The organism is Acidovorax sp. GW823-FHT05D11, from assembly GCF_058795695.1.
In genome coordinates this window covers 1,627,593-1,852,767 of record NZ_CM179502.1, presented here as the reverse complement: position 1 = coordinate 1,852,767, position 225,175 = coordinate 1,627,593, and the positions used below count along the sequence as shown (strand labels likewise).

Here is a 225,175-nt window from a genome sequence, read left to right as displayed (position 1 = left end):
AAAGCCGTCGGGGCAATAGCGCCCGTGGTACAGGACCAGGGGCGAGGGATCATTCTTGGCGGGGGCAACCAGCAGTTGCAGGGGGAGTATGGTTTTCTTCGTCATGGCCCCCAATTGTCGCCGGGGTGGTGGCGGGGGGCGAGCACTGTATCGCCACGGCGGCCGTCCGCCCGGCCGCACCAGGGCGGGGGAACCAAGACCGCCCGTGCGACCTCCATCCATCCATGCCTGCATGCCCCGGCCCCATCGAAAGCACCCTCCATGTTCCAGACACTCAAAGACCTGCTCGACAGCCTGATGCAACCCCCGGCAACCCCTTCCGCCCAGGAGCAGGCCCACGCCGTGCAACTGGCCGCTGCCGTGCTGCTGGTGGAGGTGGTGCGGTTCGACGCGGCCATGGATGCGGCCGAACGCACGGCCATGGTCACCGCCCTGCGCGGCAAGTTCGCGCTGGCCGACGATGAACTGGATCGCCTGCTGGAGCTGGCCGTCGACACCTCCCGCAGCGCCTACGACTACCAACGCTTCACGGGCAGCCTGAACGATCACTTCACACAGCCGCAGAAGGTGCAGCTGGTCGAGGCCATGTGGCAGGTGGCGTACGCCGACGCGCGCCTGGACGAGAACGAGATGCACACCATCAGCAAGGTGGCCGGCCTGCTGCATGTCACGCACGGCGAATACATCGCCGCCAAGATGCGGGCCAAGGAGTCTGCACGCCTTGCCTGAAGACCTTGGAGGGCCGCCAGCGGCGGGCAGACAGTCCTGGCATCCGGACACGGCCGCCGCACGCGGATCGGCGGGCCCCTTTGCCGCCGCCGGCGGCTGACCGGTGCCGCTAGACGGGCAGCCAGCGCCACCAGAACGGCTTGCGCTCTTCCTTGCCGCCCCCGGCCCGCAGCAGCGGCACGAACTCGGTGCGCCCGTGGCGGAGCGCGGCCTCCAGCGGCGTCATGTCGTCGAAGTCGGACCTCAGCCCGGCGTCGGCGCCGTGGGCCAGCAGGTAGCGCGTGATCTCGGCATGCCCGTGGATCAGGCTGGCCACCAGGGGCGTGCACAGGATCTCGGGGTGCTGGTAGTTGGGGTTCACGCCCGCACCGATGTGGTAGCGCACCAGCGCCAGATCGCCGGCCACGGCGGCGGCGTACATGTCCTTCCAGTCTCCAGCCGACATACCACTGCATCCTTTGCATGAACGGGATCGGCGCAGTGTAGAGCGCGCGGCGTGCTGCACAATGCGCGCCTTCCCTACCCGGCCTGCGGCACAGGCCACTTTTCTTTCCATGCACCCTCCCCTGCACATCCTCTGGCGCGACGAGCACCTGGTGGCCGTCTACAAGCCGGCCGGCTGGCTGGTGCACCGCACGGGGCTCGATGCCGGCGAAACGCGCTTCGTGATGCAGGTGCTGCGCGACCAGCTGGGCCAGCATGTGTTCCCCGTGCACCGGCTCGACAAGGGCACCTGCGGCGTGCTGGTGATGGCGCTGCACAGCGATGCGGCGCGCGCGCTGTCGCAGGCTTTCGAGCAGCAGGCCACGCACAAGCGCTACCTGGCCATGGTGCGCGGCTGGGCGCCCGAGGCCGTCGCGGTGGACCACGCGCTCCGGCCCGACGACGCGCCGGCCGATACGGCCGTGCAGGAGGCGCACACGCGCTTTCGGCGCCTGGCGCGGCTCACGCTGCCCGAGGCCAGCGACCCCCGCTTCGCCGCCACGCGCGCCTCGCTGGTCGAGGCCGTGCCCACCACGGGCCGGCGCCACCAGATCCGCCGCCACCTCAAGCACCTGGCCCATCCGATCATCGGCGACGCCACGCACGGCAAGGGCCCGCTCAACCGCTGGTGGGCCGAGCGGCTGGGCCAGCAGCGGCTGTGGCTGCACGCCTGGCAGCTCACGGTGCCGCACCCGGCAACGGGCCTGGCCATGACGTTCGAAAGCGGGCTGCCATGGCCCGTGGCCCCGCAGGGCGGCGCGGGCCCCGCGCCGGGTACCGGGGACGGCGCGCAGGCCACGGGCCCCACGGCAGACTGGCAGCGCCTGCTGGCGCGGTTGCCGTGGCAGGACTGAGGGACCCGCCTACCCCGCCTTGGCGCCGAGCGCCTGCATGCGCGCCGTCCACTTGGCCACGCCGTCCTCGCCCAACTGCTCCACGCTGCCCACCAGCGTTTCATGCACCGGCGCAATGCCCACGAAACCCAGGATGTTGCGCTCCAGCGACTTCACGCTGTGCGCGCGGAAATACCACCGGTAGACCATCGCGGGCATGCCCATGGTCACCACCACCCGCGCGCTGCGGCCCGTGAGCCCCTTGCGGCCGAACGGGTTGCTGCCCTCGGTGGTGAACGCGAAGCCGGGCCGCGCCACCTGCTCCAGAAAACCCTTGAGCAGGGCCGGCATGTCGCCCAGCCACAGCGGAAAGAACAGCACGATGTGCCGAGCCCAGCTGATGGCGTCCTGGGCGGGCCTGAGCCTGGCGGGCAGCAGGCCCAGCTCCCACTCATGCTGGCTGCGCAGCAGCGCGAAGTCAATGGCGGCCACGTCGATCTGCCGCACCTCGTGGCCAGCGCCAGTGGCCCCCCGGGCATAGGCCTGCGCCAACGCATGGCACAGGTGCGGCGCGCTCGCGTCGGGATGTCCCTGGATCAGAACAATGCGCTGCGGGGTCATGGCGAACTCCTCACTGGGCCGCGCCTGCCCCGTGGCGGCGGCCCGGGCAAACGGTGGCGTGGGGGGCCCGGAGCAAATCGTGACACGCGCCACCCTTGCGTGCAAGCGGCCCGTGGCACAGGGACGGCGCCGGTTCCGGGCGGGGGTCCAAGGTCCGTTCATCGCCACGCAATTTACTACGATTTTCATAGCTATTGGCGCTTTTCCATCAAGCGCTTCATGGCATTTTCATCCTCATTTCAGTGGCCGCCACCATGGCGTGGCAAGGCGTCGCGTCGGCAGCGTCCTACCCCCGGGCCCGCCCGCCGCCGGTAGGCACGGCCTGGCGCGGGCGGCACAGTCGTGAACCAGCACCATCGCTGCCGCACCACCTGCCTGCCCACCATGCCAACACTCCGCACCTCCAGCCACCGCCGCGCGGCGGCAAGCGCCCGTCCCGCCACCGGCCACCGGGGCACGCCCCATGGCTGACCTCTGGCAGGAGATCGCCGCCGCCGTGGCGTCCGAGTTTTCGGACGTCTCAGACGCCGCGCAGGCCACGCGCATCGTCGTGCGGCTGACGGTGGCCGCGGTGCTGGGCGGGCTGCTTGGATGGGAGCGCGAGCACGCGGGCAAGGCCGCCGGCGTGCGCACCCACATGCTGGTGGCCATGGGCGCCGCGCTCTTCGTGCTGGTCGCGCAGCAGGCCGGCATCGCGCCCGCGGACAACAGCCGGGTGCTGCAGGGCATCATCGCGGGCGTGGGCTTCCTGGGCGCGGGCACCATCCTCAAGGGCGACGCCGAAAACCAGGTCAGGGGCCTGACCACCGCCGCCGGCATCTGGCTCACGGCCGCCATCGGGGTCGCGGCGGGCCTGGGGCGGGAGACCACGGCCGTGCTCAGCACGCTGCTGGCGCTGCTGGTGCTGTGGGCCGTGCCGCTGGTGCACGACCGCATGGCGCGCGCCAGCACCCGGCCGCAGCACAAGCCGGACTGAGCGGGCGCAGCCCGGGCCAGCCATTTCCGGCACCGCGCGTGCGCTACACTTTTTGGCCCTCAGCCACCTGGGCCCGCGGCGCCACCAGCATGCCGCCGGCATCGCACATGCACACCCCACCCGCGCAGCCTTTTCCCCCGCCCTGCCGCAGCCCGGCGCCCGCACCTCGCGCGCGCCGCTCCCACCTGGCGGCCCGCCCATGACGCAGGCCGGCAACCCCCGCGCGCCCACGGCGGCGCACACGGCGGCCACGGGCAACCTGCGCGGCATCGTCGCCATGGTGGCGGCCGTAGGCTTTTTCTCCCTGATGGACGCACTGCTCAAGACCCTGTCGGCCAGCTACCCGGCCATGCAGGTGGCGGCGCTGCGCGGCTGGGCGGCGCTGCCGCTGGTGGCGCTGTATGTGCTGTGGCGCGGCGAGGCGGGCCGCCTGCTCCAGGTGCGCTGGCCCCTGCACCTGCTGCGCGGCGTGCTCAACGTGACCATGCTGGGCCTGTTCACCTATGCGCTCAAGGAACTGGGCCTGGCCGAGGCCTACACGCTGTTTTTCATCGCACCGCTGCTGATCACGGCGCTGTCGACCGTGGTGCTGCGCGAGAAGGTGCGCGCCGCGCACTGGGTGGCGATCGCGCTGGGCATGGTGGGCGTCGTCGTGGCCCTGCGGCCGAGCCAGGAGGCCTTCTTCACCCTGGGCGCGCTGGCCGTGCTGGGGGCGGCGTGCGGGTACGCCGTGTCGGCCATCACGGGCCGCGTGCTCAGCCGCACGGACTCCAGCGCCAGCCTGGTGTTCTGGACCACGGCCTTCCTGGCGCTGGGCGCGGGGGCCCTGGCCTGGCCCCGCTGGGTGGGTGTGGCGCAAGCGCACTGGCCGCTGGTGGCGGGCCTGGCGGTCACGGGCTTCCTGGGCCAGCTGGCGATCACCGAGGCATTCCGGCACGGGCAGGCAGCGGTGGTGGCGCCGTTTGAATACACGGCGCTGGCCTGGGGCATGGGCCTGGACTGGGTGCTGTGGCAGACCGTGCCGGGCTATTCCACGCTGCTGGGCGGCGCCATCATCATCGGCAGCGGGCTGTACCTGGTGCGGCAGGAACGCACGCAGGCCGTGCTGCCGCCCTGACGCCGGGCACGAGGGGTCCGGGATGGGGGGATCTGGGCCACGGCCCGCGCCGATGCACGGCATGGTCTTACAGCGCGGCGGCGCGCTTGGCGGTCCAATGAAGCGACCAGTATTGCGGCGGCACCCCGCCAAAGGAGATCGCATGACACAGCACGCCACCATCGCAGGCCACGTTACCTACACCCCGGGTGACGGCGCACCGCTCACCATACCCAAGGGCCCCGTGGAAATCGAGCCCGCCAAGGACAGCACCACCCTGAGCTGGACGGCCGACAATGACGCCGTGGGTTCGGCCGCCATTCCCCGCGACCAGTTCAACCAGTACGTGCGGGATGGCAAGATCCGCCTGGACAAGGAAACAGGCAAGTAAGCAAGCCATCGACTGCAAGGCACCCTCCCTGCCAGGCCTGCGGCGAACATGCGCGCATTGCAGCCATAGCATCCCAGGCACCACGCTCCGGCGCCTGCTGCCCATTCCATCCAGAGAACGCCCCATGCAAGCTGAAGACGTCCTTCATTTCTGGTTCGAAGAACTCACGCCCGCGCAACACTTCGCCCAGGAAGATGCACTGGACGCCACCATCCGCGAACGCTTCGGCGCCACCTGGGAGGCCGCGCGCCTTTGCGAGCTGTGGACGTGGCGCAGCACGGCGCGCGGGCGCCTGGCGGAAATCCTGGTGCTCGATCAGTTTTCCCGCAACATCCACCGCGGCTCGCCCCTGGCGTTCGCACAGGACGCGCAGGCGCTGGCTCTCGCCCAGGAACTGGTGGCCGGCCGGCATGACCGGGACCTGCCCACCGCCCAGCGCGCCTTTGCGTACATGCCCTACATGCACAGCGAGTCGAGCACCATCCACGCGCAGGCGATGGCGCTGTTCGACCAGCCCGGCCTGGAAGACAACCTGCGGTTCGAGCTGCGCCACCGCGACATCATCGCGCGCTTTGGCCGGTATCCGCACCGCAACGCCGTGCTGGGGCGCGGCTCCACCGCGCAGGAAACCGCTTTTCTCGCGCAGCCCGGCTCATCGTTCTGAGCTGGTGGGGGTGCCCGAAGACCCTCAGACCGCGAGAGGCCGCGTGAGGTACACCGCCTCGCGGCCCACGATAGGTTCGCGCGTGGGCATCAGCACCGTGCAGTCATCACAGAGCGCGCGGATCTCGTGCGGACCATCGATGGCGATGAGTTCGTCCTTCGCGAACACCTCGAACCCCTGCACCGGCCGTGTGAACCGGAAACCGGGCGTACGCACCATGCAGGTCTCCAGCAGCTCGTAACGGCGCTGGGGACCGGGCACGGGCCGTCCCGCAGCTGCCTCGATCAGGCCGAAGTGCGCCAGGAAATCCAGTGCCACCGCCGTCGCCATGTCGGCCGCCGACTGCAGGAAATGCTGGCCGCACTCCACCACCAGCGCCACCCCCTGGCTGTCGGCCAGCCCATGGCGGCCGTGCTGGATGAGCGGCGTCCCCGACCCCAGCCCGCTGGGCATGACCAGGTGCACGGGCGGGCGTCCCAGGGCCAGCGCCACGTCCGCGTTGCGCGGGTAGGCCGGGTACACCCAGAAGGGCTCCACGTCCTGGCTGGTCGAATGGATGTCGAGGATGTGGTCCGCCGCGGCCACCACGGGGCGCAGGGCGCGCGCGCGCAGCAGCTCGGGGCTCTCGTCCGTGCCGTCGAGCTCGCCGGCCGACCAGATGCGGTTGAGGTTGTGCACGAGCTGGCGGCTTTCGAAGGGGCGCGCCTGGTCGAACGACTCGTACGCCGCCACGTTCGCGAAGCTGATGGTCAGGGTGCCGATGCGCGGGCGCACGCCCGTGTCCAGCAGGTGCGTGGCGGCGACCATGCCGCAAATCTCGTTGCCGTGCGTGAGCGCATTGATGAGCACATGGGGGCCGGGCTGGCCAGATTCGAAACGGTGCACGTAGTCGATGCCCACGTTGCCCTGGCGGTAGGCGGACAGGTCGCGCGGCAGCACTTCGAAGGCGGGGGGATTCTGTGTCATGGCGGTCCATTGATAAGACAACACATGATTGTCCGCGCAAAGCAGGAACCGTGCAGGGCGCGGTGTACGATGCCCGCCGGACGCCCCCCTCCCGCACCGATGCACATGCCCCCCGCCCGACTCTGTACGCTGGCCGATGTGGCCGACCGTCTGCCCGCCGACAGCTGGATCGCCGGGCGCCTGGCGCGGGACCCGGCTGCCCTGGCCGCCGAAACCGTGCTCTGCATCGCGGGCGACGTGCAGCTGGCCGCGCTGCACCTGGATGCGCCCCTGGCCAGCGGCAGCCCGCTGCGGACGCTGCTGCAGGGTGGCGGCGCGCACCCGGCCCACCCTGCCCTCGCGGGCCAGCCCTTTCTGGTCCTGATCGAGGGGCGCCTGCAGATCGACGGCGCGCTCACCTGCGACGGCACCGGGGGCGCCGCCCACCTGGCCGTGCTGGGCGATGCGAGCCTGCGCAACGCCGTGGTGGGTGGCCAGCGGCTGCATGTGCAGGGCGCGCTGCGGGTGGCCGACCTGCTCTGGGGCGACGGCCGCCATGGCGGCCTCACCGTGCGGGGCGGCCTGCAGGCCCGGGTGGCGCTGTTCACGGATGCCTATCCCGTGGACATCACCGGGCCCGAGCAGGTGGAGTTCCTCATGGACGAGGTGCGCGGCATACCGCACCGGGCGGAGTTCTCCAGCGAGATCGCGGGCATCGTGTTCCCGCCCGTGTTCCATGACGGCACGGACGATGGCGAGAACGGCATCGGCTGCATGCTCGACCGGCCCCGCGTGGTGGCCGCCGTGCGCGCGGGCGAAAGCGCCACGCGCAGTAGCGACGACATCCATGCCGCCCTGCCCCTGGAGGCGGGCCTGTTCGCCGATGAAGCGGTCAGCGTGCGCAACATCCTCGCCGCAACACACACGCCGGTGATCGGCCCCAAGGAGCACACGGCCACGGGATGGTTCCGGCAGACCGATTTTTCGCTGTGCCAGCGGCATGTGGACGCGGAGGGCGACCAGCGCGATGACAACGTGTTCATCACCGTGTGGAAGACCTGGGACTTCTACCTGTCGGTGTCGCAGGTGCCCGAGCGCCAGGGGCTGCTGGCACGCCTGGCCGCCGCCGTCCTGGGCCGCAAGGTGCCGACCACCGCGCAGCCCACGCTGGTGTACCGCGCCTACCGCGAAGGCGAGCCCGGCGAGTGGCTGCCCCTGGCCCCCGACACCGCCCCCGAGGCTTGGCGGGCCTGCACGCAGGCCTGGCGCGGCGTGCTGGACTACCTGCGCAAGGCCGTGGGCCAGCACCGCGCCCGCTACCCGCTGCACCAGCGCCTGGTGGCCGCGCTGACCGCAGAACGCATCGAGGACTTCACCAGCCTGCCCGTGTTCACCGAGCGCTACAACGACTGGTGGGACAGCGACCGCAACGGCTGGTGGGAAGGCGACGTGTGGGTGGGCGCGCGCCAGCCCTGCATGCACGGCGGCGAGCCCTGGGGCCGCGCCTTCAAGCTCAGCTGGGAAAACGGCGAAGACGCCCCCGGCGACGAAGAAGACAACGCCCACAGCGCCTACCAGATCAATGTGGAGCCCGCGCTGGACGGGCCCGCCGTGGTGGAGTTCACCTACGCACAGCGCCAGAGCGATGCCCGCGCCCCCTTGCCCCGCAGCGCGGCCGACCACATCGCGCGGCTGCTGCGCTTCGCGGGCGGGGTGGAGACCCGTGTGCGCGCGCGCCACGAACAGGAACAGGCCCGCCAGGCCGAGGCCCAGCGCATCGCGGCGGCCGTGCACCTGCTGGCCGCGCCGCCGCTGGCGCCTGATGCCCCCGATGCGGCGGTCTTCCCCGCCGAGCTGATGGCCCTGTCCGGCCAGTGGCAGGCCGACGGACAAGGCTATGTGGCCGCCATCCGCGCCCACCAGCGCGCCCTGGATGCGGCCGAGGCGCAGACAGGCCACGGCGGCAACCCGGCAGACGGCGACCGTGACGGCGAAGGCGAAGGCGATACCGAGGAAGACAGCCACCTGCCCTCCGACCCGCGCAAGGCGGCTGCCGCCACGGTGCTGCAACTGGCCCGCGTGGTCCACACCCACGCCGACGAGGACCTGGCCGACCGCTTTCGCGAGCGTTTTGCGTTTGCCCCCGATGCTTTTGTGCGGCGCGCCGCCGATGCGGGCTGCTTCATCGGCCCGGTGTTCGCGCTGGAGGACGGCCGCGTGCTGGCGCGCATCGGCGCGCCCTACGACGATGCCGCCCATTGGGTGGAACTGCAGGGCGTGAGGCGCACCCCCTTGCCCGCGCTGCACGGCCTGGGCCGCTCGCCCAACCGGCGCTGCTTTGCCCGGAGCGACGGCCAGCACATCACCACCCACGACGGATTCGACGGCCCGGTGATCGCCCGGTTTGCACTGCCCCAGGGCAACGAAGGGCTGCCGCCCCAGGTGCCGGTGTCGGCAGGCCCGCCGGGCCAGCGCTGCGACGAGCTGATCCCCTTCAACGACGGCCAGCGCGTGCTGCTGCGCAACCCCACGGGCATCTACCTGCTGGCCAGCCAGGGCAGTCAGGGGAGCCCCGGCGTACAGCGCCTGCACCCCCAGACCTTCGACGAGGATGGCCCCTACACCTGGCCCAAGAACCAGCAGGAAGAATGGGTAGATGGCACAGAGGTCACGGTGCTGGCGCTCGACATGCTGCACATGGCCCTGTCGCCGGACGAGCGCCACATCGCGGTGGGCGACCAGGACAGCCAGCACATCCTGCTCGATGCACGGGGCAACGTGGTGGCCGAATACGAAACGCTGTCGTCCTACCCGCACCACGCCACCTTCTCGCACGATGGCACGCGCCTGTTCGCCAACTCGTGCCACCTGTACGGGGGCGGCACCCGCTCCGTCCCCCTCGGAGGGCCGCCGCAAGGGGCTGCGGGCGACGAAGACGCCCCGCCGCTGGACGAACGCTGCCGCGTGTACGCCTCGGCCACCCTGCCCGGCATCGTGGTGCTGGGCGATGCCGACGGCTACCTGCACGCCCTCGGGGACGACGGCCGCCCCCTGTGGCGCCACCACATCGGCAGCACCATCAGCGCCATGGAGGCGTCGCCCGACGGCAGCATGCTGTGGGCCGCCAGCTACGGCGGCTATCTGGTGCAACTGGAGCGCCTGGAGACAGGCATGGACCCCTACTCCATCGGCACCTCGCCGTATGCGGAGACGCGGCGGTGGATATTCTGGCGTGGCGAGGCGGCGCCGTTATGCTGGTAGCCGATGTGGCAATAGCATGCGAGGCGCCGGGGGCACCATGATGAATGCGTTTGGCTTTCTGCTTGGGTACCTGGCTGCAACGCTGCTGCTGGCCGTTCTGGTCGTCGCGGGCCTCCTTGCCGCCGCGGCGGTGCTTCCGCGCGGCCATGCGGTCGCCGATCAATTGCGAGAGTTCGCCAGCCGAGTTCCTGGTCTTGCTGTCCGCAGCGTCCTGCTGCTCGACGGACTCCTCTTTGTGGCCGGGGTGGTGCTTCTCGCCGTCCTGACCTTCGTCCATTCTTGACCCCATCCTGGGACGACAGGGTGCTCAACCTCGGAGTTGACCGGCCTGTCAGGCCGTACCGCCGCTGCTCCAATCCCGCTTCAGAAGCGAGTGCAGCATCAGGTCATGATGCGACCCCGCCCAATACCCAACCTCTCTGAGGCGCCCTTCCTCCACAAAGCCAAGCCTTCCGAGCACGGCCAAGGAGGCTCGATTGTCGGGATGCACCTGTGCTTCTACACGGTTCAACTCCATCTCTCCGAATCCCCAAGCGAGAACCGAAGCCAATGCCTCTTTCATGTAGCCGCGTCCCTGGTGCAGCGGAGAGATTTCATAGCCCACCACGCACATTCGCCAGTTTCGGTTCCAGCGGAACAGGCCGCAAGTTCCAATCAGGCCGGGGACGCTTCTTAGCTGTATGCCCCAGCGGGTGCCGGACGCAGGTTCCTCACGCCATTTCGCAAACGTCTGGATCAGACTTCTCGCCCCGTCGATGTCTGTCAAGGGATCCGATCCAAACCACTTCATGTGCTGGGCGTCGCCATGAATGCTCAAAAGATCTTCAGCATCAGTGTCAACGATCTCCCGCAAAAGGAGATTCTGAGTATCGAGCTCCGGGAAGTGGCTCATAGTGCGGTCTAACGTGATGTATCCCGCAAAACTTGCGGGCTAAACTGCACCTTGCGGAATATTCTGGACACTGATTCCTCCTCGAAGTGGCTTGCAGATGGGGCTTGCGGTCAGTGCGCTGTTCAAAAGCACAGATATCAAATTTCCGACAAGCCCGGCAGGCATCACCTCGGCAAACTATAGCTTGCCAGCAGGCAGGCGCCGGACACCTGGACAGCGCGGTTTGGGCCGCAAGCCAGCGGGCAGTGAATCAACGCCAGCTTTGGGGTGGTTTCGTCCAGCGGCGGCCTCGGGCCCCAACTCGGTCAGTCGCGAAACTTGCGGCTTGAAACGCTGACCGAGTTCCCGTCTGGATCTTTTGTGTTGGCGAATGCGTAGCCGTTTGCTTGATGGATGGCCCCAAAGACAACGCCCGTTGCCTTGGCGGCCGCGACGAACTTTTGCACATCAGTCACCGCAAATGACATCTTGATGGCGGCGGAGCCAAGCCTAAGACTTTTGGCGGCCTGATGGATCAGTATCTCGGCGCCGCCGGCAATCGGGCGAAGTTCGATAAGTCCCTCACTGATTTCGCCACTTGTCTCGTAGCCAAAGTTCTCACTGTAAAACCGGGCGCTGCGATGCATGTCCTTCGCATAGATGATTACGGTGCTAAGTGCGATGGTCATTGAGATCAGATGCCTTGTGGAGTGGGCGGGAGTGTATCGAGCGTCCGCTCCTGGCCCCATTCTGCCCTCGCACCCCATCCGCCTGCAGCAATCACCGCATGGCAGCCCCTTTTCCACCAACCTGCGGCAGCCACTGCCTTCGAGGCTTGTTGCTGACCACGGGCACAAGCGACGCCACCCGCTCACCACGCGCCGGCAGGCGCAGCAAATCACGCACCTGCGCTCAAAAATGCGGCCCGGGCCCTTCCTGCGCCAGCGTGTCGTGCGCATTGCGCAGCGGGCAGACCTTGAGCGACAGGCAGCCACAGCCAATGCAGCCGTCGAGCTGGTCGCGCAATGCCGTCAGCGTGCGGATGCGCTCGTCCAGGTCGTCGCGCCAGCGGGCCGACAGGCGGCGCCAGTCCGCCACCGTGGGGGTGCGCCCGGCGGGCAGGGCCTGCAAGGCATCGGCGATGGCGGCCAGGGGCACGCCCATGCGCTGCGCCACCTTGATCACCGCCACGCGGCGCAGCACGGAGCGCGGGTAGCGCCGCTGGTTGCCCGCATTGCGCACGCTGGCGATGAGCCCGCGCGACTCGTAGAAATGCAGCGCGGAGACGGCCAGGCCGCTGCGGCTGGCGACCTCGCCCACCGACAGCTCGGACTGTTCGTGCACCGGCACGTCGGGAACGGGGGCGCCCTGCACACCGGGGGCGAGGGGGACGATGGGGACGACGCGCTTGCCTGGCTTCACAACAACTCCTGCAGGGTTTTTCTCCACGGCATTTGACCTCAATTTAACTTGAGGTTTGATACTAGCCCATGAAACCGGAGAAGCCGCCGAGCCCACGGCGGCCGCCCTGGTTTCCCTGGCCATTCCACCTTTGGCTTCACTCCACCACCCACCTCTGGACTCCTGCACCATGCGCCCTGATTCCGCGACGACCCTGCGCCCCGCCACGGCCGCCTCCAAGCTCCGCTTCCTCAACCCGCCCGGCCTGTACGACCCGCGCGCCAACGGCTACACCCACGTGGTGGTGGCGCCTGCCCAGGCGCGCACCGTCTACGTGGCGGGCCAGGGCGGCGAAAACGCGGCGGGACAGCTTTCCGCCGACTTTGGCGAGCAGTTGCGGCAGGCGTTCACCAACCTGCGCATGGCACTGGTCGGGGCAGGGGCCAGCGTGCACGATGTGGCTAAGCTCACCGTGCTGGTCGTGGACCACACCGAACAGCGGCTGGCCCTGTTCAGCCAGGCGGTGCGCAGCCTGTGGCCCGACGGGGCGGCACCCGCCTGCACCCTGATCCCCGTGCCCCGGCTGGCGCTTGACGGCATGCTCATAGAAATCGAGGCCACGGCCGCCGTGCCTGCATGAGCACCGCGAAGGTGGCCGCGAACGCACCCCGTTTGTGACGTACCATGCCGGCACGGTCCCATTCCGAGACCCTTACAGGAGGCCCCATGGCAAAAGGCGAACAACGCAGCAACAAGATGGCGAAGAAACCCAAGAAGGACACTTCGCTGCCCAAGGAAAGCGGCGGTTCTGACCGCCCCATGCCACCGGTGACCTCCGTCATTCCGCGTGGCAAGGAAAAGAACAAGTAACGCGGTGGCGCGCACGCGCCCACCACCCTCTTGCTATCATATCAATAGCTGTCAGCGCTTTGCCATCAAGCGCTGGCAGCTATTTTCATTTGAACCTTGCTTATCAGTTCCGCGTGCTCGCAGCGTCGGCCCGCGCCGTGCGGGCCAGCCAGTCGGTATCGGGCTCGGGGCGGCCGAACAGGTAGCCCTGGTACACGATGTCGGGCGCGCGCTGGCTCAGGAACTCGGCCTGGTCGCGGGTCTCCACGCCCTCGGCCACCACGCGCAGGCCGAAGTGGCGGGCCACCGCCAGGATGCCCTCCACCAGCACGCCATCGTCGGCATTGGAGGGCGCGTCGCGCACGAAGGAGCGGTCGATCTTGATCTCCTGGATGGGCAGGCGCTTGAGGTAGGCCAGCGACGAGTAGCCCGTGCCGAAGTCGTCCAGCGACATGTCCACCCCCAGCGCCGCGAGCTGCCCCATCTTGGCCACGGCGTCATCGAAGTCATCGATCACCAGGCCCTCGGTCACCTCCAGCGTCAGCAGCCGCGGGTCGGCGCCCGTGGCCGCCAGCACCGCGCGCAGCTGCGGCACGAAACCCGCCTGCCGGAACTGCCGCGCGCTCAGGTTGACCGACAGCCGCAGGCGGCGCTCCTGGAACACCGGCCCCGCCAGCAGCGCGCAGGCGTGCGTGAGCACCCAGTTGCCCAGGCTCACGATGAGGTCCGATTCCTCGGCCACGGGGATGAAGACGCCTGGCGGCACCAGGCCGTCGCGCGGATGCTGCCAGCGCACCAGCACCTCGGCGCCGGTGAGCTGGCCCTGCACGTCCACCTGCGACTGCAGGTACAGGCGCAGCTCGTCCGCCCCGATGGCCTGGCGCAGCTCGCGCTCCACGCGAAAGCGCTGCTCTGCCGCTTCACCCATGCCCTGCTCGAAGAAGGCCGCGCGCCCGCCGCCCGCCTGCTTGGCGCGGTGCAGCGCGGTGCCCGCGCGGCGCAGGGCGTCGTGCGCGACGTCGTTGGCGCTCTGCGGGTAGAGCGTGATGCCCACGCTGGCGCCCAGTTGCGCCTCCTCGGCATCGTTGTCCTGCAGGCGCAGCGGCCGCAGCAGCGCCGACTGCAGTTTTTCCGCGAAGGCCAGCGCATGCCGGCCCGCGAGCGAGGCGTCCGCGCCCAGGCCATGCAGCACCACGGCAAATTCATCGCCCGCCACGCGCACGAGCAGGCCCTGGGGGGGCAGGATCTCGGACAGGCGCAGCGCCACCGCGCACAGCAGGCGGTCGCCCATCTCGCTGCCGCGCGCATCGTTGAAGGTGGTGAAACGGTCCAGGTCGAGCAGCAGCAGCGCATGCTGGGTGCTGGGCGCCCGGCCCGGGCGCCCCTGCAGCGCGGACAGCCGCTCCACCAGCGTGAAGCGGTTGGGCAGGCTGGTGAGGCTGTCGAAGTGCGCCAGGCGGTGGATCTCCTGCGCCGCGTGCTTGCGCTCGGTGACGTCCTGCTTGAGCTCCACGTAGTGGCTGATGTGCCCGTCGGGCTGGCGGATCGGCGCCACCACCACGGCCTCGGCGATCTCGGCACCGTCCTTGCGGCGGTTGAGCTGCTCGCCCGCCCAGTTCTCGCCGCGCGCCAGCGTGTCGCGCAGCCCCTGGCGCTGGGCGGGCGCCATGCCGTTGCTGGACACCAGCGCGGAGGGCTGGCCCAGCACTTCGCCGCGCGCATACCCGGTGCGCGCGAGGAAGGCGGCGTTGACGTATTCGACGCGCCCCTGCAGGTCGGTGATGACAATGCTCTCGGGACTTTGCTCCACCGCGCGCTGCAGCTTGCGCAGCTCGGCATCGATGGTGGCCAGGTTCACGGCGGTGCGCTGTGCCTCCTGCACGCGGCGCAGATAGCTGCGGCGCGACAGCAGGGTGGCCGCCGCCGTGACCGCCAGGATTCCGCTCAGGTAGGCGACATAGGCCAGCCGGTTGCCGTAGCGCGCCGCGGGCAGCCAGCCCCGCAGGTCGGCCCAGACGAAGAACAGGAACAGCACGCCCGTGGCACCGGTCAGCACCAGGGTGGGCCGCGCGCCGAGGATCCAGCCGGCGAACACGATCAGCACGGGAAAGTTGAGCAGGTTGGGGCCCCGCAGGCCCCCGTTGGTCGCCGCCACGATGGCGACCACGCCCCAGACGCCCCAGATCAGCACCAGTGCCGCCTGGTGCCAGCGCCGCAGGCGCCCCAGCAGCACCGCCACGCCCCCCATCGCGCCCGCGCCCAGGTTGAGCAGCACGTGGGTCCACGACAGGGGCCGGTCCAGCAGCAGCAGGGCGGCGATGACGGTGCCCGTGACCATGACCGTCCAGGAGCCAGCCCGCACCAATTGCTCGGTGGTGGCATCGTCTCGTTCGGAAGGCGAGGAAGGGACAGCAGCGGGCATTGGTTTCAGGCGGTAACAGCCAGGCTGGCATGGTAACGCGATACCCCGCGGCCACCGAGCCTGCCGTGCGCGCCCACCGCCCGGGATGCCCTGGCCGGCGCCCGCGGCCCCGGGCGCGGGGCCTACTCGGCGTCGCCGGACGCCGGTTCGCGCACGCCCGAACCCTTGCCCTTGGCCTTGGCGCGCGCGTCCTTGCGGGCCTGGCGCCTGGCGTCCTCGGCCAGCCCGGCGGCCCGCCAGGCCTCGAACTCCTGCGGGGTTTCCAGCGTGATGCGGCCCAGGATCGCGGTGCGGAAATCGGTCATCACGATCTCGGCCGTCTTTTGCAGGTTCACGCGGCCGCCGCCCAGCATGGCGCCGCGCTTGCGGCCGATGGCCTCGAGCAGTTCGTCGTCCTGCATCGTGGCCATGGCGCCGGCTGGCAGGCCCAGCTTGTAGCGTGCCTCCAGCAGCGGGGCGTAGTGCTGCTGCAGGCGGCGCAGCAGCTCCAGCGCCACCAGTTCCTCGTCGTAGGCATTGCGGCCTACCGCGCCGCTGGCGGCCAGGTTGTAGCCGCTTTCGGGCACGATGATGCGCGGCCACAGCATGCCGGGCGTGTCCCACAGGTAGAAGTCGTCGGCCAGCGTGATGCGCTGCTCCAGCTTGGTGATGCCGGCCTCGTCGCCGGTCTTGGCCTGGCGCTTGTTGGAGAGGGTGTTGATCAGCGTGGACTTGCCCACGTTGGGCACGCCGCAGATGAGCACGCGCATGGGCTTGGCCATGCCGCCCCGGTTGGGCGACAGCAGGTGGCAGGCGTCGATGAGCTTGCGCGTGGGGGCCGGGTCGGACGCATCGAGCGGCAAGGCGCGCGTGTCGCTCTGGGCGTTGTACCAGTCCACCCACAAGGCCGTGCGGGCCGGGTCGGCCACGTCCTGCTTGTTGAGCACCTTGAGCGTGGGCTTGTGGCCCGTGATCTCGGCCAGCAGCGGGTTGGCGCTGGAGCCGGGCAGGCGCGCGTCCAGCACCTCGATCACCACGTCAATGTCCTTGATGCGTTCGGTGATGGCTTTGCGGGTCAGGTGCATGTGACCGGGGAACCACTGGATGGCCATGCGGGGGTACTTTCTTCTGTATTTGAATCAATCCAAGGGTGGCAAGGATAATCGCGGTCTCATCTTTTCATGATCTGGCGCGTTTTTGCGCCGCCCTGCCCACCATGCCGCTGCCCACTCCGTCGCCCTCCAAGCCCACCGCCAGCAAGGCCGACAAGGAAGTGCTGTTCAAGGGCGTGACCTGCGCCCTGATCGGCCTGGTCATCCTGCTGGCGCCCCATGTGGCGCGCTCCAACAGCGTGCGCGATCTCATGAGCCAGGCGGCCCTGGTGGGCTGGTTCGCGCTGGTGCTGGGCATCGCGTTCGTGGCGCAGTACGGCATGCGGCGCGCCCGGGCCGGGCGCCGCCCACGATGACATCGAACACCGCCACCATCCCGGCCCGCGCTGTGGACGGTGCCTCCGCGCAGCGGATGTTCCAGTGGCTGCAGCAGCGCGCCACGGACGCGGGCATCGCCCTGCGCAACCCGCCTCCCGAGCCCACCACCTGCTGCGGGCGCGGCTGCAATGGCTGCGTGTGGGAGGGGTTTCTGGACGCCGCCGAGTACTGGCGGCAAGAGGCGCTGCTGCGGCTGGAGGGCTGAATTTCAAGCCAAATTGGCCTCTAGCGCTTGATGAATAAACGCTGGAAGCTATCAAATTCAGAGTACCGAACAACTCTGCCTTGTAGCAGACGTCGCCTAAAACTGGCGCTGCCCAAGGCCAGTGCCACCGTGGAACTGGCTCTGCCAGGCCACCGGTGGCGTCCCCCTTGGGGGAAGCGGCTCAGCCGCTCAGGGGGTCAATTCCTTCACCGACATGTACTGCTCGCGCCAGGCCTCGAACGGCAGCGTGTCCGCCGCCTCGATGGCCTTCTGCGCCGCGATCGACTCGTCGGCCATGGCCAGGTAGCGCGCCTGCTGCTCGGCCGTCCAGGGCAGGCCCAGCAAGGCGTCGCGCGCGGCGATGGACTGCTGGCGGGCAAAGGCTTCGAAGCTGTGGTGGTGCTCCTGCACGATGCTGTCGAGCACGCGGGCCGATGGCGTGCGCCCGGGAGCGGACATCAGCGCTCGGGCGTCGCGCAGCGCGGCGCTGTAATCCTGGGTGCCGTGGGTGGCGTCCAGCGCGGCGGCCAGGGGCTCGCACGCGGCCAGCACCTCGGCGCCCCATTCGATCAGGGGCACGCTCTGGCCGTTGCGCGAGAGCTGCAAGCCGGGCTCGCGGCCCCGCTCGGCCGTGAGGTGCTGGTTCTGCTTGAGTTCGGCGATCTCTTCGGGCGTGTCGGGCGGGCTGTCGGACAGCAGGCAGTGCAGCAAGAACACGTCCAGGAGCCGCATGGTGGGCGCCGTGATGCCCACGGGCACGAACGGGTCCAGGTCCATCAGGCGCACCTCGACGTATTCGACACCGCGTTCACGCAGCGCGTGCAGCGGGCGCTCGCCGGTGCGCACGGTGCGCTTGGGGCGGATGGTGCCGTAGAACTCGTTCTCGATCTGCAGCAGGCTGGTGCCCAGCTGGTTGTAGTCGCCACCCGGGTTGCGCACGCCCACGGTTTCGTAGGCCGGGTACGGCTTGGTGAGTGCTTCGTGCAGCGAGTTGGCATAGCCCGTGAGGCCGTTGTAGCTCACGGCCAGCGTGGCCTGGGCGTCGCTCTGGTAACCCAGGCGCCCCATGCGCAGCGAGGTGGCGTGCGGCAGGTATAGCGCGCTGCCGCCCTCCATCTGCTGCAGGCGGTGTTCGCGCCCTTCCACGAAACACGGGCACAGCGCGGGCGAGGCGCCGAACAGGTACAGCAGCACGAAGGCATGGCGGCGGAAGTTGCGGATCAGCGAGAAATACTGCTCGCTGTCCACGCCCGGCAGCGACCAGTTGTAGTGGATGCCCGAGATGGTCTGCATGCGCCGGCCATAGCGGTGGCCCAGGCCCATGCGGTACACGCTCTTGGCGCGCCCGATGTTGGAGCCGCCGTAGCGCCCGATGGGAATGGTCTCGTCGGTGGGCAGCCCGCAGGGCATGCTGGACGCCCACAGCAGCTCGCCGCCGCTGTTCTTCAGGGTGTGGTGCACGAACTGGTGCACCTCGGTCAGCTCATCCAGGCACTGCTGGACGCCCTTGTGGGCGCCGGTGATGAGTTCGAGCTGGGACTCGCTGTAGTCGGTGGTGATCAGGGGGTGCGTGAGGGCCGAGCCCAGCGCCAGCGGGTGCGGCGTGAGGGCCAGGCCATCGTGGGGCAGCACCCGCAGCCCCTCCTTTTCAATGCCGCGGCGAATCCCTCCCAGGGCCTGCGCCGGGTAGGCGGCCAGTCTCTCGTGCAATTTGCTCATATGTTTATACCGATCCGTCTTCTGTCGGCCCGGAACTTAGCACGGAGCAGGATTGCGCGTATGGACCTGGCTTAAACCCTCGCCGCCATGGCCTTGCTCACTTCATTGGTTCCCTGCGCCGCGCCACTTTGTGGTACTTGTTCGCCCGCGCGCCCCGTCGCTTCGGCCAGGCGGGCCGCCAGCTGCTCGGGAACGTCGGCGCCCAGCCCCAAGTGGATGCCCTGCGTGAGCGTGATGTGCGCGGCCTCGAACGTGCCCGCGCCCGCGCACAGGATGGTGCGCGTGGGCGCACTCTCGTGCGCCAGCACCAGCATGGCGGGCACCACGGCCTCGGGCTTCAGGGCGTCCAGCACCTCCTGGGGCATCAGGCCCTCGGTCATGCGCGTGGCGGCCGTGGGTGCCAGGGCGTTCACGTGGATGTGGTATTTGGCCCCCTCGATGGACAGGGTCTGCATCAGCCCCACCTGCGCCAGCTTGGCCGCGCCGTAGTTGGCCTGGCCGAAGTTGCCGTACAGGCCCGTGGACGACGTGGTCATCACGATGCGGCCGTACTGCTGGGCCACCATGTGCGGCCACACGGCCTTGCAGCAGTGGGCGGCGCCCATCAGGTGCACGTCCACCACCAGGCGGAAGTCGTCCATCTCCATCTTGGAAAACGACTTGTCGCGCAGGATGCCGGCGTTGTTCACCAGGATGTCCACCCGGCCCCAGGCGTCGATGGCCTGCTGCACCATGGCCTGCACGGCCGCGTAGTCGGTGACCGAGGCGCCGTTGGCGATCGCCTCGCCGCCGGCCGCGATGATCTCGTCGACCACGGCCTGCGCCGCGCCCACCGAACCACCCTTGCCGTCCACCGCGCCGCCCAGGTCATTGACCAGCACCTTGGCGCCCCGCGCCGCCAGGGCCAGTGCATGCTGGCGGCCCAGGCCGCCGCCCGCCCCCGTCACGATGGCCACGCGGCCCTTGAATTCGATGTCCATGCAAGGTTCTCCTGTTGTGTCTGTGAAAAAGTTGGCTGGCGCACGCGCGCCGCGCGTGGCACTGTAAGCCACGCGGCACGGGTGCATGGTTGCGCAGGCGACTCGGGGCCAGGGGCCCATGGCGCCCGCGCGCCACGCATGCCGCAGGCACGGCCCGGGCCGGCAGACGCCGCACCAGGGCCCGCGGGTGCCCCGGCGGCCTTGGCGTGCGTGCGCTGGCAGCGCCTCTCTTGCCGTGCACAGCGCGGGAAAAAAGGGGGAAGCAACGGGGCCGCTCAGGGGGTCGCCGCTTCATGCATAGCGCACGGGCTGGCTGTAGCGTGGATCACGGTGCCAGTCCCAGTAGGTCCGCACCAGCTGGCGCACCACCGGCCCCACGGCGCCATCGCCCACCGGCCGCCCGTCCACCCGGGTGACAGGCAGCACGCCCCCGCCCGAGGTGGACAGGAACACCTCGCGCGCACCGCGCAGTTCGGCGGCCGGCAAGGCCCGCGCCTGCAGCGGCAGGCCCAGCGACGCCGCCATCTCGAGGACCGTGCGGCGCGTGATGCCTTCGAGCATGCCCTGGGCGGGCGTGGCGATGGAGCCCTGCGCATCCACGCAGAACACGTTGAAGCCAGGGCCTTCGACCACATGGCCTGCTCCGTCGGTGAGCACGACGGTGTCGCCCCCGGCGTCCAGCGCTCCCAGGAGCCCCATGGTGAGGTCGTTCCAGTGGTAGTTCTTGACGCGCGGGTCCACGCTGCTGGCGGGGATGCGCTGCACGTCGCTCACGATGAGGTTCAGGCCCCGCTCGCGCTGCGCCTCGTTGGCGATCCACACGTAGGGCACGGCGAACGCGTAGAACTGGTTCACGGCCTGGCGCGGGTCGCGCGAACCCCAGGGCGGCTGGCCGCGCGTGACGATCATCTCCACATACGCATCGCGCAGGCCCGACAGGCGCACGCACTGCTCCAGCACCGCCGCGATCTCGGCGGGCGAGCGTCCCGGGTCGAGCCGCAGGCGCGCACAGCTGGCCAGGAACCGCTCCAGGTGCGCGTCGAGCCGGAAGAATGCGCCGTCCCAGACGGTGACCACGTCGTAGGTGGCGTCGGAGCGCAGAAACCCCCAGTCGGTCAGCGGAATCGCCGCGTCGCCAATGGGAACGTACTGGCCGCGCACGCAGGCGGCCCCCTGGGAATAATCGGGTAAGGTGCTCATGCCCGCATTCTGGCCAGCGCGGGCCGCCCCGCAAGGCCCGTGGGGCCATTGCTCGCACATTCATCGCGGTCACCGCTTGTCCGTCAAGCGCTGCGCGGCATTCAATTGAAAGGAAATACCATGAAAGCAGTCTGGAACGGCGTGGTCGTCGCCGAGAGCGACGACACCGTGGTGGTCGAAGGCAACCACTACTTTCCCGAAAGCGCGCTCAAGCGCGAGTTCTTCACCTTCAGCAACCACAAGACCACCTGCCACTGGAAGGGCCGGGCCAGCTACCTGTCGCTGCTGGTCAACGGCGAGATGAACACCGACGCCGCCTGGTTCTATGCCGATCCCAAGACCGAGGCCGAAGAAATCCGGGGCCGCGTGGCGTTCTGGAAGGGCGTGAAGGTCGCCGCCTGACCAGGAGGCCAGGGTTATCCCTGCCAGCGCTGGACAATCATGTGGATAAGTTTTGGCAAGTCCTGTATGGCAGCGCCAAGTGCTTGATTCATAAGGCCAAGGCCTGCGACGCCTCTTTTTTAGGCAATCGATCCCGCGCTGGCTCCGGTTATCCCAGCCCGGACTGGACAATCATGTGGATAAGTTTGGAGAAGTCTTGTATGACATCCTTAAGTGATTGATTTATAAGAAATATCCTTGCATTGCCCAAAAAAGCGGCAACCACGCCCAGGGATTCCGCGCACCGCGCCCAGCCCCTTGCCACCCCCCAGTCCGCCCCGGTTATCCCTGCCCGCACTGGACAATCATGTGGATAACCCTGGACAAGCCTTGTATGGCGGGGGTAAGTGCCTGATTTACAAGGAATATCCTTGCACCGCTTAAAAAACAGGCACTGCCCCGCCACGCGCCGGCTGGGATACAGTTCCCATCGGCGCCCCCTGCATAGCTACATTTTTAATAGCAACCAGCGCCCACCAGTCCAGCGCGCATGAGCAAAATCATCCCATGTCCCACCCTCCGCTCCCGCACAGTCCCGCCGCCGAACGCAACCAGGGCCCCATCCTGGCGGTGCTGCAGTCCCTGCTGGCGCCGGAAGGCGCGGCACTGGAGATCGCCAGCGGCACGGGCCAGCACGCGGCGCACTTTGCCGCCGCCCTGCCGGGCTGGAGCTGGCAGCCCACCGACCTGCAGGGAACGCACTTCGGCGCCATCGCCGGCTGGGCCGCGCACACGGGCGCGCGCAACGTGCGCACACCCGTGGCGCTCGACGTGCTCCAGCCCGCCTGGCCCGCCGATGGCCCTGCGTTCAGCCAGCCGTTCGACCTGATCTACTGCGCCAACATGCTGCACATCGCGCCCTGGGCGTGCTGCGCGGGCCTGATGCGCGGGGCGGCCCGCCACCTGGCGCCGGGCGGCCTGCTGGTCACCTACGGCCCGTACCTGGAAGACGGCGTGCCCACCGCCGCGGGCAACCTGGCGTTTGACGCCAGCCTGCGCGCCCAGGACGCCGCCTGGGGCATCCGCCGCATCGACGACGTGGCCGCCGTGGCGGCCGGGGCCGGGCTGCGGCTGGCGGCCCGCCATGCGATGCCCGCCAACAACCTCCTGCTGGTGTGGACACGCGCCGCCCCCGCCCCCGCCCCCGACGCCTACCCCGACACCACACACCACCCATGAGCACCCCACCCAACACCGCGCCCTTCTTCATCGCCACGGTAGAGCCCGGCGGCCAGCAATGCGACGCCTGGCCCGAGCAGCCGCTGCTGCTGTCGCTGGAACAGGGCGGCATCGACTGGCCCAGCTCCTGCCGCAACGGCACCTGCCGCACCTGCATGGGCCAGCTGGCCGAGGGCACCGTGCGCTACGCCATCGAATGGCCGGGCCTCACGGCCGAAGAAAAAGACGAAGGCTGCGTGCTGCCCTGCGTGGCCTATCCCACATCGGACGTGGTGCTGCAGGGCAGCATGGTCTGAAGCCCCCCGCAGCCGCGCCGCACCGCCCGACGGCAGGGCGGCGCCGGCAAGGGGCGCCCCCGTCTGGGGAGCCTGCCCAACCCACGGGGAACTGATTTGCATCAGCCCCGGGGCGCCTCACCGGGCACGGCGCGGCCCGGTGCACTAAAATCCCATCCTTCTGGGGCAATATGCCCCTTTGACGAGCGGCAGCGCCGCATCGCATGTTCTTTGGGCGGTTTCTTGGGGGTGCGCACAGCGTGGCGGCCTCCGGCCACGGGGACCTGCGCTGCGGCACCACCGCCAGCGGTCCCCTCAGAAAGCCCAGCCTTCCATGAACTCCCCCCTCACTCCCGTGCCGATCTCGCCCGTCGAGGACATCGTGGCCGAGATGCGCGCCGGCCGCATCGTCATCCTCGTGGATGAAGAAGACCGCGAAAACGAAGGCGACCTCGTCCTGGCCGCCGACCATGTGACGGCCGAGGCCATCAACTTCATGGCCCGCTTCGGCCGGGGCCTGATCTGCCTCACGCTCTCGCGCGAACGCTGCGAACGCCTGCGCCTGCCGCCCATGGTGGCCAGCAACGGCACCAAGATGGGCACGGCCTTCACCGTATCGATCGAGGCGGCCGAGGGCGTGACCACCGGCATCTCGGCCGCCGACCGCGCCCGCACCGTGCAGGCCGCCGTGGCTCCCAACGCCGTGGCCGCCGACCTGGTGCAGCCCGGCCACATCTTCCCGCTGCAGGCCGTCGAAGGCGGCGTGCTCATGCGCGCGGGCCACACCGAGGCCGGCTGCGACCTGGCCGTGATGGCCGGCTGCAGCCCCGCCGCCGTGATCTGCGAGATCATGAAGGACGACGGCACCATGGCCCGCCTGCCCGACCTGCAGCTCTTCGCGGCCGAGCACGGCCTGAAGATCGGCACCATCGCCGACCTGATCGAGCACCGCAGCCGCACCGAATCGCTGGTCGAGAAGGTGGGCACGCGCGTGCTGCAGACGGCCTTTGGCGCCTTCACCGCCCACGCCTTCCGCGACAAGCCCAGCCAGGCCGTGCACCTGGCCCTCGTCAAGGGACAGTGGGGCGCCGACGACGTGGTGCCCGTGCGCGTGCACGAACCGCTGTCGGTGCTGGACGCACTGGAAGTCAACCGCTCCATGCACTCGTGGAGCCTGGACACCAGCCTGCAATACCTGTCCGAACAGGGCAAGGGCGTGGCGGTGCTGCTCAACTGCGGCGAGACCGCCGGCCAGCTGCTCTCGCAGTTCGAGGGCACGGCCCGCGCGGCGCAGGCCCCCGAGCGCGGCCGCATGGACCTGCGCACCTACGGCGTGGGCGCGCAGATCCTGCGTGAATGCGGCGTGCACAAGATGGCGCTCATGGGCCAGCCACGCCGCATGCCCAGCATGATGGGCTACGGCCTCGAAATCACCGGCTTCATTCCGAAAGAGTAAAAAACATGTTTGGCGCAGAAAAAGGAACAGCGGACAAGCTGGACGGCAAGAAGCTGCACATCGGCATCGTGCAGGCCCGCTTCAACGAAAGCATCACCAATACCCTGGCTGCGGCCTGCCGTGCCGAGCTTCTGAACCTGGGCGTGCAGGAAAAGAACATCCGGCACGTGCTCGTGCCCGGCGCCCTCGAGGTGCCCGTGGCCCTGCAGGCCATGGCCGAAAGCGATGAGTACGACGCGCTGATCGCCCTGGGCTGCATCATCCGCGGTGAAACCTATCACTTCGAACTGGTGGCCAACGAATCCGGCGCGGGCGTCACGCGCCTGTCGCTGGACTACCAGATCCCGATTGCCAACGCCATCATCACCACCGAGAACCTCGATCAGGCGGTGGCCCGCCAGACCGAAAAGGGCACCGATGCAGCCCGCGTGGCGGTGGAAATGGCCAACCTGCTGGACGAACTGTCATGAGCGAAAACACCCCCACGCCCTCCTCGGCGCGCCCTCCCAAGCAGGGCCGCACCGGGCTCAAGTCCACGGGCACGCGCAAGGCCGCCTCCAAGTCCAACCGCAGCCGCGCGCGCGAGTTCGCGCTGCAGGCGCTCTACCAGCACCTGGTGGGCGGCAACGACGCCCACGCCATCGACGCGTTCACGCGCGACCTGGCCGGTTTTCACAAGGCGGACTCGGTGCACTACGACGCCCTGCTGCACGGCTGCATCGCCACCGCCGCCGACATGGACCTGCTCATCACCCCGCTGCTGGACCGCAAGATGGCCGAAATCTCGCCCATCGAGCACGCCACGATGTGGATCGGCGTGTACGAGTTCCAGCACTGCCTGGACGTGCCCTGGCGCGTGGTGCTCAACGAGTGCATCGAACTGGCCAAGGAATTTGGCGGAACCGACGGCCACAAGTATGTGAATGCCGTGCTCAACGGCCTGGCCCCCCAGCTGCGCGCGCTGGAAGTGGCGGCGGACAAGGCTGGCGGCGCGGCGGCCGCCCCCACCGCCCCCCCATCCGGGGCATCCGCTGACGGCGCCTGAGCTCCCGGGCGCGCCGGGCCGCCACGGAGCGGCGGCGGGCGCGCCCCCATTCCCCCTTCCATTTCAAACGACACCCGGCCAGCACGGGCAGGACGCCTTTCCATGAAGTTTTCCACGCGCGCCGAGCGCATCGAACCGTTCTATGTAATGGAGGTGGCCAAGGCCGCGCAGGCCCTGGCGCGCGAAGTGGCGGGCACGCGCGAGCCGATGATCTTCCTGAACATCGGCGAGCCGGACTTCACAGCGCCGCCGCTGGTGCAGGAGGCCGCGATGCGCGCCGTGCACGGCGGCGCGACCCAGTACACCAACGCCCTCGGCCTGGATGCGCTGCGCGAACGCATCAGCGGCTGGTACCAGGGCCGCTTTGGCGTGAACGTGCCCGCGCGCCGCATCGTGGTGACGGCCGGCGCCTCGGCCGCGCTGCAGCTGGCGTGCCTGGCGCTCATCGAATCGAGCGACGAGATCCTGATGCCCGATCCCAGCTATCCGTGCAACCGCCACTTCGTGAGCGCGGCCGAGGGCAAGGCCGTGCTCGTGCCCACCACGGCCGCCGAGCGCTACCAGCTCAGCGCCGACAAGGTGCGCGCCGCCTGGGGCGAAAAAACCCGGGGTGTCCTGCTCGCATCGCCATCGAACCCCACGGGCACCTCCATCGCCCCCGGCGAGCTGCGCCGCATCCACGACGTGGTGCGCGCGCACGATGGCATCACCCTGATCGACGAGATCTACCTGGGCCTGTCGTACGAGGAAGAGTTTGGCCACACGGCCCTGGCCATCGACGACAACATCATCAGCATCAACAGCTTCAGCAAGTACTTCAACATGACGGGCTGGCGCCTGGGCTGGATGGTGGTCCCCGAGGCCATGGTGCCCGTGGTCGAGCGCCTCGCGCAGAACCTGTTCATCTGCGCGAGCACCGTGTCGCAGCATGCCGCGCTGGCGTGCTTCGAGCCCGAGAGCATCGCCGAGTACGAACGCCGCCGCGCCGAGTTCAAGGCCCGGCGCGACTTCTTCATCCCCGCGCTGCAATCGCTGGGCCTTTCCGTGCCCGTGATGCCCGACGGCGCCTTCTACGCCTGGGCCGACTGCACGCAGGCCGCACAGCGCCTGGGCGTGAACGGCAGCTGGGACTTCGCGTTTGAGCTGATGCGCCGCGCCCACATCGCGGTGACGCCGGGGCGTGACTTCGGCACGGCAGAGCCCGAGCGCTTCATCCGCTTCTCCACCGCGAACTCCATGGCCCAGCTGCAGGAATCGGTGGAACGGTTGCGCAGGCTCCTCGGGTGACACCATGGGCTTTGAGTTCCCCATCCGCGTCTACTGGGAGGACACCGATGCCGGCGGCATCGTGTTCTATGCCAACTACCTCAAGTTCTTCGAGCGCGCCCGGACCGAATGGCTGCGCTCGCTGGGCGTGGGCCAGCAGCGATTGCGGGAACAAACCGGCGGCATGTTTGTCGTAACCGATGCGCAGCTGCGCTACCACCGGCCCGCCCGGCTGGACGATGAACTGATTGTTACCGCCGCCCTGCAGGCCCCAGGCCGCGCATCGTTGACAATAGTGCAGCAGGCGCTCCTGAAACCAGAGCAGATGACCGAACAGCCTCCCCTGTTGCTGACCGAAGGCACCATCCGCATCGGATGGGTCGATGCCGCGACGATGCGCCCTGCAAGAATACCGAGCACCCTCCTGGAACAACTCTCACCATGAACTCCCAAAACATGTCCATCATCTCCCTGGTGCTGCACGCCAGCTGGGTGGTGCAACTCGTGATGCTGCTGCTCCTGGGCGTGTCGGTCGCCAGCTGGGCGGCCATCTTCCGCAAGCTGTTTTCCTTGAAGCGCGTGAAGACGCTCAACGACGACTTCGAACGCGAGTTCTGGTCGGGCACCAGCCTCAACGACCTGTACGCCAGTGCCGCGCAGAACGCCAAGCAGGCCGGCCCCATGGAACGCATCTTCGCCAGCGGCATGCGCGAGTACCAGAAGCTGCGCGAGCGCCGCATCGTGGACCCCGGCACCCTGCTCGACGGCGCACGCCGCGCCATGCGCGCGAGCTTCCAGCGCGAGATGGACGTGGTCGAATCCAGCCTGTCGTTCCTGGCCTCGGTGGGCTCGGTCTCGCCGTACGTGGGCCTGTTCGGCACGGTGTGGGGCATCATGCATGCGTTCACCGGCTTCGCCGGCATGGAGCAGGTCACGCTGGCCACCGTGGCGCCGGGCATCGCCGAAGCCCTGGTGGCCACCGCCATCGGCCTGTTCGCCGCCATCCCGGCCGTGATCGCCTACAACCGCTTCGCGCGCGACATCGACCGCGTGGCCACGCACCAGGAGACCTTCATCGAGGAGTTCTCCAACATCCTGCAGCGCAACCTGGGCGCGCACCCGGCGGCCCCCGCCCCATCGGCCTCCGGCCACTAACCGCAGGAGCGCCACACCATGCCCGCCATGGCATCCCGCGGCCGAGGCCGCCGCACCATCAACGAGATCAACATGGTCCCGTTCATCGACGTGATGCTGGTGCTGCTCATCATCTTCATGGTGACGGCCCCCATGCTCACGCCCGGCGCCATCAACATGCCCAGTGCAGGTGTTTCGCAAAAACCTCCAGCTAACGTTGCCCGAGTGGTCCTCAACAAAGATGGCTCGATTCAACTGAAGACACGTGAGGCAACAGTCACGCTTAGGGCCACAGAAGTTGGCCAAGCCGCGCTCCGCTGGCAGCAGGCGCAAGGCAAAGACAAAGAAACCGGCGTTCTGCTGAGTGCCGACAAAGATCTCTCCTATGAAACAGTGATGAAGACTCTTGGCGTATTGAAGAAAGCCGGAATAGATCGGGTTGCGCTTGAAGTAAAGCAAAGCAGTTAGAGAAACGCTTCACCGATCTCATGCACGCCCACACCGACCGCGACCAGTTTGCCCCGCCCCGCCCGCCGGCACGCCTGCGCGCCATCACGCTGGCGGTGCTGGTGCACGCGGTGCTGATCGGCGCGCTGACCTGGGGCGTGAACTGGAAGAGCAGCGCCGACCAGCCCGCGGTGGAGGCCGAGCTCTGGGCCGCCGTGCCCCAGCAGGCCGCGCCCCGCGCCGTGGAGCCCCCGCCGCCGCCCGCGCCACCCGAAGTCCGCACCCCCACGCCGCCACCACCGCCGCCACCGCCCCGCGCGGTGGAACCGCCGGACACGCGCGAGGCCGACATCGCCATCGAGCGTGAAAAGAAGCGCCTGGAACAGGAAAAAAAGGCCCGCGAACAGCAGCAGGAGCGTGAAAAGCGCGAACGTGAACGCAAGGAAGACGAGCGCCGCGACCGCCTGGAGCAGGAGAAGAAGGAACGCCTGCAAAAGGAAAAGGAAAAAGAGCAGCGTGAAAAGCAGCTGGCCGAGCAGAAGAAGGCCGAGCAGGACAAGCAAAAGAAGCTGGCCGAAGACAAGCGCAAGGCGGAAGAAGCCACCAAGCGCAGGACAGAGGCCGAGGAAAAGCAGCTGGCCAAGCAGCGCGAGGACAACCTGCGGCGCATGCAGGGCCTGGCGGGCGCCACCGGCAGCGAAAATGCCACCGGCACCGCGCAGCGCAGCGCCGGCCCCTCGGGCAGCTACGGCGGCAAGGTGGCGGCCAAGGTCAAGCCCAACATCGTGTACCCCGATGCGATCTCGGGCAACCCGCGCGCGGAGGTGGAGGTGCGCCTGTCGCCCGATGGCACCATCGTCGGCAAGCGCCTCGTGCAGTCCAGCGGCAACAAGGCCTGGGACGAAGCCGTGCTGCGCGCGCTGGACAAGACCGAGACCCTGCCGCGCGACGTGGATGGACGCGTGCCGCCTTCCCTGACCATCGGTTTCAGGCCGCAGGACTGAGCCGCCCCCAAAACAAAGCGCCCGGTACTTCCGGGCGCTTTTTCTTTTGCTTTTTGACCTCCAGCGCTTGATGGCCAAGCGCCAGAAGCTATCTATTCGATAGCAAAATACCCGCCATTGCTACCGGTCGCGCCGCTCCATGCGGCGGTTCAGATTGAGGGCACCCAATGTGCAGGCCACGCCGGACAGCAAATACACCGTCACCGCCAGCAGCCCGAATCGGGAGGACAGGTACAGGGCCACGAGGGGCGCGAAGGCGGCGCCAATGATCCAGGCCAGGTCGGCCGACAAGGCGGCGCCCGTGTAGCGGTACTGGGGCGAGAAATTGGCGGTCACCGTGCCAGAAGCCTGGCCGTACGACAGGCCCAGCAGCACGAAGCCCAGCAGCAGGAACATGGTGCTGCCCACCTCGCCGGAGTTGAGCAACACCGGCGCCATGAAGCTGAACACGCCAATCATCACCGCCATGCCGCCCAGCAGCTTGCGGCGGCCCAGGTGGTCCGACAGCCAGCCCGACACCATGATGGCCCCCGCCGCCAGGAAGGCGCCCACGATCTGCACCCCCAGAATCTGCGTGACGGGTTGTTCCGAGTACAGCGTGATCCACGACAGCGGGAACACCGTGACCAGATGGAACAGCGCAAAGCTCGCCAGCGCGGCGAAAGCACCCAAAAGCACATTGCTGCCTTCGTCGCGCACCACGCGGCTCACGGGCACGGGTTGCAGTTCGCGCTCCTGCAGCAGTTCGGCGTACGACTGGCCCACCACGAGGCGCAGGCGGGCGAACAAGGCCACCACGTTCACCGCGAACGCCACGAAGAACGGATAGCGCCAGCCCCAGGCCAGGAATTCCTCGACGGTGAGGCTGCTGTACAGATAGGCAAACAGGCCCGCGGCCAAGACAAACCCCAGCGGCGCGCCCAGCTGCCCGATCATGGCGTACCAGCCCCGGCGGTGCCGGGGGGCGGACATCGCCAGCAGCGACGGCAGGCCGTCCCACGAGCCGCCGAGCGCCAGCCCCTGGCCGATGCGCAGGATCAGCAGCGCCACGATGGCGGTCATGCCCACGTCCTTGTAACCCGGCAGGAAGGCCATGGCCACCGTGCACACCCCCAGCAGGAACAGCGCGATGGTCAGCTTCGTGCCCCGGCCCCAGCGCCGCTGGATGGCCATGGAAATGGCCGTGCCCACGGGCCGCACCACGAACGCCACGGCCAGCAGCGCAAAGGCGGCGAGCGTGCCATCCAGGCGCGACATGAAGGGAAACAGGAACGACGGGAACACCAGCACGCAGGCGATCCCGAAAACGAAGAAGTCGAAATACTCGGACGACCGCCCGATGATCACGCCCACGGCGATTTCGCTGGGAGTGACATCTTCATGCGTGTCCGCCCGGGAGAGAGAGGCTGGGCTTTCTTCGAAGCCGGCCGCGGGGTAGGTGGCAGAGGCGGGGCTGCTCATGAACAGGACTCCTTGTCGTTGTCGGAAAAAACCAGGACGGCTGGGCTCGTCCGCCTGATTTTCAGGGATCGCGCTGCCCGCAAAGGCACCGGGCACCTAGGTTTTACCCGCAAGCCTGCCCCGGGACAAGTACGCCTGGGCCAGGGCGCCGTGCAGGACAACGCCGGCTCTGCCCCCATGCCCCGGATGGGGGCAACAACCTTTGACCCTGGACAAAATGTCCAATGGACAAAAAAGCTAGCGATATTACATTCTGCGGTATCCCGACATCCGCGTTTACCCTCGAATCAACGCCTTGGTAGCGCCTTTCACATGTTCAAACTTCCTCACTTTCGCGGGCCTGCCTGGCTCGCCGCCGCTGCTGCCCTGGGCGGCTTGGGCGGCTGCAGCAAGGCGGTGGTCCTCAACCCGGCGGGCGACATCGCGGCCCAGCAGGGCCACATGGTCATCCAGGCCACCTTGCTGATGCTCATCATCATCGTGCCGGTGATCGCCCTCACCCTGTGGTTTGCCTGGAAGTACCGCCAGAACAACACCGCCAACACCGAGGAAGACTACGACCCCGACTGGCACCATTCCACCACCCTGGAGCTGGTGATCTGGACGGTGCCGCTCATGATCATCATCGCCCTGGGCGCGCTGACCTGGATCGGCACGCACAAGCTCGACCCGTACCGTCCGCTGGACCGCATCTCGGCCACCAAGCCCCTGGACACGCAATCCACCCCCATGGAAGTGCAGGTGGTGGCCATGGACTGGAAGTGGCTGTTCCTGTATCCCGAGCTGGGCATCGCCACGGTCAATGAACTGGCGGCGCCGGTGGACCGGCCCATTCTCCTGAAGCTCACGGCCACGTCCACCATGAACGCGTTCTACGTGCCCGACCTCGCCGGCATGATCTACGCGATGCCCGGCATGCAGACCGAGCTGAACGCCGTGATCAACCAGCCCGGCGTGTTCCACGGCATGGCGTCACACTACAGCGGCTCGGGCTTTTCGGGCATGACCTTCAAGTTCCACGGCCTGGTCCAGGGCGACTTCGAGCAGTGGGTCGCCAGGGCCCGGTCCGAGGGCAAGCCCCTGACCCGCCAGGCCTACATGGCCCTGGCCAAGCCCAGCGAACGCGACCCCGTGCAGCGCTTTGCCAGCGTGGAAGAAGGCCTGTACGACAAGGTGCTCAACCGCTGCGTCGAGGACGGCAAGATGTGCATGCACCACATGATGGCCATCGACGAGAACGGTGGCGATGCCTACGTGCGCGCCATGGGCCTGAACCTGCCCCAGGACGTGTGCACCTCGCAGAACGCCGCCCAGGTGGTGGCCGCCCTCGAGTCGCGCCACGCCATTTCCACCCGCAGCACCGCCGCCCAATGACCCGCCTCAGCCCCGCCCTGCCGGCCGCCGGCGCCCACGCCCAAGAAGACTGACCGCCATGTCCTCCTCACCTGTTACCGCACCCCACTGGGCCCTGGGCCGCATCACCTGGGATTCCATACCGATGGCGCACGAGCCCATCGTGCTCTGGACCTTTGTCGCCACCGTGCTGGGTGGGCTGGCCGTGATGGCCGCCATCACCAGGTTCCGCCTGTGGGGCACCCTGTGGCGCGACTGGATCTGCAGCATCGACCACAAGAAGATCGGGATCATGTACATGATCCTGGGCGTGGTGATGCTGCTGCGCGGCTTTGCCGACGCCGTGATGATGCGCCTGCAGCAGGCCATGGCCTTTGGCGACAACATGGGCTACCTGCCGCCGCACCACTACGACCAGATCTTCACCGCCCACGGCGTGATCATGATCTTCTTCGTGGCCATGCCGCTGGTCACGGGCCTCATGAACTACCTCGTGCCGCTGCAGATCGGCGCACGCGACGTGTCGTTCCCGTTCCTCAACAACTTCAGCTTCTGGATGACCACGGCCGGCGCCGTGCTGGTGATGGTGTCGCTGTTCCTGGGCGAGTTCTCCACCTCCGGCTGGCTGGCCCTGTCCAACCTCGGCGCGCAGGACCCCGGCGTGGGGCTGGACTACTACATCTGGGCGCTGCAGATCGCGGGGGTGGGCACCACGCTCTCGGGCATCAACCTGATCGTCACCATCATCAAGATGCGCGCGCCGGGGATGAACCTGATGAGGATGCCCGTCTTCACCTGGACGGCCCTGTGCACCAACGCGCTGATCGTGGCCTCGTTCCCGGTGCTCACGGCCGCGCTCGTGCTGATGTCGCTGGACCGCTATGCCGGCACCAACTTCTTCACGAACGACCTGGGCGGCAACGCCATGCTGTACGTGAACCTGATCTGGATCTGGGGCCACCCCGAGGTGTACATCCTGATCCTGCCGTGCTTCGGCATCTTCTCCGAAGTGGTGGCCACGTTCTGCAGGAAGCGCCTGTTCGGCTACACCTCCATGGTGTATGCCACGGTGGTGATCACCATCCTGTCGTACCTGGTGTGGCTGCACCACTTCTTCACCATGGGCTCGGGAGCGAGCGTGAACACGTTCTTCGGCATCACGACGATGATCATCTCGATCCCCACGGGCGCGAAGATCTTCAACTGGCTGTTCACCATGTACAAGGGCCGCATCCGCTTCGAGCTGCCCATGATGTGGACCGTGGCCTTCATGGTGACGTTCGCCATCGGCGGCATGACCGGCGTGCTGCTGGCCGTGCCCCCAGCCGACTTCGTGCTGCACAACAGCCTGTTCCTGATCGCCCACTTCCACAACGTGATCATCGGGGGCGTGCTGTTCGGCCTGTTCGCGGGCATCAACTACTGGTACCCCAAGGCCTTCGGCTACAAGCTGGACCGCACCTGGGGCGTGCGCTCCTTCTGGCTGTGGGTGGTGGGCTTCTGGGTGGCGTTCGGCCCGCTGTACGTGCTGGGCCTGATGGGTGTCACGCGCCGTGCCAACCATTTCGAAGACCCGTCCCTGCAGATCTGGTTCGTGATCGCAGCCGTCGGCGCGGCCATGATCGCGGCCGGCATTGCCTGCTTCCTGATCCAGATCGTGGTGAGCTACCTGAAGCGCGAAGAGCTGCGCGACCACACGGGCGACCCCTGGGACGCGCGCACGTTGGAATGGGCCACGTCCTCGCCCCCGCCCGACTACAACTTCGCATTCACGCCCGTGGTGCACGAGATCGACGCGTGGTGGGACATGAAGAAGCATGGCTACCAGCGTCCCCTCGCCGGTTTCCAGCCCATCCACATGCCTGCCAATACCGGATCGGGCGCCGTGATCTCGGCCCTGTCCCTGGTGCTGGGCTTCGCATTGATCTGGCACATGTGGCCGCTCGCGGGCGTGTCGTTCGCGGCCGTGGTCCTGGCGGCCATCATCCACACGTTCAACTACCAGCGCGACTTCCACATCCCGGCCCCCACCGTGGCCAAGACGGAAAACCACCGCACCCAACAACTGCGTGCCAGCCATGTCTGATATCCGATACACCCCCGGCGCGGCAGGCGCCGCCAGCGCGGCGCTCGCGCCGCGCGACTACCACCTGGCGCACGAGCCCCATCCCGAGAACGGCACGGCCCTGGGCTTCTGGCTCTACCTGATGAGCGACTGCCTCATCTTCGCCGCCCTGTTCGCCACCTACGGCGTGCTCGGCCGCAGCTATGCGGCCGGCCCCACCGGCGCGCAGCTGTTCGACCTGAGGCTGGTGGCCATCAACACGGCCTTCCTGCTGCTGTCGTCCATCACCTTCGGCTTCGCCATGCTGCGCAAGCAGCTGGGCGACGCCAAGGGCACGCTGCTGTGGCTGGCCGTGACGGGTTTCTTCGGCCTGTGCTTCCTGGGCCTCGAACTCTATGAGTTCGCCCACCTGATCCACCAGGGCGCCACGCCCCAGCGCAGCGCCTTCCTGTCGGCCTTCTTCACGCTGGTGGGCACCCACGGCCTGCACGTGACCTTCGGCCTCGTATGGCTGGTGGTGCTGATGGTGCAGATCGGCAAGCATGGCCTGATCCATGAAAACAAGCGCCGCCTGATGTGCCTGTCGATGTTCTGGCACTTTCTGGACGTGGTCTGGATCGGCGTCTTCACCTTTGTGTACCTGATGGGGGTGCTGTAACCATGAGCGCGCAACACACACACGCACACGATGCCCACGGCCACGGCGATCATCCCCATGACGTGGGGCCGCACAGCAGCCTGCGCGACTACACGATCGGCTTCGTGCTGTCGGTCGTTCTCACGGCCATCCCCTTCTGGCTGGTCATGGCCAAGGTGATCGCCGACCGCAACACCGCCGTGCTGGTGCTGGGCGCCTTCGCCGTGGTGCAGATCCTGGTGCACATGGTGTATTTCCTGCACATGAACGGCAAGGTCGAGGGGGGATGGACCCTCTTGTCCACCATCTTCACCGTGGTATTCGTGGCCATCGCCATCAGCGGCACGCTGTGGGTCATGTTCCACATGAATGCCAACATGATGCCCGCGCACCCCACTCCCACGCCGCCGGCGCACGAAGCGCCGGGGCATTCGACGCCCTGACACCTTGACGCCAGAGCCCTCCCCCGCGCACGCGCCCTTCGCCCGGCGGCGGCTCCGCCAGGCGGCCCTCGTGCTCGTGGGCATCGCCCTGTTCTCGGCATTTGCCGCCCTGGGCACGTGGCAGGTCCAGCGCCGCGCGTGGAAGCTCGCGCTCATCGAGCGCGTGGAGCACCGGGTACATGCGGCTCCCGTGGCGGCGCCACCGGCCAGCCAGTGGCCCCGGGTCAACGCGGCAGACCACGAATACCTTGCCGTCATCCTGCAGGGCCGATGGCTGGCAGACAAGACGGTCCTCACCCAGGCGGTGACAGAGCTGGGCGCGGGCTTCTGGGTCATGGCCCCGCTGCAGCTGGACGACGGCACGCAGGTGCTCGTGAACCGCGGTTTTGTACCGCAGGCGCAGCGCAACCAGTGGCTCACGGGAGCGGCGCAGCCACCCCGGCCCGTGGCCACCGTGGAAGGACTGCTGAGGATCTCGGAGCCTGGCGGCGGTTTTCTGCGGACCAATGATCCAGCGCGGCAACGCTGGCACTCGCGCGACGTGGCCGCCATCAGCCAGGCACTGGGGCTGTCCCGCGCCGCGCCCTTCTTCGTGGATGCGGGCCTGCCCGCCGCTGGCGGCGCGCCTTCCGTGCAGACCTGGCCCCGCCCGGGCATGACGGTGATCCGTTTTTCCAACAGCCATCTGGTGTACGCGGCGACCTGGTACGGGCTCGCGCTCATGGTTGCGGGCGCCGGCTGGTATGTGGCACGCTATGAACGCCGCCGGCATGGCCCTTCCCGCCGCCCCACGACCACCGATGAACCCCCTTCGCCCTGACGCCGCCACCGCCCTGCCGCAGCGCAATGCCCGCTCGGCCGATGCCGCGGCGGGCATCAAGAACCTCCAGCAGCTGATCCAGCTGCGCTGGATCGCCGTGGTCGGACAGGTGTTCACCATCGAGATGGCGCACTACAGCCTGGGTCTGGTGCTGCCGCAGCGCGAAATGCTGCTGGTGGTGGGATGCCTTGCGCTTTTCAACGTGGCCAGCCTGCTGCGCCTGCGCATGGGCCCCGTGGTGGTGCGCAACGTGGAGCTTTTCCTGGCGCTGCTGATCGACGTCGCCGTGCTCACGGTACAGCTCTACCTGAGCGGCGGCACCAGCAACCCGTTCGTGTTTCTGTACCTGCTGCAGATCACGCTGGGGGCCGTGCTGCTGCGTGGCGCCTACATCTGGTCCATCGTGATCACCACGCTGCTGTGCTTCGGCTTGCTGGCCGTCTACCACCTGCCCCTGGAGCTGCCGCAGGACCTGCACCAGGGCCTGTCCAGCCTGTACGTGATCGGGCTGCTGGTCTGCTTCGCGCTCAATGCCACCCTGGTGGTCGTCTTCATCACGCGCATCAGCCTGAACCTGCGCGAGCGCGATGCGCGCCTGGCGGCCGCGCGCCGGCGCCGCGTGGAAGAGGAACACATCGTGCGCATGGGGCTGCTGGCCTCGGGCGCCGCGCACGAGCTGGGCACCCCGCTGTCCACCCTGGCCGTGATCCTGGGCGACTGGCGACGCGATGAGCGCCTGGCGGCCCATGAACCGCTGCAGGAAGACATCGGCGAGATGCAGGCCCAGGTGCAGCGCTGCAAGAGCATCGTGAGCGGCATCCTGCTCTCGGCCGGGGAGACCCGCGGGGAAGCGTCGGTGCAGACCACCGTGCGCACCTTCGTCGATGCCCTGGCAGAGGAATGGCGCAGCACGCGGTCGATGCCGCGGTTCGTGTACGACAACGACTTCGGCGCCGACACGCTCATGGTGTCGGACACCACGCTCCAGCAGATGGTTTTCAATGTGCTCGACAATGCGCGCGACGCCTCGCCGGCATGGGTGCGCCTGGCCATCACGCGCAGCGCCGATGCGCTGCGCATCACCGTCACCGACGCAGGGCCCGGTTTTGCGCCGGGCATGCTGGCAAGGCTGGGAACCCCCTACCAGTCCACCAAGGAGCGCCCCGGGGGCGGGCTGGGCCTGTACCTCGTGCTCAACGTGGCACGCACGCTGGGCGGCAGCGTCACGGCGCACAACCGCCCCGAAGGGGGTGCCGAAGTCACCATAGAGCTGCCGCTGGCAGCGATCGCCTTGCCTGGAGCCTGACGCGCATCATGGATACCGACACAGAAAAAGAAGAACGCCTGTTGCTGATCGTGGAAGACGACGAGGCCTTTGCCCGCACGCTGGCGCGCTCGTTCGAGCGGCGCGGCTACCGCGTGCTGCAGGCCACGGGCCTTCCCGAGGTCGAAGCCCTGCTCGCACAGCACACGCCCGGCTATGCGGTGGTGGACCTCAAGCTCAAGGGCGAAGCCTCGGGCCTGGTCTGCGTGCAGAAGCTGCATGCGGCCAGCGAGGCCATGCTCATCGTGGTGCTCACAGGCTTTGCCAGCATCGCCACGGCGGTGGAGGCCGTGAAGCTGGGCGCATGCCACTACCTCGCCAAGCCGTCCAATACCGACGACATCGAGGCCGCCTTCGGGCTCAAGGCGGGCAACACCGACGTGGAGCTGACGAACCGGTCCAGCTCCATCAAGACCCTGGAATGGGAGCGCATCAACGAAGTGCTGGCCGAAACCGGCTTCAATCTCTCGGAAGCGGCAAGGCGCCTGGGCATGCACCGCCGCACCCTCACCCGCAAGCTGGAGAAAAAGCAGGTCCGGTAACGGGCGGGCGGGCGAGGAAACAGCGCCCCGCGCAGCGCCCTAGCGCGACGCAAAACCATGCCATGCCAGCACATCCACCACCATGGCCACGCCCAGGGCCAGCAGGCCCAGCATGAGGCTGCGCCGAAACCACACGGGTGACATCCGGGCCCGCAGCCGCTGCCCACACGCCATGCCCGCCAGCGCAGGCAGCAGCATCACGACCGACAGCCCCACGGTCGCCATGGGATAGCTCGCGTTGAATGCCAGGCCGGCGGCCAGCGCGAGTGTGGAGACCGTGAAACTCAGCCCCATGGCCTGCACCAGCGCATCGCGCTGCAGGCCCAGCGCCTGCAGATAGGGCACGGCGGGCACCACGAAAACACCCGTGGCGGCGGCGATGGCACCGGTCGCGAACCCCACCAGGGGGCCCTGCCAGCCCTGGGCCGGCAGGGGCAGCACGCGCCGCGTCCCCGTCAAGCCCCAGGCGCCGTACAGCGCGAGGGCCAGCCCCAGCGCCAAGCGCGACCCAGGGCCCGCGGGCGCCCCCAGCCACCAGGCGCACAGCCAGGTGCCCAGGCAGATTCCGCATTGCATGCCGCCCAGGCGCCGCACCAGCGGCCACACGGCGGGCCAGGGGCGCATCTGCCAGACATTGGTGACCAGCGAAGGCACCACCAGCAACGCCGCCGCCTGGGCCGGCGGAACCAGCATGGCCAAGAGGGCCATCGCCACCGTGGGCAAGCCCAGCCCCACCACGCCCTTGACCGTGCCGGCCAGCCAGAAAATGGCGGCCGCCCCCGCCAGCCAGCCCGGCGCAATGCCGTGGCCCCACAGCTCGGCAACCCCGTTCATGAGCGCCCCGCCCCGGAAGGCGGCTGATTCATCACAAGTTCCATCGGTATCCCCTGGTCCGAAACCCACCCGCCGCATGTCCAGCAACGCAGTGCCAAAGGCCATTGTTTCGGATGGCCCCGCCCCTGGAAATGCGGAAGCCGCGTAGCCCGCCTCAGGCGCGGCCGAAGCCTGCCATGTGGTACGTTTGCCCCATGCGCTTTGACCTCACCGACCTGCGTCTCTTCGTGCACGTGCACGAAGCAGGCACCATCACGGGGGGCGCAGAACGCAGCCACATGGCGCTGGCCTCGGCCAGCGAGCGCATACGCGGCATGGAAGACGCGCTGGGCGTGCCCCTGCTGCTGCGCGAACAACGCGGCGTGCAGCCCACGCCCGCGGGCCACACGCTGCTGCACCACGCGCGGCTGGTGCTGCAGCAGATGGAGCTGCTGCGCGGCGACCTGGGCGAATATGGCGCGGGCCTGGCGGGCCATGTGCGCGTGCTGTGCAACAGCTCGGCGCTGAGCGAGTACCTGCCGCGGGCCATGGCAGGCTTTCTGGCGCGGCACCCGCGCATTTCGGTGGACGTGGAGGAGCGCTCCAGCCAGGAGGTGGCCGATGCGGTGCGCGCCGGGCTGTGCGACATGGGCCTGGTGTCCGACGCGGTGGACCTCGAAGGCCTGTCCACGCGGGTGCTGCGGCCCGACCCGCTGGTGCTGGTGGTGCCCCAGGGGCACGCACTGGCCGCGCAACGCAGCGTGGCGCTGGCCGACGTCGCGCACCTGGACTTCGTTGGCCTGGCCGAGGGCAGCGCGCTGCAGGCCCTGGTGGTGCGCCAGGCACAGCGCCAGGGGCGGCGGCTGCGCTACCGCGTGCGGCTGCGCCAGTTCGAGGCGGTGTGCCAGCTCGTGGGGCTGGGCGTGGGCGTGGGCATCATTCCCCGCGCGGCAGCCGCACGCCACAGCCGGGCGCAGCACGTGAAGGCCGTGCGCCTGACCGATGCCTGGGCGGACCGGCAACTGGTGCTGTGCCTGCGCGAGCTCGACGAATTGCCGCAGCATGCGCAGCAGCTGGTGCAGCATTTGCTCCCGGCGCTGGGCTGAAAAGCCCTGGAGCGGCCGACGAAACCCTTCTCGCGCCGCTGCTGTGCCCTGCCGTGCGCCTCGCACCGCCCGCAGTGCGGCGCCCTGGCCGGAACCGCTTCACGGTGAGCGGCCAGCCGCGCCTAGCGCACACGCCCCATCAGCCACCGCTCGGCCTCGGCCTGTTGCTTGAAGCGTGCCCAGTCCAGCGCGGTCTTGCCGTGGGCGTCCGTGCGCGCAAGGTCGATGCCACGGTCGGCGAACCATTGCAGCGCCTCCACGCGGCCCCGGCCTGCGGCCAGCATCGCGGGGGTCTCGCCCCGGCTGGCGGGCGCGGGTTCGTCGAGCGGCTGGCCTTGCGCATCCAGCCATTCGAGGCATGGGATGCAGCCGCCCTGCGCGGCCATGTGCACGGGCCCCCAGTCCCAGCGGTTGCGGGCCGAGAGGCTGGCACCTGCCTGCACCAGGCGCCGTGCCGCCGCCAGATGGCCGCCGTAGAAGGCGCGCAGCAGGGCTGTGTCGCCCCGCTCGCTGTCCTTGCGCGTCTGGCGCAGGTCGGGCTGGGCACCCGCGCCCAGCAGCGCCTCGATGTGCTCGAGCTGGCCACGGTGGGCCGCCAGCATGAGCACCGAGGAACCATTGGGCGCGAGCAGGTCGGGATTCGCCCCGGCGGACAGCGCGGCCCGCAGCGCAGGGGCGTCGCCGGCATTCTGTGCATCGAGCAAGCGACCATCCGCGAGGGAATACCGCACGGCCGGCGCGGTTGCAGCCGAAGCGGAAGCCTCGGCCCCCACAACGCGGCCCACGGTGCGGCCAGCCTGGGGCCCCACGATCCACCAGCCCAGCAGGGCCAGCACCAGCAGTGCGCCCCAGGCCGGGCGGGAATGCTGCGCCCGCGCGGGCCGCTGCATGCCGGCGGCGAAACGGCCCCGCCGGTGCGCCCACGCCTGGCCCAGCGATTGCCCCAGGGCCGTGGCCGCCGCCTCGCCTGCCAGGCCCGGGGTCAGGCGCACCAGCGCACCGCCCGCACCGCGCGCGTACACCGCGTGGTAGCGGTGCTCGCTGCCGCCGCTGCCCGTGGAGTGCAGCAGCTTGTGCACCAGGGTGCGGCTGGCAGCGCCCGACACCGTGTCGGCGCGCGACCAGAGCCAGGAGTGGCGGCGCGCGGTGATGCCGCCGTCCTGCACGGTCAGGGTCCAGTGGCGAGTGGCCGCATGCAGGGCAAAGGCGGCCAAGGCCATCCACGCGCCGGCGGCAAAGAACCCACGGGGCAGCATCAGCCCCTGCGGGCCCAGCCGACCGTGGATGGCCGACTCCAGCAACAGCGCGGCCAGCACCAGGCCCCCGGCCCAGCGCCAGCCGCCCTGGGCGAATTCGTAGCGCCAGGCCTGCGGGGTTTCCCGCAGCGTGACCGAAGCGGGCAGAGGCGGGGAGCCTTCTTCTTCCTCTTCCTGCTCGCCCAGGGGCACGATGGGAACCTCCTGCTGCCAGGCGGCACGCCGGTCAAAACGATCCGGCAGTTCGCCCCCACCGAAGGTGCGGGGTGCGGCGTGCACGGGAAGGTCGTAAGTCAGCTCGACGGCGCCGTCCGGGTTGTGCAGCAGTTCCACGCGCCAGTCCACGCGCTCTCCCGAGCGCTGGCTGCCGTGCGGGGGCGCATCGGGCGGTACCTCGAAGCGTGCCACCAGCCGCAACCCGCCATCGGACGTGTGCTGCATGCGCGCGGCTTCGGTGAACGACTCCACGCACCGCTCGGGCGAACCGGAGCTCGACTCGTCCACCCGGTACTGGGCCAGGCGCAGTTGCAGGCTGTTCCCCTGCTGGTAGGCGGCGGCGCGCCCGGGGAGCAGCAGGGTCACTTCGAGCGGATGCCCGGCACGCGGTGCTGGCGGCAGCAGGACAAGGGCCGCGCCCGCATAGCGCCAGGCCATGTGGGTCTGTCGCACCGCAAGGGCCAGCAAGGCCATGCCGACCAGCACGAACAGGCCGATGAAGGCCTTGGCGAACCAGGGCGACTGCGGGTCGGTCCACAACATGCCGGCCATGGGAAAGGAAATGCCACACCAGAAGAAGGTGAAGAACCAGACGGCGCCCAGCGGGCTGCCGGCAGAGTTCTTGGGCAAGGGAATGGCAGAAACCCCGGCCTGCGGCTCCCTGGACGTGCCCAGTCCTGGCAGGGTGGCCAGGAAGACCCAGGCCGCGCCCAGCCCCACCGCAGTGAACACCAGGGCAAAGGGCAGGCGGAACATCAGCAGGGCCCAGCGGATGGAGGGGTCGATGAGGGAACGTGAGGGTTCGCGCGGGTCGACCATGATGGTGATGCGCGCGCCGCGGGCCTGGGCGCCTTGCAGCTGCGCGTGCCAGCGCTGGTGCCAGTCGCCGATGTTGTCGGCCGTCTCCGTGGGATCGAGCCCGACGCGGGAGCCTTCGTATGGCCGCCCCGCGAATTCATAGCGGTAGCGGGCCCGCACCTGCCAGGTGGTGCCGTCGCCGTCGCTGTGGCGCGCGAGGTCGGCCGCGAGCACCTGGGCCTGCACGGGCTGCCAGCCGCGCACCGCCCACGCTGCCCGCAGGGTCAGGGCCAGCGGCTTGAGCCCGACGAAGTAACCACCCAGGCCAAAGCCCAGGGCGAAGGCGGCGCTGAGCAGCAGCACCGCGAGGCGCGCGCCGAACGTGCCGGCCTTGCCGGTTGTCCCTCTTGCCATGGATGTACCTCCATTTCTTTTGTTGTTATGCGGCAAGCATGCGACTCCATCATGACATTTGCATGACAAAAAAATGTCTGGACCATGGCCACGGCGTGGCAAGCGCGTGGCGCGGCGCACCCGCAACGCCATGAAAAAAGCGGCCCGCAGGCCGCTTTTTGCAGTGGATCACTCCCCGGAGGGAAACAATCAGGCGGCCACGCCGTCTGCCACTTCCTTGAACTCGGCGATCTTGTCGAAGTTCAGGTATTGGTAGATCTTGTCGCCGTTCTGGTTGATGACACCGATGTCGGCCAGGTACTCTTCCTTGGAAGGAATGCGGCCCAGCTTGGAGCAGATGGCCGAGAGTTCGGCCGAGCCCAGGTAGACGTTGGTGTTCTTGCCCAGGCGGTTGGGGAAGTTGCGGGTGCTGGTGGACATCACGGTGGCGCCTTCCTTCACCTGGGCCTGGTTGCCCATGCACAGCGAGCAGCCAGGCATTTCCATGCGGGCGCCGGCCGCGCCGAACACGCCGTAGTGGCCTTCTTCGGTGAGCTGGTGCGCGTCCATCTTCGTGGGCGGTGCCATCCACAGCTTGACGGGGATGTCCTTCTTGCCTTCGAGCAGCTTGGAGGCCGCGCGGAAGTGGCCGATGTTGGTCATGCACGAGCCGATGAACACTTCGTCGATCGCGGCGCCGGCCACGTCCGACAGCGTCTTGGCGTCGTCGGGGTCGTTGGGGCAGCAGACGATGGGTTCGGTGATCTCGGCCAAGTCGATCTCGATCACGGCGGCGTAGTCGGCGTTGTCATCGGGTTCGAGCAACTGGGGATTGGCCAGCCAGGCTTCCATGGCCTTGATGCGGCGGCCGATGGTGCGTGCGTCGGCATAGCCCTGGGCGATCATGTTCTTGAGCAGCACGATGTTCGAGTTGATGTACTCGATCACGGGCTCCTTGTTCAGGCGCACCGTGCAACCGGCGGCAGAGCGCTCGGCCGATGCGTCGGACAGCTCGAACGCCTGCTCGACCTTCATGTCCGGCAGGCCTTCGATTTCCAGGATGCGGCCCGAGAAGATGTTCTTCTTGCCCTGCTTGGCCACGGTGAGGTGGCCGGCCTTGATGGCGTACAGCGGAATCGCGTGCACCAGGTCGCGCAGCGTGACGCCGGGCTGCATCTTGCCCTTGAAGCGCACCAGCACCGATTCAGGCATATCGAGGGGCATCACGCCCGTGGCGGCAGCGAACGCCACCAGGCCGGAGCCGGCGGGGAAGCTGATGCCGATGGGGAAACGGGTGTGCGAGTCGCCGCCGGTGCCCACGGTGTCGGGCAGCAGCATGCGGTTGAGCCAGCTGTGAATGATGCCGTCACCGGGCTTGAGCGAGATGCCCCCGCGCGTGCTGATGAAGTCGGGCAGCTCGTGGTGCATCTTCACGTCCACGGGCTTGGGGTAAGCGGCCGTGTGGCAGAAGGACTGCATCACCAGGTCGGAGCTGAAGCCCAGGCAGGCCAGGTCCTTCAGTTCGTCGCGGGTCATGGGGCCGGTGGTGTCCTGCGAGCCGACCGAGGTCATGCGTGGTTCGCAGTACGTGCCGGGCACCACGCCCAGGCCTTCGGGCAGGCCGCAGGCGCGGCCGACCATCTTCTGCGCCAGGGTGAAGCCCTTGCCGGTAGCGGCAGGCACCTGGGGCAGGCGGAACAGCGTGGAAGGCGCCAGGCCCAGGGCCTCGCGGGCCTTGGCCGTGAGGCCACGGCCGATGATCAGCGGAATGCGGCCACCGGCGCGCACTTCGTCGAACAGCACTTCGCTCTTGACGGTGAACTCGGCGATGACCTGGCCGTCCTTCAGTGCCTTGCCGGCATAGGGCAGCAGCTCGATCTCGTCGCCCATGTTCATCTGGCTCACGTCCAGCTCGATGGGCAGAGCGCCGGCATCTTCCATGGTGTTGTAGAAGATGGGAGCGATCTTGCTGCCCAGGCACACGCCGCCAAAGCGCTTGTTGGGCACGAATGGGATGTCTTCGCCCGTGAACCACAGCACGCTGTTGGTGGCCGACTTGCGGCTGGAGCCGGTGCCGACCACATCGCCCACATAGGCCACCAGGTTGCCACGGGCGCGCAGGTCTTCGATGAACTTGATGGGGCCGCGCTTGCCGTCTTCTTCGGGCGTGATGCCGTCGCGCTTGTTCTTGAGCATGGCCAGCGCATGCAGCGGGATGTCGGGGCGGCTCCAGGCGTCGGGCGCGGGCGACAGGTCGTCGGTGTTGGTTTCGCCGGTGACCTTGAGCACGGTGAGCTTGATGCTTTGGGGCACTTCGGGGCGGCTGGTGAACCACTCGGCGTCGGCCCAGCTTTGCAGCACGGACTTGGCGAAGGTGTTGCCCTTGTCGGCCTTTTCCTTCACGTCATGGAACTGGTCGAACATCAAGAGCGTCTTCTTGAGCGCTTCGGCGGCGACGGAGGCCACGGCCGCGTCGTCCAGCAGGTCGATCAGGGGGGTGAGGTTGTAGCCGCCCAGCATGGTGCCCAGGAGCTGCGTGGCGCGCTCGCGGCCGATCAGCGTGCACACCTCGGTACCGTGGGCCACGGCGGCCAGGTAGCTGGCCTTGACCTTGGCGGCGTCGTCCACGCCAGCAGGCACGCGGTGCGTGATCAGGTCCACCAGCGTGGCTTCTTCGCCAGCGGGCGGGTTCTTGAGCAGCTCGATCAGCTCGCCGGTCTGCTTGGCGGTCAGCGGCAGGGGCGGGATGCCCAGCGCGGCGCGTTCGGCCACATGGTCACGGTAGGCTTTCAACATCATTTTTCTCCGGTTGCGTTCTAAAGTGGGGCGGCGCGCGGTGCAGGCGGCTCCCATGGCCGCCACGCCTGCACGCGCAATCGTGTTCGTCGTTCGTTCTTTGCAAAAGGCCTGCCAGGCCCGCGCTTATTTCAGGGGTTCCAGCACGCTCACGGGCGGGTTCTTCTTGATGGCCTCGGCCACCACCAGCTGCTGCGGGCTCATGCACTCATCGGCCAGGCGCTGGCCGAGCTTCTGGTTCATCAGCATGGACTTGTTGGCGATCTGCAGCCAGACCGCGCCGCCCTTCTGGTCTTCCAGGCGCACCGTGCCGGTGGTCGTGGCCACGGGCGACATGAAGTACTTGAAGCCCTTGCCTTCCACATGGAAGTGCCCTGGCGTGGCCGGGTCGGCCGTCACCGTGACGAATGCGCCCAGCTCGCAGGGAATGCGGCCCACGTGCACGCGGTCGGCGATGGCCAGCTCCTCGGGGGAAAGGGCCGCCTCTGCGGCGATGATGCCGGTGGCCACCTGGTTGGTGGCGCTCTTGAGCTGCGTGCGGCTGCTGGTCGCCTCGCTCTTGGCCACGGTGGCCTTCTTGGCGGGGGCCTTGTCCGCCGTCTTGGCGGTTTTCGCTTCGGACTTGGCGGCCGGCTTCGCGGCGGCCTTGGTCCCGGGCTTGGCCTCGGGCTTGGCCGGCGTTTGCGCCATCACGAAGGCTGGGGCCAGCAGCATGAGGGCGGAGGCGATGAAGGATTTCATGGAAGGTCCTGCGGGGAAGCAGTCAGGAATGTTCACGACGGAACGGAGGCCGGGGCGTCAAACCAATGGCGCACGGCGGGAGGAAGCGCACGCCCGGTGCGGTGGGCGCGCTCAAGGACTTGCCAGTAAAAACGGTAGCTGGCACGGTCATGCAAGGTATCGTCCAAACTGATTGGAGCCCAGTCGGAATCTGCGGCAGCAGCTATTATTTTTGCAGCAATTTCGATGTCATCCTGCTGCGGCGCAAATGCCTGCAGGATGGGACGTATCTGCGCCGGGTGGATGCTCCACATCCGGGTGTAACCCAGCTCCCGCGCCGCCCGGCTGGCGGCGCCCTGCATGGCGGTGGTATTGGTGAATTCGGTCACCACGCAGTGCGACGGCACCTTGCCGTGGGCGTGGCAGGCCGCTGCAATCTCCAGCTTGGCGCGCACGACAAGCGGGTGCGAGAACTGCCCCGAGGAGGTCATGCCTGCCGCAGGGATCGCCCCTCCATGGGCGGACACAAAGTCCATGAGCCCGAAGCTCAGGCTCTGCACGCGCGGGTGGGCGGCAATCTCGAAGGCGCGATGGACCGCGGCGGGCGACTCGATCAGGACATGGATGGGCACCTGGGCGGCAGATGCCTGCTCCAGCGCCCGTTCCACCCGCAGGACATCGTCCACGGACTCCACCTTGGGCACCATGATGTGGCAGAGCCTGTGGCCCGCCGTGCCCGCAATCGTGGCGACATCGTTGGCGAATGCCGGGTGGTCCACCGCATGAACCCGGGCCGCCACGCGCGCCCCGTCCGCAGCGCCCAGGGCGAGGCTGGCGACCAGGCGGGCATGCTCGGCCTCCAGGCCGATCGGAGCGCCGTCCTCGCAATCGAGGGTCACGTCGAAGACGCAGGTGCCGAACTCCCGGGCCAGGTCGGCCTGCAGTTGCAGGCTCTTGCGCATGCGCGCTTCCACGCCGCTGTAGTGGTCGCAGACCGGCAGGAAGCCGGTCTGCGCCTGGGCGCCCAGCAGCACATCGCGCGGATGGGGCAGCGCAGCGCCCTGCCCCTGCGCAGGGACGGGGGCGGCCCGAAGGCCCGATGCCTGTGGCGTCGGCTGCATGGTGGGCCCTGGTTTACAGCAGGTGCTTCACGCCGTCCTGCTCGCCTTGCAGTTCGGCCAGGGTCTTGTCGATGCGTTCTTGCGAGAAGGCGTCGATCTCCAGGCCTTCAACGATCTTGTACTCGCCGTTTTCGCAGGTGACGGGGAAGCCGAACATGGTGTCCTTGGGGATGCCGTACTGGCCGTCCGAGGGGATGCCCATGGTGACCCACTTGCCGTTGGTGCCCAGGGCCCAGTCGCGCATGTGGTCGATGGCGGCGTTGGCGGCCGAGGCAGCCGACGACAGGCCGCGCGCTTCGATGATGGCGGCGCCGCGCTTGCCCACGGTGGGCAGGAAGGTGTTGGCGTTCCATTCCTGGTCGTTGATCATCTTGGCGACGCTTTCGCCGTTGATGGTGGCGAAACGGTAGTCGGCGTACATCGTGGGCGAGTGGTTGCCCCAGACGGTCAGCTTCTCGATGTCAGCCACTGCCTTGCCCGTCTTGGCGGCGATCTGGCTGGCGGCGCGGTTGTGGTCCAGGCGCAGCATGGCGGTGAAGTTCTTGCGCGGCAGGTCAGGTGCCGACTTCATGGCGATGTAGGCGTTGGTGTTGGCGGGGTTGCCGACGACCAGCACCTTCACGTTGCGCGAGGCCACGGCGTTCAGGGCCTTGCCCTGGGCCGTGAAGATGGCGCCGTTGACGGCCAGCAGCTCGGCACGCTCCATGCCGGGGCCGCGAGGGCGCGAACCCACCAGCAGGGCGTAGTCGGCGTCCTTGAAGGCGGTCATGGGGTCGCTGTGAGCGGTCATTTCCACCAGCAGCGGGAATGCGCAGTCGTCCAGTTCCATCATCACGCCCTTGAGCGCCTTCTGGGGACCTTCGACAGGGACTTCGAGCAATTGCAGGATGACCGGCTGGTCCTTGCCCAGCATTTCGCCGGAGGCGATACGGAACAGCAGTGCGTAACCGATTTGACCAGCGGCACCGGTGACGGCTACGCGAACAGGCTTCTTGCTCATGGTGAAAACTCCAGGGAAGTGAGGAAAACAGGTGTGTGTGCAACGCAAGCACCAGCGCCTGTTACCAGCAGCCCGTGCCCCGCAAAACAGCCTTGGAGTGTACCGCCGATTGGGCACCCCGGTCAATTTGTCTTATGTCTTATATAAGATATGATTGAAGACTGGAACAAGCTCGCACACCCCCCGTGCGCAGCGCGCCATTTTTCTGATCGCCATGTCCTCGCTTCCGCTCAACGCCGACACCCCTGCACAGCCTTCGGCGGGCGCAGGCTCTGCCACGCCCGCGTTCAGCCCCCTGTACCAGCAGATCAAGGGTCTCATCCTGCAAAGCCTTCAGCAGGGTGAATGGAAGCCCGGCGAGTCCATTCCGAGCGAGATGGACCTGGCCGCGCGCTTTCGGGTCAGCCAGGGCACGGTGCGCAAGGCCATCGACGAGCTGGCGGCCGAAAACCTCGTGATGCGCCGCCAGGGCAAGGGCACTTTCGTGGCCACCCATGCCGAGCAGCATGTGCAATACCGCTTCCTCAAGCTCATGCCCGACACGGGCGATGCCCGCGTGGAAGGCCGCGCCCAGCGCCAGGTGGTGGACTGCCGGCGCGTGCGCGCCAGCGCGGACGTGGCGCGGGCGCTGGCCCTGCGCAGCGCCGACCCGGTGATCCAGGCCCGCCGGATCCTGTCGTTTGCGGGCGTCCCCACCATCCTGGAGGACATCTGGCTGCCGGGCCAGGCTTTCAAAGGGCTGACGACTGACCAGCTCGCCAGCTACCAGGGGCCCACCTACGCGATGTTCGAGCTCGACTTTGGCGTGCGCATGGTGCGCGCCGAGGAGAAAATACGCGCCGTGCTGCCCGACGCCGACCAGGCGGCCATGCTGCAGATCCCGCAGGCCACGCCGCTGCTGAGCGTGGAGCGCATCGCCTACACCTACAACGACGTTCCCATGGAGTTACGGCGGGGCCTCTACCTCACCGACACCCACCACTACCGTAACGAACTGAGCTGACACCACCCTGGCACCTGAGCGGAAACGTCGAACATTCCACCTGCGACAAACCCATGCTTGTTGCGTTGCAATAGAATTTTGCGTTCTTTGCATCTTCAAATTACAAAGCAGTTACATCCACGAAAGCACACAACATGACAGAACTCGCCAAGAAACGGCCTGAATTCCGCAACATCAATGCCTTCAAGGACCTGACCACCTACCGCATGACGCCTGCAGCGTGGGTTTCGATCCTGCACCGCGGCAGCGGGCTGATCATGTTCCTGCTGCTGCCTTTCATCATCTGGATGTTCGACACCTCGGTGTCGTCCGAAATCTCGTTCGCCAAATTCACCTCGGCGTTCAGCATCGGCATCGGCTTCGTGCCCGGCTGGTTCATCAAGCTGGTGGCGCTGGCGCTGATCTGGTCGTACCTGCACCACTTCACCGCCGGCCTGCGCCACCTGTGGATGGATGTGAGCCACAGCGCGGTGAACAAGGAATTCGGCAAGACCTCGGCCCTGACCGTGCTCGCGATCAGCATCGCCCTGGCCCTGGTGCTGGGCGCCAAGCTCTTCGGCCTGTACTGATCGATCAACCCATGAAACGGTGGCTGCTGCCAGGCAGTGCCCGCCGAAAACGATAGGAAATCTCCATGTCCGTCAATTACGGTTCCAAGCGCGTCGTCGTCGGCGCCCACTATGGCCTGCGCGACTGGCTCAGCCAGCGCGTCACGGCGGTCCTGATGGCCCTGTTCACCCTGGCCCTGCTGGCCCAGGTCATCTTCTCCAAGGGCCCCATCGGCTACGACAAGTGGGCCGGCATCTTCTCGGCCCAGTGGATGAAGGTGCTGACCTTCTCCGTGATCATTGCGCTGGCCTGGCACGCGTGGATCGGCCTGCGTGAAGTCCTGATGGACTACATCAAGCCCGTGGGCCTGCGCCTGGCGCTGCAGGTGTTCAGCATCGTCTGGCTGGTCGGCTGTGCTGGCTGGGGTATCCAGGTTCTGTGGCGTCTCTGAATCCCCCGACTGAAGGCAAAAAATAATGAGCTACACCAACGCTAACATCACCAAGCGCAAGTTCGACGTCGTCATCGTCGGCGCAGGCGGCTCCGGCATGCGTGCCGCGCTTGAACTCTCCCGCGCAGGCCTGAACGTGGCCTCGCTGTCCAAGGTGTTCCCCACCCGTTCGCACACCGTGGCGGCACAGGGCGGCGTGAGCGCCTCGCTGGGCAACATGTCCGAGGACAACTGGCACTACCACTTCTACGACACCATCAAGGGCTCCGACTGGCTGGGCGACCAGGACGCCATCGAGTTCATGTGCCGCGAAGCCCCCAAGGTGGTGTACGAGCTGGAACACTTCGGCATGCCATTCGACCGCAACCCCGACGGCACGATCTACCAGCGCCCCTTCGGCGGCCACACGGCCAACTACGGTGAAAAGCCCGTGCAGCGCGCCTGCGCCGCCGCTGACCGCACCGGCCACGCCATGCTGCACACGCTGTACCAGCAGAACGTGAAGGCCAAGACCAATTTCTTCGTCGAATGGATGGCCCTGGACCTGATCCGCGACGCCGACGGCGACGTGGTGGGCGTCACCGCCCTGGAAATGGAAACCGGCGACCTGTACATCCTGGAAGCCAAGACCGTGCTGCTGGCCACCGGTGGCGCAGGCCGCATCTTTGCTGCATCGACCAATGCCTTCATCAACACCGGTGACGGCCTGGGCATGGCGGCACGCGCCGGCATCGCGCTGCAGGACATGGAGTTCTGGCAGTTCCACCCCACCGGCGTGGCCGGTGCTGGCGTGCTGCTGACCGAAGGTTGCCGCGGCGAAGGCGCCATCCTGCTCAACAGCAATGGCGAGCGCTTCATGGAGCGCTACGCGCCCACGCTGAAGGACCTGGCACCGCGCGACTTCGTGTCCCGCTCGATGGACCAGGAAATCAAGGAAGGCCGTGGCTGCGGCCCCAACAAGGACTACGTGCTGCTCAAGCTCGACCACCTGGGCGCAGACACCATCCACAAGCGCCTGCCCTCGGTGTACGAAATCGGCGTCAACTTCGCCAACGTGGACATCACCAAGGAACCGATTCCTGTGGTGCCCACCATTCACTACCAGATGGGTGGCGTGCCCACCAACATCAACGGCCAGGTGGTGCGCCAGGCCAATGGCATCCACAACGAAGTGGTCAATGGCCTGTACGCAGTGGGCGAATGCGCCTGCGTGTCGGTGCACGGCGCCAACCGCCTGGGCACCAACTCGCTGCTGGACCTGCTGGTGTTCGGCAAGGCCGCCGGCCGCCACATCGTCGAGTTCAACAACAAGAACAAGGAACACAAGCCCCTGCCCAAGGATGCGGCCGACCGCACGCTGGAGCGCCTGAACCAGCTCGACCAATCGAACGAAGGCATCTACGCGCAGAACCTGGCGGGCGACATCCGCGCCACCATGCAGCAGCATGCCGGCGTGTTCCGCACCCAGGTCAGCATGGACGAAGGCGTCAAGAAGATCGCCGAGATCCGCAGCCGCGTCGGCAGCGTGACCCTGAAGGACAAGTCCAAGGTGTTCAACACCGCGCGCATCGAAGCGCTGGAAGTGGACAACCTGATCGAAGTGGCGCAGGCCACGATGGTCTCGGCAGCGGCCCGCAAGGAATGCCGTGGCGCCCACACCGTGTACGACTACGAGCACCCTGCCGACCACGCAGAGTTCCCGCTGGGCCGCAACGACAAGGAGTGGATGAAACACACCCTGTGGTACAGCGAAGGCAGCCGCCTCGACTACAAGCCGGTCAACCTCAAGCCCCTGACGGTGGACAGCGTGCCCCCCAAGGTCCGTACGTTCTAAACAGTAGCCCCACGAGAGAAGAAACATGCAAAAGCGCACATTCCAAATCTACCGCTACGACCCGGACAAGGACGCCAAGCCCTACATGCAGACCATCGAGATCGAACTCGACGGCCACGAACGCATGCTGCTGGACGCACTGGTCAAGCTCAAGGAACAGGATCCCTCCCTGTCGTTCCGCCGCTCGTGCCGCGAAGGCGTCTGCGGCTCGGATGCCATGAACATCAACGGCAAGAACGGCCTGGCCTGCCTGACCAACATGAACACGCTCAAGGGCACCATCGTCCTGAAGCCTTTGGCGGGCCTGCCCGTGATCCGCGACCTGATCGTGGACATGACGCAGTTCTTCAAGCAGTACAACTCGATCAAGCCCTACCTGATTAACGAAGAACTGGCCCCCGACCGCGAGCGCCTGCAGTCGCCTGAAGAGCGCGAAGAGCTCAACGGCCTGTACGAGTGCATCCTGTGCGCCAGCTGCTCCACGAGCTGCCCCAGCTTCTGGTGGAACCCCGACAAGTTCGTGGGCCCCGCCGGCCTGCTGCAGGCCTACCGCTTCATCGCCGACAGCCGCGACGACGCGACCGGCGAGCGCCTGGACAACCTGGAAGACCCGTACCGCCTGTTCCGCTGCCACACCATCATGAACTGCGTGGACGTGTGCCCCAAGGGCCTGAACCCCACGAAGGCCATCGGCAAGATCAAGGAACTGATGGTGCGCCGCGCCATCTGACCTGGCACCCCCCCTCCCAGACGCCAGTCCATGGAAATCCTGTCCACTCCATCCATCGCGCCAGCAGCGGGCTCGCCGCTGCTGGACGAGCGCGAATTGAGCAAGCTGCACTGGCGCTGCCGGCGCGGCCTGCTTGAAAACGACTTGTTCATCGAACAGTTCTTTGCCCGCTACGAGCCCACGCTCACCCAGCGCCATGCGCAGGGCCTGCGCGCGCTCATGGACCTGGCGGACAACGACCTGCTGGACCTGCTGCTGCGGCGGCGCGAGCCGCAGGGCGAACAAGACACAGAAGAAGCGCGCGAAGTGCTCGGCATGCTGAGACAAAGCGGTGGCGCGATGACGGCTTTCCACGCCTGACGCGGCCAAGGTGCATGCCCCAAGACCGGATCATTATCGGCAACCTACCCAAGGAAAGTAACAATGAAGCTAGCTGACAACAAAGCCACCCTGTCCTTCAGCAACGGCAGCCCCAGCGTGGACCTGCCGGTCTACCAGGGCAGCATCGGCCCGGATGTCATCGACATCCGCAAGCTGTATGCGCAGACGGGCATGTTCACCTATGACCCGGGCTTCCTGTCGACGGCAGCGACCCAGTCGGCCATCACGTACATCGATGGCGACAAGGGCGAACTGCTGTACCGCGGCTACCCCATTGAGCAGCTGGCCCAGAACTGCGACTTCCTGGAAACCTGCCACCTGCTGCTGTACGGTGACCTGCCCAACGAAGCGCAGAAGACCGACTTCACCAGCCGCGTGACCAACCACACCATGGTCAACGAGCAGATGCAGTTCTTCCTGCGGGGCTTCCGCCGCGACGCGCACCCCATGGCGGTGCTGACCGGCCTGGTGGGCGCCCTGTCGGCCTTCTACCACGACAGCACGGACATCAACAATCCGCAGCACCGTGAGATCGCCGCCATCCGCCTGATCGCCAAGATGCCCACGCTGGTGGCCATGGCCTACAAGTACGGCATGGGCCAGCCCTACATGTACCCGCAGAACAACCTCTCCTACGCAGGCAACTTCCTGCGCATGATGTTCGGCACGCCCTGCGAAGAGTACAAGGTCAACCCCGTGCTGGAACGCGCGCTGGACCGCATCTTCATCCTGCACGCAGACCACGAGCAGAACGCCTCGACCTCGACCGTGCGCCTGTGCGGCTCGTCGGGCACCAACCCGTTCGCGGCCATCGCCGCCGGCGTGGCATGCCTCTGGGGCCCCGCCCACGGCGGCGCCAACGAAGCCGCGCTGAACATGCTGTACGACATCCAGGCCCAGGGCGGCGTGGAAAAGATCGGCGAGTTCATCAAGCAGGTCAAGGACAAGAACTCCGGCGTCAAGCTCATGGGTTTTGGCCACCGCGTGTACAAGAACTACGACCCGCGCGCCAAGCTCATGCAAGAGACTTGCAATGAAGTGCTGGCCGAGCTGGGCCTGGAAAAAGACCCGCTGTTCAAGCTGGCCAAGGAACTGGAAAAGATCGCCCTGGAAGACGACTACTTCGTGCAGCGCAAGCTCTACCCGAACGTGGACTTCTACTCCGGCATCGTGCAGCGCGCGATCGGCATCCCCGTGAACCTGTTCACCGGCATCTTCGCGCTGGCCCGCACCGTGGGCTGGATCGCCCAGCTCAACGAAATGATCGGTGACCCCGAGTACAAGATCGGCCGCCCCCGCCAGCTGTTCACCGGCTCCGAACGCCGCGACGTACCGCCCCTGTCCAAGCGCTGATCGGCCGCGCGCCAGCCGTCCACGGCTGGCTGGCTGGCGGCGCGGCGCTCCCTGGGGCGCCAATCCGCGACAACCTCCCCAAGCCCGCCATTGGCGGGCTTTTTCTTTGCCTGTGCGCAAGCGCCGGGGCCGCCCCTCGCGGCCCAGGCCCCAGGCCCTGCGCCCCGCCGCATGGCGCGCGGGCCCCTCCTGCGCACCTCGGCGCAAGATGCCCCTTGACTTGGAGTGCACTCGAACTTTTAGGATCGCTTTCATGGAATCCCACCTCACCATCAACGATGTCGCACGGCGCACGGGTTTGACGGCGCACACCCTGCGCTACTACGAGCGCGCGGGGCTGATCGCACCAGTGGCCCGCGCGGCGGGCGGCCAGCGCCGCTATGCGGCAGCGGACATGGAGTGGATAGGGTTCCTGCTGCGCCTGCGCGAGACCCGCATGCCCATCGGGCAGATGCAGGCCTTCGCCAGGCTTCGCGGCGAAGGGGATGCCACGGTGCCGCAACGGCGCGCGATGCTGCAAGCGCACCTGAACGACGTGCAGGCCGCCATCGCGGCGATGCAGCAGTCGGCCCAGGTGCTGCAGGCCAAGATCGCGCACTACCGGGCGGTCGAGGTTTCCCTGGACACCGCATCCACCCCTGATGAAAGCACCCTCCATGCACCACCGCACACGCTACGAACAAGGGCTGGCCAAACTCCGCGAAATCGACGGTGAGGCTGGCGAACAGGTCATCGACAGCCTCGCCGGCATCGCACCGGACTTTGCCCGCTACCTGATCGAGTTTCCCTTCGGCGACATCTATTCACGCCCCGGCCTGGACCTCAGAAGCCGCGAGATCGCCGTCGTCGCGGCGCTCACCGCCATGGGCAACGCCACGCCGCAGCTCAAGGTGCACCTGCAGGCGGCGCTGAACGTGGGCGTCACGCGCGAGGAAATCGTCGAGGTCATCATGCAGATGGCGGTGTACGCCGGCTTTCCCGCGGCGCTCAACGGGCTGGCCGCCGCGCGCGAGGTTTTCGCGGCACCGCCGCGCAGCACGGCGCAGGCTGCTGCATGAGCGTGGGCCACGCCGGATGCGGGCGTGCTACGGCCGGGCTGCCCGTCCGGCGGCCACTAGCCGCCCGCCCTGCTGAACCGATCCCGGTACGCCAGCGGCGTGATCCCCAGATGGCGCACGAACAGATGCCGCAAGGCCTGCTCCGAACCCATGCCCATGCGCGCGGCCACGGTCTTGAGCGGCAACCCGGCCTGCGACTCGAGCAGGCGCCGCGCTCCTTCCAGCCGCGCGGACTCCACGAAGGCCGAGGGGGTCTGCCCCGTCTCCTGCGTGAACACGCGCCGGAAATGCCGCTCGCTCATCGCCGCGCGTGCCGCCAGGGCCGCCAGCGGCATGGGCTCCGCAAGATGCTCCAGCACCCAGTTCTGCACCGCCTGGATGTCGCGGTGGCCCGTGCCCTGGCTGGCCAGCTGCACGCTGAACTGCGACTGCCCGCCGGGGCGCTTGAGGTACATGACGAGGTCGCGCGCCACCTCCAGCGCCAGGGCGTGGCCAAAATCCTCTTCCACCAGCGCCAGGGCCAGGTCGATGCCCGCGGTGACGCCGGCCGAGGTCCACAGGGGGCCATCGCGCACGTAGATGGCGTCCGGGTCCACCTCGATGGCCGGATAGCGCTGGCGCAGCAGGGCCGCCACGCTCCAGTGCGTCGCGGCGCGCCGGCCGTCGAGCAGGCCGGCGGCGGCCAGGAAGAAGCTGCCCGAGCACAGGGCGATCATGCGGTCCACGCGCGGGGCCACGCTTGCCGCCCAGGCCACGAGTTCGGGAGAGGCCGCCAGCACCTGCTCGATATTGCGCGACCCCACGAGGATCACGGTGCAACCCGCGCCGCCCTGCTCCAGTTCGGCCAGGGTGTGGGTGGCATTCAGCGCCATCAAGGTGTCCGATGGCACCGCGCCCGCCTGCGCGGCCACCACGCGCACCGCGTAGCCGTCGGGCCGGCCATGCTGGCGCAGGTGCACGTTGGCATAGTCGAACACGGACATGGGGCCCACGGCCTCCAGCGCCTTGAAGCCGGGGTAGACCACGAGGTCGACGCGGTGCGGGCTGTTGGCGTGGTGGTGGTCCATGGGGTCGGTCGGCAGAGCGGAAATGAAAGGCGCCCGACTATACGGGAGGCAATGTCCGGCTGCCGCCCATGCCGTCGAATCCGGCCATAACCCCAGGATCTGCGGCCACGGGCTCCACCAGGCCCTGCACATGGCCTACAGTCATGCGGTCCCCCTGCGCGCTGCCGGCCAAAGAGCCTCGCCGCCGCCCTTCCCCGACCAACCCGTTGACCCACCATGACCCTCAAATCCAAAGCCGCCGTGGCCTTCAAGGCCGGAGAACCCCTGCAGATCGTCGAGATCGACGTGGCCCCGCCCCAGAAGGGCGAAGTGCTCATCCGCATCACCGACACCGGCGTGTGCCATACCGACGCCTTCACCCTGAGCGGTGACGACCCCGAGGGCCTGTTCCCCGTGGTGCTGGGCCATGAAGGCGCTGGCATCGTGGTGGAAGTGGGCGAAGGCGTGACCAGCGTGAAGCCCGGCGACCACGTGATCCCGCTGTACACGGCCGAGTGCGGCGAATGCCTGTTCTGCAAGAGCGGCAAGACCAACCTGTGCGTGGCCGTGCGCGCCACGCAGGGCAAGGGCGTGATGCCCGACGGCACCACGCGTTTCAGCTACAACGGCCAGCCCATCTATCACTACATGGGCTGCTCGACCTTCAGCGAGTACACGGTGGTGGCCGAGGTCTCGCTCGCCAAGATCCACCCCGACGCAAACCCCGAGCAGGTCTGCCTGCTGGGCTGCGGCGTGACGACCGGCCTGGGCGCGGTGAAGAACACGGCCAAGGTGCAGGAAGGCGACACGGTGGCGGTGTTCGGCCTGGGCGGCATTGGACTGGCGGTGATCCAGGGCGCCAAGCTGGCCAAGGCCGGGCGCATCATCGCCATCGACACCAACCCCTCCAAGTTCGACCTGGCCCGCACCTTCGGCGCCACCGACTGCATCAACCCCAAGGACTTCGACAAGCCGATCCAGCAGGTCATCGTCGAGATGACCACCTGGGGCGTGGACCATTCGTTCGAGTGCATCGGCAACGTGAACGTGATGCGCGCGGCGCTCGAATGCGCGCACCGCGGCTGGGGCCAGAGCGTCATCATCGGCGTGGCGGGCGCGGGGCAGGAGATCTCCACCCGCCCCTTCCAGCTCGTCACCGGCCGCAAGTGGCTGGGCACGGCGTTTGGCGGCGTCAAGGGCCGCAGCGACCTGCCCGGCATGGTGGAAGACGCGATGGCCGGCAAGATCCAGCTGGCGCCCTTCGTGACGCACACCATGGGCCTCAAGGACATCAACGAAGCCTTCGACCTGATGCACGAGGGCAAGTCCATCCGCTCCGTTGTCAAGTATGCCGCCTGAGCCTGCCCCGCAGGCGATCAATCAAGGTAAAAACAGCCCCTAGCGCTTATCCTTCATGCGCTGCAAGCTATCAATTTTGAAGCAATCCACATGACCACCTCCCTGGACCTGCTCGGCAGCCACGCCTGCTTTGGCGGCGATCAGCGCTTCTACCAGCACGCCTCTGCCGAGATCGGCCTGCCGATGAAGTTCTCGGTCTTCCTGCCGCCGCAGGCGCGGCAGCGCCCTGTGCCCGCCATGCTGTACCTGGCGGGGCTGACCTGCACGGAAGAAACCTTCATGGTCAAGGCCGGTGCCCAGCGCCTGGCGGCCGAGCTGGGCCTGGCGCTGGTCGCGCCCGACACCAGCCCGCGCGGTGCCAACGTGCCGGGCGAGGCCGAGAGCTGGGACTTCGGCGTGGGCGCGGGCTTCTACCTGGACGCCACGGCCGCGCCCTGGGCGCGCCACTGGCGCATGGAAAGCTACCTGATGAAGGAACTGCTGCCGCAGGTGGCGGCGCAACTGCCCATCGATGGCGAGCGCCTGGGCATCTGCGGCCACTCCATGGGCGGCCACGGCGCGCTCACCCTGGCGCTGCGCCACCCGGGGCGGTTCAAGAGCCTTTCGGCCTTTGCGCCGATCTGCGCACCCACGCAGTGCCCCTGGGGCGAGAAGGCCTTCACGGGCTACCTGGGGCCAGACCGCACAGGCTGGATCGAGCACGACGCCACGGTGCTGATGCAGCACCAGCCGGTGGCGCCCTACCCGGCCGGCATATTGATCGACCAGGGCCTGGCCGACAAGTTCTTGCCCACGCAGTTGCACCCGCATCTGTTCGAGGAGGCGTGCCAGGCCATCGGCCAGCCGCTCACCCTGCGGCGCCACGAAGGCTACGACCACGGCTACTACTTCATCCAGAGCTTCATGGCCGACCACCTGAGGCACCACGCCAGGACCCTGCAGGCCCCCGGACGTTAATGCGGCCTTAAGTCTCGGGCGCCACAGTGCGCCCATGCCTTTGATCCTGCAGCGCCTGCTGCTTTCCCATGCAGCCACGGGCGCCGGGCCCCGGTCTCCAGCCCCAGCTTCCTCCGCACCCGCACCGCGCCACCTGCACCCCGCTTGGGTGGTGGTGCTCATCAGCGCCTGGCTGGCCACGGCCTGCAACGTGCCGCTGTGGCGCGAGGTGGCCGAGCTGCCCGGCCACGGCAGCGCGCGCGGCTGGGCCTTTGCCGCGGCGTTCGTGGTCATCGTGGCCGCCGGCAACGCGGCCCTGCTGAGCCTCCTGGCCTGGCGGGGCACGCTCAAGCCCGCGGCAGCGGTGCTGGTGGTGATGGCAGCCTTCGGGGCCTACTTCATGCTCGCCTACGGCATCGCCATCGATGCCAGCATGCTCGTGAACGTGCTGCAGACCGATGCCCACGAGGCGGGCGACCTGCTCGGCTGGCGCATGGCGGGCACCGTGCTGGCGCTGGCGGTACCGCCGCTGGCGTGGCTCTACCGCACTCCGGTGCAGCGCCTGGGCGGCCTGCGGCACGCGGCCCACAACGGCGCGCTCTTGCTCGGGGCCATCGCGGTCATCGTGGTGTGCCTGCTGATGGTGTTCCAGGACTTCGCATCCACCATGCGCAACCACACCAAGCTGCGCTATCTCATCAACCCGCTCAACAGCGTGTACGCGCTGGGCAACATCGCCACCAGGCCCTTGCGCATCGACACCAGCAAACTGCTGCCGCTGGGGCGCGATGCCAGGCTGGGCGCAAGCTATGCGGGGCAGAAACAACCGCCCCTGCTGGTGCTGGTGCTGGGCGAAACCGGCCGCAGCGGCAACTTCGGGCTCAACGGCTATGGCCGTGGCACCACGCCGCTTCTTTCGGCCCGCACCGACCTCGTGAGCGCCCGCAACGCGTGGTCCTGCGGCACCAGCACCGCCGCGTCGGTGCCCTGCATGTTCTCGCACCTGGGGCGCACCGGCTACGAGGCGCGCGCCGCCAATTTCGAGAGCCTCGTCGATGTGCTGCACCACGCCGGGCTGGCCGTGCTCTGGGTGGACAACCAGTCGGGCTGCAAGGGGGTGTGCGACCGCCTGGGCGACACCAACACGTCGGCACTGCAGGACCCCGCGCTGTGCCCCACCCGGGGCGAATGCCTGGACCGCATCATGCTCAAGGACCTGGACGCCCGCATTGCCGCGCTGCCCGCCGAGCAGCGCCAGCGCGGGACCGTGGTGGTCCTGCACCAGATCGGCAGCCATGGGCCCGCCTACTCCAAGCGCTCGTCACCCGAGCACAAGAAATTCCTGCCCGAATGCACCTCCACGGCGCTGCAGGAATGCGAACGCCAGCAGGTGGTGAACGCCTACGACAACAGCATCGTGGAAACCGACTTTTTCCTCGACTCAGTGCTCAAATGGCTTTCCACGCGCTCCGAACAAGCGCAGACAGCTATGGTTTATGTAGCAGACCATGGTGAATCACTGGGCGAGAACAACCTCTACCTGCACGGCCTGCCCTACGCCATCGCGCCCGACGTGCAAAAGCACGTGCCCTGGATCACCTGGCTCTCGCCCGCCATGCAATCGCGCACGGGTGCGGCCACGGGCTGCCTGCAGCAGGACCTGGCCGAACGGCGCATCACGCACGACAACTACTTTCACTCCGTACTCGGCCTCCTGGACGTGACGACGGGGGCCTACAACCCGGACCTGGACATGTTCACCGCCTGTCGCCACCAGGCGCAGGCGATGGCCGCGCCCCCCGGCGGCAGCCGCAGGCTGTGACGGCGAGCAAGCCGGACTTGTGCGTTCCGGCCAGCTCCGGCCACTTCCACTTCCCTCGCAGCCCGGCCTGGCTCAGAACAGGCTGCCCTGCCCGCGCGCAAGCCCCGGCCTGAACTGCGACAGGTCCAGCTCCAGCCGCTCCCGGTTGAGCCCCAGCCGCCGGCACGCCCCCGCGAACCGCTGGCGCAGCATGTCCGCCCACAGGCCGCTGCCCTTCATGCGGGTGGCGAAGCTGCTGTCGTAGCTCTTGCCTGCACTGCGCTGGGCCGCATCGAGGTTGTGCAAATCCTGCACCCGCGCCATCACGCGCGCCGCGCGCTGCGGGTAGTGCACCTGCAGCCATTCGCGGAACACCGCGTCCAGCTCCCACGGCAGGCGCAGCACGGTATAGAACGCGCTCCTGGCCCCCGCATCGCGCGCGGCCTCCAGCACCTGCTCCATGTCTTCGGTGACGAAGGGGATCTGCGGGGCCACGCTCACGCCCACCGGAATGCCGGCCTCGGCCAGCGTGCGCAGCGTGCGAAGGCGCCGGTGGGGGGCGGCGGCGCGCGGTTCCATGCGGCGCGCCAGCAGCGGGTCGAGCGTGGTGATCGTCACGTACACCGCGGTCAGTTGCTGCGCTGCCAGCGGCGCGAGCAGATCGAGATCGCGCTCCACCCCGCTCGACTTGGTGATGAGCGAGAACGGGTGCCGTGCATCGCGCATCACCTCGATGAGGCCGCGCGTGAGCCTGAGTTCGCGCTCCACGGGCTGGTAGCAGTCGGTGGCCGAACCGATGTTAAGCAGGCGCGGCACATAACGCGGCTGCGCCAGTTCGCGACGCAGCACCTCGGCGATGTTGTGCTTGGCCACGATCTGGGTCTCGAAGTCGAGCCCGGGCGAAAAATTGAGATAGCTGTGCGTGGGCCGGGCGTAGCAGTACACGCAGCCGTGCTCGCACCCCCGGTAGGGATTGACGGACAGCTCGAAAAAAATGTCGGGGGAGTCGTTGGCGCAGATGGCGCTGCGGGCCGTCTCCAGGTGCACCGTGGTGGCGGGGGCGGGGGCGGGCCCGCCGCCGCCGCCATCATCATCCCCATCCGCCCCTCCCGCGCCCTGCGGGCCGTGGTTCCAGCCATCATCCACCACCTCCCGCACATCGCGGCTGAACCGGTGCGGCATGGCCGTGGCGGCCCCCCGGCCCCGGATGGCCTGCAGGGGGACGCGCACTTCCGCCGGTGCGTCGGGCAGGTCGGAGTCGGTGGCAGGGTTTGGCTTCATGGCTGTATGAATATACAGTTATTTGAAGCGAGGTGCACCGCCCTCCCCCCACCACACCCTACTCGCGGAAGAGCCTTTCGATCACCCCCCGCAGCCACTGGTTGCCCGGATCGCTCTCGAACCGGCGGCTCCAGTGCAGCGACACCGTGAAATCCCGCAGCGGCAAGGGCGGCTCGATGAGGGTGTAGCCCCCATCGGCCGCGAAGGTGCGCGCGATGTTGCGCGGCATCACCACCGCGAGGTCCGTGGCCCGCACGATGGCGGGCAGCACCATGAAGTGCTCGGTGGTCAGGCGCAGGCGGTCTTCGAGCTGCAGCATCTCCAGGATCCGCAGCGTGTCCGAATGCGTGCGCACGGCCACGAACTCCAGCTGCCGCAGGTCCTTGAGCAGGCCGGCCCCGGCGCGCCTTCGCGCGGCAAAGGGGTGGCCGGCGCGCAGGAGCACCACGTAGCGGTCCTGGATGAGCTCCACGCGCTGCGTGTCCTTCACCGTCGGCAGGAAACCAAAGGCGAAGTCGATGCGCCCGCTGTCCAGCCGCTGCGCGATCTCGCTGCGCGGCACGGGCAGCGTCTCCAGCCGCACGCCGGGTGCCTCGCGCCGCAGCGCCACCATCAGGTCCGGCAGAAAGCGGCCTTCGCCGATGTCGCTCATGTGGATGCGGAACACCTTGCGCGAATTCGCCGGGTCGAACAGCGCGGACTCGTTGAGCGCCTCCTCCAGCAGTCCGAGCGCGCCGCGCACCGCATCGGCCAGCCGGTCGGCCTTGGGCGTGGGCTCCACGCCGCCGCCCGCGCGCACGAACAACGGGTCCTTGATCAGCAGGCGCAGCCGCGTCAGCGCCTGGCTGGCGGCGGGCTGGGTGAGGTCCAGCAGTTCGGCGGCCCGGCTCACGTTGCGCGTGCGGTAGACCGCGTCGAACAGCCGCAGCAGATTGAGGTCGATGTCCTTGATATGCATTGGATGAATACCGCTTAGTCGTTTCATTGTATTGATGGATGACGCATGCCCGCCGAAGATCAAGGCCTTCCTCTTCAGCACCGCCACGCCCCATGCTCCAGGCTCTCCCCAAGAACACGGCCCCTGCCGCGCCCGCCCCCTCCAGCCGCCCCACGGTGCGCGAGGTGGTGCTCGACCTGCTGCGCGGCTTCGAGATCAACACCATCTTCGGCAACCCCGGCTCCACGGAGCTGCCGCTGTTCCTCGACTTCCCCAGCGACTTCCGCTACATCCTGGGCCTGCAGGAATCCGTGGTGGTGGGCATGGCCGATGGCTATGCGCAGGCGAGCCACAACGCCGCCTTCGTGAACCTGCATTCGGCGGCCGGCGTGGGCCATGCGATGGGCAACATCTTCACGGCGCACAAGAACCGCACGCCCATGGTCATCACGGCCGGCCAGCAGGCGCGGTCCATCCTGCCGTTCGACCCGTTCCTGTTTTCGGGCCAAGCCACCGAGCTGCCCAAGCCCTATGTGAAATGGAGCATCGAGCCCGCCCGCGCCGAGGACGTGCCGCTGGCCATCGCGCGCGCCTACTACATCGCCATGCAGCAGCCGCGCGGGCCGGTGCTGGTGTCCATCCCCGCGGACGACTGGGACAAGCCCTGCGAGCCGCTGCAGGCCCGCACCGTGAGCACCGGGTCGCGCCCCGAGCCCCGCGTGCTGCAGGCCATCGGCGACGCACTGGACGCCTCGCGGCGCCCCGTGTTCGTGGTGGGCGCCGCCGTGGACCGCGACCGCGCCTGGGACGACGTGCTGGCCCTGGCCGAGCGGCACAGCGCCGCCGTATGGATCGCCCCCATGTCCGGCCGCTGCGGCTTTCCGCAGGACCACCGCCTGTTCGCGGGCGTGCTGCCGGCCATGCGCGAGAAGATCGTGTCGCTGCTCGGCGGCCATGACCTGGTCTTTGCGCTCGGCGCCGCCGCGTTCACCTACCACGTCGAAGGCTTCGGGCCGCACGTGCCCCCCGGCGCGCATCTGGTGCAGCTGATCGACGACCCCGGCACGGCCGCCTGGACGCCCGAGGGCACCTCGGCCGTGGGCAGCGTGCGCCTGGGCGTGCAGGATCTGCTCGCACGCCCCGCGCCCGCCGGGCGCGACCTTCCCCCCGCGCGCGCCGCACGGCCGCGCGCGGAGCCCTCCGCCCTGATGAGCGTGCCCTATGTGATGCAAACGCTGGCCGAGGTGCGCGAAGCGGCCTCCATCGTGGTGGAGGAAGCCCCCAGCTCCCGCGCGGCCATGCACGCCTACCTGCCCATCCTGCAGAGCGAGACCTTCTACACCATGTGCAGCGGCGGCCTGGGCTACGGCCTGCCCGCCGCCGTGGGCGTGGCGCTGGCCAGGCCCGACCGCAAGGTCATCGGCCTCATCGGCGATGGTTCGGCGATGTACTCCATCCAGGCGCTGTGGAGCGCCGCGCAGCTCGAGCTACCCATCACGTTCATCATCCTCAAGAACCGCCGGTACGCGGCGCTGCAGGAGTTCGCGCCCACCTTCGGCTTCCACGAGGGTGACAAGCTGGAGGGCACCGACCTGCCGGACCTGGACTTCCTGGCGCTGGCCCGGGGCCAGGGCTGCGATGCCGTGCGCGTGAGCGACGCCAGCGAGCTGCCGGACGTGCTGCGCACGGCGCTGGCCCATCCGCGCGCCATCCTGGTGGAGGTGGACGTGGCCTGACACGACCGCCACGGCGAGCCCCGCCATCCCTTGGTTTCACCCCGCAAAAGAAGCACACAAGACCCGGCACGCCCGGGCCACACCTGGAGACAAGCATGCATTCATTTCCCCCTCGCACCACGCGCCGCCTGCTGGGCGCGCTAGCCCTGGCCGGCGCCGCGTCCAGCCTGCTGCTGCTGCCCGCCGCGGCACGCGCCGACACCTGGCCCGGCAAACCCATCAAGGTGGTGGTCAATTTCCCGGCGGGCGGCGCGGCGGACCAGATCGCCCGCGCGGTCACGGTGCCGCTGCAGGCCGCGCTCGGGCAGCCCGTGGTGGTGGAGAACCGGGGCGGCGCCGGCGGCAACATCGGCGGTGAAGCCGTGGCCAAGTCGCCGGCGGACGGCTACACCCTGCTCATGAGCTCGGGCGGCATGGTGTCGGTCAACCCGCACCTGTACCCCAAGATGCCGTTCGACCCCGCCAAGGACCTGGTCCCGGTGGCCGCCGCGGCGCGGGTGCTGGTGTTCCTGGAGGTCCGGCCCACGCTGCCGGTCAACAACATCCAGGAGTTCCTGAAGTACCTCAAGGCCAACCCCGGCAAGCTGACCTTCGGCACGCCGGGCAACGGCAGCTCGCCGCACCTGGCGGCCGAGATGCTCAAGGCCCAGGCCAACGTGTTCGCGGTGCATGTGCCCTATCGCGGCGCGGCCCCCGCCATGCAGGACCTGCTGGGCGGGCAGGTGGACTTCATGTTCGACCCCGGCATCGGCCTGCAGCACGTGAAGGCGGGCAAGCTCAAGCTGCTGGCGGTGGGCAGCTCCAGGCGCTCGCCGCTGTTCCCGGACGTGCCCACGCTCGAAGAGGTGGGCCTCAAGGGCTTCGATGCCGATACCTGGTTCGGCTTCTACGCCCCGGCTGGCACGCCGCCCGAGGTGGTCAGCCGCCTGAACCGCGAGATCAACAAGGTGCTGGCCACACCGGCCGTGAGGGAGCGCATCGCGGCACTCGGAGGCGTTCCCGCACCGATGTCCCCGGCCGACTTCAACGCCCGTGCATCCATCGACAGCACACGGTTTGGAGCGCTGATCAAGGCGCGCAACATCCAGGGGGATTGACCCTCCGGGCCCCCAGCGCCGTCCCCACCGGGGGAAACGGGCGGGCCGCCGTGGGGCCGCCCCGAATGACCGTGCGCGGCAGTGCGAGATTGGCGATGGTCTACAGTCCCGCGCTTTGCAACACACCACCGAGGTACCGCCATGGCGCGCAAGCCCCAGATCATCCTGTCGTCCCTGGACGTTGACCGCATCGAGGCCCTTCTGGCAGCCATTCCGGCCAGCGTCTTTCCGGGCAAGGCCGAACTGCAGGCGGAGCTGGACCGCGCCGACGTGGTGGCCCCGGAAGAAATCCCGCCGCACGTGGTCACGATGAACTCCACCGTGCAGTTCTCGATCCTGGAGACGGGAAAGGAGTTCTGCCTGACGCTCGTCTACCCCCGCGACATGGACGGCAGCGCGGACCGGATCTCGATTTTCGCGCCCGTGGGCAGCGCCCTGCTGGGCCTGTCCGTGGGCGACGAACTCGCCTGGCCCGGCCCGGGCGGCAAGTCGATGACGGTGCGGGTGAAGGACCTCCTGTACCAGCCCGAAAGCGCGGGCGAACTCCACCGCTGACCGCGCGACGAAACGTCGCCTGGCGGCACCACGCTTGGTGCCACCGCCACATGCAGTGACAATGGCATCCGCCATGACCAGCCCGCCTCCACCCCCCGACAACCCGCTCATCGAAACGTTCGACCCGGACTCGACCGTCGCCTTTCAAAGGCGGATGGAGCGCGCGCCGGAATGGTTCTGCTCGTTCCTGGCCGGCAACAGCCGCGAGAAGAGCCGCCTCAAGCGCGAGATGGCCACGATGAAGGGCTCGGTGGTGTGGCTGGTGCAGCAGCGCCGCCAGGGCAACTGGACCGCCGACGAACGCACGCACCTGCGCGATGTGATGCGGTCGGCGTCTTCCGTCAGCCCCTACCTTTTCATCTGGGTGATTCCTGGATCGATGCTGATCCTGCCCTTCATGGCCTGGTTCCTCGACCGCCAGCGCAAGCGCCGGGAACGCAAGCTGCGAGGCTGATTGCGCCAGGTGCCGCCGCGCGGCACCTCAGGGGTTTGCTGCGGCCCCCAGAACCTGTTCCTGCCTCATGCCCAGTTGCTGGATACCGCCACCAGCATGCCCGCCCCCACCAGCCCCATCTGCCAGCGCAAGGCCGTGGTCCAGGAGGGCACGTGGCGCTCCACGCGCAGATACAGCTGCCGCCCCGCCGCCAGCGACAGCACGAACGCCAGCAGCATGCCCAGCGCGTTGGGCACCGGCGATGCGGGCCACAGGTGGCTGACCACCGCGTTCACGAGCAGGCACACCGCGAAGTGCACCAGGAACACCGAGTACGACATCTGCCCGAGCTGCACCAGCGGCCCCACCCCGCGCCATGACCGCACGCCTTCCGAGCGCAGGGCAGCCACCAGGCACAGCGCCGTCACCAGGGCCACCAGGATGCGGCCACGGTGGTCAATGGCCAGCGCAACGCCCCCGAGCAGCACCATCGCGGCGAGCCAGCCCCACGCCTGGCGCGCCCGCACGGCCCAGTAGGCCAGCATGCCCAGCCCGTACGCGCCGAAGAAATACACGGCCCACATGTCCAGCTCGGGCATGCGGTTGAACACCCACAGCGACAGGGCCACGCCCGCCACGATCGCGCCCTGCGCCAGCCGCGCCGCATGCCGCCGGGCCCAGGCGCCAGGCAACGCGCGCGCTCCAGCCCATGCCAGCACGCTCACCGCGAACAGCTGAAAGTCGATGGCCACGTACCAGACGCCCGCGGAAAGCGCGCTCTCGCCGACGATGTCCTGCAGCAGCAGCGCGTTGGCCAGCAGCTGCGCCAGGGTGGGCTCGTCCGGCACGGAAGCGTGCTCCATCCACGGCCGCACCAGCGCGGCCACCACCACCGTCAGCAGCAGCGCCACGGCATAGGGCACCACCAGCCGCACGAAGCGCTTGGCGATCGCGTGGCCTGCGTGGTCGAAGCGCGGCACGCCCTGCGGCGCCAGGCTGGCGGAGGCCAGGTAGCCGCCGATCACCAGGAACACCTGCACCGCCATGCGGCCGTAGTCGTACAGCCAGGCGATGAGCCCCGGGGCCAGAGGCTGCGCGATGTCCGACATGGGCCCGTAGAAGGCCAGGTGGTGCCAGACGATAGCGATGCATGCCAGGCCTTTGGCCATGTCGATGACGGGCGTGCGGGAAAGGGAAGAGGACATGCTGCGGCAGGTAGTGGGCAAGCCGTGCGCCTACAGGAACACAGCCCAAAACCCTCTATTGTCGCCGTCCTTCGGATTCGATGCTGGTCGCCCAGGTGTCTTGCCGGATAACCCAGCCCTGCAATCCACAATTTCCTGAATTTTCAGTATTTACTGAAAATTCAGGAAATGAGGCACAATCGGTGTCCATGACCTACATCAATCATCTGCCACCCCTGAACCGCCAGTTCGTCGCCCACTTTGGCGAGATGGGCAGCCGGTGGGGGATCAACCGCACCGTGGGCCAGATGTATGCGCTCATCTTCCTGTCGCCGCGCCCGCTCAACGCGGACGAGATCGCCGAGACGCTGGAGTTCTCGCGCTCCAACGTGAGCATGGGCCTCAAGGAGCTACAGGCCTGGCGCCTGGTCAAGCTGAGCCACCAGCCCGGCGACCGGCGCGAGTACTTCGAGGCGCCCAAGGACGTGTGGGAGATTTTTCGCGTCCTGGCCGAGGAGCGCCGCCGCCGCGAGATCGAGCCCACGCTGTCGATGCTGCGCATGGCGCTGCTCGAGGAGCCCGGATCGGACGAAGAGCGCCATGCCCAGGAGCGCATGCGCGACATGCACGAACTGATCGACCGGCTCATGACCTGGTTCGACGACGTGCAGCGCCTCGCGCCCGAGACGGCGATGCAGCTCATGGGCATGGGCACCGCCGTCACCCGCGTGCTCGAATTCAAGGACCGGCTGACCGGCAAGGGCGGCCCCGCCAAGGGCAAGAGCAACCACCAGGGAGCCTGAAATCATGGACACCTTCATGCTGTCGCGGATCCAGTTCGCCGCCAACATCAGCTTTCACATCCTGTTTCCCACGATCACCATCGCGCTGTGCTGGTTCCTGGTGTTCTTCCGCTTGCGCCACTCGGCCACGCGCGGCACACCGGCCGCGCCGGGCTGGGAGCAGGCCTACTATTTCTGGACCAAGGTGTTCGCGCTGACCTTTGCCATGGGTGTGGTCTCGGGCATCACGATGAGCTTTCAGTTCGGCACCAACTGGCCGGGCTACATGGAGCACGTGGGCAACATCGCCGGGCCCCTGCTGGGCTACGAGGTGCTCACGGCCTTTTTCCTGGAGGCCACCTTCCTGGGCATCATGCTGTTCGGCCGGGGCCGCGTGTCCGAGCGCATGCACCTCGTCGCGACACTCATGGTGGCGTTTGGCACCACGCTGTCGGCGTTCTGGATCCTGAGCCTGAATTCCTGGATGCAGACCCCCGTGGGCTACGAAATCATCGACGGCAAGTTCCACGCGGTGGACTGGCTGGCGATCGTCTTCAACCCCTCCTTCCCCTACCGGCTGGGCCACAAGCTGCTGGCGTCAGCCCTGACCGCGGGCTTTCTCATCGCCGGGGTGAGCGCCTGGCAGCTCGTCAAGGGCACGGCCACCGAAGGCACCCGCAAGGCCCTGCGCACCGCCGTCGCCGCCGTCGCCATGGCGATCCCGCTGCAGATCCTCATGGGCGACATGCACGGCCTGAACACGCTGGAGCACCAGCCCGCGAAGATCGCGGCGATCGAAGGCATCTGGCACACCGAGCGGGGCGCGCCCCTCACGCTATTCGGGCTGCCCAACGAAAAGGAAGGCCGCACCGACTACGCCCTCCAGATCCCCAAGGCGGCGAGCCTGATCCTGGCGCACGACATCGATGCCGAGCTCAAGGGCCTGAACGAGTTTGCTGGCGCCCATCCCCCCGTGGCGCCGGTGTTCTGGGCGTTCCGCGTGATGGTCGGCGTGGGCATGCTGATGCTCGCGGTCGCCTGGGCGGGTGCTGTCGTGCTGTACCGCCGCCGCAGGCACGACCTGGCCACCCTGCCCCGGCCCATGCTGTACGCGCTGGTGGGCATGACGTTCTCCGGCTGGGTGGCCACCCTGGCCGGCTGGTACGTGACCGAGATCGGCCGCCAGCCCTACCTGGTCTATGGCCTGTTCAAGACCGCCGACGCCGTGGCGGCGCATCCTCCGGCCATGGTGGCCTCCACCCTGGCCGCCTACCTCACCGTGTACGTGCTGCTGCTCGCGGCCTACGTCGGGGTGATCAAGTACATGGCGGAGCACTCGGCCATGCCGGTTCCCGCCGTGGCGCCGCCCGCCGCGCCACCCCATCCGCTGTAAGGAGGACACCATGGAAATGACCCTGGCCCACACCCTGCCCCTGGCGTTCATGGCCATCATGGGCCTGGCGCTGCTCGCCTACGTGATCCTGGACGGCTATGACCTCGGGGTGGGCATCCTGCTGCCCTTCGCGAGCGATGCGGAAAAGGACGTCATGGTGTCGAGCATCGGCCCGTTCTGGGACGCCAATGAAACCTGGCTGGTGCTGGGGGTGGGCGTGCTGCTGATCTGCTTTCCGATGGCCCACGGCGTGGTGCTGTCCGCCCTGTACCTGCCCGTGGCCGTGATGCTGGTGGGCCTGATCCTGCGGGGGGTGGCGTTCGACTTCCGCGTGAAGGCCCGCGATTCGCACAAGACGGCCTGGAACCGCCTGTTTGCCGCGGGCTCGCTGGTCACCACCCTGGCCCAGGGCTGGATGCTGGGCGCCTATGTCACCGGCTTCCAGAACGACACCTGGGGCCTGCTGTTTTCCACGGGCATCGCCATCACCCTGCCCGCGGCCTACGCCATGCTCGGCGCCGGCTGGCTTCTCATGAAAACCGACGGCGCATTGCAGCGCAAGGCTGCCCGCTGGGGCCAGGGGGCCCTGTGGCCCATGGGGTTTGCGCTCATGGGCATCTCGCTGGCCACGCCGCTGGTCAGCCACACGGTGTTCGCCAAGTGGTTCGTGCTGCCCGAACTGTTCGCTCTGCTGCCGATACCGCTGGCCTGCGTGGCCGCCTTCTTCGCCATCCGCCACGTGCTGGCCACGCCCCGCGTGGTCGAGGCGGGCTATGGCTGGATCGTGTTCGCGGCCACGGTGCTGATCTTCGTGCTGGCCTTCTTCGGGCTGGCCTACAGCATCTATCCGTACATCGTGATCGACCGCCTCACGGTGTGGCAAGCCGCCAGCGCACCGGAGTCCCTCGCGGTGATCGGCATCGGGGTGGCCATCACGCTGCCGGCCATCATCGTCTACACGGTCTTCATGTACCGGGTGTTCTGGGGCAAGGCGCGGGAGCTGACCTACGGGCTGTGACACGCGCCCAGGCCCGCTGCCAGGGCGCCGTGGCCCGCCCGCAGCACGGGCGGCTTCCCCCTGGAGGCGGGCGCGCTGCGCCCCAGATATGGGATCAATACCGCAAGCTGCCCTCGGCATCCACGATGGCCAGCTCCACATAGGTGGAGCCGTTGTGGCTCCTGGGCGAATACTTGACGTTGAAGCGCCCGAACGAGATATCGCCCGCATCCTCCATGGTCTTGATGAAGGACTCCGTGCTCAGGTTGCGCCCGGTGCGGCGCAGGCCCTCCACCAGCAGCCGGGCGTGCACGAAGCCCTCGAACTGCGAGGCCGACGGCTGGGCGCTTGGTGACTTGGCGCGCAGAAGGGCCAGGTACTCGGCCACCACGGGCACCGTGGTGCTGCGCAGCGAGGGCATGATCTGCGCCAGGATGATGCCGCGCGCCTTGTCCTTGAGCTCGCGGTGGATCACGTCCATGCTGGCCACGGAAAACCCGTAGTACGCGGGCCGCGCCGCCGTGGACTGCACCGCCTTGATGTAGCTGGTGAACGTGGTGCCCGCCGTCGCCACGATGACGGCCTGGGGCTGTGCCTTGTCGGTGGCCTGCGCGGCGGCCGCGAAGTCGGGCTGCTTGGGGTCGACCTTGATCTCGGCGACGAAGGCGAGCTTTTCCTCCTCGGAGGCTTTCTTGAGCTCGGCCAGCAGCGTCTTGCCCAGGCCGTCGTCCTGGTAGAACACCGCCACGCGGCTGATGCCCTGGTGGCGCAGCTGCGAGACGATCTTGCCGGCCTCGCTGGCGTAGCCGGCCCGCACGTGAAAGACATAGGGATTCAAGGTTTCCCGAAACGCCGAGGCCCCCGTGACCGGCCCGAACAGCAGCGTGCGGTGTTCCTTGACCAGGGGCAGGATGGCCGCCGTCTGCGCCGTGCCCGTGCTGTTGTAGATCATGAAGACCTTGTCGTTCTCCAGCAGCTGGCGCGTGTTCTCCACGGCTTTCTGGGTGTCGAAGCCGTCGTCCAGCGTGGTGTAGCGGATCATGCGGCCGTGCACGCCACCCTGCGCGTTCACGGCGTCGAACATCAGCCGCGACCCTTCCCCATACTGCGCGGTCTGAGCGCCGAGCGGCCCGGAGAGCACGGCGGACGCGCCCAGGCGGATCTCGTCGCCGGTCACGCCCTCATTGCGGGCGTGCGCCCCCTGGCTGGCACAGAGGGCCAGCATCAGCCCCAGCAAACATGAACGAAGCATGGCACCTTCCCCGCGACGATGACGGACGGCGCCACACGACGCGGCACCCATCTGGTTATTAATCATCATCATTGTCCACGGGCTGCGCTGCCGTCCATTGGGGGTTTGCCCTGTCGCGACCAGCCCACACCCGCCCCACGGGGCTGCACAAACGGCTGCGCCCGCAGCGCATGGCACGCTGCGGGCGCACAAGGCAGGCCTCGCCGGGGATCAGAGCTTCAGGCGCGCCCGGGCAGCCTCGTACTCCGCGCGCAGCCGGGCCACCAGCTCGGCGGTGCTGGTCACCGCATTGATCGCGCCGATGCCCTGGCCGCAGCCCCAGATGTCCTTCCAGGCCTTCTTCGCGTCGCCGCCGAAGTTCATCTTGCTCGGGTCCGATTCGGGCAGGTTGTCGGGGTCCATGCCCGCCGCGCGGATCGACGGCGCCAGGTAGTTGCCGTGCACGCCGGTGAACAGGTTGCTGTAGACGATGTCGTCCGAGCTGCCTTCCACGATGGCCATCTTGTAGTCATCGCTGGCGCGGGCCTCGTGCGTGGCGATGAAGGCCGAGCCGATGTAGCCGAAGTCCGCGCCCATGGCCTGCGCCGCCAGCACCGCGTCGCCGCTGGCGATGGAGCCGCTCAGCGCGATGGGGCCGTCGAACCACTGGCGGATTTCCTGGATCAGCGCAAACGGGCTCTTCACGCCCGCATGGCCACCCGCACCGGCGGCCACGGCGATCAGGCCGTCGGCGCCCTTTTCAATCGCCTTGTGCGCAAACTTGTTGTTGATGATGTCGTGCAGCACCACGCCGCCCCAGGCGTGCACGGCCTGGTTCACGTCCTCGCGCGCGCCCAGGCTGGTGATGATGATCGGCACCTTGTACTTGGCGCACACCTGCATGTCGTGCTCCAGCCGGTCATTGCTCTTGTGCACGATCTGGTTGATGGCGAAGGGCGCGGCGGGCTTGTCGGGATGGGCCTTGTTGTAGGCCGCCAGGGTCTCGGTGATCTCGGCCAGCCATTCATCGAGCAGTTCGGCGGGGCGGGCATTGAGCGCGGGCATGGAGCCCACCACACCCGCCTTGCACTGCTCGATCACGAGCTTGGGGTTGCTGATGATGAACAGCGGCGAGCCGATGACGGGGAGCGACAGGTTTTGCAACACGGGAGGCAGTTTGGACATGGCGACAACTTCCTGAACAGGTTTTTGGATGAAATAGGGCTCTAGCGCTTATTCATCAAGCGCTAGCAGCTATCATTTTTATATCAATGAGCTGCCCGCTCTGCGGGCAGTCAGTCTCCTCACAACACGCTCAACCTTCAAAAGGCGTCCAGCGCCAGTTCGGTCACGCTGGCGGCGCCGTCCACGATGCTGTCGCGCAGCCCCGGTGCCTTCACCAGGATGTGCTCGGCATAGAACTGGGCCGTGGTGATTTTTGCGCGCATGAAGGCTGCGTCCTGTCCCTTGTGCAACAGGTCCTGTGCCACCAGCAGGCTGCGCGCCAGCTGCCAGCCCGCCACCACGTTGCCTGCCAGCATCAGGTAGGGCACGCTGCCCGCGAACACGGCGTTGGGCTGGGCCTTGGTGCCACCGGCCACGAAGTCGATCACGTCGAGCAGCGCCTTGCGCGCGGCCGTCAGGCGCCTGGCCACGGCCAGTGCGGCCGGGGTGCCGCTGGCCAGCAGCTCGCCTTCGGTGGTCTCGATCTGCGCGGCGATGCCCTTGGCCACCTGGCCCCCATCGCGTGCCGTCTTGCGGCCCACGAGGTCATTCGCCTGGATGGCGGTGGTGCCTTCGTAGATGGTCAGGATCTTGGCGTCGCGGTAGTACTGCGCCGCGCCGGTTTCTTCGATGAAACCCATGCCGCCATGCACTTGCACGCCCAGGCTGGTCACCTCCAGGCTGGTCTCGGTGCTGTAGCCCTTGACCAGCGGCACCATGAATTCGTAGAAGGCCTGGTTCTGCTTGCGCGTCTCGGCATCGGGGTGGTGGTGGGCGGCATCGAACGCAGCAGCCGCCACCGTGGCCATGGCGCGGCAGCCCTCCACGGTGGCGCGCATGGTCATGAGCATGCGCTTCACATCGGGATGGTGAATGATGGCGGCGCTGGCGTTGATGCTGCCGTCCACGGGGCGGCTTTGCACGCGGTCCTTGGCGTACTGCACGGCCTTCTGGTAGGCGCGCTCGGAGATCGCGATGCCCTGCATGCCCACGGCGTAGCGGGCTGCGTTCATCATGATGAACATGTATTCGAGGCCCCGGTTTTCCTGCCCCACCAGGTAGCCCACGGCGCCGCCGTGGTCGCCGAACTGCAGCACCGCCGTGGGCGATGCCTTGATGCCCAGCTTGTGCTCGATGCTCACGCAATGGGCGTCGTTGCGCGCGCCCAGGCTGCCGTCCTGGTTGACCATGAATTTGGGCACCACGAACAGGCTGATGCCCTTCACGCCATCGGGCGCGCCCGCCACCCGTGCCAGCACCAGGTGCACGATGTTCTCGGCCATGTCGTGTTCACCATAGGTGATGAAGATCTTGGTGCCGAAGATCTTGTAGGTGCCGTCGGGCTGGGGTTCGGCACGCGTGCGCACCAGGGCCAGGTCCGAGCCCGCCTGGGGTTCGGTCAGGTTCATGGTGCCGGTCCATTCGCCCGTCACCAGCTTTTCCAGGTACGTGGCCTTGAGCTCGTCACTGCCGGCCGTGAGCAGCGCCTCGATGGCGCCGTCGGTGAGCAGCGGGCACAGCGCGAAGCTCATGTTGGCGCTGTTGGTCATCTCGATGCAGGCCGCGCCGATGGTCTTGGGCAGGCCCTGGCCGCCAAAGTCGGCCGGATGCTGCAACCCCTGCCAGCCGCCTTCGCCGTACTGGCGGAAGGCTTCCTTGAAGCCGGGGGTGGTGGTGACGACACCGTCTTTCCAGCTCGACGGGTTCTTGTCGCCTTCGAAATTGAGCGGAGACAGCACCCCTTCGTTGAACTTGGCGCACTCTTCCAACACGGCGGCGGCCGTGTCCAGGCCTGCGTCTTCAAAGCCGGGGATCTGCGCGATCTGTTCAATGTTGGCCAGGTGCTCGATGGCGAACAGCATGTCCTTGAGGGGGGCGGTGTAGCTCATGGGTGTCTCCGGGGAATTTCGTCAAAAAAAAGGCATCGCGAGCGATGCCTTTGTGTGCACGGTGGCGTTCTTACAGGGCCTTGACCAGCTCTGGCACGGCCGTGAACAGGTCGGCTTCCAGGCCGTAGTCGGCCACGCTGAAGATCGGTGCCTCGGGGTCCTTGTTGATCGCCACGATCACCTTGGAGTCCTTCATGCCCGCCAAATGCTGGATGGCGCCCGAGATGCCGGCGGCGATGTACAGCTGCGGCGCCACGATCTTGCCGGTCTGGCCCACTTGCCAGTCGTTGGGGGCGTAGCCGGCGTCCACCGCGGCGCGGCTGGCGCCCAGGGCGGCACCCAGCTTGTCGGCCAGCGGGGTCATCACTTCGTCGAACTTTTCCTTGCTGCCCAGCGCCCGGCCACCGGAGACGATGATCTTGGCGGCGGTCAGTTCGGGGCGGTCGCTCTTGGCGATCTCGCTGCCCACGAAGCTGCTCTTGCCTGCATCAGCGGTAGCAGCAGCGGTTTCGACGGCGGCCGAGCCACCGGTGGCGGCTGCGGCGTCAAAGCCGGTGGTGCGCACGGTGATGATCTTCACGCTGTCGGCGCTTTGCACGGTGGCGATGGCGTTGCCCGCGTAGATGGGGCGCTCGAAGGTGTCGGCGGCGACCACCTTGGTGATGTCGCTGATCTGGGCCACGTCGAGCTTGGCGGCCACGCGGGGCGCCACGTTCTTGCCGCTGGCGGTGGCGGGGAACAGGATGTGGCTGTAGTTCGAGGCGATGGCCAGGACTTGCGCGGCGACGTTTTCTGCCAGGCCGTGTTCCAGGCCGGGCGCGTCAGCATGGATGACCTTGGCGACGCCAGCGATCTGGCCCGCGGCGGCAGCGGCAGCGCCTGCATTGTGGCCGGCGACCAGCACGTGCACGTCGCCACCGCAGGCCACGGCGGCGGTCACGGTGTTCAGGGTGGCGCCCTTGATGGACGCGTTGTCGTGTTCAGCAATAACGAGTACCGACATTTAGATCACCTTCGCTTCGTTCTTGAGTTTCTCGACCAGGGCGGCCACGTCGGCCACCTTCACGCCCGCGCCACGCTTGGCGGGCTCGGTGACCTTCAGGGTCTTCAGGCGCGGAGCCACGTCCACGCCGAGGTCTTCGGGCTTGACGGTATCGAGCTGCTTCTTCTTGGCCTTCATGATGTTGGGCAAGGTGACGTAGCGGGGCTCGTTCAGGCGCAGGTCGGTCGTGATGACCGCTGGAAGGGTCAAGGCCAGGGTTTCCAGGCCGCCGTCCACTTCACGCGTCACGCTGACCTTGTCGGCCGACAGTTCGACCTTGCTGGCGAAGGTCGCCTGGGGCAGGTCGGCCAGGGCCGCCAGCATCTGGCCGGTCTGGTTGGCGTCGTCGTCGATGGCTTGCTTGCCCAGGATCACAAGGCCGGGCTGCTCCTTGTCCACCAGGGCCTTCAGGATCTTGGCCACGGCGAGAGGCTGCAACTCGACGTCGGTTTCCACCAGGATGGCGCGGTCGGCGCCGATGGCCATGGCGGTGCGCAGGGTTTCCTGGCACTGGGCCACGCCACACGAGACAGCGATGACTTCGGTCACCAGGCCTTTTTCTTTCAGGCGCACGGCCTCTTCGACGGCGATTTCGTCAAAGGGGTTCATGCTCATCTTCACGTTGGCGATGTCCACACCCGTGTTGTCCGACTTCACGCGGACCTTCACGTTGTAGTCCACCACGCGCTTGACAGGGACCAAGACCTTCATTGCTGCGGCTCCTAGATAGAGTTGGTTGAATTGACGTTTACGTAAACTAGAACATTCTATGCCGCACTGCAACGAAAGCGCTACGGGGCCGGAACACAGACCTCACGATTCCAAAAAAAGAACGATCGTGCTTTTTGTCGATTATAGGCGAGTGCACCGGGCGCCTGTCTAGAGTCTGCTGTCGCATGCGGCACCCCCGTTCGCGGCCCCCGGGGCCCGGTCACCGCGCGGTGGCAGCCCCAGGCGCCGCTGGCGCGCCGGGTGACAGAGCCGCCGCCAGCCCCCCTTCGACCTGCACGTGCATGACCCGCTGGGGGTAGGGAATCTCGATCTGGTGGGCGCGCAAGGCGCTCAGGATGGCGCGGTTGATCTCCGAGCGCAGGCCCAGTGAGCCGTTCTCGGGGTCGGCGATCCAGAAGCCGACCGTGAACTCCAGCCCGTCGGCCCCAAACGCCGAGAGGGCCACGCTGGGGGCGGGATCGCGCAGCACCCGGCTGCTGGCCAGCGCGGCGTCCGCGAGAAGCCGGGTCACCAGGTCCACATCGCTTTCGTAGGCCACGCTCACCACGGTCGACAGCCACACGCGGGGGTCGGCCAATGACAGGTTTTCCACCCGCTGGGTGATCAGCATTTCATTGGGCACGATGGACTCGCGCCCCGTGGACGAACGCACCACGGTGTAGCGCGCATTGATGTTGGTGATGCGGCCTTCGAAATTGTCGACGCGCACGTTGTCGCCGATGCGCATGCTGCGCTCGGCCAGGATGACGAACCCGCTCACGTAGTTGGACGCCAGCTTCTGCAGGCCAAAGCCGATGCCCACGCCCACGGCACCACCCAGCACCGACAGCGCCGTCAGGTCGATGCCCACGGCCGACAGCGCCATGATGAGCCCGACGAAGATCAACAGCGCCCGCACGGCATTGCTCACCGCCTTGCGCAGCGACAGTTCCGCCCCCGTGGCCGAGCGCAGAAGGCGCGACTCGATGGCGGCGGAGATCCACAGCGCGATGAGCAGCACCGCACCGGCGGTCAGCGCGCCTTCGATGATGGTGCGCACCGACAGCGTCGCGCCCCCTACCTTCCAATGGATCTGGTCCAGCTCCTCCAGCACCAGCGGCAGCAGTCCCGTGACCCAGAGCACCATGCCCAGCCAGGCCAGCCAGGAGATGGAGCGTTCGATGGGCCGCACCCAGGCAGCGTCCGGGTATGCCACCTGCAGCACCTTCACGCCAATGCGGATCACCACCAGCGCCACCAGCACCGGGATCGCCAGCTTGAAGGCGGCCAGCGCCACCCAGTGGTGCAGCAGCGTGCGCGCCACATAGGCCAGGCTCAGCAGCACCAGCGGAAACAGCGCGCCATCCACGATGCGGGTGCCAAACAGAATGGAGCGTGGATCGCCCCGGTGCAGGCCCCGCTGCAGCAGCGAGACCAGGCCCCAGGCCAGGGCGACGCACCCCGCCAAGGCCGCCAGCTCCACCAGCACCGTCGGGCTGAGGAAGGACTGCACCCACAGGCCCACATCGTCGAGCATCGGCTTGTCCATCGTGGCGATCCTCAGCGCTTCCAGCGGGGCTGGCGTTTTTCCGCAAAGGCGCGCGCGCCCTCCTGCGCGGCCTCGTCCATCATGTTGGTGGCCATGGCCTGGCCCGCCAGCTGGTAGGCGGCATCCATGCCCAGCTCGCGCTGCTGGTACACCAGCGCCTTGCCCATGGCCACGGCCACGCGGGGCTTTTGCAGGATGGACTGCACCAGCATCTCCACCTCGGCGTCCAGCGCATCGGCGGGCACCACGCGGTTCACCAGGCCCTGTGCCAGCGCGGTGGGGGCATCGATGAAATCGCCGGTGAGCAACATTTCCATCGCCCGCTTGGCGGGCACATTGCGCACCAGCGGCACGCTGGGCGTCGCGCAGAACAGGCCGTAGTGGATGCCGCTGGTGGCAAAACTCGCGCTGTCGGCCGACACGGCCAGGTCGCACTGCGCCACCAGCTGGCAGCCCGCCGCCGTCGCCATGCCCTGCACCCTGGCGACCACGGGCACGGGCAGCTTGTGGATGGTGAGCATCATGCGGCTGCATTGGGCAAACAGCTTCTGGTAGTACGCCAGCTCCGGGTTCGCCGCCATGTCCTTGAGGTTGTGCCCGGCACAGAAGGCCTTGCCCGCTGCGGCCAGCACCACCACGCGCACAGATTCGTCGCGGTGCGCTTCGTCCAGCGCCTGTTGCAGGGCTGTCAGCATTTCAGAGCCCAACGCATTGAAGCGTGCAGGGTCGTTCAAAGTGAGGGTGATCACACCGCGCGTATCACGGGTGATCAGCAGCAGCTCGTCAGAATTCGGAATCGTCATGTTGTTTCTCCTGTGCACAGCAATGCGAGGGGCGTTTGAAACAGGCGCGCATGAGGCCAGTGCCACCGTGGAACTGGCTTCGCCAGGCCACGGGTGGCGTCCCCCTCAGGGGGAAGACGCCGCAGGCTGCTCGGGGGGAGTCAAAGATCAGCCAGGACGCGCAGATGCGCCTCCACGCTGCGCGCCAGCGGCCCCATCACATAGCCGCCCTCCAGGCACGACACGATGCGGCCCTGGGAATAGCGCCGCGCCACGTCCTTGACCCGCTGGGTGATCCAGGCGTAGTCCTGCTCGGTCAGGCCCAGCTGGCCCATGTCGTCCTCGCGGTGGCCGTCGAAGCCGGCGGAGACGAAGATCATCTCGGGCTTGAAGGCCTCCAGGCGCGGCATCCACATCATCTCGATGATCTCGCGGATGTCCATGCCACGGGTGTACGCTGGCACGGGCACGTTGACCATGTTGGGGGCCGGGTCCTGGTCGCCGCTGTACGGGTAGAACGGGTGCTGGAAGATGCTGACCATCAGCGCGCGCGGGTCGCCCGCCAGGATGTCCTCGGTGCCATTGCCGTGGTGCACATCGAAGTCCACCACCGCCACGCGCTGCAGGTTGTAGCGCTGCAGCGCATATTTGGCGGCCACCGCCACGTTGTTGAAGAAGCAAAAACCCATGGCCTTGTCGCGGCACGCATGGTGCCCGGGCGGACGCACGGAGCAGAACGCGTTCTCGACCTCGCCGGCCATCACCGCATCGGTGGCGGCCAGCGCGGCACCCGCGGCGCGCAGCGACGCCTTCCAGGTGTGGGCGTTGATGGAGGTGTCGGTGTCGATCTGCGCGTAGCTCGGGCCGCCCGCCATCAGCTCTTCGTTGAGCCGGTCGGACAGGCCCCGCAGCGCCGCGATGTGCATCCGGCCATGCGCCAGCTCGATGTCGGCCAGCGAGGCCTCGGGGGCCTCGTAGCGCTCCAGCGCATCGCCCACCCCGGTGACCAGCAAACGGTCTTCGATGGCATCGAGCCTTTCGGGGCATTCTGGGTGGCCCGGGCCCATCTCGTGCTTCCAACAATCCCGATGGGTGAAATAGCCCGTCTTGCTCACAGTCAATCCCCGTGTCTCGTATTTTTTTGGATAGTTTTCGGATAACGTCGCGCCATGACAATGAATGCACAGCACAAGATCAAATCGCTTCTGGATCAGCTTAACACGGTGATCGTGGGCAAGCAGGCCCAGGTACAGGACTGCGTGGCCTGCCTGCTGGCCGGCGGGCACCTGCTCATCGAGGATGTTCCGGGGGTGGGCAAGACCACCCTGGCCCATGCGCTGTCGCGGACTTTCGGCCTGCAGTTCTCGCGCGTGCAGTTCACGGCCGACCTGATGCCCAGCGATCTGACGGGCGTCTCGGTCTACGAGCGCGGCAAGGAAGCCTTCGTGTTCCACCCCGGCCCGGTGTTCGCCCAGGTGCTGCTGGCCGACGAAATCAACCGCGCCAGCCCCAAGACGCAAAGCGCGCTGCTCGAAGCCATGGAGGAAAAGCAGGTGTCGGTAGAGGGCGAGACGCGCGCCCTGCCCCACCCCTTCTTCGTGATCGCCACCCAGAACCCGCACGACCAGCTGGGCACCTTCGCGCTGCCCGAATCGCAGCTCGACCGCTTTCTGATGCGCATCTCCATCGGCTACCCCGACCGCGCGGCCGAGCGCGTGCTGCTGGCGGGCGCGGACCGGCGCGACATGGTGGACACCATGCTGCCCCTGCTGTCCGACGAGGAACTGGCCGAGCTGCAGCGCCAGGTGCAGGCCATCCATGCGGCCGACCCGCTGCTCAACTATGTGCAGGACCTCATTGCCGCCACGCGCTCGGGCCGGTGGTTCCTGCAGGGCCTGTCGCCCCGCGCGGGCATTGCGCTGGTGCGTGCGGCCAAGGCGCAGGCCCTCATCAGCGGGCGCGACTACGTGGCGCCCGACGACGTGCAGGCCGTGCTGCCCCAGACCATCGCCCACCGCCTGGTGCCCGTGGGCGATGCCGGACGCGGCGCGGTGGAACAGGTGCGCGCCATGGTCGAGGCCGTGCCGCTGCCGTGAAATGACAGCCGCCCATCCCCCCGCCACGCTCCGCCCGACCGGGGGCTGGCGCGCCATCCTGGCCCGGGTGAGCCCGCTTGCGCCACTGCGCCGCCGCTTCCAGCGCTGGTGGCAGGCGCGCCTGCCGCTGAGCGACACGCTCGCGCTCACGCAGCGCAATGTCTACATCCTGCCCACCGGCTCGGGCTGGATGCTGGCATTGACGCTCATCGTGCTGCTCATCGCGTCCATCAACTACCAGCTCAACCTGGGCTACCTGCTGACCTTTCTGCTGGCGGGCAGCGCCGTGGTGGGCATGCACATCTGCCACGCCAACCTGCGCGGCCTCACGCTGCACCTGAAGGCGCCCGAGCCACACTTCATGGGCACCAGCACGGCGTTTGACATCCAGCTGTCCAGCGAGCGCAAGACGCCGCGCTACGGCATCGCCCTGTCGGTGCACGGCACGGGCAAGGAGGCACACCACTGGGCCTGGACCGACGTGCCCGCGCAGGGCCAGTCGAGCGTGCAGGTCGCTTTCAAGCCCCCGCGCCGGGGCCTGCACCGCGTGCCCACGCTGACGGCCGAGACGCGCTTTCCGCTCGGCACCTTCCGCGTCTGGACATACTGGCGGCCCGCGGCCCAGGTGCTGGTCTACCCCGCGCCCGAGACCCCGGCACCGCCGCTGCCGACCGGCGAACCGCGCGCGGGCGGCGCCGGCAACACGCCCACGCAGGGCATTGGCGAATTCGACGGCGTGCGCGCCTACCGCCGGGGGGACCCGCTCAAGCTCGTGGTCTGGAAGAAGGCCGCCAAATCGCTGGGCACTGGCACGGACGACCTGGTCAGCCGCGACGCCCAGCAACCCCAACGGCACGAACTGTGGCTGGACCTGGCCCGCGCCTCGCTGCCCGACCACGAAGCCCGCATCTCACGCCTGGCCGCCTGGGTGCTGCAGGCCGACCGGCTGGGGCTGGACTATGGCCTGCGCCTGCCGGGTGTCGAGATCGCCCCGGACACGGGTGCGGCGCACCGACGAAATTGCCTGGAGGCACTGGCGCTGTGCTGAACCCCGCTTCAAAATCCGTATCCAGTGGGCCCCTGCCGCATACAGGCAAAGCGCAGGCAGCTATATTTTTTATAGCATACCCACCACTCCAAGCCGGGCCTGGACCGTTGCCATGAACCTGCGCCGGACCCTTGTTTCCCTGCCGCGCGACGCCCGCGACACGCTCTTTCTGCTGTTCGTGATCGTCTGGGTCATCGCACCTCAGGTGTCCAACCTGCCGGTGTGGACCAGCCTGCTGGCCGGCGGGCTGCTGCTGTGGCGCGGCTGGCTCGCCTGGAAAGGCCGGCCCCTGCCCGGGCGCTGGACCGTGGGCGCCCTGCTGGTGGTGGCGGTGGCGGGCACGCTGTTCACGCACCGCACCATCCTCGGGCGCGATGCGGGCGTCACCCTGGTCGTCATGCTGCTGGCGCTCAAGATGCTGGAGCTGCGCGCGCGCCGCGACGCGATGGTGGTGTTCTTCCTGGGCTTCTTCACGATGCTCAGCAACTTCTTCTTCTCGCAGTCGCTGCTCACCGCCGCCGCCATGCTGGTGGCGCTGCTGGGCCTGCTCATGGCGCTGGTCAATGCCCACATGCCGGTGGGGCGCCCGCCCCTGGCGCAGACCTTTCGCATGGCGGGCACCATGGCGCTGCTGGGGGCCCCCATCATGGTGGCGCTGTTCATGCTGTTTCCGCGCATGGCGCCGCTGTGGGGCATGCCCGGGGAGAACCTCACGGGGCGCAGTGGTCTGTCGGGCACCATGAAGATCGGCGAGATGGCCGAGATCGCGCTCGACGAACGCGTGGCCATCCGCCTGCGCTTCGCGGGGGCGCCCACCGATGTCCCGCCCCAATCGGCGCTGTACTTCCGCGGCCCCGTCATGACGGCGTTCGATGGCCGGCAATGGCAGGCCGAGCCGTTTCGGGAAGACAGCGCCTGGGCCGCACGCGCGGCCCTGCCAGCCAACCTGCAGGTCAGCGGACCGGCCGTGCGCTACGAAGTGACGCTCGAGCCCCAGCGGCAACCCTGGCTGATGGTGCTGGAAGCCACCCCCGAGGCGCCCGAGCTGCCCAACAACATGCGGGCCTACATGACCCAGGACCTGCAGTGGATGACCTCACGCCCCATCACCGAGGTGATGCGCTACCAGGCCGTGAGCTACCCCGAGTACCGCCATGGCCCCCAGCAGTCCGTGCGGCAGCTGCGCGTGTACACGGAGCTCCCCCCCGGCTTCAACCCCCGCACCCTGGCTTTGGCCGCGCAAATGCGCGCAGACCCCGCGCTGGCCAGCGGCGGAACAAGCGCGCTGGTCAATGCGGCCCTGCAGCGCCTGCGCACGGGCGGCTACACCTACACCCTCGATCCCGGCGTCTATGGCGAACACACCGCCGACGAGTTCTGGTTTGACCGCAAGGAAGGTTTTTGCGAACACATTGCCTCGGCCTTCGTGGTGCTGATGCGCGCCCTGGATGTGCCCGCACGCATCGTCACGGGCTACCAAGGGGGTGAACGCAATCCCGTGGACGGCTACTGGACCGTGCGCAATGCCGATGCCCACGCCTGGGCCGAGGTGTGGATGGAAGGCCGCGGCTGGGTGCGCGTGGACCCCACGGGCGCCGTCTCGCCAGGCCGCGTGGGGGCGTTCCAGCGCCTGCAGGCGCCCCAAGGCGCGTTTGCGGCAGCGATGGGCGCGCTCAGCCCGGGCATGGTGCAGAACCTGCGCGCCGTGTGGGAAGCCGTCAACAACAGCTGGAACCAGTGGGTGCTCAACTACACGCAGAGCCGCCAGATGGACCTGCTCAAGGCGCTGGGGTTTGAATCCCCCAGCTGGCAGGACCTCACCACCGTGCTGGGCACCCTGGTCATCGCGGCCGCGCTGGGCGGCATGGGCTGGAGCCTGTGGGAACGCAGCCAGCACGACCCCTGGCTGCGGCTGCTGGCCCGCACGCGCCAGCGCCTGGCGCGCGCGGGCCTGCCGCTGCCGGAAACCCTGCCACCGCGCGCGATGGCCGAACGGGTGCGGGCACAATTCGGGGCGCCAGCCGACGCAGTGGCAGACTGGCTGCTGCGGCTGGAGCGACTGCGCTACGCCCCCCACCCCGACACCGAACTGGGCACGCTGCGGCGCGAATTCCGCACCCTGCCCTGGCCAAGGAAATGAATCATCCCCTGAGCGGCTTCGCCGCTCCGTGCAGCCGCCAGAGACGGCAGCCCTTCGGGGCCGTCCCAGCCTGCGCTGGCAGGCCTGGAGCCGCGGCCCCCAGCTCCTTCTCTCGGCTCCGCCAGCGCGGCGGGGCTGCCCTTGCGCGGTGACGCTGGCCCGGGCCGCGCCGGTTGCGCGGCGCAGGGACACAACAAAGTAACGAACAACCGACATGAAGAAGACAGCCCGATGGGCCAATATTGCTCTATTTTTAATAGCTTCTTGCGCAATAACAGCAAGCGCCAGCCCCCAAAAACCCTCTAAATCCACCGCCACGAAGCAAAAGCCCGCGGTGCCCTATGCATCGCGCCCCGAGGCCCTGCAGTTTGCCGACGACCTGGCCGCGCGCCGCGACCTGGACCGCGAATGGGTGCGCCAGGCCATCGGGCAGGCACACTTCCTGCCACAGGTCCCCCGCCTCATGCTGCCGCCAGCCAAAGGCACCGCCAAGAACTGGCGCGTGTACCGCAGCCGCTTCATCGACCCCATCCGCATCCGCGCCGGCCAGCGGTTCTGGCAGGAGAACGAGGCCACGCTGGAGCGGGCCGAGCGCGAGTACGGCGTGCCCGCCGAGATCATCGTGGGCATCATCGGCGTGGAGACCATCTACGGCCAGCAGATGGGCACGTTCCGGGTGATGGACGCGCTGGCCACGCTGGCGTTTGATTTCCCGTCAGCCCACCCGCGTGCCAAGGAGCGCACCGCATTTTTCCGCGGTGAGCTGGAGCAGTTCCTGAGCCTCACCAACCGCAGCGACACCGACCCGTTCGAGCCCCGTGGCAGCTACGCCGGTGCCATGGGCCTGGGGCAGTTCATGCCGTCGAGCTGGGTGCGCTATGCGATTGACTTCGATGGCGACGGCCGCGTGGACCTGTTCAAGAGCCCGGCGGACGCCATCGGCTCGGTGGCCAACTACTTCCGCGGCCATGGCTGGACGCCAGGCATGCCCACGCACTTTGGCGTGCAGTTCGACGCCGCGCGCCTGCAGCTCGACGACCTGCTGGCACCCGACATCCTGCCCACCTTCAGCGTGGCCAGCATGACAGCCAAAGGCGCGGTGCTGGATGCCCAGGGCGCGCAGCACACCGGCCCGCTGGCACTGGTGGAACTGCAAAACGGCGGCGAGCCCGCCAGCTATGTGGCAGGCACCGAGAATTTCTACGCCATCACGCGCTACAACTGGTCCAGCTACTACGCGATGGCCGTGATTGAGCTGGGCCGCGAGGTGGCGGCGGCGCGAACGCGCTGATCCTGGCGCTGCGGCGGCCGGAGCAGGCGCACAGGGTCGACCGAGGGGCCGAGCACCGGATGGCCCGCAATACCCTTCGCGAGCCGAACTGCCTGGTGGGGCTGCGGATCGGAGCCAGCTGTGCTACCCGCACCGCACGCATCCGGTGGCGAAGGGGAAAGACCTGTCCTGGCCGCAGGGCCAAAGCGGGGTTTGCCAGCGCCTGCCAGCACGGTTGCGCAACTCAAGCCACAATGCGTCGCTCCCCCGCTTGCCCGGCAACCGCCGCGGCGGCACGCACTATTCCTGACCACCATCCCATGCCTGCATCACCTTCTTCCATGCCCGCTGCGGACGCGATCGTCCGTGTGCGCGGCGTGAGCAAAACCTACGCTGGCGGTTTCCAGGCACTCAAGAACATCGACCTGGACATCCGGCGCGGCGAGATCTTTGCCCTGCTCGGGCCCAACGGCGCGGGAAAGACCACGCTCATCAGCGTGATCTGCGGCATGAGCAATGCCACGGCGGGCTCCATCAGCGCCGACGGCCATGACACCGTGCGGGACTACCGCGCCGCCCGCGCGGCCATTGGCCTCGTGCCCCAGGAGCTGCACACCGATTCGTTTGAAACCGTGTGGGCCACGGTCAACTTCAGCAGAGGGCTGTTCGGCAAGGCTCCCGACCCTGCTTTCATCGAAAAGATCCTGAAGGACCTGTCGCTGTGGGACAAGAAGGACTGCAAGATCCTCGCGCTCTCGGGCGGCATGAAACGCCGCGTGCTGATCGCCAAGGCGCTGTCGCACGAGCCCAAGATCCTGTTCCTCGACGAGCCCAGCGCGGGCGTGGACGTGGAGCTGCGCCACGACATGTGGCGCCTGGTGCGGGCGCTGCGCGATGCGGGCACCACCATCATCCTGACCACGCATTACCTGGAGGAAGCCGAGGACATGGCCGACCGCATCGGCGTGATCCGCAAGGGCGAGCTGATCGTGGTGGAGGACAAAGATGTGCTGATGCGCAAGCTGGGCAAGAAGCAGCTTGCACTCACGCTGCAGCAACCGATGCAGCAGATACCCGCGTCGCTGGCCCGCTGGCCACTGGTGCTTAGCCAGGGAGGCACCATGCTCACCTACACCTTTGACACCCAGCAAGAAGACACAGGCATTGCCGCACTTTTGCGCGCGCTGGCCGAACACGGGATTGACTTCAAGGACCTGCATTCCAGCGAGAGTTCGCTCGAAGACATTTTTGTGGGCCTGGTGCACCAGGACAAGGACCAGGACCACGCCCCGTCGCAACAGAAAGCATCCCGAGCATGACCGGCCTGAACCTGCATGGCGTGCGTGCCATCTATCGCTTCGAGATGAACCGGGCCTTTCGCACCTGGATGCAAAGCCTGATCGCACCGGTGCTGTCCACAGCGCTGTACTTCATCGTCTTTGGCTCAGCCATTGGCTCGCGCATGGGCGACATCGGCGGCGTGAGCTATGGGGCCTATATCATCCCCGGCCTGCTCATGCTGTCGCTGCTGTCCGAGAGCATTTCCAACTCGGCTTTTGGCATCTACATGCCCAAGTGGTCCGGCACCATCTACGAGCTGCTCAGCGCGCCGGTCAACTGGGTCGAGGTGCTGCTGGGCTATGTCGGCGCCGCGGCCACCAAGTCGCTGCTGGTATCGGTGCTCATCCTCACCACCGCCAGGGTGTTTGTGCCCTACGAAGTGGCGCATCCAGTGTGGATGGTGGGCTTTCTGGTGCTCACCGCCGTCACGTTCTGCCTGTTCGGATTCATCATCGGCCTCTGGGCTGACAGCTTTCAAAAGCTGCAGGTGATACCGCTACTGGTCATCACACCGCTGACGTTTCTCGGCGGTGCGTTCTACAGCATCAGCATGCTGCCGCCGTTCTGGCAGACCGTTTCGCTGTTCAACCCGGTGGTCTATCTCATCAGCGGGTTGCGCTGGGCGTTCTACGGCCAGGCCGATGTCCACATCGGCGTGAGCGCGGGCATGACATTCGTGTTCATGGCCCTGTGCCTTGTCGTGGTGTGGTGGGTGTTCAAGACGGGACGGCGCATCCGGCGCTGAACGCACCGCAAGACGTGGGCTGGGCGGTGCTTCATAGAGTCAGCATTTTGAACTTGAAACAACCCGTTCGGTCTGAGCCTGCTGCAACTGGATCACCTCTTACCGCAAGACTCCTGCCCACCTTCAGCGCTGCCAGCATACAAGCAAAGGGCGGCGTGCTGGATGGCGCCGCCGCGCCCCTGGCCTCGTCGAACTACACAACGGCGTGATACGCCGAGCTACGTGCCGGGCACCGAAAACCGCTACGCCATCACCCGCTACAACTGGTCGATCTACTACGCCATGTCGGTGATCGAGCTGGGCAGCGAAGTCGCGGCTGCGCGGTCCACGCAGTAGCCGTCGACAGTCGGGCCGGCCGCCGCTGGAACCCAGCCCAGCTCCGGCGCAATGTACTGCGCGGTGTCACTCAGGATCTGCGCGTACTCGTGCACGTTGAAATCATATGGCAGTTCCAGCCGCAGCTCCTGCACGCGCGGCACGATCGGGTCCTGGCGCAGGCTTTCCAGGATCTCATCGGACGTCCCCACCAGATCGCGCGCAAACAGCGTACGGCGCTCGCCCTGGGGTGCCATCGTGCGAACCTCGCGCAGCGCCGCCCAGGCTCGGTAGCGCGCCCGGCTCGCAGCATCTGCGCTGTCCAGCGGCACGACGACCCGGCCCAGCGCCACACGCGGGGCGTGGGGAGCCGACCAGTGGGCATGAAACAGTTCGAGCTGACTGCGCTGCGCCGCGAAGAAATCGTCTGTCTGCTCACCACGGTTGAGATTGCCGATCAGCAGGTGGTAGCCCTGGGCACCCGCCCACTGCGCAGACTTCAGCGACCCGCCGCCGTACCACAGTCTCTCCACGAGCCCCGCCGCATGCGGCTGCACCCGCGGGCGCTGGCGTCCTGCGGGCGACTCCACGAAAAAGTCGTCGTCGCCGAAATAATCACCGCGCAGGTTGCTGCGCAGCCGCTCCACCCGCGCGTGCGAAAAATCGATGGCCTGCGCATCGCCGTCGAACAAACGCCCGCCCAGCAGCGGCCCGTAGGGTGGCGCCCCCGCACTCAGCCCCACCTGCAGGCGCCCGCGCGACAGCACGTCCACCGTCGCCAGGTCCTCGGCCAGCCGGAAAGGGTTCTCATACCCCATCTGGATCACCGCCGTGCCCAGCGCGATGCGCCCCGTGCGCTGCGTGGCGGCGGCCAGCAGCGTGGCCGCGGACGACACCGCCCGCTCCAGATGCCGCTGGCGCACCCACGCGCCCTGGTAGCCCAGCGCTTCCCCCAGCTCGAACAGCCGCAAGGTGTCTTCCAAACCCTGCAGCGGGCTGTCCTCGGCATAGTTGCCCGGCGTCAGAAATGCGAGATGAGAAATAGCCATGGATGAAAAAGAAAAAGGATCAACAGACGCCGATCAGACCGACAGACGCCCGCAACCGGCGCGCCCCCACGCCAGCGCACCCGTGGATCTGGCTCCGCCAGTCCACCGGGTGCGTCCCCCTGAGGGGGAAGTCGCGCAGCGGCTCAGAGGGCTTCAGAACTTGGGCAAGCCCGGGGGATTGGTTTCCGATTTGGGCAACGCTTCCTCCAGCAGACTCCAGCGCTGCAGCGCCTGCGTGTACTTGCCGTTCTTGATGAGCCCATTGGTGGCCAGCGTCAGCGCATCGGCCAGGCCCGAGCCCTTGCGCGTGGTGATGGCCACGTCGGACTTGAGCGGCCAGCCCGCGTTCACCGTGCCCACGAGCTTGATCTTGCCGTCCTTGGCCGCGTGGTAGGCCTGCGGCGCGTTGGGGTTGAAGTTGGCGTCGGCCCGGCCCGACACCACGCCCAGCAGCCGCGCGGCGTCGTCGTCGAAGTACACGGGCTCCACGGGCTTGAGGCCCGCGGCGACGTTCTGCTTGTTCCACTCCAGCAGGATGCGCTCCTGGTTGGTGCCCGATCCGGTGATGACCTTCAGCCCCGCAATGTCCTTGGGCTCCTTGATGGACGTGATCTTGCTGTCGGCGCGCACATAGAAGCCGTGCAGGCCCAGGCGGTAGGTGGAGAAGTCGTACTTCTCCTTGCGCTGCTCCGTCACGCCCACGTTGGAGATCACCGCGTCGTACTTGCCCGAGGTGAGCCCGAGCGGCCAGTCGGCCCAGGCAATCGGCAGCAGTTCGAGCTTGAGCCCCAGTGCGTCGGCAATCAGCTGTGCATAGTCCGGATCGAACCCCACCACGGTCTTGGCGTCGCTGGCATAGGTGGCGATGGGCGGCGCAAACGGCGCGATCGCCACGGTAAAGACGCCCTCCTTCACGAACTTGAAATTCTTCGGAATGGACTGGACGGCCGCTGCGTCTTTCTCGGCGCGGATGCGGCCCTTTTGCCCGGGGCTGAAGTCAAACGCGGTGGCCGCACCGGCCACGGTCCACGCGCAGGACAGCGCACACACAGAGGCAAGGGCCACCAAGCTGCGGCGCGATAGGGAATGGAGAGTCATGGAAGGTCCTTGAAAGCCGCAGCCTTACTTCTTGGGCAGGCCGGGAGGGTTGGTGCGCGAGACCTGGATGGCCTCGGACTGCAGGTTCCAGCGCTCGAGCGCCTTGGCGTAGTTGCCGTTCTTGATCTGCGCATTCAGTGCCGTGGTGATCGCGTCGGCAATGCCCGAACCCTTGCGCGAGGTCACGGCAATCTCGGCCGCCTGCGGCCAGCCGCCCGAGAAGGTGCCTACCAGTTTCGTCTTGCCATCGCGCGCGTTGTGCGCGGCGATGCCGTTGGGGGCCAGGTACGCGTCGGCGCGGCCCGAGGCCAGCGCCAGGTACAGCACCACATCGTCGTCGTAGTACTGGATGTCCACCGGCTTAAGGCCTGCGGCGATGTTCTGCTGGTTCCAGCGCAGCAGGATCTGCTCCTGGTTGGTGCTCGCGCCGACCACGACCTTCAGGCCCGCCACATCCTTCGGCTCTTTGATGGACGTGATCTTGCTGTCGGCCTTGACATACACGCCCAGCTGGTCGTTGCGGTAGGTCGAGAAGTCGAACTTCTCCTTGCGCTCCTCGGTCACGGTGACGTTGGAGATCACCACGTCGAACTTGCCGGATTGCAGGCCCAGCGGCCAGTCGGCCCAGGCCACGGACACCAGCTCCAGCTTGCGCCCCAGGCTGTCGGCCACCAGCTGCGCGATGTCCGGCGCGTTGCCCACGGGCGTCTTGTTGTCGGTGGCATAGGCGCCGAACGGCAGCCGGCCCGTGGTGGTGCCCACGGTGAGCACACCCTCCTTCGCAAACTTGAAATCCTTGCCGACGAGCTTGATCGCCTCGTCCACCTTCTGCGAGCGGGGGCGCGTGGGCTGCTCGGGACTCAGGTCGATGGCCTGCGCAGCCGCGTGGATGGGTGCCAGTGCGGCGATGGACGCAGCGGCCAGTGCAAGGGCTGCGAGGGTTCGGTTCACAAGGGTCATGGATCGGCTCCGGGGATGAAATGGATGGGTCAGGAAAGCAGGCAAATGAAGGAAGCAAAAAAATCGGGCAGATCACAGCGGCGCCCATGCCGCAGCCCGGCCTGGGCCACAGGCCGGTTGGCCCAGAAAGGCCGCTGCGGGTGAGGGAATGTGAGGCGGCCGACTGCTCAGAGCACCTTGGCCAGGAACTCCGCCGTGCGGGGGTGGTCGGGCTGGCTGAAGACCTTGGCGGGTGTGCCGGTCTCCAGCACGCGGCCCTGCTCCATGAAGACGACCGTGTCGGCCACCTCGCGGGCAAAGCCGATCTCGTGCGTCACGATGATGAGCGTGGTGCCGGTGCGGGCCAGTTCCTTGATCACATCGAGCACCTCGCCCACCAGCTCGGGGTCCAGCGCAGACGTGGGCTCGTCGAAGAGCAGCACCTTGGGCTTGAGCGCCAGTGCCCGGGCAATCGCCACGCGCTGCTGCTGGCCGCCGGAGAGCTGCCGCGGATAGCTGTGCGCCTTGTCGGACAGGCCCACGCGCGCCAGCAGCTCCAGCGCCAGGGCTTCGGCCTCTGCACGGGGCAGCCGGCGCAAGCTGACCGGGGCTTCGACGATGTTCTCCAGCACGGTGAGGTGTGGAAACAGGTTGAAGTTCTGGAACACCATGCCCACGTCCACCCGGCGTTGGAGGATGTCCTTCTCGCCCAGCTCGTACAGGGTGTCCGCGTCCTGGCGGTAGCCAATCAGCTCGCCATCGATGGCGATGAAACCATCGTCCACCCGCTCCAGGTGGTTGATGGTGCGCAGCAAGGTCGACTTGCCCGAGCCCGACTGCCCGAGGATCACCGTGACGCTGCCGGGCGGCACCGTCAGCGTCACGTCCTTCAGTACGCGCAAGGCGCCGTAGCTCTTGGACACGCCGTGGATGGTGACTTCACCACCGCGGTTGCGCTCGCCCGTCCAGCGCGGCACGGTGGTGACGGCGGGCGTGGGCGCTGCTGCCGGTGTGGTCACCGCTGTATCAGCTTGCACGGCCACGCGCCGCCCAGGCCGCAGGCGCTGCGCAATGCCGCTGAAGATCGACGGCGGCAGGCTGCGCAGCGCGCCCTTGGAAAAATACCGCTCGATGTAGTACTGCAGCAGCGACAGCACCGTGAGGATCACCAGATACCACACGGTGGCCACCATCAGCAGCGGGATCACCTCCAGGTTGCGGCGGTAGATGATCTGGATGGTGTAGAACAGCTCGGGCAGGGCCAGGATGTACACGTTGGACGTGCCCTTGGCCAGCCCGATGATGTCGTTGAAGCCCGCCGGCAATATGGACCGCATGGCCTGCGGCAGCACGATGCGGAACGCCTGGCGGCGGCGCGGCAGGCCCAGGGCGGCCGCCGCTTCCAGCTGCCTGGTCCACCGACAGGATGCCGCCGCGCACGATCTCCGACGCGAAGGCTGCCTGGTTCAGCGTGAGGCCGATCAGCGCCGCCACGAAGGGGCTGATGAGCTGCGTGGTGGGGTACGAGAAGAACGCCCAGCCGGTGAAAGGCACGCCCAGGCTCACGGTCTCGTACAGGTAGCCCAGGTTGTTGATGATGAGCAGCAGCACGATGACTGGGATGGACCGGAAGATCCAGATGAAGGTCCACGACAGCCCCGCCAGCAGCGGCGAGCGCGACACGCGGGCCAGCGCCAGCGCCGTGCCCAGCGTGAAGCCGAACAGCGCCCCCAGCGCGGTGAGCAGCAGCGTGCGGCCCAGGCCCACCAGCACGGGCTCAGAGAAGAAATACTCGCCGAAGATGCTCCAGCCCCAGCGCGGGTTGGTGAACACCGAGTACAGCACCAGCCCGATGACCACGGCGGCAAACACCGTGTCGGCGGCCCGTGCCCGGTAGCTCGCGGGCACGACTTTGTAGTGGGAATAGTCGCCTTTCACCAGGGCGGGCGATGGGGTGGCGGCCGGAGCGCTAGGCGCATGGCTGTTGGCCACTGGTGGCGCGGCAGGGGTTGGCCCCAGCGGCAGACCGGCAGCGGCGTCCAGGGTGGTGGAGGTGGACATGGTGGTGAGGTCTCGCAGGCTGTCGGGGTTCGTGGAAAAGAGCGGGGTGGGCTGGGCAGGTGTCTGTGGCGGGCTTCAGGCTGCTTGCGCCACGACCGCAGCGCGCCCCACGCCCAGGGCGTGCGGTGTGGCGGGCGCCGTCAACGTGGCGGTGGACTCCAGACCGTCCACGGCGCGCAGAGTCTTCTCGAACGGCAGATGGCGGTACGTCTCGTGCGGCAGCGATGTGTCGAACAGCGCCGTGTACCCATGGCCCAAGTACAGCCCCACGGCCTCAGGCTGGCGAAAGCCGGTGGTGAGGTACAGCCGCGCATAGCCCTGGCGCAGCGCCTGCGCTTCGAGCTCCTGCAGCACCTTGGCGGCGAGCCCTTGGCGGCGGTGGGCCGAGTGCGTCCACACGCGCTTGAGCTCCGCCGTGAGCGCGTCGCTGTGGCGCTTGAAGGCACCGCCGCCAATCGCCTGTCCGCCGCGCAGCAGCAGTACAAAGTTGCCGCCATGCTCCGGCGTGAACAGCTCGGGCGGGTACTTCTCCATCTCACGCTGCCCGCCTTCGCGGTCGTAGAACTCGCCGTAGCGCGACTCGTACTCGTGCGACAGCTCGTCGATGAGCGGGCGGGCCAGGGGATCGGCGGGCGAGGTGTAGATGAAGCTGTCATTCATGGGGAGGGCTTTCTCGTGAAAGGGTCTCAGGCCAGAAACCGCTCGGCCAGCCGCACCCAGTACGTGGCCGAGGGCGCCAGGATGGCGTCGTTGAAGTCGTAGTACGGGCTGTGCAGCGATGCGCCATCGCCATTGCCCACGAACACGTAGCTGCCCGGGCGCTTGAGCAGCATGAAGGCGAAATCCTCGCTGGCCGTGCGCGGGCGAAAGCCTGCGTCCACGCGGGCTGCGCCGAAGGTGTCGATGGCCACACTGCGTGCCAGCTCCGTCTCGGCTTCATGGTTGAGCACCGCCGGGTAGCCGGACCGGTACGACACATCGGCCGTGGCACCAAAGCTCTCGGCCTGCGCGCGGGCGATGGCCGGAATGCGCTCCTTGAGCACCTCGCGCACCTCGGGCTTGAAGGCGCGGGCCGTGAGCTTGAGCTCCACGCTCTCGGGCACCACGTTGGGCGCGTTGCCGCCGTGGATGGAGCCCACCGTGACCACGCCCATGTCGAGCGGATCGACATTGCGCGAGACTACCGTCTGCAGCGCGGTGATGATGTGCGCGCTGGCCACCACCGGGTCCACCGTCTCGTGCGGCGCGGCGCCGTGGCCGCCCTTGCCGCGCACGGTGATGGTGATCTGGTCCACCGAGGCCATGGCAGGCCCCGTCACGCAGCCGAAGTGCCCCGCGCCCACGCAGGGCCAGTTGTGCAGGCCGAACACCGCGTCGCACGGAAAGCGCTCGAACAGGCCCTCGCCGATCATGTGCTGTGCACCGCCGCCGTTCTCCTCGGCGGGCTGGAAGATGAGGTTCAGCGTGCCGTCGAAGCGGCCCGACTCGGCCAGGAAGCGCGCCGCAGCCAGCAGCACCGTGGTGTGCCCGTCGTGCCCGCAGGCGTGCATCACCCCGGCGTTCCGGCTGGCATAGGGCAGGCCCGTGGCCTCGGTGATGGGCAGTGCGTCCATGTCGGCACGGATGCCCAGGGTCTTGGTGCCCTGCCCTTTGCGCAGCGTGCCCACCAGGCCGGTGCCCGCGATGCCGGTGGTCACCTCGTACCCCCAGGACGCGAGGCGCTCGGCCACAATGGCCGAGGTGCGGTGCTCCTGGAACGACAGCTCGGGGTGCTGGTGCAGGTCCCGGCGCAATGCCTGGAACTCGTGGATGAAGGCGGCAATGCCCTCTTCCACGCTTTTCACCCGCTGCACGTCGTGTGCGGAAGCCGCTACGGGCAATGCTGCGCCCATCACGCCACCTTCTTCTCTGGCGCCGTGGCTGCGTCCGCATCGGCCTGCGCGTACCGGCTGGCCTTGCGCGGCAGGCCCAGGTGGTCGCGCAGGGTGTGGCCCGGCAGCGTGCGCTGGTAGCGGCCCCGCGACTCCAGCACCGGAATCACGTGCGCGATGAAATCATCAAGCCCCTGCGACAGCACGGGGAAGCCCAGGATGAAGCCATCGGCCGCGCCCTCATCCACCCAGCGGATGATCTCGTCGGCCACGCGCTCGCCCGTGCCGACGAACTGCGAGCGCGGCGTGGCGGCCTCCAGCGCCACCTGGCGCAGGGTCAGGCCACGTGCCTTGGCGTCGGCCTTGATGCGGTCGGTGGTGGAGCGAAAGCTGTTGCGGCCGATCTCGCCCAGCTCCGGAAAGGGCGCGTCCAGCGGGTACTGGCTGAAGTCGTGGTGGTCGAAGTAGCGGCCCAGGTAGGCCAGCGCTTCATCGACCGTGAGCAGCTCGCGGATGGCCTGGTATTTGGCGCCAGCCTCTTCCTGCGTGGCGCCCACCACGGGCCCGATGCCGGGGAAGATCTTCACGTCGTCGGCCTGGCGGCCATGCACCACGGCGCTGGCCTTGACCTTGCGCAGAAAGCTGCGCGTCTCCTCGACCGACGGCGAATGCGTGAACACCGCATCGGCGTACTTGCCCGCCAGGCCGATGCCAGCGTCGGAGGAACCCGCCTGAAAGATCACCGGCTGCCCCTGCGGCGACCGGCCGATATTGAGCGGCCCCGCCACCTGGAAGAAGCGGCCCTTGTGGTTCAGCGTGTGCAGCTTGGCGGGGTCGAAGAACTGGCCCGTGGCGCGGTTGCGCACCACGGCGTCTTCGTCCCAGCTGTCCCACAGGCCTTGCGTCACCTGCAGGTATTCGTCGGCGATCTCGTAGCGCAGCGCATGGTCGGGGTGGTTGCGGCTGTAGTTGCTGGCCGTGCCCTCCAGCGGTGTGGTCACCACGTTCCAGCCGGCGCGCCCCTTGCTGATGAGGTCCAGCGACGCGAACTGCCGCGCCACCGTGAATGGCTCGCTGTACGAGGTGGAGATGGTGCCCGCCAACCCGATCTTCGACGTCGCCACGGCCAGCGCCGACAGGATGGAGATGGGCTCGAAGCGGTTCAGAAAATGCGGGATGGACTTCGCGTTGATGAACAGCCCGTCGGCCACGAAGGCGAAGGCGATGCCGTTGGCCTCGGCCTTCCGCGTGGTCTCGATGTAGAAGTCGAGGTTGACGCTCGCGTCCGCGGGGCCTGCGGGGTGCTTCCACGAATTCATGTGGCCGCCTGCGCCATGCAGCATGACGCCGAATCGGATGGGGGATGGGGTGTTGCTCATGGTGTCTGTTCCTGGGGAAAGGGGGGCGGCCAACGGGTCAGGCCTCGGCGGTGGCATAGGCGCCCGCCAGCAACTCGACCGAGGCCAGGCGGTCGGCAAAGCCCGTGACGGGCGTGTCGACCACGAACTCTTCGATGCCGTAGCGCTCGCTGAGCGCATCGAGCTGCTCGCGCACCGTGTCGGGCGAACCGGCGATCACGTGGGGCCGGGTTTCTTCAAGCCGGTAGTCCGCCACGCCGGCCTGGCGTGCAAACTCCGCGGCGGCCTGCGCGCTGGGCAGGTTCACGCTCTGCCCGGTGGACAAATGCAGCTTGAACACGCGCAATGCGCCCACCAGGCTGTCGGCCTGCGCCTGGGTAGGGGCCACGAGCGCATAGAGCGCCAGCGAGGGGGCGCGGCCAGCGGCTTCGCGGTACACGCGCACCGTGCGCTCGATGTTGACGGGGTCGCCATTGAAATGGCCCGCGTACGTGAAGTGCCAGCCATGCCGTGCCGCCAGCGCCGCGCTGTCGGGGCTGCCGCCCAGCAGGTGGCGCTCGGGCAGGCTGGGCGGTGCGGGGTAGGCCACGGCGCCCGCCAGCGCGTGGTCCGGGTCCAGCGTGCCGTGCAGGAAGGCGTCCAGCTCCGCAAAGCGCGCGCCGAAGTCCGCAGGCCGGGATTTATCGTGCAGCGCCTGCAGCGCCCGGGTGGACAGCGGCAGGCCGCCGGGCGCCTTGCCCACGCCCAGGTCCACGCGGCCGGGCGCCAGGGACGCAAGCACCTTGAAGGCCTCGGCCACCTTGAAGGGGCTGTAGTGCTGCAGCATCACGCCGCCCGAGCCGATGCGAATGCGCGAGGTGCGCGCCAGCAGGTGGGCCACCAGCACCTCGGGCGCCGAGCCGGCCAGGCCCGGGTTGCCATGGTGCTCGGCCACCCAGAAACGGCGGTAGCCCAGCTGCTCGGCGCGCTGGGCCAGCGCTACGGTGCGCTGCAGCGCCTCGGCCGCCGTGGCTCCGTCGGGGATGGGACTTTTGTCGAGCAGGGAGAGGGTGTAGGACACGGTGGAGGCAGCGATTCGCGCATGGGTGATCAATGCGACAAATTCTGTGGCCCGACGGCCTGCACCGGTTGCGCTAACTTTTCATATCGATATGCGGCGCGCGCTGCGCCGCATACCGCCCGCGCCGTGGGTCAGGGGCGCTGCATGGTGCAGCTGTGGGGTTGCTGGGCCTTGGCGGCGGCGATCTGGCGCACCACGCGAAAGCCGTAGCCCGAGCCTTCCACGTCGAACTTCACGCCCGGTGCGCCCTTCTTGTCCATCACGCCCACCACCAGCGCCTGCTGGAACTGGTGGTCCGCCGCGCGCATGCTGCCGCCCTGGCCCGACAGCTGCACATTCGCGCTCTCCATCTGCCGCGCCACGGCCACGGCGTCGGTGCTGCCCGCGCGTTCGATGGACTGGGCCAGCGCCTCGACCATGAGCTGCATGCGCATGTGCACGTAGTCATCCTGCGGCTTGGGAAAGCGCGTGCGGAACGACTGGTAGAACGCCTCGCTCTGCGCGCCCGGCACGTTGGGCAGCCAGTCGGCCACGGCCACCACCTTGCCGATGCCCGCGTCGCCGATGGCGGCGGGCGCGCCCAGGGCGTTGCCGTAGAAGGTGTAGAAGCTGCCTTCGTAGCCCACCTCGCGCGCGGCCTTGACCAACAGCGTGAGGTCATTGCCCCAGTTGCCCGTGACCACGGCCTGCGCGCCGCTGGTCTTGATCTTCACCGCATAGGGCGCGAAGTCCTTCACCCGGCCGATGGGGTGCAGCTCGTCGCCCACCACCGTCACCTCGGGGCGTTGGGCGGCCAGCTGCTTCTTCGCCTCGCGCAGCACGGCCTGGCCGAAGCTGTAGTCCTGGCCGATGAGGTAGACGCTCTTGAGGCCCTTGTCTTCGCGCATCACTTCCATGAGCGCGGCCATGCGCATGTCCGCATGCGCGTCGAAGCGAAAGTGCCAGAAGCTGCATTTCTCGTTGGTGAGGATCGGGTCCACCGCGGAGTAGTTCAAAAAGATCACGCGCTTGTTCGGCTCGCGCTCGTTGTGCTTGTTGATGGCTTCGATCAGCACCGCCGCCGTGGCCGAAGAATTGCCCTGCAGGATGACCTGCGCGCCGTCGTCGATGGCCGCGCGCAGTGCCGACAAGGCCTCCTCGTTCTGGCCCTTGCTGTCGTAGCGCTCCAGCGCCAGCGGGCGGGGACCGCCGCTGCTGGCGGGCAACTGCACGCCGCCGCGTGCGTTCACACGCTCCATGGCCCAGTAGACGTTGCGATAGACCGCCTCGCCGGTGTTGGCGAACGCGCCCGAAAGGCTTTCGATGAGCGCCACCTTCACCGGCTTGGCCGGGGCCGCGGCCGTGGTGCCGGGCGCGGTCTGGGCATGGCTGGCGGAAAGGGGGGCCACAGCGCAGACCAGCGCCGCGGCCAGCGCCAAAACCGGTTGACGTAATGCCGCTGCGCCTGTTTTCAAGCCCACGGAGCGCAATTTATTCATGCCATTTTTCCCTTGAAAAGCAACCCGGCCGTACACAACTCCTTGGCATGCGGCGACCACGTCGAGAGCCGCGCAGTTTATAGGAGTTACCCATGATCTTCGCCCCCGTGATCCGCCGTGCCGCTTATGCCCAGTCCCCCCGTTCCGCCGACCTGGCGCTGCAGCGTTTCCTGATGGGCGCACTGGCCGCACCCGCAGCCCCGGCCTCTGCCGGCTGCGCCGTGACGCAGGACGAAAAGACCACCACCTTGCAGCTGGATGTACCGGGCCTGGCCCGCGAGCAGCTGTCCATCAGCATCGAAGGCAACCAGGTGCGCCTGCACAGCGTGGAAGGCGCGCCTCGCCAGGTGCAGCGCGCCTGGGAGCTGGCCACCGACATCGATGCCGCCAACAGCTCCGCCAAGCTGGAAAACGGCGTGCTGACCCTGACGCTGGCCCGCCTGGAGCCCGTGAGCCGGGCCACGTCTCTGAGCATCCAGTAAACGGCGGCGCTTGCACAGTTACCCGCCCGCCAGCACAGGGCGGGCCGCCTGCCGCCAGCACGACCGCTATTGATTCAATAGCTGAAAGCGCCCTTGCCGCAAGCGGTAGGAGCGTTTTTTCCTATGAAGCGACCTGCCGACAGGGCTGCGCAGCGGCCGGAGAGCGCGCTCAATGTGGCAATGCCGGAACCCGGGCCCGCGTGCGGTATTCGCTGGGGCTGCAACCCACATGTGCGCGGAACACACGGCTGAAATGGGCGCTGTTGGAGAAACCCCAGGACAGCGCGATGTCCGTGACCGACCGCTGCGCCTGCGCGCTGCTGCGCAGGTCTTGCAGGCACGCCTCCAGCCGCCGGTGCTGGATCATGGTGGCCAGCGTGTTCTCCTCGTCCGCCACCGCGTTGTACAGGTGCCGCTTGCTGCAGTTGAGCGCCTGCGCAATACGGTCGATGGTGAGGTCCGGGTCTGCGAGGTGGCGGTCGATGTACTGGCCGATACGGTCCCGCAGGGCCTCGCGCTGCGACACGGCACTGTGCTGGCCGTTGCGCTCCAGCAGCGACAGCTGCACCAGGTGCGTGATCACGTCGGCCACGCCGTCGGCAGCGGCGTCGGACATGCTGGGCAGCTCGGTGAACGCAGCGCGCATGGTGTCCCACGCCAGGCGCGACACGCCCGTGGTGCCTGAAAACCGCTGCACCATCAGGTCGTCGAGCTTGAGCTTGCGCTCGGGCAGTTGTTCCTTGGGGATCATCAGCACCATCTGGCGCACGGCCTCCGGGTTGCTCACCGCGTAGGCGCGCGTGGTGTCGTACACGCTCCATTCGCCCGGCGACAGCCACACCTGGCGGCCGTTCTGCTCGAAGCAGGCGCGCCCTTCGAGCTGCGCCACCACCTTGATGTAGGCCCGGTCGCTGCTGCGGATGAGGCTGGGGGTGCGCACCACACGGTGGCGGCTCACGTCGAGCTGGCACAGGTTGACGTAGCCCGCCTGGCCCGACGTGATGTGGCCCGCGAAGGCCTCGTCGCCAAACGCATCGGACTCCAGCCCGCCAATGAGGCGCCACACCGCATCGCCCCACAGGTGCAGGCGGTCGCGCGGTGGCACAGTGTCGGTCGATACCTCGGTCAGAGGGTGGGCCATGGGTGTCTCCAGTCGTCATGCAGACGGTGCCGCCTGTCTCAGCGGGATTATCGGCCGCGCCGCTATTCCTGCGGCGGGCACGGAAATCCGGGTAAACCCCCTGCGCCGTGCACGCTGGGACAAGGCTTTTGTGCACGCTCAGCCCAGCGTACCGGGCGGCGTCTTCCTACGATCCGGGTACGGCCTGCACTGCGCGGGCCTCCCATCCGAGGAGACACACAATGACAACGCATTCACCATCCCAACCCTCCAAGCGCCAATGGATCAAGGGGGCCGCCGCCACCGTGGGCGCGCTGGCCGTGGCGCCGCAGCTGCTGGCCCAAGGCAGTGGCAGCGCCCCCGTGCGCATCGGCTACGCGATTGCCCGCACAGGCCCCTGGGCCGCAGGCGCCCAGGTCAGCCAGGAGCCCAACTACCTGCTGTGGGCCGAACAGGTGAACGCGGCGGGCGGCCTGAGCATCAAGGGCGCCAAGCGCCCCATCGAACTCATCGGCTACGACGACCGCAGCGAGACCGAGACCTGTGTGCGCACCTTCGAGAAACTCATGGGCAGCGACAAGGTGGACCTGATCCTGCCGCCCTGGGGCTCGGGCGCCAACTTCGCCATCGCGCCGCTGGCCAACCGCTTTGGCTACCCGTTGCTGGCGCCCACCGCCCTGTCGCGCAAGCTGATCGACATGAACCTGCCCTACTTCTTCTCCCTGCTGCAGCAGCCCGACAAGATGATGGGCGCGCTGGTGGACATGCTGGTGGCCAACGGCGTGAAGTCGGTGGCCATCGTCTACATGGACGACTTGTTCGGCCTGGAAAACTTCGCGGCGCTGAACAACGCGCTCAAGAAGACCAGCATCCAGGTGGTGGAGCGCAAGAGCTACCCGCTGGGCGTGAAGGACCTGGCGCCCGTGCTGCGCGGCATCAAGGACCAGAACCCCGACGCCTTCATCGGCATCACCTACCCGCCCGACACCATCCTGGCCAGCCGCCAGGCGCGCGAGGTGGGGCTGAACCCCAAATTCTTCTACGCTTCGGTGGGCACCGCCTTCCAGCTGTACAAGAACGTGATGCAGGCCAACACCGAAGGCGTGATCGGCATGGGATCGTGGAGCGTGAAGACCAGCCCCGAGGCCAAGGCCTACTTCGACGCCCACGTGAAGAAGTTCAACAAGGAGCCCGACCGCTGGGCCAGTGGCCATGCCTGGGCGGGCCTGCAGATCCTGCAGCAGGCCGTGGAGAAGGTGGGCCTGGACCGCAAGGCGCTGCGCGAGCACATCGCCAAGAACGAGTTCAAGACCATCCTGGGCGGCATCCGCTTTGCAGGCAGCGAGAACGCCTCCATCCCTGGCACGGTGAGCCAGTGGCAGGGCAGCGACTTCGAGGTGGTGTGGCCCAAGGACCGCGCCACGGCGCAGCTGAACACCAACAAGCCTGCCTGGAAGTAAGACGGCATGTCCTTGACCTCCTGGGCCGAACTGGTCGCCAGCGGCCTCATTACCGGCGGCATCTACGCGCTGGTGGCTATGGGCCTGAACCTGCAATACGGGCTGATGCGCATCATGAACATCTCGCATGGCGAGTTCCTGATGCTCGGCGCCTTCCTCACCTGGTGGGCGCACACCGCCTGGGGCTGGTCGCCGCTGCTGCTGATGCCCATCGCCTTCATCGCGCTGTTCGTGCTGGGGGTGGCGGTGCATGCGCTGTGCTTCAAGCGCCTGGCGGCGCGCGCGCCGAACGTGGACGTGTTCGAGGCGCGCAGCCTGATGGTGGGCTTCGGCCTGATGTTCCTGGTGCAGAACACCGCCCTCTTGATCTGGGGCGGCGACCTGCGCGGCTACGAGTACCTGGCCGACCCGGTGCAGGTGGCGGGCATGCGCTTCACCGAGAACAAGCTGGTGCTGTTCGGCGTGGCGCTGGCGCTGTCGGCCGCGCTGATCGCGCTGCTCAAGCTCACCTTGCTGGGCAAGGCCGTGCGGGCGCTGATGCAGTCGCCCACGGGGGCACAGCTGGTGGGCATCAACACCCGGCGCCTGCACCCGATGATGTTCGGCATCGGCCTGGGCCTGTCGGGCGTGGCGGGGGCCCTGCTGTCGATGACCTACGAGATTTCCCCCTCGATGGGCGAGCCCTATACCGTGACGGCGCTGATCGTGATCACGCTGGGCGGCTTCGGCAGCCTGGCGGGCAGCCTGGCCGGCGGCCTGCTGCTGGGTGTGGTCGAGGCCCTGGGCATGCACTTCAGCAGCCCCTCCCTCAAGATGCTGCTGAGCTATGCGGTGTTCATCGGCGTGCTGATCTGGCGCCCCAACGGCCTCTTTTCCAAAAAATGAAATCTCTCCATTCCAACAAGCCCTGGCTGGCGCTCGCCGCGGGCACGGCCGTGGTCGGCACCCTGCCCTGGCTGGTGTCCGAGTTCGTGGCCTCAGTGCTGCTCAGTTGCCTGATGTACATCGCACTGGCCACCAGCTGGTCGCTGTTCTGCGGCGCCACGCGCTACCTCTCGCTGGCCACATCGGCCTTCTTCGGCATCGGCGCGTACGCCAGCGCCACGCTGCTGGAAGTGCTGCCCTGGCCGTTGGTGATCGTGGCCGGCGCGCTGATCGCCGCCGTGGTGGCCGTGGTCATGGGGGCCGCCGTGCTGCACCTGCGCGGCACCTACTTCGCGGTGCTGACCTTCGGCATGACGGAGCTGATCCGCCACGCGGTGACCTTTGTCGAAAAGCAGGTATCGGGCACGGTGGGCCGTGTGCTCACGGTGGTGCCCAGCAACGAGACGGTGTACCTCACGGTGCTGCTGATCGCGGCGGCGGCCATTGCGACCGCCATCGCCATCCAGCGCAGCCGCTTCGGCCTGGCGCTCTCGGGCATCGGGGCCGACGAGCAGCGTGCGCAGACCCTGGGCGTGGACACGCGCCTGGCGAAGATCGCGGGCTTCGGCATCACGGCCGCGTTTGCGGGCGCCGTGGGCGCGGCCATGGCCGTGCGCTGGACCTACATCGAACCGGCCGCCGTGTTCAGCCCCTTCATCGGCTTCCAGACGGTGCTGATCGCGCTGATCGGCGGGGCGGCCAGCATCGGCGGGCCGGTGCTCGCGGCCATCGTCTTCAGCCTGCTGGCCGAGACGCTGCGCCTGCAGCTGCCCTATGGCTACATGATGGTGCTGGGCCTGCTGCTGATCCTGTGCGTGATGTACCTGCCCAACGGGCTGGCCACGCTGTGGCAGCGCAAGCGGGCGGCCACGCCTGCAACGGAGGCCAGCCATGTCTGAAGCCCTGCTGACCATCGACAGCATGACCGTGCGCTTTGGCGGGCTGACCGCCGTGGACGGCGTGAGCGCCAGCCTGCACGCAGGCGAGCTGATCGGCATCATCGGCCCCAACGGCGCGGGCAAGACCACGTTCTTCAACGCCATCTCGGGCGTGCAGCCACCGACCTCGGGCACGCTGCACTGCGGTGCCGACAACCTGACCGGCAAGGGCCCGCACCACTATGCGGCCCACGGCATTGCGCGCACCTTCCAGACGCCGCGCGTGTTCCCGGACATGACGGTGCGCGACAACGTGCGCTTTGGCATGCAGTTCGCGGGCCGCCACCGCCAGGGGCCCGTGGGCCTGCGCAGCGAGGACGAGATCCTGGCCATGCTGGGCCTGTCGGCCTTGGCCGAGCGCCCTGCCGCCGATGTGACGCCCTCGCAGCAGCGCCTGCTGGAGATCGGCATGGCCCTGGGCACGCGCCCGCGCCTGCTGCTGCTCGACGAGGTGGCCGCCGGCCTGACCGAGGCCGAGGTCGACGCCATGGCCCAGCGCATCCGCCGCCTGCGCGACGACTGGGGCCTCACGGTGGTGTGGATCGAGCATGCGGTGACCACGCTGCTCAAGTACGTGGAGCGCGTGCTGGTGCTGCACCAGGGCCGCAAGATCGCCGATGGAACGCCCGCCGAGGTGGTGCGCAACCCGGAGGTGATCGAGGCCTACCTGGGCGATGAGATGGGCACTCAGGCAACGCCCGAAGGAGCCACGGCATGAGCGGCGCACACCTCACGGTACAAGGCCTGACCACGGGCTACAACGGCTTCCAGGTGCTGCAGGATTTATCTCTTGAGGCCCAGCCCGGCATCACGGTTATCGTCGGCCCCAACGGTGCGGGCAAGACCACGCTGCTCAAAGCGCTAGCGGGACTGCTGCCGCGCCAGGGCACGGTACTGCTCGACGGCCAGGCCGTGCCGGCCCTCAATGCGACCGCCTGCGTGCAGCGCGGCCTGGCCCTGGTGGCCGAGGGCCGCCAACTGTTCCCGCAGATGACGGTGACCGAGAACCTGGAGCTGGGCGGCTGGCTGATGCCTGCGCGTGTGCGGGCAGACCGGCTGGCCCAGGCCTTCGAGGACTTCCCGCGCCTCAAGGAACGCGCCCAGCAACTGGCGGGCACCATGAGCGGTGGCGAGCAGCAGATGGTGGCCGTGGCCCGCGCCATGATGAGCGGGCCGCGCCTGTTGATGCTGGACGAGCCCTCGCTGGGGCTGGCACCGCGCATGGTGGACGAGCTGCTGGCCATCGTGCAGCGCATCGCGGCCCAGGGCGTCACGGTGCTCATGGTGGAGCAGAACGTGCGCAAGGCGCTGCAGGTGGCCCAGCGCGGCTATGTGCTGGAGCGCGGTCGCATCGTCGCCTCGGGCGATGCCGCCACGCTGCTGCAGTCCGACGCCGTGCGCCAGGCCTACCTGGGCGTTGCCTGAACGTCCCGCACCCCATCCCCATCCGACTTTTCCTTCCTATTCATCCAGGAGACATTCCATGACTGCCATTTCCATGCTGATCAACGGCGAGCGCGTGCAGGCCACAGGCGGAGCCACCTTCGAGCGCCGCAACCCGCTGGACGGGTCCGTGGCCACCACGGCCCCGGCCGCCACGGTGGCCGATGCCAAGGCCGCCGCCGACACCGCGGCCAAGGCCTTCCCGGCCTGGTCAGCCCTGGGGCCCAATGCGCGCCGCGCGCTGCTGCTCAAGGCCGCGCACGCACTCGAAGCCAAGGGCGACGCCTTTGCTGCCGCCATGGCCGCAGAGACCGGCGCATCGGGCCTGTGGGCCGGCTTCAACGTGCACCTGGCGGCAGGACTGCTGCAGGAGGCTGCGGCCCTCACCACGCAGATCGCCGGCGAGGTGATTCCGTCGGACGTGCCCGGCAGCCTGGCCATGGGCGTGCGCCAGGCCGCAGGCGTGGTGCTGGGCATCGCGCCGTGGAACGCGCCCATCATCCTGGGGGTGCGCGCCATTGCCACGCCGCTGGCCTGCGGCAACACGGTCATCTTGAAGGGCTCGGAGCTGAGCCCCGCCACGCACGGCCTGATCATTGAGGCGCTGCAGGAAGCCGGGCTGCCCCAGGGCGTGGTGAACTTCGTGACCAACGCACCCGCCGATGCCGGTGCGGTGGTCGAGGCCATCGTGGCCCACCCGGCCGTGCGCCGCGTGAACTTCACGGGCTCCACCAAGGTGGGCCGCATCATCGCGCAGACGTGTGCCAAGTACCTCAAGCCCGTGGTGCTGGAGCTGGGTGGCAAGGCCCCGCTGCTGGTGCTGGACGATGCAGACGTGGATGCCGCGGTGGCGGGCACCGTGTTCGGCTCGTTCGCCAACTCGGGCCAGATCTGCATGTCCACCGAACGCATCGTCGTGGACAACGCCGTGGCCGACGAGTTCGTGGCCAAGCTCGGCGAGCGCGCCAAGGCCCTGCCCCTGGGCGACCCACGCAAGGGCCCGGTGGTGCTCGGCTCGGTGGTGGACATGGCCACGGTGCACCGCTGCAACGCGCTCATCGACGACGCGCTGGCCAAGGGCGCCACGCTGGTGTGCGGCGGCAAGAGCGATAGCACGCTGATGCAGGCCACCGTGCTCGACCACGTGACGGCCGAGATGGACATCTACCGCGAGGAGTCGTTCGGTCCCGTCAAGCCCGTGGTGCGCGTGAATGGTGTGGAAGAAGCCATTGCCTGCGCCAACGACAACGAGTTCGGCCTGTCATCCGCCGTGTTCAGCCGCGATGTGGCCAAGGCGTGGAACGTCGCGGCGCGCATCGAGTCGGGGATCTGTCACATCAACGGGCCGACGGTGCATGACGAGGGGCAGATGCCGTTCGGTGGGGTGAAGAGTTCGGGGTACGGGCGGTTTGGGGGGATGGCGGGGGTGCGGGAGTTCACGGAGCTGCGCTGGATCACGGTGCAGACAACCCCGAGGCACTATCCATTTTGAGGGCGTTGAAACGGCCCCCATATACGGTGGACGGGCATGAGCGTCCACCTGAATGCCGCGCGCCTGGTCAATGTCGGTCAAGCCGCCATTCACCCTCCTGCGTCCGAGCTTGAGAGGCGTATTCAAAGGTTCTGGGAAAGGTGCACAGAAATCAGCGCCCGTCGCACAACCCCGCGGGCATCGCCGATGCCTGCGCTTTTTTTCTTGACAGCTGGTAGCCCACCCCATAAGGTTGTTAGCGATTGTTTCAGCATTCATCGGCTAGTGCGCCGGCCCGGAAATAGCTGCATGCAACGAAGTCGATGGCTTCATTCTCAAAAAAGCAGGCGCCCCCCTCAGTGACCACCGCAGCGGTATCGAGGACTTGCAGTGCGGTACCGAGTGTGAAAATCCGATTTCGTGAACATGTGGCTTGAGCGGTGACAGCACACTAGATTCGCGCAATGTGCTGTCCAGCATGAATGGCGCGACAAACGAACCGCCGCAAATGTGCCTCCCACGGGAGCGGACACGCATCAGCGTTGTCAATCACTACAGCGGACAGCCAGACATGAGCAGGATTTGTTTTCGTATTGCCACAATGATTCTCTTTGTGGTTGGTTTTTCCAGCCAGGCCTGGGCCCAGGCATTCACAGAAGATTTTGACAACATCACGTTGCTCACGGGCAATGGATGGTTCATGCAGAACAACAGCACCCCGGCCGGCTCAACCAGCTGGTTCCAGGGGACAGCAACCACAGCGACGCCAACCCCCGGCCCCTTCAACGCGTATAGCGGCGCAGCCAATGCATACATTGGCGCCAACTACAACAACACCGGCAGCACCGGCACCATCAGCAACTGGCTCGCGATGCCAAACCGGACGCTGCGCAATGGGGATGTGCTGACCTTCTTCACAAGAAAACCCACGGGGACCGACTATCCCGATCGGCTGGAAGTCCGGCTGAGCACCAATGGCGCAAGCACAAATGTGGGATCAGGCGCCACCGCCGTGGGGGACTTCACGGCGCTGCTGCTCAGCGTCAATCCAACGCTGGTGGCCGGCGGCTATCCCCAGACGTGGACGCAATACACCATCACTATCTCGGGACTTCCAGCCCCCACCTCTGGACGCATGGCGTTTCGCTATTTCGTCACCTCGGCCGGTGCTCTCGGAACGAATTCCGACTACATTGGTATCGACAACACGGTGTACACACCCTATGTGTGCCCGGCATTCACGATGACACCGGGGGGCGCGCTGGCCCCGGCAGTCTGGGGTCAGGCCTATAGCACCCCCCTTTCACAGACGGGTGCACTGGGAGCGCCAAGCTATGCGGTGACTGCTGGTGCTTTGCCCCCCGGGTTGACGCTGGGTGGTAGTGGCACCATCTCCGGCACGCCAACGGCCACTGGAACCTTCAACTTCACAGTGACAGTCGCGGACGCCAGCGGCTGTTCGGGTTCGCAGTCCTACTCCATCCAGGTCGAGGCCAATGTGCCTGGCGCGCCCCAGAACGTCAGCGTCACGGCTGGCAACGGGCAAGCGACCGTGAACTGGCAAGTACCATCCCACGATGGCGGCAGCGCCATCTCCGGCTACACGGTCACAGCGGTGCAAGACAGCAGCAAAACGTGTACGACCTCGGGTGCGCTCGGCTGCACGGTCTCTGGCCTCACCAACGGATCGGCGTACAGCTTCCGCGTCGTGGCTACCAACAACAAGGGGCCTTCCGCCGCAGGCATCAGCAATGTGGTCACACCAACACTTTCGACAGTGACCGGCGCGGTACCTGGCATGTCAGGCACCGGCTCAGTCACCCTCGCTGGCGGAGGCGCAAGCTGTACGCTGGATTCCAGCTCCGCATTCACGGTGCCTTCTACGGCCCCCGCCAACCGCACCTTGCCTCACGGCGCGTTCGAGTTCCTCGCCACCGGCTGCACCGGCAGCGTCACCATCTCCATCACGTACCCGACTCCGTTGCCTGAAGGCGTGCGGTTCTGGAAGTTCGGACCGGCTACGGCAGGAGCACAGACCTCCACCTGGTTCTTATGGACCGAAGCAGCGCTCAGCCCGGACCGCCGCACAGTGACGTACAGCATCACTGACAACGGCATAGGTGATTCAGACATTGCCGCAGGGCGTATCCGCGATCCGCTGGCTCCGGCACTGGGCTCTGACCCCACCAGCATCCCGGTCAACAACCCGTGGGCACTGGCTGCACTGGCTGCCATCCTGGGTTGGATGGGACTGCGCAGGCAACAGCGCGGTTCTCCAGGATAGTTTTGTCGACGGGGCTGGAATGACCAGCCCATTTCAGCCGACTGGCACGATGGAATCCAGCGGCCACCGCGGCTTCACATCAAACGCATAGTCGGTGTTCGCCTCCTGCTGCCCCGCCTGCAGCCGCATTGCCGCCGCCATGGCGATCATGGCCCCGTTGTCGGTGCACAGGTGCAATTCGGGGTAGTGCACCCGCACCCTGGCCGCCGCGCAGGCGGCATTGAGCTGCGCCCGCAGATGCCGGTTGGCGCCCACACCACCGGCCACCACCACGCGCTTGAGGCCGGTCTGCTTGAGCGCCGCCAGCGTCTTTTTCACCAGCACCTCGACGATGGCGGCCTCGGTGCTGGCCGCCAGGTCGGCCTTGCGCGCTTCGAGCCCGTCGCCCAGTTTCTTGGCCTGGGTCAGCACGGCGGTCTTGAGCCCGGCAAAGGAGAAGTCGAGATTGCCGCTGTGCAGCAGCGGGCGCGGCAGCTTGAAGGCCGCCGGATCGCCCTGCTCGGCCAGGCGTGACAGCGCCGGCCCTCCCGGGTAGCCCAGGCCCATGAGCTTGGCCGACTTGTCGAAGGCCTCGCCCGCCGCGTCGTCGATGGTCTCGCCCAGGATCTCGTAGCGGCCCACGCCGTCCACCCGCATGAGCTGGGTGTGGCCGCCGGAGACCAGCAGGGCCACGAAGGGGAACTCGGGCGGGTCCGCGCTCAGGAAGGGCGAGAGCAGGTGCCCCTCCAGGTGGTGCACGCCCAGCACCGGCTTGTCCAGCGCCGCGCCCAGCGCGCAGGCCACGCCGGCCCCCACCAGCAGGGCACCCGCCAGGCCCGGGCCGCGCGTGTAAGCAACCACGTCCACGTCCGCCAGCGTCTGGCCGGACTCGGTCAACACTTGTGTGGCCAGCGGCAGCACGCGGCGGATGTGGTCGCGGCTGGCCAGCTCGGGCACCACGCCACCATAGGCCTGGTGCATCTCGATCTGGCTGTGCAGGGCGTGGGACAGCAGGGTGGGAACGGCATCGCCCGTGGAGCGCACCAGCGCCACGCCGGTCTCGTCGCACGAGGATTCAATTCCGAGGATCAACAGACTCATGCCCCGAGTGTAAAACCCGGGCTCGCGGGGGGCCTGATGCAAAAACCCCTGCCGGCGGTGGCCGGCAGGGGTCGTGCATCCCCAGGGTCGCAGGCCGCGCCTACCAGCGGTCCGAGCGCATGCGCAGCTCCCAGCTGCCGCTGCGCAGTTCGTACACGCCCACCGCGCCGTAGCGCTGCTCGCCCTTGTCATCCCAGGTCATCGTGCCGATCACGGGCGCGTAGCCGTTGATGCCGTGCATGGCCTTGGTGATGTCCTTGGGGTCCGCGGACTTGGCCTTCTGGATGGCCGCCGAGAGCACGTACATGCTGTCGTAGCTGTAGTGCCCGCCGTACGCGGGCGGCTTCTTGTAGGCATCGATGTACTTTTCCAGGAAGGGCTTGCCCGTGGAAAACTCCTTGGCTTCCAGCACGGGCGAGGTGGCATAGACGCCCTCGACGATGCCGGCCCCCTTGGTCATGTCGGTGGTCTTGATGGTGTCGCCGCCCAGCAGGCTCACCTTGGTGTGCCCCACCTTGCGCAGGGCTTCCAGCAACGCCAGCGCCTGGAAGTCATTGAGGGTGGAGACGATCACCTCCACCTTCGCGGCCTTGAGTTCGCCGGCCAGTTCGTCGAATGCCGTGGTCTTGTCGTCGAACGACTTGCGCACCACCACCTCTTTCTTCTCGGCCTTGAGCTGCGCGGCGGCCCCGTCGGCCAGGCCCTTGCCGTAGGGCGTGCCATCGTCCAGCGCGGCATAGCGCGCGGCACCCAGCTGGGTGGCGGCAAACGAGCCGATGGCGCGCGCCTGCAGCGTGTCGTTGCCCACCATGCGGAAGGTGGTGGAAAAACCCAGCTGCGTGAACTTGGGGTTGGTGGAGATGGCGATCTGCGCGATGTCCTTGGCCGCGTAGATGGGCGCGGTCTCGATGCTCACGCCCGAATTCAGGTGCCCGATGACGGCCACCACGCCGGCATCCACCAGCTGCTGGGCCACCGTCTTGCCGGTGGCCGCGTCGGCCTTGTCGTCCACCGCCACCACCTCCAGCGTCACCCGCTTGCCGTCCACGGTGTAGCCGCCCTTGTTCAGTTCGGCCACGGCCAGGTTCACGCCATTGAGCAAGTCCTGCCCGAGGGCGCCCAGGGGGCCGCTCAAGGGCTGCGCCACGCCGATCTTGATGGTGTCGGGCACCTTGCCGCACCCGGACAGGAGCAGCAGCGCCATGGACGCGGCGGTGGTCAAGGCCAGCCCGGCGGCGAAACGGCGCCGGTCAATATGCTTGTTCATGCGGAATCCTCATCAATATGTCAATGTGACCAGATGTATATGCGACGACGGAGGAAAGGCGCTATCGGGTATGCCCTGCCAATCGGCAAACTATTAGCAAGTTTCAGACCCTGCAAGGCAAGGCCCTTGCCGGAACCCGGCACCTGCCCGGGGCGCACCGCTTCGGCGCACCAATTTGTGGCGTAAAAATTGCTTATGCTCCGGGGTATGAACGAGTCTCTGCGCATCGTGGTGGTGGCCCCGGACCTGGCCATTGCCGACCCCGACGACGAACACGCCGTGCTGCAGGCGGAGCGTTCGCGGGCGCTGCGCATCGGGCTGCTGGAGAACAATTTCAACCTGATCGCCACGCTGCCCGCGGATGTATTCCTGAGCGAGCGGATCGCCCAGCTGCAGCCCGACCTGATCATCGTGGACGCCGAGAGCGAGGCCCGCGACGCGCTGGAACACGTGGTGGTGGCCACGCGCGACGAACGCCGCCCCATCGTGATGTTCACCAACGACGAGGACACCTCGCACGTCAAGGACGCGGTGGCCGCGGGCGTGTCGGCCTACATCGTGGCCGGCCTCGCGCCCCAGCGCATCCGCCCCATCCTGGACGTGGCGATGGCGCGCTTCCAGCACGAGCAGGCGCTGCGCGCCGAGCTCGCCGATGCCAAGACCGAGCTCAAGGACCGCAAGACCATCGACCGCGCCAAGGGCCTGCTCATGCAGCGCCAGGGCCTGACCGAGCAGGCCGCGTACGAGAAACTGCGCAAGACCGCCATGGACAAGGGCCTCAAGCTCGTGGATGTGGCCCAGCGCATGCTCGACGTGATGGACCTGCTCGGGTAAGCAGGTGACATCCTCCTGAGGCGCTGCGCGCATCGGTGCAGCCGCCAGAGGCCGCCCGCTCTCGGGGACCGTCCAGACTGCGCAGGCAGTCTTGGAGCCGCGGCCCTTGGCCCCTCCTCTCGAATCGCTGCCCGGCTCGGGAAAGGGGACGATCCCCTCGCTGCGCAGCGGTCCTTGCCCGGCATCCCCGGCCTGGGCTACGCCCAGGTCCACCGGCTTCTCCCGGATGGTGCGCCGCACAAAGGCAGTGCGGCATTCACCGCGCGCACCACCTCCGCGCGTTTGCAGGTCAAAAAGCCCCCCAGCGCTTGATCCATTTGCGCAAGCAGCTATTAATTCAATAGCAAACCATGCGCCGAACTGATGCGGAGCCCGTGCGGCAAGGCCTGGCACGCCACTTGCATTAACCCCTGCGAGACCAATGGCGGTCTCACCCCCACACAGCACGGGCCCAAAGGCGGGCCGGTGCTGGGCGAACCCTTCATCGGGTATCGCCATGGACAGAGGCGTCCCTCACCGACCGGTGCTGCATGTATGCAGGCTGCTCGGGAGGACGCCTTTTTTGTTTTCAACGCTATGAGGAAGTGCCCCATGACCGATCTGCTCAAAACCAGCCTCAACCGCCGCACCGTGCTGCAGGCCGCCACCGTGGGCGCCGTCGGCGTCAGCCCCGCGCTGCGTGCGCTGGTGCACGCCCAGGGCTCGGACGCGCCGGAGAAGAAGGAAGTCAAGATCGGCTTCATCCCGCTGACCGACTGCGCCAGCGTGGTGATGGCCTCGGTGCTCGGCATCGACAAGAAGTACGGCGTGACCATCATCCCCACCAAGGAAGCCTCCTGGGCCGGTGTGCGCGACAAGCTGGTCAACGGCGAACTCGACTTCGCCCACGTGCTGTACGGCCTGGTCTACGGCGTGCACCTGGGCCTGGCCGGGCCCAAGAAGGACATGGCCGTGCTGATGAACCTGAACCACAACGGGCAGGCCATCACGCTGTCCAAGAAGCTCGCCGACAAGGGCGCCGTCAATGGCGCGGGCCTGGCCAAGCTGATGGCCAGCGAGAAGCGCGAGTACACCTTCGCACAGACCTTCCCCACCGGCACGCACGCCATGTGGCTGTACTACTGGCTGGCGGCCAACGGCATCAACCCGATGAAGGATGCCAAGGTCATCACCGTGCCCCCGCCACAGATGGTGGCCAACATGCGCGTGGGCAACATGGACGGCTTCTGCGTGGGCGAGCCCTGGAACCACCGCGCCATCATGGACGGCATCGGCGTGACGGCCACGACCACGCAGGACATCTGGAAGGACCACCCCGAGAAGGTGCTGGGCACCACGTCCGAATTCGTGCAGAAGTACCCCAACACGGCCCGTGCCGTGACGGCCGCCATCCTGGAGGCCAGCAAGTGGATCGACGAAGGCCTGGCCAACAAGAACAAGATGGCCGAGACCATTGCCGGCAAGGCCTACGTGAACACGGGCGTCGATGCCATCAACCAGCGCATCCTGGGCCGCTACCAGGACGGCATGGGCAAGACCTGGGACGACCCCAACCACATGAAGTTCTTCAACGAGGGCACGGTGAACTTCCCCTACCTCACGGACGGCATGTGGTTCCTCACGCAGCACAAGCGCTGGGGCCTGGTCAAGGACCACCCCGACTACCTGAACGTGGCCAAGGCCGTGAACCGCATCGACGTCTACAAGCAGGCGGCCGCCGCTTCCAAGACGCCGCTGCCCAAGAGCGAAATGCGTACGAGCAAGTTCATGGACGGCGTGGTGTGGGACGGCAAGGACCCCGCCAAGTACGCCGACAGCTTCAAGATCAAGGCGTAAGCGCCCTGCCCCGTCCACCCTGCACAGGAGAACACCATGGTCAGTGCCGTCTTTCACTCCCCGCTGGATGCAGCCCCCGTGGTTGCACAGAACGCTATGAATAATGTAGCTAGCAGCGCTTCGCCCGCAAGCGCCAGAAGCCAAAAACAGTCAAAAACGGCAATGGCGGCAAGCCCTGCGCCCACGGCATCTGCAGCCCCCGCCGGTCGCGACTGGGCGGCGCTGTCGCGCGGCTTCTGGATGGCGGTGCTGCCGCCGCTGTGTGGCCTGGGCTTGCTGGTGGGTCTGTGGGCCGTGGTGTCAGCCACCACGGGCAACAGCATTCCCGGCCCGGTGGAAACCTGGAAGCAGGCGCTGGAAATCTTCAGCAACCCGTTCTACCGCAACGGTCCCAACGACCAGGGCGTGGGCTGGAACGTGCTGATGTCGCTCGAACGCGTGGCCGTGGGCTTTGGCATGGCGGCGCTGGTGGGCATTCCAGCGGGCTTCGTGATCGGGCGCTTCAACTTCCTGTCGCGCATGTTCAACCCGCTCATCAGCCTGCTGCGCCCGGTGTCTCCATTGGCCTGGCTACCGATCGGCCTCCTGGTGTTCAAGGGTGCCAACCCGGCCGCCATCTGGACGATCTTCATCTGCTCCATCTGGCCCATGATCATCAACACCGCCGTGGGCGTGCAGCGTGTGCCGCAGGACTACATGAACGTGGCCCGCGTGCTCAACCTGTCGGAGTGGAAGATCGCCACCAAGATCCTGTTCCCCGCCGTGCTGCCCTACATGCTGACCGGCGTGCGCCTGGCCGTGGGCACCGCGTGGCTCGTGATCGTGGCCGCCGAGATGCTGACCGGCGGCGTGGGCATCGGCTTCTGGGTGTGGGACGAGTGGAACAACCTCAACGTCAAGAACATCATCATCGCGATCTTCGTGATCGGCATCGTCGGGCTGGTGCTGGAGTTCGCGCTCATCAAGCTGGCCACTGCGTTCACCTTCGAAGAGGTCAAAACCTGACCCACCCCTGAGCCGCGCCTGCGGCGCGTCATCCCCTCAGGTGCCCCCCAGTGGCCCGGCCAAGCCGGTGCCGCGGCGGTCCTCGAAACAACCCGGAGTTCCTCATGCACACCTCTCTCACCACCAAGTTCATCGAAGTCCATGGCGTGGAGCAGACCTTCAAGACCGCCAAGGGCCTGTTCCCGGCGCTGCGCGACATCAACCTCACCATCGCCAAGGGCGAGTTCGTCGCGCTGATCGGCCACTCGGGCTGCGGCAAGTCCACGCTGCTGAACCTGATCGCGGGGCTGACCACGCCCACCAACGGCGCACTGCTGTGCGCCAACAAGGAGATCAGGGGCCCGGGGCCGGAGCGCGCTGTGGTGTTCCAGAACCACTCGCTGCTGCCCTGGCTCACCTGCTTTGACAACATCTACCTCGCCGTGGAACGCGTGTTTGGCGGCAAGGAAACGAAGGCCCAGCTCAGGGCCCGCACCGATGCGGCGCTGGCGCTGGTGGGCCTCACGCACGCCGGGCAAAAGCGCCCCGGCGAGATCTCGGGCGGCATGAAGCAGCGCGTGGGCATCGCCCGTGCGCTGGGCATGGAACCCCAGGTGCTGTTGATGGACGAGCCCTTCGGCGCGCTCGATGCCCTGACCCGCGCCAAGCTGCAGGACGAGCTGCTGGAGATCGTGGCGCGCACGCAAAGCACCGTGGTCATGGTCACCCACGACGTGGACGAGGCCGTGCTGCTGTCCGACAAGATCGTGATGATGACCAACGGCCCCGCCGCCACCATTGGCGAGGTGCTGGCCGTCGACCTGCCCCGCCCCCGCCGCCGCGTGGAGCTGGCCGAGGACCCGCGCTACGTGCAGTGCCGCAAGGCGGTGATCGACTTTCTGTACACGCGGCAGGCGCATGTGGAGAAGGCGGCCTGACTGCCAGAGCCTCCGGGGCTTTTCCCCGGCGGGCATCGGGAAGCGGCCTTGGCTTGGGCCAATACGGCACAATGCGGCCCCATCCGCAGGCCGCATTCGCTTCCTGTGGAAGACGGGCCTGGCATCCCGCATCCATGGCGACTTTCCACATGACATCTCCCCCTTTTTTCAGGCCCCACCAGCCCACCGCAAGCGCCGCCTTCCAGATTGACCAAGCCTTCCAACAGGCCCTGACCCTGCATCGCAGTGGACAACTGCAGGGCGCTGCCAACCTCTACCAGCAGATTCTGGCCAGGAGTCCCCATCATCCTGGCGCATTGCACATGCTGGGCGTGGTGGCGCTGGGCAGCGGCGCATTTGCAGACGCGCAACGGCTGATTGGGCAGGCAGTACGGTTGTTGCCACAGGATGCGGGTGCTCACGTGAATCTGGCTCTGGCACTGGCCGGGGGCGGCAAGCCCCACGAGGCCCTAGAGCGCATCAATCAGGCCCTAGATCTGCAGCCAGAAATGCCCGCCGCACAAATGAACCGCGTTGGCATCCTCATCAAGGCAGGTTTTCACGAAGAAGCGCTGGCCAGCGCTAGCCAACTTATCGAAGCGGGGCACGACCACCCCGAGCTACGGGTCAACCAGGGGATTGCCCTGCTGGAACTGAAAAGGTCCGAGGAAGCGATTGCCGCTTTCGAGCACGTGCTGGCGGCAGCCCCTGAAAACCTCAAGGCCCTCAACAACCTGGCGTGCGCCCTCATAGAAACAGCTCAGCTTGATGCGGCCATCGCTGCAGCCGACCGGGCGCTGGCGATTCACCCTCAGTATGCAGAGGCGTGTTTGACCAAAGCCCGCGCGCTCGCTGCGCAGGGCCTGCTTTTAGAAGCAGAACCTTTGCTGCGGCGTGCCGCCGAACTGCAGCCTGGCAATGCGCAGGTGGTGCTGGACCATGCAGGCTGCCTTCTGGACCTGCACCTCCACGAACAGGCCATTGCGCAAGTGGAAAATGCCCTTTCCATCAATCCGCAGCAAGCCAGCGCCTACGTCATCGGCGGACGGGCTCTGGCAGGAATGGGAAGGCACGATGACGCGATCGCCAACTACCAAAAGGCCCTGGAAATCGACCCCGCGCTGGAGGCTGCCCACTTTCACAAGGCGGCATCGGAAATCGACCTCAAGCGATTCACCGCCGCCATTGACAGCCTTGCGCATTGCCACGCCGATCCAGCCGTCGCGCAACCCGTGCGCATGCATATCTGCGACTGGACAGGATTCGATTCCTACCTGGAGGAATTGCGGAGCAAGGGTGCGCTGCAAAGAAGCAGCCCCTTTCCCTTCCTTGCGATAGTGGACGACCCACTCCTTCACCTCCAGCTGGCGCGTGCATATCTGAAATTGCATCGGCTGGACAAAGCTGCACAGCACAGCTTCCCTGCACGGCGGCCCGGACGCATCCGAGTGGGGTACTTCTCTGCAGACTACTTCACACATGCCACCACCTACCTGATGGCCGAACTGTTCGAAAGCCACGCCAAGGAACAGTTCGAGATTCACGCGTTTTCGCTTGGCCCCCAGGTGATGGATGGCATCCGCCGCCGTATCGAGCAGAGTGTGGACCATTTTCACGAGGTCGATGGGCGCACAGATCAGGAGATCGCCGCCATGGCTCGGGGCCTGGGAATCGACATCGCGGTCGACTTGAAAGGATTCACCCGGGATGGGCGCATGGGCATTTTTGCCAACCGCTGCGCACCCGTTCAGGTGAGCTATCTCGGCTACCCCGGCACCACCGGTGCCGATTACATGGACTATGTCATTGCAGACGAAGTCGTCATCCCCCCGGAGCACCAGGGATTCTTCACTGAAAAAGCAGTCTGGATGCCGTACAGCTACCAGGTCAACGACAGCCGCCGCCCCATCTCCGACCGCCAGTTCACACGCGCGGAACTGGGCCTGCCAGACAGCGGATTCGTTTTCTGCTGCTTCAACAACAACTACAAAATTCTTCCGGGCACCTTTGACTGCTGGATGCGCATCCTGAAGGCGGTACCTGGCAGCGTTTTGTGGCTGTTCAAGGACAACGAGGCCGCCGCCGAGAATCTCGTCAAGGAGGCCGAAAAGCGCGGCGTGGGTGGCGCTCGCCTGGTCTTTGCACAGCGGATGCCGCTGGACGACCATCTTGCGCGCCATCGGGCGGCAGATCTTTTCATCGACACCCTGCCCTATAACGCCCACACCACTGCCAGCGACGCGCTCTGGGCCGGGCTACCCGTGCTCACGCTCGCGGGCCAGGCCTTCGCGGGACGAGTGGCCGCCAGCCTGCTCACCGCAGTGGGTTTGCCCGAATTGATTACCCACACCCCGCGGGACTACGAAGCCCGTGCCATTGAACTTGCCAGCCAACCCGAGACCTTGGCGGCCGTTCGTGCCAAGCTTCAAAGGCTGCGCACCAACTCGCCGCTGTTTGATGGTCAACGCTTCACACGCGACCTCGAAACGGCCTACCGGATCATGTTCGAGCGCCAGCAAGCCGGTGAGGCTTGCGAGCCGATTCTCGTCGCCGGCTAGCAGCGGCTTCTCGGCCGATCCAGGCTGCCGGCCAACCGGTTTTCTCGCCCACGCGCCTGGGCTGCCGGGCATCTCCTGCTGTCAGCGCGCCCCAGTGATGTACTGCTCCAGCTGCTCGATGATGAATTTCTGCTCGGAAATGATGTCCTTGACCAGGTCACCGATGGAAATCATGCCCACGAGCTTGCTGCTGTCGTCCACCACGGGCAGGTGGCGCAGCCGGTTGCCGGTCATCAGCTGCATGCACTGCTCGCTGGTGTGGTCGGGCCGCACGAACAGCACGGCGGTCGTCATCACGTCCCGCACCTGGGTGACCGAGGACGTGCGCCCCATGAGCGCGATTTTTCGCGCGTAGTCCCGCTCGGTGAAGATGCCCACGATGTCGGCGCCTTCGGTCACGATCAACGCACCGATGCCCTTGTCCGCCATGAGCTTGAGCGCATCGAACACCGAAGTGGCGGGCCCGATGGTATGCACGGTGGCATCGGGTTTGGATTGAAGAATCTTGGCGACTACGGTCATTGGAACCTCCCTCGTGATGGCTGAAACAGGTACAGAGTGATTTCAGCCCATAAGCCTTGCCGATGCAACCCGCGCAAGTGCCATTCACCACACCTTTGGCGCGTTACCCACGGACTCGATGCACATGTTTCGCACTTGTTGCATTCGGGAGAACCCGAAACAAACCGAAAAGAACCGAAACCGCGCTGAGACGACGCATGCCGCGCCGCCCGGCACGATACAGCCCATGTCCAACGCGCTTTCGAAAGGATTCACCGCCCACTTCTCCTGCCACCACGATCGCTTGCGACTGGCTACCGGCCCTCGGGCCGCAGGCAGAAAGACAGGCGTCTGGATTGTTTCCAAAACTGGAACAGTTAGTTTGCGACCGAGTAGTTTTTCTTTGTACCACCGCGGCGTACAGTTCATCCCATCGATGAGCCGAACCCGCAAGGCGACTCACCGAACCCGGTTCAGAAATGGTTTTTGTCCCGGTTTTTCTGAGACGCTTTTTTCTTCCTGAAGGATTTCATCATGAACAAGACCGCCCGCTTCCTCTCCATCGCCGCCGTGGCTGCTTTCGCTTCTTTCGGTGCCCAGGCCGACGAAGCCGATGCCTCGCAGTTCGCCACGAAGTTCGAGACGAACCGCACCCGCGCCGAAGTGGCCGCCGAAGCCGCCACCGTGGCACAGACCCGCTCCATCGAGCCCGCCGGTTCGCGTGTGGTGACCTACAAGTCCACGGCCGACCGCGCCGCAGTGCGTGCCCAGGCCGCCGATGCCGTGCGCACCGGCCAGATCCCTTCGGGCGAGCGTGGTTGATCAGCGTTTGATTCGCTGAATCCAGGCCCTCTCCTGCTGCGTATTTCCAAGTACATTGCCCTCATTTTTTTGAATTTCACCGGAGTTTCACCATGAACAAGACCGCACGTTTCCTCTCCATCGCCGCCGTGGCCGCTTTCGCTTCTTTCGGTGCACAGGCCGACGAAGTCGATGCCTCGCAGTTCGCCACGAAGTTCGAAACGAACCGCACCCGTGCCGAAGTGCAAGCCGAAGCCTCGGCAGTGCCCCAAACCAGCGGTGCCATCCCCGTCGGTTCGCGTGCCTTGGTCTACACCTCCACCGCTGACCGCAACGCGGTGAATGCCCAAGCTGCAGACGCCCTGCGCACTGGCAAGATCTCGTCCGGCGAAATCGGATCCCTGTAATCCGTCCGGCCCGCGCCGCAAGGCGGTGCGGGCAGGCAGTTGCAAATGCAAAAAGGCCGAGGCCCCTTTCGGGGCCTCGGCCTTTTGTCTTTGGGAGCCGCAATGGCGTTGCGGCAGCCGCGTCTCACCCAGGCTTATTTGCTCCCACGCGCCTGCGCCACGGCGCCCTGCACGTCCTTCCACAGCGCCTCGCCCACGTTGGCGGCAATGCTGGTGTTGACCGCCCCCAGTTTCTCGCGCATGCGGCTGGCTTCTGTGGGCGACAGTTCGTTGACCTGCATGCCCTTGGCCTTGAGGTCGGCCAGCGCCTTGTCGGCCTCGGCGCGCGTATCCTGGCGCTCGAAGTCGCGGCTCTTCCTCGCGGCATCGAGCAGCACCTTCTGCTCGGCCTTGTTGAGGCCGTCCCAGTACTTCTTGCTGACCAGCACGATCCAGGGGCTGTAGACGTGGTTGGTCACCGTGAGGTACTTCTGCACCTCGTAGAACTTGCTCGACAGGATGGTGTTGTAGGGGTTCTCCTGGCCGTCCACGGTGTTGGTCTCGAGGGCGGTGAACAGTTCCGAGAACGGCAGTGGAACGGCATTGGCTCCCAGGGTCTTGAAGCTGTCGAGGAACACGTTGTTCTGCATCACGCGCAGCTTGATGCCATTCATGTCCTCCAGCTTGGTGACAGGGCGCTTGCTGTTGGTCAGGTTGCGAAAGCCGTTCTCCCAGTACACGAGGCCCACGAGGCCCTTTTCCTGCAGCTTGTCCATCACCTTCTGGCCCACGGGGCCGTCCAGCACCACATCGGCCTCCTTCGCGTTGTTGAACAGGAAGGGGGTGTCCCAGATCGCCATTTCCTTGGTGATGCCCACCAGCGTGGCGGTGGAGCCCACCATCATCTCCTGCGCACCGCCGACCAGCGCCTGCTGCATCTGCACGTCCGAGCCCAGGGCGGCGGCGCCGATGGCGCGCACCTTCATCTTGCCGCCCGAGGCCTTTTCGACCTCTTCGGCGAACAGCTTGGTGGCACGCCCCTGGTTGGACACTTCGTTGAGGCCGTAGCCAAACCGGATGATGCGTGGCTTGAAATCCTGCGCGGCGGCCTGGAACGAGCAGGCAAGGGCGGCCACCGACAAGGCGGCCAGAAGGGTGCGGCGGAAAGTTTTCATGGTTGTCTCCATTAGCGGGTGGGAAAGGAAAAAAGAGGGGAGGAAACGGGCGGTCAGCGCAGCCACACCACGGGGGCGGTGACGATCTGTGGAAAGGCGACCAGCAAGGCCAGGATCAGCACGTAGGTGAAGAGGAACGGGTTCACGCCCTTGATCACGCTGTGCATCGATATCCGCCCCACCCCGGCCACCACGTTGAGCACCGTGCCCACCGGCGGCGTGATGAGGCCGATCGCGCCGTTGAGCACGAACATCAGGCCGAAATACACCGGGTCGATGCCCGCCTTCACGGCGATGGGCAGCATCACGGGCGCGAAGATCAGGATGGTGGGCGTGAGGTCGAGCGCCGTGCCGATCAGCACCAGCACGATCATCATCACCGCCATCAGGAGGCGGGGGTTCTCCACCAGCGGACCCAGCCAGCTGGTCAGCACATTGGGCAGGTCGGCCAGCGTGATCATGTAGCTGGCCACCTGGGCGCCCGCGCAGAGGAACATCACGATGGAGGTGGTCTTGGCCGCACGCACCAGCACGCCGTAGATTTCCGCGATCTTCATTTCGCGGTGGACGAACAACGCCACCACCAGCGCGTAGAACGCGGCCACCACGGCGGCCTCGGTGGGCGTGAAGACGCCCGACTTCATGCCGCCGATGATGATCAGGGGCATCAGCATGGCCCAGAAGGCACGCACCGTGGCGCGCAGGCGGTCCTTGACGGGCAAGGGTTCGCCCTGCGGCAGGTCCATGCCGCGCAGCACCCAGCGCCAGGCGAAGATGAGGCCCGCGCCCATCATCAGGCCCGGCACGATGCCGGAGACGAACAGCGCAGAGATCGAGGTGTTGGTCGTCACGCCGTAGATGACGAACGGCATGGAGGGCGGGATGATGGGCGCGATGATGCCGCCCGAGGCGATCAGCCCGGCCGACGTGTTCATCGGGTAGCCCTGCTGGCGCATCATGGGCAAGAGGATGGTGGCCAGCGCGGCCGTATCGGCCAGCGCGGAGCCGCTCATGCTGGCCATGAGCACCGCCGCGCCGATGGCCACGTAGCCCAGGCCGCCCCGGATGTGCCCGACCCAGGCCTGCGCCATGTCGATGATGCGGCGGCTGATGCCGCCCGAGTTCATCAGCTCGCCAGCCAGGATGAAGAACGGCACGGCCAGCAGCGGAAAGCTGTCCACCCCCGCCACCAGGTTCTGGGCCAGCAGCTGCGCATCCCAGAAGTCGAGCACCCACGCCATGCCCGCGCCCGTGAGCACGAGGGCCAGGCCCATGTTCATGCCTGTGCCCATGAGCACCAGCATGCCCACGGAGAAAACAATAAAAGCCTGCGCTTCGGGTCCCAGGGACATCATCGGTTACTCCACCTCGGCGCCGTGACCCAGGTCCAGCGGCTTGCGTTGAATCAATTCGATCAGCGCCATGACGCCGATGGCGACAGCGCACAGGAAGGCGGGCAGCGGCAACAGGGCCGCCGGGTAGCCCAGCACCACGGAATGGCTGTCCATGCCGACGATCACCTGGTGCCAGGCGCCCCAGGCCAGCATCGCGCAGGCCGCGATCACCAGCAGCCGGATCAACGCCGTGAGCGCGCCAAATGCCAGGGGACGCTTGGCGAGCAGGCCCGCCAGGCTGGTGAAGGCCATGTGCTCGCCGGCGGGGTAGGCCGCCGCGGCGCCAATGAAAACCATCCACACGAAAAGCAGACGCGAGAGTTCTTCGCTCGCCACGACGCCACTGCCAAAGCCGTAGCGCAGCACCACATTCACGAACACGGCCACGGCCATCACGGCCAGGCAGGCGGCCATGAGCACCTGGGAGGCGGCAACGTACCGGCTGGGCCGCACGGGGGTGGAATCTTCCGGGGTGGTCATGCGGCCTCCGTGGCGGCGATCCAGGCCGAGGCCTGCTGTTGAAGAACGGCCAGGGCGGCCAGTGCATCCAGCCGCAGCACGCCCGCCTCGCCCACGGGCGACTCGAGCGTGGCGAACTGGCTATCCACCAGCGCGCTGGAAAAGAAGTGGGTCCCGGCACGGTCGGCCACGCGCTGGCCCGCGCTGGCACGGTCGATCTCCAGGAAAACGAACCGCAGCCCCGGGCAGGCATCGCGCAGGCGGTCCCGGTAGGACTTCTTGAGCGCGGAGCACGTCAGGACCGCGCCATGGGGCTGCGCCTGCAGCAGCTGCCCGAGCGTGGCGAGCCACCCCTCGCGGTCTGCATCGGTCAGCGCGATGCCCTGGCGCATCTTTTCACGGCTCGCCGGGCTGTGGTGGTCGTCTCCCTCGATCAGCGGCAGGCCCTCGGCTTGCGCCAGGGCCGAGCCCAGGCTCGACTTGCCGCAGCCCGCCACGCCCATGACCACCAGAAAAACCGTTGACGGCAAGACACTCATATTGGTAGCGCTATCCAATTGATCCATAAAAAAGGCACCCTGGCTGGATGCCGCAATAACCGTGGCAACTTTTGCAACTTCGTCCAAAATGGGCGTCAATGCCTTGTCCCATCGTTTGGACAGCGCTATCCTAACTACATCGATCCGCACCCCAATAAGGGTTAACCCTTGAACAAACCCGAGACAAGGCGCCGCTCCAGCGGCCGCATGACACTGAGCGACGTGGCCCAGGCCGCCGAGGTCAGCCCCATCACCGCCTCCCGCGCGCTGCGCGGCGAGCGCGGCGTGGCGCAGGAACTGGTGCAGCGCGTGAAAGACGCCGCCCAGCGGCTGGGCTACGTGCCCGACCCCGCCGCCAGGGCCCTCGCCTCCCAGCGCAGCGTGCAGGTGCCCGTGCTCGTGCCCCTGCTGTCCAACGCCCTGTTCGTCGACGTGCTGGAGGCCGTGCACCGCGCGCTGTTCCCCCACGGCTACCAGGCGCTGATCGGCGTGACCCACTACGACCCGCAGGAAGAAGAGCAGCTGCTGCGCACCTACCTGGCCCACCGCCCGGCGGGGCTGCTGGTCACCGGCTTCGACCGCACCGAGGCATCGCGCCAGATGATCGCCGCCAGTGGCGTGCCGTGCGTGCACCTGATGGAGATGACCTCCGCGCCCGGCGTGTACTGCGTGGGCTTTTCGCAGCAGGACGGGGGCCACGGCATGACGGCCCATCTGCTGGCCCGGGGCCGTCGCCGCGTGGCGTTTGTCGCGGCCCAGCTCGACCCCCGCACCATGCAGCGCGCCGAAGGCTACCGCCGCTGTCTGAAGGAAGCCGGCCTGTACGACCCGAAGCTGGAACTGCTCAGCCCCCAGCCCTCGTCCATGCGGCTGGGCGGAGAACTGCTGGAGGAACTGCTGCGCACCCGCCCGTGCGTCGATGCCGTGTTCTTCTGCAACGACGACCTGGCGCAGGGCGGCCTGCTGGCAGCGCAGCGGCTGGGCCTGCAGGTGCCCGGCCAGGTCGCCATCGCGGGCTTCAACGATCTGGCCGGCAGCGACCAGATGCTGCCGCCGCTGACCACGGTGCGCACGCCACGCTCGGCCATCGGCGAGGCCAGTGCGCGCATGCTGCTCGCGCTGATGCGCGGCGAGGCGCCCGAGCGGAACTCGGTCGACCTGGGCTTTGAGTTGACCGTGCGGGGGAGCACCTGAAGGGAGGAGCAGCACAGGGGCCGGAAACCCTGGATTTCTAGCCTTTTTGGCCTCCAGCCCTCATGCACAAAGCGCTAGCCGCTATGGTTTTTGATTTCACCAAGGACCCCGCCGCGCCCCCAGCCCACATCCTCAGCCCGCGCCCATGGCCTCGTGCCAATACCCGACCGTTGCGCCCCGGGCCAGAAGGTGCGCCACGGCCGAGCCAGGATCCACCCAGCGAATGTAGGGCGTGGGGTCGCCGGCCAGCACCTTGAGGCCCACGGCCGTGCCAGAGGAGCCGGGCACGCAGGGGATGGGATTGGCCAACGTGCCCGGCACCAGTTCGGCGTATTCCGCCAGCGTGTCCTCGTGCTCGCGATAGCCGCGGTAGCGGTCGTATGTTTCGCGGTCCACGCGGGCCCAGCAGATGAAACCCAGCGGCTTGAGGTCATCGGCCTTGAACGGGACCTCCAGCTCACAGCTGATGAAGTACTGCTCGTCGCCGATGCGGCAGGTGAAGTCGTCGTCGAACACGAGTTCATGCTCACGCTCGAGGGCCGGGTCCGGCAGCCGCCACATCATGTAGGGCGAGAGTTCATCGTGGTCCTTGCCGCAGCTCGCGCAGGTGTATGCCATAGGGATCGACTCCTGTGATGTGCGCACTATGCACCGGCGTGGCGTGCCACGGACACCCGCGCGTCCTGGTACGGCAACAGCGGCGTGCCGCTTGGCCACGCCTTCAGCGCACCAGCCCGCACAGGGCGGCTGCCCAGTTTGCCGACGCACTCCAGCCCCCGGCCACGGGCCGATGGAGGTACGGCTGCACCAGGCACCAGCCCTGCGCCGCACAACGGTGCCTGCGTTCTCTTGCAGCAGGCGCGCACGCAGCCATGCAGGCAGGTCGCGATGAATCGTTCGGTGGTTGATAGTGCCATGGTCTCCATCAGCAGGCAGGCACCCGCGCCCCGCCCTGGCCTGGCCGCGAAGGCTACCGCACACCGCCGGCCGCGGCCACCCTACCGGCGGGGGGCGGGCGTGCAAGAACCCATGTCCCGCGAGGCCGCGGGCCGCCGCCCACGCAACCGGCCGCCCGGCGCCTGTCAGACGGGCGCCAGCGCGCGGCTGGAAGACTTTGCCGCCTGGCCGCCCTTCATCTCCTTGCGCAGCGCCACCGCATCGCGCGTCTGCGCGGGCGCCGAGGCATCGATGCGGAACACCTGCACCGTCTCGGTCATGGTCTGGGCCTGGCCGTTGAGCTGCATGGCCGACGCGGCGTTCTCCTCCACCAGCGCGGCGTTCTGCTGCGTGATGGTGTCGAGCTGGGCCACCGCCGAGTTCACCTGCGAGATGCCGCTGAGCTGTTCGTTGGACGCGCTGTGGATCTCGCCGATCAGCGTGTTCACCCTGCGCACCAGCTCCAGCGATTCGGCCATGGTCTTCTGCGCGGCGTCGGTTTTTTCATGGCCCTCGCTCACCTTGGTGGCGGAGTCGTCGATCAGCTGGCGGATTTCCTTGGCGGCGGACTGCGTGCGGTGCGACAGGCTGCGCACCTCCGACGCCACCACCGCGAACCCCCGCCCCTGCTCGCCCGCGCGCGCGGCCTCCACGGCCGCGTTGAGCGCCAGGATGTTGGTCTGGAACGCGATGGAGTCGATGAGCTGCGTGATCTCGCTGATGCGGCCCGACGCGGCCTGGATCTGCTTCATCGTGCTGGCCACGCCATCCACGGCCTCGCTGCTGCGCTCGGCCACCCCGGTGGCCTGCGTGGCCAGCACCGTGGCCTGGCGCGCCGACTCGGCGGTTTGCTTGACGGTGCCGGTGATCTCCTCCATCGACGCGGCCGTCTGCTGCAGGTTGCCGGCCTGCGCCTCGGTGCGCGCCGACAGGTCCTGGTTGCCCTGCGCGATCTCGCGGGTGGAGACCTGCATGTGCTCGCTCTCCTGGCGCGCGTCGCGCACGATGGACAGCAGGTTCACGTTGAGCTGCGCCAGCGCCTTCTGCAGGTCGCCCACCGTGTCGCTGCGCGTGGCGCTGATCTTCTGCGTCAGGTCGCCTGCCGCCATGCGGTTGGCCCAGCGCAGCATCTGCGCCAGCGGCGCGACCGTGACCTTGTGCAGGTAGGCCGCCATGGCCAGCGCCAGCAGCGCCACGGCCACCCACGCCACCCCGGACGCGAGCGTCACCGCATGCCCGCCCAGCCATGCGGCCCCGAACGAGGCGAGCACCAGCAGCAGCGTGCAGAGCATCATCTTGCCCAGGGGCCCCAGGCGCACCCAGCCGGCGACGCGGCCCCAGGACGTGTTCTTCACCAGCTGGCCCGCGCGCAGCACGTGCACGGACGTGCCGGCCTGCTTCTCGGCCTGCATCTGCCGGTACAGCCGGTCGGCCGCCTGGATCTCTTCGCGCGTGGCCTCGGTGCGCACCGACATGTAGCCCGTGGGCTGGTCGCCCTGCATCAGCGGCGTCACGTTGGCCATCACCCAGTAGAAAGAGCCGTCCTTGCGCCGGTTCTTGACCGCCGCCGACCAGGGTGCGCCGCTGGCGATGGTGTCCCACATGTCGCGAAACGCCTCCTCGGGCATGTCCGGGTGCCGGATCATGTTGTGGGGCTGGCCCAGGAGTTCTTCCTTTTCGTACCCGCTGACCTCGATGAACATCGGGTTGCAGTACAGGATGCGCCCCTTGAGATCGGTGGTGGACACCAGGGTCTGGCCGGCGGGAAACGCATATTCCTGGGTGCTGACGGGCAGATTGACGCGCATGGTGGGTCCCTCATCAAAGAATGGGAATAGGCCGTTGCTCGGTCCACCGCCCCCTGGCACCACAAGACACGCCAGGCACGGATGCAAACCATGCTAATCCAGGAACTTGCAATCCTGAAACAAATTCGGGCCGTGCCGCGCCAAAATTCCCCAAACAGGTGCATCGCGCCCACACCGGGTTGGTGCGTTGCGCTGCACCATTCCAGGCACCCCGCCGGCCGGGCACCCATCCCGGCCGCAGCGAACGCTGGCGCATGACGGCGCCCGGGCTGGGTTCCTTTTGCGCTTTGGCAATGCACCGGCTTGGCACAGCCATTGCTTGAGGAAGCCTGCGGCCAATGCGGGCCGCGTGTCAGCCCGGTGCAACGGCGGATTGGGCGAACAGGACGTTGGCGTCTTCATGGGCAGGCACAGGCTGGGACACAGCCCGAGCAGTCCATGCAGGCGCCTTTTTGTTTTTCTGCCCGGCTGGGGTGTGCTTGCAGCAGGCACCACGGCCCTTTTGCACAAGATCGCCATGCTTCAATTTCGCGAGTTCCTCAAGTCCGGCCACGCGCCCACGCTGTGGTCGTCCTTTCTGTATTTCGGTTTCTCGTGCGCAATCTGGGTGATCAACGGTGCCATGGCGCCGTTCATCCGCGAAGCCTTCCAGCTCACCCCCACGCAGATGGGCATGATGCTGTCCATCCCCATCTTCGCGGGCGCGCTCATGCGTTTTCCGCTGGGCATCCTGGCGCAGTACATCGGCCGCAAGAACGCCACGCTGGTCGAGATGGCCGGCATCTTCCTGGCCATGGGCTTTGGCTACATGTTCGTGCACACCTACAACGACCTGCTGGCCATGGGCATCCTGCTGGGCGTGGCGGGCGCCAGCTTTGGCGTCGCGCTGTCGCTGGGTTCGGGCTCGTTTCCGCCGCGCTACAAGGGCCTGGCCATGGGCATCGTGGGCGCCGGCAACGTGGGTACGGCGGTGGCCGCGCTGCTCGCCCCCGCACTGGCGCAAAAGTTCGGCTGGCAGGCCGTGTATGGTTTTGCCGCCGTGAGCGTGGCCATCCCCGCGCTGGTGATGGCCGTCTACGCCAAAGAACCTCCAGACCTCGCGGCCCACAGCAGCTTTCGTGAACACATTGCCTGCCTGTTCGAGAAGGACGGCTGGGCCTTCAGCCTGATCTACGCCGTGACGTTTGGCGGCTTCATCGGCCTGACCGCCTTTTTGCCCAGCTACTTCTACGACCAGTTCAGCGTGAGCAAAGTGCAGGCAGGCCAGCTCACGATGATGGCGGCCTTTCTGGGCGCGGCCCTGCGCATATTCGGCGGCTGGCTGTCGGACCACTGGGGCGGCGTCAACACACTGACGGGCGTGCTCGCCATCACGGCCGTGAGCATGGTGCTGTGTGGCCTGGCAGAGAACTCGCTGCCCATCACCATGCTGCTGTTCCTGGTGTGTTTTGCGGCGCTGGGCGCGGGCAACGGCGCACTGTTCCAGCTGGTGCCGCTGCGCTGGCCGCTGACCACGGCGGTGGCGGGCTCGATGATCGGTGAGATCGGCGCGCTGGGCGGCGGCCTCATCCCCAATGGCATGGGCATCTCGCGCCAGTACACGGGCACTTACCTGTGGGGTTTCGTGGGCATCGCAGTGTGTGCGCTGGCCATGCTGCTGCTGCTGCGCGTGATGCAGATCCGCTGGACGCGGACCTGGGCCGAACGCGGCGGACGGGCCAGGACTTCCTCCTGAGGCGTTGCGGCCTTGCCTTGTGCCTGCCCCCGGGGGCGCGGGCATGGGCCGCCCGAAAGGAAAAGCCCCTGCCCGGCATCCCCGCAGGGGCCGGGGCGACTTCAGTGGCCGCGCACCACCGTGATGTTATCTTGAAGGAAAAACAGGCCCTGGCGCTTTCTCCATCAGCGCCAGCAGCTATGTTTTCAATAGCAATCAACCACCATTGCCGCCCCCTACCGGGGCAGGAACAGCAGCCAGTAGATCAGCAGCAGGTTCACCAGCACGCTCACCGCGAGCGCGATCTTCCACAGGGCCGTGGCATCGCGCTGCATCAGGGGCTGGGGGCCGGGGGCCGACAGGGGCCGCGACGCGCCGCGCTCCAGGGCCAGCAGCAGTTCCTCCGCCGTCTCGAAGCGCTGCGCGCGGTGGCGCGCCACGGCCTTCAGGGCGATCTGGTCGAGCCAGATGGGCACGCCCGGGTTGTGGCGGCTGGGGGCCACAGGGTCGCGGTGGTAGCGGCCCAGCTGGTACTGCACCACCTCGCCATAGGGCAGGCGCCCGTGGCTGAGCAGCTGGTACAGCGTGACGCCCAGCGCGAACAGGTCGCTGCCCGCGTCGGGCAGCTGGCCGGCGGGATCGCCGTTGCGTTCGTAGCCCGGCCACTGCTCGGGGTTCATGTAGCTGGGGGTGCCCGCGTGCAGGCGGCGCGTGGCCTCGGGCTCGCGGCCCGAGAGGGCCACGCCCAGGTCCAGCACGCGCAGCACGCCGTCGTCGCCCAGGTGCAGGTTGTCGGGCTTGATGTCGCGGTGCACCACGCCCTGGCGGTGCAGCCAGCCCAGCACGCGCGCGGCCTGCACGGTCACCGTCACGGCCTGCCCCACGGCCAGGTGCTGGCGGTGGCGCAGGCGCTGCCCCAGCGTGTCGCCGGAATGCCAGTCGTACAGCAGGTAAAACGCGCTGGCCCCCGCGCCGTCGCCCGTGCCGGTGGCACCCAATGGCCAGTCGTTGAGCCGCGCCAGATGGGCTGCGGCCTGGCCCGACTGCATGCGCCGCGCCACCCAGGCCTCGTGCGCCAGCGTGGCCCGCTCCTGCGCGTCGTGGGCGCGCGCGGGCAGCAGGGTCTTGAGGGCATACAGCCGCTGCGTGGCCCCGTCGCGCACCTGGTAGATGCGGTGGATGCCGCTGTCGGCCACCAGGGCCGTCACCGTGAGGCCATCCACGGTGTCGCCCACCTTGAGCAGGGGCAGCACGGGCAGGTCCTGCGCACGGCGGGATTCATCCTGCAGCGTGGCCTCCAGAACGCCCTGCACCTGCACGATCAGCGCGGTCACGTTGTCGCTGCTGCCTCGGCGCAGCGCGGCCTGCACCAGCCCGTCGCTCAGGGCCTGCGCCGGCCCGCCCTGGCGCAGCAGCTGGCGCAGTTCGCGCACGGGAAGGCTGCCGTGCACGCCATCGGAGAGCAGCACGAACAGGTCGCCGCTGTGCAGTTCGCCCTGGCTGTAGTCCACCACCACATGGTCATCCAGGCCCATGGCGCGGGTGAGCTGGTGGGCGAAGTCGTGCTGCGACATCACGTGGTCGGCGGTCAGCTGCTGCAGCCGGCCGCCGCGCAGCAGGTAGGCCCGCGTGTCGCCCACATGGGCCAGCGTATACGACTGGCCGCGCAGCACCAGCGCGGTCACGGTGGTCAGCCCCACCGCGGGCTGGCGGCGCCGGTTCATGGACGCGAGCCAGCCGTTGTGGGCGGACAGGATGCGGTCCAGCGCCACCGTGGTGTCCCAGGTGTCGGGCGTGGCGAAGTAGTCGTTCACCAGCGTGTTGACCGTGGTCTGGGCGGCCTCGCGGCCGTTGCCGCCCGTGCTCACGCCATCGGCGATGGCGGCGATGGCACCCCGCTCGCGCTCGCGCCCCTGCCCGGACACCAGCGCGGCGAAGTCCTCGTTCAACGCCTTGCGCCCGGCCTGCGAGGTGTAGCCAAAGTCCAGTTCAAAACTCATGCACCAGCTCCATGCAGGTTTCATGCCCAAGGTGGTGCATGCCGCGCCCGCCGGGGGCGCGGGGCGGCACGGGTCCGGCCCCGGCCTGCCCCATTCTCCGGGCCCGGCGCCAGCCCGCGCCCCAGATGCGTGCAGGGCGACTGGCACAAGCATTGCTTAACGTAGGCAACGACCCTGCGGGGTCCCGCAATTCAGCCGTGCAATGGCGCACCGAGGAGTTGTACGGACAAAGGCGTCCCCACATGCCGTTTCGAATCGCATTCGAAGCAGCATCGTGTGGACGCCTTTTTTGTTTTTCGCGCCGCCCCGGCGGCGCAACGGACGGAGTCACGATGAAAAAGCTCAAGCTGGTGATGGTGGGGAACGGCATGGCCGGTGTGCGCACGCTGGAAGAGCTGCTCAAGATTGCCCCCGATCTGTACGACATCACGGTGTTCGGCGCCGAGCCGCATCCCAACTACAACCGCATCCTGCTCTCGCCCGTGCTGGCCGGCGAGCAGACCATCGACGAGATCATTCTGAACGACTGGTCCTGGTATGCCGACAACCACATCACGCTGCACACCGGCTTCACGGTGACCGACGTGGACCGCGTGCGCCGCGTGGTCAGCGCGACCAGTGCCGCAGGCGATGTGATCACCGCCGAATACGACCGCCTGATCATGGCCACCGGCTCGAACCCGTTCATCCTGCCCGTGCCGGGCAAGGACTTGAAGGGTGTGCTGGCCTACCGCGACATCGCCGACACCCAGGCGATGATCGACGCCGCCGCCACCTACAAACACGCCGTGGTCATCGGCGGCGGCCTGCTGGGCCTGGAGGCCGCCAACGGCCTCATGAGGCGCGGCATGCAGGTCACCGTGGTGCACGTGGCGGGCTGGCTCATGGAGCGCCAGCTCGACGACGTGGCGGGCAAGATGCTGCAGGATTCGCTGCAGCAGCGCGGCATGCAGTTCCTGATCGGTGCGCAGACGCAGGAACTCGTGGGCAACGCCGATGGCCGCGTGGCCAGTGTGAAATTCAAGGACGGCACCGAGGTGCCCGCCGACCTCGTGGTGATGGCCGTGGGCATCCGTCCCAACACCGCGCTGGCTGAAAAGATGCGTCTGCACGTGAACCGCGGCATTGTGGTGAGCGACACGCTGCAGACCACCACCGACGCGCGCATCTACGCCGTGGGCGAGTGCGCCGCGCACCGGGGCATCGCCTATGGCTTGGTGGCCCCGCTGTTCGAGCAGGGCAAGGTGCTGGCCAACCACCTGGCCGAGTTCGGCATCGGCCGCTACCAGGGCTCACTGACCTCCACCAAGCTCAAGGTCACCGGCATCGACCTGTTCTCGGCCGGCGCCTTCCAGGGCGGCGAAGGCACCGAGGAAATCGTGATGAGCGACCCCTTCGGCGGCGTGTACAAGAAACTGGTGCTCAAGGACGACAAGCTCGTGGGCGCGTGCCTGTACGGCGACACGGTGGACGGCAGCTGGTACTTCAAGCTGCTGCGCGACGGCCGCACGGTGAGCGACATCCGCGACCGGCTCATGTTCGGCGAATCCAACATGGGCGACACGGGCCACCAGGGCCAGAGCAAGGCCGCCGCCATGCAGGACAGCGACGAGGTCTGCGGCTGCAACGGCGTGACCAAGGGCGCCATCTGCAAGGCCATCAAGGAAAAAGGCCTGTTCACGCTGGACGAAGTGCGCAAGCACACCAAGGCCAGCGCATCCTGCGGCTCGTGCACCGGTCTGGTGGAGCAGATCATCATGTTCACGGCGGGCGGCGACTACAGCGCCACGCCCAAGACCAAGGCCATGTGCGGCTGCACCGACCACGGCCACCAGGCCGTGCGCGATGCGATCCGCACAGCCAAGCTGGTGACCATCGCCGACGTGTTCAGGTTCATGGAATGGAAGACGCCCAACGGCTGCGCCAGCTGCCGCCCCGCGGTCAACTACTACCTCATCAGCACCTGGCCCAAGGAGGCCAGGGACGACCCGCAAAGCCGCTTCATCAACGAACGCAGCCACGCCAACATCCAGAAAGACGGCACCTACAGCGTCATCCCGCGCATGTGGGGCGGCGAGACCACGGCCGACGAACTGCGCCGCATCGCCGATGCGGTGGACAAGTACAAGATCCCCACCGTCAAGGTCACGGGAGGCCAGCGCATCGATTTGCTGGGCGTGAAGAAGGAAGACCTGGTCAACGTGTGGAAGGACATCGGGATGCCCAGCGGCCACGCCTACGCCAAGGCCCTGCGCACCGTGAAGACCTGCGTGGGCAGCGAGTGGTGCCGCATGGGCACCCAGGACAGCACGCAGATGGGCAAGGACCTGGAGCGCGCCATGTGGCGCATGTACGCCCCGCACAAGGTCAAGTTCGCCGTGAGCGGCTGCCCACGCAATTGCGCCGAGGCCGGCATCAAGGACGTGGGCATCATCGGTGTGGACTCGGGCTGGGAGATGTACGTGGCCGGCAACGGCGGCATCAAGACCGAGGTGGCGCACTTCTTCACCAAGCTCAAGACGTCGGAAGAAGTGCTGGAGTACACGGGCGCGTTCTGCGAGCTGTACCGCCAGGAAGGCTGGTACCTGGAGCGCACCGTGCACTACGTGGACCGCGTGGGCCTGGACTACGTCAAAAAACGCATCCTCGAAGACCACGAAGGCCGCAAGGCCCTGTGGGAGCAGCTGCAGTTCGCGCTCGACGGCGAGCCCGACCCCTGGTTCGAGTTCGACAAGGCGGCGGTGGACACCCGCCAGTTCGCCCCCCTGGGCGCCTGAGCCCCCACGGAGCACACCCCATGCAACGCAGAACCCTCCTGACCGCCGCGGCCTGTGGCGCCCTGGCCCCGCTGGGCAACGCCCACGCCCAGGTCACCGACCTCAACGACGCCATCAACAAGGCCGGGCGCCAGCGCATGCTGAGCCAGCGCGTGGGCAAGGCCTGGCTGGCCCTGTCCCACAAGGCCGACACGCCCACGGCGCGCCAGGTGCTGGGCCAGTCCATCGCGCTGTTCGAGCGCCAGCTGGCGGAGCTCAAGGCCTTTGCGCCCTCGCCCGCCATCCGCGAGACCTATGTGAAGCTGGAAACCGCCTGGGCCGCCCACAAGGTCACGCTGGCGGCCGAAACCTCGTCCGCCGACAACGCCAGCGCCATGCTGCAGGCCGATGCCAAGGTGCTGGCCCTGGCCCATCAGGGCACCACGCAGTACGAAGCCGCGCTGGGCAAGCCCGTGGGCCAATTGGTCAACGTTGCGGGCCGCCAGCGCATGCTGAGCCAGCGCATGGCCAAGTTCTACCTGGCCGCCATGCTGCCCGTGGACGCGGCCACCGCCACCACCGAGATCGCCAAGGCGCGCGGCGAATTCATCGCCGCCACCGAGCTGCTGCGCAACGCCCCCCAGGCCACCAGCCGCATCCGCCAGGAGCTGCAGCTGGCCGACGGGCAGTGGGTGTTTTTCGACGCCGCGCTGCAGCGCATGCAGGGCGGCGGCAACGTGAACCGCCAGGTGGCCGAGGTGTTCGTGGCCAGCGAGAACCTGCTCTCCAGCATGGACCGCGTGACCGGCCTGTACGCCGCGCTTTCCGCCTGAGCCCGGCTGTTCGTCCGGTACCCCGTCCCACGGCCCCGCAACACAAAAAATCGAAGGAATCATCGCCATGACCATGACCACGACCACCCCCGCCGACTGGAAGCTGATCTGCCGCGTGGACGACATCCCCGAGCTGGGCTCGCGCCGCGTGGCGCGCCCCCAGGGCCTGGACGTGGCCGTGTTCCGCAACGACGCCGGGGGCGTGTTCGCGCTGCTGGACCGCTGCCCGCACAAGGGCGGTCCGCTGTCGCAGGGCATCGTGTTTGGCACCCACGTGGCGTGCCCGCTGCACAACTGGACCATCGGCCTGTGCGACGGCCAGGCCTCGGCGCCCGACGAAGGCTGCACGCCGCGTTTCGCCGTGAAGGTGGAAGACGGCAGCGTGTACCTGGACGCCACGGAACTGGCCTCGCACGCGCTGGACCTGGCACGGCCGCTGGCCGGGCCCGCGCGGCGCGGCGTGGCGGCGTGAAGAAGAAGCCCCGGAGCCAGCTCCGCGCCAGAAGGCCTGTCGCCCGAAAACGCTAACAAATTCATAGCTTTCAGCGCTTACCACACAAGCGCTGGAGCACAAAAACACCGGAATCCACGCCATGCAAGAAACCAAATCCACCTGCCCCTACTGTGGCGTAGGCTGCGGCGTGATCATCGAAAGCGACGGCCCCCAGATCACCGGCGTGCGGGGCGACCCGGACCACCCCGCCAACTTTGGCCGCCTGTGCACCAAGGGCTCGACCCTGCACCTCACCGCCAGCAGCCCCATCACGCTGCAGACCCGGTTGCTGCAGCCGCAGCAACGTCTGCAGCGCAGCGATGCTCCACGCGCCATCTCATGGGACACGGCCCTGGGCCTGGCCACCGAGAAGTTTGCCCACACCATCCAGCAGCACGGCCCCGACGCCGTGGGCTTCTACGTGAGCGGCCAGTTGCTGACCGAGGACTACTACGTCTTCAACAAACTCGCCAAGGGCCTGATCGGCACCAACAACATCGACACCAACTCGCGTCTGTGCATGAGCAGCGCCGTGGCGGGCTACAAGCAGACGCTGGGCGCCGACGCACCGCCCGCCTGCTACGACGACGTAAAACACGCGCAGTGCCTGTTCATCGTGGGCAGCAATGCGGCCTGGGCGCACCCCATCCTGTTCCGCCGCATCGAGGACGCGCGCGCCGCCAACCCCGGCATGAAGGTCATCGTGGCTGACCCGCGCCGCACCGACACGGCCGGCATGGCCGACCTGTTCCTGCCCATCCAGCCGGGCAGCGACGTGATGCTGTTCAACGGCATGCTGCACATCATGCTGTGGGAAGGCTGGATCGACGCCGCCTACATCGGCGCGCACACCACGGGCTTCGACGAACTCAAGGCCCTGGTGCGCGAAGCCACGCCCGACCGCGTGGCCCAGGTGTGCGGCATTTCGGTGGCCGACCTGACCACGGCAGCCAAGTGGTTTGCCACGTCCAAGGCTACGTTGAGCCTGTACTGCCAGGGCCTCAACCAAAGCAGCAGCGGCACGGCCAAGAACGCAGCGCTCATCAACCTGCACCTGGCCACCGCGCAGATCGGCAAGCCCGGCGCGGGCCCGTTCAGCCTGACCGGCCAGCCCAACGCCATGGGCGGGCGCGAGGTGGGCGGCCTGGCCAATCTGCTCAGCGCCCACCGCGACCTGGCCAACCCGCAGCACCGCGCCGAAGTGGCCGCGCTGTGGGGCGTGGCCGATGTGCCCAGCAAGCCCGGCAAGACGGCGGTGGAGATGTTCCAGGCCGCCGCCGATGGTGAGATCAAGGCCCTGTGGATTGCCTGCACCAACCCCGCGCAGAGCATGCCCGACCAGGCCACCGTGCGCCGCGCACTGCAGCGCGCCGAGTTCGTGGTGGTGCAGGAGGCCTTTGCCACCGCCGCCACCGCGCAGTACGCCGACCTGCTGCTGCCCGCCACCACCTGGGGTGAAAAAACCGGTACCGTGACCAACAGCGAGCGCCGCATTTCGCGCGTGCGCTCTGCCGTGCCCGCCCCCGGCGAAACACGCCACGACTGGGCCATAGCGGTGCAGTTCGCGCACCAGCTGGAGGCCCGCCTGCGGCCCGGCCAACCCACGCTGTTCCCCTACGCCACTGGCGACGCCGACCAGGGCGCCGAAACCGTGTGGAACGAGCACCGCGAAAGCACGCGAGGGCGTGACCTGGACATCACCGGCCTGTCGTGGGAGATGCTCGAATCCCAAGGGCCACAACAGTGGCCGCTGCCCGAGGGCGCCACCACCGGCAAGGCGCGCCTGTACGAAGACGGCGTGTTCCCCACCGCCGACGGCCGCGCACGTTTTGCCCCGCACGCCTGGTTGCCCACGGCCGAACAACGCGAATCGCGCTACCCCTTCAGCCTGACCACGGGCCGCCTGCGCGACCAGTGGCACGGCATGACCCGCACCGGCACGCTGGGACGCCTCTTCGGCCACGTGGCCGAGCCCAGCGTGCAGCTGCACCCGCAGGACATGGAGCGGCGCGGCCTGAAGAACGGCGACCTGGTCTATGTGACGAGCAAGCGCGGCACCATCGTGGTGCCCGCGCAGGCCGACACCACGGTGGGCCTGTCGCAGGCCTTCATGGCCATGCACTGGGGCAGCGAGTTCTTGAGCGGCTGCTCGTCCACCGGAGAGCGCTTGGCAGGCGTGAACGCGCTCACTACTTCGGCCTACTGCCCCACGTCCAAGCAGCCCGAGCTCAAGCACGCGGCCGTCAAGGTCCTCAAGGCCGAGCTGCCCTGGACGCTGCTGGCCATGGCCTGGCTGCCCGCCAGCAGCGCCCAGGCCACGCGCGAGGCGCTGTCCGCGCTGATGGCGCAGTTTCCGTTTGCCAGCTGCGTGCCCTTCAGCAACAACACGCCGCTGGGCGAACCCGGGCGCGAGCGCGTGGGTGTGCTGCTGCGCGCCGCCGCGCACGAAGCCCCGCCGGACGCCACGGTGGAACACATCGAAGCCCTGATGGGCCTGGCCACCACCGACACGCTGCGCTACGCCGACAAGAAACGCGGCCAGCGCCGCGCCGCGCGGCTGGCACGCCACGGTGACACCACAACGCTCGAAGGCATCGTGCTGGCGGGCGACACCAGCGCCGAGGGCTGGCTCAAGACCCTGCTGCAGGAAGAACTGCCCGCGCAGACCTACGGCCGCCTGCTGCTGGTGCCCGGCGCCAAGGCCCCCGTGGCCGTGCAGTCGCGCGGCAAGTCGGTGTGCACCTGCTTCAACGTGACGGACACCGCCATCACCGCCGAGCTGGCGCGCTGCCACGGCACCGACGACGACCGCCTGGCCCAGCTGCAAGGCAAGCTGCGCTGCGGCACCAACTGCGGCTCGTGCCTGCCCGAACTCAAGCGCATGGTGCGCGCCACCGGCCCATTGGCGTCCAAGCCCCTGGCGCAGGCCACCATATAACCAAAAGTTCTCTGGGTTGCAGGAAAATAGCGGCTCAGTTCCCCCTAGAACCCCCACAAGGACTTGTGCAACAGGGCTCCAGCTAGGCATTTTCGGCGCAGACAGTACGCCTGTACGGCAAGCCGAAATAACGACGCTGGAGCCCTGTTTCACAAGTCCCGCAAAAAAACACCATGGGCATCAGTCAGTACATCAAAGAGATCGGCCGTGGCGCGCGCGGCGCCAAGCCGCTCGCGCGCGCGCAGGCCACGGATCTGTTCGGCCAGGTGCTGGATGGGCAGGTGAGCGACCTGGAGATCGGCGCCTTTTGCCTGGCCATGCGCATCAAGGGCGAGACCTCGGAGGAGATGTGCGGCTTCCTGGATGCCACGCACCAGCGCCTGGCCCTGCTGCCCGCCACCGACCGACCGCTCATCGTGCTGCCCAGCTACAACGGTGCGCGCAAGCTGCCCGTGCTGACGCCGCTGCTGGCCCTGCTGCTGGCGCGCGAGGGCCTGCCCGTGCTGCTGCATGGCATGCGCACCGAGGCGCGCCGCATTCTGGCATCGGATGTGCTGCTAGCGCTGGACGTACCTGCGCTGACAGCTCCTGAAAAGATAGCAAATGGCACGGTGCGCCACATCCATACCCAGCACCTGCACGCGGGCCTGGCGCGCCTGCTGGCCGTGCGCGAGGTGGTGGGCCTGCGCAACCCCGGGCACAGCGTGGTCAAGCTGATGAGCCCGTGCGCGGGGCCCTCGGTGGTGGTCACGGCCTACACCCATCCTGAATACTTCGAGATGCTGCAGACCACCTTCCACACGCTGGACATGAGCGCGCTGCTCTCGCGCGGCCTGGAAGGCGAGGTCGCCACCGACCCCCGCCGCACGCCCCGCTACGACGGTTTCGTGCACGGCGTGCACAAGGTGCTGGAAGCGCAGCAGCCCGGCACGGCCAGCGAGGTGCCGGGCCTGCCGGCCGAGATCGACGTCGCCACGACCGCCACCTACACGCGCCGCGTGCTGGCGGGTGAGTTGCCGGTTCCACCCGCGATTGCGCGCCAGGTGGAACATATCTTGCAACTTGCCGATCAAACAGTTTCGGAGACATCCCCATGAGCCGCCCCACACCCCCCGCCACCCTGCCCCCCTCCAAGCCCCACCTGGGCACCGGCGGCAGCTGCACGCTGGTCGGCGCGGGCCCGGGCGACCCGGAGCTGCTGACGATCAAGGCCCTCAAGGCGATCCAGGCAGCCACCGTGCTGCTGGTGGACGACCTGGTGAGCGATGCCATCGCGGCCCACGCATCTCCAACGGCACGCATCATCTACGTGGGCAAGCGCGGCGGCTGCAAGAGCACCCCCCAGGCCTTCATTGAAAAGCTGATGCTGATGGCGGTGAACGAAGGCGAGAACGTCGTGCGCCTCAAGGGCGGCGACCCGTTCATCTTTGGCCGTGGTGGTGAAGAAGTGGAGCACCTGCGCGCAGCGGGTGTGCCGGTCACCGTGGTCAACGGCATCACGGCGGGCCTGGCGGGCCTGACCTCGCTGGGCGCGCCGCTCACACACCGTGAGCATGCCCACGGCGTGGTCTTCGTCACCGGCCACGCCAAGCCCGGCGACGCGGGCACCGACTGGCGCCAGCTGGCCGCCACGGCCCGCGACGCCAGGCTCACGCTGGTGATCTACATGGGCGTGAGCGGTGCTGCCACCATCGAGCAGGAGCTGCTCACCGGCCTGCCGGCCGACACCCCCGTGGCCATCATCCAGCACGCCAGCCTGCCGCACCAGCGGCAGGCCGTGACCACGCTGGGAGCGCTGCATGCCACCATCACCCACGAAGGGCTGGCCAGCCCGTCGGTGATCGTGGTGGGCGATGTGGTGCGCGGCGTGGCCCTGGCATCGCAGGACGCTCCCCTGGCGCGCCGCGCCGTGTAGGCCGCGGACGCCACGCCGCCTCCCCACCGTCCCGGGGCCCCCGCCCCGCCGCACCGTGCGCCCCGCCGCCAACGGCACGCCGCTGGCGGTGCGCCGTGGCCACGCCTCATCCCATCGTTCCCCCGCACGGCGGCCATCCGGCGGCCACGCGCTGGCCCGGCTATTGCTTGAAGTATGTATCTGAATGCAATGAGCACAAGGACCACCATGGCAGCCTATTCCCTCTCCCCACGCCCGGGCACGTCCGCACCGCCTTCCACCCTGCCCATGCCTTCGCCACCGGCGGCACGCGATGCCGAGATGTCGCTGGTCAACCTCGCCGCCCGCCAGCGCATGCTGTCCCAGCGCATGGTGCTGCAAACCGTGCTGGCCGCCGGCGGCAGCGACCTGCACCTGAAGGCCGCGCGCGGCACCCTGGCCCTGTTCACCGCCAGCCAGGCCCGGCTTGTGGACACACCCCGCCATTTCAACGCTCCCGACGCCGACCGCATCCGCAAGGTGTATGGGCAGCCCGGAGGCGTGGGCACCGTCATCGATGCCTTTGCCCAGCAGGTCGCCACCGCGCTGGACCTGACGGAGCGCCGCAGCCCACGCGTCGAGGAAGTGCTCGCGCGGCTGGTGGAGACCACCGACGGCGTGCTGGAGGCACTCAACACCGCCACCACGGTGTTCGACCAGGTGGGCAAGGCCCAGTCCGAAACCCTCATGAAGGAACTGGCGGGCATCGTGGAGTCCATCCAGACGGTGGCCCGCGAGGCCAAGGTGGTCAGTTTCAATGCGCAGGTCATGGCGGCGCGCGCGGGCCAGCACGGGCGGGAATTTGCCGTGGTGGCGAACGTGCTTTCGGGCATCACCCACGAAATCGACGGCCTTTCGCTGCAGGCCGTGTCGCTGGCAGGCCGCACCCGCAACGCGGCCTGACCCCCATTCCGCAAAGATGGTGCGAACGTCCCGGAAGACCGCGAACAGCCTCTTACAATTGGCATCCATGGAAACGCCGCCGGTGCGCGGAGCGCCCACACTGCGAGAGCGCAGGCCCGCCCGCCAGGGGCCTGCCCGCTGACTGCCAGACACAACACCATTTTCGGGAGATGCGCGAGCCATGAAGATCACCACCCTGTGCAAGAGCCTGGCGTTGGCCGGCTGCCTGCTGGCCAGCGCCAGCGCGGCCTGGAGCTACGAAATCAACGCCGGCAAGGTGCTGGACGGTGCGGGCAAGGCCATCCAGCTGCGCGGCGTGAACTGGTTTGGCTTCGAGACCAACAACCATGTGGTGCACGGCCTGTGGGCACGCAACTGGACCGACATGATCACGCAGATGCAGGCGCAGGGCTTCAACGCCGTGCGCCTGCCCTTCTGCCCCGCCACCTTGCATGGCTCCGCCACGCCCAGCAGCATCGACTACGGCCGCAATGCCGACCTGCAGGGCCTGTCGGCCATCCAGGTGATGGACAAGGTCGTCGGCGAGCTGAGCAACCGCGGCATGTATGTGCTGCTGGACCACCACACCCCCGATTGCCAGACCATCAGCGAGCTCTGGTACACCCCGGGCTACAGCGAGCAGCAGTGGATCAGCGACCTGACCTTTGTGGCGCAGCGCTATGCGGGCGTGCCCGGCGTGATCGGCATCGACATCAAGAACGAACCCCACGGCGCGGCCACCTGGGGCACCGGCAACAACGCCACCGACTGGAACCGCGCGGCCGAGCGCGCCGCGGCGGCCGTGCTGCAGGTGGCGCCCCAGTGGCTGATCGCGGTGGAAGGCATCGGCGAAAACCCCAGCTGCTCGGGCGGCAACGCGCACTTCTGGGGCGGCAATCTGGAACCCCTGGCCTGCACGCCGCTGAACATCCCGGCCAACCGCCTGCTGCTGGCGCCGCACACCTACGGGCCGGACGTCTACGTACAGCCCTACTTCAACGCCTCCAACTTCCCGAGCAACATGCCGGCCATCTGGGACCAGCATTTCGGCCAATTCGTGCAGGCGGGCTATGCCGTGATGCTGGGCGAGTTCGGCGGCAAGTTGGGCCGTGGCGATGCGCGCGACGTGCTGTGGCAGAACGCGCTGGTGGACTACATGGTCGGCAAGGGCATGCGCAGCGGCTTCTACTGGTCGTGGAACCCCAACAGTGGCGACACGGGCGGCATCCTGGACGACGACTGGACCACCGTGCGCGCCGACAAGGTCCAGTTGCTGCAACGGCTGTGGGGCGATGCAACCACGCCCACACCCACGCCAACCCCTACGCCGACTCCGACCCCCACCCCGACGCCAACGCCCACCCCGGCCGCGAACTTCTCCGTCCTGCAGACGACGGACAGCGACTGGGGTTCCGGCTATTGCCAGCGGGTCCAGATCGTGAACACGGGCACCACCCAGGGCAACTGGGCCATCACCGTCCCGGTGAGCGGCACCGTCAACAACCTGTGGAACGCCACCTGGTCCCAGGCGGGCAGCAACCTCAACGCCTCTGGCGTGGACTGGAACAAGACGCTCTCTCCCGGAGCGGCGGCCGAATTCGGCTTCTGCGCCGTCCGCTGATCATCACCCCGCGCCGCCGTCGCGCGGCGGCGCACATACCTCCAGCCAGCCCGTCCATCAAGCCGTCAGGTGCCCGCCGACTCGCGCACCTGCTGGAAGCGTTGCGCCAGCTCTTTGCGCAGCGCCTTGCGCAGCAGGGCCGCTTCCCAGCGGCGGCGTTCGTCAGCCGTGGACGGCGACAGTGCCGGCACCGTCACCGGCTTGCGCGATTCATCCACCGCCACCATGGTGAAAAAGCAGCTGTTCACATGGCGCACCACCTGCGAGCGGATGTCCTCGGCCACCACCTTGATGCCGATCTCCATGGACGATGACCCCGTGTAGTTCACGCTGGCCAGGAAGGTCACCAGCTCACCGACATGGATGGGCTGCAGGAACATCACCTGGTCCACGCTGAGCGTGACCACGTAACACGCCGAATACCGGCTGGCGCACGAATAGGCCACCTGGTCCAGCAGCTTGAGAATGGCGCCACCGTGCACATTGCCCGAGAAATTGGCCATGTCGGGCGACATGAGCACGGTCATGCTGAGTTGGTGGGAAGGGATGTTCATGCCGCGATTCTAGGGGCCGCACCGTCTCGGCGGCACAACGCCACGGCCGCTACACTCCCGCCACACAAGCCAGTTCAAGGCACCTGGTGCCGGAGGGAAAACATGCTCGAAATCGACAAGCTCAATGAATTCACCGAAAGCCACGGCGCGCTGCGCACGGGGCGCGGACTGGTGTCGGGCGTGATCGCGCTCACGCTCGCGATCCTGTGCTTCCTGGGCGTGCTGGCCTTCCACTTCCCCGAATACCTGACCACGCCACAGCTGCGCAAGAGCTACGACGTGACGGTGATCCGCACCATCATGCTGGCGGCCATGGCGATCGCGGGCGGCATCTCGCTGGTCAACATCCTGCTCAACCGCTCGCGCTGGCTGGCCACGTTTGCCTTCGCCATGGTGGCGCTGGCCGCCTTCCTGGGCGGCCACAAGGTGGAGGTGGACCCGAACTTTCCCGACAACACGCCCTACATCGGCCTGGACTGGTTCATCCTGGACCTGCTGGGCAGCTCGCTGATCTTCATCTTCATCGAGAAGCTGTTCGCGCTGCGCAAGGACCAGCCCATCTTCCGCGCCGAGTGGCAGACCGATTTCCACCACTTCATCGTGAACCACATGGTGGTGGGCTTCGTGCTGCTGGCCACCAACCTGCTGGTGCACAAGTTCTTCGGCTGGGCCGCCAACGACGGCATCCGCGGCTGGGTGCAGGGCCTGAACTTCTGGGTGGCGCTGTTCCTCATCGTGCTCGTGGCCGATCTCGTGCAGTACTGGACACACCGCGCCTACCACGAGGTGCCGCTGCTGTGGCGCCTGCACGCCGTGCACCACAGCGTGAAAAGCATGGACTGGATGGCCGGCTCGCGCCAGCACATCCTGGAGCTGCTGATCACGCGCACCCTGGTGCTCGCGCCCATCTACGTGCTGGGCTTTTCCAAGGAAGTGATCGACGCCTACATCGTGGTCGTCGGCTTCCAGGCGGTGTTCAACCACGCCAACGTGAGCGTGCGCCTGGGGCCGCTGCGCTACGTGCTGGTCACGCCCAACTTCCACCACTGGCACCACAGCCAGGACCAGGAGGCGCTGGACAAGAACTACGCGGCGCACTTCGCGTTTCTCGACTACCTGTTCGGCACCGCCGTGAAAAGCACCAAGCTCTGGCCCGAGCACTACGGCGTGCTGGGCGACTACGTGCCCAACGGGTTCGTCAAGCAGTTCAAGTTCCCGTTCACCTGGAAAGGGTGAGGCGGGTTCGTCCGACGCACTACAGCTTGCCGAGCTCGGCTTCGAGCGACTTCAGCTGGTTGCGCAGCTCGTTGGTTCGCGCCTCGCACGCGGCCTTGTCCTTGTCGGCACCGGCGGCGCGCTCCTGCGCGAACTGGGAGCCTGAGGCCAGGGTGCTGCGCCGCAGCGGGCCGGCGTGGGCCACGGCGGTATCCGGCGCCGTGGCCGCACATTCCTGCTGGCTGCGCTCGACGGCCGCGCGCGCCTGGGGTACGCCCTGGTTCTGCAGATAGTGCTTGCGCTGCCAGGTCGCGCCGAAAGCGCCTTCCTTCGCGGTGGAAGGGGCAGGCTGCACGGGGGTGGCGCCCTGCATGGCGGGCCGCACCTCGACCTTCTCGCCCTGGCCCGGGCAGGGCCCGTCCTGGAACGACACCTTGCCATCGGCGTCCGTGCATTTGTTGATGGCCCAGGCCGGGGCCAGAAAGCCCAGCAGCAGCAGGGCGCAGGCGGCATAGCGGATCGGATTCATGGAACAGTCCTTGGCGGATGGATGGCGCATGCTAACGCCCCGCGCGGCCAGTCCCCCGGGCGACGGTGCTTGCGGGGAAACCCCGTGGCCGCCCGCGCGGCAACCTTCCTACCATGGGCTCCCCCTGCCGCCCCTGGAGACCCCATGCCCGTTGTGCCGCCCTCCGACGCCCGCCTCGCCCTTGCCGCCAGCGCCGCCCGCGCCCCCTTCGGCCCATGCCGCCGCACCCTGCTGTGCTGGGCCGCCGCCGCGCTGTCGCCACTGCCGGCCATGGCCCAGGCGCAGCCCCGCGCAGACGTGAGGGGCGACATCCTGATCGGCAGGTCCACCGCGCTGTCGGGCGGCATGGCACCGTTTCTGCAGCCCATCCATGAAGGCCAGGATGCCGCCATCGAGGACGCCAACGCCAAGGGCGGCATCGGGGGACGCAAGATCCGCCTGGTGACCATGGACGATGGCTTCGACCCGCGCCGCACGCTGGAAAACGCCGTGCAGCTGAGTGAAAAAGAAGGCGTGGTGGCCCTGTTCGGCGTGTCGGGCACCTCGCAGGTCATCGGGCTGCTGCCCTACCTCGCGCAGGCCAGGCTGCCGCTGATCTCCGTGTACACCGGCAGCCCGGCGGTGCGCGCGCAGCAGCACCCGTACCTGTTCACCACGCGCGCCAGCTATGCCGATGAGCTGGTCAGGATCGTGCGCAACCTGGTGGCGGTGCAGACCCTGCGCATTGCCGTCGCCTACGAGAACAACGATTTCGGCAAGCTGCTGCTGCCGCTGGTTGAAAAAACGATCGTGGCCGAAGGCGCCACCATGGCGGGCTCGCACGCGCTGGACCCCAAAGGCCAGGACGCCGCCGATGCCGCCAAGGCGCTGGCCGCGCACAAGCCACAGGCCGTGCTGCTGGTGGCGGCGGGCCCTCCGGTGGTGGCGTACGTGCGCGCCAACCGCGCACACCTGGGCGTGCCGGTGTATACCTTGTCGCTGGGCGCGGGCTCGGCGGTGCTGCGGGCGCTGGGCGAAGACGCGCGCGGCCTGGCCGTGGCACGCACGGGCCCCTCGCCCAGCCGGCCGACCATCGCGCTCACGCGGGACTTCCAGGCGTCGATGAAGCGCCACGACAAGCCCGTGGACTACGACCGCTACACCGGCTACATGGATGCGCGCGTGCTCATCGAGGGCCTGCGCGCAGCGGGGCCCGGCGTGACGCGCGCGAGTCTGGTGCAGGCCATGCAGGGGCTGGGCAACCTGGACCTGGGCGGCTACGGCTACCAGTTCAGCGCACAGAACCACCACGGCTCGAACTTCGTGGACATCGCGGTGGTGGGCTCGGGTGGCGTGTACCGGCAATAGGCACCGGTTCGAGGGGCCTACCCGCCCCGTGCGAACGCTGCGGCGACAATGGCGGCCCGCCAACGCCGCCTTCGCCCCACCGTGCCCCACGCTTCCTCCCCTCCATTCGACGTAGTCATCATCGGCGCCGGCGCCGCCGGCCTGTTCTGCGCCGCCCAGGCGGGCCAGCGGGGCCTGAAGGTGCTGCTGATCGACCATGCCGAGAAGGTGGCCGAGAAGATCCGCATCTCGGGCGGCGGGCGCTGCAACTTCACCAACCGCGACCTCGATCCCGCCGCGCCCCACAAGCACTTCGTGGGTCAGAACCCGCAATTTTGCCGCTCGGCGCTCTCGCGCTACACCCCCGCCGACTTCATCGCACTGGTGCAAAAACACGGCATCGCGTTCCACGAAAAACACAAGGGCCAGCTGTTCGCCGACCGCTCGGCCGAGGACATCATCGCCATGCTGCTGGCCGAGTGCGCGGCGGGCCAGGTGACACGCTGGCAGCCTTGTGCGGTCAAGAATATAGTGTTTTCAGCCCCTGGCGCTGATCCATCAAGCGCTGGCAGCTATCAAATTGATACCGACCGGGGCCCGGTGCGGGCGCGCTCGCTGGTGATCGCCACGGGCGGGCTGTCCATTCCCAAGATCGGCGCGACCGATTTCGGCTACCGGCTGGCGCAGCAGTTCAACATCCCGCTCATCGAACGCCGCCCGGGTCTGGTGCCACTGACCTTTGATGGCGCGGGCTGGGCGCCGTATGCGCAACTCGCGGGCTTGGCGCTTCCGGTGCAAATCAGCACCGGTGCCAAGAAAGCCCGTATGGCCTTCGACGAAGACCTGCTGTTCACCCACCGCGGCCTCTCGGGCCCGGCCGTGCTGCAGATCTCCAGCTACTGGCAGGAAGGCACGCCGCTGGCCATCGACCTCGCGCCCACGGTGGATCTGCCCGCCGCGCTGGCGCAGGGCAAGGCCCGTTCGCGCAAGCTGATTGCCAACGAGCTGGCCGCCCTCGTCCCGGGCCGCCTGGCGGACGCCTGGGCCCAGCGCGATGCCGACTGGCAGCGCCCCATCAACGAGGCCAGCGACAAGGCCCTGGCGCGGCTGGCCGAACAGCTGGCGCGCTGGGAGCTCACGCCCACCGGCACCGAGGGCTACAAGAAAGCCGAGGTCACGCTCGGCGGCGTGGACACGCGCGTGCTGTCGCAGCAGACCATGGAGTGCAAGACGCAGCCGGGCCTGTACTTCATTGGCGAAGTGGTGGATGTGACGGGCTGGCTGGGCGGCTACAACTTCCAGTGGGCCTGGGCCAGCGCCCATGCCTGCGCGCAGGCGCTGCCGCTGGCGGCGCATTGAGGCGGCGGAGGACGCCTGTGCAGGTGGCGCCCCAGGGATGGCTCCTGCACTCCGGTCAGACATACAAACAAACGCTTTACCAGCCATGGGGAGCCTCGGCATGGACGGATTCGAACGCGCGGAGAGGTGGCAAGCGGCTGCCACGGCCACGGGCGCGCTGATTGCCCTTGTGCCGGCCGCAAGCATGGCCGGGAATATCTTCATCGCGATCCTTGCGGCACTGGGCATGGGGTCGCTGGCCGGGGGCGCGGTGATGGTGCGGTGGCTGCTCACCGACGAAGGTGATGCCTACCTGCGGGCCGACTCGCGCATCTCGGGCCGTTCGACCTCTCGCCTCTCCCTGTGTCTGGGCAATTTCTCGCCAGGCGTCCTCCTGGTCGGGCTCGCCGTTGCGCTGCACATCCGGCTCGCATGATGGGGACCACGGCGGCATTGATGAGACATCATCCGGCCAGGGGGGCTGGCTGAAGGCACTCGGAAGCCAGCCCGCGCACTGGCGCGCCATGGAGCACGCAGTGCTGCAATGCCCAGGCGAGCAGGGCCTCGGGCGGCAGCGGGCGGCTGAAGTGGTAGCCCTGCAGCTCCTCGCAGTCCAGCGCACTCAGCACCTGGGCCGTGGCCAGGTCTTCCACGCCCTCGGCCACGATGCGCAGCCCCAGCGTGTGGCCCAGGGCGATGATGGCCCGCGTGATCGCCATGTCGGCGGGGTTGCTCAGCATGTCGTGCACGAAGGACTTGTCGACCTTGAGCCGGTCGATGTCAAAGCGCTTCAGATAGGCCAGGCTGGAGTAGCCGGTTCCGAAATCGTCGATGGACAGCTGCACGCCCAGCGACTTGAGCGCGGCCAGCTGCTGCTCGGCCGCGTGGGCGTTGTCCATGAGCTGCGACTCGGTGATTTCCAGTTCGAGCCGGTGGGCGGGCATGCCGGTGCGGGCCAGCAGCGCCTCGATGTCGGCCACCAGTTGCGGGTCCGCCAGTTGCGCGGCCGAGAGGTTGACCGAGATGGAGACGTCCGACAGCGGGTGGGCCGGCGCACGCCCGGCGGGATGGCCGGCGGGCGGTGCCTGCCAGCGCGCCCACTGCTCGCAGGCCTGCTGCAGCACCCAGCCGCCCATCGCGCGGATCATGCCGGTCTCCTCGGCGATGGGGATGAACTCGCTGGGCGGGATGGCGCCCAGCGTGGGGCTGTTCCAGCGCAGCAGGGCCTCCACCCCCAGCAGGCCGCCGCTCTTGGCGCTCACCCGGGGCTGGTAGTGCAGGCTCAGCTCATGGCGCTCCAGCGCGCGGCGCAGGTGCTGTTCCATGGACTGGCGGGCCAGCGCGCGCTGGTCCGTTTCGGCCGAATAGAACAGCGCCATGTCGCGGCCCGTGGTCTTGGCCTCGTACATCGCCGCATCGGCGCGGCGCATCAGCTCGTCGATGTCGCCACCGTCCTCGGGGTACACGGCGATGCCCACGCTGCATGACACATTGAGTTCATGCCCCTCCACCGGGTGGCTCTGGCGGATGAGGGGGATGAGGCGCCGCTCCACGAGCTGCTGCACGTCCTCGCGCCCGGCCACGTCGCGCATCACCACCACGAACTCGTCGCCGCCCAGGCGGCTGACGGTGTCGCGGCTGCGCACGGCCTGCGTGAGGCGCCCGGCCACCGAGCGCAGCAGCCCGTCGCCGATGTGGTGGCCCAGCGTGTCGTTGATGGCCTTGAAGCGGTCCAGGTCGATGAACAGCACGGCGACCTTCTCGCCGGTGACGCTGGACTGCGCCAGCGCCAGCTGCAGGCGCTGCACGCACAGCGAGCGGTTGGGCAGCTCGGTGAGCACGTCGTGGTGCGCAAGGAACTGGATGCGCTCCTCGCTGCGCTTGCGGTCCGTGATGTCGATGGCGATGCCGATGTGGTTGGCCACGGCGCCGCCGCCCTTGCCCTCGCGCACGGCCGACACCATGAGCCAGGCCGGGTAGGTTTCGCCCGAACGGCGGCGAAACCGCACCTCGCCCTGCCAGGACTCCTTGTCGAGCATGGTGCGGCGGATCTGGGTGGACAGGGGCTCGCCGCCGGACTCCTCCAGCAGGAAGCCCAGGTCTTCGCCCAGCACCTCGTAGAAGTCGTAGTGCGTGCTGCGGCAGAACGCCTTGTTCACGCTGATGATCTGCTGGTCGGCATTCATGATGATGATGCCCTCGGACGACGCCTCGAACACCTTGGCCCACAGCTCCAGGCGCTGCTCCATGACCTTGAGCACGTTGATGGGCGTGAAGGCCGTGAGCACCGAGTCGCGCCCCTGGAACTGCAGCCGCCGCGCCGACAGCACCGCCCAGGAGGGCTCGGGGCTGCCCTTCCAGCGCACCTCGAACTCGTCCACCGAGCCCTGGTCCGCCAGGCGCTGGAAGAAGCGCGCGCGCACGCCCGGCTCCAGCCCGGCGGCCCAGGGGTCGGTCTTGCGGTCATTGAGCCAGTGGGCGGCGGGGGCGTTGGAATGCAGCACCTCGTGCTCGGGGATGGAGGTGACGACCATGGGGATGGGGAAGGCCTCCACCAGCTCGCGCTGGGCCTCGGCCGCGCGGGCGCTGGCCGCCAGCTCCTGCTGCAGCAGGCGTTCGCGGTCCAGCTGGGCCAGCATGTCGTTGAAGGCCGTGACCAGCCGGCCGATCTCGTCGCTGCTGCTCCAGTGGGCCCGCAGGGTGTGGTCGCCGCTCTTGCGCACCTCATCGGCCACGCGCGCCAGTTGCTGCAGCGGCTTGGCGATCTGCCGGGCCACCAGCGTCACCAGAGAGAGGATGCAGCCCAGCAGCACGAGCGCGGTGCCCAGGTGCAGCCACATGCGCGCGTACAGCCCGTCCACCCGGCGGTTGAGCAACCGCTCCAGGTCGACGATGCCCACCGCCCAGGCATCGCGCAGGGCGCCCAGCACCTGCGCCTGCTGCGCCCCCACCTGGGCCAGGGTCAGGCGCGATTCGCCCGCCGCCACGCCCTGCAGCAGCGCCTGGAAGCTCTCCAGCGAGGCCTTGAGCGCCTCGCGCTGGCCCATCAGGGCCGTGCGCATCTCGGGAGAGCCCGCGATGAAGGCCTGGTTGTAGTCCGACTCGATGCCCTGCATCACCGCGTCGAGCCGGCCCACCAGCGTGAGCAGTTCGGAGGACCACTGCGGCCCGCGCCCCGCGGGCGCGGCATGGAGAAACACCACGGTGTCGTGCACCGCCTGCAGCAACTCGGGGAAGCGCAGCACCACCAGCGACATGCCGTAGTAGCTGTCCAGGTCCGGGTCCAGGATCAGGTTGGACTGGTTGCCCACGGTGGTGAGCAGTTCTCGGCCGTCGCGCAGCAGCTGGCTGCGCAGCCGGGTGAGGGACGGCGCATCGGTGGCCGCCGGCGGGTGGGCGGCCAGCTGCTGCAGCACCCCGCTGAAGCGCTCGCCCTGCTCCTCGGTATGCAACTGCTCGTCGTGGGCCGCACGCACGCCCGCCAGCCGCGCAAGAACGTCCGCCACGAGCGGCGGCTGCTGCGATGCATCGAGGAACTGCCCCATGAGCCCGTCGCGCAGCACCGCCGCATAGGTGGTGCCCACGATTTCCTTGCGCGTGAAATCGATGGCCACGTACTTTTCGTGGATCAGGATGCTGGAGACATAGATCACCGCCGACAGGTCGAGCAGATAGATGAGCATGAGCTTGCGGCCCACACTGAGGCGGCCCAGCCAGCCCGATACGCGGTGCATGAATGCCATGGTGTCTGCGGCGAAGGCCCGCCCGGGCGGATGACCCGGGCAGCCTACCGACGGTGGAAGATGAGTGTTACAACATGAAGCAATTTCCACGCCATTTCGCCGATCCGCCTGCGATGCGCCCGGTTCGCCGACGCCGAGCCCCCCGGAAAGCCGGCGCGGCCCTGCCAGGGAGCCCGTGCCGGGCGATTGGCGGGACCCCGCCACCCGTGCCGCGAGAGGGGGGAAGCACGAAGCACCCCAAGGCGGAACCCGCTTCAGCTATAATCTCCGGCTTTGCTGGCAATGCCCCGTCGGCCAAATACTAGTTACAGACGGGGAAACCGCCACGCACGGTCTTGAGGCCCGATCTCCCCAAGACCCTCTGCGGGCAACATTTTGGAAACCATTAGCTAATGACTACGATCCGCGTAAAAGAAAACGAACCCTTTGACGTCGCCCTGCGCCGCTTCAAGCGCACCATTGAAAAGCTCGGCCTGCTGACCGACCTGCGCGCCCGCGAGTTCTACGAGAAGCCCACCGCCGAGCGCAAGCGCAAGAAGGCAGCCGCCGTGAAGCGCCACTACAAGCGCGTTCGCAGCATGCAACTGCCCAAGAAGATGTACTGATGGATCTTCGGCCCCAAGCCTTCTTGCTTGGGTCCCAGAACCCGCGCTAGGGACGCCAAGCGCGGGTTTTTGCTTTTCCGGGCTTGCACAAAGCCCCTCTGGCGTCGTTGCAGCGCCTTGCCGTAGCAAGAAGACTACTGTCTGCGGCGCTGCGCCTGGCCAGAGGGGCTTTGTGCAAACCCTCCGTCCCTGTCTGAAACCCCATAAAAAGGAAGCCATCATGAGCCTCAAGGACCAGATCACCGAAGACATGAAGACCGCCATGCGCGCCAAGGACAGCGAGCGCCTGGGCACCATCCGCCTGCTGCAGGCCGCGATGAAGCAAAGGGAAGTGGACGAGCGCATCGTGCTGGACGATGCGGCCGTGGTCGCCATCGTGGACAAGCTCATCAAGCAGCGCAAGGACTCGATCACCGCCTTCGAGGGCGCGGGCCGCCAGGACCTGGCCGACAAGGAGAAGGCAGAGATGGCCGTGCTGCAGGCCTACCTGCCCGAGCGCATGTCGGCCGACGAGACCCTGGCCGCCGTCAAGGCCATCGTGGCCGAGCTGGGCGCCGCGGGCCCGGGCGACATGGGCAAGGTCATGGGCGTGGTCAAGACCCGCCTGGCCGGCAAGGCCGACATGGGCCAGGTGTCCGCCGCCGTCAAGGCCGCGCTCGCCGGCTGACCGCCCGCCTCGCCGCCCGGCGATTTACTATCAATTCAATAGCTGCCAGCGCTTGATCGACAAGCGCCGGTGGCTATTTTTACTTGAAATATCGCATCCACGCGCTCCTTGGCGCACCCGCTCAGAAGCGCACCACCACCTTGCCGAACGCGCCGCGCTGCAGGTGCGCGAAAGCAGCCGGCGCTTCGTCGGCGCCATACTCGCCCGCGATCACCGGCTTCAGCCCGGTGGCATCCACCGCGCGCACCAGGTCCTCCAGCGCGCGGCGGTGGCCCACACCAATGCCCTGCACGGTGGCCCGCCCCAGCAGGAAGCTGTAGACCGACGCACTCACCGTGTCGCCGGCCAGGGTGCCGATGACCGACACGCGCCCGCCGTGGCGCAGCGCCTGCATCGACCGGCCCAGGTTGGGGCCGCCCACCGTCTCCAGCACATGGTCGGCGCCCTGCCCCCCGGTCAGCGCCCGCACCTGCGCGGGCCAGTCGGCCTCGCGCGCCAGCGCATGGGCGGCGCCCAGGGCGAGCACCTGTTCGCGCTTGCCCGCATCGCCCGAGACCACGATGGGCACGGCCCCGTGCTGGCGGGCGATCTGCACGCCGAACAGTGCCACGCCGCCGGTGCCATGGATGAGCACGGCCTGCCCGGCGCGCACGTGGCCGGTCTCCACCAGCGCGAACCAGGCCGTGAGCCCGGCGATGGGCAGGGTGCTCGCGGCGGCGGCGCCCAGCGTGGCCGGCGCGGCCACCGCCCAGTCCGCCTCCAGCAGCACGTGCGAGGCCAGCACGCCCGGCCCCGGCGCGCCCAGGGCCACGGCAGCGGCAGGGCGCTCGCCCTCCAGCCAGCCGCCCCAGAAGGTGCTCAGCACCCGGTCACCGGGGCGCCAGCGGGTGATGCCCGCGCCCACGGCCAACACCGTGCCGGCCAGGTCCGAGGCGGGGGTGAACGGAAATTCCAGCGGCATGCCCATGCCGTCCTGCGCCATCAGCAGGTCGCGGTAGTTGAGGGCCACGGCCTCGGTGCGCACCAGGATCTGGCTCGGCCCGGGCGCGGGCATGGGCGCCTCGGTGCGCTCCAGGTGGGCGAGGCCGAAGCGGGGCAGTTGCCAGCGCTGGAGGGTGGCGGGTGTGTCGTGCATCGTCGAGTTCCAGGGAAAGAAAGAGATTTCGATGCTATTGGCGCTTCATGGATGCCAGTTGTTCTTGTTTTTCCCATGACTGGATAGCAAAATTCTCCAATGAACGAACGTTTGCAGGGAATCGAGGCCTTCGTGGCGGCCGTGGAGGCCGGCAGCTTCGCGCTGGCGGCGGCGCGGCTGCACCGCACCCGCTCGGCGGTGGGCAAGGGCATTGCGCGGCTGGAACAGCGGCTCGGGGTGCGGCTGTTCCACCGCACCACGCGCAGCCAGAGCCTGACCGACGACGGACAGGCTTACTACGAACGCTGCCGCCGCGCGCTGGCCGAACTCGACGCGGCCGATGCCGCCGTGGAGGCCGGCCGCCACGAGCCCGTGGGCACCCTGCGCATGAGCATGCCGGCGCTGTTCGGCCGCGCCTGCGTCGCGCCCGTGCTGCTGGGCCTGGCGCGCGAGCACGCCGGCCTGCGGCTGGACCTGCACTTCAGCGACCGGCGGGTGGACCTGGTGGAAGAGCGGATCGATCTGGCCATCCGCAGCGGGGTGCTGGACGACAGCAGCACGCTCGCGGCCCGCCCGCTCGGGCACCAATGGATGGGCCTGTATGCCGCGCCGGACTACCTGGCGCGGCACGGCCGGCCGGCAAGCTGGGCGGCGCTGCAGGCCGAGGCGCCCCGCCACGCCTTCGCCAGCTACGGACGCGACGACGGGCTCAAGCCCTGGCACTACCGCGATGACGCCACGGGCGAGCCGCGCACGTTCGCGGTGCCCGCGCGCGTGCGCTGCGACAGCCTGGAAGTGGTGGCCGCCACGGCGGCGGCGGGGCTGGGCATCGCGCGGCTGCCCGAGTGGCTGGCGGCCGAGCCGGTGGCCGCCGGCACGCTGGTGAAGGTGTTCGACGAGGCGCGCCCCTTCGGCTACGAGCTGCACGCCGTCTGGCCCCAGGCGCGCGCCCTGCCACGGCGCACGCGCGTCGTCATCGACGCGCTGGCCGCGCAGCTGCCCGCGCTGCTCGGGACCCGTTGAACGGCGGGCGCGGGCCGCCGTGGGGCGGCACTGGCAGCGGCGCCCGGGCCGCGCCGGTCCATGGCAACCCCGGCCGGCCTCAGGCCGTCCCGGGCATGCCCTGCAGGCGCCCCGCTTCCTGGCGGAAGTACACCTCCAGAAACTCCACGCACACCCGCACCTTGGCCGAGCGGTCCAGCCGCGTGGGGTACACGGCCCACACGTTGGCCTCCTGCCGCCAGTCGGGCAGCACCTGCACCAGCCTTCCCGCACGCAGGTGCGCCCCCACGTCCCACAGCGAGCGCAGCACGATGCCGCGCCCGTCCACAGCCCACTGCACCGCCATCTCGCCGTTGTTGGCCGACAGCGGGCCGCGTACCTTCACCGTCTCGTCCACCGCGCCGCTGCGCAGCCGCCACACGCCGAACGGGTGGTCGCGCTCCTTGATCACCAGGCAGTCGTGGCTGGACAGCTCCGCCAGCGCGCGCGGCGTGCCGTGGCGCGCCAGGTAGGCGGGCGCCGCGCACAGCACGCGGTGGTTGTCCGCCAGGCGGCGGGCGATCAGGTGCGGCGCGATCTCGTCGCCCACGCGCACGTCCAGGTCGAACCCTTCGCCGGCCACGTCCACCAGCCGGTCGAACACTTCCAGCCGCACCTGCAGGCCGGGGTGCTGCTCCACCAGCCGCGACAGCGCGGGCGCCACGATCTGGCGGCCAAAGCCAAAGCTGCTGCTCACCCGCAGCTGACCACGCGGCTCGCGCCGGGTGATGGCCACCTCCTGCAGCAACTGATCCATGTCGTCCAGGATGCGCTGCGCCCAGTGGAAGACACGCTCGCCCTCCTCCGTCACGGCCACGCGCCGCGTGGTGCGGTGCAGGAGCTTCACGGCCAGCTCCTGCTCCAGCAGGCGGATGCGCTTGCTCACGTACGCGGGCGAGGTGCCCAGCTCCGCCGCCGCGTCGCCAAAACTCGATTTGCGCACCACCACGGTGAACACGCGCAGGTCGTCGGTGGCCGGATTTTTATGCACGATGTGTGAAGAATATGAGCACAGTTGCCGGATTGTATTTTTTGCCGCACTGCCAAACAATCCGTGCTGATTCCCCCTGGCTTTCTTTTCCCTTCTTTCTCTTCCCCAGGCACCAAGGACCCCGAATGAGCACCAACACCCCCTACAAGATCGCCGTCATCCCCGGCGACGGCATTGGCAAGGAAGTCATGCCCGAAGGCCTGCGCGCGGTGCAGGCCGCCGCCCAGCGCTTCGGCATCCCGCTGGAGACCACCACCATCGACTGGGCCAGCTGCGACTACTACGCCGCCCACGGAAAAATGATGCCCGACGACTGGAAAGCCCAGCTCTCGGGCATGGACGCGATCTTCTTCGGCGCCGTCGGCTGGCCCGCCACCGTGCCCGACCACGTCTCGCTGTGGGGGTCGCTGCTCAAGTTCCGCCGCGAATTCGACCAGTACATCAACCTGCGCCCCGTGCGCCTTTTCGAGGGCGTGCCGTGCCCGCTGGCGGGCAGGAAGCCCGGCGACATCGACTACTACGTGGTGCGCGAGAACACCGAGGGCGAGTACACCTCGCTCGGCGGCATCATGTACGAAGGCACCGACCGCGAGATCGTGATCCAGGAATCGGTCTACTCGCGCCACGGCGCCAACCGCCTGCTGAAGTTCGCGTTCGACCTGGCCCAGAGCCGCCCGCGCAAGCACGTGACCCTGGCCACCAAGAGCAACGGCATCGCCATCAGCATGCCCTGGTGGGACCAGCGCGCCGAGGAAGTCGCCAAGGCCTACCCCGAGATCACGCTGGACAAGCAGCACATCGACATCCTCACCGCGCGCTTCGTGCTGCAGCCCGGGCGCTTCGACGTGGTGGCCGCCACCAACCTGTTCGGCGACATCCTCTCCGACCTGGGCCCCGCCACCACGGGCACCATCGGCCTGGCGCCCTCGGCCAACCTGAACCCCGAGCGCACGTTCCCCAGCCTGTTCGAGCCCGTGCACGGCTCGGCGCCGGACATCTACGGCAAGAACATCGCCAACCCCATCGCGATGATCTGGTCGGGCGCGCTGATGCTGGACTTCCTCACCCAGGGCCAGGGCGCGGGGCGGCAGGCGCACGATGCGATCGTGGCGGCCATCGAGGAGGTCCTGCGCAGCGGGCCGCGCACGCCGGACCTGGGCGGCTCGGCCGACACCACGCAGGTGGGCGCGGCCATCGCGGCGCTGGTTTCCAAGGGGTAGGCCCTCGCCCCGCGCCCCCGGGGCGCGTGCCCTCGCACGGCATTTGCGCCGGGCCGCGCGCAGTGCCGGCGTGGGTTCACACGGGCGGCGGAGCCTGCCGTGCCCCTGCAGAAGAAGACCACCACGCCCCGAACCGCTGGAGGCCGGGCTGCGCCAGCAGGTACAGCCCTGTCAGCAGCAGCAGGCCCAGAGGGGGCAGCGGCGCATAGGTCACCCAGGGCGGCGGGCTGCCCTCCCGCAGGGCCATCGCCGCGAAATTCGCGACGACGGCCAGCGTGAAGGCCATCGACACCCAGCGGTGAAACCGCCGCACGCCCTGGCCCCGGCTCATTGCGGGCCTCCCGCGGCCTGGATCATCTTCCAGCCGTTGCCCGCCGGGTCGCGGAACCCCGCATCCACCTGGCCGAACCGGTCCACCGGCTCCTGGGTGAACTCCACGCCCTGGGCGCGCATGTGCGCGTATGCGGCGCGGCAGTCGCGCACATGCAGGACCAGCGGCGGCATCGCCCCCTTGGCCACCATGGCGCGCAACGCCTGGGCCGTGGCCTCGTCGTGCATCGGCGGCCCCGGCGTGAACAGCCCGAGCTGAAACGCCGGCTGCTCGGGGTGCTGCACCGTCAGCCACCGGTAGGCACCATTGCGCACGTCCGTGTGGACGCGGAATCCGAGCTTGTCGACATAGAACGCCAGGGCTTCGTCCTGGTCGTTGACATACACACCCACCACACCGATACCTTGGCTCATCACATCTCCTTGGTTGAGGGCCGGTTTGTACCCTCCGCCAGGCGGCGGCGCTTCTCCGAAACTGCGGTGGCAAGGTCCGGGCGCTGCGCGGCCTTCAGAAAACAGGCGGGCACGCTGCCCAGCTGCTGCGCCTCGCGCCGGGCGTCGATGCGCAGGGTGCTCGGGCTTTTTCCGGTGACGTCCCGGAACGTGCGGCCGAAAGTGCCCAGGCTTTCCCAGCCGGTGGCATAGGCGATCTCGGTGATGGGAAGGTCCGTGTCCCGCAGCAGCGTGGTCGCCTGCTCGATGCGCCGGGTGAGCAAATAGCGGTGCGGCGGAATGCCGAAGGCCTGCCGGAACGAGCGCGCGAAATGGGCGTCGGAGACGCCGCTGACCCGGGCCAGCCGCTTCACCGGCCACGCTTCGTGCGAGGCGGCGTCCATGTGGTCCTTCGCCCGCAGCAGGCGGCGCAGCAGGGCCGGGTCCTGCTGCGCGCCGGTCCCGTCCGGCCTGGACGGCAGGTCGGCGGGGTCTTCGCGCGGGGGAATGAGATCCGGAGTCACGGGCGGCATGAGGGCAGCATATCGCCTTCACCGCGGCCGCCGCGTTCCCTTTCCCTGGATGCCCGCGGCCACCTCCCGCAAGCATTCCACCAGCAATCCCGTGGTGGGTGTGGGCCTTTGCCCGCGCAGCGTGATCAGCCCCACGGGAGGCAGGTCCACCGGCACGGGCAGCGCAAGCACGGCCACCAGCCCCTGCGCGGCGTAATGCCGGCCCACCGTGCGCGCCATGAAGGCCACGGCGCCGCGCTGCTGGACGAAGCTGATCTGCGACAGGAAGGACGCCGATTCGATGATGTCCTGCGGCGGGTGCAGGCCGTGCGCGAAGAACTGCTGTTCCAGCTTCACCCGCAGCGACGCCCAGGGCGGGGGCAGCACGCACGGCTGCGCGGCCACCTCGGCCCACCCGACCTTGCGCTTGCGGGCCAGGGGGTGCGTGGGGTGCGCCACGGCCACCATGGGGTCGCCATACAGGGCCTCGGTCTCCAGGTCGGGCGAGGCATAGCCGGGCTCCAGGCGGCCCACGAACAGGTCCAGCTCGCCCAGGCGCAGCTTGGGCAGCAGGCGCGTGAGGTCCCCTTCGTCGATCAGCACCGTGGTGCGGCGGGACCGCGCCTTGAGCAGCTCCACCGCCTGCGCCAGCAGCACCGGCGTGGCCGCCACCATGGCCCCCACGCTGGTGCGGCCCACGGCACCACTGGCCTCGGCGGCGATTTCGTCGCGCGTGCGGTCATACCCCGCCAGCACCGAACGGGCGAAGCGCACCACGCTCGCGCCCGCGGCCGTGGGCTCGGTGCCGCGCGTGGAGCGCTCGAACAGCGGCAGGCCGAACATGCGCTCGATCTCGGCCAGCGTCTTGGAGACCGCCGGCTGCGTGACCGACAGGAACTCCGCCGCGCGGCCCAGGTGGCGGAACTGGTCGAGCGCCACGAGCATCTGCAGGTGGCGCAGCTTGAGGTTGGAGCGCAGTACGCGGTCGATCTTGGCCATCGTGGTCTTCTTTCTGGCGGGCTCGATACATTACTTCAAGGCAATGAAGCCAGTCCATATCTTCATTGGATTGTTATGCACCGGTTCTGAACAATGGCGGCTCCCGACCCCACAAACAACAGGAGACAGGCATGCACAACACCCCCCGCATCGCAAGGCGCCAGTTCGTGCTGGGCGCATTGAGCGCCAGCGCACTGACGGCCACCCCGTCCGGCAGCCTCTTCGCCCAGGCCTGGCCCGAGCGCCCCCTCACCTTCATCTGCCCCTGGCCCGCGGGCGGCACGGCCGACCAGTCGATGCGCGCGCTGTGCGCGGTGGCGGGCCGGGTGCTGGGCCAGAGCATCGCGGTGGAAAACAAGGTGGGCGCGTCCGGCATGATCGGCGCCAAGGCGCTGGCCTCGGCCAGGCCCGACGGCTACACCGTCGGCCAGATCCCGATCTCGGTCACGCGCTTCTCGCAGCTGGGCACGCTGCAGGCCGACCCGCGCAAGGACTTCACCTACCTCGCGCGCACCTCGGGCCAGACCTTCGGCATCGCCGTGCCCGCCAGCTCGCCGTTCAAGACGCTCAAGGACTTCGTGCAGCACGCCAAGGCCCACCCCGGCAAGGTGACCTATGCCCATGCCGGCGTGGGCGGCGCCACGCATGTGGGCATGGAGGAGTTCGCGGGCGCCGCGGGCATCCAGCTCAACCACGTGCCCTACAAGGGCGGCGCCGAGGCGCTGCAGGGCGTGCTGGGCGGCCACGTGGACGCGCTCGCCGACTCCAGCTCGTGGGCGCCGCATGTGGAGGCCGGCAAGCTGCGCCTGCTGGCCACCTGGGGCGAGCAGCGCACGGCCCGCTTCAAGGAGGTCCCGACGCTGCGCGAATCCGGCTATGACGTGGTGGTGGACGCTCCCAACGGCATCGGCGCGCCCCGGGGCCTGGACCCCGCCATCGCCGCCCGGCTGCGTGAAGCCTTCAAGCAGGCCGTGGCCAGCCCCGAATTCAAGGCCGTGGCCGACAAGCTCGACGCGCCGCTGCTGTACCTGGACGGCCCTGACTACGAAAAGTACGTGAACACGGTCTACGCCAAGGAGACCGTGCTCATCGAAAAACTCAAGCTGCGAGAGCTGATGCGCAGTTGAGCCCCGCAGCCACCAGAATCACACCCCCACCACAAGGCCCACGATGAACGCCCCCACGGCCCCCGGCCTGCTCGCCAGCCCGCTGCTGCACTTGCACCCCCACGACAACGTGCTCGTCGCCAAGACGGCGCTGGCGCTGGGGCAGGAAATTCCCGAACTCGGCGTGCGCACGCGCGCCCAGGTGCCCGCGGGCCACAAGATCGCCGCGCGCCGCATCGCCGAGGGCGAGCAGGTCAAGAAGTACGACACCGTGATCGGCGTCGCCACGCGCGACCTGGAGCCCGGCGACTACGTGCACAGCCACAACCTGCGGCTGGTGGAGCACTACCGCGACCCGGCGTTTGGCGCCGACGTGCGGCCCGTGGCGTACGTGCCCGAGGGCGAGCGCGCCACCTTCCAGGGCTTCGTGCGCGCGGACGGCGGCGTGGGAACGCGCAACTTCATCGGCATTCTGTCGTCGGTGAACTGCTCGGCCACCGTGATCAAGAACATCGCCGCGCACTTCACGCCCGAGCGCCTGGCCGACTTTCCACACGTGGACGGCGTGGCCGCCTTCGCGCAGACCAGCGGCTGCGGCATGTCCTCGCCCAGCGAGCACTTCGACGTGCTGCGCCGCACGCTGGCGGGCTATGCGCGCCACCCCAACCTGGCGGGCGTGCTCATCGTGGGCCTGGGCTGCGAGCGCAACCAGGTCGCCTCCCTGGTGGAGTCGCAAGGGCTGCAGGAAGGCAAGCTCATGCGCACGCTGGTGATGCAGGACGTGGGCGGAACGCGCGCCACCATCGCGGCGGGCATCGCCGCCATCGAGGAGATGCTGCCCATCGCCAACCAGGCGCGGCGCAGCACCGTGAGCGCGAGCCACCTCAAGATCGGACTGGAATGCGGCGGCTCGGACGGTTTCTCGGGCATCACCGCCAACCCCGCGCTGGGCGCGGCCATGGACATCCTGGTGCGCCACGGCGGCACGGCCATCCTGTCGGAAACGCCCGAGATCCACGGCGTGGAGTTCATGCTCACGCGCCGCGCCATCAGCCCCGCCGTGGGCCAGAAGCTGCTGGACCGCCTGGCCTGGTGGGAACGCTACACCGCGGGCCAGAACGCCCAGTTCAACGGCGTGGTGGGCCATGGCAACCAGGCCGGCGGCCTGGCCAACATCTTCGAGAAGTCGCTGGGCTCGGCCATGAAGGGCGGCACCACGCCGCTGCGCGCGGTGTACGAATACGCCGAACCCATCACCGAGCATGGCTTCGTGTTCATGGACTCGCCCGGCTACGACCCCGTGGCCTCCACCGGCCAGATCGCCAGCGGCGCGCAGCTCATCTGCTTCACCACGGGGCGCGGCTCCATGTTCGGCAGCAAGCCCGCGCCCACCATCAAGCTGGCCAGCAACACGCCCATGTACCAGCGCCTCGAAGAGGACATGGACATCAACTGCGGCGTGATCGTGGACGGCGAATGCAGCGTGCCCGAGATGGGCCGGAAGATCTTCGAGCAGATCCTGCGCCACGCGAGCGGCGAGGCCACCAAGAGCGAGGCCCTGGGCCTGGGCGACCACGAGTTCGTGCCCTGGCACCTGGGCATCGTGTCCTGAGAATTTGCTCCCAAAAACATAGCATCCTGCGCTTGTTGAACAAGCGCTTTCGGCCTATTTCATTGAAAACCATGCCCCTGACCCTCACCCGCCCCGCGCTGATCCGCAGCGCCAACTTCATCGGTGGCGAATGGACCGTGGCCACCGGCGCCCGGCTTGACGTGACCGACCCCGCCACCGGCGACACCATCGCTTGCGTGCCGGACTCCGGCGCTGGCGATGCGCTGGCGGCCCTGGACGCGGCCCACGCCGCATTTCCCGCCTGGCGCAAGGTGCCCGCCAAGCAGCGCGCCGCCATCATCAAGCGCTGGAACGACCTCGTGCTGGCCCACCAGGACGACCTGGGCAAGCTCATCTCGCGCGAGCAGGGCAAGCCCCTGGCCGAGGGCAAGGGCGAAGTGGCCTACGCCGCCAGCTACATCGAATGGTTCGCCGAAGAGGCCACGCGCATGAACGGCGAGGTCATCCCCGCGCCTGTGCCGGGCCGGCGCATGTTCGCCCTGCGCGAGCCCGTGGGCGTGGTGGCCGCCATCACGCCGTGGAACTTCCCGGCCGCGATGATCGCGCGCAAGATCGCCCCGGCCCTGGCCGCCGGCTGCACCGTGGTCTGCAAGCCCGCCGAGGACACGCCGCTGACCTCTCTGGCCCTGGTGCTGCTCGCGCACGAGGCCGGCGTGCCGCCGGGGGTGCTCAACATCGTCACCGCCTCGCGCGAGAAGACGCCCGAGGTGGTGGACGTGTGGCTCGACGACAGCCGCGTGCGCAAGATCACCTTCACGGGCTCCACCCCCGTGGGCAAGCACCTGGCGCGGCGCAGCGCGGAGACGCTCAAGAAACTCTCTCTCGAACTCGGCGGCAACGCGCCCTTCATCGTGTTCGAGGACGCCGACGTCGGCGCCGCCGTGGACGGCTTCATGGCCGCCAAGTTCAGGAACGGCGGCCAGACCTGCGTGTGCCCCAACCGCGTGTTCGTGCAGCGCCGCGTGTTCGAGGCGTTCGCCCACCAGCTCGCGGCGCGCGTGGCGGCGCTGCAGGTCGGCCCGGCCAGCGACCCGGCCTCGCAGATCGGCCCCATGATCAACGGCCGCGCCGTGCAGAAGATCGAGCGCCACGTGAATGACGCGGTGGCCAAGGGGGCGAGGGTGCTCACGGGTGGCAGGCGCCTGGCCGAGCTGGGCGCCACCTACTACGCGCCCACCGTGCTCACCGGCGCCGACGCCACCATGGCCTGCGCCTGCGAAGAGACCTTCGGCCCCGTGGCGCCGCTGACCGTGTTCGACACCGAAGAGGAAGTGATCGCCGCCGCCAACGACACGCCCTTCGGGCTGGCCGCGTACTTCTACAGCCAGGACGTGCGCCGCATCTGGCGCGTGGCCGATGCGCTGGAGACGGGCATCGTGGGCATCAACGAGGGGGCGCTGGCGGCGGAGGCCGCGCCGTTTGGCGGCGTGAAGGAGTCGGGCTACGGCCGCGAAGGCTCCACGCACGGCCTCGACGACTACCTGCACACCAAGTACGTCTGCCAGGGCGGGCTCGATTGACCCGCAGCTTTCGCGCGGCGCCGCATGCGGCGCCCAGCTCCCCTCCCACAAGGAATCCCATGCCCGCACACAACCCCTTCAAGGCCGCGCTCGCCGGCCGCCATCCGCAAATCGGCCTGTGGCTCTCCATGGCCGACCCGTACCTGGCGGAAGCCGCCGCCACCTGCGGCTACGACTGGCTCTTGATCGACGGCGAGCACGCGCCCAATGACGTGCGCAGCACCCTGGCCGCGCTGCAGTCGGTGGCCGCCCACCCGTCCCAGCCGGTGGTGCGCGTGGTGGAAGGCAGCACGGCCCTGATCAAGCAGATGCTGGACATCGGCGCCACGACCCTGCTCGTGCCCATGGTGGACACCGCCGAACAGGCACGGGGCATCGTGGCGGCCACGCGCTACCCGCCGCTGGGCATCCGGGGCGTGGGCAGCGCCGTGGGCCGCGCGTCGCAGTGGAGCGCCCGCACCGACTACCTGAACATCGCGGACGACGAAGTGTGCCTGCTGGTGCAGGCCGAGACCACCACGGCGCTGGCCAACCTCGGCGCCATCTGCGCCGTGGACGGCGTGCATGGCGTGTTCATCGGCCCGGCCGACCTCGCCGCCTCCATGGGCCACCGGGGCAACCCCGGCCACCCCGAGGTGCAGGCGGCCATCGAAGGCGCCATGCGAACCATCATCGCCAGCGGCAAGGCCGCGGGCACCCTCACCTCCGACCCCACGCTGGCGCAGCGCTACCTCGACCTGGGCTGCACCTTCGTGGCCGTGGGCGTGGATGTGCTGATGTTCGCCAACGCGGCACGCAGGCTGCGGGCCCACTTCGGCGGCAGCGGGCCGAAGGCGCCGCCCGGCGGCGGCGCGGCGGCCGCCTATTGAGCCCGGCCTGTCTTCGCCTCAGCGCGGCAGCGCGTCGCCGAAGACCTCCAGGGCCCGGCCGTGCAGCGAGCGCAGCGTGTCCGCAGGGTCCACGGCCTGCCCCAGGGCCAGCGCTCCGCTGCGCTGGAACGACGGTGCCATCAGGCGCTGCGCCGCCTCGATCACCAGGGGCGCCGTCACGGCATAGATGTCCTGCCCGCGCACGCGCGCCGTGCGGGCCTGCCCGTTCTGCACAAGCCGCACCGCCAGCTCGAAGCGCTGCGCCGACCGGCCGCTGCCGTCCACCGCCGTGGGCGGCGGCGTCGCCGCATCGCGGATGTCCGCGAGCGCCGAGCGGTTCAGGAACGAACGGATCGTGTCGGCCCGCAGATGGTGCACGAGCGTGATCGTTTCGCTGAACGGCAGCTCCACCATCGGATACGTCCCGAGCGGCGGCGCGAAGGTCCAGTCCGGCACATCGGACGACGGGACCAGGGGCACCAGGGCACCGCCCTGGACCACCTGGCGCGGCGCCTTGTTGCGCTCGCCCGTCTCGCGGGTGCCCACGGTGGGCCACCAGCGGTCCAGCCCCATGGCCACCGTGATCTCGTCAATGCGCCCCGCCGAGGCCAGCGCGCTGGCCAGCAGATCGGCCAGCCCTCCATAGAAGCCGGCGGCCGGCATCACCACCCGCCTGGCGGCCCGCGCTGGCGCATCCAGGTCGGCAAAGCTCGCCTGCGCGCTGGGCTGCTCCGCCGTGACGTCGATGTAGTGGCAGCCGGCCCGCAGCGCGGCCCGCGCCACCGGGGGCGCGGTGTCAAGGAAAGGACCCGCGCAGTTGATGACCACCGCGCAGCCCGCGAAGGCCTGCCCGAGCGCGCCGGGGTCGTCCAGGCCCGCCACGCGGCAGGCGACGCCGGAGGGAAACAACGAGCCAAGCCGGGCGGCACTGCGCCCCACCGCCACCACGGGCAGGCCGCGCAGCCGGGCCTCGCGAACGACAAACTGGCCGGTGTGGCCCGTGGCGCCGTAGACGGCGATGGACTGTAGAGGGGAATGCATGGTGACCTTTCAAGAAATAGATACAGACCTGTATGTTCTTAATACTACATACAGGTCTGTATCATGTCAACATACAATGATGCCGGCGTGTGTCCCGTCGATGGACGCGCACGGCCGCGCGGCCCGGTGCGGCCCGGTGCGGCCCGGTGCGGCCCGGTGCGGCCCGGTGCGGTCCGGTGCGGCCCGGTGTTCAGGGGCCGAATGCAAAAAGGCCCTCGCCATGGCGAGGGCCCTTGTTTGCCGGAAGTTGCCCTGAACGGGCCCGTCCGCCGTCCGCTCAGCTGCCTGCGACCTTCATGCGGTTCACGAGGATGGAGCCCACGGTCTTGGCGCCATAGTTGTAGGCATCGGCGCCCACGGCCTCGATGCCCTTGAGCATGTCCTTGAGGTTGCCCGCGATGGTGATCTCGTGCACGGGGTAGGCAATCTTGCCGTTCTCGACCCAGAAACCGCTCGCACCGCGCGAGTAGTCGCCCGTCACGTAGTTCACGCCCTGGCCCATGAGCTCGACCACGAAGAGGCCCGTGCCCAGCTTCTGCAGCATGGCGTCCAGGTTGTCGCTGGCCTGGGTGAGGCGCGATGTCATCACTAGGTTGTGCGAGCCGCCCGCGTTGCCCGTGGTCTTCATGCCCAGCTTGCGCGCCGAGTAGCTGGACAGGAAATAGCCCTGCACGCGCCCGCCCTGCACCACCTTGCGCGGCGCCACGCGCACGCCCTCCTCGTCGAACGGCGAGCTGCCCTTGCCGCGCAGGATGAAGGGATCTTCCAGAATGTCGATGTGCTTGGGAAACACCATCTTGCCCAGCGAGTCGAGCAGGAAGCTGCTCTTGCGGTACAGCGAGCCGCCGCTCACGGCCTGCACGAAGCCGCCCAGCAGGCCGGCGGCCAGGGTGGATTCGAACAGCACGGGGCATTGGGTGGTGGGGATCTTGCGTGACCCGAGACGGCTCAATGCGCGCTGCGCGGCGTACCGGCCCACGGCCTCGGGCGAGGCCAGTTCGGTGGCGTCGCGCATGGAGCTGTACCAGGCGTCGCGCTGCATCTCTGCGTTGCGGCCGGGCAGCGAGGCGATGGGCGCCACCGAGAAGCTGTGGCGCGAGCTGGCATAGCCGCCGCGAAAGCCGCGTGTGTGGGCGCTGAAGAAATGGCTTTGCTGCGCCGACACGCCCGCGCCTTCGCTGTTGGTGATGCGGCGGTGGGTCTTGAGCGCGGCGGCCTCGCAGGCCTTGGCGATTTCAGCGGCCTCTTCGCTCGTGAGGGCCCAGGGGTGGAACAGGTCCAGGTCGCGGTGTGTGTCGGCCGGGGCGATGTCATCGGCGTCCGGCAGGCCTGCCATGGGATCTTCGGCCGTGAAACGGGCGATGTCGTAGGCTGCCTGCACGGTCTGCTCGATGGCCTTGTTCGAGAAATCGGAAGTGCTGGCGTTGCCACGGCGTTTGCCAAGGTACACGGTCACGCCCAGGGATTTATCGCGGTTGCGCTCCACGTTCTCCAGTTCGCCCTTGCGCACACTGACCGACAGGCCGCAGCCCTCGGACGCCTCGGCGCCCGCGTCGGTGGCGCCGAGCTTTTTGGCATGGGCCAGGGCGCGGTCGACCAGTTCCTCGAAGAAGGGGCGGCTGTAGCTGAAACCGCTGTCGGGGGTGGCGCGGGAAGTGGCAGGGGCTTGCGCGGCGGGCGGGGCGCTTTGGAGGCGCGCGGCGCGGGTGGAGGGTTTATTCATAGCGGAAGCTATGATACTTGCCGCTGTGGCGCGCTCTGCGCCGCTTCTCTTTTTGCCCCCACCCATGTCACGCAAACCCAAAAAAGGCTACTTTGTGCGAGGCCAGTTCGTTGCCGAAGGCAGCGAAATGGACATTCAGCTCAAGGCCGAACTCAAAGGCACGCCCGATGCCAGCCGCACCGACCTCAAGCGCGAAAGCGACGAACTGCAGGAGCTGGGCAAGGAACTGCTGACGCTGCGCGCCGACCTGTTCGACGCCGTGGGCCTGCCCGACAAGCTGGTGGACGCACTGGCCGAGGCCAAGCGCATCACCAATTTCGAGGGCAAGCGCCGCCAGATGCAGTACGTGGGCAAGATCATGCGCAAGCTCGAACCCGAGCTGGTGCAGGCGGCCCGCCAGGCGCTGCAGGAGCAGCACAAGGGCTCGGCCACCGAAAAGATGCAGCTGCACCTGGCCGAACACTGGCGCGACCGCCTGATCGCCGACGACGAGGCGCTGGCCCCCTGGATGGCCGAACACCCAGGCACCGACACCCAGCAGCTGCGCGCGCTGATCCGCCAGGCGCGCAAGGATGCGCCCCCCGCCGACAAGGCCGCCGTGTCGCAAGGCCTGGCCCCACGCAAGGGCCGCGCCTACCGCGAACTGTTCCAGCTGGTGCGCGAGCACCTGGGCGGCACGGGCACGGACGACGCCAGCGGCATCGACGAGGACGACGGCGATGAGTGAGGCCCGACACGACCCGGTGAAGGTCGGCATCGTCTCCATCAGCGACCGCGCCAGCTCCGGGGTCTATGAAGACAAGGGCCTGCCCGCGCTGCAGGACTGGCTCGCGCGCGCCCTGCTCAACCCCATCGCCTTTGAATCGCGCCTGATCCCCGACGAGCAGGACGGCATCAGCGCCGCGCTGATCGAGCTGGTCAACGCAGGCTGTTGCCTGGTGCTGACCACCGGCGGCACCGGCCCCGCCCCGCGCGATGTGACGCCCGAGGCCACGCTGGCCGTGGCGCACAAGGAGATGCCGGGCTTTGGCGAGCAGATGCGCCAGATCAGCCTGAAGTTCGTGCCCACCGCCATCCTGTCGCGCCAGGTGGCCGTGGTGCGCGACCAGAGCCTCATCATCAACCTGCCCGGCCAGCCCAAGGCGATTGCCGAGACGCTGGAAGGCCTGAAGGACGCCGACGGCAAGCAGATCGTGCCCGGCATCTTTGCCGCCGTGCCGTACTGCGTGGACCTGATTGGCGGCCCGTATCTGGAAACGCGCGACGAAGTCTGCAAGGCGTTCCGGCCCAAGAACGCGGTGCGAGCGCCTCGCCCGGCCTGATTTCTCACGGCTCAAAGCAAAAATAGCTGCCAGCGCTTATTCAACAAGCGCTGGCAGCTATAATTTTTATAGCATTCTGATTCTTGAATGCAGCGCAGGCAAGCCGCTACTTGCCCACCAGCTCGTTGAGCTTGCCCGCCTCGAACTGCTCCTTGAGCGCCGCATCACACGGCACGCAGTCCTTGTTCTGCGGGTTGGCGGACAGTTTCTCGATGGCCTGCCACAGCAGCGCGATCTGGTGCTCCTGCGACGAGGCGTTGTCGATCAGCCCGCGCATGGCCTGCGAGAGGGGGTCGTCCTCCTGCGTGATGCCATAGGCCGTGAACTTGCGGGCCTGCTGGGGTTCGGTCACGTCGGCGCTTTCGCCCGCCTTGGACGGAATGATGCGCGCCGGGATGCCCACCGCCGTGGCGCCCGGGGGCACCGGCTTGATGACCACGGCGTTGCTGCCGATCTTGGCGCCGTCACCCACCTCGAAGCCGCCGAGCACCTTGGCCCCCGCGCTCACCACCACGTCCTTGCCCAGCGTGGGATGGCGCTTGGCGCCCTTGTAGAGCGAGGTGCCGCCCAGCGTGACGCCCTGGTAGATGGTGCAGCCGTCGCCGATCTCGGCGGTCTCGCCCACCACCACGCCCATGGCGTGGTCGAAGAACACGCGCTCGCCGATCCTGGCCCCGGGGTGGATCTCGATGCCGGTGAACCAGCGCGCGAAGTGCGAGATGAAGCGCCCGAACCATTTCAGGCCGTGGTGCCAGCACCAGTGCGCCGGCCGGTGCAGCCAGATCGCGTGCAGGCCCGGATAACAGGTGACCACCTCCCACGTGCTGCGCGCGGCAGGATCGCGGTCGAGGATGCACTGGATATCGGAGCGCAGGCGGGCGAGCATCGGTTCTTTTCGTTATGTGTTTATGGGCTGCACAGTCTATCGTTTTGACTGGCTCGCCTCGATCATGGCCTTGGCGACACCTCGCAGGATGTGGATTTCCTCGGGGCTGAGCTGCGCGCGGTTGAAAAGCTGGTTAAGGCGGGGCATGAGCTTCTTGGGCGCGGCGGGGTCCAGGAAGCCGATGGTGGTGAGCGCCTGCTCCCAATGGCCCAGCATGCCCGCCACCTGGGTGGCGTCGGCCAGGGCGCGGGCGGGCGTGGCATCCTGCACCGGGAACCCGCCCAGCGCCATGCGCCATTCGTAGGCAATCACCTGAATGGCCGCGCCCAGATTGAGCGAGCCAAAGCCGGGATTGGTGGGGATGGACAGCGCCACGTGGCAGCGGTAGACGTCTTCGTTGGTCATGCCAAAACGCTCGGAGCCAAACAGAAAGGCCACGCCTGCCTGGCGGCCCGCCACCGATGCGGTGGGTGCCGATTCCTCAATGTTGTGGGTGTTTTTGGCCTCCAGCGCCTTTCCGTCAAGCGCTGATAGCTCATTTTTTAATAGCAAATCGAAATGCGCACGGGGTGCTGCCGTGGGCGGCCCGAAGTCGCGCGGGGTCATGGCCGTGGCGCACAGGTGGCTCATGCCGTCCAGGGCCTCGTCCAGCGTGGCGACGATGCGGGCGTTCTCCAGCACGTCCAGGGCGCCGCTGGCGCGCTGGATGGTCTCCTCGCGCCGCAGCACGTTGGCCCAGCGCGGGGCCACCAGCACCAGGTCGTCAAAACCCATGGTTTTCATGGCGCGGGCGGCGGCGCCCACATTGCCGGCGTGGCTGGTGTTGATCAGGACAAAACGGGTCTTCATGGCAGCGGAAAAGGAGGGTGTGCGGGGCACGAACAGGACAGGCGAAGCGTGGAAGCGGTGCGGACAAAGGCCCGCGGGTTAGGCAAAAAATGGCACTCCGGGTAAAATCCCGCCCTCATTGTCGCCGCCCGCATCGCCGGGACGGATCGCACCGCTCCTGATTCGCAGGCTGCCCCTTCGGCGGGCGCCCTGCCCACCACCACAATCTATGTCGTCCAATCTGCACCCCATGCTCAACGTGGCCATCAAGGCCGCACGCGCCGCCGGCGCCATCATCAACCGCGCGGCCCTGGACGTGGAATCGGTGCGGATCTCGCAAAAGCAGATCAACGACTTCGTGACCGAAGTGGACCACGCGTCCGAGAAGATCATCATCGAGACGCTGCTCACGGCCTACCCCGGCCACGGCATCCTGGCCGAGGAGTCGGGCAGCGAATACGGCGCCAAGGATTCGGAATTCGTCTGGATCATCGACCCGCTGGACGGCACCACCAACTTCATCCACGGCTTTCCCGTGTACTGCGTCAGCATCGCGCTGGCTGTGCGCGGCAAGGTCGAGCAGGCGGTCATCTACGACCCCTCGCGCAACGACCTGTTCACGGCCACCAAGGGCCGCGGCGCCTACCTGAACGAGCGCCGCATCCGCGTCTCCAAGCGCACCCAGCTCAAGGACTGCCTGATCTCCACGGGCTTCCCCTTCCGCCCGGGCGACAACTTCAAGAGCTACCTGAACATGATGGCCGACGTGATGCAGCGCACCGCCGGCCTGCGCCGCCCCGGCGCCGCCGCCCTGGACCTGGCCTACGTGGCCGCGGGCTTCACGGATGGCTTCTTCGAGACCGGCCTGTCGATCTGGGACGTGGCCGCCGGCTCGCTGCTGGTGACCGAGGCCGGCGGCCTGGTGGGCAACTTCACGGGCGAAGCCGACTTCCTGGAGCAACGCGAATGCCTGGCCGGCAACCCCCGCATCTACGGCCAGCTGGTGCCCATCCTGGGCAAGTACAGCAAGTTTGCGAGCGCGGGTGACAAGGCGGCCGTGCGCCAGGCGGCTGCGGCAGACGCACCCGTCAGCGCTGAAGCCGAGGCTGCAGCCGATGTGGAGTCCGACACCACGGGTGCCGCCCCACAGGCCGACGCCCCCAAGAGCGAAGACGCACCGTTCTGATGTATGCCTGAGCACCGTCCCCTATCGGGACTGTGCTCAGTTCGGGTCGGGGTATTTCTGGGCAATGCTGCGGAAATCTTCCGCAATGTCCACGAACGCATCCACCATGTCGGGGTCGAAATGCGTGCCCTTGCCCCGCACGATGGTGTTGCACGCCTGGTCGTGCGAGAACGCGGGCTTGTAGACCCGTTTGCTGATGAGCGCGTCGTACACGTCGGCCACCGCCATGAGGCGCGCCGACACCGGAATGGCATCCCCCGCCAGCCCCTGCGGGTAGCCCGAGCCATCCCACTTTTCCTGGTGGCAGTAGGCGATCTCCTTGGACACGCTCAGAAAAGCCACCCGCATGCCCAGGCGCCGCTCGGCCTCCTCAATCGCGTTGCGGCCCAGCGTGGTGTGGGTCTTCATGATCTCGAACTCTTCCACGGTGAGCTTGCCCGGCTTCAGGAGGATGCTGTCGGGGATGCCGATCTTGCCGATGTCGTGCAGCGGCGCCGACTTGTAGAGCAGCTCGATCATCCGGTCGTTGAGCACCGGCTCGAACCGCGGGTGGTGGCGCAGCCGCTCGGCCAGCGTCTTCACGTACAGCTGGGTGCGGCGGATGTGGTTGCCGGTTTCGTTGTCGCGCGTCTCGGCCAGCGAGGTCATGGCCATGATGGTCACATCCTGGATGGCCTGCACCTCCAGCGTGCGCATGGCGACCTCGCGCTCCAGGTAGGAGCTCTTGTCGCGCAGGAAATCCGCCGTGGCCTTGAGCGCCAGATGGGTGTTCACGCGCGCGAGCAGGATGGGCGGACTGATGGGCTTGGTGATGTAGTCCACCGCGCCCAGCGCCAGGCCCATGCGTTCGTCATCGGGGTCGGAGCGCGCGGTGAGGAAGATCACCGGGATGTCGCGCGTGGAGGACGCGGCCTTCAGGCGCCGGCAGACCTCGTAGCCGTCCATCTCGGGCATCATGATGTCCAGCAGGATCAGGTCGGGCGGCGTGCCCGACTGCGCGATCTTCAGGGCCTTTTCCCCATGGTTGGCCACTTTCACCAGGAAATGCTCGCGCAGCAGGCTGCCCATCAGGGTGAGGTTGTCGGGCGTGTCATCCACCACCAGCACCGTGGCGATCGGTTTTTCAACGAGAACGGCCTGCGGGGAGGCAAAGGGCGCGTTGTCCATGGAATTTCCTGCGTGTTGTGCCGCTCAGGGGGTGTGGGCGGCAGGGTGTTCGGAGCCTGGCGCATCGGCCATGGCCCCCAGGGCCTGCTCGAAATCAAAATTCAGGGTGTGCATCTCGACCACCGTGAAGGCGCTCCCCAGAACGGGCTTCAGCACAGGGGCATTGTGTTGGAAAAACTCTGGCGCTGCAGGATCGTCCTGCTCCAGCAGGCCGCGCAGGTGCTGCAGGGCACCTGCGCCGTCCAGCCCCTCGTGGCCCGCACCCGCGCCAGCCACGCTGTCCGGCGCCGCCGGCCGGTGCCGCTGCATCCACGCCTGCAGGCCGTCCAGGAGGGGCTGCAGCGCAGAGTCCACGGCCCCCAGAAGGGCCGCGGCGGCACCCGCCTCCTGCCCGCTGCGCAGGGCGTGCTCCAGCGCCTGGGCATGGGAGGACACCTCCTCGGCCCCGATGTTGGCCGCCACGGAACGCAGCGTGTGCGCCAGGCGCTCGGCGAGCACCGTGTCGCCGCCGGCGCTGGCCTGCTCCATGTCGGCAAGCACCCGTGACTGCCCCTGCACGAACCGGCGCAGCATCTCGGCGTACAGGGCCGGCTTGCCCAGCGCGCGCTGCAGGCCCAGGGCCGTGTCCAGCCCCGCCACCGTGGGCAAGGACAGGCCGGACGCCGCCTCGCCATCCGGCGGAGCCGTGGCGGGCAGGCCCGGCGCGGGCGGCTTGCCCAGGCCTGGCCGGGGCCGGATCCAGCGGCCCAAGGCGCTCCAGAGCGCCGCGGGCTCGATGGGCTTGGCCACATGGTCGTTCATGCCCGCGGCAAAGCAGCGCTGGCGGTCGGCCTCCATCGCGTTGGCCGTCATGGCCACGATGGGCAGCTGGGCATACCGCGGGTCGCTGCGCAGCCGCCGCGTGGCGGTTTCTCCGTCCATGACGGGCATCTGCATGTCCATCAGCACCACGTCATAGGGCTTGCGCTCGATGCGCTCGATCGCAATCTGGCCGTTTTCGGCCACATCGACGGAAAAACCGGCTTCCCGCAACAGCTCGACCGCCACCATCTGGTTGAGTTCGTTGTCTTCCACCAGCAGCACGGACGCGCCCCGGATCGCGAGCGGCAGCTCGTCCGCCGCAGGCGCCGGGGTGACCACGCGGCGCGGGCTGTAGGTGGAGTGTTCCAGCGGCTGCATCAGCGTGTCGAACAGCAGCGACGCGTTGACGGGCTTGATCAGCACCGTGTCGATGCCCTGTGCGCGCGCGGCGCGCATCACATCCTCTCGCCCGTAGGCCGTGACCATGAGCATCTTGGGCACCTGCGCCATCCCGAGCCCCCGGATGTGGCCCGCCAGCTGGATGCCATCCATGCCCGGCATGTGCCAGTCGAGCAGCAGCAGGCCGAAAGGCTGGTGCCGCGCCATGGATTCGCGCAGCCTGTCGAGCGCTTCCAGCCCGGAATAGGCCTGTTCCACCTCGAAGCCCATGGCGTGCAGCATGTCGGAGAGCACCGTGGCCGCCGTGTGGTTGTCGTCCACCACCAGCACCCTGCGCCCCCGCAGGTCCGGCGGCGGCAGCAGCATCCGCGCGGGTGCCCCGCGCTCGAGCGGCACGGCGACCCAGAAGGTGGAGCCTTGGCCATGGATGCTCTGCACGCCGACCTCGCCGCCCATCAGTTCCGCCAGGCTCTTGCAGATGGCCAGCCCCAGCCCCGTGCCGCCATAGCGGCGCGTGGTGGAGGTGTCCGCCTGCTGAAAGCTCTGGAACAGCCGCCCCATCTGGTCCACGGTGAGCCCGATGCCCGTGTCGCGCACCTCGAAGCGCAGCAGCACGCGGTTGCCCGCCTCCTCCACCAGCCGTACGGCAATGCTGATCTCGCCGGTGTCGGTGAACTTGATGGCGTTGTTGGCGAAGTTGATGAGGATCTGCCCCAGCCGCAGCGAGTCCCCCACCAGGTTCGGGGGCACGTCTGCCCCCACGTCGCAGACCAGCTCCAGCCCCTTGGCACCGGCCTTGTAGCCCACCACGTCGGACACGCTCTCCAGCATGCGGTCGAGCACGAAGGGCTGCTTCTCGACCGTGAGCTTGCCCGCCTCGATCTTGGAAAAATCGAGGATGTCGTTGATCACGCCCAGCAGGTGCTGGCCCGCCTGCTGGATCTTGCTCACGTAGTCGTGCTGGCGCGCCGAAAGGCCCGACTTGAGCGCCAGGTGCGACATGCCGATGATCGCGTTCATGGGCGTGCGGATCTCGTGGCTCATGTTGGCCAGGAAGTTCGACTTGAGCGCGGTGGACTCCTCGGCCAGCTCCTTGGCGCGGCGCAGGTCCTGCTCGGCGCGCTGCCGGTCGGTGATGTCCACAAACGTGCCGATGGCGCCCCCGGGCGAGCCGTCGGGCCGCGAGAACCCGTGCAGCCAGAACAGGGTGTGGTGGACCATTCCGTCGGCATACGGCAGGTCCACCTCCTTGTGCACCGACTGGACCCCGTTCAGGGCTTCCTCGGCATCCGCGTCGAAGCGCTCCCGCTCGGCCTCGGGCAGGAAGGCCAGGTCCAGCACCGTCTTGCCGATCAGCGCCTCGCGCTGCACGCCAAAGGCCTGCTCGTAGGCGCGGTTGAAGCCGATGTAGCGGCCATCCGCTCCCTTGTAGAACAGGGGCACGGGAATGGCGTCGATCAGCGCCTGCTGAAAGTCCAGCTGCTCGGCCACGCGGGCCTCGAGCAGCTTCTGGTCGTGGACGTCCACGTTGACGCCCACCACGCGCACCGCCTTGCCCCTGCCGTCGCGAAAGATGCGGGCGGCCGACAGGAACCAGCGCTCCTCGCCCTGCGGCCGCACGATGCGCCACGAATCACGCAGATGCATCTCGCCCCCCGCCAGCGCACCGGCAAACGCGGCGGCGGCCCGGTCGCGGTCCTCGGGGTGCAGGCGCTCCATCCAGTCCTGCTGCGTACGCTCCCCGGTGCCGGGCGGCAGGCCGAACATGGCCAGGAGCTTTTCGCTCCACAACACCTGGCCGGTGGCCAGGTCGATGTCGAACACACCGATCTTGCCGGCCTCCTGCGCCAGTTCCAGCCGCTCCTTGGCCTGCTGCATCGCGATCTCGGCGCGCCGCTGTTCGCTGACATCCTCGATCACCCAGATGGAGGCGGTCCTGCAGCCGTCCATCTGCAGGCTTCGGCCCGCCAGCCGCGCCTCGAACCGGCTGCCGTCCAGGCGGCACAGGGACGTGGTCTCGCGCACGGCCTCGCCAGCCGCCAGGTCGCCCCCCACGCGCGCGTTGAACCGGTCCGAACCGGCCGCGCCGCCGAACAGCGCCGACACGCCCTGCCCCAGCAACTGGGACGCGGTGCCCCCCATCAGCTCCACGAACGCCGGGTTGAACTGGCGGACCTGCCCATCGCACAGCAAGACGATGGGAGGCGCGTTGTCGAAGATCGCGGTCTGCTGCTCCAGCAGCTCATTGAGCAGGCGCTCGCGCCGCTCCAGCTCCTGCTGGGCCTGGATGCGCTCGGACACATCCGCGTGCAGGCCGACGATGGCGATGCGCTTGCCGCGTTCATCGAACACCGGAGACAGCGTGGCCTCGTCGTGGTAGATGGTTCCGTCCTTGCGGCGATTCACGAACTGGCCCCGCCAGGAACGGCCCGACAGCAACGTGGACCACATGTCCTGGTAGGTGCGTGCGGGGGTCTGGCCGCTGGCGACCATCGATGGCTTCTTGCCCCGGACCTCTTCCAGCGTGTACCCGGTGTTGCGCTCGTACTGCGGGTTGACCCAGTCGATGCGGCCATCCCCGTCCGTGATCACCACCGAGGCGGGGCTGCTTTCGAGCGCGGCCCCCAGCACGCTGAAACGCTCGAGCGCGGCGGCCATCCGCGCGCGGCTGCGCAGCAGATCCAGCAGCAGCAGGCCCAGCAGGCACAGCAGCACGAACGCCCCGCCCCCCACCTGCAGGCGCTCGGTGGCGGGCATGAGCGCGCTCACATCGTCCAGCATCGCCAGCTGCCACTGGCCGCCCGGGTCGCCCCAGTCAACGCGGCGGCGCTCCACCGCATAGGTCATTCCGTCGAGGACGACCTCGCCCGCATCCGGCGCAAAAGGCAGGGCGGACGCCAGGCCCTTGTCGAAATGATTGCCGAACTGGCGCGAGGCGCGGATCGCGTCAATGCGCGCCTGGGTGAGCGGCGGCGCCACGGCGAACAGCCATTCGGGCCGTGTGGACGCAAACACGACACCGTGAGGAGACAGCAGCACGGTCGGCATTTCGGTGCGCCGCAGCACTTCGTCGAACGACTCGAAGCCCACCTTGAACATCACCACGCCGATGATGGTGCTCGACGGCGTGTCGCTCTCGTACAGCGGCGCGGCGTAGTACAGGCCCCGCTCCTGCGAATTGCTGCCGATCGCGGCATACACGCTGATGGCGCCCTTGATGGCCTGCTGGAAATAGGGCCGGAACGCAAGGTTCAGGCCGGTGGAACGGGTGCCCGGCGTCTCGTGCGCCACCACGGTGCCGTCGCCGGACATCACGTAGACCCCGCTCACCAGGAACCGGCCGCGCGCCACCCCCAGGCGCGCCAGGGCCTCGGGATCGTCCGGCGGCAGCTCGCCCCGGGCCATCGCCTTGAGCAGCGGCTCGCTCAGGCCCAGCAGCGACACCGCCCCCAGCATGCCACCGCCGGTGATGCGGTTTTGCAGCACGTCGACGGTCTGCTGCAGCAGCTTCGCGCGCTCGGCGGCGCGTTCCGCGCCCTGCCAGTGCATCGCGGCCAGCACCACCAGCCACGCACCCGCCAGCGCCGCCACCACCACCAGCACAAAGCCCCGCGCGCCCGGGGCATTGCGGTCCAGCACCTTGTCCAGGAACACTCCCACGCCTGCGCCAACCCGCGTCACGCCCCACCCCCAGCCGTGCCTGGACCGTGCCCCGGGCAGGGCCTACCGTGCGGGATACAGCAAGGCATCGATATCTCCCACCGGTCCGGGCCGCCCGAAAAGAAACCCCTGGAACCCCTCGCAGCCATGCAGCCGCAGGAACGACAGCTGCCCCGTCGTCTCCACCCCCTCGGCCACCACCTGCAGGTCCAGGCTCTTGGCCAGCGCCAGGATCGTGCGCACGATCGCCGCGTCGTTGGGGTCCGCCAGCACGTCCCGCACGAAGCTCTGGTCTATCTTCACCTGATCCAGCGGCAGTCTCTTGAGGTACGACAGGGACGAGTACCCTGTCCCGAAGTCGTCCAGCGCAAATCCCACCCCTTCGCTCTTGAGCTGCACCATCCGCGCGATGGTGTCCTCGATGTCTCCCAGCAGCAGGCTTTCTGTCAGCTCCAGCTTGAGCCTGCGCGGGTCCGCCTGGTGGCTGTGCAGGGTCTGCAGCACTTCGGCCACGAAGCCGGCCTGGCGAAACTGCCGCGCGCTCACGTTCACGGAGATGGACAGGTGCGCCGTGTCCGGGTGCTCTGCCCAGCGCTGCAGTTGCCGGCACGCGGTCTGCAGCACGTATTGCCCCAGCGGCAGGATCAGGCCTGTCTGCTCTGCCAGGGGGATGAAGTCGCCGGGGCTGATCATCCCGCGCTGGGGGTGGCGCCAGCGCACCAGGGCCTCGGCGCCCATGAGCTGGGACTGGTGGTCCACGACGGGCTGGTAGTGCACCAGCAGTTCTCCCCGCGCCAGCCCCTGGCGCAGGTCGGCCTCCAGGTTGGAGCGCGCGTTGACGGCCGCCTGCATGTCCGGGTCGAAGAAGCGCTGGGTGTTGCGCCCCGCCGCCTTGGCCTGGTACATGGCCAGGTCGGCGCGTTTGAGCAGTTCGTCCACGCTCAGGCGTTCGTCCCCAAAGAGGGTGATGCCGATGCTGGGGGTGCTGTAGTGCTGGGCGCCGTCCAGTTCGAAGGGCTGGTTCAGGCTGGCCAGGAGTTTCTCGGCCACGGTTTCCGCCTGCGCGGCCGCCTGCGGCAGCTGGGGCGCCAGGGCTTCGAGCATGACGACGAATTCGTCGCCGCCAAAGCGCGCGACGGTGTCGGCCTCGCGCACGCTGCCCACCAGGCGCGTGGCCACCTGCGCCAGGAGCTGGTCGCCCATGTCGTGGCCCAGGGTGTCGTTGAGGTCCTTGAAGTTGTCCAGGTCGATGAACAGCAGCGCGCCCAGGTTCCTGGTGCGCTGGCACGCGGCGATGGAGCGCTGCAGGCGATCGAGCAGCAGCCGCCGGTTGGGCAGGCCCGTCAGCGCGTCGAAGAACGCCAGGCGCTCGATCTCCTGCTCCGCTCGCTTGCGGTCCGTGATGTCCATCGTGAAGCCGTGCGATACCACCGAGCCATCGGGCTCGCGGTGCGGAATGGCATTGGTCATGTGCCAGCGGACGCTGCCGTCGGGCATGCGCACGCGGTATTCGCACTGCCAGGGCACCAGCTTGCGCACCGAGGTGATGGCGGAGCGCTGCACCTGGGGCAGATCCTCGGCCAGCACGCGGTGCATGAGCACGCCGTGGTCGGCCGTGACCTCGTGCGGCTCCACGCCCATGAATTCGCGCACCGCATCGCTGATGTACTGCACGCTGGTGCCGCCATCCGCGTGCAGGCGGTATTCGTAGATGAAGCCCGGAATGCGGCTGGCGATGCGCTGGATGAACAGCAGCTGTTCGCGCAACTGCTCGGCGGCGCGGTGCTCGTCCGTCACGTCCTGCACCACGCCCATCACCACCTGCACCCCGTCGCGCGGGAGCGTGCGCCGCACGCGGGAACGCATCCACCGCACCTCGCCATCGGGACGGCGCCAGCGGTATTCCACATCCCCGCCGGCTCCACGCTCGCGCACCTTGTCGAACACCTGGCGGTCTTCGGGCAGGATGCCGCTCACGGCGCGCTCCGGGTCCACCCATTCCTGCTGCTCGAAACCCGCGATCTCGCACAGCCCCGGGGACCACAGCAGCACCGTCTCGCCAGGGTCTTCGATGCGGCGCCAGTGGCCGGTGCGCGCCAGGCTCTCCATGGCGTTGAAGACCTCGGTCTGCTCGCGCAGCTCGCGGCGCACCTCCTCCAGCGCGCGTTCGGAAGCGGCCAGCGCCGAGCGCAGGGTTTCGGCCTCGGTGGCATCGCGCACCGTGACCACGATGCAGTCATTGGTCACGCGGCGGGCAGAAAGATCCCAGGCCAGCAGCAGCCGGCCCGGCTCGCGCACCACCTGGCGGCATTCGAGCGGCGCCCCCACCCGGACCACGCCGTGCAGCTGGTCCAGCAGCGCCGTGCCTTCCAGCAGGTCGAACACCTCGCTCGCATCCGCGCCCGGGTTGCGCACGGCGCCCAGGCCGGGCATGCGGCGGGCGGCGGCGTTGGCGGCCAACAGCAGCAAGCGGCCCCGCTGCAGCCGGAACTCCATCAATGCCACCGGAACGGCATCGACCAGGGCCTGCAAGCGCGCCTGCGCCATGGGCTCTATGGGGCCCTCACCAGCGGGGGCGAGGAGATCGGTCAACAGTTCGGACGAGATCACGGTCGCTCTGGAACCTCTGAAGCCTGCGGTTGGGATGGGTCCCGCCTGCGCAGGGCGGGGCCGACGGTCAAAAGCCAAAGTGCCAGCATACAGGCAAGAGTATGTCTAAACGTAACATTCGTTCAAAACCTGGGGCATTTCCCCAAGGGAAAACCCGAGGCCCGCCGGACACGCCGCAGGGACCGGCACGGGCCCGCCGCCAGGTTTCGCCGCGCGGGGCCCGCGGCGGCGCGTGCCGGGCGAACTGCTACAGTCCACGCCTCATTTCCCGGCCCCCCCGCATGTCCGACACGCTCGAGCACCACACCCCCATGATGCAGCAGTACCTGGCCCTGAAGGCCGGGTATCCCGAAACGCTTGTGTTCTACCGCATGGGCGATTTCTACGAGGTGTTCTATGGCGACGCCGAAAAGGCGGCGCGCCTGCTCGACATCACCCTCACGCAGCGCGGCCAGTCGGGCGGCCAGCCGGTGACCATGGCGGGCGTTCCCTTCCATGCGCTGGAGAACTACCTGGCCCGCCTCATCAAGATGGGCGAGTCGGTGGCCATCGCCGAGCAGGTGGGCGAAGTGGGCGCGGCCAAGGGGCCGGTGGAGCGCAAGGTCGTGCGGGTGGTCACGCCCGGCACGCTGACCGACACGGAGCTGCTGTCCGACAAGTCCGAATCGCTACTCATGGCCGTGCACCAGGCGCCGCGCGCGCGCTGCGGCCTGGCGTGGCTGAGCGTGACCCAAGGGCGCGTGTACCTGGCCGAATGCGCGCAGGACGAACTGGGCGGGTGGATCGCGCGCGTGGGCCCCAGCGAGCTGATCTACAGCGCGGGCGTGACGGACCGCTTCGAGCAGCAGTTGCAGGCGCTGCGCCAGGGCGGCGCCTTCAACTGCCCCATGAGCCCCCGGCCCGACTGGCAGTTCGACAGCGCCCTGGGCGAGCGCAAGCTGCTCGAAAACCTGGGCGCCGCCAGCCTGCAGGCCTGGGGCGCGCAGGACCTGGGCGAGGCGCACGCCGCCGCGGCCGGCCTGCTGGCCTATGCCGAGCACACCCAGGGCCGCACGCTCACGCACGTGCACAGTGTGCAGGTGCAGCGCGGCGACGACCTCATCGACCTGCCCGCCACCACGCGGCGCAACCTGGAGCTCGTGAAGACCCTGCGCGGCGACGACGCGCCCACGCTGTTCTCGCTGCTGGACACCTGCATGACCGGCATGGGCAGCCGCCTGCTCAAGACCTGGCTGCTGGAGCCGCGCCGCGACCGCGCCGAGGCACGCCAGCGCCTGTCGGCCACCACAGCCTTGCGGGGTGCGGGCGGCGCAGGCGGCGGTGCGGGCCCCTGGTCCACACTGCGCGGCGAACTCAAGGGCGTGAGCGATGTGGAGCGCATCACCGCCCGCATCGCGCTGCGCCAGGTGCGCCCGCGCGAGCTGGTCGCGCTCTGCAAGACGCTACAAAAATCAGAGCTGCTAGCGCTTTCTGGACAAGCGCCAGAGCCCTATTTGATTCAGATCTTCAGCCACCTGCATCCGCCCGAGGGCTGCACCGCCCTGCTGTGTGCGGCCATCGCCGAGGAGCCCGCCGCGCTGGTGCGCGACGGCGGCGTGATCGCCCCGGGCTTCGATACCGAACTCGACGAACTGCGCGCCATCCAGACCAACTGCGATGCCTTTCTGCTGGACCTGGAAACGCGCGAGAAAACCCGCACCGGCATCGCCAACCTGCGCGTGCAGTTCAACAAGGTGCACGGCTTCTATATCGAAGTGACAAGCAGCAACCTTGGCCGGGTGCCCGACGACTACCGCCGCCGCCAGACCCTGAAGAACGCCGAGCGCTTCATCACGCCCGAGCTCAAGGCCTTCGAGGACAAGGCGCTGTCGGCCAACGAGCGCGCCCTGTCGCGCGAGAAGTGGCTGTACGAGCAGATCCTCGACCAGCTCCAGCCCCACGTGCCCGCGCTCACCCGCCTGGCGCAGGCCCTGGCCACGCTGGACGTGCTGTGCACGCTGGCCGAGCGCTCGCTCACGCTGAACTGGTGCGCGCCGCAGTTCGTGCCCGAGCCCTGCATCGAGATCGAAGGGGGCCGCCACCCCGTGGTCGAGGCGCGCCTGGCCGAGACGTCGAGCGGCAGCTTCATCGCCAACCACACGCGGCTGAACGCCAATACGCGCATGCAGGTCATCACCGGCCCCAACATGGGCGGCAAGTCGACCTACATGCGGCAGGTGGCGCTCATCGTGCTGCTGGCCAGCATGGGCAGCCACGTGCCGGCCGCCAGCTGCCGGCTGGGGCCCATCGACGCGATCCACACCCGCATCGGCGCGGCGGACGACCTGGCCAACGCGCAGTCGACCTTCATGCTGGAGATGACCGAGGCCGCACAGATCCTGCACGCGGCCACGCCCCACAGCCTGGTGCTGATGGACGAGATCGGCCGGGGCACCAGCACCTTCGACGGCCTGGCGCTGGCCAGCGGCATCGCCACGCACCTGCACGACAAGACCCGCGCGTTCGCGCTCTTTGCCACGCACTACTTCGAGCTGACCGAGCTGCCCGCCAAGGCGCGCCACGCGATCAACATGCACGTGAGCGCCACCGAGTCGGGCGCGGACATCGTGTTCCTGCACGAGATCCAGCCCGGGCCGGCCAGCCGCAGCTACGGGATCCAGGTGGCCAAGCTCGCGGGCATGCCCTCGCCGGTGCTGCACCACGCCCGCCATGCGCTGGCCGCGCTGGAGGAGCGCGCGGGCGAGAACGACCTGCAGGTGGACCTGTTCGCCACCCCGGCCGCGCCCGAGGGCGCGGGCGCCAGCCCGGTGGAGGCCGCGCTGGCGGGCATCAATCCCGATGCGCTGAGCCCGCGCGAGGCGCTGGATGCGCTCTACCAGCTCAAGAAGATGGCGGGCTGAGGCGACGGCGCCAGGCTCCCGGCCCGGCGCCCCGGCTCAAAGATCCTGCGCCACTGGTGCCAGCTGCCCGAGCATGAAGGTGATGAACGGCGGCACACACTGCAGATGCCCGGCCACCGGTCGTGCGCGGCACTCGGTCAGGCCGGCCAGGTCGCCCGCGCCGCGATTCTGCATGGCGCGCACGGTGCTGATCGAGCTGGCGTAGGGCACCGTGCGGTCGTCGCGGCCGTGGTACAGGCGCACGGGCACGTTGGGTTTCCAGTCGTAGACGTTGCTGGCGCTGGCCAGGGCCTGCACATCGTCGGCCAGGAAGTGGTCGATGAAGCGCGTGTCATAGGCCACGTCGGCATCGCCCGGGATGAGCGCACGCAGCAGCAGGCGGCGCACCTCGCGCTGCACGCTGCCGCCCAGGTAGCGCAGGAAGCCCGGGTTGATGAGTGCGCCGATCACCGGCTGTTCTTGCCGCACCAGGTCCACCAGGCCATCCATGGTGGTCTGCACGTTGTAGGGCCCCGCGCCCGGCACCACCATGCGCAGCTGCTGCAGGTGCGGCGATCCGCCCGCCTGCAGCGCGCGGTGCGTGGCCATGGTGACGTAGCCGCCCTCGGAGTAGCCGGTCAGAAAGAGCTGGCCGTTGTCCGCCACGTTGGCCTGGCCGCGCCAGGTGCGGGCGGCCGTCAGAAAATCCGCCGTGGCGGCCGCCGAGGGCGCCGCCAGCAGGTAGGGGTGGGGCGTGCCCTTGGAGGCGCCAAAACCCACGTAGTCGGGCGCCAGCACGATGTAGCCCAGCGATGCGAGCACCACCGACACCTCCGACGCCACCGCGTTGTTGCTGGGCGCCTCGGCATCGCGGAAGATGGTGCCGTGCTGGTAGCTGAGCACCGGGCTTTTCGCACCGGCGGGCTTTTGCGGCACGCTGACCAGGCCGGAGGCGCGCACCTCCTTGCCGTCGGCATCGGTGGTGAGGTATTCGAGCCGGTAGGAGGCGACGCTGTAGCGCGGCACCACGTCCTGGGCCAGCGACTCCTTGGCGGCCAGGGCCGCGGCGATGTCGGCGGTCGGCACGGTGCCCAGCGCGGCGGCGGATTCGAGCTGGCCGGAGCGCACCGGGACGGGCGGTGGCGCTGGCGGATTGCCACCATCGCCAGGTTCTTCCGTGCCGCCCCCGCCGCAGGCCGCCAGCAATGCAACCAGGGCCAGCGCGCAGGCGCGGCGGGTTCCAGACAGGATCAGTGGATTCTTCAACACGGCAGGGCCCTTCAGGTGAAGCGGCGGATGATAGGAGCGGCGGGCGCATGCTGCCTGGCCCGGGAGGAATAGCCCTTTGCCCCCGCGGCGGACCTTGCCTTGCCAACTGCTGTGGCCCCGGGTTGGCGGCGGGGGGTTGAAGCAAGCCGATTTTTAATAAAAATAGCCTGCAGCGCTTGTCCATCCATCCTCCATTGCTATCAATTTCGCATACCCGCCACGGAGCACAGGAGAGCCGTCCGGCACCACCTCCCGAGGGGGCCTTCCCACGCCAGACTAAACTCGCGGGTTCCTCTCTTCCAACGACCCCACTTTTTCCATGACGTATTGCGTCGCCATCAAACTCAACGCCGGGCTGGTTTTCCTGTCCGATTCGCGCACCAACGCCGGCCTGGACCAGATCAGCTCTTTCCGCAAGATGATGGTGTATGAGAAGGCGGGCGACCGCTTCATGGTGCTGTTGTCGGCGGGCAACCTGTCCATTTCGCAGTCGGTGCGCGAGATCCTGCAGACCGAGCAGCTCAAGGACGGTGACTCGGGCGAGACGATCTCCATCTGGAACGCCAAAAGCATGTTCGACGCGGCCCGCGTGCTGGGCGCCGCCGTGCGCCACGTGCACGAGCGCGACGGGGCGGCGCTCAAGCGCTCGGGCGTGGACTTCAATGTGTCCATGGTGTTCGGCGGCCAGATCAAGGGCGAGGGCATGCGCCTGTTCCAGGTGTATTCGGCCGGCAACTTCATCGAGGCGACGTCCGAGACGCCGTACTTCCAGGTCGGCGAATCCAAGTACGGCAAGCCCGTGCTCGACCGCGTGCTGACGCCCGAAACACCGCTGGACGAAGCCGCCAAGTGCGCGCTGGTCTCCATGGACAGCACGCTCAAGTCCAACCTCTCGGTGGGCCTGCCGCTGGACCTCGTCGTCTATGAGGTGGACCGTTTCTCGACCGCGAAAGTGGTGTGCATCGACGAGAACAATCCCTACTTCCGCATGCTGCACGACAGCTGGGGCCAGAAGCTGCGCCAGGTGTTCGACAGCATCGAAGACCCCGCCTGGGGCGGCGGCGTGACCACCGTGCCCATCATGGTGAACCCGGCGCGCAGCAAGCCGCTCAAGAAGATCACCAACCATCTGGACAAGCTGATCTGACGGCCGCGGGGCCGCAGCGCCCGACCTCCCCTCCTGCCGGGTACCCCATGCTTCCCATCGTCTTTTCGCACGCCAACAGCTTCCCAGCGAGCACCTACCGCGTCCTTTTCAAGCACCTGCGGGCCCGCGGGTTCGAAGTGAGCGCGGTGGATCGGTATGGGCACGACCCCAGGTACCCCGTCACCAACAACTGGCCGCACCTGGTGCAGCAGCTCGCCGACTTCGCCACGGCGCAGGTCCAGCGCCTGGGTGCGCCAGTGTTTCTGGCAGGGCATTCGCTCGGCGGTTTCCTGAGCGTGATGGCAGCGGCCCGCCACCCCGAGCTCGTGCGCGGCGTGCTGCTGATCGACTCGCCCCTGCTGGGCGGCTGGAAGGCCAACGCGGTCGGCGTGGCCAAGCGCGCGCAGGTGGTGGGCTCCATCTCGCCCGGCAAGATCAGCCGGCAGCGGCGCTTCAGCTGGGCCAGCAATGACGAGGCGCTGGAACACTTCCGCAAGAAGAAGGCCTTTGCACAGTGGCATCCGGACGTGTTGCAGGACTACATCAGCCACGGACTGCAGGACCACGATGGCAAGCGCGTGCTCGGATTCGACCGTGCGGTGGAAACCGCCATCTACAACACGCTGCCGCACAACCTGGGCCGGCTGCTCGGCACCCATCCGCTGCAATGCCCGGCCGCCTTCATCGGCGGGCGGGACTCGGACGAAATGAAGCAGGTGGGCATGGCCATGACGCTGCGCATCACCCAGGGCCGCACGATGATGCTCGACGGCAGCCACCTTTTCCCCATGGAGCAGCCGCTGGCCACGGCCGCCGCCATGGAGGCCTCCCTGCTCAACCTGGCGTCGCTGACCCCCTGAGCCCAGCGGTATAGCACCGGAGCAGCCGCCAAAAGCGCCGAAAAAGCGCGCTGATGCGCAGGACACACAGGCCGCGCCATTTTTGGCTCCATCCTCTACACTGGAGGTTTGTTACAGCGTGATACACACATGCCTGCACGGACCCCACTGGCCGCGCGCCTGCCGGCGCTGAGCTTTGCCCTGCTGGCCGCCTTCCTGGTGGCCACGGCGGTGCGCACCCACAACGACACCACCATCGCCATCGTCACGGCCTCGGTGCTCATGTTCGCGTGCTGCTGGGCCAGCGCCACGCACCTGCTGGGCGCCCGGCCCGCGCTGCAGTTCGTGCTGATCGCCCTGGGCTTGGGCTGGTTCGCCGAGCAGATGGGTACCACGCATGGCTGGTTCTTCGGGCACTACACCTACACCGAGGTGCTGGGCGCGCGGTTTGTGGATGTTCCCATCGTCATTCCCATGATGTGGTTCGCGCTGACGTATGCGGGCTACGTGATCAGCAACCTCATCGTCTGGCAGTCGCCGGTGGACGGCGCGCCGGGGCTGGGCCACGCCGCGATGCTGTCGTTCCTGGCGGCGATGATCGTCACCGCGTTCGACCTGGGCGCCGACCCCTACCTGGTCTACACCCTGAAAGCCTGGATCATGGCCAAGACCGACGGCGCCTGGTTTGGCGAAACGGTGCAGGGCTTCTTTGGCTGGGTGTTCGTGGCCTTCGTGATCATCTTTGGCTTTCGCATGTCGGTGCGCAAACTCGCGCTTCGCCCGACCAGCCCCTTCCTGCGCCGCCATGCGCTGGTGCCACTGGCCATCTACGCATCGGGCATGGTGTTCCAGATGATCCTGGGCAATCCGGTGGAGATCCGCTCGATCGCGCCGTTCGCCATGGGCATCCCGTTGCTGTGCGCCCTGGCGGGCTTTCAGCGTTGGCGCGCAACCACGGAGACCGCAGCATGAACCACGGCAAGACCCTCTCACCATCCCCTCTGCCCGATTCGGAGCTTGCAGGCATGCAGCGCCACGCCGACCCGCTGGCCGACCAGACCATCGCCGACATCCTGGGCGACTGGCCCGAAGGGGACGTGGCGATGGACGCACCGCAATGGTCGCGCATCGACACCGTGAACCGCCTGTTCGGCCAGTGGGCGGACAACGCAAGCCTGGTGGGCTGGACCGCCCAGGGCGAGGGGGTGGATGCGGCCATGTCCAAGGCCCTGGACCACTATGTACAGACCGCCCAGGTGCTGCCGCCCTGGGCCGATGCCCGCAAGATCGAGCGCGCCGAGAAGCTGTTCATGGAACACGGGGCGCTGTCATGCATCCTGCTGTTCTGCGCCAGCCTGCCCGAGTGCTACGTGATTCCCGACCTGTCGAGCGTGCTGCACACCTCCGGCCAGCTGGAGCAGAACGCGGAGTACCGCATCCGCTCCACCGCCGCGATGATCTTTCCGGTGATGATGCATGGTGGCCTCAGCCAGCGCGGCGCCGGCGTGGCGCAGGTGCTCAAGGTACGCCTGATCCACGCCACCATCCGCAACCTGATCCTGCATGGCAGCCCCCAGAATGCCGTCAGGGACCTGCTGGCGGGCGGCGCGGGGCGTATTGCGCCGCAGGCCCTGCAGACCCAGGGCGGACGCCAGGCCATGTTCCAGACGCTGTATGCCCGTGGCTGGAACCTCCAAGGTGACGGCCTGCCCTGCAACCAGGAAGAACTGGCCTACACCCTGCTCACGTTTGGCTATGTGTTCCTGCGCAGCCTGCGCCGCCTGGGCATCGGTTTGCGGGCGGCCGACGAGGAAGCCTATCTGCATGCCTGGAACGTGGTGGGCCACATCCTGGGCATCGACCGCGCCCTGATGGTGGACACCATGGACCAGGGCAAGGCCCTGATGGCGCGGATGCAGGCCCGCGGCCGCGCCGAACCCGTCACGCCAGACCCCCGTCCCGCCCTGGGCCAGGCCCTGATGCAGACCATGGAGAACGCCCTGCCCTGGCCCATCGTGAAGCCCTTTCCCCGGCTCATGACCCGCTACCTGTGCGGGCGTGACACGGCGAGCGATCTGGGCCTGACACAGCCCGTGCCCTGGCCGTCGGCGCTGCTGTTCTGGGGAGTGCTGCTGCTGGCGCGGGCCGTCGACGTGGCTGCGCGGATGGTGCTCCCCCGCTTCTCCATCGTGCGGGCCCTCACCCGCATCCTGGGCTACCACTTCATGAGCAAGGTGCTCATGAGCCAGACCCGCCCCCTCCAGCTGCCCACCGAGCTGCTCAACCAGGTGGACGAAGTGATGCACAGCTGGAGCGATGACCCCCACGCCCCCCGCTGGCTCAACCGCATCGAGGACCGGCTGACCACCCATGGCAGCTGGAGCCTGGGCCTGGCCGGGAAGGCGCAGGCCGCCAGCGCGGGCCCGGCGCGGCAAGCCACGTAGCCGTTGTTCTCACGCCGATGCACCTGCTGCCCCGCGTTCTCCTGATGCTGGCCCGGCTTTGGCGCGCGCATTGCCGCAGGGCATCCATCCTGCTGTGGCTGCTCGCTCCCCTGGCCCTGCCCGTGGGCGCGCAGGCGGGCACGCCCCTGGTGCTCACGCAGGAGAGGCCGCAAGTGAATGCCTGGGAGGCCATCACGCTCAAGGCCGATCCCACGTACCAGCTCTCGGCGCAGGACATGCTGGGCCGCCTGGACGAATTCGAGGCGCCCGCGCGGCGCGGCGGCTCGCTGGGCGTGCACAAGGCAGCGATGTGGCTGCACATCCCCATCATCGCGCCCGAGGCGCCGCGCACCCCCTGGGTGGTCAATATCGGCTACAGCTCGCTGCAGGCCGAAATGTATCTGGCCAGCGGCGGCCAGGTGCTTCAGCAGGTCCGCACAAGCCCGTCTGACCAGACGCAGCGGTCCAGCCGCACGCCGGCGATGGTGTTCGACCTGCGGGCCGGGCAGCCCTACGACCTGTTGATACGCGTGCAGGCCACCGGTCCGCTGATCCTGCCCATCACGGTCAGCGAAATGCCCATTCACATGCGCCAGGCCCTGGGCGAGCAGATGCTGCAGGGCCTGCTCAACGGGCTGGCGCTCTGCCTGCTGATGTACAGCCTGATGCAGTGGGTCACGCAGCGCGATCCCATGTTCGGCTTCTATGCGCTGGTGGTGCTGGGCAGCGCGGGCTTTTCGCTGCAGTTCTTCGGCATCGGTCCGCAGTACCTGTGGCCTGGCAATCCATGGATGGATCGGTATTCGGGCCTGGTGGCGGGGCTGGCGGCCCTCGCGGGCTCGTTCCTCTTCCTGGGCCACACCCTGGCCGGCCACACGCAGGGCAGCCGGTACGCACGCACCATGCGGGCGGGCGCAGCAATCACGGCCATGGTCTGCGCAGCCGTCGTGTTCGGCTGGTTGAGCGTGCCCATCGCCATCGCGTTCATGAGCCTGGCGGGCACCCTGCCTTCCCTCATCAGCCTGCCTGCCGCCGTCGCGCGGGTGCGGCAGAAAGACCCCATCGGCGCCACCCTGCTGGTGGCCTGGATCGCCTTCGGCGTGGCCGCCGCCGTGATGGTGTGCCTGGTCCAGGGCTGGGTGTCCGCGAACTTCTGGACCCTGCACTCGTTCCAGTTCGGCGCCACGGCGGACATGCTGCTCTTCTTTCGCGTGCTGGGCCTGCGCGCCCAGGCCGCCAAGGCACAGGCCCAGGAGGCCATGCGAGAGCGCGATGTGATGCACTCGCTGGCCCACACCGATCCGCTCACGGGACTGAGCAACCGGCGCGACCTGCAGCACGCCCTGGAGGCCGCGCTGGCCCAGTGTTCGCCGCAGCGGCTGGTGGCGCTGTACCTCATGGACCTGGATGGATTCAAGCCCGTGAACGACGCGCACGGCCACGATGTGGGCGACGATTTGCTCGTGGCCGTGGGCCGGCGCCTGCAGGCCAACGTGCGGCACCAGACCGACCTCGTGGCCCGGCTCGGCGGCGACGAATTCATCATCATGGCCCGCGACCTGGCGACGCCCGAGCAGGCCGAAGATCTGGGCCGCTCGCTGTTGCGGGCCTTCGAGCAGCCTTTCACATTGAGCCACCTGCACATCCAGGTGGGGCTGACCATCGGGTACGCACTGGCGCCCCTGGACAGTGATGACCCGCAGGCCCTGATGCGGCACGCAGACGCCGCGATGTACGCGGGCAAACAAGGCGGCAAGCACTCGGTGCGGCGCATCACCACCACACCGGCGCTGGCGGGATGATGGAGCACCGCAGTCCCTTGTCGCCCTGCAGGCCGGGGAGCAACATGGCAAGCACAGATGGCGACGCGCCCGCCGTGAATCCATGCTCGCGCAGTGGCACGCTGGCCGCTGTGGCGAACATCCGGCAGCGCACCCACAGCGTCCGGGCGGGCGGGGCCGGCGGGGCCGGTGGAGCGGGCATCACATCCTCCCTGGAAGCGCGGGACCCCGGCGTGCGCAAATACCGCGTGCCAGGCGTTGCGGGCCTTCCTATACTCACAGCGCATTGACGAGCACCATGCGCCCAGTCCCTTCCCTGCTCCCGTGGCAATGGCTGCCGGCCCCGGCCTGGCAATGGGTGCTGGGATGCCTGCTGCTGCTCGTGCACGCGGGCGAGGGCTGCCAGGCCGCCACGGACCGGCTGCTTCTGCGCGACGACGTGCCTTCGGTCAACGTCTGGCCAGCGGTCACGGTGCTGGCCGATCCCACCCGGCTGCAGTCGGTGCAGGATGCGATGGCCCGTGCCCCGGATTTCTCCGCGCCGCCCGGAACCAGCGGAACACTGGGCGTGCGGTCCGACGCCATGTGGATCCGCATCCCGCTGACGGTATCGCCCACCTCCGACGGCATCTGGATCGCCGACATCGACTACCCGGTTCTCAACCGCGTCGAGGTCTATCTCACCACAGACGGCCATGTCAGCCAGCAGGCCACGCTGGGCAGCCTGCAGCCTTTTTCACAAAGACCGCTGCGCAGCCGCACCCACGCCCTGGCCCTCGCCATGCAGCCCGGGCACGATTACGACCTGCTGCTGCGCGTGGAAACCCGGGGCGCCATGGTGCTGCCGGTCACGCTGAACAAACCCACCGCATGGCACAGCGCCGCGATGAACGAGCAGATGCTGCAGGGCATCCTGACGGGCCTGGCACTGTGCCTGCTGGTTTACAGCCTGGCGCAATGGATCAATCTGCGGGACGTGCTGTTCATCCAGTACGCGCTGCTGCTCACGGGCAGCCTGCTGTTCTCACTGCATCTCTTCGGCCTGGGCACGCAGTACCTCTGGCAGGACAGCCTCTGGTTCGAAGTCCACGCGGCGGGCCTGTCCGCGCTGATGGCCACCTGCGGATCGTTTCTCTTCATCAGCCAGGCCCTCGTGGGGCACCGCCCCAAGAGCCTCCTGCTGCGCACGATGCGCGGTGGCGCCCTGCTGTGCGTGCTGCTGGCTTTCATCCATGCGCTGGACATCCTGAGCACGCCGGCCGTTGCCGCCATCGTGAGCATCCTCGGCCTGGTTCCCGCGCTCATGGGCATCCCGGGCGCCGTGCGCCGCGCGCGCCAGGGCGACCCCGTGGGCAGCAGCCTGCTGCTGGCGTGGCTGGTCTACTTCGCGGCCACGGCCACGGTGATCGGCGTGATCCGTGGCTGGGTGCCGGTGAACTTCTGGACGCTGCACTCCTTCGAGTTCGGCGCGACGCTGGACATGCTGCTGTTCATGCGCGTGCTGGGCCTGCGCACCAAGGCACTGCGCCTGGAGGCGCTGGACGCCAACCGCGAGCGCGACGCCATGCGCTCCCTCGCGCACACGGACCCCTTGACCGGCCTGCCCAACCGGCGCGGCCTGAACATCGCGCTGGCATCCGCGCTGGCGCGCTGCGGGCCCGACAAGCTGCTGGCTGTGTACGTGATGGACCTGGATGGGTTCAAGCCCGTGAACGACCAGCACGGCCACGACGTGGGCGACGAATTGCTCGTCGCGGTGACCCGGCGCCTGCAGGGCCACGTGCGCCAGAGCGACGTGGTGGCCCGCCTGGGGGGTGATGAGTTCGTCGTGATGACGGGCCACCTGGGCAGCGAACAACAGGCGCAGGAGCTGGGGCACAAGCTGCTGGACGCATTCCGCTCGCCCTTCTCGCTGGGCAACGTGCGGGTGGAAGTGGGCCTGACCATCGGCTATGCCATTGCCCCGGACGACAGCAACGATGCCATCGGCCTTCTGAAGCTGGCGGATGCGGCCATGTACAGCGGCAAGCAGGGCGGCAAATTCTGCCTTCGGCGCAATACCGGCGACCTCGCACTGTCCTCCGCCTGAGCACCGCCGGCAACACGGGCCATTCCGAACTGGTCAAACAGCCTGGCTTCAGTTAAACACGGGACTTCGCGTTTTCACGAAGGATTGTTCGCCATGGCCCATCGCAAAAGTCCCGCCCGCGTTGCCAAAGACGCCCGCATCGCGCACTTCCGGTCGCTTGCCGCCCGGCAGGCCACCGCCCAGAACGCGCCCGGCGCGACACTCACCTGGGACGCGGTCGCTGCGCTGGAGGCCAGGCTGGTGGGCCGCATCGTGCTGCCATCGAGCCCCGACTACAACGCGGCCCGCCAGGAGTCCAATCCCGCGTTTCAGGCCTATCCCGAGATCATCGTGTACTGCGCGTGCGAGAACGATGTGCTCGAATGCCTTTCCGTCGCGCGCACCTATCAGGTCTGGGTGGCCGTGCGTTGCGGCGGTCACAGCACGGCGGGCTATTCCGTCAACAGCGGCATGGTGGTGGACCTGAGCGAACTGCAGGGCGTGGTGCTCGATCCCGCCCGGGAGCGCGTCTACGTGCTGCCGGGTACGGATTTCGATCATTTCAACGGCGCCATGAACCACACCGGCTGGCATGTGCCCACCGGGGCATGCGGCAGCGTCTGCGTGGGCGGGTTCGTGCAGGGGGGCGGCTACGGCTATACGTCGCGCGCCTTCGGCATCCAGAGCGACCTCGTGGAGTCGTTGCGGGTGGCGCTGGCCGACGGCACCATCGTCACCGCCAGCGCGCAGGAGAACCCCGATCTCTACTGGGCCCTGCGGGGCGGCACGGGCGGCAACTTCGGGGTGCTGCTGCAGGTCACCTACCGCATGCTGAGGCTGGACCAGGTGTGGGCCTGGGCCATCAGCTGGGATGCGGCGCACGCGGCGGACGTGCTCACGACGATGCAGGCCCACTACATGAAAACCGGTGCCCCCGATGCGCTGGGCTACATGATGAATCTGGGCTACCAGAACGGTGTGCCGGTCTATATGGTGCAAGGCATGTTCTGCGGCACGCGCGAGGCGGGCATGCAGGCCATCGCACGGCTGATGGCGATCCCGAGCGCGCAGCTGCTGGTCGACAAGACGGGCACCTACCCCGAGATGAACATCTGGCTCGAGGACCATCCCTACACCTTGCCGGACAACCTGCCCGACGGCGTCGCGGAGACCAAGGCCAGCGGCTACATCAGCGCGCCTTTGTCGCGCTCGGACTGGCAGCGCATCATCGACTACTTCCAGACCTCCCCCAATCCCTGGTCGCTCGCATACCTGGAGCCCTATGGCGGCGCCATCAACCGCTACCCGGTGGCCGACAGCGCCTTCATCCACCGCCATGTCGATGCAGACCTGGTGGTGGACGTGTTCTGGACCAATGCGCAGGAGCGCACCCAGATGGAAGCCTGGCTCGATGGCTTCATGAACCTGGTCAAGCCGTTCCTGAACGGGCATGTGTACCAGAACTACCCGGACGCGAGCCTGCAGGACTTCCCCACGGCCTACTGGGGCCCGGCCTATCCGCGCCTTCAGCAGGTCAAGGCGCGGTACGACCCCTCGAACTTCTTCCACTTCCAGCAGAGCATCCGGCTGCCCAACGGCTGAGCAAGCCGCGCGGCCCCGGCGCCGGGGCCAGGGCCCCCGGTCCGGCAGGCTCTCAAGGGCAGACGGCGTCCGCGTAGTGCAGCCGGCCCTTGCCCGCGCGCTTGGCGGAATACATCGCCTGGTCCGCCCGGTTCATCAGGGCATCGATGTCGCCCTCCAGCGGGGGGTGCACCGCGACACCGATGCTGGCGCCGACGAACAGATCCCGCCCTTCCACGGTCATGGCCTGGTGCAGCGCGTCAATGATGCGCTGGCCGATGGTGTCGGTCACATCGCGCGTCACGTCCCGGTCCAGCATGACAAGGAATTCGTCGCCGCCCAGGCGCGCCAGGGTGTCGCCCGCACGCACCGTGCTGGCAATGCGCTGGGCGACGATGCGCAGCACCTCGTCGCCGGCGCGATGGCCTTCGGAATCGTTCACGCCCTTGAAGCCGTCCAGGTCGATGAACAGCAGCGCCACGGAGCCCGCATTGCGCCGCGCCTGGCTCAGGGATTGCTCCAGCCGGTTCTGAAAGGCCGCCCGGTTGAAAAGGCCCGTGAGCGAATCATGGTTGGCCAGGTAGTGCTGCTGGCGTGCGATCTGGATCTTGGCCGAGACGTCCTGCACCAGCGCCATGATCGAGGTGACCTGGCCCTGGGCATCGGTCAACGCGGAGTTGAACCACTCGCAATGCACCTCGGTCCCGTCCTCCCGCGTGAAGCAGGTCTCCGCGCGGTTCTGGGACTCCTGCCCGGACTGCAGGCGCTGCAGGGCATGCTCGAGCCCATCGTCCTGGGACGACAGGTCCACGAGCTCCGTCAGCAGCCGCCCCTCCAGCCCCGCCACATGCAGCCAGCCCATGAGCTGCACGGCACGCTGCGAACAATGCAGGAGCTTGAGGTTGTGGTCCATCTCCAGCACCGCGAGCGGGCTGTTTTCCATGTGCGAGGAAAGCCGCTGGTTGGCGGCGCGCAGCGCGTTCATGGTGACCTGCAGCTCATGGACGTCGAGCGCCGTGGTAATGAAGCCATCGATCACGCCGTGCGGGTTGTGCCAGGGCGTCAGGCAGATGGTGCGCCATTCGTCAAAGCCATAGGGCGTGCGCAGCAGGCGCTGGTACTGCACGCGCTCGCCCTGCAGCACGCGCTCGACAAAGGGCATGAAGCGCGCGCAATCGATCTCGCCGTACACCTCCACCAGGGACTTTCCGATCAGGTGGTGGGGCACGGTGCCGAACCACCGGGCATACTCATCGTTGACATAGATCATGGTCAGGCTGCGGTCCACCACAGCCATGGTCGCCCCGGCGCTGCGGGTGATCAGATCGAGCAATTCCGCTTTGGACCAGGACTCCTTGCGGGCGGCGTAGGCGGGCGGCGGCAACTCAGGCTCGTCTTGCATCATGCGGCGAAAGCCCCCGGCGGGGAAAGGATCATCAACAGATGAGGCAACACGCGCCGGCCCCGCCGTGGCGGAACGCGTTTCGCATTGCCCTGCTACAGGTAACAGTGTGTCTACCCCAGCTTATCACTTTCGATGGGCACCCGTCCCCGGCCTGCCTGCGGGTGCTCTCGCCCCCACCGCGTTCTTTCGCACCGGCGGCCAGGTCCGCCCACGCCGCTACCGGCAGCAGCGGTACGCCAGGCCCACGGTCACGGAGTACCCCGTGGGCTCCACCGTCAGCGGGCTGCGGCGTGCGTCGCCCTTGAGCTGCGACACGCGCGCGGCACCCAGCACGACCCAGTGGCGATTGATGGCGGACATGACCTCCACGCCCGCATCCACGCTGTACAGCCCGGCGCCGGGGTCAAATGCCGGCAAGGGGCTGGCACCGCCCGCCGGCACGCCGAAATGGCCGCGCAGGTAGCTGCGGTCGCCAAAGCTGGCACCCGCGCCGAAGGTCACCGTGGTCTGCGCGGTGACGGGCCATGCATACCCGACGCTGGCGGACATCTGCGCGCCCCCGTCGCGCCCGAGAATGTCCTGCGAGAAGCCCGCGCCCACGGACCACCGCGGCGTCAGCGCATACCCGGCACTCACCCTCGCGCGCAAGGTGGAGCGCACCGAGGGCAGCCCCACCAGGATGGGCGCATCCGATCCATCGCGCCCCTTGTCGATGCGCAGCGACGCGCCCAGGTGAAATTGGTCCCCCTGCGCCAGCGTGGCACTGGCGCCCGATTCGCGTGGACCGAGCCCGTGGCCCATGAAGGCGCTCCCGCGCGATGTGCTGAGCCGAAAGCGCCCGTACTCGATCGCCCATGCCGGCCGCAGGCTGTTCTTGCGGCCATCGCCCCCCGCATAGTCGGGGCTGGAGCCCATGATGGCGCCCAGCGCATAGTTGAACTGGGGGGCGGGCGGCCCCTCGGCAGCGCGCGATTGCGCGCCGCGCGCCAGCGGCGTGGCGCCCAGGCACGCCAGCGCCGCAGCACAGGACCACAGACAGGCAAACGGAACAGGACGGTTCATGCGCGGATTATCAGCCCGCCCATTGCACCCAGCCCGTCCATGCGGTCGCCAGGACGACGACGCCGAACACGATGCGGTAGTACGCAAACGGCACGAAGCTGTGGCTGCTGATGTAGCGCAGCAGCCAGCGCACGCAGAGCCAGGCGCTGACGAACGAGAACACCAGGCCGGTCGCGAACATCGGAATGTCGGCCACCGACAGCAGCGCGCGCTCCTTGTACAGGCTGTACACCCCGGCACCGATCAGCGTGGGGATGGCCAGGAAGAACGAGAAGTCCGTTGCCGCCTTGCGCGACAGCCCCAGCAGCATGCCGCCGATGATGGTGGCGCCGCTGCGGCTGGTGCCGGGCACCATCGCCAGGCACTGCACCAGGCCCACCTTGAGCGCATCGAGCGGCGTCATCTCGTCCACCGTCTGGATGCGCGTGGCGGCCGGCGAGCGCCGCTCGGCCCACAGGATGATGAAGCCGCCCAGGATGAAGGTGCTGGCCACCACCACCGGCGTGAACAGGTGCGCCTTGATCATCTTGCCGAACAGCAGGCCCAGCACCACGGCGGGCAGGAAGCCGATGAACACGTTGAGCGCGAACCGCTGGGCCTGGCGCTCGGTGGGCAGGGCCACCAGCGTCTCGCGGATCTTCTGCCAGTACACCAGGATGACGGCGAAGATGGCGCCCGTCTGGATGGCGATGTCGAACACCTTGGCCTTGGCATCGTCGAAGCCCAGCAGCGAGCCCGCCAGGATCAGGTGCCCCGTGGAGGAAATGGGCAGGAACTCGGTCAGGCCCTCGACCACGCCCATGATGGCGGCCTTGACCAGCAATAGAACGTCCACGCGCACTCCTTAAAGAAAATTTAAGTCAAATCGGGCTCTACCGCTTGCCTGGCAAGCGCTAGCAGCTATCAAAACAGGAGTATATGCGCAGCGAGCCTGTGGCGGGCCCGCGCAGGCCCCAGCCCACTCAGGGCCGGGAATGCGGGAGCGTTTGAGCCGGAGCCTGCTGCTGCTCCTGCCACGGCGCCTGCCACCCGCCGCCGAGCGCCTGCACCAGCGTCACCGCCGCCAGCTGGCGGTTGACCTGCAATTGCAGCAGCGCGCGCTGCGCCGACAGCGCCGAGACCTGGGCCGTGACCACCTCGGTGTAGCCCACCTGCCCTTCGCGGTAGCGGTTGAGCAACTGCTGCGCCGTGCGCTCCGCCGCGGCCACCGCCTCGCGGCGCAGAGGCTCCTGTTCCTGCAAGGTGCGCAGCACCGTGAGCTGGTCTTCCACCGTCTGGAAGGCCGTGAGCACCGTCTGGCGGTAGACCGCCACGCGGCCCTCGCGCGCGGCCTGGGCTTCTTCCACGCGGGCCGCGGTGGCCCCGGCATCGAAGATCGTCTGCGCCACCGACAGCCCGAGCGACCACACCAGCGTGGACGCCTTGAACAGGTCGGCCACGCTGCTGCCCCCGCTGCCCACCGACGCGCCCAGGCTCAGGTTCGGAAAGTAGCCCGCGCGCTGGATGCCGATCTGCGCATTGGCGGCCGCCACCGCGCGCTCGGCCGCCGCGATGTCGGGCCGGCGCTGCAGCAGCGTCGAGGGCACGCCCAGCGGAACCTCGGGCACCGCCGCCACCCACTGCGCGCGCGGCAGCGAAAAATCGGCCGGGGCGCGCCCGGTCAGCACGGCCAGCGCATGCTCGAAGCGCGCGCGGTTTTGCCGCACGGTGGCCAGGTCGGCGCGCGCATTGGCCAGCTGGGTCTGTGCCTGCAGCACATCGGTCTGGGCCACCACGCCGGCGCCGTAGCGGTTGCGGGCGATCTGCAGGCTGCGCTCATAGCCCTCCACCGTGGCCTGCAGCAGCTCGATCTCCGCATCCGCCTCGCGCAGCTGGAAGTAGGCCGAGGCCAGCGTGCCCACGGCCGACAGGCGCGCGGAGGCCAGGTCCGCCTCGCTCGCCTGCGCGCTGGCCTGGGCGCTGTTCACGCCGCTTTGCAGGCGTCCCCAGAGGTCCGGCGCCCAGTCCACCCCCAGCGATGCCTGGGTGGACAGGCCCGAGCGCGTGGCGCCCTCGCCGCCCGTGCGCGTGGCGCCGCCCGAGAGGCTCACGGACGGCAGCAGGCCCGCGCGCTGTTGCCGCACCACGGCCTGCGCCTGCGCGTAGGCCGCCACGGCGGCGGCGATGTTCTGGTTGGACAGCTGCACCTGCTCGGCCAGGCGGTTGAGCTCGGCATCCTGGAACAGCTCCCACCAGGGGCCACGGTCCAGCGCGTCGGCAGGCGCCGCGGGGGCCCAGGTGGCACCCGCCTCCTTGAACGACGTGGGCACCGCCATGTCGGGTTGCTGGTAAGGCGGCGTGACCGAGCAGGCGGACAGCAGGGCCGCGATGGCCGCCACCACCGCCAGGGAGGCCGGGCGGGCCATGGGGCGTGGCGCAGGGTAGCGGGCGGCGCGGCGCGCCGTGGGCGCGCCGGGTGTGAGCGGGGCATGGAAATGTGTCATGGGCACCGATCAGGTGGCCGTGCCGGGGGCTCCGGCGCGGCTCAGGTGTTGTTCGTTGGGGGCGGGCGTGCGCAGCTTATCGAGCAGCACGTAGACCACCGGGGTGGTGAGCAGGGTCAGCAGCTGGCTGGCGATCAGCCCGCCGATGATCGCCACGCCCAGGGGCTGGCGCAGCTCGGACCCCTGGCCGAAGCCGATGGCCAGCGGCAAGGCGCCCAGCGCGGCGGCCATGGTGGTCATCAGGATGGGGCGAAAGCGCAGCACACAGGCCTCGCGCACGGCCTCCAGCGCCGTCAAGCCGCGGGCACGCTCGGCCTCCAGGGCAAAGTCGATGATCATGATGGCGTTCTTCTTCACGATCCCGATGAGAAGAAACACGCCGATGAGCGCGATGATGGTGAACTGCATGTTGAACAGCAGCAGGGCCAGCACGGCCCCCACCCCCGCCGAGGGCAGGGTGGTGAGCACGGTGACCGGATGGATCAGGCTTTCATACAGCACGCCCAGCACGATGTAGATCACCACGACGGCCGTGATGATCAGGAACGCCTGCTGCCCCTGGGATTGCTGCGCGCTCAGCGCCGTGCCCTGGAAGCTGCCACGCACATTGGTCGGCATGGCGATGTCGGCCTCCGCCTGCTCGATCACCTGGCGCGCCTGGCCCAGCGTGGTACCGGGGTCGATGTTGAACGAGATGGTGGTGGCCAGTTCACCGTCCTGGTGGCTGATGGAGGTGGGCGAGGCCCTTTCCACCACGCGCGCGATGGCGCTGAGCGGCACCATGGTGGAGGGCGTGGTGCTGATCACCTGCCCCGTGGACGCGCCGCGCTGTCCCGGGTTCGCCGCCGTCCCCGTGGCGCCGGTCGGGTTGGACGCCACGTAGATGTCCTTGAGCGCCGGCGGACCCCGCGTGTATTCGGGCGCCCACTCCATGATGACGGCGTACTGGTTGAGTTCGCCATAGATCGTGGCCACGGAGCGCTGGCCGAACGCGTTGTACAGCGCGTTGTCGACGGCCGATGAACTCACCCCCAGGCGCGAGGCACTGGCGCGGTCCACCTCCACATAGGTCTCCACGCCATTCTCCGCCTGGTCCGTGTCCACGTCCTTGAGCAGCGGTTCATCCTTGAGCCGCTCCGCCAGCTTGCCGGCCCATTGCTTGAGGTCCGCCATGTTGTCGCTCTTGAGCGTGTACTGGTAGGTGGAATTGCTGGAGCGCCCGCCCATCCGCAGGTCCTGCACCGGATTCAGGAACACGCGCAGCCCCGTGATCTGGTTGAGCTGCGGCCGCAGGCGCGCGATGACGGCCGGCGTGCTGTCCGTGCGCTGCGCCAGGGGCTTGAGATTCACGAACATGAAGCCGCCTCCAGCGCGGCTGCCCCCCGAGAAGCCCACCACGGTATCGACCGCTGGATCCTTGCGGATGATCTCCACGGCCTCGCGCAGCTTGCGCGCCAGCGCGTCGGACGAGATGCTCTGGTCGGCCCGCAGGCCCGCATTGAGCTGTCCGTTGTCCTGCTCGGGGAAGTACCCCTTGGGAATCTTGGCGAACAGGTACACGTTGAGCCCGATCACCGCCAGCAGGATGAGAACCACCAGCGCCTTGCTGGCCAGCGCCCAGTCCAGGCTGTGCTCGTAGCCGCGCAGCACGCCCTGGTAGCCGCGCTCGGCCCATCGCGCCAGGCGCGACGGCGGCTTGTCGCTGGCAGGATCATGCTCGCGCAGCAGCCACGCGCACATCATGGGCGTGGTGGTGAGCGAGATCACCAGCGAGATCATCACCGCCGCCGACAGCGTGATCGCGAACTCACGGAACAGCCGCCCCACCTGCCCGTCCATGAACAGCAGCGGAATGAACACCGCCACCAGCGACAGGCTGATCGAGAGCACGGTGAACCCCACTTCGCGCGCGCCGCGCAGCGCGGCCTCCATGCGGCCCATGCCGGCCTCGATGTGCCGCATGGTGTTTTCCAGCACCACGATGGCATCGTCCACCACGAAGCCGGTGGCCACCGTCAGCGCCATCAGGCTCAGGTTGTTCAGGCTGAAGCCCAGGAAATACATGACGCCGAAAGTGCCCAGCAGGGACACCACCGTGGCGACCGCCGGAATCACGGTGGCGCGCGCCTTGCGCAGAAAGAGGCCCACCACCAGCACCACGAGGGCGATGGACACCATCAGGGTGAGCTCGATCTCGTGCAGGGACGAACGGATGGAATTGGTGCTGTCAGACGCCACCGCCACCTGGATGTCCTGCGGCAACTGCGCCTGCAGATCGGGCAGCAGGGCGCGCACGGCATCCACGGTCTCGATGATGTTGGCGCCGGGCTGGCGCGTGACCAGCACGATGATGGCGGGCTCGCCATTGAACAGCCCCACGGTGCGCAGGTTCTCCACGCCATCCACCACGCGCGCCACATCCCCGAGCCGGACGGCGGCGTTGTTGCGCCAGGCGACGATCAGCGATTCGTACTCGGCGGCCTTGCGCGCGGGCGACGGCGTGTAGATCTGCAGCCGGCGGCCATCGCCCTCGATGGCGCCCTTGGGGCGGTTGGCGTTCGATGCCTGGATCGCCGCGCGCACATCCTCGGTGCTGATGCCGTAGCGGTTGAGCGCGAACGGCAGCAGCTCCACCCGCACGGCGGGCAGCGAGCCGCCACCGATCTCCACCTCGCCCACACCCTCCACCTGCGACAGGCGCTGGCTCACCACGTTGGAGACGGCATCGTAGATCTCGCCCGGCGTGCGGGTCTTGGACGTCAGCGCGAGGATGATGACGGGCGACGCCGCCGAGTTGCGCTTTCTGTAGGTGGGGTTGCTGCGCAGCGTGGCGGGCAGGTCGGCGCGGGCGGCGTTGATGGCGGCCTGCACCTCCCGCGCCGCCGCGTCGATATCGCGGTTCAGGTCGAACTGCAGGCTGACCCGCGCCGAGCCATTGGAACTGGACGAGGTCATTTCATTGACCCCCGCGATCACCCCCAGCCGCCGCTCCAGCGGCGTGGCCACGCTGGTGGCCATGGTCTCGGGGCTGGCCCCCGCCAGGCTGGCCGATACCGAAATGGCAGGATAGTCCACCTGCGGCAAAGGCGAGACCGGCAGCACGAAAAAAGCCGCGATCCCCGCCAGCGCCATGCCGATGGTGAGCAGCACGGTCGCGACCGGCCGCTCGACAAAGGGGCGCGACAGGTTCATGGCGCCTCTCCTGCCTGCAAGGGCGCCGCCGCCGTGCCCCTGCCCGTCCATCGGCGGCCCAGCCGGTCAAACGCCAGGTAGATCACCGGCGTGGTGAACAGCGTGAGCATCTGGCTCAGGATGAGCCCCCCGAAAATCGCGAGCCCGAGCGGGCGGCGCAGTTCGGCGCCCTCGCCCCAGCCCAGCATCAGCGGCAGCGCCGCGAACAGCGCCGCCAGGGTCGTCATGAGAATGGGCCGAAAGCGCAGCAGCGCGGCCTGGTGGATGGCCTGCTGCGGCGGCATGTTCTGGTGGCGTTCCGCGTCGATGGCGAAGTCGATCATCATGATCGCGTTCTTCTTGACGATGCCGATCAGCAGGATGATCCCGATGATGCCGATCACGCCCAGGTCGTTGCCCGACACCATGAGCGCCAGCAGCGCCCCCACCCCGGCAGATGGCAGCGTGGAGAGGATCGTCACGGGGTGGATGTAGCTTTCGTAGAGCACGCCCAGCACGATGTAGACGCACACCATCGCCGCCAGGATCAGCCACAGCTGGCTGGAGAGCGACTTTTCGTAGGCCCCCGCGGCACCCAGGAACTCCATCGACAGCCCCGGCGGCACACCGATTTCCTTGGCCGCGGCGCGGATCGCGTCCACCGCGCTGCCCAGGGACACGCCTTCGGCCTTGTCAAATCCCAGCGTCGCGGCCGGGTACTGGGCCACGCGCGTCACCTGCAGCGGAGCCAGCTGTTCCCGGATGGTGGCCACGGCCGCCAGCGGGGTCGGGGTGCCGGAGCCGGTGCGCAGCTGCAGCGTGCCAAGCGCCTCGGGCGTATTGAGCTGCTCCTGCTGCGCCTCCAGGATCACCCGGTACTGGTTGGTCTCGGTGAAGATCGTGGACACGATGCGCTGGCCAAACGCGCTGTACAGCGTGTCGTCCACGGTGCTGGCCGTGACCGACAGGCGCGACGCCGTGTTGCGGTCGATGTCCACATAGGCCGACAGGCCCTGCGCGCCCGCATCGGTGGTGGCATTGCGCACCTTGGGTTCGCTCTGCAGCCGCTCGACCAGCTTGCGCGTCCAGTCGTTGACCTGCGCGGAATCCACGCCGCCGATGGATACGCGGTACTCGGTCGGCCCCGTCTCCGCGTCGATCGTCAGGTCCTGCGTGGGCTGCAGGTACAGCGTGACCCCCGCCACCGCCTGAACCCGCTCGCGCAGCCGCAGCATGATCGCCTCCTGCGCGTCGCGCCGGGGCTGGAGGTTGATCAGCATGCGCCCGGCGTTGAGCATGGTGTTGTTGGCGGCATCCACGCCCACGAAAGAGCTGAGCGACAACACGTCCGGGTCCTGCAGGATGGCGCGCACGGCCGCCTGCTGGAGTTCGCTCATGCGGTCGTACGAAACGTCCTGCGAGGCCTCGATGCGCGCCTGCAGCTGGCCGGTGTCCTGCGTGGGAAACAGGCCCTTCGGAATCACCACATACAGCAGGGCCGTGAGCGCCAGCGTGAGCACCGCCACCGCCAGGGTCACGCCCTGGTGGCGCAGCACCCACTGCAGCCAGCGGTCGTAGCCCGCGATCACCCGCTCGAACCCCCGGTTGATGCGCCCCGCCATCCCCCGGGGGCCGCCCACGGGTTCGGCACGCAGCCAGCGCGCGGCCATCATGGGCACCAGCGTGAGCGACACGATGCCGGAGATGAGGATGGTGATGGCGAGCGTGACCGCGAATTCGCGGAACAGGCGGCCGACCACATCGCTCATGAACAGCAGCGGGATGAGCACCGCGATCAGCGACACGGTCAGCGAGATGATGGTGAAGCCGATCTGCGTGGCGCCCTTGAGCGCGGCCTGGAACGGCGGCTCGCCCTCCTCCAGGTAGCGCGCGATGTTCTCGATCATCACGATGGCATCGTCCACCACGAAGCCGGTGGCGATGGTCAGCGCCATCAGGCTCAGGTTGTTGAGGCTGTAGCCCAGCAGGTACATCACCCCGCAGGTGCCGATGAGCGAGATGGGCACCGCCAGGCTGGCGATGACCGTGGCCCGCAGGCTGTGCAGGAAGAAGAAGATCACCAGCACGACCATGAGCACGGCCAGGACCAGCTCCATCTCCACATGGTGCACCGAGGCGCGGATGCCCGTGGTGCGGTCGGACAGCACCTGGACCTTGAGCGACGCGGGCAGGCCCGCCTGCAGCTCGGGCAGCAGCTTCTTGATGTTGTCCACCGTGGCGATCACGTTGGCGCCCGGTTGGCGCTGCACGTTCAGGATGATGGCCGGGGTCTCGTTGGCCCAGGCGCCCAGGCGGTTGTTCTCGGCGCTGTCGACCACGCGCGCCACCTCCAGCATGCGCACCGGCGCGCCGTTGCGCCAGGACACGATGAGGTTCTTGTAGTCGTCCACCGTCAGCAGCTGGTCGTTGGCGTTGATGGTGTAGGAGCGCTGCGGCCCGTCGAAACTGCCCTTGGCGCTGTTGGCATTGGCCGAGGTGATGGCCGTGCGCAGGGTATCGAGGCCAATGCCGTACGACGCCAGCGCCTTGCTGTCGGCCTGGATGCGCACCGCGGGGCGCTGCCCGCCCGCCAGCGACACCAGCCCCACGCCACTGACCTGGCTGATCTTCTGCGCCAGGCGGGTGTTGACCAGGTTCTGCACCTCGGTCAGCGGCAGCGTGTCCGAGCTGATGGCCAGCGTGAGCACCGGCGCATCGGCGGGGTTCACCTTGGCATACACCGGCGGCGCGGGCAAGTCGGCGGGCAGCAGCGAGTTGCCGGCGTTGATGGCCGCCTGCACCTCCTGCTCGGCCACGTCCAGCGCCAGGCCCAGGCCGAACTGCAGGGTGATGATGGACACGCCCGAGGCGCTGGTCGAGGCCATGCGCTCCAGCCCCGGCATCTGGCCGAACTGCCGCTCCAGCGGCGCGCTCACGGTGCGGCTCATCACTTCGGGACTTGCGCCCGGGTACAGCGTCTGGACCTGGATGGTGGGGTAGTCCACCTCGGGCAGGGCGGACAGCGGCAGGAAGCGGAAACCCAGCAGCCCGGCGAGCACGATGGCCACCATCAGGAGCGCGGTGGCCACGGGCCTTTCGATGAAGGGACGTGAAGGACTCATGCTGGTGGCGGCTCAGGGGTTCTGCGCGGGGCGCTGGCGGCGCTGCTGACCTTCACCGGAGGCACCGCCACGCGGCCCGCTCGCTCCCGAGCGGGGCCCGCTGGCGCCCGGGCGGGGGCCGCGCGCGGCCGCCGGGGCACCGGGCAGCTGCACGGCCATGCCGTCCTGCAGGCGGTCCCCGCCCTCGGTCACCACGCGTTCGCCCTCCCGGAGCCCTTCGGCGATGGCCATGAGCCCCACGGTCGCCTGGCCGCGCTTGACCTTGCGCAGGGACACGGTGCGGTCTTCGTTGATGACATAGACATAGTCGCCATTGGCGCCCGTGCGCACGGCCGTCACCGGGACCACCACCGCGGGCACGTTGCGCAGCAGCAGCTGCACGTTCACGAACTGGTTGGGAAAAAGCGCCCCCGCCGCGTTCTCGAAGCGCGCCTTGGCCTTGACGGTACCTGTGGTGGTGTCCACCTGGTTGTCCAGCGTGGAAAAAAGGCCCTTGTCGAGTTCGACCTTGCGCGTGCGGTCCAGTGCCGTCACGGCCAGCGTGGGCGCCGCGCCCTGCGCCGCCCGGACATCGCCCACGCGGTCCTGCGGGACCGAGAACTGCACGTCGATCGGGGCCACCTGGGTGATGGTGGCGATGCCCGCCGCGTCGCCCGATGTCACATAGTTGCCCGCATCCACCGTGCGCAGCCCGATGCGGCCCGTGGCGGGCGAGGTGATGCGCGTGTAGTCCAGGTTCAGGCGCGCCGTGCCTTCCTGGGCCTTGTCGGTCATCACCGTGCCTTCAAGCTGCTTGACCAGCGCGGCCTGCGTGTCCACGTCCTGGCGGGCGATGGAGTCCTGCGACAGCAGGGTGCGGTAGCGCTCCAGCGTGAGGCGCGCATTCTCCAGCTGGGCCTCGTCCCGCTGCCGGGTGCCCTGGGCCTGCATCAGCGCCTGCTCGAAGGGCCTGGGGTCGATCTGCGCCAGCACCTGCCCCTTCTTGACCATCTGGCCCTCGGTGAAAAGCACCTGCGTGAGCATGCCCGACACCTGGGGCCGCAGCGTGACGGTGGTGGCGGGGATCACGGTGCCCAGCGCGTCGATGACCACGGGCAGCTCCGCCCTGCGCGCCACCGCGTCGCCCACGGTGACCATGGGGCGCCCGCCCCCGGGCATGCCCCGGCCGGGCCCGGCGCCCTGCTCGCCGCCGGAACGCTGGACGAGGTACCAGGCAGCCCCGCCGACAAGGCCCACCAGCACCAGGGCCAGCAGGCTGCCCACCCATCGCGAGCGCCGGGGCGGTGGGGCCGCGGGGGCGGGCGGAATGGCCGATGGCGGGGGCGCGTTGACGTCTTGCGGGTTCATGGCGGTCCTGATTCGTGTTCTTGGGCTGCGGGCCGGACTGGGGGAATGGCAACAGGCGGCGGCGGGGATCGCGCCATGCCTGATCGTAGAGAGTCAATTCAAGCTTTGCCTTGAACGCTGTGCGAAGAAAAGTAAACCTGGGAGGCCGGGCGCCAGGGCACCTTCCGTTCCGGGCGGGCGGCGTCCCCACATTCCCCGGAGTTTGCATGAAATCGGGGGCCCAAGGCCCTGCAGGCCGCACCGCCATCCTGCATTTCGCGGCAGCCAGGCCGCGTTTCGTCGCAAGGCGCTGGCGGCCCCGGGCGGGCGGCGGCACAGTCCGCTCCATCGAACGCGCCAGGAGCACCCCATGCAACTCACCCCCGTCATCGCCATCCACCTCGCCGCCGCCCTCGCCGCCACGGCCATCGGCCCCCTCGCCCTGTGGGCGCGCAAGGGCGCCACCCAGCGCCCCCGCCTGCACCGCGCCGCCGGATATGCCTGGGTCACCCTCATGGTGGCCACCGCGGTCTCCGCCATCTTCATCAGCGGCGGCAATGGTCCCCGCTGGGGGAGCTTCGGGCTCATCCACCTGCTGATCCCGGTGACGCTGGGGATGCTGGTGCTGTCCTTCATCTACCTGGCCCGGCGCAACATCGCCGGCCACCGCGTGGTCATGCAGCGCATCTACATCGGCGCCTGCATCGTCGCAGGCGGCTTCACCCTGTTGCCCGGGCGTTTTCTGGGGCACTCGCTCTGGAGCCAGCTGGGCCTGCTCTGACCCCGCCCCTTTCCAGCCCCCACATCCCCTCCACACCAAGGAACCACACCATGCTGCTCAATGTGATTGTTCACCAGCCCCAGGCACTGATCCAGATCGTCACGCACACTCCCTACTGGGTCTGGGGCCTGCTGGCCGCCCTCGTGGGGCTGGGGGCCAGCCAGCTGTGCGACCGCACCGCCAGCCTGCGCCGGACCCTGCTCATGCCCGTGGGCATGGCCATCTTCTCCGTGGCGGGCGTCGTGTCGGCGTTTGGCGGCGCGGGCCAGACGGCGGCGCAGGCGGTCGGCGCCTGGCTCGTGGCCGCGGTGCTGATCGGCGCGCTGGCCCTGTGGTTCCAGCCCACCGCGCCGGCCGGCACGCTCTACGCGGCCTCCTCGCGCAGCTTCCACGTTCCGGGCAGCGCGATGCCGCTGGCGCTGATCATCGGCATCTTCCTGACCAAGTACTTCGTGGGCGCCGAGCTGGCCCTGCAGCCGTCCCTGGCCCGGGACGGCGCGTTCGCCCTGCAGATCTCCGCCCTCTACGGCGTGTTCAACGGCCTGTTTGCCGCCCGGGCACTGCGTCTGTGGCGCCTGGCGCAGCACAGCGCGGTCTTCGGCGCCTCGCCGGTGGGCACCTGAACCCCGGCCATGCCCGTTGCCTGCCCTCCCCTTCCCTGCCTTGCCTGACTGTTTAGGAGAACCCGCCATGCGCCAAGAACCGACCTTCAACGACCCCATCGAACGCCTGGCCCGCAAACGCGCCGGCGCCAAGCTGGGCTGGTACATGCACGCCAGCGTCTATCTTCTGGTCAACCTGCTGCTCGTCACGCTGTCCGCCAGCAGCGGCCGCCACTGGGCCGTCTACCCCGCGCTGGGCTGGGGCATCGGCCTGGCCGTGCACGGCATCGTGGTGTTTCTGCTGGCTGGTGGGTCCGGCCTGCACGAGCGCATGGTGCAGGCCGAGCGCGACCGCATTGCCCAGAACCACAACCCATCCTGAGCGAGGCTCCATGAAACAGCTGCACACCCACCACCACGTTTTCCTGATCCTGGCGGGCCTGCTCGCCGTGTGCGCCAGCCTGGCGCAGGCGGGTACGGGCCTCATGGAGATTCCGGGCATGCAGGGCGACGGCCCCGTCACCGTGTACTACCCCAGCAGCGCACCCGACGAGGCACTGCAGCGCGGCCCCTTCAGCCTCCAGGCGGCCTGGCAAGGCGCTCCGGTGGCGGGCAACGGCCGGCTGGTCGTGGTGTCGCACGGCTCCGGCGGCAACCCGTGGGTGCACTCGGACCTGGCGCGCGCCCTGGTGGGCGCGGGCTTCGTGGTGGCCCTGCCCGAACACGCCGGCGACAACGCGAAAGACCCGTCGACCCCCGGCCCCGAAAGCTGGAAGCGGCGCCCGGCCGAGGTCTCGCGCGCCATCGACGCCATCGCCAAGGACGCGGCCCTGGCGCCCCTGCTGTCGCTGGACCGGGTGGGCATGTACGGCATGTCCGCCGGCGGCCACACCGCCCTCAGCCTGGCTGGCGGACGCTGGTCGCCCGCCTTGTTCCGGCAGCACTGCGAAGCCCACATCGCGGACGACTTCGCGACCTGCGTGGGGCTTGCCACCGAACTCAAGGGCAACCTCCTCGACGGCGTGAAGAAGGCCGTGGCGCTGGGCGTCATCCGCCAGCGTTTTGACGACGCCGCCTGGCAGGCCCATGGCGAACCGCGCATCGCGGCCGTGGTGGCGGGGGTGCCGGCCGCGGCGGATTTCGACATGGAGTCACTGGCCAGGCCGCGCGTGCCCCTGGCGCTGATCACCTCCGGGCACGACCTGTGGCTGGTGCCCCGCTTTCACAGCGACCGTGTGCTCCAGGCCTGCGCCGACCGCTGCACCCTGCTGGCCGCCCTGCCCGACGCCGGCCACGGCGCGCTGCTCTCCCCACCGCCGCCCCGGGACCGGATGTCCGCGCTGGCGGCGCGGCTGCTGGGCGACCCGCCGGGCTTCGACCGCAGCCAGATGCACGCTGTCGACCTGCGGATCGTGCGCTACTTCGAGCAGCACCTGCTGCCGCTGCCGCGCCGTGGCGCTCCGTGACCGCATGACGCGGCACACCGGCGTGAACCACATCGGCCTCACGCTGAACGCGCTGGCCGTGCGCACCATCGCCCACGCCTGCCAGGGCTGAGCCCGCGCGGCGCCCGCCTAGAATCGACCCCTCACCATGCCCCAACCCATGACCCCCGACGACATCGAACAACTGGCCCGCCGGCGCGCTGGCGCCAAGCTGGGCTGGTATGTGCACGCCGCCGCCTTCGTCGTGGTCAACCTGGTGCTGTTCAGCCTGTCGCGCTACGGCTTCGGCAACCGGCCGTGGTCGGTGTTCCCGCTGCTGGGCTGGGGCCTGGGGCTGGCGCTGCACGGCATCTCGGTGTTCGTGCTGGGCACCGGCAGCGGCCTGCGCGAGCGCATGGTGCAAAAGGAGCGCGAGCGGCTTTTGCGCGACCAGCAAGAGCGCAACCAGCGCTAGGCCCCACGGCCTGCGCCTTCGACCACCACGCCCGCGCCGCCATGAAAATCGACTGGATCGAGAAGTTGCAGCACCTGCTGCAGGTGCTGGCCTTCTGCCTGGCCATCGCGGCCCTGCAGTACGCCTTCCAGCCCGAGAAGGCCTACGACATCCCGGCCCGCTACTCGCTGGCCATCGGCTCGCTGACCTGGGCGCTGATCGACTTCGGCCGGCACCTGTTTCCGTCCAGCAAGGAGACGGGCTGGCCCACGGGCCTGTCCGGGTTCCTGCTGCCGTTTGCCAGCATCGTGCTGGGCTACCTGGGCGGCACGCTGCTGGGCGACTGGTGGTGCGGCAGCTCGTCGTGGGACCAGGGTGGCCGTGCGCAGCTGCGCATCTCCATCGGCATCACCGTGGTGGCGGGGTTCCTGGGCACCTACTACTTCTACACCAAGAGCAAAAGCGCCTGGCTGCTGGCCAAGGTCAACGAGGTGCGCAGCCAGGCGAGCGAAGCGCAGCTCAAGCTGCTGGAAACGCAGCTCGAACCCCACATGCTGTTCAACACCCTGGCCAACCTGCGCATGCTGATCGGCACCGACCCGGCCCGCGCGCAGGAGATGCTGGACCGCATGATCGGCTACCTGCGCGCCACGCTCAGCGCCTCGCGCAGCACCCAACACCGGCTGGAGAACGAGTTCGAGCGCCTGCGTGACTACCTGGAGCTGATGGCGGTGCGCATGGGCCCGCGCCTGGCCTACACGCTGGACCTGCCCGACGCGCTGCGCGATGTGCCCGTGCCGCCGCTGCTGCTGCAGCCCCTGGTGGAAAACGCCATCCGCCACGGGTTGGAGCCGCAGGTCGAGGGCGGGCACATCACCGTGCGTGCCAGCACGCGGCAGAGTGACAGCGGGCCGCTATTGGTGCTGGAGGTGACCGACACCGGCGCGGGCCTGCCCGACACCCTGCCCACCCCGGGGCCGGGGCAGAGCTTTGGCCTGGCCCAGGCGCGTGAGCGGCTGGCCACACTGCACGGAACGGCGGGTACTCTGAAATTGATAGCTGGCAGCGCTGGCGGGACAAGCGCTACGGTCACTTTTCCCTTGAAATCGAGCCCGTCGACCACCACCCCATGACCCAGCCTGCCGTGCGCGCCCTGATTGCTGAAGACGAACCCCTGCTCGCCGCCGCGCTGCAGCAAGAGCTGGCCCGGGCCTGGCCCGGGCTGCAGGTCGTGGCCACCGTGGGCGACGGTCTGTCCGCCGTGCGCCAGGCCCTGGCGCTGCAGCCGGACGTGCTGTTCTTCGACATCCGCATGCCCGGCCAGAGCGGGCTGGACGCGGCCGTGGAACTGGCCGACGCCTGGCCAACGGAAGGCCCCGCGGGCCGCCCCTTCCCGGCGCTGGTGTTCGTGACCGCCTACGACCAGTACGCGGTGCAGGCGTTCGAAGCGCAGGCGGTGGACTACCTGCTCAAGCCCGTGCAGGCCGCGCGGCTGCAAAAAACAGTGCAGAAACTGCAGCTGGCGCTTGCCAGCAAAGCGCCAGCCGCTATTGATTTTGAAGCAACCATGGCGCAACTGCGGCATTTGCTGGTGGCGCCGGGGGTGGCGGCCCCCGTTGCCGCAGCTGCGCCCGCTGCACCGGCGACGGGCACGCCGCTCACGCTCATCCAGGCCAGCAGCGGCAGCCAGATCCACATGGTGCCGGTGGCCGACGTGCTGTATTTCGAGGCGGCCGACAAGTACGTGCGGGTGCTGACCGCAGCGCGTGAGTACCTGATCCGCACCCCGCTCAAGGACCTGATCGGCCAGCTCGACACCCAGGTGTTCTGGCAGATCCACCGCAGCACGCTGGTGCGCGCCAGTTGCATCACCACCGTGACCCGCGACGAGGCGGGCAAGCTGCACCTGGAGCTGGCCGGACGACCCGAGAAGCTGCCCGTGAGCCGCCTCTACGCCCACCTGTTCAAGGCGATGTAGCGGCGCGCCCGCGCCCCGGTGTCAGCGATTGGTGGCCAGCAGCAGGCCGCCCGCCCCCATGAAGAAACCGCCCGTGGCCTTGTTCAGCCGGACCACGCCGCGCGAAGTGCGGATGAAGCGGCGGATCTGGCGCCCGCCGGCGGCATACACGGCCGTGGAGACGAACTCCGCCGCCAGGTACACGGCGCCCAGCACCACGAACTGGCGCACGGCCGGCTGGCTCGGGTCGATGAACTGCGGGAAGATCGCCGCGAACAGGATGATGGCCTTGGGGTTGGTGATGCCCAGCAGGAACTCCTGGGTGATGAGCGCCTTCAGCCGCACCGGGGCGCCGGAGGATTTCACGTCGCCGCCCTCGACCACCTCCAGCCCGCTGAACTCACGGCTGCGCCATGCCTTCCAGCCCAGCCAGAAGAGGTAGCAGGCGCCCACCCACTTGACGACCGTGAACGCCATCTCGGATGCCAGCAGCATCGCCCCCAGGCCCACGGCCGAGATGGCCAGGAAGATGGCGAACGCCGCCACCCGCCCCAGCGTGGCCACCAGCGCCGCGCCGATGCCCGCGCGGATGCCGTTGTTGAGGCCGCAGAAGTTGTTGGGGCCGGGCGTGAGCGCAATGGCCACGGCCACCGGGGCGAAGAGGAGCGCGTCCATGGGGTGTCCTTCAAGAGAAATGGGCAGGCAGGGTCGCCCAGTTTAGGGCTGTCAGCACTATTTTTGCTGGCATCGCAACCCGAAGGGGAGGCCGCCCACTGCATCCCATCCAGGCCACTCGTCGTTGCGTTCCTAGCCAAGGCCCCGGCCTTGGCACTGGCGAAAACAGTGTTGACAGGCCCTAGCGAGGCCGGGCCAATGTCGCCACGCTGTCCCAGGGCACGCCCGGCAGCGCCTCGTAGTGCGCCACCACCACCAGCCGCGCCGGCTGGCGCGCGGCTTCGGCCAGGGCCTGGCCGAGGTAGCTGACCGAAGGCTTGTCGAGCCCCGCCACCGGCTCGTCGATGAGCGTGAGCGCGGCCCCGCTGGCCAGCGCGGCGGCCATCAGCGCCTTGCGCCGGCTGCCGGTGGACAAGGCAAAAAAAGGCTTGTCCAGATGAGGTTCCAGCGAGAACCCCTCCACATGCGCCGCCAGGGCGGCGGCGTCCCACCGCGCGCAGTGCGCAGGCAGGCTGCCCAGCCACTGGCGCACCGTGAGCGGGTCCAGCGCCGTGGCGCGCGGGTCCTGCCAGAACACCTGCGCGCGCCAGGCCGCGGCAGGCACCGCCCCCCGACGCACGCCGCGCAGCGTGATATCGCCCGCCTGGGGCGCCAGCTCACCCGCCAGCACGCGCAGCAGCGTGGTCTTGCCCGTGCTCTCGTCGCCCTGCACCAGCGCCAGCCCCGCGGGCCATGCGAGGCTGAAGCCCTCCAGCACCGCGCACTCCGGGTAGGCAAACCGCAACCCCTGCACCTGCAACACCACGCTGTCGGCCACCATGCATCCTTGCGAAAAGAAGAAAAGAGGGGATTCTAGGAGGCCGCCGGCCTCGCGCGCCGCGCCCGCAGCCAGCCCCCGGCCTGGTTGACCACGAGCCCGCAGAGCACGGCCCCCGCTCCCGCCCACTGCAGCGGCGCGGGCTGCTCTCCCAGAAAGGCATATGCGGCCCACAGCCCGACCACCGGCACCAGCAGCGAAAACGGAGTGACCCGCCCGGCGGGGTGGCGCTGCAACAGCTGCGTCCACAACGTGTAGGCGAGCAAGGTGGCCAGCAGGGCGAGGTACAGCACGGCCGCCAGCGCCACGCCGTCCACCGCCCGCAGCTGCGCGAGCACGCCCTGCGCGCCATCGGTCCACAGCGCCAGCGCGAAGAAAGGCACGATCGGCACCGTGCTGCTCCACACGATGAACGGGAACGGCCCGTACGGCCCCGCCGTCGCGGCACGGCGCGCCACGAGATTGGACACCGCCCACATGAAGGCGGCCGCCAGCGTGAGCACGAAGCCCGCGAGCGTCATCTGCCTGGGGCCTTCGCCATGGGCGAGCCCGATGGTCATCAGCCCCGCGAAGGCCAGCGTGAGGCCCCACCACTGCCAGGGCCGGGCGCGCTCGCCCAGCAGCGGGGCGGCCAGCAGCAGCGTGAAGAAGGCCTGCGTCTGCATGACGACCGACGCCATGCCCGCCGTCATCCCCAGCTGCAACCCCAGGAACAGGAATCCGAACTGGCCCAGGCCCTGGGCCAGCCCATAGCCCAGCACGAACCGCCAGGGGAGCGCCGGGCGCGGCACGAACAGCAGGAAGGGCAGCGACGCGGCCGAGAACCGCAGCGCCCCCAGCAGCATGGGGCTAAGCCCCTGCAGGCCCAGCTTCATCACCACGAAGTTCAGCCCCCAGATGACCACCACCGCCAAGGCGCGCAGCAGGTCGCCCCGGCTCAGCGCGGCGGCATTCATGCGGACACCACGCGGCTGCCCGCCGCCACCGGACGCCCCTGGCGTTCGCGCGCGGCCACGAAGGCGTCGAAGGCCTCGCTGCTGGTCTTGGCCGGCACGTAGCCCAGCACCTCCTTGAGCGCGGTGTTGAGCAGCACCGGGCGATAGCGCAGAAAGTCGAGCTGCTCGGGCCCGTAGCGGCTCACGCCCAGGGCCGACCCCATCGCCAGCGCGGCGCGCAGCAGGCCCGCCGGCAGGTCCAGCACCGGTTTGCCCAGGCGCGCCGCGATCTCGCGCAGCGGCAGCGCGCCATCGCCCGCGAGGTTGAAGCACCCGGCGCGGCGCGTGCGCAGCGCGTGCACGATGGCACCGGTGACATCCTCGTCCCAGATGAACACGAACGGACTGGCGCTGCCCCGGATGGCCAGCAGGCGCCGCTTCTCGAACAGCGCCGTGATCTGGTTGTCCACCCGCTCGCCCAGGATGGTGCCGATGCGCAGCACGGTCTGCGCGAGTTGCGGGTGCTGTGTGCGGTAGCGCGCCAGCATCTCCTCCACCAGGCGCTTGTGGTGCGCATAGGCAAAGACTTCGTTCCCCCGCAGCGCATCCGTTTCGCGCAGCCAGTCGGGATTGTCGGCGTGGTAGCCATAGGCCGCGCCGCTGGAGCTGACGACCAGGTGCCGCACGCCCGTGGCCACGCAGGCGTCGAGCACGTTCTGGCTGCCCAGCACGTCCACGGAGTATTCGAATTCGCGGTTGGAGCCCTTGCCGGGCGTGACGATGGAGGCCAGGTGCACCACGCTGTCAATGGAGTGCTCGGCCAGCGTTTGCGCCAGCGCCGGGTCGCGCACGTCCTGCACCACGTAGGTGACGCCGGGCAGGCGGCGCTCGGCGGGCACTTCGCGCACGTCGGCGGCGACGATGACGGGGGCGCCCTCGCGCGCCAGGGCCGCCACCACGCCGCGGCCCAGGAAACCGTCGGCCCCGGTCACGAGAATGCGCGCCATCATGCGCCGCCCTCCCGCACGGCATGCGGCACCACGGGCGGCCGCCGCCCCCACCATCCCGCCAGCGCCAGGCCCGCGATGATGTCCCAGAAGCCCCAGACGCCCGCCACCACGGCCATGCCGCCCAGGCCGCCGAAGAAGCTGAAGATCAGCACCAGGCCCAGCCCGGCATTGCGGATGCCGACTTCGATGCTCACGGCGCGCCGGTCGTAGTCGGACAGGCCGCTCAGCCGCGCACAGGCATACCCGGTGCCAAAGGCCAGCGCATCGTGCAGCGCCACCGCCAGCAGCACCAGCCCCACGTAGTCGAGAAAATAGCGCCAGTTGCCCGCCACCGCACCGATGATGAAGCCGATCAGGCAGACGAAGCTCAGGATGCGCACGGGCTTGTGCACCCGCCGCGTGAAGCGGGGCAGCTTCTCGGCACACAGGATGCCCAGCACGAACGGCAGCCCGATGATGGCCACGATGTGGCCCGCCATCTCCAGCGGGTCCAGCGCGATGCTGCGCAGCAGCGGCGCCGCCGTGGGGTGCATGCCGCCCCAGAAGGCGAAGTTCAGCGGCATGAGCACGATGGCCAGCGCGTTGGAGATCGCCGTCATCGACACCGACAGCGCCACATTGCCCCCCGCGCGGTGCGTGAGGATGTTGCTCACGTTGCCCGGCGGGCAGCAGGCCACGAGGATCATGCCCAGCGCGATGCTGGGGCTGGGCGAAAGCAGCAGCGTGAGCACGAAGGTCACCGCCGGCAGCACGATGAACTGCGCGGCCACGCCCACCGCCATGGCGCCCGGCATGCGCAGCACGCGCTTGAAGTCGGCCACGCGCGTGTCCAGCGCGATGCCGAACATGAGGAAGCCCAGCACCACGTTGAGCACCACGAGCGATGCGGGATTGAAATTGAGCCGGATTTCGTCGACAGGCAGCATGGTGGGCCCTTCGGAATAGTGGGGAGGGAATTCAGGCCAGCGCGGCAGACGCCGCGCGCACCGCGCTGCGGTAGGTGTCCTTGTGCACGTAGTACGCCATGCGTTCGAGCTTGAGGTACTTGAAGCCGCCCGAGAGGTCGGGGGCCGGGCCGGCCTTGGCCTGGCGCAGCGCATCGGCGCGGGGCGATCCCTCGGCCTGCGCCCTGAAGAAGCGCGCCACCAGTTCGGCCTGCTCGTAGCGGCCCTGCCAGCCGATGCCGCTGGCCTCGATCATGCCCATCACGGCCAGGTTGTCGAAGCGCGGCGAAAGGATGTTCAGGTACAGCTGCGGCGCCATGCCCTGCCAGTTCAGCAGGCTGTGGTCGATGAAGGGGTAGTGCAGCTTGTAGCCCGTGGCGCAGAGCACCAGGTCATAGTCCTGCGCGCTGCCGTCCTTGAAAAACACGGTGTGCCCCCGCAGGCGCGCGATGTCGGGCCGTACGTGGATGTCGCCGTGGCCCAGGTGGTGCAGCACCAGCGAGTTCACCACGGGGTGCGACTCGTACATCTTGTAGTCGGGCCTGGGCAGGCCAAAACGCACCGGGTCGCCCGTGAACCACTGCAGCACCACGCTGTCGACCTTCTGCTTGAGCCAGGGCGGCATCTTGAACTTGCCACCGAGCGTGTCGGAGGGCTTGCCAAACACGTACTTGGGCACGAAGTAGTAGCCGCGCCGCACCGACAGATCCACACTGCGCGCGTAGTGCACCGCATCCACGGCGATGTCGCAGCCCGAATTGCCCGCGCCCACCACCAGCACGCGTTTTCCCTTGAACAGCTCGGCGCTCTTGTAGGCGCTGGTGTGCAGCAGCTCGCCGTCGAACCGGCCCTCGAAACGCGGCATGCTGGGTTCGGCCAGCGTGCCGTTGGCAATGACCACGCCCTTGAACTGCGCGGTCTGCGCGGGGCCCCCGTGCTGGCTCCAGGTGATGCGCCACAAGGGGGCCGCCCCTTCCCCCGCCGGCTCCACGTTCAATACGCGGCAGCCGAACCAGTAGTGCGGGCGCAGCGCGAAGTGCTCCGCGAAATCAAAGAAATATTGCCGCATCTCGCGGTGGCTGGGGTAGTCGGCCACGCCGGCGCGCATGGGGAATTCGGTGAACTCCGTGGTGGTCTTGCTGGAGATCAGGTGCGCGGATTCGTAGACGGTGCTGCGCGGGTTCTCGATGTTCCACAGCCCCCCCACGTCCGTGTGGGCCTCGAAGCCCTGGAATGGCACGCCCAGCTTCTGCAGGTTGCGCGCCGCCGCCAGTCCGCTGGGGCCGGCGCCGATGAGCGCGATCTGTGTGCGGGTGTCCACCACGGTGGGGGTTGTCTCCGGTGTCATGTCTTTTTTGCTTTCTGTCGGCATTTTTTTGGGGCCCATCCCGCCATGGGCAGGTCAGGCGCGGGGGTCGGTGGGGGGCGCCAGGCCCGGTATCGGCGTGGCACCCGCCTCGCCCCTGCGCGGCTTGCGCGGCTGGCCCAGCAGCAGGCGGTCGTGCAGGGCGCCGGGCAAGAGGTTGAGCAGCCGCGCCAGCCAGCCAATGCGCGCGGGCAGAACGATGTGGGTGCGGCCCCGCGCGATGCCAGCCAGCATGGCGCGCGCGGCGGCATCGGGCTCCATGAGGCCGGGCATGGCAAACCGGTTGCCCGCCGTGAGGGCCGTGCGCAGGTAGCCCGGGCTCACCGTGACTACCGCCACGGGCCCGCCGCGCATTTCGGCGCGCAGGCTCTCCAGGTAGCGGATCAGGCCGCCCTTGCTGGCGCAATAGGCGCCGTTGCCCGGCATGCCGCGCCATCCCGCGATGCTGGCCACGCCCACCAGGGCCCCGCGCCGCTGCGAGCGCATCGCGGTCACGAACGGCTGGAAGGTGGTGGCGGCGCCCAGGAGGTTGATCTCCAGCATGCGGCGCAGCACGGCCAGGTCGTCCGCCTGCGCGGTGTCATAGCCGCCGGCCACGCCGGCGTTGGCGATCACCAGGTCGGGCGCGCCCGCGCGCGCCATCCAGTCGGCCGCCATGGCCTGCATGGCGGCACTGTCCGCCACGTCGGGCGTGTACACGGCGCAGCGCTCTGGCGCGAGCGCGGCCAGCACCTGCAGCGTGGGCAGGTGCAGCCCCACCAGCGCCACCGCGGCGCCCCGTGCGATCAGTTCCCGCGCCAATGCCTGGCCCAGGCCGCCACAGGCGCCCGTCAGTACCGCGTTCTGGAATGAGGCTGTCATGGACATGTGTTGTTCAAGGGGATATGGGTTTGCAGCTTAGCCACAGTGCGGAATAATCTCGGAATGATTTATGAATTCGTCTCGAATTCCGGTATTTATGACAGAAACATCCCCCAGTCTGCGGCTCTTTGAGTTGCTCGAGATCCTGTGCGCCCAGGGCCGCCCGTTCACGCTGGCCAATGCGGTGGAGGCCTGCGGCTGGCCCAAGCCCAGCGTGCACCGCATGCTGGGCCAGCTGGAGGGCGGCGGGCTGCTCGCGCGCGAACCGGGCGGGCGCCGCTACGCCCCGGCGCCCCGCCTGCTGCGGCTGGCCGAAAGCGCGCTGAGCGCGGGCACGCAGCAAAGCGTGCGCCACGCGGTGCTGCGCCAGCTGGTGGCCGACATCGGCGAGAGCTGCAACCTGACCGCCCTGAGCGGCGCCGAAGTGATCTACCTGGACCGCGTGGAATCAGCGTTTCCGCTGCGCCTGGAGCTGCGGCCGGGCACCCGCGTGCCCATCCACTGCTCGGCCAGCGGCAAGCTTTTCCTGGCCTACCTGTCGGCGGCGCGGCGCGGCGCCATCCTGGACGGGTTGCCGCTCACGCGCCACACGGCCACCACCCTCACCGACCGCAAGGCCCTGGAGGCCGAACTGGAGCAGATCGCGCGCCAGGGCTATGCCACCGACGCCGAGGAGTTCGTGGATGGGCTGGTGTGCGTGGCGGTGCCCGTGCCGGCGGGGGGGCGGCGCAGCGTGCACAGCGCGGTGGCGCTGCAGGCCCCGGCGGTGCGCATGCCGCTGGCGCGGGCCCTGCAGCAGGTGCCCCGGCTCAGCGAGGCGGCGCAGGCCCTCGCCCGCACCTGGACATGAACCCGGACCGCAACCACGAGACACCAGACACCATGCCACTTCACTACCTGGACTTTGACTACAGCGAAGACACGGACGGCACCGGCACCTTCGATGCCATGGCCAGCGTGTCGCCCGCGCAGATGCCCGCCCTGCACGCCGAGATCGCGCAGGTGCTGCGCTGGGCCCACGCGCAGTACCCCGACGCCTGCGGTCCCTCGGAGGAAGGTGGCGAGTGGCAATACGACCTGCAGGGCGTGCAGGAGGTGAGCACGCCGCTGGCGCTGGACTTCGATGCAGCGAGCGGGCGCATCGCCACCGTGCCCGGCACCCCGGCCCCTCCCCGGACCACGGTCACGCTGTCGCTCAGCGGGCATGCGGGCTTCTGCGGCGCCCTGCGCGAAGCGTTCGCCATCGACTGACGCGGCGGCGCGGTGCGGGGCTGCCTCGCATGCCTGCGTGAGCGCGGGCCGTCCGCCTACACCGCCCCCGGGGCCCGCGCCCTATCCTCGGATCACGCCGCCGTGTCGGATGCCCCGACGCGCAGCGCACGAAGGATATTTCCATGGAAAGCACCCCGTCCCGCGCCCCTGCCCGGTCCCAGCCTTTTCTTCGAGGCTGCGGCGGCAGCACGGCTTCACCCCTGGCCCTGCCCACTGGCGCGGGCCGTGAAAACACCCTGGCGCAGGGCGGTGAAGCCACCCTTCCCTCGCTGCCGCCCTCCACCCAGCCCGCTGCGGCCAGCCCGGTGGCGCGCGCGCCGGCGATCCACCAGGGCCACCGCCGGGTGCGCATGGAGTTGCAGATCGACCTGAGCTATGAGATCGACCAGTACGGCGCGGACTTCGTGTTCAACATCCATGCCGCACAGACGCCCAGCCAGGCGGTCAGCAGCGAACGGCTCGTCATCAACCAGGACATTCCCCACAATATCCATACCGACCCGGCCACCGGCAACCGCTATCTGCGCCTGCACGGCGAACCCGGCATCCTGGAAGTGTCGTATTCCGCCACGGTGGACATCACCCACTACCGCACCGACCCCTCCCAGCTGGCGGAGGTCCCCGTGCGGCGCCTGCCGCAGGAAGTCATGGGGTACATCTACCCCAGCCGGTACTGCCAGTCCGACCGCCTGCTGCGCCTTGCCCTCAACGAGTTTGGCGGGCTCTGGCAAGGCCATAGCCGCGTGCAGGCGATCCGGGACTGGGTCCAGCGGCATGTGGCGTTCACCTCGAACACGTCCAACTCCAACACCTCGGCGGTCGATACCCTGGTCGAGCAGGTGGGGGTGTGCCGCGATTTCGCGCACCTGATGATTGCCCTGTGCCGCGCCGTGAACATTCCCGCGCGCTTCACCACCGGCACCGACTACGGTGCCGACCCGGCCCTGGGCCCGCCGGACTTCCATGCCTACGTCGAGGCCTACCTGGGAGACCGGTGGTACATCTTCGACCCCTCGGGCACCGCCATACCCATGGGGTTGCTGCGCTTTGGCACCGGCCGCGATGCGGCGGACGTGGCGTTCGCCACCATCTTCGGCGGCGTGCGGGCACAGCCCCCGGTGATACGGACCCAGGCCGTGGAAGACGCCGCACGGGGTTTCGTGCTGCCCTGCCATTGCACCGATGCGCTCTCCACCGACCACGGTGCGGGCGTGGCGGCGGGTTTCATCGCGCCGTGAAGGGGTGCCGGTGCGCCCGCGCACCGTGCTTTTTCGCGCCCCATGGGCCGCCAAACCCCTGGGTCCTAGGGGCGGATGGCGGTGGCCGGGAAGCCCCCCCACCCCGGCTGTGGCCTAATATCACTCTTTTTTCCACTATCTCAGAGACCTACCATGGGCAACAAGATCGTCACCGAAGCAGACCGCAAGCGCACCCCCCGGCCCACGCCGGTGCCCGGCTACACCCTCGCCACCCCTGGCCGCGGCCAGCGCGTGAGCCTGGAGCGCGGTGTTGCCACCCGCAGCAAGAAGAACCCCGGCAAGCGCTCCAAGAAGGGCGGCTGATCGCCAGATCGCCACGGCCGGCTGCGCCGGCCCCCGCAAAAGCCCTCGCCAGAGGGCTTTTTGCTTTCTGGCCCCCGCCAGGGCCGGCGCGGGCAAGGCCCCCCAGGCTTGCGGGCGCGAACATCGTGCAGGCGACACCAACCCGGCCCCGAACCGCCGTGGACAGGTTCTAATCCGCCCATGATCACCGTTCACCACCTCGAAACCTCGCGCTCGCAGCGCGTCCTGTGGCTCCTGGAAGAACTGGGCGTGCCCTACGAGCTCAAGATCTACCAGCGCGACAAGGCCACCCGGCTGGCCCCGCCCGAGCTCAAGAAGATCCATCCACTGGGCAAGTCGCCCGTGATCACCGACGGCGGCGAGGTGATCGCCGAATCCGCCGCGATCATCGAATACCTGGTGGAAACCTACGGCGCCCGCGCCAGCGGGGACCTGGCCCACCTGCAGCCCGCCCCCGGCACGCCCGAATACCGCCAGTGCCGGTTCTGGATGCACTACGCCGAGGGCTCGCTCATGAACTGGCTCGTGATGAAGCTGGTGTTCATGACCATTCCCACGCAGCCCATGCCCTTTTTCGTGAAGCCCATCGCCCGGGCGCTGTGCGGCAAGGTGCAGGACAAGGTGATCGACCCCAACGTGGCCACCGCGCTGGCCTTCATGGAAGAGCACCTGGGCCGGCACACCTGGTTCGCGGGCGAGCACCTCACCATGGCCGACTTCCAGATGAGCTTCGCGGTGGAAGCCGCGCTCTCGCGCGCCAGCACGGCCGGCAACTGCCCGCGCCTGCAGGCCTACCGCCAGCGCATGGAGGCACGCCCGGCGTACCAGCGCGGCATCGCCAAGGGCGGGCCGGTGGTGATGGGCGCCTGACGGCGCCACGGCGGGAAGGGGCGGGCCGCGCTAGCGCAGCCCGCACACCAGCGGCCCGGGGTCGTTCCGCGCCAGTTCCCGCTCGTTCTTGGCCTGCGCCACCTCCACGTCGCGCGGCAGGGCCACGCCGTTCTTCACGGCCAGGATTTCCGCCATCACGCTCACCGCGATCTCGGGCGGCGTCTTGCTGCCGATGTAGATGCCGATCGGGCCGCGCAGGCGGGCCAGGCTCTCGGCGGTCTGCCCGAAATGCTCCATCATCCGGGCACGGCGCGCTTCGTTGTTGCGGCGCGAGCCGATGCCGCCCACATAGAACGCCTCGGTGTCCAGCGCCTCCAGCAGCGCCAGGTCGTCGAGCTTGGGGTCGTGCGTGAGCGCCACCACGCAACTGCGCCGGTCGGGCCTGAAGGCCAGCACCACATCGTCGGGCATGCCGCTCACCAGCGTGGCCGCGGGCACGTTCCAGCTGCCGCGGTATTCCTCGCGCGGGTCGCACACCGTGACCGCGAAGCCGTTGAACAGCGCCATGGTGGCCAGGTATTCCGCCAGCTGGCCGGCGCCGATCAGCAGCATCCGGTACTCCGGGCCGAAGGTGTTGGTCAGCTGCCGGGTGTCCACCGCCAGCTCGGCGGGGGCAGCGGCGGGCTGCACGGTGGCCAGCCCGTCGGCCAGGCGCACGGTGCGCTGCATGAGCCGCCCGCCCTCCAGCGCAAGGATCAGCTCGCGGAGGCTGGCCGGGTCGGGGTCGTATTCCAGCAGCAGCTCCAGCGTGCCGCCGCAGGGCAGCCCGAACCGGTGCGCCTCGTCGGCCGTGACGCCGTATTTGACAAACGCGGGAGGTCCGCTCGGAATGCGCCTATCGCCGCCATTGCCCGTGCCGGCCTGCGCCGCCGCCTGCGCATAGGCCCGCGTGTGGCGGTCGATCAGGTCGTCCTCGATGCACCCGCCCGAGACCGATCCCACCACCGAGCCGTCTTCACACAGCGCCATGATCGAACCCACCGGCCGGGGCGAGGAGCCCCAGGTCCGCACCACCGTGGCCAGCAGCGCCCTCCGGCCCGCGGCCCGCCAGCCCTGCAGCGTGCGCAGCACCATCACATCCAGGTTTTCCATTTGCTTCGTTGCCCATTCATTTCTACGGCCCCTGCCTCCGGCCCCGCAGCCCACACAGGGTGCGCGCGGCGCCTCGGGCGGGGCTCAAAACCTGCAGGGGCTCAGTTCCACCACCACGCTAACAGCACCAGCGCCGCCGCGCCCACCACCCACACCCAGACCGGAATGCCGCTGGGGGGATTGTCCTCATCCGCCGATGCCGCCAGCGCGCCCGACGCCGCAACGGCGGCCCCGCCCCCCGCCCCGGGCTCGGGGTCGTCGGCCACGGGCGCGCGCGGATGGCGGCGCTGCATCTCGGTGTCAAAGCGCTTGAAGAAATCCTCGGCCATGCCCTTGGCCGCGCCATCGATGAGGCGCTGGCCGAGTTGGGCGATCTTGCCGCCCACGGTGGCGTGCACGGTGTAGTGCAGCTCGCAGCTGTCCTGCCCGGCCGCATCGGCCGGCAGCGGCACCAGCTTGACCTGGGCGCTGCCCTTGCCAAACCCGGCCACGCCGCCCGATCCGTCGAAGGCGATGGTGTAGCTTTCGGGCGGCACGATCTCGGAGAGCGTGATCTTGCCCGCGAACTTGGCGGACACCGGGCCGATCTTGAGCGCCATCGCCACGCTGTACTGGTGCTCGCCCGTGGGCTCGACCTTGTCGCAGCCAGGGATGCACAGCTTGAGCACCTCGGGATCGTTGAGTGCGTCCCAGGCCTGCTGCTGGCTGACGGCGAGGGTTCGGCTGGCTTGCATTTCCATGGTGGAGTCCTCCGGGTTCCTGAACAATTGGGGGGGCTGTGCGCGTGCGGGCCACGCGCTCACTGGCGCAGCACTTCGGCCAGGCTGCCAGCCAGGTCCTGCAGGCGGCTGAGGTTGTGCACGGCGACCATGCCGTGGGCCTGGCGGTGCAGCACCGCGGCGCCACGCGCCGTGGGCGCATAGCCCTCGAAACGCAGCAGGGGGTTGAGCCACAGCAGTCGGCCGCAGTGCCGGCGCAGCCAGCCCAGCTCCCTCTCCAGCACCTCGGGCGCGCCGGTATCGAGCCCGTCGCTGACCAGCAGCACCAGCGTGCGCCGCCCCACGAGCCGGCGCGCGTGCTGCACGCGCAACCGGGCCAGGCTGTCGCCCAGGCGCGTGCCGCCGGCAAAGTCAGGGATCGCCTGG

The 225,175-nt window shown here is 68.2% G+C and carries 200 protein-coding genes and 2 pseudogenes (2 of these 202 only partly in view); 117 read left to right on the top strand and 85 right to left on the bottom strand.

Annotation, left to right across the window (positions count from 1 at the left end):
- Positions 1-105, bottom strand: the start of a protein-coding gene (locus AC3RCE_RS08435) for a DHH family phosphoesterase (protein ID WP_218293980.1). The gene continues 813 nt to the left of window position 1, outside the view; the window shows 105 of its 918 coding nt (coding positions 1-105); the start codon lies at positions 103-105; its stop codon lies beyond the left edge, outside the window.
- A gap of 156 nt (positions 106-261) precedes the next feature.
- On the opposite strand from AC3RCE_RS08435, the gene AC3RCE_RS08430 reads away from it, so the two are divergent.
- Complete coding sequence (locus AC3RCE_RS08430) at positions 262-729, top strand: tellurite resistance TerB family protein (RefSeq protein ID WP_218340705.1); 468 nt, start codon at positions 262-264, stop codon at positions 727-729.
- A 109-nt stretch (positions 730-838) separates the two neighbouring features.
- Here the strand turns inward: AC3RCE_RS08430 and AC3RCE_RS08425 are convergent, their stop codons facing one another.
- Complete coding sequence (locus AC3RCE_RS08425) at positions 839-1,174, bottom strand: ankyrin repeat domain-containing protein (RefSeq protein WP_492254917.1); 336 nt, start codon at positions 1,172-1,174, stop codon at positions 839-841.
- 109 nt (positions 1,175-1,283) lie between these two features.
- Between AC3RCE_RS08425 and AC3RCE_RS08420 the strand changes: the two genes are divergently transcribed.
- Complete coding sequence (locus AC3RCE_RS08420) at positions 1,284-2,066, top strand: pseudouridine synthase (RefSeq protein ID WP_369641941.1); 783 nt, start codon at positions 1,284-1,286, stop codon at positions 2,064-2,066.
- Positions 2,067-2,075: 9 nt separating this feature from the next.
- Here AC3RCE_RS08420 and AC3RCE_RS08415 read toward each other — a convergent pair whose 3' ends face one another.
- Positions 2,076-2,666: an NAD(P)H-dependent oxidoreductase gene (locus AC3RCE_RS08415; protein WP_492254916.1), complete on the bottom strand. Its 591-nt coding sequence runs from the start codon at positions 2,664-2,666 to the stop codon at positions 2,076-2,078.
- Positions 2,667-3,129: 463 nt separating this feature from the next.
- On the opposite strand from AC3RCE_RS08415, the gene AC3RCE_RS08410 reads away from it, so the two are divergent.
- From AC3RCE_RS08410 to AC3RCE_RS08395, 4 genes are all read left to right on the top strand, one after another.
- Positions 3,130-3,642: an MgtC/SapB family protein gene (locus AC3RCE_RS08410; protein WP_218293975.1), complete on the top strand. Its 513-nt coding sequence runs from the start codon at positions 3,130-3,132 to the stop codon at positions 3,640-3,642.
- A gap of 199 nt (positions 3,643-3,841) precedes the next feature.
- Complete coding sequence (locus AC3RCE_RS08405) at positions 3,842-4,759, top strand: DMT family transporter (RefSeq protein ID WP_492254915.1); 918 nt, start codon at positions 3,842-3,844, stop codon at positions 4,757-4,759.
- 142 nt (positions 4,760-4,901) lie between these two features.
- On the top strand, positions 4,902-5,129 hold the full coding sequence (locus tag AC3RCE_RS08400) for a hypothetical protein (protein WP_218293973.1): 228 nt from the start codon (positions 4,902-4,904) through the stop codon (positions 5,127-5,129).
- 124 nt (positions 5,130-5,253) lie between these two features.
- Positions 5,254-5,793: a DUF924 family protein gene (locus tag AC3RCE_RS08395; protein WP_218293972.1), complete on the top strand. Its 540-nt coding sequence runs from the start codon at positions 5,254-5,256 to the stop codon at positions 5,791-5,793.
- Between the two features lie 24 nt (positions 5,794-5,817).
- Here the strand turns inward: AC3RCE_RS08395 and AC3RCE_RS08390 are convergent, their stop codons facing one another.
- A complete protein-coding gene (locus AC3RCE_RS08390) occupies positions 5,818-6,759 on the bottom strand; it encodes a M14 family metallopeptidase (RefSeq protein WP_492254914.1) in 942 nt (313 codons plus the stop codon).
- A 99-nt stretch (positions 6,760-6,858) separates the two neighbouring features.
- On the opposite strand from AC3RCE_RS08390, the gene AC3RCE_RS08385 reads away from it, so the two are divergent.
- Together AC3RCE_RS08385 and AC3RCE_RS08380 are read left to right on the top strand one after the other, a co-directional pair.
- Positions 6,859-9,999, top strand: coding sequence for a WD40 repeat domain-containing protein (locus tag AC3RCE_RS08385; RefSeq protein WP_492254913.1), 3,141 nt, complete (start codon positions 6,859-6,861; stop codon positions 9,997-9,999).
- A gap of 37 nt (positions 10,000-10,036) precedes the next feature.
- Entirely contained in the window at positions 10,037-10,282 is a 246-nt protein-coding gene (locus AC3RCE_RS08380) for a hypothetical protein (RefSeq protein ID WP_218340698.1), read from the top strand.
- Positions 10,283-10,330: 48 nt separating this feature from the next.
- Here AC3RCE_RS08380 and AC3RCE_RS08375 read toward each other — a convergent pair whose 3' ends face one another.
- The 3 genes from AC3RCE_RS08375 to soxR all read right to left on the bottom strand — a co-directional run bounded on the left by AC3RCE_RS08375 (position 10,331) and on the right by soxR (position 12,244).
- On the bottom strand, positions 10,331-10,891 hold the full coding sequence (locus AC3RCE_RS08375) for a GNAT family N-acetyltransferase (protein ID WP_492254912.1): 561 nt from the start codon (positions 10,889-10,891) through the stop codon (positions 10,331-10,333).
- Between the two features lie 305 nt (positions 10,892-11,196).
- Positions 11,197-11,559: a VOC family protein gene (locus tag AC3RCE_RS08370; protein WP_218293968.1), complete on the bottom strand. Its 363-nt coding sequence runs from the start codon at positions 11,557-11,559 to the stop codon at positions 11,197-11,199.
- A 223-nt stretch (positions 11,560-11,782) separates the two neighbouring features.
- Positions 11,783-12,244, bottom strand: a complete 462-nt coding sequence (soxR, locus tag AC3RCE_RS08365; RefSeq protein ID WP_369643871.1) for a redox-sensitive transcriptional activator SoxR — start codon at positions 12,242-12,244, stop codon at positions 11,783-11,785.
- 217 nt (positions 12,245-12,461) lie between these two features.
- On the opposite strand from soxR, the gene AC3RCE_RS08360 reads away from it, so the two are divergent.
- Positions 12,462-12,911, top strand: coding sequence for a RidA family protein (locus tag AC3RCE_RS08360; protein WP_492254911.1), 450 nt, complete (start codon positions 12,462-12,464; stop codon positions 12,909-12,911).
- Positions 12,912-12,997: 86 nt separating this feature from the next.
- Positions 12,998-13,141: a hypothetical protein gene (locus AC3RCE_RS08355; RefSeq protein ID WP_218293966.1), complete on the top strand. Its 144-nt coding sequence runs from the start codon at positions 12,998-13,000 to the stop codon at positions 13,139-13,141.
- Positions 13,142-13,244: 103 nt separating this feature from the next.
- Here AC3RCE_RS08355 and AC3RCE_RS08350 read toward each other — a convergent pair whose 3' ends face one another.
- The gene (locus tag AC3RCE_RS08350) at positions 13,245-15,542 is read right to left on the bottom strand and encodes a putative bifunctional diguanylate cyclase/phosphodiesterase (RefSeq protein ID WP_492254910.1); all 2,298 of its coding nucleotides are present in this window, start codon (positions 15,540-15,542) and stop codon (positions 13,245-13,247) included.
- 122 nt (positions 15,543-15,664) lie between these two features.
- Entirely contained in the window at positions 15,665-16,633 is a 969-nt protein-coding gene (ylqF, locus tag AC3RCE_RS08345; RefSeq protein ID WP_492245601.1) for a ribosome biogenesis GTPase YlqF, read from the bottom strand.
- A 104-nt stretch (positions 16,634-16,737) separates the two neighbouring features.
- On the opposite strand from ylqF, the gene AC3RCE_RS08340 reads away from it, so the two are divergent.
- Together AC3RCE_RS08340 and AC3RCE_RS08335 are read left to right on the top strand one after the other, a co-directional pair.
- Positions 16,738-16,989 carry a hypothetical protein gene (locus tag AC3RCE_RS08340; RefSeq protein ID WP_218293964.1) on the top strand — a complete coding sequence of 84 codons (252 nt, stop codon included), beginning with the start codon at positions 16,738-16,740 and terminating at the stop codon, positions 16,987-16,989.
- Positions 16,986-17,216 (top strand): oxidoreductase-like domain-containing protein, encoded by a 231-nt coding sequence (locus tag AC3RCE_RS08335; protein ID WP_218340693.1) that lies wholly within the window; start codon positions 16,986-16,988, stop codon positions 17,214-17,216. Before AC3RCE_RS08340 ends, AC3RCE_RS08335 begins: the two co-directional genes overlap by 4 nt.
- A 189-nt stretch (positions 17,217-17,405) precedes the next feature.
- On the opposite strand, the gene gshA is transcribed toward AC3RCE_RS08335, so the two are convergent.
- The 3 genes from gshA to AC3RCE_RS08320 all read right to left on the bottom strand — a co-directional run bounded on the left by gshA (position 17,406) and on the right by AC3RCE_RS08320 (position 21,115).
- Complete coding sequence (gshA, locus tag AC3RCE_RS08330; RefSeq protein WP_492254909.1) at positions 17,406-18,935, bottom strand: glutamate--cysteine ligase; 1,530 nt, start codon at positions 18,933-18,935, stop codon at positions 17,406-17,408.
- Positions 18,936-19,006: 71 nt separating this feature from the next.
- Positions 19,007-19,915, bottom strand: a complete 909-nt coding sequence (locus tag AC3RCE_RS08325) for an SDR family NAD(P)-dependent oxidoreductase (protein WP_218293962.1) — start codon at positions 19,913-19,915, stop codon at positions 19,007-19,009.
- Positions 19,916-20,206: 291 nt separating this feature from the next.
- On the bottom strand, positions 20,207-21,115 hold the full coding sequence (locus tag AC3RCE_RS08320) for an aminotransferase class IV (RefSeq protein WP_492254908.1): 909 nt from the start codon (positions 21,113-21,115) through the stop codon (positions 20,207-20,209).
- Positions 21,116-21,235: 120 nt separating this feature from the next.
- Between AC3RCE_RS08320 and AC3RCE_RS08315 the strand changes: the two genes are divergently transcribed.
- The 11 genes from AC3RCE_RS08315 to tolA all read left to right on the top strand — a co-directional run bounded on the left by AC3RCE_RS08315 (position 21,236) and on the right by tolA (position 29,362).
- Complete coding sequence (locus AC3RCE_RS08315; RefSeq protein WP_492254907.1) at positions 21,236-21,517, top strand: DUF427 domain-containing protein; 282 nt, start codon at positions 21,236-21,238, stop codon at positions 21,515-21,517.
- A gap of 546 nt (positions 21,518-22,063) precedes the next feature.
- Positions 22,064-22,735, top strand: a complete 672-nt coding sequence (locus AC3RCE_RS08310; RefSeq protein WP_492254906.1) for a DUF938 domain-containing protein — start codon at positions 22,064-22,066, stop codon at positions 22,733-22,735.
- Entirely contained in the window at positions 22,732-23,031 is a 300-nt protein-coding gene (locus AC3RCE_RS08305; RefSeq protein WP_218293958.1) for a 2Fe-2S iron-sulfur cluster-binding protein, read from the top strand. The genes AC3RCE_RS08310 and AC3RCE_RS08305 overlap by 4 nt, the downstream gene beginning before the upstream one ends.
- Before the next feature lie 313 nt (positions 23,032-23,344).
- On the top strand, positions 23,345-24,466 hold the full coding sequence (ribBA, locus tag AC3RCE_RS08300; RefSeq protein WP_218293957.1) for a bifunctional 3,4-dihydroxy-2-butanone-4-phosphate synthase/GTP cyclohydrolase II: 1,122 nt from the start codon (positions 23,345-23,347) through the stop codon (positions 24,464-24,466).
- 5 nt (positions 24,467-24,471) lie between these two features.
- Positions 24,472-24,936, top strand: a complete 465-nt coding sequence (gene ribH, locus AC3RCE_RS08295) for a 6,7-dimethyl-8-ribityllumazine synthase (protein WP_218293956.1) — start codon at positions 24,472-24,474, stop codon at positions 24,934-24,936.
- Complete coding sequence (gene nusB, locus AC3RCE_RS08290; RefSeq protein ID WP_218293955.1) at positions 24,933-25,511, top strand: transcription antitermination factor NusB; 579 nt, start codon at positions 24,933-24,935, stop codon at positions 25,509-25,511. Before ribH ends, nusB begins: the two co-directional genes overlap by 4 nt.
- 102 nt (positions 25,512-25,613) lie before the next feature.
- Positions 25,614-26,798 (top strand): pyridoxal phosphate-dependent aminotransferase, encoded by a 1,185-nt coding sequence (locus AC3RCE_RS08285; RefSeq protein WP_492254905.1) that lies wholly within the window; start codon positions 25,614-25,616, stop codon positions 26,796-26,798.
- A 4-nt stretch (positions 26,799-26,802) separates the two neighbouring features.
- Entirely contained in the window at positions 26,803-27,222 is a 420-nt protein-coding gene (gene ybgC / locus AC3RCE_RS08280; protein ID WP_218340685.1) for a tol-pal system-associated acyl-CoA thioesterase, read from the top strand.
- Entirely contained in the window at positions 27,219-27,932 is a 714-nt protein-coding gene (gene tolQ / locus AC3RCE_RS08275; RefSeq protein ID WP_218293952.1) for a protein TolQ, read from the top strand. Before ybgC ends, tolQ begins: the two co-directional genes overlap by 4 nt.
- Positions 27,933-27,950: 18 nt before the next feature.
- Entirely contained in the window at positions 27,951-28,379 is a 429-nt protein-coding gene (locus AC3RCE_RS08270; protein ID WP_492254904.1) for a biopolymer transporter ExbD, read from the top strand.
- Between the two features lie 20 nt (positions 28,380-28,399).
- Positions 28,400-29,362, top strand: a complete 963-nt coding sequence (tolA, locus tag AC3RCE_RS08265; RefSeq protein WP_492254903.1) for a cell envelope integrity protein TolA — start codon at positions 28,400-28,402, stop codon at positions 29,360-29,362.
- 120 nt (positions 29,363-29,482) lie between these two features.
- On the opposite strand, the gene AC3RCE_RS08260 is transcribed toward tolA, so the two are convergent.
- Positions 29,483-30,823, bottom strand: a complete 1,341-nt coding sequence (locus AC3RCE_RS08260; RefSeq protein ID WP_218340683.1) for an MFS transporter — start codon at positions 30,821-30,823, stop codon at positions 29,483-29,485.
- 312 nt (positions 30,824-31,135) lie between these two features.
- On the opposite strand from AC3RCE_RS08260, the gene cyoA reads away from it, so the two are divergent.
- Genes cyoA through AC3RCE_RS08225 form a run of 7 tightly spaced genes read left to right on the top strand, consistent with a single transcriptional unit; the run spans position 31,136 to position 38,007 of the window.
- On the top strand, positions 31,136-32,197 hold the full coding sequence (gene cyoA / locus AC3RCE_RS08255; protein WP_492254902.1) for a ubiquinol oxidase subunit II: 1,062 nt from the start codon (positions 31,136-31,138) through the stop codon (positions 32,195-32,197).
- Positions 32,198-32,255: 58 nt separating this feature from the next.
- Positions 32,256-34,262: a cytochrome o ubiquinol oxidase subunit I gene (gene cyoB / locus AC3RCE_RS08250; protein WP_492254901.1), complete on the top strand. Its 2,007-nt coding sequence runs from the start codon at positions 32,256-32,258 to the stop codon at positions 34,260-34,262.
- Entirely contained in the window at positions 34,255-34,899 is a 645-nt protein-coding gene (cyoC, locus tag AC3RCE_RS08245; RefSeq protein ID WP_492254900.1) for a cytochrome o ubiquinol oxidase subunit III, read from the top strand. The genes cyoB and cyoC overlap by 8 nt, the downstream gene beginning before the upstream one ends.
- A gap of 2 nt (positions 34,900-34,901) precedes the next feature.
- Positions 34,902-35,321, top strand: coding sequence for a cytochrome o ubiquinol oxidase subunit IV (cyoD, locus tag AC3RCE_RS08240; RefSeq protein WP_492254899.1), 420 nt, complete (start codon positions 34,902-34,904; stop codon positions 35,319-35,321).
- Positions 35,322-35,325: 4 nt separating this feature from the next.
- Complete coding sequence (locus AC3RCE_RS08235; RefSeq protein WP_492254898.1) at positions 35,326-36,141, top strand: SURF1 family protein; 816 nt, start codon at positions 35,326-35,328, stop codon at positions 36,139-36,141.
- Positions 36,122-37,447 (top strand): ATP-binding protein, encoded by a 1,326-nt coding sequence (locus tag AC3RCE_RS08230; protein ID WP_369641928.1) that lies wholly within the window; start codon positions 36,122-36,124, stop codon positions 37,445-37,447. Before AC3RCE_RS08235 ends, AC3RCE_RS08230 begins: the two co-directional genes overlap by 20 nt.
- Positions 37,448-37,455: 8 nt before the next feature.
- A complete protein-coding gene (locus AC3RCE_RS08225) occupies positions 37,456-38,007 on the top strand; it encodes a response regulator transcription factor (protein WP_492254897.1) in 552 nt (183 codons plus the stop codon).
- A gap of 39 nt (positions 38,008-38,046) precedes the next feature.
- Here AC3RCE_RS08225 and AC3RCE_RS08220 read toward each other — a convergent pair whose 3' ends face one another.
- On the bottom strand, positions 38,047-38,841 hold the full coding sequence (locus AC3RCE_RS08220; RefSeq protein ID WP_218340678.1) for a sulfite exporter TauE/SafE family protein: 795 nt from the start codon (positions 38,839-38,841) through the stop codon (positions 38,047-38,049).
- 194 nt (positions 38,842-39,035) lie between these two features.
- Between AC3RCE_RS08220 and AC3RCE_RS08215 the strand changes: the two genes are divergently transcribed.
- Entirely contained in the window at positions 39,036-39,926 is an 891-nt protein-coding gene (locus AC3RCE_RS08215) for a LysR family transcriptional regulator (protein WP_218293941.1), read from the top strand.
- Between the two features lie 122 nt (positions 39,927-40,048).
- Here the strand turns inward: AC3RCE_RS08215 and AC3RCE_RS08210 are convergent, their stop codons facing one another.
- The 5 genes from AC3RCE_RS08210 to AC3RCE_RS08190 form a co-directional block, all read right to left on the bottom strand.
- Positions 40,049-42,610: an ankyrin repeat domain-containing protein gene (locus AC3RCE_RS08210; RefSeq protein WP_492254896.1), complete on the bottom strand. Its 2,562-nt coding sequence runs from the start codon at positions 42,608-42,610 to the stop codon at positions 40,049-40,051.
- Positions 42,611-42,799: 189 nt separating this feature from the next.
- Positions 42,800-45,385, bottom strand: coding sequence for a bifunctional aconitate hydratase 2/2-methylisocitrate dehydratase (gene acnB / locus AC3RCE_RS08205; RefSeq protein ID WP_492254895.1), 2,586 nt, complete (start codon positions 45,383-45,385; stop codon positions 42,800-42,802).
- 126 nt (positions 45,386-45,511) lie between these two features.
- The gene (locus AC3RCE_RS08200) at positions 45,512-46,126 is read right to left on the bottom strand and encodes a hypothetical protein (protein WP_218293938.1); all 615 of its coding nucleotides are present in this window, start codon (positions 46,124-46,126) and stop codon (positions 45,512-45,514) included.
- 32 nt (positions 46,127-46,158) lie between these two features.
- Positions 46,159-47,226: an HpcH/HpaI aldolase/citrate lyase family protein gene (locus AC3RCE_RS08195; protein WP_492254894.1), complete on the bottom strand. Its 1,068-nt coding sequence runs from the start codon at positions 47,224-47,226 to the stop codon at positions 46,159-46,161.
- Positions 47,227-47,239: 13 nt separating this feature from the next.
- Positions 47,240-48,226, bottom strand: coding sequence for a malate dehydrogenase (locus AC3RCE_RS08190; protein WP_218293937.1), 987 nt, complete (start codon positions 48,224-48,226; stop codon positions 47,240-47,242).
- 214 nt (positions 48,227-48,440) lie between these two features.
- On the opposite strand from AC3RCE_RS08190, the gene AC3RCE_RS08185 reads away from it, so the two are divergent.
- The 9 genes from AC3RCE_RS08185 (at position 48,441) to AC3RCE_RS08145 (ending at position 55,585) form a co-directional block, all read left to right on the top strand.
- Positions 48,441-49,229, top strand: coding sequence for a GntR family transcriptional regulator (locus AC3RCE_RS08185; protein ID WP_218293936.1), 789 nt, complete (start codon positions 48,441-48,443; stop codon positions 49,227-49,229).
- A 134-nt stretch (positions 49,230-49,363) separates the two neighbouring features.
- On the top strand, positions 49,364-49,798 hold the full coding sequence (gene sdhC, locus AC3RCE_RS08180) for a succinate dehydrogenase, cytochrome b556 subunit (protein WP_218293935.1): 435 nt from the start codon (positions 49,364-49,366) through the stop codon (positions 49,796-49,798).
- A 65-nt stretch (positions 49,799-49,863) separates the two neighbouring features.
- Positions 49,864-50,229, top strand: coding sequence for a succinate dehydrogenase, hydrophobic membrane anchor protein (gene sdhD, locus AC3RCE_RS08175; protein ID WP_124515511.1), 366 nt, complete (start codon positions 49,864-49,866; stop codon positions 50,227-50,229).
- 25 nt (positions 50,230-50,254) lie between these two features.
- The gene (sdhA, locus tag AC3RCE_RS08170; protein ID WP_218293934.1) at positions 50,255-52,063 is read left to right on the top strand and encodes a succinate dehydrogenase flavoprotein subunit; all 1,809 of its coding nucleotides are present in this window, start codon (positions 50,255-50,257) and stop codon (positions 52,061-52,063) included.
- 25 nt (positions 52,064-52,088) lie between these two features.
- The gene (locus AC3RCE_RS08165) at positions 52,089-52,793 is read left to right on the top strand and encodes a succinate dehydrogenase iron-sulfur subunit (protein WP_218293933.1); all 705 of its coding nucleotides are present in this window, start codon (positions 52,089-52,091) and stop codon (positions 52,791-52,793) included.
- Between the two features lie 30 nt (positions 52,794-52,823).
- Complete coding sequence (locus AC3RCE_RS08160; RefSeq protein WP_369641924.1) at positions 52,824-53,153, top strand: FAD assembly factor SdhE; 330 nt, start codon at positions 52,824-52,826, stop codon at positions 53,151-53,153.
- A gap of 63 nt (positions 53,154-53,216) precedes the next feature.
- Positions 53,217-54,527 (top strand): citrate synthase, encoded by a 1,311-nt coding sequence (locus AC3RCE_RS08155; RefSeq protein ID WP_218293931.1) that lies wholly within the window; start codon positions 53,217-53,219, stop codon positions 54,525-54,527.
- Between the two features lie 253 nt (positions 54,528-54,780).
- Complete coding sequence (locus tag AC3RCE_RS08150; RefSeq protein WP_218340674.1) at positions 54,781-55,242, top strand: MerR family transcriptional regulator; 462 nt, start codon at positions 54,781-54,783, stop codon at positions 55,240-55,242.
- Positions 55,184-55,585 carry a carboxymuconolactone decarboxylase family protein gene (locus AC3RCE_RS08145; protein ID WP_218340673.1) on the top strand — a complete coding sequence of 134 codons (402 nt, stop codon included), beginning with the start codon at positions 55,184-55,186 and terminating at the stop codon, positions 55,583-55,585. Before AC3RCE_RS08150 ends, AC3RCE_RS08145 begins: the two co-directional genes overlap by 59 nt.
- A 56-nt stretch (positions 55,586-55,641) precedes the next feature.
- On the opposite strand, the gene AC3RCE_RS08140 is transcribed toward AC3RCE_RS08145, so the two are convergent.
- Positions 55,642-56,652: a GlxA family transcriptional regulator gene (locus AC3RCE_RS08140; RefSeq protein ID WP_492254893.1), complete on the bottom strand. Its 1,011-nt coding sequence runs from the start codon at positions 56,650-56,652 to the stop codon at positions 55,642-55,644.
- Between the two features lie 216 nt (positions 56,653-56,868).
- On the opposite strand from AC3RCE_RS08140, the gene AC3RCE_RS08135 reads away from it, so the two are divergent.
- From AC3RCE_RS08135 to AC3RCE_RS08125, 3 genes are all read left to right on the top strand, one after another.
- Positions 56,869-57,990 carry an S-(hydroxymethyl)glutathione dehydrogenase/class III alcohol dehydrogenase gene (locus AC3RCE_RS08135; RefSeq protein WP_492254892.1) on the top strand — a complete coding sequence of 374 codons (1,122 nt, stop codon included), beginning with the start codon at positions 56,869-56,871 and terminating at the stop codon, positions 57,988-57,990.
- Between the two features lie 90 nt (positions 57,991-58,080).
- Positions 58,081-58,947, top strand: coding sequence for an S-formylglutathione hydrolase (gene fghA / locus AC3RCE_RS08130; RefSeq protein ID WP_218340670.1), 867 nt, complete (start codon positions 58,081-58,083; stop codon positions 58,945-58,947).
- Positions 58,948-58,981: 34 nt separating this feature from the next.
- Positions 58,982-60,748: a phosphoethanolamine transferase gene (locus AC3RCE_RS08125; protein WP_492254891.1), complete on the top strand. Its 1,767-nt coding sequence runs from the start codon at positions 58,982-58,984 to the stop codon at positions 60,746-60,748.
- Between the two features lie 72 nt (positions 60,749-60,820).
- Here AC3RCE_RS08125 and AC3RCE_RS08120 read toward each other — a convergent pair whose 3' ends face one another.
- A complete protein-coding gene (locus AC3RCE_RS08120; protein ID WP_492254890.1) occupies positions 60,821-62,008 on the bottom strand; it encodes a PA0069 family radical SAM protein in 1,188 nt (395 codons plus the stop codon).
- A 58-nt stretch (positions 62,009-62,066) separates the two neighbouring features.
- Entirely contained in the window at positions 62,067-62,966 is a 900-nt protein-coding gene (locus AC3RCE_RS08115) for a LysR family transcriptional regulator (protein WP_218340667.1), read from the bottom strand.
- A gap of 92 nt (positions 62,967-63,058) precedes the next feature.
- Between AC3RCE_RS08115 and mdlC the strand changes: the two genes are divergently transcribed.
- From mdlC to AC3RCE_RS08095, 4 genes are all read left to right on the top strand, one after another.
- Positions 63,059-64,681, top strand: coding sequence for a benzoylformate decarboxylase (mdlC, locus tag AC3RCE_RS08110; protein ID WP_492254889.1), 1,623 nt, complete (start codon positions 63,059-63,061; stop codon positions 64,679-64,681).
- Positions 64,682-64,776: 95 nt separating this feature from the next.
- On the top strand, positions 64,777-65,778 hold the full coding sequence (locus AC3RCE_RS08105; protein ID WP_492254888.1) for a Bug family tripartite tricarboxylate transporter substrate binding protein: 1,002 nt from the start codon (positions 64,777-64,779) through the stop codon (positions 65,776-65,778).
- 141 nt (positions 65,779-65,919) lie between these two features.
- Positions 65,920-66,333 carry a nucleoside diphosphate kinase regulator gene (rnk, locus tag AC3RCE_RS08100; protein WP_218293920.1) on the top strand — a complete coding sequence of 138 codons (414 nt, stop codon included), beginning with the start codon at positions 65,920-65,922 and terminating at the stop codon, positions 66,331-66,333.
- Between the two features lie 73 nt (positions 66,334-66,406).
- The gene (locus AC3RCE_RS08095) at positions 66,407-66,787 is read left to right on the top strand and encodes a hypothetical protein (protein WP_218293919.1); all 381 of its coding nucleotides are present in this window, start codon (positions 66,407-66,409) and stop codon (positions 66,785-66,787) included.
- A gap of 65 nt (positions 66,788-66,852) precedes the next feature.
- Here the strand turns inward: AC3RCE_RS08095 and AC3RCE_RS08090 are convergent, their stop codons facing one another.
- Entirely contained in the window at positions 66,853-67,971 is a 1,119-nt protein-coding gene (locus AC3RCE_RS08090; RefSeq protein ID WP_492254887.1) for an acyltransferase family protein, read from the bottom strand.
- A 188-nt stretch (positions 67,972-68,159) separates the two neighbouring features.
- Here AC3RCE_RS08090 and AC3RCE_RS08085 point away from each other — a divergent pair, with 188 nt between their 5' ends.
- Genes AC3RCE_RS08085 through AC3RCE_RS08075 form a run of 3 tightly spaced genes read left to right on the top strand, consistent with a single transcriptional unit; the run spans position 68,160 to position 71,143 of the window.
- Positions 68,160-68,753, top strand: coding sequence for a GbsR/MarR family transcriptional regulator (locus AC3RCE_RS08085; protein ID WP_369641917.1), 594 nt, complete (start codon positions 68,160-68,162; stop codon positions 68,751-68,753).
- 4 nt (positions 68,754-68,757) lie between these two features.
- Complete coding sequence (locus AC3RCE_RS08080) at positions 68,758-70,125, top strand: cytochrome ubiquinol oxidase subunit I (RefSeq protein WP_492254886.1); 1,368 nt, start codon at positions 68,758-68,760, stop codon at positions 70,123-70,125.
- A gap of 16 nt (positions 70,126-70,141) precedes the next feature.
- On the top strand, positions 70,142-71,143 hold the full coding sequence (locus tag AC3RCE_RS08075; protein WP_370628452.1) for a cytochrome d ubiquinol oxidase subunit II: 1,002 nt from the start codon (positions 70,142-70,144) through the stop codon (positions 71,141-71,143).
- A 94-nt stretch (positions 71,144-71,237) separates the two neighbouring features.
- Here the strand turns inward: AC3RCE_RS08075 and AC3RCE_RS08070 are convergent, their stop codons facing one another.
- From AC3RCE_RS08070 to AC3RCE_RS08035, 8 genes are all read right to left on the bottom strand, one after another.
- On the bottom strand, positions 71,238-72,374 hold the full coding sequence (locus AC3RCE_RS08070; protein ID WP_218293914.1) for an ABC transporter substrate-binding protein: 1,137 nt from the start codon (positions 72,372-72,374) through the stop codon (positions 71,238-71,240).
- Positions 72,375-72,584: 210 nt separating this feature from the next.
- The gene (locus tag AC3RCE_RS08065; protein ID WP_218293913.1) at positions 72,585-73,538 is read right to left on the bottom strand and encodes an NAD(P)H-dependent flavin oxidoreductase; all 954 of its coding nucleotides are present in this window, start codon (positions 73,536-73,538) and stop codon (positions 72,585-72,587) included.
- Positions 73,539-73,675: 137 nt separating this feature from the next.
- Entirely contained in the window at positions 73,676-75,466 is a 1,791-nt protein-coding gene (locus AC3RCE_RS08060; RefSeq protein WP_218293912.1) for an acyl-CoA dehydrogenase, read from the bottom strand.
- 70 nt (positions 75,467-75,536) lie between these two features.
- The gene (locus tag AC3RCE_RS08055) at positions 75,537-76,469 is read right to left on the bottom strand and encodes an electron transfer flavoprotein subunit alpha/FixB family protein (protein WP_218293911.1); all 933 of its coding nucleotides are present in this window, start codon (positions 76,467-76,469) and stop codon (positions 75,537-75,539) included.
- Positions 76,470-77,219 carry an electron transfer flavoprotein subunit beta/FixA family protein gene (locus AC3RCE_RS08050; RefSeq protein ID WP_218293910.1) on the bottom strand — a complete coding sequence of 250 codons (750 nt, stop codon included), beginning with the start codon at positions 77,217-77,219 and terminating at the stop codon, positions 76,470-76,472.
- A 220-nt stretch (positions 77,220-77,439) separates the two neighbouring features.
- Complete coding sequence (locus AC3RCE_RS08045; RefSeq protein ID WP_218293909.1) at positions 77,440-78,768, bottom strand: mechanosensitive ion channel family protein; 1,329 nt, start codon at positions 78,766-78,768, stop codon at positions 77,440-77,442.
- 11 nt (positions 78,769-78,779) lie between these two features.
- On the bottom strand, positions 78,780-79,571 hold the full coding sequence (locus AC3RCE_RS08040) for an enoyl-CoA hydratase (RefSeq protein ID WP_218340659.1): 792 nt from the start codon (positions 79,569-79,571) through the stop codon (positions 78,780-78,782).
- A 140-nt stretch (positions 79,572-79,711) separates the two neighbouring features.
- Entirely contained in the window at positions 79,712-80,617 is a 906-nt protein-coding gene (locus AC3RCE_RS08035) for a histone deacetylase family protein (RefSeq protein WP_255591329.1), read from the bottom strand.
- Positions 80,618-80,725: 108 nt separating this feature from the next.
- Here AC3RCE_RS08035 and AC3RCE_RS08030 point away from each other — a divergent pair, with 108 nt between their 5' ends.
- The 7 genes and pseudogenes from AC3RCE_RS08030 to AC3RCE_RS08000 all read left to right on the top strand — a co-directional run.
- On the top strand, positions 80,726-81,646 hold the full coding sequence (locus AC3RCE_RS08030; RefSeq protein WP_218294447.1) for an AAA family ATPase: 921 nt from the start codon (positions 80,726-80,728) through the stop codon (positions 81,644-81,646).
- A 1-nt stretch (position 81,647) separates the two neighbouring features.
- On the top strand, positions 81,648-82,694 hold the full coding sequence (locus AC3RCE_RS08025; RefSeq protein ID WP_492254885.1) for a DUF58 domain-containing protein: 1,047 nt from the start codon (positions 81,648-81,650) through the stop codon (positions 82,692-82,694).
- 112 nt (positions 82,695-82,806) lie between these two features.
- On the top strand, positions 82,807-84,834 hold the full coding sequence (locus AC3RCE_RS08020; protein WP_492254884.1) for a transglutaminase TgpA family protein: 2,028 nt from the start codon (positions 82,807-82,809) through the stop codon (positions 84,832-84,834).
- A 214-nt stretch (positions 84,835-85,048) separates the two neighbouring features.
- Complete coding sequence (gene mltB, locus AC3RCE_RS08015; RefSeq protein ID WP_492254883.1) at positions 85,049-86,125, top strand: lytic murein transglycosylase B; 1,077 nt, start codon at positions 85,049-85,051, stop codon at positions 86,123-86,125.
- A 299-nt stretch (positions 86,126-86,424) separates the two neighbouring features.
- The gene (locus tag AC3RCE_RS08010; RefSeq protein WP_492254882.1) at positions 86,425-87,423 is read left to right on the top strand and encodes an ABC transporter ATP-binding protein; all 999 of its coding nucleotides are present in this window, start codon (positions 86,425-86,427) and stop codon (positions 87,421-87,423) included.
- 5 nt (positions 87,424-87,428) lie between these two features.
- The gene (locus tag AC3RCE_RS08005; protein ID WP_218294445.1) at positions 87,429-88,190 is read left to right on the top strand and encodes an ABC transporter permease; all 762 of its coding nucleotides are present in this window, start codon (positions 87,429-87,431) and stop codon (positions 88,188-88,190) included.
- A gap of 66 nt (positions 88,191-88,256) precedes the next feature.
- Positions 88,257-88,526 (top strand): annotated as a pseudogene (locus AC3RCE_RS08000) (lytic murein transglycosylase); the annotation flags it as partial.
- On the opposite strand, the gene AC3RCE_RS07995 reads toward AC3RCE_RS08000, so the two are convergent.
- The 9 genes and pseudogenes from AC3RCE_RS07995 to AC3RCE_RS07955 all read right to left on the bottom strand — a co-directional run bounded on the left by AC3RCE_RS07995 (position 88,466) and on the right by AC3RCE_RS07955 (position 99,419).
- Complete coding sequence (locus tag AC3RCE_RS07995) at positions 88,466-89,554, bottom strand: LLM class flavin-dependent oxidoreductase (protein ID WP_218340654.1); 1,089 nt, start codon at positions 89,552-89,554, stop codon at positions 88,466-88,468. The pseudogene AC3RCE_RS08000 and the gene AC3RCE_RS07995 sit on opposite strands and share 61 nt — an antisense overlap.
- A gap of 153 nt (positions 89,555-89,707) precedes the next feature.
- Positions 89,708-90,652 (bottom strand): ABC transporter substrate-binding protein, encoded by a 945-nt coding sequence (locus AC3RCE_RS07990; RefSeq protein ID WP_492254881.1) that lies wholly within the window; start codon positions 90,650-90,652, stop codon positions 89,708-89,710.
- Between the two features lie 24 nt (positions 90,653-90,676).
- Complete coding sequence (locus AC3RCE_RS07985; RefSeq protein ID WP_492254880.1) at positions 90,677-91,612, bottom strand: ABC transporter substrate-binding protein; 936 nt, start codon at positions 91,610-91,612, stop codon at positions 90,677-90,679.
- A 167-nt stretch (positions 91,613-91,779) separates the two neighbouring features.
- Positions 91,780-93,652 (bottom strand): annotated as a pseudogene (locus tag AC3RCE_RS07980) (amino acid ABC transporter permease/ATP-binding protein).
- Positions 93,653-93,727: 75 nt separating this feature from the next.
- Positions 93,728-94,312: a GNAT family N-acetyltransferase gene (locus tag AC3RCE_RS07975; RefSeq protein WP_492254879.1), complete on the bottom strand. Its 585-nt coding sequence runs from the start codon at positions 94,310-94,312 to the stop codon at positions 93,728-93,730.
- Positions 94,313-94,338: 26 nt separating this feature from the next.
- Entirely contained in the window at positions 94,339-95,544 is a 1,206-nt protein-coding gene (locus tag AC3RCE_RS07970) for a M20 aminoacylase family protein (RefSeq protein ID WP_492254878.1), read from the bottom strand.
- Positions 95,544-96,902, bottom strand: a complete 1,359-nt coding sequence (locus tag AC3RCE_RS07965; protein WP_492254877.1) for an LLM class flavin-dependent oxidoreductase — start codon at positions 96,900-96,902, stop codon at positions 95,544-95,546. The genes AC3RCE_RS07970 and AC3RCE_RS07965 overlap by 1 nt, the downstream gene beginning before the upstream one ends.
- A 37-nt stretch (positions 96,903-96,939) precedes the next feature.
- A complete protein-coding gene (locus AC3RCE_RS07960; RefSeq protein WP_492254876.1) occupies positions 96,940-97,941 on the bottom strand; it encodes an LLM class flavin-dependent oxidoreductase in 1,002 nt (333 codons plus the stop codon).
- A gap of 131 nt (positions 97,942-98,072) precedes the next feature.
- Positions 98,073-99,419 carry a branched-chain amino acid ABC transporter substrate-binding protein gene (locus AC3RCE_RS07955; protein WP_492254875.1) on the bottom strand — a complete coding sequence of 449 codons (1,347 nt, stop codon included), beginning with the start codon at positions 99,417-99,419 and terminating at the stop codon, positions 98,073-98,075.
- 92 nt (positions 99,420-99,511) lie between these two features.
- On the opposite strand from AC3RCE_RS07955, the gene AC3RCE_RS07950 reads away from it, so the two are divergent.
- On the top strand, positions 99,512-99,901 hold the full coding sequence (locus AC3RCE_RS07950) for an Hsp20/alpha crystallin family protein (protein WP_492254874.1): 390 nt from the start codon (positions 99,512-99,514) through the stop codon (positions 99,899-99,901).
- Positions 99,902-100,070: 169 nt separating this feature from the next.
- Here the strand turns inward: AC3RCE_RS07950 and AC3RCE_RS07945 are convergent, their stop codons facing one another.
- On the bottom strand, positions 100,071-101,042 hold the full coding sequence (locus AC3RCE_RS07945; protein WP_369641903.1) for an AraC-like ligand-binding domain-containing protein: 972 nt from the start codon (positions 101,040-101,042) through the stop codon (positions 100,071-100,073).
- Positions 101,043-101,263: 221 nt separating this feature from the next.
- Between AC3RCE_RS07945 and AC3RCE_RS07940 the strand changes: the two genes are divergently transcribed.
- The 7 genes from AC3RCE_RS07940 (at position 101,264) to AC3RCE_RS07910 (ending at position 109,541) form a co-directional block, all read left to right on the top strand.
- Entirely contained in the window at positions 101,264-102,481 is a 1,218-nt protein-coding gene (locus AC3RCE_RS07940; protein WP_492254873.1) for an amino acid ABC transporter substrate-binding protein, read from the top strand.
- Positions 102,482-102,487: 6 nt separating this feature from the next.
- A complete protein-coding gene (locus AC3RCE_RS07935; protein ID WP_057270748.1) occupies positions 102,488-103,366 on the top strand; it encodes a branched-chain amino acid ABC transporter permease in 879 nt (292 codons plus the stop codon).
- On the top strand, positions 103,363-104,304 hold the full coding sequence (locus AC3RCE_RS07930; RefSeq protein WP_492254872.1) for a branched-chain amino acid ABC transporter permease: 942 nt from the start codon (positions 103,363-103,365) through the stop codon (positions 104,302-104,304). The genes AC3RCE_RS07935 and AC3RCE_RS07930 overlap by 4 nt, the downstream gene beginning before the upstream one ends.
- A complete protein-coding gene (locus AC3RCE_RS07925) occupies positions 104,297-105,061 on the top strand; it encodes an ABC transporter ATP-binding protein (RefSeq protein ID WP_492254871.1) in 765 nt (254 codons plus the stop codon). Before AC3RCE_RS07930 ends, AC3RCE_RS07925 begins: the two co-directional genes overlap by 8 nt.
- Positions 105,058-105,768, top strand: a complete 711-nt coding sequence (locus AC3RCE_RS07920; RefSeq protein ID WP_492254870.1) for an ABC transporter ATP-binding protein — start codon at positions 105,058-105,060, stop codon at positions 105,766-105,768. The genes AC3RCE_RS07925 and AC3RCE_RS07920 overlap by 4 nt, the downstream gene beginning before the upstream one ends.
- Before the next feature lie 58 nt (positions 105,769-105,826).
- Entirely contained in the window at positions 105,827-107,278 is a 1,452-nt protein-coding gene (locus AC3RCE_RS07915) for an aldehyde dehydrogenase (protein ID WP_492254869.1), read from the top strand.
- A gap of 550 nt (positions 107,279-107,828) precedes the next feature.
- Entirely contained in the window at positions 107,829-109,541 is a 1,713-nt protein-coding gene (locus tag AC3RCE_RS07910) for an IPTL-CTERM sorting domain-containing protein (RefSeq protein ID WP_492254868.1), read from the top strand.
- A gap of 33 nt (positions 109,542-109,574) precedes the next feature.
- Here AC3RCE_RS07910 and tsaD read toward each other — a convergent pair whose 3' ends face one another.
- Both tsaD and AC3RCE_RS07900 read right to left on the bottom strand, forming a co-directional pair.
- The gene (tsaD, locus tag AC3RCE_RS07905; protein WP_369641897.1) at positions 109,575-110,621 is read right to left on the bottom strand and encodes a tRNA (adenosine(37)-N6)-threonylcarbamoyltransferase complex transferase subunit TsaD; all 1,047 of its coding nucleotides are present in this window, start codon (positions 110,619-110,621) and stop codon (positions 109,575-109,577) included.
- Positions 110,622-110,721: 100 nt separating this feature from the next.
- Positions 110,722-111,888 (bottom strand): branched-chain amino acid ABC transporter substrate-binding protein, encoded by a 1,167-nt coding sequence (locus tag AC3RCE_RS07900; RefSeq protein ID WP_218293884.1) that lies wholly within the window; start codon positions 111,886-111,888, stop codon positions 110,722-110,724.
- 207 nt (positions 111,889-112,095) lie between these two features.
- Between AC3RCE_RS07900 and AC3RCE_RS07895 the strand changes: the two genes are divergently transcribed.
- The 5 genes from AC3RCE_RS07895 (at position 112,096) to AC3RCE_RS07875 (ending at position 119,038) form a co-directional block, all read left to right on the top strand.
- Complete coding sequence (locus AC3RCE_RS07895) at positions 112,096-112,722, top strand: ANTAR domain-containing response regulator (protein WP_218293883.1); 627 nt, start codon at positions 112,096-112,098, stop codon at positions 112,720-112,722.
- Between the two features lie 591 nt (positions 112,723-113,313).
- Positions 113,314-114,558, top strand: coding sequence for a CmpA/NrtA family ABC transporter substrate-binding protein (locus AC3RCE_RS07890; RefSeq protein ID WP_218340636.1), 1,245 nt, complete (start codon positions 113,314-113,316; stop codon positions 114,556-114,558).
- Between the two features lie 36 nt (positions 114,559-114,594).
- Complete coding sequence (gene ntrB / locus AC3RCE_RS07885; protein ID WP_492245541.1) at positions 114,595-115,563, top strand: nitrate ABC transporter permease; 969 nt, start codon at positions 114,595-114,597, stop codon at positions 115,561-115,563.
- Between the two features lie 104 nt (positions 115,564-115,667).
- Positions 115,668-116,480 carry an ABC transporter ATP-binding protein gene (locus tag AC3RCE_RS07880; RefSeq protein WP_218340634.1) on the top strand — a complete coding sequence of 271 codons (813 nt, stop codon included), beginning with the start codon at positions 115,668-115,670 and terminating at the stop codon, positions 116,478-116,480.
- 149 nt (positions 116,481-116,629) lie between these two features.
- Positions 116,630-119,038, top strand: a complete 2,409-nt coding sequence (locus tag AC3RCE_RS07875) for a tetratricopeptide repeat protein (protein ID WP_492254867.1) — start codon at positions 116,630-116,632, stop codon at positions 119,036-119,038.
- Between the two features lie 81 nt (positions 119,039-119,119).
- On the opposite strand, the gene AC3RCE_RS07870 is transcribed toward AC3RCE_RS07875, so the two are convergent.
- Complete coding sequence (locus tag AC3RCE_RS07870) at positions 119,120-119,560, bottom strand: CBS domain-containing protein (RefSeq protein ID WP_218293878.1); 441 nt, start codon at positions 119,558-119,560, stop codon at positions 119,120-119,122.
- Between the two features lie 513 nt (positions 119,561-120,073).
- Here AC3RCE_RS07870 and AC3RCE_RS07865 point away from each other — a divergent pair.
- Positions 120,074-120,361, top strand: a complete 288-nt coding sequence (locus AC3RCE_RS07865) for a DUF4148 domain-containing protein (RefSeq protein WP_492254866.1) — start codon at positions 120,074-120,076, stop codon at positions 120,359-120,361.
- A gap of 92 nt (positions 120,362-120,453) precedes the next feature.
- On the top strand, positions 120,454-120,747 hold the full coding sequence (locus AC3RCE_RS07860; protein WP_218293876.1) for a DUF4148 domain-containing protein: 294 nt from the start codon (positions 120,454-120,456) through the stop codon (positions 120,745-120,747).
- A gap of 134 nt (positions 120,748-120,881) precedes the next feature.
- Here the strand turns inward: AC3RCE_RS07860 and AC3RCE_RS07855 are convergent, their stop codons facing one another.
- From AC3RCE_RS07855 to AC3RCE_RS07840, 4 genes are read right to left on the bottom strand one after another with little or no spacing between them, the layout of a single operon-like run.
- Entirely contained in the window at positions 120,882-121,901 is a 1,020-nt protein-coding gene (locus tag AC3RCE_RS07855) for a TRAP transporter substrate-binding protein (protein ID WP_492254865.1), read from the bottom strand.
- A gap of 53 nt (positions 121,902-121,954) precedes the next feature.
- Positions 121,955-123,253: a TRAP transporter large permease gene (locus tag AC3RCE_RS07850; protein WP_218293874.1), complete on the bottom strand. Its 1,299-nt coding sequence runs from the start codon at positions 123,251-123,253 to the stop codon at positions 121,955-121,957.
- Between the two features lie 6 nt (positions 123,254-123,259).
- Positions 123,260-123,775, bottom strand: a complete 516-nt coding sequence (locus AC3RCE_RS07845; RefSeq protein ID WP_218293873.1) for a TRAP transporter small permease subunit — start codon at positions 123,773-123,775, stop codon at positions 123,260-123,262.
- Positions 123,772-124,257 (bottom strand): gluconokinase, encoded by a 486-nt coding sequence (locus AC3RCE_RS07840; RefSeq protein ID WP_218294444.1) that lies wholly within the window; start codon positions 124,255-124,257, stop codon positions 123,772-123,774. The genes AC3RCE_RS07845 and AC3RCE_RS07840 overlap by 4 nt, the downstream gene beginning before the upstream one ends.
- A 243-nt stretch (positions 124,258-124,500) precedes the next feature.
- Between AC3RCE_RS07840 and gntR the strand changes: the two genes are divergently transcribed.
- Positions 124,501-125,487, top strand: coding sequence for an HTH-type transcriptional regulator GntR (gene gntR, locus AC3RCE_RS07835; RefSeq protein WP_492255366.1), 987 nt, complete (start codon positions 124,501-124,503; stop codon positions 125,485-125,487).
- A gap of 132 nt (positions 125,488-125,619) precedes the next feature.
- Here the strand turns inward: gntR and AC3RCE_RS07830 are convergent, their stop codons facing one another.
- Positions 125,620-126,105, bottom strand: a complete 486-nt coding sequence (locus AC3RCE_RS07830; protein WP_369641893.1) for a DUF2199 domain-containing protein — start codon at positions 126,103-126,105, stop codon at positions 125,620-125,622.
- A 464-nt stretch (positions 126,106-126,569) separates the two neighbouring features.
- Positions 126,570-128,231 (bottom strand): methyl-accepting chemotaxis protein, encoded by a 1,662-nt coding sequence (locus tag AC3RCE_RS07825; RefSeq protein WP_218293871.1) that lies wholly within the window; start codon positions 128,229-128,231, stop codon positions 126,570-126,572.
- A gap of 517 nt (positions 128,232-128,748) precedes the next feature.
- On the opposite strand from AC3RCE_RS07825, the gene AC3RCE_RS07820 reads away from it, so the two are divergent.
- Positions 128,749-129,966, top strand: coding sequence for an MFS transporter (locus tag AC3RCE_RS07820; RefSeq protein WP_218293870.1), 1,218 nt, complete (start codon positions 128,749-128,751; stop codon positions 129,964-129,966).
- A 215-nt stretch (positions 129,967-130,181) separates the two neighbouring features.
- On the opposite strand, the gene AC3RCE_RS07815 is transcribed toward AC3RCE_RS07820, so the two are convergent.
- Positions 130,182-131,945 carry a bifunctional protein-serine/threonine kinase/phosphatase gene (locus tag AC3RCE_RS07815; RefSeq protein ID WP_492254864.1) on the bottom strand — a complete coding sequence of 588 codons (1,764 nt, stop codon included), beginning with the start codon at positions 131,943-131,945 and terminating at the stop codon, positions 130,182-130,184.
- Between the two features lie 332 nt (positions 131,946-132,277).
- Here AC3RCE_RS07815 and nirB point away from each other — a divergent pair, with 332 nt between their 5' ends.
- The 8 genes from nirB (at position 132,278) to AC3RCE_RS07775 (ending at position 143,422) form a co-directional block, all read left to right on the top strand.
- Positions 132,278-134,722: a nitrite reductase large subunit NirB gene (gene nirB, locus AC3RCE_RS07810; RefSeq protein WP_218293868.1), complete on the top strand. Its 2,445-nt coding sequence runs from the start codon at positions 132,278-132,280 to the stop codon at positions 134,720-134,722.
- A 20-nt stretch (positions 134,723-134,742) separates the two neighbouring features.
- Positions 134,743-135,534, top strand: coding sequence for a type IV pili methyl-accepting chemotaxis transducer N-terminal domain-containing protein (locus AC3RCE_RS07805; protein ID WP_218293867.1), 792 nt, complete (start codon positions 134,743-134,745; stop codon positions 135,532-135,534).
- A 73-nt stretch (positions 135,535-135,607) separates the two neighbouring features.
- On the top strand, positions 135,608-136,006 hold the full coding sequence (gene nirD, locus AC3RCE_RS07800; RefSeq protein ID WP_218294442.1) for a nitrite reductase small subunit NirD: 399 nt from the start codon (positions 135,608-135,610) through the stop codon (positions 136,004-136,006).
- 121 nt (positions 136,007-136,127) lie between these two features.
- Positions 136,128-138,965, top strand: coding sequence for a nitrate reductase (locus AC3RCE_RS07795; RefSeq protein WP_492254863.1), 2,838 nt, complete (start codon positions 136,128-136,130; stop codon positions 138,963-138,965).
- A gap of 173 nt (positions 138,966-139,138) precedes the next feature.
- The gene (gene ybiB / locus AC3RCE_RS07790; RefSeq protein ID WP_492254862.1) at positions 139,139-140,062 is read left to right on the top strand and encodes a DNA-binding protein YbiB; all 924 of its coding nucleotides are present in this window, start codon (positions 139,139-139,141) and stop codon (positions 140,060-140,062) included.
- Complete coding sequence (cobA, locus tag AC3RCE_RS07785) at positions 140,059-140,880, top strand: uroporphyrinogen-III C-methyltransferase (RefSeq protein WP_492254861.1); 822 nt, start codon at positions 140,059-140,061, stop codon at positions 140,878-140,880. The genes ybiB and cobA overlap by 4 nt, the downstream gene beginning before the upstream one ends.
- A gap of 207 nt (positions 140,881-141,087) precedes the next feature.
- A complete protein-coding gene (locus tag AC3RCE_RS07780; protein ID WP_218293863.1) occupies positions 141,088-141,801 on the top strand; it encodes a methyl-accepting chemotaxis protein in 714 nt (237 codons plus the stop codon).
- Between the two features lie 181 nt (positions 141,802-141,982).
- The gene (locus AC3RCE_RS07775) at positions 141,983-143,422 is read left to right on the top strand and encodes a cellulase family glycosylhydrolase (protein ID WP_492254860.1); all 1,440 of its coding nucleotides are present in this window, start codon (positions 141,983-141,985) and stop codon (positions 143,420-143,422) included.
- 65 nt (positions 143,423-143,487) lie between these two features.
- Here AC3RCE_RS07775 and AC3RCE_RS07770 read toward each other — a convergent pair whose 3' ends face one another.
- On the bottom strand, positions 143,488-143,976 hold the full coding sequence (locus AC3RCE_RS07770; protein ID WP_218293861.1) for an acyl-CoA thioesterase: 489 nt from the start codon (positions 143,974-143,976) through the stop codon (positions 143,488-143,490).
- A 102-nt stretch (positions 143,977-144,078) separates the two neighbouring features.
- Here AC3RCE_RS07770 and AC3RCE_RS07765 point away from each other — a divergent pair, with 102 nt between their 5' ends.
- The gene (locus AC3RCE_RS07765; protein ID WP_492254859.1) at positions 144,079-145,212 is read left to right on the top strand and encodes a sterol desaturase family protein; all 1,134 of its coding nucleotides are present in this window, start codon (positions 144,079-144,081) and stop codon (positions 145,210-145,212) included.
- Positions 145,213-145,231: 19 nt separating this feature from the next.
- Here AC3RCE_RS07765 and AC3RCE_RS07760 read toward each other — a convergent pair whose 3' ends face one another.
- Positions 145,232-145,720: a DUF4124 domain-containing protein gene (locus tag AC3RCE_RS07760; RefSeq protein WP_218293859.1), complete on the bottom strand. Its 489-nt coding sequence runs from the start codon at positions 145,718-145,720 to the stop codon at positions 145,232-145,234.
- 144 nt (positions 145,721-145,864) lie between these two features.
- Here AC3RCE_RS07760 and AC3RCE_RS07755 point away from each other — a divergent pair, with 144 nt between their 5' ends.
- From AC3RCE_RS07755 to AC3RCE_RS07745, 3 genes are all read left to right on the top strand, one after another.
- A complete protein-coding gene (locus AC3RCE_RS07755; protein ID WP_492254858.1) occupies positions 145,865-147,067 on the top strand; it encodes an ABC transporter substrate-binding protein in 1,203 nt (400 codons plus the stop codon).
- 81 nt (positions 147,068-147,148) lie between these two features.
- Entirely contained in the window at positions 147,149-148,405 is a 1,257-nt protein-coding gene (locus AC3RCE_RS07750) for a BaiN/RdsA family NAD(P)/FAD-dependent oxidoreductase (protein WP_492254857.1), read from the top strand.
- 100 nt (positions 148,406-148,505) lie between these two features.
- On the top strand, positions 148,506-148,820 hold the full coding sequence (locus AC3RCE_RS07745) for a hypothetical protein (protein WP_218293856.1): 315 nt from the start codon (positions 148,506-148,508) through the stop codon (positions 148,818-148,820).
- Positions 148,821-148,848: 28 nt separating this feature from the next.
- Here AC3RCE_RS07745 and AC3RCE_RS07740 read toward each other — a convergent pair whose 3' ends face one another.
- Positions 148,849-152,127, bottom strand: a complete 3,279-nt coding sequence (locus AC3RCE_RS07740; RefSeq protein ID WP_492254856.1) for an EAL domain-containing protein — start codon at positions 152,125-152,127, stop codon at positions 148,849-148,851.
- Between the two features lie 392 nt (positions 152,128-152,519).
- Between AC3RCE_RS07740 and rpsU the strand changes: the two genes are divergently transcribed.
- Positions 152,520-152,732: a 30S ribosomal protein S21 gene (gene rpsU, locus AC3RCE_RS07735; protein ID WP_005799779.1), complete on the top strand. Its 213-nt coding sequence runs from the start codon at positions 152,520-152,522 to the stop codon at positions 152,730-152,732.
- Between the two features lie 220 nt (positions 152,733-152,952).
- Positions 152,953-153,399, top strand: a complete 447-nt coding sequence (locus AC3RCE_RS07730; protein ID WP_218293854.1) for a GatB/YqeY domain-containing protein — start codon at positions 152,953-152,955, stop codon at positions 153,397-153,399.
- A gap of 121 nt (positions 153,400-153,520) precedes the next feature.
- Here AC3RCE_RS07730 and AC3RCE_RS07725 read toward each other — a convergent pair whose 3' ends face one another.
- The gene (locus AC3RCE_RS07725; protein ID WP_492254855.1) at positions 153,521-154,534 is read right to left on the bottom strand and encodes a zinc-dependent alcohol dehydrogenase family protein; all 1,014 of its coding nucleotides are present in this window, start codon (positions 154,532-154,534) and stop codon (positions 153,521-153,523) included.
- 99 nt (positions 154,535-154,633) lie between these two features.
- Here AC3RCE_RS07725 and AC3RCE_RS07720 point away from each other — a divergent pair, with 99 nt between their 5' ends.
- Entirely contained in the window at positions 154,634-155,557 is a 924-nt protein-coding gene (locus AC3RCE_RS07720; RefSeq protein WP_218340616.1) for a LysR substrate-binding domain-containing protein, read from the top strand.
- A 79-nt stretch (positions 155,558-155,636) separates the two neighbouring features.
- Here AC3RCE_RS07720 and AC3RCE_RS07715 read toward each other — a convergent pair whose 3' ends face one another.
- Positions 155,637-156,566, bottom strand: a complete 930-nt coding sequence (locus tag AC3RCE_RS07715; protein WP_218293851.1) for a LysR substrate-binding domain-containing protein — start codon at positions 156,564-156,566, stop codon at positions 155,637-155,639.
- 125 nt (positions 156,567-156,691) lie between these two features.
- Between AC3RCE_RS07715 and AC3RCE_RS07710 the strand changes: the two genes are divergently transcribed.
- Positions 156,692-157,786: a tartrate dehydrogenase gene (locus AC3RCE_RS07710; RefSeq protein ID WP_492245528.1), complete on the top strand. Its 1,095-nt coding sequence runs from the start codon at positions 156,692-156,694 to the stop codon at positions 157,784-157,786.
- A 76-nt stretch (positions 157,787-157,862) separates the two neighbouring features.
- Here AC3RCE_RS07710 and AC3RCE_RS07705 read toward each other — a convergent pair whose 3' ends face one another.
- From AC3RCE_RS07705 to AC3RCE_RS07690, 4 genes are read right to left on the bottom strand one after another with little or no spacing between them, the layout of a single operon-like run.
- Entirely contained in the window at positions 157,863-158,117 is a 255-nt protein-coding gene (locus AC3RCE_RS07705) for a hypothetical protein (RefSeq protein ID WP_492254854.1), read from the bottom strand.
- The gene (locus AC3RCE_RS07700; protein WP_218341908.1) at positions 158,114-158,530 is read right to left on the bottom strand and encodes a VOC family protein; all 417 of its coding nucleotides are present in this window, start codon (positions 158,528-158,530) and stop codon (positions 158,114-158,116) included. Before AC3RCE_RS07700 ends, AC3RCE_RS07705 begins: the two co-directional genes overlap by 4 nt.
- Entirely contained in the window at positions 158,530-159,081 is a 552-nt protein-coding gene (locus AC3RCE_RS07695; RefSeq protein ID WP_492254853.1) for a helix-turn-helix transcriptional regulator, read from the bottom strand. Before AC3RCE_RS07695 ends, AC3RCE_RS07700 begins: the two co-directional genes overlap by 1 nt.
- A gap of 18 nt (positions 159,082-159,099) precedes the next feature.
- Positions 159,100-160,059 (bottom strand): LysR substrate-binding domain-containing protein, encoded by a 960-nt coding sequence (locus AC3RCE_RS07690; protein WP_369641877.1) that lies wholly within the window; start codon positions 160,057-160,059, stop codon positions 159,100-159,102.
- 131 nt (positions 160,060-160,190) lie between these two features.
- Here AC3RCE_RS07690 and AC3RCE_RS07685 point away from each other — a divergent pair, with 131 nt between their 5' ends.
- The 4 genes from AC3RCE_RS07685 to hpaI all read left to right on the top strand — a co-directional run bounded on the left by AC3RCE_RS07685 (position 160,191) and on the right by hpaI (position 165,187).
- The gene (locus AC3RCE_RS07685) at positions 160,191-161,186 is read left to right on the top strand and encodes a Bug family tripartite tricarboxylate transporter substrate binding protein (protein ID WP_218341911.1); all 996 of its coding nucleotides are present in this window, start codon (positions 160,191-160,193) and stop codon (positions 161,184-161,186) included.
- A 43-nt stretch (positions 161,187-161,229) separates the two neighbouring features.
- Positions 161,230-162,777: a UxaA family hydrolase gene (locus AC3RCE_RS07680; protein WP_255591975.1), complete on the top strand. Its 1,548-nt coding sequence runs from the start codon at positions 161,230-161,232 to the stop codon at positions 162,775-162,777.
- Positions 162,778-162,848: 71 nt separating this feature from the next.
- Positions 162,849-164,318, top strand: a complete 1,470-nt coding sequence (locus AC3RCE_RS07675) for an NAD-dependent succinate-semialdehyde dehydrogenase (RefSeq protein ID WP_492245525.1) — start codon at positions 162,849-162,851, stop codon at positions 164,316-164,318.
- A 59-nt stretch (positions 164,319-164,377) separates the two neighbouring features.
- Positions 164,378-165,187, top strand: coding sequence for a 4-hydroxy-2-oxoheptanedioate aldolase (gene hpaI, locus AC3RCE_RS07670; RefSeq protein WP_218341899.1), 810 nt, complete (start codon positions 164,378-164,380; stop codon positions 165,185-165,187).
- An 18-nt stretch (positions 165,188-165,205) separates the two neighbouring features.
- Here hpaI and AC3RCE_RS07665 read toward each other — a convergent pair whose 3' ends face one another.
- Both AC3RCE_RS07665 and pmbA read right to left on the bottom strand, forming a co-directional pair.
- Positions 165,206-166,228 (bottom strand): saccharopine dehydrogenase NADP-binding domain-containing protein, encoded by a 1,023-nt coding sequence (locus AC3RCE_RS07665; RefSeq protein ID WP_492254852.1) that lies wholly within the window; start codon positions 166,226-166,228, stop codon positions 165,206-165,208.
- Positions 166,229-166,505: 277 nt separating this feature from the next.
- A complete protein-coding gene (gene pmbA / locus AC3RCE_RS07660) occupies positions 166,506-167,951 on the bottom strand; it encodes a metalloprotease PmbA (RefSeq protein WP_492254851.1) in 1,446 nt (481 codons plus the stop codon).
- 64 nt (positions 167,952-168,015) lie between these two features.
- Here pmbA and yjgA point away from each other — a divergent pair, with 64 nt between their 5' ends.
- Together yjgA and mog are read left to right on the top strand one after the other, a co-directional pair.
- The gene (gene yjgA, locus AC3RCE_RS07655) at positions 168,016-168,678 is read left to right on the top strand and encodes a ribosome biogenesis factor YjgA (protein ID WP_218293840.1); all 663 of its coding nucleotides are present in this window, start codon (positions 168,016-168,018) and stop codon (positions 168,676-168,678) included.
- On the top strand, positions 168,671-169,273 hold the full coding sequence (gene mog, locus AC3RCE_RS07650) for a molybdopterin adenylyltransferase (RefSeq protein WP_218293839.1): 603 nt from the start codon (positions 168,671-168,673) through the stop codon (positions 169,271-169,273). The genes yjgA and mog overlap by 8 nt, the downstream gene beginning before the upstream one ends.
- A 106-nt stretch (positions 169,274-169,379) precedes the next feature.
- Here the strand turns inward: mog and cysE are convergent, their stop codons facing one another.
- Together cysE and AC3RCE_RS07640 are read right to left on the bottom strand one after the other, a co-directional pair.
- On the bottom strand, positions 169,380-170,159 hold the full coding sequence (cysE, locus tag AC3RCE_RS07645) for a serine O-acetyltransferase (protein ID WP_218341902.1): 780 nt from the start codon (positions 170,157-170,159) through the stop codon (positions 169,380-169,382).
- 36 nt (positions 170,160-170,195) lie between these two features.
- Positions 170,196-171,008: an RNA methyltransferase gene (locus AC3RCE_RS07640; protein ID WP_492254850.1), complete on the bottom strand. Its 813-nt coding sequence runs from the start codon at positions 171,006-171,008 to the stop codon at positions 170,196-170,198.
- Positions 171,009-171,216: 208 nt separating this feature from the next.
- Between AC3RCE_RS07640 and AC3RCE_RS07635 the strand changes: the two genes are divergently transcribed.
- Entirely contained in the window at positions 171,217-172,173 is a 957-nt protein-coding gene (locus tag AC3RCE_RS07635; protein ID WP_492245522.1) for an inositol monophosphatase family protein, read from the top strand.
- 36 nt (positions 172,174-172,209) lie between these two features.
- Here the strand turns inward: AC3RCE_RS07635 and AC3RCE_RS07630 are convergent, their stop codons facing one another.
- From AC3RCE_RS07630 to AC3RCE_RS07620, 3 genes are read right to left on the bottom strand one after another with little or no spacing between them, the layout of a single operon-like run.
- Positions 172,210-173,340 (bottom strand): response regulator, encoded by a 1,131-nt coding sequence (locus AC3RCE_RS07630; RefSeq protein WP_492245521.1) that lies wholly within the window; start codon positions 173,338-173,340, stop codon positions 172,210-172,212.
- Positions 173,341-173,364: 24 nt separating this feature from the next.
- Entirely contained in the window at positions 173,365-178,221 is a 4,857-nt protein-coding gene (locus AC3RCE_RS07625) for a PAS domain S-box protein (protein ID WP_492254849.1), read from the bottom strand.
- 42 nt (positions 178,222-178,263) lie between these two features.
- Positions 178,264-180,810 (bottom strand): putative bifunctional diguanylate cyclase/phosphodiesterase, encoded by a 2,547-nt coding sequence (locus AC3RCE_RS07620; protein WP_369641867.1) that lies wholly within the window; start codon positions 180,808-180,810, stop codon positions 178,264-178,266.
- A gap of 281 nt (positions 180,811-181,091) precedes the next feature.
- Between AC3RCE_RS07620 and mutS the strand changes: the two genes are divergently transcribed.
- Positions 181,092-183,710 carry a DNA mismatch repair protein MutS gene (mutS, locus tag AC3RCE_RS07615; RefSeq protein ID WP_218341644.1) on the top strand — a complete coding sequence of 873 codons (2,619 nt, stop codon included), beginning with the start codon at positions 181,092-181,094 and terminating at the stop codon, positions 183,708-183,710.
- Between the two features lie 36 nt (positions 183,711-183,746).
- Here mutS and AC3RCE_RS07610 read toward each other — a convergent pair whose 3' ends face one another.
- The gene (locus AC3RCE_RS07610) at positions 183,747-184,958 is read right to left on the bottom strand and encodes an alpha/beta hydrolase family protein (RefSeq protein WP_492254848.1); all 1,212 of its coding nucleotides are present in this window, start codon (positions 184,956-184,958) and stop codon (positions 183,747-183,749) included.
- Positions 184,959-185,277: 319 nt separating this feature from the next.
- Here AC3RCE_RS07610 and AC3RCE_RS07605 point away from each other — a divergent pair, with 319 nt between their 5' ends.
- The 7 genes from AC3RCE_RS07605 (at position 185,278) to AC3RCE_RS07575 (ending at position 194,839) form a co-directional block, all read left to right on the top strand.
- Complete coding sequence (locus tag AC3RCE_RS07605) at positions 185,278-186,105, top strand: proteasome-type protease (RefSeq protein ID WP_492254847.1); 828 nt, start codon at positions 185,278-185,280, stop codon at positions 186,103-186,105.
- A gap of 47 nt (positions 186,106-186,152) precedes the next feature.
- A complete protein-coding gene (locus tag AC3RCE_RS07600; protein ID WP_492254846.1) occupies positions 186,153-186,965 on the top strand; it encodes an alpha/beta fold hydrolase in 813 nt (270 codons plus the stop codon).
- 129 nt (positions 186,966-187,094) lie between these two features.
- Positions 187,095-187,916 carry a carotenoid biosynthesis protein gene (locus AC3RCE_RS07595; protein ID WP_218293830.1) on the top strand — a complete coding sequence of 274 codons (822 nt, stop codon included), beginning with the start codon at positions 187,095-187,097 and terminating at the stop codon, positions 187,914-187,916.
- A complete protein-coding gene (locus AC3RCE_RS07590; RefSeq protein ID WP_492254845.1) occupies positions 187,913-189,388 on the top strand; it encodes an oxygenase MpaB family protein in 1,476 nt (491 codons plus the stop codon). The genes AC3RCE_RS07595 and AC3RCE_RS07590 overlap by 4 nt, the downstream gene beginning before the upstream one ends.
- 44 nt (positions 189,389-189,432) lie before the next feature.
- Complete coding sequence (locus AC3RCE_RS07585) at positions 189,433-191,190, top strand: diguanylate cyclase domain-containing protein (RefSeq protein ID WP_492255365.1); 1,758 nt, start codon at positions 189,433-189,435, stop codon at positions 191,188-191,190.
- Positions 191,191-191,467: 277 nt separating this feature from the next.
- The gene (locus AC3RCE_RS07580; protein ID WP_218341647.1) at positions 191,468-193,258 is read left to right on the top strand and encodes a diguanylate cyclase; all 1,791 of its coding nucleotides are present in this window, start codon (positions 191,468-191,470) and stop codon (positions 193,256-193,258) included.
- Between the two features lie 93 nt (positions 193,259-193,351).
- Complete coding sequence (locus tag AC3RCE_RS07575) at positions 193,352-194,839, top strand: FAD-binding oxidoreductase (RefSeq protein ID WP_218293827.1); 1,488 nt, start codon at positions 193,352-193,354, stop codon at positions 194,837-194,839.
- 52 nt (positions 194,840-194,891) lie between these two features.
- On the opposite strand, the gene AC3RCE_RS07570 is transcribed toward AC3RCE_RS07575, so the two are convergent.
- From AC3RCE_RS07570 to AC3RCE_RS07540, 7 genes are all read right to left on the bottom strand, one after another.
- Positions 194,892-196,223, bottom strand: coding sequence for a diguanylate cyclase domain-containing protein (locus AC3RCE_RS07570; RefSeq protein WP_218293826.1), 1,332 nt, complete (start codon positions 196,221-196,223; stop codon positions 194,892-194,894).
- 216 nt (positions 196,224-196,439) lie between these two features.
- Entirely contained in the window at positions 196,440-197,285 is an 846-nt protein-coding gene (locus AC3RCE_RS07565) for a MipA/OmpV family protein (protein ID WP_255591799.1), read from the bottom strand.
- Between the two features lie 10 nt (positions 197,286-197,295).
- A complete protein-coding gene (locus tag AC3RCE_RS07560; RefSeq protein WP_492254844.1) occupies positions 197,296-198,120 on the bottom strand; it encodes an undecaprenyl-diphosphate phosphatase in 825 nt (274 codons plus the stop codon).
- A gap of 127 nt (positions 198,121-198,247) precedes the next feature.
- Positions 198,248-199,690: an efflux transporter outer membrane subunit gene (locus AC3RCE_RS07555; protein ID WP_492255364.1), complete on the bottom strand. Its 1,443-nt coding sequence runs from the start codon at positions 199,688-199,690 to the stop codon at positions 198,248-198,250.
- Positions 199,691-199,777: 87 nt separating this feature from the next.
- Positions 199,778-202,960 carry an efflux RND transporter permease subunit gene (locus AC3RCE_RS07550; RefSeq protein ID WP_218341649.1) on the bottom strand — a complete coding sequence of 1,061 codons (3,183 nt, stop codon included), beginning with the start codon at positions 202,958-202,960 and terminating at the stop codon, positions 199,778-199,780.
- Positions 202,957-206,061 carry an efflux RND transporter permease subunit gene (locus AC3RCE_RS07545; protein WP_218293823.1) on the bottom strand — a complete coding sequence of 1,035 codons (3,105 nt, stop codon included), beginning with the start codon at positions 206,059-206,061 and terminating at the stop codon, positions 202,957-202,959. Before AC3RCE_RS07545 ends, AC3RCE_RS07550 begins: the two co-directional genes overlap by 4 nt.
- A 12-nt stretch (positions 206,062-206,073) precedes the next feature.
- Positions 206,074-207,408 (bottom strand): efflux RND transporter periplasmic adaptor subunit, encoded by a 1,335-nt coding sequence (locus AC3RCE_RS07540; protein WP_492254843.1) that lies wholly within the window; start codon positions 207,406-207,408, stop codon positions 206,074-206,076.
- A gap of 349 nt (positions 207,409-207,757) precedes the next feature.
- Between AC3RCE_RS07540 and AC3RCE_RS07535 the strand changes: the two genes are divergently transcribed.
- The 7 genes from AC3RCE_RS07535 (at position 207,758) to AC3RCE_RS07505 (ending at position 212,626) form a co-directional block, all read left to right on the top strand.
- Entirely contained in the window at positions 207,758-208,168 is a 411-nt protein-coding gene (locus AC3RCE_RS07535) for a DUF2306 domain-containing protein (RefSeq protein ID WP_492245757.1), read from the top strand.
- A gap of 50 nt (positions 208,169-208,218) precedes the next feature.
- On the top strand, positions 208,219-208,791 hold the full coding sequence (locus AC3RCE_RS07530; RefSeq protein ID WP_218293820.1) for a DUF6622 family protein: 573 nt from the start codon (positions 208,219-208,221) through the stop codon (positions 208,789-208,791).
- Between the two features lie 67 nt (positions 208,792-208,858).
- On the top strand, positions 208,859-209,152 hold the full coding sequence (locus tag AC3RCE_RS07525) for a 2TM domain-containing protein (protein ID WP_218293819.1): 294 nt from the start codon (positions 208,859-208,861) through the stop codon (positions 209,150-209,152).
- Between the two features lie 10 nt (positions 209,153-209,162).
- Positions 209,163-210,236 (top strand): alpha/beta hydrolase family protein, encoded by a 1,074-nt coding sequence (locus tag AC3RCE_RS07520; RefSeq protein WP_492254842.1) that lies wholly within the window; start codon positions 209,163-209,165, stop codon positions 210,234-210,236.
- A gap of 127 nt (positions 210,237-210,363) precedes the next feature.
- The gene (locus AC3RCE_RS07515) at positions 210,364-210,669 is read left to right on the top strand and encodes a 2TM domain-containing protein (protein WP_218293817.1); all 306 of its coding nucleotides are present in this window, start codon (positions 210,364-210,366) and stop codon (positions 210,667-210,669) included.
- A 41-nt stretch (positions 210,670-210,710) separates the two neighbouring features.
- Positions 210,711-211,781: a sensor histidine kinase gene (locus AC3RCE_RS07510; RefSeq protein ID WP_218293816.1), complete on the top strand. Its 1,071-nt coding sequence runs from the start codon at positions 210,711-210,713 to the stop codon at positions 211,779-211,781.
- Entirely contained in the window at positions 211,778-212,626 is an 849-nt protein-coding gene (locus AC3RCE_RS07505; RefSeq protein ID WP_492254841.1) for a LytR/AlgR family response regulator transcription factor, read from the top strand. The genes AC3RCE_RS07510 and AC3RCE_RS07505 overlap by 4 nt, the downstream gene beginning before the upstream one ends.
- 21 nt (positions 212,627-212,647) lie before the next feature.
- Here the strand turns inward: AC3RCE_RS07505 and AC3RCE_RS07500 are convergent, their stop codons facing one another.
- The 7 genes from AC3RCE_RS07500 to AC3RCE_RS07470 all read right to left on the bottom strand — a co-directional run bounded on the left by AC3RCE_RS07500 (position 212,648) and on the right by AC3RCE_RS07470 (position 219,213).
- On the bottom strand, positions 212,648-213,280 hold the full coding sequence (locus AC3RCE_RS07500; protein WP_369641858.1) for a LysE family translocator: 633 nt from the start codon (positions 213,278-213,280) through the stop codon (positions 212,648-212,650).
- A 181-nt stretch (positions 213,281-213,461) separates the two neighbouring features.
- Positions 213,462-214,100, bottom strand: a complete 639-nt coding sequence (locus AC3RCE_RS07495; RefSeq protein ID WP_255594526.1) for an ABC transporter ATP-binding protein — start codon at positions 214,098-214,100, stop codon at positions 213,462-213,464.
- Between the two features lie 32 nt (positions 214,101-214,132).
- Positions 214,133-215,053: an EamA family transporter gene (locus AC3RCE_RS07490; RefSeq protein ID WP_492254840.1), complete on the bottom strand. Its 921-nt coding sequence runs from the start codon at positions 215,051-215,053 to the stop codon at positions 214,133-214,135.
- Entirely contained in the window at positions 215,050-216,042 is a 993-nt protein-coding gene (locus tag AC3RCE_RS07485) for an SDR family oxidoreductase (RefSeq protein WP_492254839.1), read from the bottom strand. The genes AC3RCE_RS07490 and AC3RCE_RS07485 overlap by 4 nt, the downstream gene beginning before the upstream one ends.
- Positions 216,039-216,968 (bottom strand): bile acid:sodium symporter family protein, encoded by a 930-nt coding sequence (locus AC3RCE_RS07480; RefSeq protein WP_492254838.1) that lies wholly within the window; start codon positions 216,966-216,968, stop codon positions 216,039-216,041. The genes AC3RCE_RS07485 and AC3RCE_RS07480 overlap by 4 nt, the downstream gene beginning before the upstream one ends.
- Before the next feature lie 31 nt (positions 216,969-216,999).
- Complete coding sequence (locus AC3RCE_RS07475) at positions 217,000-218,334, bottom strand: flavin-containing monooxygenase (RefSeq protein WP_492254837.1); 1,335 nt, start codon at positions 218,332-218,334, stop codon at positions 217,000-217,002.
- 54 nt (positions 218,335-218,388) lie between these two features.
- The gene (locus AC3RCE_RS07470; RefSeq protein ID WP_492254836.1) at positions 218,389-219,213 is read right to left on the bottom strand and encodes an SDR family oxidoreductase; all 825 of its coding nucleotides are present in this window, start codon (positions 219,211-219,213) and stop codon (positions 218,389-218,391) included.
- 97 nt (positions 219,214-219,310) lie between these two features.
- Here AC3RCE_RS07470 and AC3RCE_RS07465 point away from each other — a divergent pair, with 97 nt between their 5' ends.
- From AC3RCE_RS07465 to AC3RCE_RS07445, 5 genes are all read left to right on the top strand, one after another.
- The gene (locus tag AC3RCE_RS07465) at positions 219,311-220,063 is read left to right on the top strand and encodes an IclR family transcriptional regulator (protein ID WP_218293808.1); all 753 of its coding nucleotides are present in this window, start codon (positions 219,311-219,313) and stop codon (positions 220,061-220,063) included.
- A 32-nt stretch (positions 220,064-220,095) separates the two neighbouring features.
- Positions 220,096-220,464 (top strand): hypothetical protein, encoded by a 369-nt coding sequence (locus AC3RCE_RS07460; protein ID WP_218293807.1) that lies wholly within the window; start codon positions 220,096-220,098, stop codon positions 220,462-220,464.
- A 371-nt stretch (positions 220,465-220,835) separates the two neighbouring features.
- Positions 220,836-221,723: a transglutaminase-like domain-containing protein gene (locus AC3RCE_RS07455; RefSeq protein ID WP_218294433.1), complete on the top strand. Its 888-nt coding sequence runs from the start codon at positions 220,836-220,838 to the stop codon at positions 221,721-221,723.
- A 153-nt stretch (positions 221,724-221,876) separates the two neighbouring features.
- The gene (locus AC3RCE_RS07450; RefSeq protein WP_162995995.1) at positions 221,877-222,047 is read left to right on the top strand and encodes a hypothetical protein; all 171 of its coding nucleotides are present in this window, start codon (positions 221,877-221,879) and stop codon (positions 222,045-222,047) included.
- A 180-nt stretch (positions 222,048-222,227) separates the two neighbouring features.
- Positions 222,228-222,917, top strand: coding sequence for a glutathione S-transferase family protein (locus tag AC3RCE_RS07445; protein WP_492254835.1), 690 nt, complete (start codon positions 222,228-222,230; stop codon positions 222,915-222,917).
- A 30-nt stretch (positions 222,918-222,947) separates the two neighbouring features.
- On the opposite strand, the gene AC3RCE_RS07440 is transcribed toward AC3RCE_RS07445, so the two are convergent.
- The 3 genes from AC3RCE_RS07440 to AC3RCE_RS07430 form a co-directional block, all read right to left on the bottom strand.
- On the bottom strand, positions 222,948-224,030 hold the full coding sequence (locus AC3RCE_RS07440) for an XdhC family protein (protein ID WP_492254834.1): 1,083 nt from the start codon (positions 224,028-224,030) through the stop codon (positions 222,948-222,950).
- Positions 224,031-224,131: 101 nt separating this feature from the next.
- The gene (locus AC3RCE_RS07435) at positions 224,132-224,770 is read right to left on the bottom strand and encodes an SRPBCC family protein (protein WP_492254833.1); all 639 of its coding nucleotides are present in this window, start codon (positions 224,768-224,770) and stop codon (positions 224,132-224,134) included.
- Between the two features lie 59 nt (positions 224,771-224,829).
- Positions 224,830-225,175: the final stretch of a vWA domain-containing protein gene (locus AC3RCE_RS07430; RefSeq protein WP_492254832.1), read on the bottom strand. It continues 869 nt past the right edge of the window; 346 of the gene's 1,215 nt are visible here — the last part of the coding sequence; the start codon falls outside the window, past its right edge; the stop codon is at positions 224,830-224,832.

Bases quoted from the DNA above. Each gene is read 5' to 3' on its own strand.
- AC3RCE_RS08430 (WP_218340705.1), top strand. From the start codon at position 262: ATGTTCCAGACACTCAAAGACCTGCTCGACAGCCTGATGCAACCCCCG.
- AC3RCE_RS08425 (WP_492254917.1), bottom strand. From the start codon at position 1,174: ATGTCGGCTGGAGACTGGAAGGACATGTACGCCGCCGCCGTGGCCGGC.
- AC3RCE_RS08420 (WP_369641941.1), top strand. From the start codon at position 1,284: ATGCACCCTCCCCTGCACATCCTCTGGCGCGACGAGCACCTGGTGGCC.
- AC3RCE_RS08415 (WP_492254916.1), bottom strand. From the start codon at position 2,666: ATGACCCCGCAGCGCATTGTTCTGATCCAGGGACATCCCGACGCGAGC.
- AC3RCE_RS08410 (WP_218293975.1), top strand. From the start codon at position 3,130: ATGGCTGACCTCTGGCAGGAGATCGCCGCCGCCGTGGCGTCCGAGTTT.
- AC3RCE_RS08405 (WP_492254915.1), top strand. From the start codon at position 3,842: ATGACGCAGGCCGGCAACCCCCGCGCGCCCACGGCGGCGCACACGGCG.
- AC3RCE_RS08400 (WP_218293973.1), top strand. From the start codon at position 4,902: ATGACACAGCACGCCACCATCGCAGGCCACGTTACCTACACCCCGGGT.
- AC3RCE_RS08395 (WP_218293972.1), top strand. From the start codon at position 5,254: ATGCAAGCTGAAGACGTCCTTCATTTCTGGTTCGAAGAACTCACGCCC.
- AC3RCE_RS08390 (WP_492254914.1), bottom strand. From the start codon at position 6,759: ATGACACAGAATCCCCCCGCCTTCGAAGTGCTGCCGCGCGACCTGTCC.
- AC3RCE_RS08385 (WP_492254913.1), top strand. From the start codon at position 6,859: ATGCACATGCCCCCCGCCCGACTCTGTACGCTGGCCGATGTGGCCGAC.
- AC3RCE_RS08380 (WP_218340698.1), top strand. From the start codon at position 10,037: ATGATGAATGCGTTTGGCTTTCTGCTTGGGTACCTGGCTGCAACGCTG.
- AC3RCE_RS08375 (WP_492254912.1), bottom strand. From the start codon at position 10,891: ATGAGCCACTTCCCGGAGCTCGATACTCAGAATCTCCTTTTGCGGGAG.
- AC3RCE_RS08370 (WP_218293968.1), bottom strand. From the start codon at position 11,559: ATGACCATCGCACTTAGCACCGTAATCATCTATGCGAAGGACATGCAT.
- AC3RCE_RS08360 (WP_492254911.1), top strand. From the start codon at position 12,462: ATGCGCCCTGATTCCGCGACGACCCTGCGCCCCGCCACGGCCGCCTCC.
- AC3RCE_RS08355 (WP_218293966.1), top strand. From the start codon at position 12,998: ATGGCAAAAGGCGAACAACGCAGCAACAAGATGGCGAAGAAACCCAAG.
- AC3RCE_RS08350 (WP_492254910.1), bottom strand. From the start codon at position 15,542: ATGCCCGCTGCTGTCCCTTCCTCGCCTTCCGAACGAGACGATGCCACC.
- ylqF (WP_492245601.1), bottom strand. From the start codon at position 16,633: ATGGCCATCCAGTGGTTCCCCGGTCACATGCACCTGACCCGCAAAGCC.
- AC3RCE_RS08340 (WP_218293964.1), top strand. From the start codon at position 16,738: ATGCCGCTGCCCACTCCGTCGCCCTCCAAGCCCACCGCCAGCAAGGCC.
- AC3RCE_RS08335 (WP_218340693.1), top strand. From the start codon at position 16,986: ATGACATCGAACACCGCCACCATCCCGGCCCGCGCTGTGGACGGTGCC.
- gshA (WP_492254909.1), bottom strand. From the start codon at position 18,935: ATGAGCAAATTGCACGAGAGACTGGCCGCCTACCCGGCGCAGGCCCTG.
- AC3RCE_RS08325 (WP_218293962.1), bottom strand. From the start codon at position 19,915: ATGGACATCGAATTCAAGGGCCGCGTGGCCATCGTGACGGGGGCGGGC.
- AC3RCE_RS08320 (WP_492254908.1), bottom strand. From the start codon at position 21,115: ATGAGCACCTTACCCGATTATTCCCAGGGGGCCGCCTGCGTGCGCGGC.
- AC3RCE_RS08315 (WP_492254907.1), top strand. From the start codon at position 21,236: ATGAAAGCAGTCTGGAACGGCGTGGTCGTCGCCGAGAGCGACGACACC.
- AC3RCE_RS08310 (WP_492254906.1), top strand. From the start codon at position 22,064: ATGTCCCACCCTCCGCTCCCGCACAGTCCCGCCGCCGAACGCAACCAG.
- AC3RCE_RS08305 (WP_218293958.1), top strand. From the start codon at position 22,732: ATGAGCACCCCACCCAACACCGCGCCCTTCTTCATCGCCACGGTAGAG.
- ribBA (WP_218293957.1), top strand. From the start codon at position 23,345: ATGAACTCCCCCCTCACTCCCGTGCCGATCTCGCCCGTCGAGGACATC.
- ribH (WP_218293956.1), top strand. From the start codon at position 24,472: ATGTTTGGCGCAGAAAAAGGAACAGCGGACAAGCTGGACGGCAAGAAG.
- nusB (WP_218293955.1), top strand. From the start codon at position 24,933: ATGAGCGAAAACACCCCCACGCCCTCCTCGGCGCGCCCTCCCAAGCAG.
- AC3RCE_RS08285 (WP_492254905.1), top strand. From the start codon at position 25,614: ATGAAGTTTTCCACGCGCGCCGAGCGCATCGAACCGTTCTATGTAATG.
- ybgC (WP_218340685.1), top strand. From the start codon at position 26,803: ATGGGCTTTGAGTTCCCCATCCGCGTCTACTGGGAGGACACCGATGCC.
- tolQ (WP_218293952.1), top strand. From the start codon at position 27,219: ATGAACTCCCAAAACATGTCCATCATCTCCCTGGTGCTGCACGCCAGC.
- AC3RCE_RS08270 (WP_492254904.1), top strand. From the start codon at position 27,951: ATGCCCGCCATGGCATCCCGCGGCCGAGGCCGCCGCACCATCAACGAG.
- tolA (WP_492254903.1), top strand. From the start codon at position 28,400: ATGCACGCCCACACCGACCGCGACCAGTTTGCCCCGCCCCGCCCGCCG.
- AC3RCE_RS08260 (WP_218340683.1), bottom strand. From the start codon at position 30,823: ATGAGCAGCCCCGCCTCTGCCACCTACCCCGCGGCCGGCTTCGAAGAA.
- cyoA (WP_492254902.1), top strand. From the start codon at position 31,136: ATGTTCAAACTTCCTCACTTTCGCGGGCCTGCCTGGCTCGCCGCCGCT.
- cyoB (WP_492254901.1), top strand. From the start codon at position 32,256: ATGTCCTCCTCACCTGTTACCGCACCCCACTGGGCCCTGGGCCGCATC.
- cyoC (WP_492254900.1), top strand. From the start codon at position 34,255: ATGTCTGATATCCGATACACCCCCGGCGCGGCAGGCGCCGCCAGCGCG.
- cyoD (WP_492254899.1), top strand. From the start codon at position 34,902: ATGAGCGCGCAACACACACACGCACACGATGCCCACGGCCACGGCGAT.
- AC3RCE_RS08230 (WP_369641928.1), top strand. From the start codon at position 36,122: ATGAACCCCCTTCGCCCTGACGCCGCCACCGCCCTGCCGCAGCGCAAT.
- AC3RCE_RS08225 (WP_492254897.1), top strand. From the start codon at position 37,456: ATGGATACCGACACAGAAAAAGAAGAACGCCTGTTGCTGATCGTGGAA.
- AC3RCE_RS08220 (WP_218340678.1), bottom strand. From the start codon at position 38,841: ATGAACGGGGTTGCCGAGCTGTGGGGCCACGGCATTGCGCCGGGCTGG.
- AC3RCE_RS08215 (WP_218293941.1), top strand. From the start codon at position 39,036: ATGCGCTTTGACCTCACCGACCTGCGTCTCTTCGTGCACGTGCACGAA.
- AC3RCE_RS08210 (WP_492254896.1), bottom strand. From the start codon at position 42,610: ATGGCAAGAGGGACAACCGGCAAGGCCGGCACGTTCGGCGCGCGCCTC.
- acnB (WP_492254895.1), bottom strand. From the start codon at position 45,385: ATGTTGAAAGCCTACCGTGACCATGTGGCCGAACGCGCCGCGCTGGGC.
- AC3RCE_RS08200 (WP_218293938.1), bottom strand. From the start codon at position 46,126: ATGAAATCCTTCATCGCCTCCGCCCTCATGCTGCTGGCCCCAGCCTTC.
- AC3RCE_RS08195 (WP_492254894.1), bottom strand. From the start codon at position 47,226: ATGCAGCCGACGCCACAGGCATCGGGCCTTCGGGCCGCCCCCGTCCCT.
- AC3RCE_RS08190 (WP_218293937.1), bottom strand. From the start codon at position 48,226: ATGAGCAAGAAGCCTGTTCGCGTAGCCGTCACCGGTGCCGCTGGTCAA.
- AC3RCE_RS08185 (WP_218293936.1), top strand. From the start codon at position 48,441: ATGTCCTCGCTTCCGCTCAACGCCGACACCCCTGCACAGCCTTCGGCG.
- sdhC (WP_218293935.1), top strand. From the start codon at position 49,364: ATGACAGAACTCGCCAAGAAACGGCCTGAATTCCGCAACATCAATGCC.
- sdhD (WP_124515511.1), top strand. From the start codon at position 49,864: ATGTCCGTCAATTACGGTTCCAAGCGCGTCGTCGTCGGCGCCCACTAT.
- sdhA (WP_218293934.1), top strand. From the start codon at position 50,255: ATGAGCTACACCAACGCTAACATCACCAAGCGCAAGTTCGACGTCGTC.
- AC3RCE_RS08165 (WP_218293933.1), top strand. From the start codon at position 52,089: ATGCAAAAGCGCACATTCCAAATCTACCGCTACGACCCGGACAAGGAC.
- AC3RCE_RS08160 (WP_369641924.1), top strand. From the start codon at position 52,824: ATGGAAATCCTGTCCACTCCATCCATCGCGCCAGCAGCGGGCTCGCCG.
- AC3RCE_RS08155 (WP_218293931.1), top strand. From the start codon at position 53,217: ATGAAGCTAGCTGACAACAAAGCCACCCTGTCCTTCAGCAACGGCAGC.
- AC3RCE_RS08150 (WP_218340674.1), top strand. From the start codon at position 54,781: ATGGAATCCCACCTCACCATCAACGATGTCGCACGGCGCACGGGTTTG.
- AC3RCE_RS08145 (WP_218340673.1), top strand. From the start codon at position 55,184: ATGCACCACCGCACACGCTACGAACAAGGGCTGGCCAAACTCCGCGAA.
- AC3RCE_RS08140 (WP_492254893.1), bottom strand. From the start codon at position 56,652: ATGGACCACCACCACGCCAACAGCCCGCACCGCGTCGACCTCGTGGTC.
- AC3RCE_RS08135 (WP_492254892.1), top strand. From the start codon at position 56,869: ATGACCCTCAAATCCAAAGCCGCCGTGGCCTTCAAGGCCGGAGAACCC.
- fghA (WP_218340670.1), top strand. From the start codon at position 58,081: ATGACCACCTCCCTGGACCTGCTCGGCAGCCACGCCTGCTTTGGCGGC.
- AC3RCE_RS08125 (WP_492254891.1), top strand. From the start codon at position 58,982: ATGCCTTTGATCCTGCAGCGCCTGCTGCTTTCCCATGCAGCCACGGGC.
- AC3RCE_RS08120 (WP_492254890.1), bottom strand. From the start codon at position 62,008: ATGAAGCCAAACCCTGCCACCGACTCCGACCTGCCCGACGCACCGGCG.
- AC3RCE_RS08115 (WP_218340667.1), bottom strand. From the start codon at position 62,966: ATGCATATCAAGGACATCGACCTCAATCTGCTGCGGCTGTTCGACGCG.
- mdlC (WP_492254889.1), top strand. From the start codon at position 63,059: ATGCTCCAGGCTCTCCCCAAGAACACGGCCCCTGCCGCGCCCGCCCCC.
- AC3RCE_RS08105 (WP_492254888.1), top strand. From the start codon at position 64,777: ATGCATTCATTTCCCCCTCGCACCACGCGCCGCCTGCTGGGCGCGCTA.
- rnk (WP_218293920.1), top strand. From the start codon at position 65,920: ATGGCGCGCAAGCCCCAGATCATCCTGTCGTCCCTGGACGTTGACCGC.
- AC3RCE_RS08095 (WP_218293919.1), top strand. From the start codon at position 66,407: ATGACCAGCCCGCCTCCACCCCCCGACAACCCGCTCATCGAAACGTTC.
- AC3RCE_RS08090 (WP_492254887.1), bottom strand. From the start codon at position 67,971: ATGTCCTCTTCCCTTTCCCGCACGCCCGTCATCGACATGGCCAAAGGC.
- AC3RCE_RS08085 (WP_369641917.1), top strand. From the start codon at position 68,160: ATGACCTACATCAATCATCTGCCACCCCTGAACCGCCAGTTCGTCGCC.
- AC3RCE_RS08080 (WP_492254886.1), top strand. From the start codon at position 68,758: ATGGACACCTTCATGCTGTCGCGGATCCAGTTCGCCGCCAACATCAGC.
- AC3RCE_RS08075 (WP_370628452.1), top strand. From the start codon at position 70,142: ATGACCCTGGCCCACACCCTGCCCCTGGCGTTCATGGCCATCATGGGC.
- AC3RCE_RS08070 (WP_218293914.1), bottom strand. From the start codon at position 72,374: ATGCTTCGTTCATGTTTGCTGGGGCTGATGCTGGCCCTCTGTGCCAGC.
- AC3RCE_RS08065 (WP_218293913.1), bottom strand. From the start codon at position 73,538: ATGTCCAAACTGCCTCCCGTGTTGCAAAACCTGTCGCTCCCCGTCATC.
- AC3RCE_RS08060 (WP_218293912.1), bottom strand. From the start codon at position 75,466: ATGAGCTACACCGCCCCCCTCAAGGACATGCTGTTCGCCATCGAGCAC.
- AC3RCE_RS08055 (WP_218293911.1), bottom strand. From the start codon at position 76,469: ATGTCGGTACTCGTTATTGCTGAACACGACAACGCGTCCATCAAGGGC.
- AC3RCE_RS08050 (WP_218293910.1), bottom strand. From the start codon at position 77,219: ATGAAGGTCTTGGTCCCTGTCAAGCGCGTGGTGGACTACAACGTGAAG.
- AC3RCE_RS08045 (WP_218293909.1), bottom strand. From the start codon at position 78,768: ATGGACAAGCCGATGCTCGACGATGTGGGCCTGTGGGTGCAGTCCTTC.
- AC3RCE_RS08040 (WP_218340659.1), bottom strand. From the start codon at position 79,571: ATGACGATTCCGAATTCTGACGAGCTGCTGCTGATCACCCGTGATACG.
- AC3RCE_RS08035 (WP_255591329.1), bottom strand. From the start codon at position 80,617: ATGGGCCCGGGCCACCCAGAATGCCCCGAAAGGCTCGATGCCATCGAA.
- AC3RCE_RS08030 (WP_218294447.1), top strand. From the start codon at position 80,726: ATGAATGCACAGCACAAGATCAAATCGCTTCTGGATCAGCTTAACACG.
- AC3RCE_RS08025 (WP_492254885.1), top strand. From the start codon at position 81,648: ATGACAGCCGCCCATCCCCCCGCCACGCTCCGCCCGACCGGGGGCTGG.
- AC3RCE_RS08020 (WP_492254884.1), top strand. From the start codon at position 82,807: ATGAACCTGCGCCGGACCCTTGTTTCCCTGCCGCGCGACGCCCGCGAC.
- mltB (WP_492254883.1), top strand. From the start codon at position 85,049: ATGAAGAAGACAGCCCGATGGGCCAATATTGCTCTATTTTTAATAGCT.
- AC3RCE_RS08010 (WP_492254882.1), top strand. From the start codon at position 86,425: ATGCCTGCATCACCTTCTTCCATGCCCGCTGCGGACGCGATCGTCCGT.
- AC3RCE_RS07995 (WP_218340654.1), bottom strand. From the start codon at position 89,554: ATGGCTATTTCTCATCTCGCATTTCTGACGCCGGGCAACTATGCCGAG.
- AC3RCE_RS07990 (WP_492254881.1), bottom strand. From the start codon at position 90,652: ATGACTCTCCATTCCCTATCGCGCCGCAGCTTGGTGGCCCTTGCCTCT.
- AC3RCE_RS07985 (WP_492254880.1), bottom strand. From the start codon at position 91,612: ATGACCCTTGTGAACCGAACCCTCGCAGCCCTTGCACTGGCCGCTGCG.
- AC3RCE_RS07975 (WP_492254879.1), bottom strand. From the start codon at position 94,312: ATGAATGACAGCTTCATCTACACCTCGCCCGCCGATCCCCTGGCCCGC.
- AC3RCE_RS07970 (WP_492254878.1), bottom strand. From the start codon at position 95,544: ATGGGCGCAGCATTGCCCGTAGCGGCTTCCGCACACGACGTGCAGCGG.
- AC3RCE_RS07965 (WP_492254877.1), bottom strand. From the start codon at position 96,902: ATGAGCAACACCCCATCCCCCATCCGATTCGGCGTCATGCTGCATGGC.
- AC3RCE_RS07955 (WP_492254875.1), bottom strand. From the start codon at position 99,419: ATGAATAAATTGCGCTCCGTGGGCTTGAAAACAGGCGCAGCGGCATTA.
- AC3RCE_RS07950 (WP_492254874.1), top strand. From the start codon at position 99,512: ATGATCTTCGCCCCCGTGATCCGCCGTGCCGCTTATGCCCAGTCCCCC.
- AC3RCE_RS07945 (WP_369641903.1), bottom strand. From the start codon at position 101,042: ATGGCCCACCCTCTGACCGAGGTATCGACCGACACTGTGCCACCGCGC.
- AC3RCE_RS07940 (WP_492254873.1), top strand. From the start codon at position 101,264: ATGACAACGCATTCACCATCCCAACCCTCCAAGCGCCAATGGATCAAG.
- AC3RCE_RS07935 (WP_057270748.1), top strand. From the start codon at position 102,488: ATGTCCTTGACCTCCTGGGCCGAACTGGTCGCCAGCGGCCTCATTACC.
- AC3RCE_RS07930 (WP_492254872.1), top strand. From the start codon at position 103,363: ATGAAATCTCTCCATTCCAACAAGCCCTGGCTGGCGCTCGCCGCGGGC.
- AC3RCE_RS07925 (WP_492254871.1), top strand. From the start codon at position 104,297: ATGTCTGAAGCCCTGCTGACCATCGACAGCATGACCGTGCGCTTTGGC.
- AC3RCE_RS07920 (WP_492254870.1), top strand. From the start codon at position 105,058: ATGAGCGGCGCACACCTCACGGTACAAGGCCTGACCACGGGCTACAAC.
- AC3RCE_RS07915 (WP_492254869.1), top strand. From the start codon at position 105,827: ATGACTGCCATTTCCATGCTGATCAACGGCGAGCGCGTGCAGGCCACA.
- AC3RCE_RS07910 (WP_492254868.1), top strand. From the start codon at position 107,829: ATGAGCAGGATTTGTTTTCGTATTGCCACAATGATTCTCTTTGTGGTT.
- tsaD (WP_369641897.1), bottom strand. From the start codon at position 110,621: ATGAGTCTGTTGATCCTCGGAATTGAATCCTCGTGCGACGAGACCGGC.
- AC3RCE_RS07900 (WP_218293884.1), bottom strand. From the start codon at position 111,888: ATGAACAAGCATATTGACCGGCGCCGTTTCGCCGCCGGGCTGGCCTTG.
- AC3RCE_RS07895 (WP_218293883.1), top strand. From the start codon at position 112,096: ATGAACGAGTCTCTGCGCATCGTGGTGGTGGCCCCGGACCTGGCCATT.
- AC3RCE_RS07890 (WP_218340636.1), top strand. From the start codon at position 113,314: ATGACCGATCTGCTCAAAACCAGCCTCAACCGCCGCACCGTGCTGCAG.
- ntrB (WP_492245541.1), top strand. From the start codon at position 114,595: ATGGTCAGTGCCGTCTTTCACTCCCCGCTGGATGCAGCCCCCGTGGTT.
- AC3RCE_RS07880 (WP_218340634.1), top strand. From the start codon at position 115,668: ATGCACACCTCTCTCACCACCAAGTTCATCGAAGTCCATGGCGTGGAG.
- AC3RCE_RS07875 (WP_492254867.1), top strand. From the start codon at position 116,630: ATGACATCTCCCCCTTTTTTCAGGCCCCACCAGCCCACCGCAAGCGCC.
- AC3RCE_RS07870 (WP_218293878.1), bottom strand. From the start codon at position 119,560: ATGACCGTAGTCGCCAAGATTCTTCAATCCAAACCCGATGCCACCGTG.
- AC3RCE_RS07865 (WP_492254866.1), top strand. From the start codon at position 120,074: ATGAACAAGACCGCCCGCTTCCTCTCCATCGCCGCCGTGGCTGCTTTC.
- AC3RCE_RS07860 (WP_218293876.1), top strand. From the start codon at position 120,454: ATGAACAAGACCGCACGTTTCCTCTCCATCGCCGCCGTGGCCGCTTTC.
- AC3RCE_RS07855 (WP_492254865.1), bottom strand. From the start codon at position 121,901: ATGAAAACTTTCCGCCGCACCCTTCTGGCCGCCTTGTCGGTGGCCGCC.
- AC3RCE_RS07850 (WP_218293874.1), bottom strand. From the start codon at position 123,253: ATGTCCCTGGGACCCGAAGCGCAGGCTTTTATTGTTTTCTCCGTGGGC.
- AC3RCE_RS07845 (WP_218293873.1), bottom strand. From the start codon at position 123,775: ATGACCACCCCGGAAGATTCCACCCCCGTGCGGCCCAGCCGGTACGTT.
- AC3RCE_RS07840 (WP_218294444.1), bottom strand. From the start codon at position 124,257: ATGGGCGTGGCGGGCTGCGGCAAGTCGAGCCTGGGCTCGGCCCTGGCG.
- gntR (WP_492255366.1), top strand. From the start codon at position 124,501: ATGACACTGAGCGACGTGGCCCAGGCCGCCGAGGTCAGCCCCATCACC.
- AC3RCE_RS07830 (WP_369641893.1), bottom strand. From the start codon at position 126,105: ATGGCATACACCTGCGCGAGCTGCGGCAAGGACCACGATGAACTCTCG.
- AC3RCE_RS07825 (WP_218293871.1), bottom strand. From the start codon at position 128,231: ATGCGCGTCAATCTGCCCGTCAGCACCCAGGAATATGCGTTTCCCGCC.
- AC3RCE_RS07820 (WP_218293870.1), top strand. From the start codon at position 128,749: ATGCTTCAATTTCGCGAGTTCCTCAAGTCCGGCCACGCGCCCACGCTG.
- AC3RCE_RS07815 (WP_492254864.1), bottom strand. From the start codon at position 131,945: ATGAGTTTTGAACTGGACTTTGGCTACACCTCGCAGGCCGGGCGCAAG.
- nirB (WP_218293868.1), top strand. From the start codon at position 132,278: ATGAAAAAGCTCAAGCTGGTGATGGTGGGGAACGGCATGGCCGGTGTG.
- AC3RCE_RS07805 (WP_218293867.1), top strand. From the start codon at position 134,743: ATGCAACGCAGAACCCTCCTGACCGCCGCGGCCTGTGGCGCCCTGGCC.
- nirD (WP_218294442.1), top strand. From the start codon at position 135,608: ATGACCACGACCACCCCCGCCGACTGGAAGCTGATCTGCCGCGTGGAC.
- AC3RCE_RS07795 (WP_492254863.1), top strand. From the start codon at position 136,128: ATGCAAGAAACCAAATCCACCTGCCCCTACTGTGGCGTAGGCTGCGGC.
- ybiB (WP_492254862.1), top strand. From the start codon at position 139,139: ATGGGCATCAGTCAGTACATCAAAGAGATCGGCCGTGGCGCGCGCGGC.
- cobA (WP_492254861.1), top strand. From the start codon at position 140,059: ATGAGCCGCCCCACACCCCCCGCCACCCTGCCCCCCTCCAAGCCCCAC.
- AC3RCE_RS07780 (WP_218293863.1), top strand. From the start codon at position 141,088: ATGGCAGCCTATTCCCTCTCCCCACGCCCGGGCACGTCCGCACCGCCT.
- AC3RCE_RS07775 (WP_492254860.1), top strand. From the start codon at position 141,983: ATGAAGATCACCACCCTGTGCAAGAGCCTGGCGTTGGCCGGCTGCCTG.
- AC3RCE_RS07770 (WP_218293861.1), bottom strand. From the start codon at position 143,976: ATGAACATCCCTTCCCACCAACTCAGCATGACCGTGCTCATGTCGCCC.
- AC3RCE_RS07765 (WP_492254859.1), top strand. From the start codon at position 144,079: ATGCTCGAAATCGACAAGCTCAATGAATTCACCGAAAGCCACGGCGCG.
- AC3RCE_RS07760 (WP_218293859.1), bottom strand. From the start codon at position 145,720: ATGAATCCGATCCGCTATGCCGCCTGCGCCCTGCTGCTGCTGGGCTTT.
- AC3RCE_RS07755 (WP_492254858.1), top strand. From the start codon at position 145,865: ATGCCCGTTGTGCCGCCCTCCGACGCCCGCCTCGCCCTTGCCGCCAGC.
- AC3RCE_RS07745 (WP_218293856.1), top strand. From the start codon at position 148,506: ATGGACGGATTCGAACGCGCGGAGAGGTGGCAAGCGGCTGCCACGGCC.
- AC3RCE_RS07740 (WP_492254856.1), bottom strand. From the start codon at position 152,127: ATGGCATTCATGCACCGCGTATCGGGCTGGCTGGGCCGCCTCAGTGTG.
- rpsU (WP_005799779.1), top strand. From the start codon at position 152,520: ATGACTACGATCCGCGTAAAAGAAAACGAACCCTTTGACGTCGCCCTG.
- AC3RCE_RS07730 (WP_218293854.1), top strand. From the start codon at position 152,953: ATGAGCCTCAAGGACCAGATCACCGAAGACATGAAGACCGCCATGCGC.
- AC3RCE_RS07725 (WP_492254855.1), bottom strand. From the start codon at position 154,534: ATGCACGACACACCCGCCACCCTCCAGCGCTGGCAACTGCCCCGCTTC.
- AC3RCE_RS07720 (WP_218340616.1), top strand. From the start codon at position 154,634: ATGAACGAACGTTTGCAGGGAATCGAGGCCTTCGTGGCGGCCGTGGAG.
- AC3RCE_RS07710 (WP_492245528.1), top strand. From the start codon at position 156,692: ATGAGCACCAACACCCCCTACAAGATCGCCGTCATCCCCGGCGACGGC.
- AC3RCE_RS07705 (WP_492254854.1), bottom strand. From the start codon at position 158,117: ATGAGCCGGGGCCAGGGCGTGCGGCGGTTTCACCGCTGGGTGTCGATG.
- AC3RCE_RS07700 (WP_218341908.1), bottom strand. From the start codon at position 158,530: ATGAGCCAAGGTATCGGTGTGGTGGGTGTGTATGTCAACGACCAGGAC.
- AC3RCE_RS07695 (WP_492254853.1), bottom strand. From the start codon at position 159,081: ATGCCGCCCGTGACTCCGGATCTCATTCCCCCGCGCGAAGACCCCGCC.
- AC3RCE_RS07690 (WP_369641877.1), bottom strand. From the start codon at position 160,059: ATGGCCAAGATCGACCGCGTACTGCGCTCCAACCTCAAGCTGCGCCAC.
- AC3RCE_RS07685 (WP_218341911.1), top strand. From the start codon at position 160,191: ATGCACAACACCCCCCGCATCGCAAGGCGCCAGTTCGTGCTGGGCGCA.
- AC3RCE_RS07680 (WP_255591975.1), top strand. From the start codon at position 161,230: ATGAACGCCCCCACGGCCCCCGGCCTGCTCGCCAGCCCGCTGCTGCAC.
- AC3RCE_RS07675 (WP_492245525.1), top strand. From the start codon at position 162,849: ATGCCCCTGACCCTCACCCGCCCCGCGCTGATCCGCAGCGCCAACTTC.
- hpaI (WP_218341899.1), top strand. From the start codon at position 164,378: ATGCCCGCACACAACCCCTTCAAGGCCGCGCTCGCCGGCCGCCATCCG.
- AC3RCE_RS07665 (WP_492254852.1), bottom strand. From the start codon at position 166,228: ATGCATTCCCCTCTACAGTCCATCGCCGTCTACGGCGCCACGGGCCAC.
- pmbA (WP_492254851.1), bottom strand. From the start codon at position 167,951: ATGAATAAACCCTCCACCCGCGCCGCGCGCCTCCAAAGCGCCCCGCCC.
- yjgA (WP_218293840.1), top strand. From the start codon at position 168,016: ATGTCACGCAAACCCAAAAAAGGCTACTTTGTGCGAGGCCAGTTCGTT.
- mog (WP_218293839.1), top strand. From the start codon at position 168,671: ATGAGTGAGGCCCGACACGACCCGGTGAAGGTCGGCATCGTCTCCATC.
- cysE (WP_218341902.1), bottom strand. From the start codon at position 170,159: ATGCTCGCCCGCCTGCGCTCCGATATCCAGTGCATCCTCGACCGCGAT.
- AC3RCE_RS07640 (WP_492254850.1), bottom strand. From the start codon at position 171,008: ATGAAGACCCGTTTTGTCCTGATCAACACCAGCCACGCCGGCAATGTG.
- AC3RCE_RS07635 (WP_492245522.1), top strand. From the start codon at position 171,217: ATGTCGTCCAATCTGCACCCCATGCTCAACGTGGCCATCAAGGCCGCA.
- AC3RCE_RS07630 (WP_492245521.1), bottom strand. From the start codon at position 173,340: ATGGACAACGCGCCCTTTGCCTCCCCGCAGGCCGTTCTCGTTGAAAAA.
- mutS (WP_218341644.1), top strand. From the start codon at position 181,092: ATGTCCGACACGCTCGAGCACCACACCCCCATGATGCAGCAGTACCTG.
- AC3RCE_RS07605 (WP_492254847.1), top strand. From the start codon at position 185,278: ATGACGTATTGCGTCGCCATCAAACTCAACGCCGGGCTGGTTTTCCTG.
- AC3RCE_RS07600 (WP_492254846.1), top strand. From the start codon at position 186,153: ATGCTTCCCATCGTCTTTTCGCACGCCAACAGCTTCCCAGCGAGCACC.
- AC3RCE_RS07595 (WP_218293830.1), top strand. From the start codon at position 187,095: ATGCCTGCACGGACCCCACTGGCCGCGCGCCTGCCGGCGCTGAGCTTT.
- AC3RCE_RS07590 (WP_492254845.1), top strand. From the start codon at position 187,913: ATGAACCACGGCAAGACCCTCTCACCATCCCCTCTGCCCGATTCGGAG.
- AC3RCE_RS07585 (WP_492255365.1), top strand. From the start codon at position 189,433: ATGCTGGCCCGGCTTTGGCGCGCGCATTGCCGCAGGGCATCCATCCTG.
- AC3RCE_RS07580 (WP_218341647.1), top strand. From the start codon at position 191,468: ATGCGCCCAGTCCCTTCCCTGCTCCCGTGGCAATGGCTGCCGGCCCCG.
- AC3RCE_RS07575 (WP_218293827.1), top strand. From the start codon at position 193,352: ATGGCCCATCGCAAAAGTCCCGCCCGCGTTGCCAAAGACGCCCGCATC.
- AC3RCE_RS07570 (WP_218293826.1), bottom strand. From the start codon at position 196,223: ATGATGCAAGACGAGCCTGAGTTGCCGCCGCCCGCCTACGCCGCCCGC.
- AC3RCE_RS07565 (WP_255591799.1), bottom strand. From the start codon at position 197,285: ATGAACCGTCCTGTTCCGTTTGCCTGTCTGTGGTCCTGTGCTGCGGCG.
- AC3RCE_RS07555 (WP_492255364.1), bottom strand. From the start codon at position 199,690: ATGGCCCGCCCGGCCTCCCTGGCGGTGGTGGCGGCCATCGCGGCCCTG.
- AC3RCE_RS07550 (WP_218341649.1), bottom strand. From the start codon at position 202,960: ATGAACCTGTCGCGCCCCTTTGTCGAGCGGCCGGTCGCGACCGTGCTG.
- AC3RCE_RS07545 (WP_218293823.1), bottom strand. From the start codon at position 206,061: ATGAGTCCTTCACGTCCCTTCATCGAAAGGCCCGTGGCCACCGCGCTC.
- AC3RCE_RS07540 (WP_492254843.1), bottom strand. From the start codon at position 207,408: ATGAACCCGCAAGACGTCAACGCGCCCCCGCCATCGGCCATTCCGCCC.
- AC3RCE_RS07535 (WP_492245757.1), top strand. From the start codon at position 207,758: ATGCAACTCACCCCCGTCATCGCCATCCACCTCGCCGCCGCCCTCGCC.
- AC3RCE_RS07530 (WP_218293820.1), top strand. From the start codon at position 208,219: ATGCTGCTCAATGTGATTGTTCACCAGCCCCAGGCACTGATCCAGATC.
- AC3RCE_RS07525 (WP_218293819.1), top strand. From the start codon at position 208,859: ATGCGCCAAGAACCGACCTTCAACGACCCCATCGAACGCCTGGCCCGC.
- AC3RCE_RS07520 (WP_492254842.1), top strand. From the start codon at position 209,163: ATGAAACAGCTGCACACCCACCACCACGTTTTCCTGATCCTGGCGGGC.
- AC3RCE_RS07515 (WP_218293817.1), top strand. From the start codon at position 210,364: ATGCCCCAACCCATGACCCCCGACGACATCGAACAACTGGCCCGCCGG.
- AC3RCE_RS07510 (WP_218293816.1), top strand. From the start codon at position 210,711: ATGAAAATCGACTGGATCGAGAAGTTGCAGCACCTGCTGCAGGTGCTG.
- AC3RCE_RS07505 (WP_492254841.1), top strand. From the start codon at position 211,778: ATGACCCAGCCTGCCGTGCGCGCCCTGATTGCTGAAGACGAACCCCTG.
- AC3RCE_RS07500 (WP_369641858.1), bottom strand. From the start codon at position 213,280: ATGGACGCGCTCCTCTTCGCCCCGGTGGCCGTGGCCATTGCGCTCACG.
- AC3RCE_RS07495 (WP_255594526.1), bottom strand. From the start codon at position 214,100: ATGGTGGCCGACAGCGTGGTGTTGCAGGTGCAGGGGTTGCGGTTTGCC.
- AC3RCE_RS07490 (WP_492254840.1), bottom strand. From the start codon at position 215,053: ATGAATGCCGCCGCGCTGAGCCGGGGCGACCTGCTGCGCGCCTTGGCG.
- AC3RCE_RS07485 (WP_492254839.1), bottom strand. From the start codon at position 216,042: ATGATGGCGCGCATTCTCGTGACCGGGGCCGACGGTTTCCTGGGCCGC.
- AC3RCE_RS07480 (WP_492254838.1), bottom strand. From the start codon at position 216,968: ATGCTGCCTGTCGACGAAATCCGGCTCAATTTCAATCCCGCATCGCTC.
- AC3RCE_RS07475 (WP_492254837.1), bottom strand. From the start codon at position 218,334: ATGACACCGGAGACAACCCCCACCGTGGTGGACACCCGCACACAGATC.
- AC3RCE_RS07470 (WP_492254836.1), bottom strand. From the start codon at position 219,213: ATGACAGCCTCATTCCAGAACGCGGTACTGACGGGCGCCTGTGGCGGC.
- AC3RCE_RS07465 (WP_218293808.1), top strand. From the start codon at position 219,311: ATGACAGAAACATCCCCCAGTCTGCGGCTCTTTGAGTTGCTCGAGATC.
- AC3RCE_RS07460 (WP_218293807.1), top strand. From the start codon at position 220,096: ATGCCACTTCACTACCTGGACTTTGACTACAGCGAAGACACGGACGGC.
- AC3RCE_RS07455 (WP_218294433.1), top strand. From the start codon at position 220,836: ATGGAGTTGCAGATCGACCTGAGCTATGAGATCGACCAGTACGGCGCG.
- AC3RCE_RS07450 (WP_162995995.1), top strand. From the start codon at position 221,877: ATGGGCAACAAGATCGTCACCGAAGCAGACCGCAAGCGCACCCCCCGG.
- AC3RCE_RS07445 (WP_492254835.1), top strand. From the start codon at position 222,228: ATGATCACCGTTCACCACCTCGAAACCTCGCGCTCGCAGCGCGTCCTG.
- AC3RCE_RS07440 (WP_492254834.1), bottom strand. From the start codon at position 224,030: ATGGAAAACCTGGATGTGATGGTGCTGCGCACGCTGCAGGGCTGGCGG.
- AC3RCE_RS07435 (WP_492254833.1), bottom strand. From the start codon at position 224,770: ATGGAAATGCAAGCCAGCCGAACCCTCGCCGTCAGCCAGCAGCAGGCC.